The organism is Pedococcus bigeumensis (assembly GCF_039531795.1).
In the GTDB taxonomy this organism is placed as follows: Bacteria; Actinomycetota; Actinomycetes; order Actinomycetales; family Dermatophilaceae; genus Pedococcus; species Pedococcus bigeumensis.
In genome coordinates this window covers 850,616-1,048,512 of record NZ_BAAAQS010000003.1, presented here as the reverse complement: position 1 = coordinate 1,048,512, position 197,897 = coordinate 850,616, and the positions used below count along the sequence as shown (strand labels likewise).

196 protein-coding genes, 4 tRNA genes, 1 pseudogene and 2 riboswitches (1 of these 203 cut by a window edge) are annotated in these 197,897 nt (G+C 71.5%); of the genes and pseudogenes, 90 read left to right on the top strand and 111 right to left on the bottom strand.

The annotated features are described in order from the left end of the window. Positions 1 to 183 precede the first annotated feature (183 nt). On the top strand, positions 184 to 1,902 hold the full coding sequence (locus ABD262_RS15575) for a glycoside hydrolase family 13 protein (protein WP_344138152.1): 1,719 nt from the start codon (positions 184 to 186) through the stop codon (positions 1,900 to 1,902). 72 nt (positions 1,903 to 1,974) lie between these two features. Continuing rightward, positions 1,975 to 2,523, top strand: a complete 549-nt coding sequence (locus tag ABD262_RS15570) for a PLD nuclease N-terminal domain-containing protein (RefSeq protein WP_344138150.1) — start codon at positions 1,975 to 1,977, stop codon at positions 2,521 to 2,523. A 10-nt stretch (positions 2,524 to 2,533) separates the two neighbouring features. Here the strand turns inward: ABD262_RS15570 and ABD262_RS15565 are convergent, their stop codons facing one another. Then, positions 2,534 to 3,361 (bottom strand): DUF1028 domain-containing protein, encoded by an 828-nt coding sequence (locus tag ABD262_RS15565; RefSeq protein ID WP_344138146.1) that lies wholly within the window; start codon positions 3,359 to 3,361, stop codon positions 2,534 to 2,536. Positions 3,362 to 3,434: 73 nt separating this feature from the next. Here ABD262_RS15565 and ABD262_RS15560 point away from each other — a divergent pair, with 73 nt between their 5' ends. Next, positions 3,435 to 4,604: a calcium:cation antiporter gene (locus tag ABD262_RS15560; protein WP_344138143.1), complete on the top strand. Its 1,170-nt coding sequence runs from the start codon at positions 3,435 to 3,437 to the stop codon at positions 4,602 to 4,604. A 45-nt stretch (positions 4,605 to 4,649) separates the two neighbouring features. Beyond that, positions 4,650 to 5,180 (top strand): O-acetyl-ADP-ribose deacetylase, encoded by a 531-nt coding sequence (locus ABD262_RS15555; protein WP_344138140.1) that lies wholly within the window; start codon positions 4,650 to 4,652, stop codon positions 5,178 to 5,180. Between the two features lie 111 nt (positions 5,181 to 5,291). Here ABD262_RS15555 and ABD262_RS15550 read toward each other — a convergent pair whose 3' ends face one another. From ABD262_RS15550 to ABD262_RS15535, 4 genes are all read right to left on the bottom strand, one after another. Next, complete coding sequence (locus ABD262_RS15550) at positions 5,292 to 6,095, bottom strand: DsbA family oxidoreductase (protein WP_344138137.1); 804 nt, start codon at positions 6,093 to 6,095, stop codon at positions 5,292 to 5,294. A gap of 188 nt (positions 6,096 to 6,283) precedes the next feature. Beyond that, the gene (locus ABD262_RS15545; RefSeq protein WP_344138134.1) at positions 6,284 to 7,030 is read right to left on the bottom strand and encodes a C40 family peptidase; all 747 of its coding nucleotides are present in this window, start codon (positions 7,028 to 7,030) and stop codon (positions 6,284 to 6,286) included. A 2-nt stretch (positions 7,031 to 7,032) separates the two neighbouring features. Beyond that, positions 7,033 to 7,235: riboswitch (cyclic di-AMP (ydaO/yuaA leader) on the bottom strand. Between the two features lie 280 nt (positions 7,236 to 7,515). After that, entirely contained in the window at positions 7,516 to 8,214 is a 699-nt protein-coding gene (locus ABD262_RS15540; RefSeq protein WP_344138131.1) for an iron-dependent transcriptional repressor DtxR, read from the bottom strand. Between the two features lie 34 nt (positions 8,215 to 8,248). Continuing rightward, on the bottom strand, positions 8,249 to 9,517 hold the full coding sequence (locus tag ABD262_RS15535; RefSeq protein WP_344138129.1) for an MFS transporter: 1,269 nt from the start codon (positions 9,515 to 9,517) through the stop codon (positions 8,249 to 8,251). A 44-nt stretch (positions 9,518 to 9,561) separates the two neighbouring features. Here ABD262_RS15535 and ABD262_RS15530 point away from each other — a divergent pair, with 44 nt between their 5' ends. Beyond that, positions 9,562 to 10,476: a hypothetical protein gene (locus tag ABD262_RS15530; RefSeq protein ID WP_344138126.1), complete on the top strand. Its 915-nt coding sequence runs from the start codon at positions 9,562 to 9,564 to the stop codon at positions 10,474 to 10,476. Next, positions 10,473 to 11,213, top strand: a complete 741-nt coding sequence (locus ABD262_RS15525) for an SDR family NAD(P)-dependent oxidoreductase (RefSeq protein ID WP_344138123.1) — start codon at positions 10,473 to 10,475, stop codon at positions 11,211 to 11,213. Before ABD262_RS15530 ends, ABD262_RS15525 begins: the two co-directional genes overlap by 4 nt. Positions 11,214 to 11,303: 90 nt before the next feature. Here the strand turns inward: ABD262_RS15525 and ABD262_RS15520 are convergent, their stop codons facing one another. The 3 genes from ABD262_RS15520 to ABD262_RS15510 form a co-directional block, all read right to left on the bottom strand. Beyond that, positions 11,304 to 13,655 (bottom strand): beta-galactosidase, encoded by a 2,352-nt coding sequence (locus ABD262_RS15520; protein WP_344138120.1) that lies wholly within the window; start codon positions 13,653 to 13,655, stop codon positions 11,304 to 11,306. A 93-nt stretch (positions 13,656 to 13,748) separates the two neighbouring features. Beyond that, positions 13,749 to 15,917 carry a glycoside hydrolase family 3 N-terminal domain-containing protein gene (locus ABD262_RS15515; protein ID WP_344138117.1) on the bottom strand — a complete coding sequence of 723 codons (2,169 nt, stop codon included), beginning with the start codon at positions 15,915 to 15,917 and terminating at the stop codon, positions 13,749 to 13,751. A gap of 1 nt (position 15,918) precedes the next feature. Further along, a complete protein-coding gene (locus ABD262_RS15510) occupies positions 15,919 to 19,290 on the bottom strand; it encodes a GH36-type glycosyl hydrolase domain-containing protein (protein WP_344138114.1) in 3,372 nt (1,123 codons plus the stop codon). Between the two features lie 325 nt (positions 19,291 to 19,615). Here ABD262_RS15510 and ABD262_RS15505 point away from each other — a divergent pair, with 325 nt between their 5' ends. The 6 genes from ABD262_RS15505 (at position 19,616) to ABD262_RS15480 (ending at position 26,993) form a co-directional block, all read left to right on the top strand. After that, positions 19,616 to 21,187 carry an ABC transporter substrate-binding protein gene (locus ABD262_RS15505; protein WP_344138111.1) on the top strand — a complete coding sequence of 524 codons (1,572 nt, stop codon included), beginning with the start codon at positions 19,616 to 19,618 and terminating at the stop codon, positions 21,185 to 21,187. Positions 21,188 to 21,299: 112 nt separating this feature from the next. Next, positions 21,300 to 22,289, top strand: coding sequence for an ABC transporter permease (locus ABD262_RS15500; protein WP_344138108.1), 990 nt, complete (start codon positions 21,300 to 21,302; stop codon positions 22,287 to 22,289). Then, complete coding sequence (locus ABD262_RS15495; RefSeq protein WP_344138105.1) at positions 22,286 to 23,215, top strand: ABC transporter permease; 930 nt, start codon at positions 22,286 to 22,288, stop codon at positions 23,213 to 23,215. The genes ABD262_RS15500 and ABD262_RS15495 overlap by 4 nt, the downstream gene beginning before the upstream one ends. 1 nt (position 23,216) lies before the next feature. Continuing rightward, on the top strand, positions 23,217 to 25,133 hold the full coding sequence (locus ABD262_RS15490) for an ABC transporter ATP-binding protein (protein ID WP_344138102.1): 1,917 nt from the start codon (positions 23,217 to 23,219) through the stop codon (positions 25,131 to 25,133). Positions 25,134 to 25,199: 66 nt separating this feature from the next. Further along, positions 25,200 to 26,294 (top strand): LacI family DNA-binding transcriptional regulator, encoded by a 1,095-nt coding sequence (locus ABD262_RS15485; RefSeq protein WP_344138099.1) that lies wholly within the window; start codon positions 25,200 to 25,202, stop codon positions 26,292 to 26,294. Between the two features lie 54 nt (positions 26,295 to 26,348). After that, complete coding sequence (locus tag ABD262_RS15480) at positions 26,349 to 26,993, top strand: malonic semialdehyde reductase (protein WP_344138096.1); 645 nt, start codon at positions 26,349 to 26,351, stop codon at positions 26,991 to 26,993. Between the two features lie 369 nt (positions 26,994 to 27,362). Here ABD262_RS15480 and eda read toward each other — a convergent pair whose 3' ends face one another. From eda to pdxH, 3 genes are all read right to left on the bottom strand, one after another. Further along, positions 27,363 to 28,067 carry a bifunctional 4-hydroxy-2-oxoglutarate aldolase/2-dehydro-3-deoxy-phosphogluconate aldolase gene (eda, locus tag ABD262_RS15475; protein WP_344138094.1) on the bottom strand — a complete coding sequence of 235 codons (705 nt, stop codon included), beginning with the start codon at positions 28,065 to 28,067 and terminating at the stop codon, positions 27,363 to 27,365. After that, the gene (gene edd, locus ABD262_RS15470; RefSeq protein WP_344138091.1) at positions 28,064 to 29,989 is read right to left on the bottom strand and encodes a phosphogluconate dehydratase; all 1,926 of its coding nucleotides are present in this window, start codon (positions 29,987 to 29,989) and stop codon (positions 28,064 to 28,066) included. Before edd ends, eda begins: the two co-directional genes overlap by 4 nt. A gap of 241 nt (positions 29,990 to 30,230) precedes the next feature. Further along, positions 30,231 to 30,926 (bottom strand): pyridoxamine 5'-phosphate oxidase, encoded by a 696-nt coding sequence (pdxH, locus tag ABD262_RS15465; RefSeq protein ID WP_344138088.1) that lies wholly within the window; start codon positions 30,924 to 30,926, stop codon positions 30,231 to 30,233. Between the two features lie 111 nt (positions 30,927 to 31,037). On the opposite strand from pdxH, the gene ABD262_RS15460 reads away from it, so the two are divergent. After that, positions 31,038 to 31,439 carry a hypothetical protein gene (locus tag ABD262_RS15460; RefSeq protein ID WP_344138085.1) on the top strand — a complete coding sequence of 134 codons (402 nt, stop codon included), beginning with the start codon at positions 31,038 to 31,040 and terminating at the stop codon, positions 31,437 to 31,439. A gap of 14 nt (positions 31,440 to 31,453) precedes the next feature. Further along, positions 31,454 to 32,341, top strand: a complete 888-nt coding sequence (locus ABD262_RS15455; protein WP_344138248.1) for an oxygenase MpaB family protein — start codon at positions 31,454 to 31,456, stop codon at positions 32,339 to 32,341. A 33-nt stretch (positions 32,342 to 32,374) separates the two neighbouring features. Here the strand turns inward: ABD262_RS15455 and ABD262_RS15450 are convergent, their stop codons facing one another. Next, entirely contained in the window at positions 32,375 to 33,649 is a 1,275-nt protein-coding gene (locus tag ABD262_RS15450) for an MFS transporter (RefSeq protein WP_344138082.1), read from the bottom strand. A 59-nt stretch (positions 33,650 to 33,708) separates the two neighbouring features. On the opposite strand from ABD262_RS15450, the gene ABD262_RS15445 reads away from it, so the two are divergent. Then, entirely contained in the window at positions 33,709 to 34,596 is an 888-nt protein-coding gene (locus ABD262_RS15445) for an NYN domain-containing protein (protein ID WP_344138079.1), read from the top strand. Between the two features lie 13 nt (positions 34,597 to 34,609). Here the strand turns inward: ABD262_RS15445 and ABD262_RS15440 are convergent, their stop codons facing one another. Then, entirely contained in the window at positions 34,610 to 35,191 is a 582-nt protein-coding gene (locus ABD262_RS15440) for a pentapeptide repeat-containing protein (protein ID WP_344138076.1), read from the bottom strand. A 110-nt stretch (positions 35,192 to 35,301) separates the two neighbouring features. Here ABD262_RS15440 and ABD262_RS15435 point away from each other — a divergent pair, with 110 nt between their 5' ends. The 3 genes from ABD262_RS15435 (at position 35,302) to ABD262_RS15425 (ending at position 39,079) form a co-directional block, all read left to right on the top strand. After that, positions 35,302 to 36,399, top strand: a complete 1,098-nt coding sequence (locus ABD262_RS15435; RefSeq protein WP_344138073.1) for a citrate synthase 2 — start codon at positions 35,302 to 35,304, stop codon at positions 36,397 to 36,399. Between the two features lie 154 nt (positions 36,400 to 36,553). Next, positions 36,554 to 37,675 carry a phosphoserine transaminase gene (gene serC, locus ABD262_RS15430; RefSeq protein WP_344138070.1) on the top strand — a complete coding sequence of 374 codons (1,122 nt, stop codon included), beginning with the start codon at positions 36,554 to 36,556 and terminating at the stop codon, positions 37,673 to 37,675. A 135-nt stretch (positions 37,676 to 37,810) separates the two neighbouring features. Further along, positions 37,811 to 39,079, top strand: a complete 1,269-nt coding sequence (locus ABD262_RS15425) for a lytic transglycosylase domain-containing protein (RefSeq protein ID WP_344138067.1) — start codon at positions 37,811 to 37,813, stop codon at positions 39,077 to 39,079. Positions 39,080 to 39,277: 198 nt separating this feature from the next. Here ABD262_RS15425 and ABD262_RS15420 read toward each other — a convergent pair whose 3' ends face one another. From ABD262_RS15420 to ABD262_RS15410, 3 genes are all read right to left on the bottom strand, one after another. After that, the gene (locus tag ABD262_RS15420; RefSeq protein ID WP_344138064.1) at positions 39,278 to 40,576 is read right to left on the bottom strand and encodes an MFS transporter; all 1,299 of its coding nucleotides are present in this window, start codon (positions 40,574 to 40,576) and stop codon (positions 39,278 to 39,280) included. Further along, positions 40,573 to 41,040: a MarR family winged helix-turn-helix transcriptional regulator gene (locus ABD262_RS15415; protein WP_344138061.1), complete on the bottom strand. Its 468-nt coding sequence runs from the start codon at positions 41,038 to 41,040 to the stop codon at positions 40,573 to 40,575. The genes ABD262_RS15420 and ABD262_RS15415 overlap by 4 nt, the downstream gene beginning before the upstream one ends. Positions 41,041 to 41,181: 141 nt before the next feature. Then, positions 41,182 to 42,693: an NCS2 family permease gene (locus ABD262_RS15410; RefSeq protein ID WP_344138058.1), complete on the bottom strand. Its 1,512-nt coding sequence runs from the start codon at positions 42,691 to 42,693 to the stop codon at positions 41,182 to 41,184. A gap of 54 nt (positions 42,694 to 42,747) precedes the next feature. Here ABD262_RS15410 and ABD262_RS15405 point away from each other — a divergent pair, with 54 nt between their 5' ends. Further along, positions 42,748 to 43,002: a DUF2530 domain-containing protein gene (locus ABD262_RS15405; RefSeq protein ID WP_344138055.1), complete on the top strand. Its 255-nt coding sequence runs from the start codon at positions 42,748 to 42,750 to the stop codon at positions 43,000 to 43,002. A gap of 167 nt (positions 43,003 to 43,169) precedes the next feature. On the opposite strand, the gene ABD262_RS15400 is transcribed toward ABD262_RS15405, so the two are convergent. From ABD262_RS15400 to ABD262_RS15390, 3 genes are all read right to left on the bottom strand, one after another. Further along, positions 43,170 to 44,093, bottom strand: a complete 924-nt coding sequence (locus ABD262_RS15400) for a type IV toxin-antitoxin system AbiEi family antitoxin domain-containing protein (RefSeq protein WP_344138052.1) — start codon at positions 44,091 to 44,093, stop codon at positions 43,170 to 43,172. Between the two features lie 193 nt (positions 44,094 to 44,286). Continuing rightward, positions 44,287 to 45,048: a DUF3027 domain-containing protein gene (locus ABD262_RS15395; RefSeq protein ID WP_344138049.1), complete on the bottom strand. Its 762-nt coding sequence runs from the start codon at positions 45,046 to 45,048 to the stop codon at positions 44,287 to 44,289. After that, the gene (locus ABD262_RS15390) at positions 45,048 to 45,443 is read right to left on the bottom strand and encodes a cold-shock protein (protein WP_344138046.1); all 396 of its coding nucleotides are present in this window, start codon (positions 45,441 to 45,443) and stop codon (positions 45,048 to 45,050) included. The genes ABD262_RS15395 and ABD262_RS15390 overlap by 1 nt, the downstream gene beginning before the upstream one ends. A gap of 115 nt (positions 45,444 to 45,558) precedes the next feature. Here ABD262_RS15390 and ABD262_RS15385 point away from each other — a divergent pair, with 115 nt between their 5' ends. Beyond that, positions 45,559 to 46,974 carry an MFS transporter gene (locus ABD262_RS15385; RefSeq protein WP_344138043.1) on the top strand — a complete coding sequence of 472 codons (1,416 nt, stop codon included), beginning with the start codon at positions 45,559 to 45,561 and terminating at the stop codon, positions 46,972 to 46,974. Here the strand turns inward: ABD262_RS15385 and ABD262_RS15380 are convergent. Next, positions 46,967 to 47,896, bottom strand: a complete 930-nt coding sequence (locus ABD262_RS15380; protein WP_344138040.1) for an aldose 1-epimerase family protein — start codon at positions 47,894 to 47,896, stop codon at positions 46,967 to 46,969. The genes ABD262_RS15385 and ABD262_RS15380 overlap by 8 nt on opposite strands. Positions 47,897 to 47,966: 70 nt before the next feature. Next, on the bottom strand, positions 47,967 to 48,956 hold the full coding sequence (locus ABD262_RS15375) for a hypothetical protein (protein ID WP_344138037.1): 990 nt from the start codon (positions 48,954 to 48,956) through the stop codon (positions 47,967 to 47,969). Between the two features lie 102 nt (positions 48,957 to 49,058). Here ABD262_RS15375 and ABD262_RS15370 point away from each other — a divergent pair, with 102 nt between their 5' ends. Continuing rightward, positions 49,059 to 51,395 carry a helicase-associated domain-containing protein gene (locus ABD262_RS15370; protein WP_344138034.1) on the top strand — a complete coding sequence of 779 codons (2,337 nt, stop codon included), beginning with the start codon at positions 49,059 to 49,061 and terminating at the stop codon, positions 51,393 to 51,395. A gap of 24 nt (positions 51,396 to 51,419) precedes the next feature. Here the strand turns inward: ABD262_RS15370 and ABD262_RS15365 are convergent, their stop codons facing one another. After that, on the bottom strand, positions 51,420 to 52,361 hold the full coding sequence (locus tag ABD262_RS15365; protein ID WP_344138031.1) for a hydroxymethylglutaryl-CoA lyase: 942 nt from the start codon (positions 52,359 to 52,361) through the stop codon (positions 51,420 to 51,422). Positions 52,362 to 52,516: 155 nt separating this feature from the next. Here ABD262_RS15365 and ABD262_RS15360 point away from each other — a divergent pair, with 155 nt between their 5' ends. The 5 genes from ABD262_RS15360 to ABD262_RS15340 are packed head-to-tail and all read left to right on the top strand — an operon-like array spanning position 52,517 to position 58,823. After that, the gene (locus ABD262_RS15360) at positions 52,517 to 53,314 is read left to right on the top strand and encodes a CD225/dispanin family protein (RefSeq protein WP_344138029.1); all 798 of its coding nucleotides are present in this window, start codon (positions 52,517 to 52,519) and stop codon (positions 53,312 to 53,314) included. 3 nt (positions 53,315 to 53,317) lie between these two features. Continuing rightward, complete coding sequence (locus tag ABD262_RS15355) at positions 53,318 to 54,964, top strand: DNA repair helicase XPB (RefSeq protein WP_344138026.1); 1,647 nt, start codon at positions 53,318 to 53,320, stop codon at positions 54,962 to 54,964. A 58-nt stretch (positions 54,965 to 55,022) separates the two neighbouring features. Next, positions 55,023 to 55,730: a response regulator transcription factor gene (locus ABD262_RS15350; RefSeq protein WP_344138023.1), complete on the top strand. Its 708-nt coding sequence runs from the start codon at positions 55,023 to 55,025 to the stop codon at positions 55,728 to 55,730. Beyond that, entirely contained in the window at positions 55,731 to 57,275 is a 1,545-nt protein-coding gene (locus tag ABD262_RS15345; RefSeq protein WP_344138020.1) for a sensor histidine kinase, read from the top strand. It begins immediately after the preceding gene. Positions 57,276 to 57,326: 51 nt separating this feature from the next. Continuing rightward, on the top strand, positions 57,327 to 58,823 hold the full coding sequence (locus ABD262_RS15340; RefSeq protein WP_344138017.1) for a S1C family serine protease: 1,497 nt from the start codon (positions 57,327 to 57,329) through the stop codon (positions 58,821 to 58,823). Between the two features lie 190 nt (positions 58,824 to 59,013). Here ABD262_RS15340 and ABD262_RS15335 read toward each other — a convergent pair whose 3' ends face one another. The 6 genes from ABD262_RS15335 to ABD262_RS15310 all read right to left on the bottom strand — a co-directional run bounded on the left by ABD262_RS15335 (position 59,014) and on the right by ABD262_RS15310 (position 66,868). Continuing rightward, positions 59,014 to 61,275 carry a glycoside hydrolase family 31 protein gene (locus ABD262_RS15335; RefSeq protein ID WP_344138014.1) on the bottom strand — a complete coding sequence of 754 codons (2,262 nt, stop codon included), beginning with the start codon at positions 61,273 to 61,275 and terminating at the stop codon, positions 59,014 to 59,016. Next, positions 61,272 to 62,429 (bottom strand): glycoside hydrolase family 15 protein, encoded by a 1,158-nt coding sequence (locus ABD262_RS15330; RefSeq protein WP_344138011.1) that lies wholly within the window; start codon positions 62,427 to 62,429, stop codon positions 61,272 to 61,274. The genes ABD262_RS15335 and ABD262_RS15330 overlap by 4 nt, the downstream gene beginning before the upstream one ends. 129 nt (positions 62,430 to 62,558) lie before the next feature. Then, complete coding sequence (locus ABD262_RS15325) at positions 62,559 to 63,824, bottom strand: ABC transporter substrate-binding protein (RefSeq protein WP_344138008.1); 1,266 nt, start codon at positions 63,822 to 63,824, stop codon at positions 62,559 to 62,561. A 68-nt stretch (positions 63,825 to 63,892) separates the two neighbouring features. Beyond that, positions 63,893 to 64,783 carry a carbohydrate ABC transporter permease gene (locus tag ABD262_RS15320; RefSeq protein WP_344138005.1) on the bottom strand — a complete coding sequence of 297 codons (891 nt, stop codon included), beginning with the start codon at positions 64,781 to 64,783 and terminating at the stop codon, positions 63,893 to 63,895. After that, entirely contained in the window at positions 64,776 to 65,657 is an 882-nt protein-coding gene (locus ABD262_RS15315; protein ID WP_344138002.1) for a carbohydrate ABC transporter permease, read from the bottom strand. The genes ABD262_RS15320 and ABD262_RS15315 overlap by 8 nt, the downstream gene beginning before the upstream one ends. After that, entirely contained in the window at positions 65,654 to 66,868 is a 1,215-nt protein-coding gene (locus tag ABD262_RS15310) for an ROK family transcriptional regulator (RefSeq protein WP_344137999.1), read from the bottom strand. Before ABD262_RS15310 ends, ABD262_RS15315 begins: the two co-directional genes overlap by 4 nt. Positions 66,869 to 67,126: 258 nt before the next feature. On the opposite strand from ABD262_RS15310, the gene ABD262_RS15305 reads away from it, so the two are divergent. Further along, entirely contained in the window at positions 67,127 to 69,148 is a 2,022-nt protein-coding gene (locus ABD262_RS15305; RefSeq protein ID WP_344137995.1) for a HelD family protein, read from the top strand. 29 nt (positions 69,149 to 69,177) lie between these two features. Further along, on the top strand, positions 69,178 to 69,828 hold the full coding sequence (locus ABD262_RS15300) for an HD domain-containing protein (protein ID WP_344137992.1): 651 nt from the start codon (positions 69,178 to 69,180) through the stop codon (positions 69,826 to 69,828). 4 nt (positions 69,829 to 69,832) lie between these two features. Here ABD262_RS15300 and ABD262_RS15295 read toward each other — a convergent pair whose 3' ends face one another. Continuing rightward, a complete protein-coding gene (locus ABD262_RS15295) occupies positions 69,833 to 70,348 on the bottom strand; it encodes an NUDIX hydrolase (protein WP_344137989.1) in 516 nt (171 codons plus the stop codon). After that, a complete protein-coding gene (locus tag ABD262_RS15290; RefSeq protein WP_344137986.1) occupies positions 70,345 to 71,085 on the bottom strand; it encodes a DUF4031 domain-containing protein in 741 nt (246 codons plus the stop codon). Before ABD262_RS15290 ends, ABD262_RS15295 begins: the two co-directional genes overlap by 4 nt. Before the next feature lie 121 nt (positions 71,086 to 71,206). On the opposite strand from ABD262_RS15290, the gene ABD262_RS15285 reads away from it, so the two are divergent. Next, positions 71,207 to 71,497, top strand: coding sequence for a WXG100 family type VII secretion target (locus ABD262_RS15285; protein WP_344137983.1), 291 nt, complete (start codon positions 71,207 to 71,209; stop codon positions 71,495 to 71,497). 120 nt (positions 71,498 to 71,617) lie between these two features. On the opposite strand, the gene ABD262_RS15280 is transcribed toward ABD262_RS15285, so the two are convergent. From ABD262_RS15280 to ABD262_RS15215, 14 genes are all read right to left on the bottom strand, one after another. Beyond that, the gene (locus tag ABD262_RS15280; protein ID WP_344137980.1) at positions 71,618 to 74,158 is read right to left on the bottom strand and encodes an ABC transporter permease; all 2,541 of its coding nucleotides are present in this window, start codon (positions 74,156 to 74,158) and stop codon (positions 71,618 to 71,620) included. A 2-nt stretch (positions 74,159 to 74,160) separates the two neighbouring features. Further along, positions 74,161 to 74,961: an ABC transporter ATP-binding protein gene (locus ABD262_RS15275; protein WP_344137977.1), complete on the bottom strand. Its 801-nt coding sequence runs from the start codon at positions 74,959 to 74,961 to the stop codon at positions 74,161 to 74,163. Positions 74,962 to 75,191: 230 nt separating this feature from the next. Continuing rightward, entirely contained in the window at positions 75,192 to 76,889 is a 1,698-nt protein-coding gene (locus tag ABD262_RS15270; protein WP_344137974.1) for an alkaline phosphatase D family protein, read from the bottom strand. Positions 76,890 to 77,023: 134 nt separating this feature from the next. Then, positions 77,024 to 78,649: a chaperonin GroEL gene (gene groL / locus ABD262_RS15265; protein ID WP_344137971.1), complete on the bottom strand. Its 1,626-nt coding sequence runs from the start codon at positions 78,647 to 78,649 to the stop codon at positions 77,024 to 77,026. Positions 78,650 to 78,957: 308 nt separating this feature from the next. Next, the gene (locus tag ABD262_RS15260; protein WP_344137968.1) at positions 78,958 to 79,398 is read right to left on the bottom strand and encodes a hypothetical protein; all 441 of its coding nucleotides are present in this window, start codon (positions 79,396 to 79,398) and stop codon (positions 78,958 to 78,960) included. Then, the gene (locus ABD262_RS15255) at positions 79,398 to 80,444 is read right to left on the bottom strand and encodes a P1 family peptidase (RefSeq protein ID WP_344137965.1); all 1,047 of its coding nucleotides are present in this window, start codon (positions 80,442 to 80,444) and stop codon (positions 79,398 to 79,400) included. Before ABD262_RS15255 ends, ABD262_RS15260 begins: the two co-directional genes overlap by 1 nt. Then, complete coding sequence (locus ABD262_RS15250) at positions 80,444 to 80,815, bottom strand: VOC family protein (RefSeq protein WP_344137962.1); 372 nt, start codon at positions 80,813 to 80,815, stop codon at positions 80,444 to 80,446. Before ABD262_RS15250 ends, ABD262_RS15255 begins: the two co-directional genes overlap by 1 nt. After that, complete coding sequence (locus ABD262_RS15245) at positions 80,815 to 81,270, bottom strand: GNAT family N-acetyltransferase (RefSeq protein WP_344137959.1); 456 nt, start codon at positions 81,268 to 81,270, stop codon at positions 80,815 to 80,817. The genes ABD262_RS15250 and ABD262_RS15245 overlap by 1 nt, the downstream gene beginning before the upstream one ends. Positions 81,271 to 81,463: 193 nt before the next feature. Beyond that, entirely contained in the window at positions 81,464 to 81,754 is a 291-nt protein-coding gene (locus ABD262_RS15240) for a DUF3263 domain-containing protein (RefSeq protein ID WP_344137956.1), read from the bottom strand. 196 nt (positions 81,755 to 81,950) lie between these two features. Next, positions 81,951 to 83,321 (bottom strand): pyridoxal phosphate-dependent decarboxylase family protein, encoded by a 1,371-nt coding sequence (locus tag ABD262_RS15235; RefSeq protein ID WP_344137953.1) that lies wholly within the window; start codon positions 83,319 to 83,321, stop codon positions 81,951 to 81,953. A 41-nt stretch (positions 83,322 to 83,362) separates the two neighbouring features. Beyond that, positions 83,363 to 84,019: an HAD family hydrolase gene (locus ABD262_RS15230; protein ID WP_344137950.1), complete on the bottom strand. Its 657-nt coding sequence runs from the start codon at positions 84,017 to 84,019 to the stop codon at positions 83,363 to 83,365. 41 nt (positions 84,020 to 84,060) lie between these two features. Beyond that, the gene (locus ABD262_RS15225; protein ID WP_344137947.1) at positions 84,061 to 84,474 is read right to left on the bottom strand and encodes an arsenate reductase ArsC; all 414 of its coding nucleotides are present in this window, start codon (positions 84,472 to 84,474) and stop codon (positions 84,061 to 84,063) included. Then, positions 84,471 to 85,559 (bottom strand): ACR3 family arsenite efflux transporter, encoded by a 1,089-nt coding sequence (gene arsB / locus ABD262_RS15220; RefSeq protein ID WP_344137944.1) that lies wholly within the window; start codon positions 85,557 to 85,559, stop codon positions 84,471 to 84,473. Before arsB ends, ABD262_RS15225 begins: the two co-directional genes overlap by 4 nt. Next, complete coding sequence (locus ABD262_RS15215; RefSeq protein WP_344137941.1) at positions 85,556 to 86,092, bottom strand: ArsI/CadI family heavy metal resistance metalloenzyme; 537 nt, start codon at positions 86,090 to 86,092, stop codon at positions 85,556 to 85,558. Before ABD262_RS15215 ends, arsB begins: the two co-directional genes overlap by 4 nt. Before the next feature lie 139 nt (positions 86,093 to 86,231). Between ABD262_RS15215 and ABD262_RS15210 the strand changes: the two genes are divergently transcribed. The 5 genes from ABD262_RS15210 (at position 86,232) to ABD262_RS15190 (ending at position 90,193) form a co-directional block, all read left to right on the top strand. Further along, on the top strand, positions 86,232 to 86,591 hold the full coding sequence (locus ABD262_RS15210) for an ArsR/SmtB family transcription factor (protein WP_425564882.1): 360 nt from the start codon (positions 86,232 to 86,234) through the stop codon (positions 86,589 to 86,591). A gap of 68 nt (positions 86,592 to 86,659) precedes the next feature. Further along, on the top strand, positions 86,660 to 87,337 hold the full coding sequence (locus ABD262_RS15205) for a uracil-DNA glycosylase (RefSeq protein WP_344137938.1): 678 nt from the start codon (positions 86,660 to 86,662) through the stop codon (positions 87,335 to 87,337). Between the two features lie 17 nt (positions 87,338 to 87,354). Continuing rightward, on the top strand, positions 87,355 to 88,182 hold the full coding sequence (locus ABD262_RS15200) for an SGNH/GDSL hydrolase family protein (RefSeq protein WP_344138244.1): 828 nt from the start codon (positions 87,355 to 87,357) through the stop codon (positions 88,180 to 88,182). A gap of 46 nt (positions 88,183 to 88,228) precedes the next feature. After that, positions 88,229 to 89,422, top strand: a complete 1,194-nt coding sequence (locus ABD262_RS15195; protein ID WP_344137935.1) for an acyl-CoA dehydrogenase family protein — start codon at positions 88,229 to 88,231, stop codon at positions 89,420 to 89,422. A gap of 6 nt (positions 89,423 to 89,428) precedes the next feature. Continuing rightward, positions 89,429 to 90,193, top strand: a complete 765-nt coding sequence (locus ABD262_RS15190) for a 3-hydroxyacyl-CoA dehydrogenase (RefSeq protein WP_344137932.1) — start codon at positions 89,429 to 89,431, stop codon at positions 90,191 to 90,193. On the opposite strand, the gene ABD262_RS15185 is transcribed toward ABD262_RS15190, so the two are convergent. Both ABD262_RS15185 and gabT read right to left on the bottom strand, forming a co-directional pair. After that, positions 90,153 to 90,638 (bottom strand): GNAT family N-acetyltransferase, encoded by a 486-nt coding sequence (locus ABD262_RS15185; RefSeq protein WP_344137929.1) that lies wholly within the window; start codon positions 90,636 to 90,638, stop codon positions 90,153 to 90,155. The genes ABD262_RS15190 and ABD262_RS15185 overlap by 41 nt on opposite strands. Positions 90,639 to 90,980: 342 nt before the next feature. Beyond that, a complete protein-coding gene (gabT, locus tag ABD262_RS15180) occupies positions 90,981 to 92,312 on the bottom strand; it encodes a 4-aminobutyrate--2-oxoglutarate transaminase (RefSeq protein WP_344137926.1) in 1,332 nt (443 codons plus the stop codon). Between the two features lie 83 nt (positions 92,313 to 92,395). Here gabT and ligD point away from each other — a divergent pair, with 83 nt between their 5' ends. From ligD to ABD262_RS15145, 7 genes are all read left to right on the top strand, one after another. Next, positions 92,396 to 93,367 (top strand): non-homologous end-joining DNA ligase, encoded by a 972-nt coding sequence (gene ligD, locus ABD262_RS15175; protein ID WP_344137923.1) that lies wholly within the window; start codon positions 92,396 to 92,398, stop codon positions 93,365 to 93,367. A gap of 68 nt (positions 93,368 to 93,435) precedes the next feature. Continuing rightward, on the top strand, positions 93,436 to 93,840 hold the full coding sequence (locus ABD262_RS15170) for a TOBE domain-containing protein (RefSeq protein ID WP_344137920.1): 405 nt from the start codon (positions 93,436 to 93,438) through the stop codon (positions 93,838 to 93,840). Beyond that, positions 93,837 to 94,655 carry a molybdate ABC transporter substrate-binding protein gene (gene modA, locus ABD262_RS15165; RefSeq protein ID WP_344137917.1) on the top strand — a complete coding sequence of 273 codons (819 nt, stop codon included), beginning with the start codon at positions 93,837 to 93,839 and terminating at the stop codon, positions 94,653 to 94,655. Before ABD262_RS15170 ends, modA begins: the two co-directional genes overlap by 4 nt. A 19-nt stretch (positions 94,656 to 94,674) precedes the next feature. After that, a complete protein-coding gene (locus tag ABD262_RS15160; protein WP_344137914.1) occupies positions 94,675 to 95,475 on the top strand; it encodes an ABC transporter permease in 801 nt (266 codons plus the stop codon). 13 nt (positions 95,476 to 95,488) lie between these two features. Further along, entirely contained in the window at positions 95,489 to 96,541 is a 1,053-nt protein-coding gene (locus ABD262_RS15155) for a sulfate/molybdate ABC transporter ATP-binding protein (protein WP_344137911.1), read from the top strand. 173 nt (positions 96,542 to 96,714) lie between these two features. Further along, positions 96,715 to 97,455 (top strand): calcium-binding protein, encoded by a 741-nt coding sequence (locus tag ABD262_RS15150; RefSeq protein WP_344137908.1) that lies wholly within the window; start codon positions 96,715 to 96,717, stop codon positions 97,453 to 97,455. Positions 97,456 to 97,551: 96 nt separating this feature from the next. Further along, on the top strand, positions 97,552 to 98,223 hold the full coding sequence (locus ABD262_RS15145; protein WP_344137905.1) for a hypothetical protein: 672 nt from the start codon (positions 97,552 to 97,554) through the stop codon (positions 98,221 to 98,223). Here ABD262_RS15145 and ABD262_RS15140 read toward each other — a convergent pair. Together ABD262_RS15140 and ABD262_RS15135 are read right to left on the bottom strand one after the other, a co-directional pair. Continuing rightward, complete coding sequence (locus ABD262_RS15140; RefSeq protein WP_344137902.1) at positions 98,220 to 98,639, bottom strand: VOC family protein; 420 nt, start codon at positions 98,637 to 98,639, stop codon at positions 98,220 to 98,222. The genes ABD262_RS15145 and ABD262_RS15140 overlap by 4 nt on opposite strands. Positions 98,640 to 98,738: 99 nt before the next feature. Then, positions 98,739 to 98,972: a hypothetical protein gene (locus tag ABD262_RS15135; protein WP_344137899.1), complete on the bottom strand. Its 234-nt coding sequence runs from the start codon at positions 98,970 to 98,972 to the stop codon at positions 98,739 to 98,741. 266 nt (positions 98,973 to 99,238) lie between these two features. Between ABD262_RS15135 and ABD262_RS15130 the strand changes: the two genes are divergently transcribed. Then, a complete protein-coding gene (locus ABD262_RS15130; RefSeq protein WP_344137896.1) occupies positions 99,239 to 99,847 on the top strand; it encodes a PAS and ANTAR domain-containing protein in 609 nt (202 codons plus the stop codon). Between the two features lie 15 nt (positions 99,848 to 99,862). Here the strand turns inward: ABD262_RS15130 and ABD262_RS15125 are convergent, their stop codons facing one another. Next, positions 99,863 to 100,132, bottom strand: coding sequence for a DUF7218 family protein (locus tag ABD262_RS15125; RefSeq protein ID WP_344137893.1), 270 nt, complete (start codon positions 100,130 to 100,132; stop codon positions 99,863 to 99,865). 185 nt (positions 100,133 to 100,317) lie between these two features. Here ABD262_RS15125 and ABD262_RS15120 point away from each other — a divergent pair, with 185 nt between their 5' ends. Then, positions 100,318 to 101,019 carry an HAD family hydrolase gene (locus ABD262_RS15120; protein ID WP_344137890.1) on the top strand — a complete coding sequence of 234 codons (702 nt, stop codon included), beginning with the start codon at positions 100,318 to 100,320 and terminating at the stop codon, positions 101,017 to 101,019. Between the two features lie 57 nt (positions 101,020 to 101,076). Here ABD262_RS15120 and ABD262_RS15115 read toward each other — a convergent pair whose 3' ends face one another. Together ABD262_RS15115 and ABD262_RS15110 are read right to left on the bottom strand one after the other, a co-directional pair. Next, positions 101,077 to 102,030, bottom strand: a complete 954-nt coding sequence (locus tag ABD262_RS15115) for a TIGR03557 family F420-dependent LLM class oxidoreductase (protein WP_344137887.1) — start codon at positions 102,028 to 102,030, stop codon at positions 101,077 to 101,079. Continuing rightward, positions 102,027 to 102,842, bottom strand: coding sequence for a sigma-70 family RNA polymerase sigma factor (locus tag ABD262_RS15110; RefSeq protein ID WP_344137884.1), 816 nt, complete (start codon positions 102,840 to 102,842; stop codon positions 102,027 to 102,029). Before ABD262_RS15110 ends, ABD262_RS15115 begins: the two co-directional genes overlap by 4 nt. 143 nt (positions 102,843 to 102,985) lie before the next feature. Here ABD262_RS15110 and ABD262_RS15105 point away from each other — a divergent pair, with 143 nt between their 5' ends. Next, the gene (locus ABD262_RS15105) at positions 102,986 to 103,480 is read left to right on the top strand and encodes a DUF6328 family protein (RefSeq protein ID WP_344137881.1); all 495 of its coding nucleotides are present in this window, start codon (positions 102,986 to 102,988) and stop codon (positions 103,478 to 103,480) included. A gap of 42 nt (positions 103,481 to 103,522) precedes the next feature. Here ABD262_RS15105 and ABD262_RS15100 read toward each other — a convergent pair whose 3' ends face one another. From ABD262_RS15100 to ABD262_RS15090, 3 genes are all read right to left on the bottom strand, one after another. Then, complete coding sequence (locus ABD262_RS15100; protein ID WP_344137878.1) at positions 103,523 to 103,711, bottom strand: hypothetical protein; 189 nt, start codon at positions 103,709 to 103,711, stop codon at positions 103,523 to 103,525. A 103-nt stretch (positions 103,712 to 103,814) separates the two neighbouring features. Then, the gene (locus ABD262_RS15095; RefSeq protein ID WP_344137875.1) at positions 103,815 to 104,960 is read right to left on the bottom strand and encodes a glycosyltransferase family 4 protein; all 1,146 of its coding nucleotides are present in this window, start codon (positions 104,958 to 104,960) and stop codon (positions 103,815 to 103,817) included. Beyond that, positions 104,957 to 105,934 carry a lysylphosphatidylglycerol synthase transmembrane domain-containing protein gene (locus ABD262_RS15090; RefSeq protein ID WP_344137872.1) on the bottom strand — a complete coding sequence of 326 codons (978 nt, stop codon included), beginning with the start codon at positions 105,932 to 105,934 and terminating at the stop codon, positions 104,957 to 104,959. The genes ABD262_RS15095 and ABD262_RS15090 overlap by 4 nt, the downstream gene beginning before the upstream one ends. 272 nt (positions 105,935 to 106,206) lie before the next feature. Between ABD262_RS15090 and ABD262_RS15085 the strand changes: the two genes are divergently transcribed. Both ABD262_RS15085 and ABD262_RS15080 read left to right on the top strand, forming a co-directional pair. Next, positions 106,207 to 106,977 (top strand): phosphatase PAP2 family protein, encoded by a 771-nt coding sequence (locus ABD262_RS15085; protein ID WP_344137869.1) that lies wholly within the window; start codon positions 106,207 to 106,209, stop codon positions 106,975 to 106,977. A gap of 2 nt (positions 106,978 to 106,979) precedes the next feature. Beyond that, positions 106,980 to 107,684, top strand: coding sequence for a response regulator transcription factor (locus tag ABD262_RS15080; RefSeq protein ID WP_344137867.1), 705 nt, complete (start codon positions 106,980 to 106,982; stop codon positions 107,682 to 107,684). Here the strand turns inward: ABD262_RS15080 and ABD262_RS15075 are convergent. Continuing rightward, positions 107,681 to 109,072, bottom strand: coding sequence for a sensor histidine kinase (locus ABD262_RS15075; protein ID WP_344137865.1), 1,392 nt, complete (start codon positions 109,070 to 109,072; stop codon positions 107,681 to 107,683). The two genes, ABD262_RS15080 and ABD262_RS15075, sit on opposite strands and share 4 nt — an antisense overlap. 173 nt (positions 109,073 to 109,245) lie before the next feature. Here ABD262_RS15075 and ABD262_RS15070 point away from each other — a divergent pair, with 173 nt between their 5' ends. Both ABD262_RS15070 and ABD262_RS15065 read left to right on the top strand, forming a co-directional pair. After that, a complete protein-coding gene (locus ABD262_RS15070; RefSeq protein WP_344137863.1) occupies positions 109,246 to 109,905 on the top strand; it encodes an SDR family NAD(P)-dependent oxidoreductase in 660 nt (219 codons plus the stop codon). Positions 109,906 to 109,986: 81 nt separating this feature from the next. Continuing rightward, entirely contained in the window at positions 109,987 to 110,625 is a 639-nt protein-coding gene (locus ABD262_RS15065; RefSeq protein ID WP_344137859.1) for a hypothetical protein, read from the top strand. A gap of 223 nt (positions 110,626 to 110,848) precedes the next feature. Here the strand turns inward: ABD262_RS15065 and ABD262_RS15060 are convergent, their stop codons facing one another. Continuing rightward, positions 110,849 to 112,945 carry a catalase gene (locus tag ABD262_RS15060; RefSeq protein ID WP_344137856.1) on the bottom strand — a complete coding sequence of 699 codons (2,097 nt, stop codon included), beginning with the start codon at positions 112,943 to 112,945 and terminating at the stop codon, positions 110,849 to 110,851. Between the two features lie 200 nt (positions 112,946 to 113,145). Between ABD262_RS15060 and ABD262_RS15055 the strand changes: the two genes are divergently transcribed. After that, complete coding sequence (locus tag ABD262_RS15055; RefSeq protein ID WP_344137853.1) at positions 113,146 to 113,403, top strand: hypothetical protein; 258 nt, start codon at positions 113,146 to 113,148, stop codon at positions 113,401 to 113,403. A gap of 209 nt (positions 113,404 to 113,612) precedes the next feature. Here ABD262_RS15055 and ABD262_RS15050 read toward each other — a convergent pair whose 3' ends face one another. Then, positions 113,613 to 114,074: an STAS domain-containing protein gene (locus tag ABD262_RS15050; protein ID WP_344137850.1), complete on the bottom strand. Its 462-nt coding sequence runs from the start codon at positions 114,072 to 114,074 to the stop codon at positions 113,613 to 113,615. A gap of 162 nt (positions 114,075 to 114,236) precedes the next feature. Between ABD262_RS15050 and ABD262_RS15045 the strand changes: the two genes are divergently transcribed. Together ABD262_RS15045 and ABD262_RS15040 are read left to right on the top strand one after the other, a co-directional pair. Next, on the top strand, positions 114,237 to 114,977 hold the full coding sequence (locus ABD262_RS15045; RefSeq protein WP_344137847.1) for a GAF and ANTAR domain-containing protein: 741 nt from the start codon (positions 114,237 to 114,239) through the stop codon (positions 114,975 to 114,977). 49 nt (positions 114,978 to 115,026) lie between these two features. Further along, positions 115,027 to 115,758 (top strand): GAF domain-containing protein, encoded by a 732-nt coding sequence (locus ABD262_RS15040; protein WP_344137844.1) that lies wholly within the window; start codon positions 115,027 to 115,029, stop codon positions 115,756 to 115,758. A gap of 13 nt (positions 115,759 to 115,771) precedes the next feature. Here ABD262_RS15040 and ABD262_RS15035 read toward each other — a convergent pair whose 3' ends face one another. From ABD262_RS15035 to ABD262_RS15010, 6 genes are all read right to left on the bottom strand, one after another. Further along, on the bottom strand, positions 115,772 to 116,260 hold the full coding sequence (locus ABD262_RS15035; protein WP_344137841.1) for a pyridoxamine 5'-phosphate oxidase family protein: 489 nt from the start codon (positions 116,258 to 116,260) through the stop codon (positions 115,772 to 115,774). Positions 116,261 to 116,438: 178 nt separating this feature from the next. Further along, a complete protein-coding gene (locus tag ABD262_RS15030; protein ID WP_344137838.1) occupies positions 116,439 to 117,155 on the bottom strand; it encodes a glycosyltransferase family 2 protein in 717 nt (238 codons plus the stop codon). Next, on the bottom strand, positions 117,152 to 118,498 hold the full coding sequence (locus tag ABD262_RS15025) for a PIG-L family deacetylase (protein ID WP_344137835.1): 1,347 nt from the start codon (positions 118,496 to 118,498) through the stop codon (positions 117,152 to 117,154). The genes ABD262_RS15030 and ABD262_RS15025 overlap by 4 nt, the downstream gene beginning before the upstream one ends. Then, a complete protein-coding gene (locus ABD262_RS15020) occupies positions 118,495 to 119,580 on the bottom strand; it encodes an acyl-CoA dehydrogenase (protein ID WP_344137833.1) in 1,086 nt (361 codons plus the stop codon). The genes ABD262_RS15025 and ABD262_RS15020 overlap by 4 nt, the downstream gene beginning before the upstream one ends. A gap of 71 nt (positions 119,581 to 119,651) precedes the next feature. Then, positions 119,652 to 120,314 carry a DUF6766 family protein gene (locus ABD262_RS15015; RefSeq protein WP_344137830.1) on the bottom strand — a complete coding sequence of 221 codons (663 nt, stop codon included), beginning with the start codon at positions 120,312 to 120,314 and terminating at the stop codon, positions 119,652 to 119,654. Positions 120,315 to 120,407: 93 nt separating this feature from the next. Further along, complete coding sequence (locus ABD262_RS15010; RefSeq protein WP_344137827.1) at positions 120,408 to 120,830, bottom strand: hypothetical protein; 423 nt, start codon at positions 120,828 to 120,830, stop codon at positions 120,408 to 120,410. Between the two features lie 183 nt (positions 120,831 to 121,013). Here ABD262_RS15010 and ABD262_RS15005 point away from each other — a divergent pair, with 183 nt between their 5' ends. After that, positions 121,014 to 121,289, top strand: a complete 276-nt coding sequence (locus tag ABD262_RS15005; RefSeq protein WP_344137824.1) for a hypothetical protein — start codon at positions 121,014 to 121,016, stop codon at positions 121,287 to 121,289. A gap of 75 nt (positions 121,290 to 121,364) precedes the next feature. Then, the gene (locus ABD262_RS15000) at positions 121,365 to 121,802 is read left to right on the top strand and encodes an SRPBCC family protein (protein ID WP_344137821.1); all 438 of its coding nucleotides are present in this window, start codon (positions 121,365 to 121,367) and stop codon (positions 121,800 to 121,802) included. 77 nt (positions 121,803 to 121,879) lie between these two features. On the opposite strand, the gene ABD262_RS14995 is transcribed toward ABD262_RS15000, so the two are convergent. The 5 genes from ABD262_RS14995 to ABD262_RS14975 all read right to left on the bottom strand — a co-directional run bounded on the left by ABD262_RS14995 (position 121,880) and on the right by ABD262_RS14975 (position 126,702). After that, positions 121,880 to 121,952: transfer RNA gene (locus ABD262_RS14995), tRNA-Thr, on the bottom strand. Between the two features lie 51 nt (positions 121,953 to 122,003). Further along, positions 122,004 to 122,672, bottom strand: a complete 669-nt coding sequence (locus ABD262_RS14990; protein WP_344137818.1) for a transglycosylase family protein — start codon at positions 122,670 to 122,672, stop codon at positions 122,004 to 122,006. A gap of 64 nt (positions 122,673 to 122,736) precedes the next feature. Next, positions 122,737 to 122,889: riboswitch (cyclic di-AMP (ydaO/yuaA leader) on the bottom strand. Positions 122,890 to 123,051: 162 nt separating this feature from the next. After that, positions 123,052 to 124,488: a threonine/serine exporter family protein gene (locus ABD262_RS14985; protein WP_344137815.1), complete on the bottom strand. Its 1,437-nt coding sequence runs from the start codon at positions 124,486 to 124,488 to the stop codon at positions 123,052 to 123,054. A 53-nt stretch (positions 124,489 to 124,541) separates the two neighbouring features. Continuing rightward, positions 124,542 to 126,233 (bottom strand): serine/threonine-protein kinase, encoded by a 1,692-nt coding sequence (locus tag ABD262_RS14980; protein WP_344137812.1) that lies wholly within the window; start codon positions 126,231 to 126,233, stop codon positions 124,542 to 124,544. A 40-nt stretch (positions 126,234 to 126,273) separates the two neighbouring features. After that, the gene (locus ABD262_RS14975; protein ID WP_344137809.1) at positions 126,274 to 126,702 is read right to left on the bottom strand and encodes a CBS domain-containing protein; all 429 of its coding nucleotides are present in this window, start codon (positions 126,700 to 126,702) and stop codon (positions 126,274 to 126,276) included. A 155-nt stretch (positions 126,703 to 126,857) separates the two neighbouring features. Here ABD262_RS14975 and ABD262_RS14970 point away from each other — a divergent pair, with 155 nt between their 5' ends. Next, positions 126,858 to 128,390, top strand: a complete 1,533-nt coding sequence (locus tag ABD262_RS14970) for an alpha,alpha-trehalose-phosphate synthase (UDP-forming) (RefSeq protein WP_344137806.1) — start codon at positions 126,858 to 126,860, stop codon at positions 128,388 to 128,390. Then, the gene (otsB, locus tag ABD262_RS14965; protein ID WP_344137803.1) at positions 128,387 to 129,154 is read left to right on the top strand and encodes a trehalose-phosphatase; all 768 of its coding nucleotides are present in this window, start codon (positions 128,387 to 128,389) and stop codon (positions 129,152 to 129,154) included. The genes ABD262_RS14970 and otsB overlap by 4 nt, the downstream gene beginning before the upstream one ends. A 134-nt stretch (positions 129,155 to 129,288) precedes the next feature. Here otsB and ABD262_RS14960 read toward each other — a convergent pair whose 3' ends face one another. Next, entirely contained in the window at positions 129,289 to 130,302 is a 1,014-nt protein-coding gene (locus tag ABD262_RS14960; protein ID WP_344137800.1) for a LacI family DNA-binding transcriptional regulator, read from the bottom strand. Positions 130,303 to 130,572: 270 nt separating this feature from the next. Here ABD262_RS14960 and ABD262_RS14955 point away from each other — a divergent pair, with 270 nt between their 5' ends. The 4 genes from ABD262_RS14955 to ABD262_RS14940 all read left to right on the top strand — a co-directional run bounded on the left by ABD262_RS14955 (position 130,573) and on the right by ABD262_RS14940 (position 134,493). After that, positions 130,573 to 131,685 (top strand): ABC transporter ATP-binding protein, encoded by a 1,113-nt coding sequence (locus ABD262_RS14955; RefSeq protein ID WP_344137797.1) that lies wholly within the window; start codon positions 130,573 to 130,575, stop codon positions 131,683 to 131,685. Between the two features lie 202 nt (positions 131,686 to 131,887). Beyond that, positions 131,888 to 133,138, top strand: a complete 1,251-nt coding sequence (locus ABD262_RS14950) for a DUF4032 domain-containing protein (RefSeq protein ID WP_344137794.1) — start codon at positions 131,888 to 131,890, stop codon at positions 133,136 to 133,138. 117 nt (positions 133,139 to 133,255) lie between these two features. Then, positions 133,256 to 133,837: an RDD family protein gene (locus ABD262_RS14945; RefSeq protein WP_344137791.1), complete on the top strand. Its 582-nt coding sequence runs from the start codon at positions 133,256 to 133,258 to the stop codon at positions 133,835 to 133,837. Between the two features lie 44 nt (positions 133,838 to 133,881). Next, the gene (locus ABD262_RS14940) at positions 133,882 to 134,493 is read left to right on the top strand and encodes an RDD family protein (protein ID WP_344137788.1); all 612 of its coding nucleotides are present in this window, start codon (positions 133,882 to 133,884) and stop codon (positions 134,491 to 134,493) included. Here the strand turns inward: ABD262_RS14940 and ABD262_RS14935 are convergent. The 7 genes from ABD262_RS14935 to ABD262_RS14905 form a co-directional block, all read right to left on the bottom strand. After that, on the bottom strand, positions 134,487 to 134,828 hold the full coding sequence (locus tag ABD262_RS14935; RefSeq protein WP_344137785.1) for a CD225/dispanin family protein: 342 nt from the start codon (positions 134,826 to 134,828) through the stop codon (positions 134,487 to 134,489). The two genes, ABD262_RS14940 and ABD262_RS14935, sit on opposite strands and share 7 nt — an antisense overlap. A 170-nt stretch (positions 134,829 to 134,998) precedes the next feature. After that, entirely contained in the window at positions 134,999 to 135,442 is a 444-nt protein-coding gene (locus ABD262_RS14930) for a DUF2752 domain-containing protein (RefSeq protein ID WP_344137782.1), read from the bottom strand. A gap of 21 nt (positions 135,443 to 135,463) precedes the next feature. Beyond that, positions 135,464 to 135,772: a CD225/dispanin family protein gene (locus ABD262_RS14925; RefSeq protein ID WP_344137779.1), complete on the bottom strand. Its 309-nt coding sequence runs from the start codon at positions 135,770 to 135,772 to the stop codon at positions 135,464 to 135,466. 96 nt (positions 135,773 to 135,868) lie between these two features. Further along, positions 135,869 to 136,849 (bottom strand): 23S rRNA (guanosine(2251)-2'-O)-methyltransferase RlmB, encoded by a 981-nt coding sequence (gene rlmB / locus ABD262_RS14920; RefSeq protein WP_344137776.1) that lies wholly within the window; start codon positions 136,847 to 136,849, stop codon positions 135,869 to 135,871. An 11-nt stretch (positions 136,850 to 136,860) separates the two neighbouring features. Continuing rightward, on the bottom strand, positions 136,861 to 138,300 hold the full coding sequence (gene cysS, locus ABD262_RS14915) for a cysteine--tRNA ligase (RefSeq protein WP_344137773.1): 1,440 nt from the start codon (positions 138,298 to 138,300) through the stop codon (positions 136,861 to 136,863). A gap of 109 nt (positions 138,301 to 138,409) precedes the next feature. Beyond that, on the bottom strand, positions 138,410 to 139,090 hold the full coding sequence (locus ABD262_RS14910) for an MBL fold metallo-hydrolase (RefSeq protein ID WP_344137771.1): 681 nt from the start codon (positions 139,088 to 139,090) through the stop codon (positions 138,410 to 138,412). Further along, complete coding sequence (locus ABD262_RS14905; protein ID WP_344137768.1) at positions 139,090 to 140,175, bottom strand: S-(hydroxymethyl)mycothiol dehydrogenase; 1,086 nt, start codon at positions 140,173 to 140,175, stop codon at positions 139,090 to 139,092. Before ABD262_RS14905 ends, ABD262_RS14910 begins: the two co-directional genes overlap by 1 nt. A gap of 196 nt (positions 140,176 to 140,371) precedes the next feature. On the opposite strand from ABD262_RS14905, the gene ABD262_RS14900 reads away from it, so the two are divergent. Continuing rightward, on the top strand, positions 140,372 to 140,755 hold the full coding sequence (locus ABD262_RS14900; RefSeq protein WP_344137766.1) for a hypothetical protein: 384 nt from the start codon (positions 140,372 to 140,374) through the stop codon (positions 140,753 to 140,755). Between the two features lie 98 nt (positions 140,756 to 140,853). Here the strand turns inward: ABD262_RS14900 and ispF are convergent, their stop codons facing one another. Further along, positions 140,854 to 141,345 (bottom strand): 2-C-methyl-D-erythritol 2,4-cyclodiphosphate synthase, encoded by a 492-nt coding sequence (ispF, locus tag ABD262_RS14895; RefSeq protein ID WP_344138242.1) that lies wholly within the window; start codon positions 141,343 to 141,345, stop codon positions 140,854 to 140,856. A 75-nt stretch (positions 141,346 to 141,420) separates the two neighbouring features. Here ispF and ABD262_RS14890 point away from each other — a divergent pair, with 75 nt between their 5' ends. Next, entirely contained in the window at positions 141,421 to 142,014 is a 594-nt protein-coding gene (locus ABD262_RS14890) for a GNAT family N-acetyltransferase (protein WP_344137763.1), read from the top strand. Here the strand turns inward: ABD262_RS14890 and ispD are convergent. Both ispD and ABD262_RS14880 read right to left on the bottom strand, forming a co-directional pair. Further along, positions 142,011 to 142,691, bottom strand: coding sequence for a 2-C-methyl-D-erythritol 4-phosphate cytidylyltransferase (gene ispD, locus ABD262_RS14885; RefSeq protein WP_344138240.1), 681 nt, complete (start codon positions 142,689 to 142,691; stop codon positions 142,011 to 142,013). The genes ABD262_RS14890 and ispD overlap by 4 nt on opposite strands. Beyond that, a complete protein-coding gene (locus ABD262_RS14880; RefSeq protein WP_056922091.1) occupies positions 142,688 to 143,170 on the bottom strand; it encodes a CarD family transcriptional regulator in 483 nt (160 codons plus the stop codon). Before ABD262_RS14880 ends, ispD begins: the two co-directional genes overlap by 4 nt. A gap of 197 nt (positions 143,171 to 143,367) precedes the next feature. Here ABD262_RS14880 and ABD262_RS14875 point away from each other — a divergent pair, with 197 nt between their 5' ends. Beyond that, the gene (locus ABD262_RS14875) at positions 143,368 to 143,904 is read left to right on the top strand and encodes a hypothetical protein (RefSeq protein WP_344137758.1); all 537 of its coding nucleotides are present in this window, start codon (positions 143,368 to 143,370) and stop codon (positions 143,902 to 143,904) included. A 40-nt stretch (positions 143,905 to 143,944) separates the two neighbouring features. Here ABD262_RS14875 and ABD262_RS14870 read toward each other — a convergent pair whose 3' ends face one another. Together ABD262_RS14870 and ABD262_RS14865 are read right to left on the bottom strand one after the other, a co-directional pair. Next, positions 143,945 to 144,628, bottom strand: a complete 684-nt coding sequence (locus ABD262_RS14870) for a response regulator transcription factor (RefSeq protein ID WP_056922089.1) — start codon at positions 144,626 to 144,628, stop codon at positions 143,945 to 143,947. Then, positions 144,625 to 145,824: a sensor histidine kinase gene (locus ABD262_RS14865; protein WP_344137754.1), complete on the bottom strand. Its 1,200-nt coding sequence runs from the start codon at positions 145,822 to 145,824 to the stop codon at positions 144,625 to 144,627. The genes ABD262_RS14870 and ABD262_RS14865 overlap by 4 nt, the downstream gene beginning before the upstream one ends. Positions 145,825 to 145,990: 166 nt before the next feature. On the opposite strand from ABD262_RS14865, the gene phoU reads away from it, so the two are divergent. The 3 genes from phoU to ABD262_RS14850 all read left to right on the top strand — a co-directional run bounded on the left by phoU (position 145,991) and on the right by ABD262_RS14850 (position 148,711). Further along, positions 145,991 to 146,680, top strand: a complete 690-nt coding sequence (phoU, locus tag ABD262_RS14860) for a phosphate signaling complex protein PhoU (protein WP_344137751.1) — start codon at positions 145,991 to 145,993, stop codon at positions 146,678 to 146,680. A 70-nt stretch (positions 146,681 to 146,750) separates the two neighbouring features. Then, the gene (locus tag ABD262_RS14855) at positions 146,751 to 147,311 is read left to right on the top strand and encodes a SigE family RNA polymerase sigma factor (RefSeq protein WP_344137748.1); all 561 of its coding nucleotides are present in this window, start codon (positions 146,751 to 146,753) and stop codon (positions 147,309 to 147,311) included. Next, complete coding sequence (locus ABD262_RS14850; protein ID WP_344137745.1) at positions 147,308 to 148,711, top strand: hypothetical protein; 1,404 nt, start codon at positions 147,308 to 147,310, stop codon at positions 148,709 to 148,711. Before ABD262_RS14855 ends, ABD262_RS14850 begins: the two co-directional genes overlap by 4 nt. Here the strand turns inward: ABD262_RS14850 and ABD262_RS14845 are convergent. The 5 genes from ABD262_RS14845 to ABD262_RS14825 are packed head-to-tail and all read right to left on the bottom strand — an operon-like array spanning position 148,708 to position 152,877. Next, positions 148,708 to 149,442: a phosphoglyceromutase gene (locus ABD262_RS14845; RefSeq protein ID WP_344137742.1), complete on the bottom strand. Its 735-nt coding sequence runs from the start codon at positions 149,440 to 149,442 to the stop codon at positions 148,708 to 148,710. The genes ABD262_RS14850 and ABD262_RS14845 overlap by 4 nt on opposite strands. 47 nt (positions 149,443 to 149,489) lie before the next feature. Then, positions 149,490 to 150,014 (bottom strand): YbjN domain-containing protein, encoded by a 525-nt coding sequence (locus ABD262_RS14840; protein ID WP_344137739.1) that lies wholly within the window; start codon positions 150,012 to 150,014, stop codon positions 149,490 to 149,492. Then, positions 150,011 to 151,324 carry a D-inositol-3-phosphate glycosyltransferase gene (mshA, locus tag ABD262_RS14835; protein WP_344137736.1) on the bottom strand — a complete coding sequence of 438 codons (1,314 nt, stop codon included), beginning with the start codon at positions 151,322 to 151,324 and terminating at the stop codon, positions 150,011 to 150,013. Before mshA ends, ABD262_RS14840 begins: the two co-directional genes overlap by 4 nt. Before the next feature lie 30 nt (positions 151,325 to 151,354). Next, on the bottom strand, positions 151,355 to 152,200 hold the full coding sequence (locus ABD262_RS14830; protein WP_344137733.1) for a hypothetical protein: 846 nt from the start codon (positions 152,198 to 152,200) through the stop codon (positions 151,355 to 151,357). Then, positions 152,197 to 152,877 carry a TetR/AcrR family transcriptional regulator C-terminal domain-containing protein gene (locus ABD262_RS14825; RefSeq protein WP_344137730.1) on the bottom strand — a complete coding sequence of 227 codons (681 nt, stop codon included), beginning with the start codon at positions 152,875 to 152,877 and terminating at the stop codon, positions 152,197 to 152,199. The genes ABD262_RS14830 and ABD262_RS14825 overlap by 4 nt, the downstream gene beginning before the upstream one ends. A gap of 56 nt (positions 152,878 to 152,933) precedes the next feature. On the opposite strand from ABD262_RS14825, the gene ABD262_RS14820 reads away from it, so the two are divergent. Both ABD262_RS14820 and ABD262_RS14815 read left to right on the top strand, forming a co-directional pair. Then, positions 152,934 to 153,692 carry a DUF4386 family protein gene (locus ABD262_RS14820; protein WP_344137726.1) on the top strand — a complete coding sequence of 253 codons (759 nt, stop codon included), beginning with the start codon at positions 152,934 to 152,936 and terminating at the stop codon, positions 153,690 to 153,692. 18 nt (positions 153,693 to 153,710) lie between these two features. Continuing rightward, positions 153,711 to 154,529, top strand: a complete 819-nt coding sequence (locus ABD262_RS14815; protein ID WP_344137724.1) for a class I SAM-dependent methyltransferase — start codon at positions 153,711 to 153,713, stop codon at positions 154,527 to 154,529. 61 nt (positions 154,530 to 154,590) lie between these two features. Here the strand turns inward: ABD262_RS14815 and ABD262_RS14810 are convergent, their stop codons facing one another. The 9 genes from ABD262_RS14810 to ABD262_RS14770 all read right to left on the bottom strand — a co-directional run bounded on the left by ABD262_RS14810 (position 154,591) and on the right by ABD262_RS14770 (position 160,667). After that, positions 154,591 to 154,980 carry a phosphomannose isomerase type II C-terminal cupin domain gene (locus tag ABD262_RS14810; RefSeq protein WP_344137721.1) on the bottom strand — a complete coding sequence of 130 codons (390 nt, stop codon included), beginning with the start codon at positions 154,978 to 154,980 and terminating at the stop codon, positions 154,591 to 154,593. A gap of 87 nt (positions 154,981 to 155,067) precedes the next feature. Then, complete coding sequence (locus tag ABD262_RS14805) at positions 155,068 to 155,403, bottom strand: DUF2516 family protein (protein ID WP_056922081.1); 336 nt, start codon at positions 155,401 to 155,403, stop codon at positions 155,068 to 155,070. Positions 155,404 to 155,438: 35 nt separating this feature from the next. Further along, positions 155,439 to 155,864 (bottom strand): D-aminoacyl-tRNA deacylase, encoded by a 426-nt coding sequence (gene dtd, locus ABD262_RS14800; protein WP_344137716.1) that lies wholly within the window; start codon positions 155,862 to 155,864, stop codon positions 155,439 to 155,441. A gap of 6 nt (positions 155,865 to 155,870) precedes the next feature. Further along, positions 155,871 to 156,869 carry an asparaginase gene (locus ABD262_RS14795; protein WP_344137713.1) on the bottom strand — a complete coding sequence of 333 codons (999 nt, stop codon included), beginning with the start codon at positions 156,867 to 156,869 and terminating at the stop codon, positions 155,871 to 155,873. A gap of 98 nt (positions 156,870 to 156,967) precedes the next feature. Further along, entirely contained in the window at positions 156,968 to 157,654 is a 687-nt protein-coding gene (locus ABD262_RS14790) for a hypothetical protein (RefSeq protein WP_344137710.1), read from the bottom strand. A gap of 1 nt (position 157,655) precedes the next feature. Beyond that, positions 157,656 to 158,105, bottom strand: coding sequence for a helix-turn-helix domain-containing protein (locus ABD262_RS14785; RefSeq protein WP_344137707.1), 450 nt, complete (start codon positions 158,103 to 158,105; stop codon positions 157,656 to 157,658). Positions 158,106 to 158,301: 196 nt separating this feature from the next. Further along, positions 158,302 to 159,156 carry a beta-keto acid cleavage family enzyme gene (locus ABD262_RS14780; RefSeq protein WP_344137705.1) on the bottom strand — a complete coding sequence of 285 codons (855 nt, stop codon included), beginning with the start codon at positions 159,154 to 159,156 and terminating at the stop codon, positions 158,302 to 158,304. Positions 159,157 to 159,207: 51 nt separating this feature from the next. Next, positions 159,208 to 160,266, bottom strand: a complete 1,059-nt coding sequence (gene ygfZ, locus ABD262_RS14775) for a CAF17-like 4Fe-4S cluster assembly/insertion protein YgfZ (RefSeq protein WP_344137702.1) — start codon at positions 160,264 to 160,266, stop codon at positions 159,208 to 159,210. Continuing rightward, positions 160,251 to 160,667 (bottom strand): Fur family transcriptional regulator, encoded by a 417-nt coding sequence (locus ABD262_RS14770; RefSeq protein WP_344137699.1) that lies wholly within the window; start codon positions 160,665 to 160,667, stop codon positions 160,251 to 160,253. The genes ygfZ and ABD262_RS14770 overlap by 16 nt, the downstream gene beginning before the upstream one ends. 56 nt (positions 160,668 to 160,723) lie before the next feature. Here ABD262_RS14770 and ABD262_RS14765 point away from each other — a divergent pair, with 56 nt between their 5' ends. Further along, a complete protein-coding gene (locus ABD262_RS14765) occupies positions 160,724 to 161,746 on the top strand; it encodes an LCP family protein (protein ID WP_344137696.1) in 1,023 nt (340 codons plus the stop codon). A 37-nt stretch (positions 161,747 to 161,783) separates the two neighbouring features. On the opposite strand, the gene ABD262_RS14760 is transcribed toward ABD262_RS14765, so the two are convergent. Together ABD262_RS14760 and ABD262_RS14755 are read right to left on the bottom strand one after the other, a co-directional pair. Next, positions 161,784 to 162,380, bottom strand: coding sequence for an arsenate reductase/protein-tyrosine-phosphatase family protein (locus ABD262_RS14760; RefSeq protein WP_344137693.1), 597 nt, complete (start codon positions 162,378 to 162,380; stop codon positions 161,784 to 161,786). Positions 162,381 to 162,390: 10 nt separating this feature from the next. Then, positions 162,391 to 162,888 (bottom strand): heme-binding beta-barrel domain-containing protein, encoded by a 498-nt coding sequence (locus ABD262_RS14755; protein ID WP_344137690.1) that lies wholly within the window; start codon positions 162,886 to 162,888, stop codon positions 162,391 to 162,393. A gap of 122 nt (positions 162,889 to 163,010) precedes the next feature. Between ABD262_RS14755 and ABD262_RS14750 the strand changes: the two genes are divergently transcribed. Then, a complete protein-coding gene (locus ABD262_RS14750) occupies positions 163,011 to 163,379 on the top strand; it encodes a DsrE family protein (RefSeq protein ID WP_344137687.1) in 369 nt (122 codons plus the stop codon). 12 nt (positions 163,380 to 163,391) lie between these two features. Here the strand turns inward: ABD262_RS14750 and ABD262_RS14745 are convergent, their stop codons facing one another. Both ABD262_RS14745 and ABD262_RS14740 read right to left on the bottom strand, forming a co-directional pair. Next, positions 163,392 to 164,249, bottom strand: a complete 858-nt coding sequence (locus ABD262_RS14745) for a hypothetical protein (RefSeq protein WP_344137684.1) — start codon at positions 164,247 to 164,249, stop codon at positions 163,392 to 163,394. 16 nt (positions 164,250 to 164,265) lie between these two features. Further along, positions 164,266 to 164,526, bottom strand: a complete 261-nt coding sequence (locus tag ABD262_RS14740; protein WP_344137681.1) for a MoaD/ThiS family protein — start codon at positions 164,524 to 164,526, stop codon at positions 164,266 to 164,268. A gap of 117 nt (positions 164,527 to 164,643) precedes the next feature. Between ABD262_RS14740 and ABD262_RS14735 the strand changes: the two genes are divergently transcribed. After that, the gene (locus ABD262_RS14735; protein ID WP_344137678.1) at positions 164,644 to 165,348 is read left to right on the top strand and encodes a winged helix-turn-helix transcriptional regulator; all 705 of its coding nucleotides are present in this window, start codon (positions 164,644 to 164,646) and stop codon (positions 165,346 to 165,348) included. A gap of 182 nt (positions 165,349 to 165,530) precedes the next feature. Here ABD262_RS14735 and ABD262_RS14730 read toward each other — a convergent pair whose 3' ends face one another. Further along, positions 165,531 to 167,432, bottom strand: coding sequence for a bifunctional metallophosphatase/5'-nucleotidase (locus ABD262_RS14730; protein ID WP_344137675.1), 1,902 nt, complete (start codon positions 167,430 to 167,432; stop codon positions 165,531 to 165,533). A gap of 100 nt (positions 167,433 to 167,532) precedes the next feature. Between ABD262_RS14730 and mshD the strand changes: the two genes are divergently transcribed. From mshD to pstB, 7 genes are all read left to right on the top strand, one after another. Next, positions 167,533 to 168,525, top strand: a complete 993-nt coding sequence (gene mshD, locus ABD262_RS14725; protein WP_344137673.1) for a mycothiol synthase — start codon at positions 167,533 to 167,535, stop codon at positions 168,523 to 168,525. 4 nt (positions 168,526 to 168,529) lie between these two features. Further along, complete coding sequence (locus ABD262_RS14720; protein WP_344137670.1) at positions 168,530 to 170,791, top strand: RNA degradosome polyphosphate kinase; 2,262 nt, start codon at positions 168,530 to 168,532, stop codon at positions 170,789 to 170,791. After that, on the top strand, positions 170,788 to 171,744 hold the full coding sequence (locus tag ABD262_RS14715; RefSeq protein WP_344137668.1) for an NUDIX hydrolase: 957 nt from the start codon (positions 170,788 to 170,790) through the stop codon (positions 171,742 to 171,744). The genes ABD262_RS14720 and ABD262_RS14715 overlap by 4 nt, the downstream gene beginning before the upstream one ends. A 213-nt stretch (positions 171,745 to 171,957) precedes the next feature. Next, on the top strand, positions 171,958 to 173,082 hold the full coding sequence (gene pstS, locus ABD262_RS14710; RefSeq protein WP_344137665.1) for a phosphate ABC transporter substrate-binding protein PstS: 1,125 nt from the start codon (positions 171,958 to 171,960) through the stop codon (positions 173,080 to 173,082). Between the two features lie 125 nt (positions 173,083 to 173,207). After that, positions 173,208 to 174,215 carry a phosphate ABC transporter permease subunit PstC gene (pstC, locus tag ABD262_RS14705; protein ID WP_344137662.1) on the top strand — a complete coding sequence of 336 codons (1,008 nt, stop codon included), beginning with the start codon at positions 173,208 to 173,210 and terminating at the stop codon, positions 174,213 to 174,215. Next, positions 174,212 to 175,123, top strand: a complete 912-nt coding sequence (pstA, locus tag ABD262_RS14700) for a phosphate ABC transporter permease PstA (RefSeq protein ID WP_344137659.1) — start codon at positions 174,212 to 174,214, stop codon at positions 175,121 to 175,123. The genes pstC and pstA overlap by 4 nt, the downstream gene beginning before the upstream one ends. A 76-nt stretch (positions 175,124 to 175,199) precedes the next feature. Next, positions 175,200 to 175,976, top strand: coding sequence for a phosphate ABC transporter ATP-binding protein PstB (pstB, locus tag ABD262_RS14695; RefSeq protein ID WP_344137656.1), 777 nt, complete (start codon positions 175,200 to 175,202; stop codon positions 175,974 to 175,976). A 104-nt stretch (positions 175,977 to 176,080) separates the two neighbouring features. On the opposite strand, the gene ABD262_RS14690 is transcribed toward pstB, so the two are convergent. The 6 genes from ABD262_RS14690 to ABD262_RS14665 all read right to left on the bottom strand — a co-directional run bounded on the left by ABD262_RS14690 (position 176,081) and on the right by ABD262_RS14665 (position 181,060). Next, positions 176,081 to 177,181 carry a hypothetical protein gene (locus ABD262_RS14690; protein ID WP_344137653.1) on the bottom strand — a complete coding sequence of 367 codons (1,101 nt, stop codon included), beginning with the start codon at positions 177,179 to 177,181 and terminating at the stop codon, positions 176,081 to 176,083. Positions 177,182 to 177,481: 300 nt separating this feature from the next. Further along, positions 177,482 to 178,483, bottom strand: a complete 1,002-nt coding sequence (locus tag ABD262_RS14685) for an inorganic phosphate transporter (RefSeq protein ID WP_344137650.1) — start codon at positions 178,481 to 178,483, stop codon at positions 177,482 to 177,484. An 8-nt stretch (positions 178,484 to 178,491) separates the two neighbouring features. Further along, positions 178,492 to 179,118, bottom strand: a complete 627-nt coding sequence (locus ABD262_RS14680; RefSeq protein ID WP_344137647.1) for a DUF47 domain-containing protein — start codon at positions 179,116 to 179,118, stop codon at positions 178,492 to 178,494. A 108-nt stretch (positions 179,119 to 179,226) separates the two neighbouring features. Continuing rightward, the gene (locus ABD262_RS14675) at positions 179,227 to 179,451 is read right to left on the bottom strand and encodes a hypothetical protein (protein ID WP_344137644.1); all 225 of its coding nucleotides are present in this window, start codon (positions 179,449 to 179,451) and stop codon (positions 179,227 to 179,229) included. 466 nt (positions 179,452 to 179,917) lie between these two features. Beyond that, complete coding sequence (locus tag ABD262_RS14670; protein ID WP_344137641.1) at positions 179,918 to 180,565, bottom strand: hypothetical protein; 648 nt, start codon at positions 180,563 to 180,565, stop codon at positions 179,918 to 179,920. A gap of 171 nt (positions 180,566 to 180,736) precedes the next feature. After that, positions 180,737 to 181,060: a TFIIB-type zinc ribbon-containing protein gene (locus ABD262_RS14665; protein WP_344137638.1), complete on the bottom strand. Its 324-nt coding sequence runs from the start codon at positions 181,058 to 181,060 to the stop codon at positions 180,737 to 180,739. Positions 181,061 to 181,176: 116 nt separating this feature from the next. Here ABD262_RS14665 and ABD262_RS14660 point away from each other — a divergent pair. Further along, positions 181,177 to 181,252 (top strand) — tRNA-Lys (locus ABD262_RS14660). A 728-nt stretch (positions 181,253 to 181,980) separates the two neighbouring features. On the opposite strand, the gene ABD262_RS14655 is transcribed toward ABD262_RS14660, so the two are convergent. After that, positions 181,981 to 182,655, bottom strand: coding sequence for a GNAT family N-acetyltransferase (locus tag ABD262_RS14655; RefSeq protein WP_344137635.1), 675 nt, complete (start codon positions 182,653 to 182,655; stop codon positions 181,981 to 181,983). Between the two features lie 180 nt (positions 182,656 to 182,835). Here ABD262_RS14655 and ABD262_RS14650 point away from each other — a divergent pair, with 180 nt between their 5' ends. The 3 genes from ABD262_RS14650 to ABD262_RS14640 are packed head-to-tail and all read left to right on the top strand — an operon-like array spanning position 182,836 to position 186,485. Further along, entirely contained in the window at positions 182,836 to 183,867 is a 1,032-nt protein-coding gene (locus ABD262_RS14650) for an iron ABC transporter substrate-binding protein (RefSeq protein ID WP_344137632.1), read from the top strand. Beyond that, complete coding sequence (locus tag ABD262_RS14645; protein WP_344137629.1) at positions 183,868 to 185,403, top strand: ABC transporter permease; 1,536 nt, start codon at positions 183,868 to 183,870, stop codon at positions 185,401 to 185,403. After that, on the top strand, positions 185,400 to 186,485 hold the full coding sequence (locus tag ABD262_RS14640; protein WP_344137627.1) for an ABC transporter ATP-binding protein: 1,086 nt from the start codon (positions 185,400 to 185,402) through the stop codon (positions 186,483 to 186,485). The genes ABD262_RS14645 and ABD262_RS14640 overlap by 4 nt, the downstream gene beginning before the upstream one ends. A gap of 177 nt (positions 186,486 to 186,662) precedes the next feature. On the opposite strand, the pseudogene ABD262_RS14635 reads toward ABD262_RS14640, so the two are convergent. The 3 genes and pseudogenes from ABD262_RS14635 to ABD262_RS14625 form a co-directional block, all read right to left on the bottom strand. Further along, positions 186,663 to 189,170, bottom strand: a pseudogene (locus ABD262_RS14635) (AMP-binding protein); the annotation flags it as partial. A gap of 78 nt (positions 189,171 to 189,248) precedes the next feature. After that, positions 189,249 to 190,295, bottom strand: a complete 1,047-nt coding sequence (locus ABD262_RS14630) for a hypothetical protein (RefSeq protein ID WP_344137624.1) — start codon at positions 190,293 to 190,295, stop codon at positions 189,249 to 189,251. A 221-nt stretch (positions 190,296 to 190,516) separates the two neighbouring features. Continuing rightward, complete coding sequence (locus ABD262_RS14625) at positions 190,517 to 191,353, bottom strand: alpha/beta hydrolase (protein WP_344137621.1); 837 nt, start codon at positions 191,351 to 191,353, stop codon at positions 190,517 to 190,519. Positions 191,354 to 191,430: 77 nt separating this feature from the next. On the opposite strand from ABD262_RS14625, the gene ABD262_RS14620 reads away from it, so the two are divergent. From ABD262_RS14620 to ABD262_RS14580, 9 genes are all read left to right on the top strand, one after another. Continuing rightward, positions 191,431 to 192,420 carry a pirin family protein gene (locus ABD262_RS14620; RefSeq protein ID WP_344137618.1) on the top strand — a complete coding sequence of 330 codons (990 nt, stop codon included), beginning with the start codon at positions 191,431 to 191,433 and terminating at the stop codon, positions 192,418 to 192,420. Further along, positions 192,417 to 193,490: a hypothetical protein gene (locus ABD262_RS14615; RefSeq protein ID WP_344137615.1), complete on the top strand. Its 1,074-nt coding sequence runs from the start codon at positions 192,417 to 192,419 to the stop codon at positions 193,488 to 193,490. The genes ABD262_RS14620 and ABD262_RS14615 overlap by 4 nt, the downstream gene beginning before the upstream one ends. A 35-nt stretch (positions 193,491 to 193,525) precedes the next feature. Further along, on the top strand, positions 193,526 to 193,771 hold the full coding sequence (locus ABD262_RS14610; protein ID WP_344137612.1) for a hypothetical protein: 246 nt from the start codon (positions 193,526 to 193,528) through the stop codon (positions 193,769 to 193,771). Next, positions 193,768 to 194,607: an SDR family NAD(P)-dependent oxidoreductase gene (locus ABD262_RS14605; RefSeq protein WP_344137608.1), complete on the top strand. Its 840-nt coding sequence runs from the start codon at positions 193,768 to 193,770 to the stop codon at positions 194,605 to 194,607. Before ABD262_RS14610 ends, ABD262_RS14605 begins: the two co-directional genes overlap by 4 nt. 42 nt (positions 194,608 to 194,649) lie before the next feature. Continuing rightward, complete coding sequence (locus tag ABD262_RS14600) at positions 194,650 to 195,702, top strand: PHP domain-containing protein (RefSeq protein ID WP_344137605.1); 1,053 nt, start codon at positions 194,650 to 194,652, stop codon at positions 195,700 to 195,702. A gap of 70 nt (positions 195,703 to 195,772) precedes the next feature. Continuing rightward, complete coding sequence (locus ABD262_RS14595) at positions 195,773 to 196,684, top strand: hypothetical protein (RefSeq protein WP_344137602.1); 912 nt, start codon at positions 195,773 to 195,775, stop codon at positions 196,682 to 196,684. Further along, entirely contained in the window at positions 196,681 to 197,055 is a 375-nt protein-coding gene (locus ABD262_RS14590) for a GntR family transcriptional regulator (protein ID WP_344137599.1), read from the top strand. Before ABD262_RS14595 ends, ABD262_RS14590 begins: the two co-directional genes overlap by 4 nt. Before the next feature lie 189 nt (positions 197,056 to 197,244). Next, positions 197,245 to 197,317 (top strand) — tRNA-Glu (locus ABD262_RS14585). A gap of 19 nt (positions 197,318 to 197,336) precedes the next feature. After that, positions 197,337 to 197,410: transfer RNA gene (locus ABD262_RS14580), tRNA-Asp, on the top strand. A 112-nt stretch (positions 197,411 to 197,522) separates the two neighbouring features. Here the strand turns inward: ABD262_RS14580 and ABD262_RS14575 are convergent. Continuing rightward, positions 197,523 to 197,897, bottom strand: partial view of an NADP-dependent oxidoreductase gene (locus ABD262_RS14575; RefSeq protein WP_344137596.1) — the 3' portion only. 552 nt of this gene lie beyond the right edge of the window; 375 of the gene's 927 nt are visible here — the last part of the coding sequence; its start codon lies off the right edge, out of view; the stop codon is at positions 197,523 to 197,525.

Genomic DNA, 197,897 nt, shown 5'->3' with positions numbered 1-197,897 from the left:
ACCTCGACCAGGCAGTTCCGTTGTGCGGGTTCCACCACCGGCGCATCCACCACCCGGGGTTCCACCACCGGATCACCCGGGAGCCCGGCGGACGCAAACGCGTCACCATCCACCGGCGGCCCTAGCTGCTCGGGCGGGCGAGACCCGCTTGCCGACGACTCCGTGGCTCGGAAGACTCCGGGCATGAGCGATGACCAGTGGTTCCGTGAAGCCGTCGTCTACCAGATCTACCCGCGCAGCTTCCAGGACTCCGACGGTGACGGCATCGGCGACGTGCCCGGCATCATCAGCCGGCTGGACTACCTCCAGCAGCTCGGGGTCGACGTGGTCTGGCTGTCGCCGATCTACACCAGCCCGCAGGACGACAACGGCTACGACATCGCCGACTACCAGGACATCGACCCGACCTTCGGCACCCTGGCCGACGTCGACGAGCTGATCGCGAGGGCGCACGACCGCGGCATACGCATCGTCATGGACCTGGTGGTCAACCACACGTCCGACGAGCACCCGTGGTTCGTGGAGTCGCGGTCGAACCAGGACAACCCGAAGCGCGACTGGTACTGGTGGCGGACCGCCCGAGCGGGCCACACCGCCGGCGAGGTGGGCGCCGAGCCGACCAACTGGGAGTCGTTCTTCAGCGGGCCCGCGTGGGAGCTCGACGAGGCGACCGGTGAGTACTACCTCCACCTGTTCAGCCGCAAGCAGCCCGACCTCAACTGGGAGAACCCGGAGGTGCGCGAGGCCGTCTACGCGATGATGCGCTGGTGGCTGGACCGCGGGATCGACGGGTTCCGGATGGACGTCATCAACATGATCTCCAAGGTCACGTCGCTGCCCGACGGTGAGCCGCTGCCCACCACGCCCCAGCTCGGTGACGGCACGCCGCACTTCCTGAACGGGCCCCGCATCCACGAGTTCCTCCAGGAGATGCACGCGGCCGTCTTCGAGGGGCGCACCGAGAAGCTGCTGACCGTCGGCGAGATGCCGGGCGTGACCGTCGAGGACGCGATCCTCTACACCGACCCGCAGCGGCACGAGGTCGACATGGTCTTCCAGTTCGAGCACGTGGGGCTCGACATCGGGGCGCACAAGTGGGACCGGAGCCGGGTCGACCTGCGCGACCTCAAGGCGTCGCTCGGCCGCTGGCAGGACGCGCTGGCCGAGGTCGGCTGGAACTCGCTCTACTGGAACAACCACGATCAGCCGCGGGCGGTGTCGCGGTTCGGGTCCGACGCCCCCGAGCACCGGGTCGCGTCGGCGAAGCTGCTGGGCACCGTGCTCCACCTGCACCGTGGCACGCCGTACGTCTACCAGGGCGAGGAGCTCGGCATGACGAACGTGCCGTTCGCGTCGGCCGACGACTTCCTCGACATCGAGTCGGTCAACTACTACCGGCTGGCGTCCGGCGTGGGCGGTAACGTGGAGGAGATCCTCGCCAACCTCAGGCTCGGCAGCCGCGACAACGCCCGCTCCCCCATGCAGTGGGACGACAGCCCCAACGCCGGTTTCACCAGCGGGAAGCCGTGGGCCCCCGCGAACCCGAACTACCCGGAGATCAACGCGGCGGCGGCGGTGGCCGACCAGGACTCGGTGTTCCACCACTACCGGCGGGTCATCGAGCTGCGCCACACCGAGCCGGCGATCGCGCACGGCGACTTCCACCTGCTCGCGCCCGACCACGAGACGCTCTATGCGTTCACGCGGTCCTACGAGGGGGTCGAGCTGCTGGTGCTGGCGAACTTCTCCTCCGACGATCTCGACCTCTCGGGTCTGGGCCAGGACGGCACCCTCGACCTCGACGGGTGGGACTCGGCTGCGCTCCTGCTCGGCAACCTCGGCGAGCCCGGCTCGCCGACCGCCACGCTGCGCCCGTGGGAGGCCCGGATCCTGAAGCGCTGAGGGCCGGCCCCTTTCGGCTGAGATCTCCCGATTCGGCGGTCCGGACCTGCGCTGCTGTGCCACTATCGCCGCGTGATTCGAGCAGAACTCGGGTTGGGGATCCTTGGGACGGCGTTGTGGATCTACTGCCTCTTCGACGTGATCATGACCGACGAGTCGCGGATCAGGAACCTGCCCAAGGTGACCTGGATCTTCGTGGTGCTCATCACCTCGGTCGTGGGGGCTGTGGCCTGGCTCGTAGCCGGACGCCCGCAGACCCCGCAGCGGAGCCTGCCGTACAAGGGCAACACCGGCGCGGCGTTCCCGGAGTACGAGCGGCCGGGACGGTTCGTGCCGACGAACCCGGACGACGACGCGGAGTTCCTGCGGAAGGTGCGCGAGCGGGCCGAGGCGCAGACCCGGGAGGCGAAGCGCCAGCGGCTCGAGCGGGAGCGGTTGGCGGCCGAGCAGCTCGAGCGGGAGCGCGAACGCCGCCGCGGGAGCAACGCCAACCCCGGCCCGAACGCAACCGGGGCGAACGGGACCGGGGCGAGCGCAGACCCGGGACAGAGCGCAGACCCGGGAACGAACGCAGACCCGGGGAAGGGCGCAGACCCGACCTCCGAGCCGACCGCGGACTGAACGGCTTGCTCTACGCGTCCGGGGTGGCCGCGCGGAGCGTCTCGAGGACCTTGGCGTCGATGCCGTCGGGCGTCATGCGCATCTCGTAGTTCGCCTCGCCCGCCCACGACGACAGGGCGCTGGAGACCTCGCCGGAGAACCCCAGGGAGGACAGCCGCAGGGCCACCTCGTCGGCGAGCTCGCCCTCGAGCGGGCTGACGTCTTCGGGGCCGCCGAAGATCAGGTCGTTCATCCGCAGCAGCCGGGCGAGCTCCTGCGGCGCGTCCTCGTGGTCGTCGACCCGGAGGTCGGCGAGGACCCCGCAGTGGTCGTACCCCGCGCCCGGCTGCACGGCATACAGGGCGGCGCCCTGGCGACCGCGCGAGTCGCCGCCCGCCGCGTCGCCGGCGAGCAGCGCCGCGATGAGACGGTCGGTGAGGGAGCGGCCCGCGCCCGCCAGCCAGGCGGCTTCCATCTCGGAGACCACGTCGGGTCCGGTGAGGATGTTGCCCTGGATGGCGTAGCCGCCGGTCTCGTCGCGGCCGCAGACGCCGCCGGCCCAGTCCAGGCAGGACTCGCCGGTGTAGGTGGCCTGTGAGCCGACGCCGACCACCCCGAGCTGCCGGTGGGCCCGCTCAGGGTCGGGCGTGGTGCAGGCGGTGACCGCCTCGGCGGCGTCGGCGCCACTGGCGAGGGCGTCGAGGGCGACCGCGCGGTAGGCGACTCGCGCCATCGCCTGGGTCGCCACAGCGCCGACCCCGGGGCGCACCTCGGGCACCACGGCACCCACGAACGGGAACTTGCTCGCGACGGCGATGCCGAAGGCGTCACCGACCTGGCCGACGATCGAGAAGGTCATGGGTCGACCGTAGCGAGTCGGGGTGGGCCGCCAAGGATTGGAGGGGTCGGCCGTCCACCTGCGAGAATGCCCCATGGCCGCGAAAACGACCAGCACCCAGTCCAAGAGCACCACTGCGAAGAACGGCTCGACCCAGAAGGCTTCCACGAAGGGTGGCCCCACCAAGAGCCTGCTCACCTGGACCACCCTCGCGCCACTGATAGCCATCGTCGCGCTCCTGCTCACCTGGGGCCGACACCTGGGCACCGTCCCGGTGATCATCGTGGCCGTGGCGCTGGCGGCTGCGGTGCTGGCCGCCGTGCACCACGCGGAGGTCGTCGCACACCGGGTGGGTGAACCGTTCGGGTCGCTGGTGCTGGCCGTCGCGGTGACGATCATCGAGGTGGCGCTCATCGTCACGCTGATGATCAGCGGCGGCAAGGACACCGCGTCGCTGGCCCGGGACACCGTGTTCGCGGCGGTGATGATCACCTGCAACGGGATCGTGGGTCTGTCGCTGTTCGTCGGGGCGGTGAAGTACCGCCTGATCTCGTTCAACGCCGAGGGCACGGGGGCGGCGCTCGCCACGGTCACCACGCTGGCCGTGATGACGATGGTGGTGCCCACCTTCACGACCAGCGCGCCCGGTCCGGAGTTCTCCAGCTCGCAGCTGGCGTTCGCGGCCGTCATCTCGCTGGCCCTCTACGGCATGTTCGTGTCGACCCAGACGCGACGACACCGCGACTTCTTCCTGCCGGTCGCCCACGACGGGGAGCCGCTGGAGGACGAGCACGCCGAGCCCCCCACCGACCGCGAGACCTGGACCAGCCTCGGGCTCCTGCTGGTCTCGCTGGTCGCGGTGGTCGGGCTCGCGAAGGTCGAGTCGCCGGCCATCGAGTCAGGCGTCGCGGCGGCCGGGTTCCCGCAGTCGTTCGTCGGGGTCGTCATCGCGCTGCTCGTGCTGCTGCCGGAGACCCTCGCCGCGGCGCGCGCCGCCCGCGGCAACCGGATCCAGACCAGCCTCAACCTCGCGCTCGGGTCGGCGATGGCCAGCATCGGCCTGACCATCCCCGCGATCGCGATCGCCTCGATCTGGCTCGAAGGTCCGCTGTTGCTGGGGCTCGGGCCGGTGCAGATGGTGCTGCTGGCGCTCACCGTCGTGGTCAGCGTGCTGACCGTGGTGCCCGGGCGTGCGACGCGCCTGCAGGGCGGCGTGCACCTCGTGCTGCTGGCGGCCTTCGTCTTCCTGGCCGTCAACCCCTAGGTATGCCGCCGTGCCCCCGGCGGGCGCGCGGCCTACCGTGGGTGGATGGCCACGATCGAAGCCGTCCTGGGTGACATCACGACGCAAGCCGTCGACGCCATCGTCAACGCCGCGAACTCCGCGCTGCTCGGCGGCGGTGGGGTCGACGGGGCCATCCACGCCGCCGCGGGGCCGCGCCTGCTGGCCGAGTGCAGGGAGCTGCGGCGCACCAGCCTGCCGGACGGGCTGCCCGTCGGGGAGGCGGTGGCCACGGGGGCGGGCGACCTGGCGGCGCGGTGGGTGATCCATACCGTCGGCCCGAACCGGCACCGCGGTGAGACCGACCCCGACCTGCTGGCGTCCTGTTTCCGCCGGTCGCTGCAGGTCGCTCGTGCGGTCGGGGCGTCGAGCGTGGCGTTCCCGGCCGTGAGCGCGGGGATCTACGGCTGGGACCCGGCCGACGTGGCCCGGATCGCCGTCGCTGCCGTGCGGGCGGAGCTGCGCGACCAGGGCGCCGCCGGCGGGATCGAGCTGGTGCGGTTCGTGCTCTTCAGCCACCAGGCGCTGACCGACTTCGAGGCCGCCCTCGCCCCCTGAAGCAACCTTTGCTAGCAGAGGTTCCCGGTTGATGGACACGTTGCAACCTGTCCGCGAACGGGTTTCCTTTGCTAGCAAAGGTTGCGTGCGCAGCGCGGGTCAGAGGGTCAGTCAGGCGCCGGCGCTCATCGACTCGTGGTCGTCGTTGGTCGCCGACTCGATCAGCTGGCCGATCACCTCGGGGCTGTGGGCGCCGGACAGCGCCACCCGGCGGTTGGCCATGAAGAAGGGGACGCCGGTGATGCCGATGTCGGTCGCTGCGGCCTCGTCGGCGCGCACCTGGTCGGCGAACTCGTCGCTGGCCAGGATCGCGGAGACCCGGCGTCCGTCGAGGCCGGCCTCGGCCCCGAGCCGCTGGAGGGTCTCGATGTCGTCGATCGCCTTGCCCTCGGAGAAGTGCGCACTGTAGAACCGCTCGAGGACGGCGGCCTGGAGCGCGGGGCCACCCTGCGCCAGACCCAGGGCGACGAGCCGGTGGGCGTCGAACGAGTTCGCCCGCAGCTGCTTGTCAACGTCGATGTGCACGCCGTCCGGGCGACCCATCACGGCGGGGCGCTCGGCGATCTCGCGGGCGCTGTCGAGGTCGGTGCGGTAGCGCTGGGCCAGCCAGGCCAGCACCGTCTCCCCCGTGCTGTGCGCGGCCTTCGGGTCGAGCTCGTAGGCGTGGTAGGTCACGCTCACCTCGGCCGGGTGCGCACTCTCGGCGATGGCGATCTCGAGCCGTCGCTTGCCGAGGTAGCACCACGGGCAGACCACGTCGGCCCAGACGTCGATCTGCACTGCGTTGCTCGAGGCTGCCGGGTTCGTCGCTTCGTCCACGTTCATCGCCTCGTCCACGTTCATCGCTTCGTCCACGTTCATCGCTTCGTCCACGTTCGTCGCTTCGTCCACGTTCGTCTGTCCACCCAGGTCCATCGCTCCATCCTCACACGACGGCGCACCTGGGGCACGGCGCAACCTGGCGAGCCCACGGCATACCGACACGGCAGACCAACGCCACCCTCAACGCCGCCCTCGACGCCGCAGGCCCCCGGCCGCCGAAGCGGAAGGGGGCCTGCGGTGCGTGGCTCGCGGTCTGGCATCAGCCTGACCGGTCAGCTCGGTCAGGGACGACCGTAGGTGACGTTCGAGGACCAGATCGAGCGGAGGGCGACGGCCTTGCCGCTGCGCGGGGAGTCCCACATCATGCCGTTCCCGGCGTAGATGCCCACGTGGTACGCGGGGCTGCCGAAGAAGACCAGGTCTCCCGGCTGCGGGTTCGACACGCGGGTGGTGGCGTTGCGCTGCTGCTCGGCGGTGCGGGGGAGGCTGATGCCGACCCGGCCGAAGACGTACTGGGTGAAGCCGGAGCAGTCGAAGCCGGTCGACGGGCTGGTGCCGCCGTAGGAGTACATCAGGCCTTCGTACTGGGCCGCGATGGCCAGCACGCCGCCGGCGGCGGGCTTCAGGCTGGTGTAGTCCTTGCGCACGGTGGACCGGCTGGCGACCGCGGTGCTGCGGACGACCGTGTGGACGACGCGCACCACGGGCTTCGGCTTCGGCTTGGGCTTCGGCTTGGCGGTCGCCTTGAAGCCGATGACGCCGAAGGCGCTGGAGGCCGCGGGAGCCGCGGTCTCGGGGGCCCGGACGGCGACCGGCGCGGCGGTGGTGGCGGCCTGGGCGGCCGGGGCCGGAGCGGCACTGGCAGCGGAGGCGGGAAGGGCGAACGAGGCGACGAGACCACCGGAAGCGGCGATGACCGCTGAGGTCTTGACGGCCGGCTGCGCGGCGCTGGCCACGATGCCGGACAGCTCGGAGACGGGGTTGAAACGGCCCGGCGCGCGGTGGCGGCCAGAACTCTGTGAAGCCACGATGGATGAACCTCCAGCGCCTACGAGGTGAGCTGTCGGGTTCGGGTGGAGGTAGATCACCCGGCCTCCACGGTTGTCACCCGACCTTGCGGGCGCGTGCGTGGAGACTTAACCCCAAGGACCTTTTCGTGAAGAGAAGGCCCAAAATTGGGTCCCCCGCTCCTGCCAAGCGGTTTGTACTGAGTGACTCGGGCGTGGTGACAGGACTAGGCGTTTCCACATCGAGCCGATCCCCCCTAGGGGGCGAGGGAATCGGGCCCACCGTACACAAGGCCTCCGCGAAAGTCACGTTGAGGTCACGGAGCGCCCAAGAAACCCCAAGGTGACGTCAGGCACCCGCCAGCCGTCGTGCTCGAAACCGCTGGTCAACGGCTTGCGGCGAGATCCCAGCCGCGCTCAGATGAGCGCCACGTGGGCGACGCGCCGAACAGTGCGCGACACGCCGAAGACCGCCCACCAGTCAGACCGCTGGTCGGGGCGAGGCCTCAGACCAGCGCGCCGAAGACGTGCTGGGCGACCTCGTCGGGCAGGGACACCCCGGTCGACTCGGGGGCACCCTCACGCACGGCCACCACCCGGCCGTCGACCCGGTGCACCCGCACCCGCTCGCCGGGCAGCAGGCGGGCGACGGTGAGCAGGCTGAGCGCCTCGTGGTCGACCTGGACCGGCTCCCCGATCCGGCGGACCAGGACCGTCTCGGGAGACTCGCCGGCCAGCTCGGTGAGGGTCTGCAGACCGGTGCGGAAGCCCTCGGTCGGCTCCTCGTCGCCCAGCTCGTCGAGGCCGGGGATGGGGTTGCCGTAGGGCGAGTCGTGGTGGTCCTTGAGCATGGCGAGGATCTTGCGCTCGACCCGCTCGGACATCACGTGCTCCCAGCGGCAGGCCTCGTCGTGGACGTACTCCCACTCGAGCCCGATGACGTCGACCAGCAGGCGCTCGGCGAGGCGGTGCTTGCGCATGACCCGCGTCGCGAGCAGGCGGCCGTGGTCGGACAGCTCGAGGTGCCGGTCGCCGGCGAGGCTCAGCAGGCCGTCGCGCTCCATCCGGGCCACCGTCTGCGACACGGTCGGGCCGGAGTGGCCCAGCCGCTCGGCGATGCGGGCGCGCAGCGGCGGGATGCCCTCTTCCTCGAGCTCGAAGATCGTCTTGAGGTACATCTCGGTGGTGTCGATCAGGTCGGTCACAGGCCCAAGCCTCTCACCTGCGGCGGTCAGCCCGTCACTGAAGCCCTGCCGAGCTCGTGGCCGTCGCTCGCCGCACCGGGTCGAAGCGCGGCACCCAGTAGGCCAGCCACCCGGTGCCGAGCAGCGCCAGACCGCCCAGCGAGACGCAGGCGACGGCCAACCCGGCCTCGGCGGTGATCAGGCTGATCAGGGCCGGGGAGCCGCTCCCGCCGACGACCGAGACGAACCTCCAGCCGCCGAGGAACTGCGACCGCCCACGCTCCGGGGCGCTGTCGGCCCCGAGGGTCATGACGATGCCCGAGCCCAGGCCGTTGCCCACCGCGGCCACCAGGGCGGCGAACGTCACCGCGAGCGCGCTGTGGGTCAGCGGGAGCGTGAGCATGCCGACGCCGAGCAGGACGACGCAGGGCACCGCGACCCAGATCCGGCCGAACCGGTCCATCACCGAGCCGGCCGGGTAGAACAGCAGCATCTCCACCCCGCCGACGATCCCGAAGATGACCGCGGTCGTGCTCGCCGAGAGCCCGACGTGCTCGGCCCAGAGCGGCAGCAGCACCAGCCGGGCGGACCGGGCCGCGCCGATGACCATGATGCCGAGGCCGAGGGTGAGGTAGGTGCTGCGGTGGTCCCAGAGGACCTTGGCGGTGCTGACCGGCGCGCGTTCGCGCGACTCCGCCCTGGCCTGTGCCTCGTGCGCGGCGGTCAGGTCGGGCCCGAACTGCACCAGGGCGGCGGCGCCCAGCCCCGCCACCACGGCGACGGCGAACCCGGCTCGAGGGCCCCAGAAGTGGATGATGGGGGCCCCCACGAACGGCCCGATGAACATGCCGATCCGGTTGACGCCGCCGAGCGTCGACAGGGCTCTGGCGCGCATCGAGGTCGGCACGGCGTCGATGAGGTAGGCCTGCCGGGCGACGAGGAACACCGACGACGTGAACCCCATCGCGAAGACCGTCGCCATGAGGACGAGGAGCGAGGGTGCGGTCAGCGCCACGAACGCCCCGACCGCGTCGACCGCGCTCGCCCACAGGAGGGCGCGGCGCTCCCCCACCCGCTCGACCAGGGCCCCGGCGGGCACCGCGAAGAACAGCTCGGCGATGAGCCCGAGCCCGACGGTGAGGGCGGCGACCGACTGCGACGCCCCGAGGTCGAGGGCGCTGAGGGCCACGATCGGCACGATCGCCCCGCCACCGATGGCCGCGATGATCGTCGGCCCGTAGGCCGGGACGGCGATGCTGCGCAGGCTGAAGGGCTGCGCCGGGTCGTCGTGGTCCTCGCGCGTGGCTGCGTCTGGTCGTGGCATCACCGCCCATTCTGGCCTGAGCGGCGCCGAGTAGGTTCAGGGACATGGGATTCGTCGTGCCGTCGCGGTTCTGTGGTCCGCCCGAGTCGGGCAACGGAGGTTGGGTCAGCGGGCACCTGGCCGCCCTGCTCGCGCCGGGTCCCGACGAGTCCGTCACCGTGCGGCTGCGCACGCCTCCCCCGCTCGACCGGGAGCTGCAGGTGGTGCACGGCCGGTCCGACGGCCTGCGCACCCTCGAGGTCGCCGACGGCGAGCACCCCGTCGCGCAGGCGACGACCGGTGCCGCCCTGGAGCCGACCGGCATACCGGCGCCGGTGTCCTTCGCGGCAGCCGTGACAGCTGGTGCGGGTTACGAAGGCCTGGCCGACCATCCCTTCCCCACCTGCTTCTCGTGCGGCACCGACCGCGAGCCCGGCGACGGGCTGCGGCTCCGGCCGGGCCGCGTCGCCGGTGGCGCCGGGGAGTATGCCGCGGCGTGGGTCCCTGCCGCGGACGTCACCCTCGAGACGGTCTGGGCCGCCCTGGACTGTCCCGGTGGCTGGGCCTCCGGCATCGCCGGGCGGCCGATGGTGCTCGGCACCATGACGGCGCAGGTCGTGAGCCTCCCCATGGTCGGCGAGGAACACGTCGTGATGGCGTGGCCGCGGGGCGACGGGGGCCGCAAGGCGAGCACCCGGAAGTTCCTCAGTGGGACTGCGTTGTTCAGCTCCGCCGACGGCCGCCTGCTCGCGCAGGCCGAGGCGACGTGGATCGCCATCAACCTCCATGCCTTTCGAGACTCCGGTGCCTTTCGAGACCCCGGTGCAGTTCGAGACCCCGGTGCAGTTCGAGACCCCGGTGCAGTTCGAGACCCCGGTGCAGTTCGAGACCCCGGTGCAGTTCGAGACCCCGGTGCAGTTCGAGACCCCGGTGCAGTTCGAGACCCCAGTGCAGTCCGACCAGCAGGAGGAACGACATGAGCAAGCTCGCCGTGGTGACCGGGGCCAGCAGCGGGATCGGGGAGGCCACCGCGCGTCGCCTCGCCGCCGACGGCTTCGAGGTCATCTGCGCCGCGCGGCGGGCCGACCGGATCGAGGACGTGGCGGCCGAGATCGGTGGCCGGGCCGTCGTGTGCGACGTGACCTCCGCCCAGGACGTCGCGCGACTCGCAGCCGAGGTGGGTGAGCGCCTCGACGTGCTCGTCAACAACGCCGGTGGGGCGCTGGGCCAGGCGCCGGCTGCGGACACCGACGTCGCCGACTGGCGAGGGATGTTCGAGTCCAACGTGATCGGCACCCTCCAGGTGACCCAGGCCCTGCTCCCGGCCCTCGTCGCGTCGGGCGCCGGCACCATCCTCAACGTCGGGTCCATCGCGGGACGGGTCCCCTATGAAGGCGGGTCCGGCTACGTCGCCGCCAAGCACGCCGTGGCCGCGCTGACCGAGACGCTGCGGCTCGAGCTGGTCGACCAGCCGGTGCGGGTCGAGGAGATCGCGCCCGGCATGGTGCGCACCGAGGAGTTCGCGCTGACCCGGTTCGGCGGCGACCGGGAGCGCGCCGACAAGGTCTACGCCGGGGTCTCGGAGCCGTTGGTGGCGCAGGACGTGGCCGACGCGATCGGGTGGATGGTGTCCCGACCGGCGCACGTCAACATCGACCTGCTGGTCATCAAGCCACGCGTCCAGGCCGCCCCGCACAAGGTGCACCGCGACCTCTAGCTGGCGAGGCCGGGCTGCGGGTGGTGGCGCCGGGTGCCTGGGACCCCTCCGGGGAGCCGCCCCAGGCACCTGGCGCGGGTCAGGCGGGGGTCAGGCGGGGGTGACGCGCACCCGGACGCCGGCCGGCGCGGTGACCGTCTGGACGTCGCCGTCGCGGCGGACCGTGGCGCCGGCCGCCACGACGTCGCCCGCACCACGCAGGACGAGCGTCGTCTCGGGGCCCAGCGGCGGCCCGAAGGCCAGGGCGTCGTCCGCGATCGCCGTGAGCTCGGCGTTCGCCCAATCGAGGCGGCCAACCGGGGTGTCGAGCCCGAGCGCGAGGAACGCACTCGTGCGCGGGGGCACGCGCAGCTCGCCGCTGCCCAGCGGCTCGCCGTCGAGGGAGAGCCGCACGCCGTTGTGGTGGCCGGTGATGTTGGTGACGTGCAGCATGCGCTCACCGTCGGCCGTGCTCGAGGTCGTCGCGAAGAGGCCGGGCACCTCGCTCGCCAGCTCCAGGCCGGGGCCGACGCCCAGCCGTCGCAGCGCGCGACCGAACAGCGCGACGTCGGACGGGAGCTCGGCGGTGATCAGGACCGCTCGTCCCGCGCCCACCTCGACGTCGAGGCCGATCACCGCGCCGTCGACGTCGTGCAGGACCGCGTCGCCGCGCTCGTGCTCCAGCGCCTGGAACCAGCCGACCCGGGTCTCGGGCCACGGCGCGGCCCAGCCGTTCGCGACCGCCGAGGGGTAGTAGTGGTCGGTGGCCCAGCGGAGCTCGGCGCCGGACACCCCGAGGGCGTCCGCGAGCACGGTGCAGGGGCGGCCCTCGAGGTCGCGGTCGGGGACCCGCCCCAGCAGCAGCAGACCGCCGCCACGGGTCAGGTGGTCGACCAGGCCCTGCTGCACCTCGGGTGACAGGTGGCGTCCCGAGGCGAGGGCCACGACACCGCTCGGCTCGTCGCGCTGCAGGTGGACCGCTCCGAAGCGGTAGCCCCCGAGGAGCATCGACCGGACCAGGGCACGGCGCGGACCCGCGCCACGGTGCCGGGCGAGGTCCTCGACGACCTCCGTCATCACCGTGCTGTCGGGGTGGTGGTACTCGGTGGCATAGGAGTCGAGCACCAGGCCGAGCTGCACGTCGTCGTGGTCCTCCTCCATCCGCGAGAGCCAGCGCTCGTGCAGCCGCACGGCCTGCACGGTCCTGGCCGTCGCGGCATACGTCATACCCTTCTGGCCCTCGGGGCCGACGGGGGCCGCCGTGCCGTGCCGCTCACCGGTGAAGCTGATCCGGTCGTTGCCGTCGCCGACCTTCTCCTCGAGGGGCGGGTTGATGCCGCCGGCGAAGAGGTAGTAGTTGATCATCCGGTTGCCCTGCGCGAGGGAGCGACGGGTCTTGAGGTCGACCGTGGTCGGGTCGTACTGGTTGTCGACGCCGCCGCCGTAGTCGCCCGAGCCGGCCTCGAACTCCAGCGAGGTGGTGGGCTGCCCGGGGCCGTGCACCGCGGCCATGAAGGCGTTGATGACGTAGAGGTCCGTGGTCGTGTTGAGGGTCATGTCGCCCATGTAGTGGTCGGAGCCGGACAGCACCCCGGGCACTCCGGCATAGGTCTCGACCAGCTGGCTGATGCCGATCGGGAACGGCTCGCCGCTGCCGCCCTCGGTGCCGTGGATGTTGATGAGGAAGGGCACGTCGACCACGTCTTGCGCCTCGGCCATCGCCCGCAGGGCTTCGACGTAGCGACGGAACCGGTCGCGCATGAACACGACGAGGTCCTGTCGCAACGCGCCGGCCCACTGCTCCTGGGGCGAGCGGACCGCCTCTGCGGTGAGGGGGTACGGCACCTCTCCGGCGCGCGCCTCCTGCACCCACGCGCAGAAGTCGGCGACGAGGTGGTCGGTGAGGTCGGGGCTGTTGGTCACCCACGCCAGCATCCCGATCTCGTTGTCGAGCTGGACCGCGATGACGTTGCCGCCGCGCGGCTGGGTGCGTGCGGCGACGATCGGCAGGATCGCGGCGAACCACCGCTCGCACTCCGCCAGGTAGGCCGGCGCGAGGTAGTCGACCGTGCGGCTCGGGGCCGCCTTGCCGTCCCAGCCGGACGGCACGATCTCCGGGTGCTCGGTGTAGAGGCGGTAGGGCAGGCCCTCGTTCTTCAGCTCGGCCATGATGAACGGCCCGGGCCTGGCGATGAACCACAGGTCGTGCTGCGCGCAGAGGTCGATGAACGCCGCGACGTCGCGCTCGGCCCGGGTCGCGCCCGTGACGTCGATGGTGCCGTCCGGCAGCTCGTGCCACAGCCACGGGAGGTAGGAGGCCACGGCGTTGCAGCCGGCCTCCTTGAGCAGCAGGATGCGCTGCTCCCACTCGTCGCGGGCCACCCTGAAGTAGTGGACCTCGCCGGCCATCACCACCCTGGGCTGGCCGTCGATGAGGATCTGCTGGTCCTGGATCTGGATCATGACACTTTCCGTAGGGGGGACGGTCGGGAGGGGAACAGTCCGTGGGGGAACAGTCCGTGGGGACAGTCGGAGGGGTCGGCCGTGGGGGACGGGTCAGGCGTTGACGGTGATGGACAGGCGCGAACCGTGCAGGGCGTCCGGACCGGCCGTCAGGACGATCTCGCCGGGGTCGAGCCGCAGGACGTTGTCGCGCCCGTAGTAGGCGAGCTGGTCGCTGCGCACGGTGAAGGTGGCGGTGCCCTTCTCCCCCGGCTCGAGGTCGAGCGCCACCCAGTCGACCAGCTCCGTCAGCGGGCGGGTGACCTGGGCGACCGGGTCGCGGAACGACAGCTGCACGACCTCGCGGCCGGCCCGGTCACCGGTGTTGGTGACGTCGACCTCGACGACGAGCTCGCCGTCGACCGCGAGCTCGCCCGGCCCGCCCGTCCGCAGCGCGCCGTAGTCGAACGTCGTGTAGGCCAGGCCGTGCCCGAACGGCAGGCGCGGGAACACCCGGTCGTCGAGGTAGCGGCCCTGGCGGTCGTCCTGGTCGAGCGTGATGACCCGGCCGGTGGGTCGCTGGTGGGTGCTGGTCGGGATGTGGCCGGTCGTCCGGGGGAAGGTCATGGGCAGCCGGCCGTGCGGGCTGACGTCGCCGAAGACGACATCGGCCAGGGCCGGCCCGGCCTCGACGCCGGGGTGCCAGACGACGAGGACGGCGTCGGCCAGGTCCAGGACCTCGCCGAGCTCCAGGGGGCGGCCGGTGTAGACGACCACGACGAGCGGCTTGCCGATGCGCGCGAGCTGGCGCACGTAGTCGAGCTGTCCGGCGGGCAGGCCGATGTCGGTGACCGAGTTGGCCTCGCCCGAGCGCCACGGGTGCTCGCCGACCACGGCCACCGTGACGTCGGCGTTGCGGACCTGCTGCACCGCGCGGTCGCTGAACCGCCCGTCGGTGACCAGCAGCCGGTCGCCCAGGCGCTCCGCGAACGCGACGGCCGGCGACACCACGTCCTCCCCCCGCCCGTCGAGGGTCCACGTGCCGAGCAGCTCTTCGCCCGCTTCCGCGTAGGGCCCGGACAGGTGCACGGTGCCGGTCGCGGCAGCGAGCGGGAGCAGGCCGTTGTTCGACACCAGGACGTGGGCGGCGCGCGCGGCTCGGCGGGCGAGCTGCCTCGTCTGCGCGGTCGGGGCGTTGCTGCGGCCGACGTCGCCGACGTAGGGCTTCTCGAAGAGGCCGAGCCGGAACTTGAGGGTCAGCAGCCGTCGCACGGCGTCGTCGACGAGCGCGACGTCCACCTCACCGGACTCGACGAGGTCGGCGAGGTGCGCGGCATACGAGCCCGAGCACATGTCGAGGTCGACGCCGGCCTCGATGGCCTGGCGGGCGGCGTCGCGCAGGTCTGCGGCGACGCCCTGGAGCACCAGCTGGCCGATGCCGTTCCAGTCGGCCACCACCACCCCGTCGAAGCCCCACTCGCCCTTGAGCACGTCGCGCAGGAGGTGGCGATGAGCGTGCATCGGCGTGCCGTCGACGTCGTTGAAGGCCGCCATGACGGTGCCGACCCCGGCTTCCACCGCCTGGTGGAAGGGACGCAGGTGGAGGTTGCGCAGGGTGTTCTCGCCGACGGACACGCTGTCGTAGTCGCGCCCTCCGGCCGAGAGCCCGTAGCCGGCGAAGTGCTTCGCACAGGCCGCGATCCGGTCTGCATCGGAGGGGTCGGCACCTTGGAAGCCCCGCACCATCGCGGCCGCCAGCCGTCCGCTGAGCACCGGCGTCTCGCCGAGCGACTCGGCGACCCGGCCCCAGCGCGGCTCCTCGGACAGGTCGACCATCGGCGCGAAGGTCCAGGCCACGCCGTCGACGACGGCCTCCGCCGCAGCCAGGGCGGCCACCTCCTCGACGAGGGACTCGTCGAAGGATGCCGCGAGCCCCAGCGGGATCGGGCACACGGTGCGGTGGCCGTGGATGACGTCGCGTCCGAACAGCACCGGTATGCCGAGCCGGCTCTCCTCCACCGCGTGCCGCTGCACGGCGTCGATGTTGACGGCGAGGACACCCTCGTCACGCTCGTTGCCACCGGTCGCGCCACTCGCGAAGAGGCTGGAGCCGATGCTCCCCGCGGCCAGCTGCGCGGCATCGTCGTGCGGGTGGATGTTGGCGACCTGGTGGGTCTGGCCGACCTTCTCCTGCAACGTCATCCGGCCCAGCAGGTGCTCGACCCGCTCGGGCACGGGGAGTGCGGCGTCGAGCCACGGCCGATCGGAGGTGTGGTCGCCCATGTCAGGAGAGCTCCACGACCAGCTCGACCTCGTCACCCGAGGCCCGGGCCAGGAGGTCGCCGCGCGTCACGCTGACGCCCGCGGCGCGGTAGGGGTTGACCAGCGGTGCCGTCGTCAGCTCACGGCCACCCGAGGTGACCCGCACCACGCCGAAGCCGGCGCCTCCGACACGGTAGGTCACCCGGAGTCGCTTGTCCCCCAACGGGATCCGTGCAGTGAGTCCGTCGAGGCCGGGGGCGAGGACGGGGTCGAGCTCCACCCGGTCGCCCCGCGACCGGACCCCCAGCAGCGTCTCGGCCAGCAGCCGGAGGTAGAGACCCGGCCCGGAGGAGTAGACCCGCCACCCGCCTTCGAGGTCGACGTCGCCGGCCATCAGCGCGGCATACCGCTCGCTCGCGTCGAGTCGGTCGTCGAAGACCCCGTCGGACGACGAGTAGTACGTCGTGCTCTGGCGCGGCCGGGCCCGCGGCACGCGCTCGGTCACACCGATCGGGTTGGCCTGGCAGAGCGCGGCGAAGAGCCGGTCGGCGTCACCGACCCGCGCCAGGGCCTCGGCGTAGCGCAGGTGCGCGTGCATGTACATGAGCCCGATCTCCCGGCCCCAGAACGTGCTCGCCTCGGCCCGCTGGAAGACGGTCATCGGTCCACCACGGTAGGTGACGGGCCGGTCGAACAACCGCGCACCGTCGGGACCGAGCAGGTGCTCGTCGATCAGGTCGAGGTGGTGCCGCGCCTGCTCGGGGCTGAGCAGGTCGGCCGAGATCGCATGGATCCAGGGCAGCACGCCGTAGGTGAGGCCGGTGCGGGTGTCGCGCGGGTGCACCAGCGGCTCGGACGTGCCGTCGTCGTTCAGCAGGACGTAGCCGGGCAGCACCCCGTCGACGACGAGGTCGTCGGTGATCGCCGTGTGCGCCGCGTCGGCCGCGGTGCGGGCGCGCGTGACGAGGTCGGGCGCTGCACCGCACGACTCCAGCCCGTCGGCGAGCGAGCGCAGCGCGGTCACCAGCAGCACGGTCGTCCAGGTGGACACCAGACGAGCGGCGAGGTGCGGGTCGGCCGGCTGGAGCGAGTCGTTCCAGTCACCGTGGCCGTAGGCCGGCAGCGGCGACCCCGGGACGCGGACCTCCGCGACGCGGTCGAGGGCGCGGCGCAGGTGGTCCTCCACCGACGCGGGGGCAGTCAGCCCGTCGTCGCCGACGAAGGGCAGGCCCTCGCTCAGCAGCGAGGCGTCGCGGGTCGCCTGCAGGTAGTCGCCCACGGCGAGCACGGGCCAGTAGAGGACGTCACCGTGGGCGTCGTGCTGACCGCTCTCCGCGAGCGGCGGGAGGAAGTCGAAGGCCTGCGGCCAGTCGCCCCGGGCGTTCTGGGCACGGAAGATCCGCAGGAGGACGTCGCGCTGCTCGTGGTCTCGACCGAGGGCGGTGAGGAGCCCCACCGGTCCCTGGCAGACGTCGCGCGTGCCCCACGCGCCGCCGGAGAACTGCTCCAGCCCGCGCGGCGAGAGGTAGTGCACGAGGGCGTTCTGGGTGAACCACGGCAGGGCGGTGTCGATGCGCGCCACCTCGGCCGCCAGGCTCGCGTCCGCGGCGCCTGCGGTGAGCCGGAGCGCGCCGGCGACCGTGGCCGGCCACTGCGGGCCGAGGTGCTGGTCGGCGCCCGGCTGCACCTCGAGGTCAGGGGCCTCGCAGGTCACGCCGAGCGTCAGGGCGAAGCGTCCACGTGGCTGGACGTCGAGCGTCACCCACGGGGTGCCGCGGTCCGCACCGTCGGGGAAGAGCGGGCCGTCACCCGCCACGGACACGTCGCCCGCGGCCCACTGGAGGTGGAGGGCTGCGGTGCCGTCCCCCACGTCCACGCCACGCTCGTGCGTGACCACGTCGTAGGCCGCGGCGTCGAGCCCGTCGTCGCCCGACAGGGCGATGTTGAGGGCCACCAGCAGCCGCCGCGGCGCGCCGGACAACCAGCGGACCGACAGCCCGAGCTCGTGCGAGCCCGCCGTGGCGGTGGAGCTGACCTCGAGGGCCAGGTCGTCGCGGGCGTACCACCAGGTGGCGCCGTCGGTGCGCAGCGACCAGGCGCTGGGCAGCTCGAGGAGTGCCCAGCCCCGGGGCGTGGACGGGTCCTCCACGAAGATGCGCAGGCCGTGGGCACGCTGCACCCCGAGGTAGCCGCGCCTGGTCGACAGCAGGCGGCCGCGGCCGACGTGGCCGCGGGTCAGCTGCGAGTGGAACGCCCCGGTCATCCAGAGCGTGGAGGTCAGCGACCCGGTGTCGGGGACGAGGGCGTCGCCGGTGCGCAGCACGTGTCCGTGCGGTCGCAGCACCTGGCGCTCCTTGGCCGCGGTGACGACGTGCGCGCCGTCGCCGCCGAACCACGAGAGCACCGCGCCGTCGGCGTCGGTCTCGAGGTGTCGCGGGTCGGAGTGGCCGGACAGCTCGGCGAGGGTGTCGGTGTCGAGGTCGTCGGCGACCAGGGCGGGTGCCTCGCTGAAGAGGGACCGCTCAGCCGCGGCAGCCGGGTCACCGTCGGCGGACCCCGGCGACCGGGCGCCCACCTGGGCGTCGGCCTCGGGCTGGGCGAGGGCCTGCGTCGCCCACGCGGCGTCGGCATCCGACGTCGCATCCGGGTGGTCGGGGCTGTAGATCCCGTAGAAGCCGGTGTCGTGGCGGCCGCCGGCGGCCAGCTGCACGGGGGCGTCCTGGAGCACGGCGAGGGCGTGCTCGTGCTGGAGCCGGTGGGAAGGGAGGGCGGCGGCGGACAGGGCGTCGGGCACGCCCGGCCGGGTCGCGCCGCGGACGAGCTGGAGGGTGTCCGTGGCCCAGCCGCGTCCCCGGCCGAGCGATCCGAGCAGCAGCCACGGCACCGCCGGCCCAGGCATGTTCTGCCGGACGGCGAGGGCGGTGCCGTGGGCGGTCGTGACGGGCGTCAGGTCGAGGTACTGGCTGACGTAGAACTCGTTGATGCGGATCGCGTCGTACGGCGCCAGGCCCGGGTCGTGGGCGAGCACCACGTCGACCGCCACCTCCGTGTCGCGGGTGTTCTCCACGCTGACGTGCCAGAACCACGCGGGGGCACCCTCGGCGAGGAGGAACCGCGCGGCATACCGCAGACCGTCCCACTCACCGGTGACGACGGGGCCCTGCTCCGCCCACGTCACCACGCTCCGGCTGGACGGCCCGAGCAGCGGCACCCACGCCGCCGCATCACCGTCGAGCCGGCGCAGGTAGAGGTTGGCCGGACCTGCCTCGTGAGCGCTCGCCGGATACATCAGCAGTGACGTGTCAGCGACGTCGAGACGGGCCAGACAGGCGTGTGCGGTGAACACCGCCCGCAGCCCGGAGGCACTGGAGAGCTCGTGGTGGCCACGCGTCATCGCATTCGTCCTGGAAGGCACCCCTCGTGTATAGCAGTCGAGTCACCTTGAAAGACAAGGCGAAATCCCTTGTAAATAAATGAAACTCAATCGCTGAGCACGAACCTGGTCCATGAAAGTACTTTCATGGCAATAACCGTTGACATGCGACGTTCGACCATCTCAGGGTGAAAAGACATTCACCACCGGAGGTCAGTCAATGGCGACGACTATTGCTCGAAAGACTAAAACCGTTGTGGCTCTTGCAGTTTGCGGAGCCCTTGGCATGACGGCATGTGCCGGCGGAGGCGCCTCAGGCAAGAGTGGGGGCGCAGGCGGCGACGGCATGATCGCCCAGCTCACCTTCCCGAGCGACGCGCCCGCGGCCATGGGTGGTCTGGTCGACTACAACCCGTACGCCGTCAACGCGCTGACGAAGACGTGGCTCTACGAGCAGGTGATGATCCGCAACGGCATCACCTGCGAGATCACCCCGTGGCTCGCCACCGACTACAAGTGGGGCGGTGACGCGAGCGAGCTGACCTTCACCATCCGTGAGGGCGTGAAGTGGAGCGACGGCCAGCCGCTGACGGCCAAGGACGTGGCCTTCACATACAACCTGGCGAAGAAGTACCCGGCGATCGACCGGGCGGCGATCTGGAAGCCGACGTTCGGCGCCCCCGCCAAGTCCATCACCGCCGAGGGCAACAAGGTCAAGATCGTCTTCGCGGGCAACGCCGCTCCGAAGTTCGACGAGCTGATCAAGCTCCAGATCCTGCCGGAGCACGTCTACAGCAAGGTCGGCGACGTCACCAAGTACATCGACAAGTCCCCGGCCGGCTCCGGCCCGTTCAAGGTCGGCCAGTACAACGGCCGCCGCCTCGAGCTGGTCCGCCGCCCCGACTACTGGCAGGCCGACAAGGTCAAGGTCCAGAAGCTGGTCCTGGAGGGCAACTACGACGCCTCGCAGGCCGCGCTCAAGCTCCGCTCCGGGCAGCTCGACGCCTACTGGGGTGAGATCCCCAACCCGGAGCGCTCCTTCGTCGGCGCCGACCGGAAGACCAACCACTTCTGGTACGCCCCCAACGGCTCCACGGTGCTGACCCCGAACGTCGAGAAGGCTCCGTTCGACGACCCGAAGTTCCGCGAGGCGCTCGCCCCCGCGCTGAACCGCGACGAGATGTCCCAGAAGGCGACCTACGGGATCATGAAGCCGGCCAGCCAGACCGGGCTCAAGCTCCCGGCGGCGGCCAAGCTGCTGCCCGCGAAGTACGCCGCGAACGGTGGCGCCGACACGGTCATCAAGTTCGACGCCGCCAAGGCCAACCAGATGCTCGACGCCGCGGGCTACACCAAGGGCAGCGACGGCAAGCGGAGGGGCAAGGACGGCAAGCCGCTCAGCATCGCGTTCACCGTCCAGGCCGGCTACATCGACTACCAGTCGATGGCCGAGGTCGTCGTGCGCAACCTCAACTCGGTCGGCGTGACCACCAAGCTGACGGCCACGGCGCCCGAGAGCGTCGACGCCCAGAAGAAGTCCGGCGACTTCCAGCTCATGTTCGAGTACTTCAACGGTGGCTGCGACAACGCCAAGAACTTCGGCGGCAAGCTGGCGTCCGACCAGATCCCCACCAAGACCGAGATCCTGCCCAACGTCGAGCGCTGGAACGACCCCGCCACCGACGCGACGCTGAAGGAGCTCAGCGCCACGACCGACGAGGCGAAGCAGAAGGAGCTCGTCGGGACGCTCGTCGACACGATGATGACGCAGTATCCGGTGACGCCCCTGATCTACGCCCCGGCGCGCATCCTCTATCGCACCGACAAGGCCGTCGGCTGGCCCAGCGAGGCAGACCCCTACGCCCAGCCCGCCGACGACCGGCTGCTCATCCTCACCCACCTGAAGCCGGCGCGATGACCTTGCCGGCCTCCGGGTGCCTGAGCACCCTCTGGACCCGTGGGGGCGTCGACACCGACGCCCCCACGGGCCGGCAGGGGGACAGCCGGAGCGTGGGAGAGGCAGGTCCGCCGTGAGGTACTTCGCGCGCAAGATCGCGTTCTTCCTCGCGACCCTCTGGGCCGCGATCACCCTCAACTTCATCATCCCCAGGCTCCAGCCCGGTGACCCCGCCGAGGTGATGGTCCAGAAGCTGGCGGGCAAGGACGCCCAGATCAACCCGGCCGCCGTCGAGGCCATGCGGGCCATGCTGGGCGCCCCCGACGGGAGCCTGTTCGAGCAGTACCTCGCCTACCTCAAGGCGCTGGCCCACGGCGACTTCGGCATCTCGTACACCTACTACCCCTACCCGGTGACCGAGGTGATCGGCCAGGCCCTCCCCTGGACCCTGGTCCTCGTGGGGGTCACACAGATCCTGGCCTTCGTCATCGGGATCTCCCTCGGTGCGTATGCCGCGTGGCGGCGCAACACCCGCTTCGACAGCATCGTCACCCTCGGCTCCACGTTCCTCGGCACCCTGCCGTCCTTCTGGATCGCGTTGCTGCTGTTGTTCATCTTCGGCTACACGGTGGGCTGGTTCCCGACCGGAGGCGGCTACTCGGCCACGACGCCGGGGCTCAACGGCGCCTTCGTCGCCGACGCGGCATACCACTCCATCCTCCCTGCGCTGTCGCTGCTGATCACCGCCCCGATCGGGTGGATCCTCGGCATGCGCAACACCATGGTCATGAACCTCGGCGAGGACTACATCCGGCTGGCCAAGGCCAAGGGCCTGCCCGACCGCGTCGTGGCACTCCGGTATGCCGCGCGGAACGCTTTGCTGCCCAGCGTCACCGGCTTCGCCATCGCCCTCGGCGGCGTCCTCGGCGGGTCGATCCTGGTCGAGAAGATCTACGACTACCCCGGCATGGGTCGCCTCATGGGTGAGGCCATCGGCAACCGCGACTTCCCGCTGCTGCAGACCCTGCTGCTGTTCATCATCATCGGCGTCCTGCTCGCGAACCTCATCGCGGACCTGCTCTACGGCGTGCTGGACCCGCGAGCCAGGAGGTCGGAGTCATGACCGCAGGTGTGGTGCAGACCGGCGCCGACGAGCGCCCCGGCGACCGCTCGGACGAACGCAGCGCCGGCGACGCCGGCTACACGCAGCAACGCTGGTGGCAGCTCATCTGGGGCAACACCAAGGCCCGGATCGGCGTGCTCCTGCTGCTCGCGTTCATCCTCGTCGCGGCACTGGCCCCGGTCATCGCGCCCTACGACGGGACGCGGTCCGACTTCGAGGCGCTGCTGCCGCCCAGCGGTGAGCACTACCTCGGCACCACGAGCCAGGGCGCCGACATCTTCGCCCAGCTCGTCTACGGCAGCCGCATCTCGCTCGTCGTCGGGCTGTTCGGCGGCCTCGTGTCGACCTCCATCGCCCTCGTCATCGGCATGTGGTCGGGCTACAAGGAGGGCACGATCGTCGACGACGTGCTGTCCTTCATCACCAACGTCGCGATCGTCGTGCCGGTGCTGCCCCTGATGATCGTCCTCATCGCCTACAGCGAGGTGCGCGGCGTCCCGCTCATCGTGTTCGTCATCGGGATCACCTCGTGGGCCGGCCACGCCAGGGCGAAGCGGTCGCAGATCATCACCCTGCGCAACCGCGACTTCGTCACGGCGGCCAAGTTCGCCGGCGAAGGCTCCGGGCGGATCATCTTCCGGGAGATCATGCCCAGCATGACGTCCCTCGTGGCGGCCGGCTTCGTCGGTGCGTCCACCGGCGCGATCGGCGCGGAGGCGGGCCTGTCCTTCCTCGGCCTCGGCGACCCCAACACGATCTCGTGGGGGACGATGCTCTACCAGGCGGACGCCCAGGGCGCGGTCGGCCAGGGACTGTGGGCGTGGGTGCTCGCTCCCGGCCTCGTGCTGGCGCTGCTCATCACCTCGCTGACGTTCATCAACTTCGGGGTCGACCTGCTGTCCAACCCCCACCTCAGGGAGGACTGACATGACCACCACGACAGGTGCAGTGACCGACCCGGCCGCCCCGTTGCTCCGGGTCCGCGACCTCAGCGTCCGGTTCGAGCCCAAGATGTCGCCCGCCCTCACCGCCGTCGACCAGGTCAGCTTCGACCTCATGGACGGCGAGTTCGTCGGCCTGATCGGTGAGTCCGGCAGTGGCAAGTCGACGCTGGCCATGGCCCTGCTCAGTCTGCTCTCCAAGCCGGGCCGGATCAGTGGCGGCTCGATCGAGTTCGACGGGGTCGACCTCACCACCCTGTCCCAGGAGGAGCTGCGGCAGCGCCGGTGGCGTGACATCGCCACGGTGTTCCAGAGCAGCATGAACTCGCTCAACCCCGTGATGCGCGTGGCGGCCCAGTTCCGCGACGCGATCGAGGAGCACAGCGACCTGCGGGGCGACGCCGTGACGGCCCGCATCCGCGAGCTGTTCGAGATGGTCATGATCGACCCCAAGTTCATGACCGCCTACCCGCACGAGCTCTCCGGCGGCATGAAGCAGCGCGTCAACCTCGCGCTGGCCCTGTCGAACCGGCCGCGCTTCGTCCTCCTCGACGAGCCCACCACCGGCCTCGACGTCGTGGTGCAGCGCTCGATCCTCGAGGCGGTGCGCCGGCTCCAGAAGGAGCAGGGCTTCGCGGTGCTGTTCATCAGCCACGACATCGGCACCGTCATGGAGCTGTCCGACCGGATCTTCGTGATGTATGCCGGCCAGCTCGTCGAGGAGCAACCCGCCGCCTCCCTCGTGGAGGACCCGTTGCACCCCTACTCCAAGGGCCTGCTGGGGTCGTACGGCAACCCCCGCGCCGACACGGTCCGGGTCACCTACATCCCGGGCCGGCCGCCGGACCTCACCCGGCCCATCTCGGGGTGCCGCTTCGCCGACCGCTGCCCCGAGGCCATCGAGCGCTGCACGACCGACGACCCGCCGCTGCTCCCCCTGGCCGCCGGCAAGGTGGCCTGCCACGTCGCGCACCTGCAGCGCGGTCCGTCCGCGGACCGTCCGGTCGACCTCCCGGAGCCGACCCGGCGCTTCGCCGGGCCGGAGTTCGTCAAGACCGTCGAGGACAGCGCGCGGGCCCTGCGCGGCGAGGTCTTCCTCCAGGTCGACGGGGTCACCAAGGTCTTCGAGCGCCGTCGGGGCTTCACCCGCCAGCGGCTGACCGCCGTCGACGACGTGTCGTTCCAGCTGCGCAAGGGCGAGGTCACCGCGCTGGTCGGCCAGAGCGGCAGCGGCAAGACGACGCTGGCCCGGATGATCACCGGCGTCGACAAGCCGACGAGCGGCACCATCCACTTCAGCGCGTCCGACGGCGAGATCGCGGTCGAGCGGCTGCGCTCGCGGCAGCTGCGCAGCTACCGCAAGCACGTGCAGATGGTGTTCCAGGACCCCTACAGCTCGCTGAACCCGGCCCTGACGCTCCGCTACACGCTCTCGCGCCCCCTGCGCAACCACCGCGGACTCGGCGCCAAGGAGGCCGATGCGGTCGCCGGCGAGCTGCTCGAGACGGTGGCGCTGACCCCGAGCAACCGGTTCCTCGACCGCTACCCGCACGAGCTCTCGGGAGGACAGCGACAACGCGTCGTCATCGCCCGGGCGCTCGCCGCCAACCCCGAGCTGATCGTGGCCGACGAGCCGATCTCCAGCCTCGACGTGTCGATCCGCGCCGAGATCCTGGAGCTGCTCCAGGAGCTGGTGACCGGCCACGACATCGGCGTCCTCTACATCACCCACGACCTGCTCAGCGCCCGGCTGCTGGCCGACGAGGTCCTCGTGCTGTCGGAGGGCCGGGTCGTCGAGCAGGGCCACGCCCTCGACGTGATCCGCAACCCCGCGGACGCCTACACGCAGACCCTGCTCGACGCCATCCCCAACCCCTTCGACCGGGCGGCCGCCACGGGCTGAGGCGAGCCCGCGGCATACCGGCGCCTGCGCTGCTCCGGCGCGCCCCGGTGCGGCAAGATGGTCGCCATGGAGCCTGGTCCACCGGTCGCGATCGACGCCGACAGCGACCGCCCGGTGACGATCTACACCGTCGCCGAGCGGGCCGGGGTCAGCATCGCGACCGTCTCGCGGGTGCTGCAGGGCTCGGCCCGGTCGTCGCCGGTCACGCGCCAGAAGGTGCTCCGCGCCGTGGAGGAGCTCGACTACGTGCCGCTGCGGGCGGCCAGGACCATCGACGTGCAGCGGCACGAGGCGCACGGCCTGGTGCTGCCGGGGCTCACCGGCCCCTACTTCGCCGAGCTCCTGGCGGGTTACGAGTCGACGGCGGCGCAGTACGGCCAGTCGGTGGTCGTCGTGCTCACCGCGGGCATCGCCGACCTCGACACGACCTTGCGGACCCTGCTCGCGCGGGTCGACGGCCTCGTCCTCACCCACGGCACGGCCGGCGACGCGATGATCCGCACGCTGGCGCGCAACACCCCCACCGTCGTGCTCGCGCACACCCCCATCGAGGGCTGCGACACGGTCACCGTCGAGAACTGCGAGAGCGCCTCGGCCCTGACCACCCACCTCCTCGAGCACGGCCGCAGGCGGCTGGTCTTCGCGGGCGACCCGGAGACCTCCCACGACATCGCGGCCAGGTATGCCGGGTTCGCGGCTGCTCTGGGCGAGGCCGGGCTGACCGAGGCGCTCCCTCCGCTGCGGGTGTGGTTCGAGGAGTCGTCGGCGCCCGAGATCGTGGCGGCCCTGCTCGACGCCGGCGACGCGGTCGACGGCCTGGTCTGCGCGAACGACGAGCTCGCGCTGGCCACCCTGACCCTGCTGCGACGCCGCGGGGTCGCCGTCCCCGACGACGTGGCCATCGTGGGCTTCGACGACATCATGGCCTCGCGCTACGTCGACCCCGGCCTCACCACGGTGCGCCAGCCCACCCACGAGCTGGGCCGCTGGGCCGCGATCAGACTGCACGAACGCATCCAGGGCCGGACGCGCGACGTGCAGCCCCAGATCCTCCCCACCCGGGTGGTGCTGAGGGGGTCGTGCGGCTGTCCCTGGGACGGTCCGGAGCACTTCGCGGCACCCGCCCCCGCCGTCGCCGTCGGTGGGTCGGCGGGCGGCTGACCTGCTGCTCCGTGGTTGAGGAATGCAACCATGAAGTTGATTGTTCAATCACTCATGACCCAGACCCACGACTCCCTGACCGTGCTCGAGGCCCAGTTCGCCGCTGACCACCTCGAGCTCTCCCCCGAGGCCCAGGACCTGCTGTTCCGCGACGCCCGCACCGCCAACGCGTTCACCGACGAGCCGGTGTCCGAGGAGCAGGTGCGCGCCATCTACGACCTGGTCAAGTGGGCCCCGACGTCGATGAACAACCAGCCGCTGCGGATCGTGCTCGTGCGCACTCCCGAGGCCCGCGGCCGCCTCGTCGAGCAGATGGGCGGCAACAACAAGGCCAAGACCTCCACCGCCCCCCTGGTGGCCGTCCTCGCCGCCGACACCGACTTCCACGACGAGCTCGGCAAGGTCTTCCCGCACTTCGAGGGCGCCCGCGACCTCTTCGCAGGCAACGACGAGATGCGTGAGGGCTCCGCGATGCTCAACGCGACCCTCCAGGTCGCCTACTTCATCCTCGGCGTCCGTGCCGCCGGCCTCGCGGCCGGCCCGATGACCGGGTTCGACGCCGACGGCGTGGACCGCGAGTTCTTCCCCGACGGCGCGCACCGCACCATCGCCGTGGTCAACATCGGTCGTCCCGCCGAGGGCGCCTGGATGGACCGGCTGCCCCGCTTGGACTACGACGAGGTCGTCACCTCGGTCTGACCCCCGGGTCGGAGAAAAGAAAGTTGTTGCACGGGGCGACCTTCCCGAATTAGCGTCGAGCTACACGGAAGGGAGGTGGTCCAAGAAGTGATTTCAATTTGGACGCGTGAGGTGACTGCGCGCTAGCGCACCTCGACTGCTCGAGGTCCGCCATCCGGCGCAATCCCAAGCAGTTCACCGCAGCCCGTGGGCCGCGCAGGTCGTCCCCTGCGCACGCCGAGCCGCTCGAAGGCGGCCCGGCAGGGCCCACGGGCTGTTCCATGCCCGCCACCTGTTGCCGGCAGGCCCGCACCGACCCGGCGCTGGGCCGTCCGGTGCCCACCGGGTGGCAACACGTCGCCCCTCACGCGACGTGTTGCCACCCTGCTCTCAGTGGCGGAGCGCCGCCGCCTCGGCCGCCAGGGCCTCGATGCGCGCCCAGTCGCCCCGGGCCACCGCGTCCTTCGGGGTGAGCCACGAGCCCCCGACGCAGCCGACGTTGGGCAGGGCGAGCCAGGCGGCCGCCGTCTCGGGCGTGATGCCTCCGGTCGGGCAGAACCGCAGCTGCGGGCACGGACCGGAGACCGCCGACAGGTAGGGACGACCGCCGCTGGCCTCGGCCGGGAAGAACTTCATCGCCTCCAGCCCCGCCTCGGCCAGGGTCAGCATCTCGGTCAGCGTGCCGGCCCCGGCGAGCAGGGGGAGCGCGCTGGCCAGCGCCGCCTCGAGCAACCTCGGCGGCGAGCCCGGCGTGACCAGGAACTGCGCGCCGGCGTCCTCGACCTGTCGGACCTGCTCCGGCGTCACCACTGTGCCGGCGCCGACGACCATGCCCTCGACCTGCGAGGCCACCGCCTCGATCGCGCCGAGCCCCGCCGCGCTGCGCAGCGTGATCTCGATGACCGGTATGCCGCCGCGCACCAGCGCACGGGCCAGCGGCACCGCCTGCTCGACCGTGTCGACCACGACGACCGGGATGACCGGCGCCAGGGCGAGGACGTCGGCGCCGTCGCGCAGGAGCGGCCGGCTCCCCGCGGGGTCGCCGGGCGTCAGGTCCCCCGGGGACTCGGTGGTGTGAAGGCTGCTGGTCGTCATCGGGTCTCCTCGTGGCTCAGGAACGGTGCGGCGTCGGCCTTCTCCCACAGCCTTCCGAGGCTGCCGAAGACGTGGGCCCCTTCGTCGGCCCGGCCGACTGCGCCGCGCATGGCGGCGAACAGCTCACGGCCGGTGCCGATGCCTTCCTCGCTGACCCGCGGGGAGGGCACCCGGGCGGCGAACTCCTCGTCGTCCACCAGCACGTCGAGGCGCCCGGTCAACGAGTCGACCCGCACCACGTCGCCGTCCTGGAGCTTCGAGATCGGCCCGGCGTGCACCGACTCGGGGGTCACGTGGATGGCTGCCGGGATCGCGCCCGACGCCCCACTCATGCGGCCGTCGGTCACCAGCGCCACGGCATACCCCCGCTTCTGGAGCACGCCGAGCGACGGGGTGAGGGCGTGCAGCTCGGGCATGCCGTTGGCGGACGGGCCCTGCTCGCGGATGACCACGACGACGTCGCGGTCGAGCTCGCGGCGTGAGAACGCCTGGAGGAAGCCCACCTGGTCGGTGAAGACGCGGGCGGGCGCCTCGACGACCCGGTGCTCCGGCGCCACGGCCGACACCTTGATGACCGCGTGGCCCAGGGTGCCACCCAGGACCCGCAGACCACCGTCGACGCTGAACGGGTCGTCGGCCGCGCGCAACACGGCCGGGTCGCCGGACTCCGTTGCCACGTCGACGAACTCGAGCCGACCGTCGACCAGCACGGGCCGCTGGGTGTAGCGCCGCAGGCCCGGCCCTGCGAGGGTCAGGACGTCCTCGTGCAGGAGTCCGTGGTCGATCAGGGTGCGCACGAGGAAGGCCGTGCCACCGGCCGCGTCGAAGTGGTTCACGTCGGCCGGGCCGTTGGGGTAGATCCGGGCGACGGAGGGGATCGCGGTCGACAGGTCGTCGAAGTCCTCCCACGTCAGGTCGATACCTGCGGCGGCAGCCATCGAGATGAGGTGCATCGTGTGGTTGGTCGAGCCGCCGGTGGCGAGCAGCGCGACGACGCCGTTGACGACCGCCTTCTCGTCGACGACCTGGCCGATGCCGTAGGGCGTGTCGGAGGCGGCGATCTCGGCGACCCGCGCGGTGGTCGCCGCGGTCAGCGCGTCGCGCAGCGGGTCGTCGGGGTGGACGAACGCCGCGCCCGGCAGGTGCAGCCCCATGACGTCCATCAGCATCTGGTTGGAGTTGGCGGTGCCGTAGAAGGTGCACGTGCCCGGCGAGTGGTAGGACGCCACCTCGCTCTCGAGCAGCTCCTCGCGCCCGACCTCACCGGCGGCGAAGGCCTTGCGGGTCTCGGCCTTCTCGGCGTTCGAGCGACCCGACGCCATCGGCCCGGCCGGCACGAGGGCGGTCGGCAGGTGGCCGAAGGCCAGCGCCCCCGCGACCAGCCCCGGCACGATCTTGTCGCAGACGCCCAGCATCAGGACCCCGTCGAACACGTCGTGGCTGAGCGCGATCGCCGCCGACATCGCGATGACGTCGCGGCTGAACAGGCTGAGCTCCATGCCGGCGCGTCCCTGGGTGATGCCGTCGCACATCGCCGGCACCCCGCCGGCCACGCGGGCGACCGCGCCGACCTCGCGCGCGGTCTGCTTCATCGCGGCGGGGTAGTGCTCGAACGGCGCGTGCGCCGAGAGCATGTCGTTGTAGGAGGTGATGATGCCGAGGCTGACGCCGGTGTCGGCGGCCATCACCGTGCGGTCGCTGCCACCGCACGCGGCGACGGCGTGGGCGAGGTTGGAGCAGCCGAGGTCGGTCCGCGCCGGGCGCAGGCTCAGCTCGGAGGCCGCGCGCGAGATCCGCTGCAGGTATGCCGTGCGGCTGGCCCGGCTGCGGTCGGTCACCCGGGCGGTGACGTCGGCCACGACGGGGTGGAGGGCAGGGTGCTGAGGGGTCGGTGGAACGGCGGTGGGGTCGGTGGGCGCCATGAGGCTCCTCGGATTCGGCGGTCGGGACGGGGACCGCGCGAACGGCGACACTGACGCGCGCGTGTGATTCCGTTCACAAGTCTGGGGCCACGGTGGCCGCCCGCTGCCGTCCGTTCCGGGATACGGACGGGTAGGAACGGCCTGTCGGCGGCGGCCGGCTCCCGCTCACCCACTCACACCCCGTCGTTCGGAGGATCCACCCGGTGATGGCGCGGTGGATCCTCCGAACAAGTGGCTTGGGTCAGGGCTGGCGGCGGCTCAGGGCCCAAGCGTCAGCGTCGTCGAGCGAGCCCGCGGCGACCCGGCTGAACACCAGCCGGTCGTGCAACCGGTTGCGACGACCGCCCCAGAACTCGACCTCGTCGCAGACCACCCGGTAGCCGCCCCAGAAGTCGGGGACCGGCACGTCGGTGGGGTCCCCGTGGTCGGGGAACTGCGCGGCATACCTCGCGTAGGCGTCCTCGAGGCCCTGCCGTCCGTCGATGGGCTGGGACTGACGCGAGGCCCATGCGGAGATCCGCGACGCCCACGGACGCGAGCCGAAGTAGCCGGCGACCTCGTCGCGGGAGAGCTGCTCCGCCACGCCCCGGAACCGGATCGCCCGGTACATCGCCGGCCAGGTGAGCGCCGCGGCGATGCCCCCGGTGGCGGCGATCTCGACGCCCTTGGCCGACTCGGTGCCGGTGACGAAGCCCGGGCCCCGCTCGTCGAAGAACCGCATCAGCACGGTGCGCACGTTGGGCCGACCCGCGGCGTCGACGGTGGCGACCGAGAGGGCGTAGGGCTCGGGGACGTCGGCGTGCACCTGCGCGCGCGCGACGGCGTCGTCGACCCAGGCCCGCGCCTGCTGCCACGGGGTGGGCGCGAGCTCGGCCTCGGAGATGCCTTCGCCGACGTAGTCGCGGCGGAGCGGGTCGGGGAGAGACAGGTCACTCATGGTCGAAGACTAGGCGGCCACCGTTTCTGATCTCCTGCTTCGCCCGAACGTTTCCGATCTCCTGCTTCGCCCGGAAGTTAGGGTGGGAGCCGGACCAGTCAGGGAGGCAGCATGCCCAGCAAAGGCAAGGCAGTCGGCAACCTCGTGAAGTGGGGCGTCAAGTACGGCCCCCACGTCGTGGTGCTGGCACAGCAGGCCAAGGAACCGGCAATGAAGGCCGCCCAGACCGCCCTCGACCGGCAGAAGGCTCGCCGTCGGGCGATCGAGCACGCGGCGACGGTGCGCGAGGGGAGCGTGCTCAAGACGTTCGACCCGCGCGCCGACCACAGCGAGCCGGTGTGGGTGGTGTTCTCCGGCGACGACCCCATCGCCGCCCACCCCACCTCCACGACGCCGATCGCCGAGCTGATCGCCAACAGCGACCTGGCCACGCGGGTGCGACCCGCCGACGTCCCGACGCCTGCGGCCCGGCTCAAGGAGCTTCCCCGGCGCCGGGCCAGGCGCTCCCAGTGACCCTGCTCACGCCGATGGCCGACAGCGCCCGCCGCCAGCTCGCGTCGGCCCTGCGGTCCCGCGTCGCCGGCTCCGACGCCCAGGCCAAGGCCGAACGCATCTGGGGCGCCGAGGGCCCGCGCTGGTTCACCCCGGACGACCCGATCTGGCGGGTCCATGCCGACGCCGCGATGTTCCCGGGCGGCATCCGGGCGCTCCTCCTCCAGTCGCTGCACCCGCTCGCGATGGCCGGGGTCGCGGGGCACTCGGGCTACAAGGGCGACCCGTGGGGCCGGCTCCAGCGCACCAGTGAGTTCCTCGCCACCACGACCTTCGGCACGATCGACCACGCACAGGAGCAGATCGGACGCGTCCGCTCGATCCACGAGCGCGTGCGCGGCAAGGCCGCCGACGGGCGCCCTTACTCCGCGAGCGACCCCCACCTCCTGGCCTGGGTGCACGCGACCGAGGCCGACAGCTTCCTGACGGCCTACCAGCGCTACGCGGTGGCACCGCTGAGCGACGCCGAGGCCGACCGCTACGTCGAGCAGGGCGGCATCGTCGCGAGCGCCCTCGGGGTGGTCGACCCGCCCACCACCGTCGCCGCGCTGCGCGCCACGATCGAGGGCTACCGCCCCGAGCTCGAGTCGACCGCCGCGGCGCGCGACGCCGCGCGGTTCCTGCTCGTCCACCCACCGCTGCCGCTGGCGGCCAAGCCGGGGTATGCCGCGCTGGCAGCGGGTGCCGTGGCGATGCTCCCGCGCTGGGCCCGTCAGCCGCTGCGGCTGCCCTGGCTTCCGCTCACGGAGCGGCTCGTCGGTCGTCCGCTCGGCGCCGTGGCCACCTCGATGGTCCGGTGGGCGATGGCCGACGCGACCGACGAGCGGCGCCGGGCTGCCGAGCGTCGCGGCAGCTCCGTCTGACCACAGCAGCGCAGCACCCGTCGTGCTGCGCCGCTAGGGCGTGGGGTGGCGGGAGTCGTAGCGCAGGAACCCCGGTTGCAGCCGGGCCAGGACGAGGATTGCGAGGACGCAGGCGAACCCACCCACGACGGCCGTGCGCGCTTCGCCGATGCCGTTGGACAGGAAGCCGCCGGTCATCTCCCCGAGCCGGGGCCCGCCCGCCACGACGACGATGAACACGCCCTGCAGCCGGCCGCGGAGGTGGTCGGGGGTGGCCGACTGGAGGATGGTGGTGCGGAAGACCGCGCTGACCGAGTCGGACGCACCGGCGACCGCCATGGCGACGAGCCCGAGCCACAGGGCGGCTCCACGTGACATGACGCCACCGGCGGCGAGCATCGCTCCCCCGAAACCCGCGATCGCGAACCCCCAGCCCACGATGGACACCAGGATCGCCAACCCCTGCCGTCGCACGTGGCCGAGCTGGCCGGAGAAGAACATCGCGACGATCCCGCCGACAGCAGCCGCGGCCGACAGTGCGCCGACCGTCTTGGCCCCTCCCCCGAAGATCACCGCGCCGGCAGCGGGGAAGAGCACCCGCGGCTGGGCCAGCAACATGGCGCAGATGTCGGCCACGAAGGTCATCCGCACGTTGGGCCGCGTCGTGAGGAACGCGAACCCGTCGAGCACCGACCGCAGCCCGGGACGCGTGGGGGCGGCACCCTCCTCGGGCTCGGGCGGCAGCGACGGCAGCGTGGCCAGCCCCCACAGCGCGGCGGTCGTGATGAGCGCGTCGGCGGTGTAGGCGGCCTTGAACCCGCCCCAGTCGACGAGCACCCCCGCCAGTAGTGGGCCGACGGTCATCGAGGCATTCATCGCGAAGACCGACAAGGCGTTCGCCGCGGGCAGCAGCTCGCGCTCGAGGATCCGCGGGTAGATCGAGGACCGCGCCGGCGACGACACCGCGAAGGCGCCGTTCCACAACGCCACCAACGTGTAGAGCACCCAGACGTGCGTGTTGCCGACCCAGGCCTGCAGGGCGCACAGGATGCTCGACACGAACGCGACGGCCTGCGCGATGAGCCCGACCTTGCGCCGGTCGAAGTGGTCCACCAGCGTGCCGCCGTAGAGACCCATGAACACCAGCGGCACGAGCGCGCACATCCCCACGATGCCGACCGCCGCCGTCGAGCGCGTGATCTCGTAGACCTGCAACCCGATGGCGACCACCGCCATCTGCGAGCCGACGTTCGAGAGGGTGAACCCCACGTACAGCCGCCGGTACGGTGCGTTGTCCCGCAACGGGGTCAGGTCGAGGAGCAACGGCACGAAGCGACTGTATGCCGCGGCGCGCAGGCCGCGCCGCCGGGTGCCGTAGCGTCGGGGTCATGGACCCCCGCGCCCGGATCGCCCTGCTCATCGACGCCGACAACTCCTCCGCCTCGAAGATCGACCTGATCCTCAACGAGCTCAGCGCCTACGGCGAGACCAGCATCCGCCGGGCCTACGGCAACTGGACCAAGGCCGGGCTGCGGCCGTGGGCCGAGGTCCTGCACCCGCGGGCGATCCGGCCGGTGCAGCAGTTCGACTACAGCCGCGGCAAGAACGCCAGCGACATGGCGATGGTCGTCGACGCGATGGCGCTGCTCTACAACGACCACCCCGACGCGTTCGGGATCGTCTCCTCGGACGCCGACTTCACCCCGCTGGTCATGCACCTGCGCGAGCGGGGCGCCGCGGTCTACGGGTTCGGCGAGCGCAAGACGCCCGAGCCGTTCCGGTCGGCCTGCACGAAGTTCCTCTTCCTGGACCAGCTCGCTGACCCCGACGAGGTGCGGCTGGACGAGGCCGGCCCGCAGGCCGAGGCCGTGTCCGCCATGGCCGAGTCCGGCGAGGCCCCGTCGGGCAGCCCAGCCGCGCGGGGCAAGGCCACCAAGACCGCGAAGAAGGCCGCGACCAAGGCCGCCGCCAAGGCTGCACCCAGGGCGGAGCCGAAGTCGGAGCCCAGCCCGGCCCGCCGGACCACGGCCGAGCTGCGACAGGACAACGGCCTCGTGCGGCTGCTGCGCAACGCCGTCTCCCGCGCAGCGGACGACGACGGCTGGGCCAGCGTCGGCGCGGTCGGCAACAGCATCTCGAACCAGTCCTCGTTCGACTCGCGCAACCACGGCTACGCGTCGCTGAGCAAGCTGCTCAAGGCGACCGAGCTGTTCGAGGTGCGCACGGTCGGCAACACCATGTCGGTGCGCGACAAGCGCCAGGCCCGCAAGGCCTAGTCAGGCACTCAGCTCAGTCGGCGACCTTGAGCCCGAGCTCGGCGGCCAGCGCGGGGCCGAGGTCGATGAGCTGCAGCGCCGACACCGTCGCCCCGCGCAGCCCCGCGACACCGCGCGGGCCGGCGAGGTCGGCACCGGTCAGGTCGACGTCCTTGAAGGTGCCCTTGGTGAAGTCGGGCGACACCAGGCGGCACCCCTCGAACGACACCCTGGTGAGCCTGGCCTCGCCGAAGTCGGCCTCGACGAGCTGGCAGTCGACGAACTCGACGTCGAGCAGGGTTGCGCCACGGAGGTTGAGGAACTCGACCTTGCAGCCCTCGAAGCTCACCCGGGCCAGCTCCGACCCGTAGAGCGCCACCGCGCCCATCCGCGCACCCTGGACGAGGCAGTCGGCCCACGACGACTCGGCGAGGTCGAGGCCTGCCCCGTGCACGGCATACAGGCTGGTCTCGGAGAACCTCGCGCGAGGGGCCCGCAGCTCGCTCAGGTCGCACCGCTGGAAGGTGCACTCGAGGAACCGCGCCCCGCCCGCCGAGGCGCCACTGAGGTCGGCGGTGAAGACCTCTCCGTCGTAGTCCGTCTCGGCCGTGAGCATCGGCCCATAGTGACCCATCGGGCGGACAGTGCAGAATGAACCCGCCAGTAGGTATGCGGGCGCCCCACCGGGCGACCCGCACCAACACCCCCCATGCCGAGAGGACACCGATGTCCGACAGCGACTTCAAGCCGGGCCTCGAGGGCGTCATCGCCTTCGAGTCAGAGATCGCCGAACCCGACAAGGAAGGCGGTGCGCTGCGCTACCGCGGCGTCGACCTCAAGGACCTCGTCGGCAAGGTCAGCTTCGGGCAGGTCTGGGGGCTCCTGGTCGACAACGGGTTCGACCCCGGCCTCCCGCCGGCCGAGCCGTTCCCACTGCCCGTGCACACCGGCGACATCCGCGTCGACGCCCAGTCCGCGATCGCCCAGCTCGCGCCGCTGTGGGGCTTCAAGCCGCTGCTCGACATCTCCCCCGAGCAGGCCCGTGACGACCTCGCCCGCGCGTCGGTGATGATCCTGTCGTTCATCGCCCAGTCCGCGCACGGCCAGCACACCCCGATGGTGCCGCAGTCCCGTGTCGACGAGGGCCGCACGATCGTCGAGCGCTTCATGATCCGCTGGCGTGGCGAGCCCGACCCCAAGCACGTCGAGGCGATCGACTCCTACTTCACCTCGGCTGCCGAGCACGGCATGAACGCCTCGACCTTCACCGCGCGGGTGATCGCCTCGACCGGCGCCGACGTGGCGGCCTGCCTGTCGGGCGCGATCGGCGCCCTGTCCGGCCCGCTGCACGGCGGGGCTCCCTCCCGCGCGCAGCACATGATCGAGGGGGTCGAGCGCAGCGGCGACGCCCGCGCCTACGTCAAGGACGTCCTCGACCGGGGCGAGCGCCTGATGGGGTTCGGGCACCGCGTCTACCGCGCCTACGACCCGCGGGCGGCGGTCCTGCGTGACACCTGCAAGCGGCTCGGCGCCCCGCGCTACGACGTGGCCCTCGAGCTCGAGCAGGCCGCGCTCACCGAGCTGCGCGAACGCCAGCCCGACCGCGTGCTGGAGACGAACGTCGACTACTGGGCGGCCGTGCTGCTCGACTTCGCCGACGTGCCCGGCGACATGATGACGCCACTGTTCGTGTCGGCGCGCACCGCCGGCTGGTCGGCGCACATCCTCGAGCAGAAGAAGACCGGTCGCCTCATCCGCCCGTCGGCGCGCTACATCGGCGAGGGCCCGCGCGGGCTCGACGCGGTGAAGGGCTACAAGGGCTGAGCCCGAGCTCGGTATGCCGCGTGGTCGCGACGGCCACGCGGCATACCCCTCGCGCCTCGTCCAGGCGCCTCGTCCGACCGTCCTCGTTCGCCCCTTCGTTCCGGGTGGTGGACCTCACGTCCCACGCCTCGGGACGGGGTGAGAGACTGACCGCGTGACCGAGACTGCGACGCCCACGATCCCCGCCGACCTGCTGCCCAAGGACGGCCGGTTCGGCTCCGGGCCCTCCAAGGTGCGACCCGAACAGGTCGCCTACCTCGCCAGCCTGGGCACCACCCTGCTCGGCACCTCGCACCGCCAGGCGCCGGTGAAGAACCTCGTCGGCGCGGTCCGCGAGGGCCTGTCCGACCTGTTCAGCCTGCCCGAGGGTTACGAGATCATCCTCGGCAACGGCGGCTCGACGGCCTTCTGGGACATCGCCGCGTTCGGGCTGGTGCGCGAGCGCGCCCAGCACCTGGCCTTCGGCGAGTTCTCCTCGAAGTTCGCCTCGGTGACGCAGAACGCGCCGTTCCTCGGCGACTCCACGGTCATCAAGGCCGACCCGGGCACGCTCGCCGCACCGCGCGCCGAGGCCGGGGTCGACGTCTACGCGTGGCCGCACAACGAGACCTCGACGGGCGTGATGGCTCCGGTCAAGCGCGTCGAGGGGGCCGATGACGGAGCCCTCGTGCTGGTCGACGCCACCTCCGGCGCCGGCGGGCTCCCGGTCGACGTCGCCGAGTCGGACGTCTACTACTTCGGCCCCCAGAAGTGCTTCGCGGCCGACGGTGGCCTGTGGCTGGCCGCCTTCTCCCCTGCCGCGCTGGCCCGGGTCGACGAGATCGCCGCGTCGGGTCGCTGGGTGCCCGACTTCTTCAGCCTGCCGACGGCCGTCACCAACAGCCGCCTCAACCAGACCTACAACACGCCCGCCCTCGGCACGCTCGCGCTGCTGCGCAGCCAGGTGGACTGGATCAACGAGCAGGGTGGGCTCGACTGGGCCGTGAAGCGCACGGCCGACTCCAGCGGACGCCTGTACGACTGGGCCGAGCGCACCGCCTACACGACGCCGTACGTCGCCGACCCGGCCGCACGCTCGCAGGTGGTGGCCACGATCGACTTCGACGACGACGTGGACGCGAGCGCCATCGCCAAGACGCTGCGGGCCAACGGCGTGGTGGACGTCGAGCCCTACCGCAAGCTGGGGCGCAACCAGCTCCGCGTGGCCACCTTCCCCGCCGTGGACCCCGAGGACGTGTCGGCCCTGATTGCGTGCATTGAGCACGTTGTGGGCTGATTTGCGGTCCGTTTTCCGGTCAGCAGACCCGCTCGACGCGTAACCTCGGGCCGAACCACTCGTTGAGCCTCGTGTAACCCGGGGTGGACACCGTGGAAGCCCCGCGGTGAGACAACGACGTCGAGGAGCCGGACGATGACACGCACGATGCGACTGCCGTGGCGGACTGCCGCCGGAGCCGTGCCGGCCATCGTGCTGGTCGCGAGCGGGATCGCCCTCGCCGCGACCGGGGGCAACCCCGCGACCGACATCGTCGCCGACTCCGCGCCCTTGGTGACCGTGCCCGACACCGCTCTCGACCGGCTCGACGCGCCCGTGCTGCCGTCGCTGCCCGAGCTCCCGGCGCCCTCCGAGGCGCAGCCCACCCCGCTCTCCGAGTCGGCCGGGCTGCCCTCGTCGATGAGCGCCAACGGCATCCCTGCCGCTGCCCTCGAGGCCTACCGCCGGGCCGCCACGATCGTCGACGCCGCCGACGCGCAGTGCCGGATCGACTGGGCCCTGATCGCCGCCATCGGCAAGGTCGAGTCGAACCACGGCCGCTACGGCGGCAACGGCATCGACCGCGACGGCACGGTCCGTCCCGGCATCTACGGCATACCGCTGAACGGCAGCAACGACACCGCCACGATCCGCGACACCGACGGCGGCGCATACGACCGCGACCTCACCTGGGACCGCGCGGTCGGGCCGATGCAGTTCATCCCCGGCACCTGGCGCGTGGTGGGCGTGGACGCCAACGGCGACGGTCGCAAGGACCCGCAGAACATGGCCGACGCCGCGACGGCCACCGCCGTCTACCTCTGCTCGGGCCCCGGCGACCTCAGCACCGAGCCCGGCGCGCGCTCCGCCGTGCTGCGCTACAACCACAGCGATGCCTACGCCGACCAGGTGCTGGCGATTGCCGCCGGCTACCGCGGCGGCTACACCGTCGTGCCCGGGTCGGACCTCAGCGAGGCGCAGCGCAACGGCTCCCCCTTCCTCCCCGCGGGTGAGCCGCGGCCGATGGCGAGCTACGACCCCGTGAGGGCCTCCCAGCCCGCGGCCGGGCCCGGGGTCACGCCCGGCGCCACGCCCGGCAAGGGTGGCTCGACGGGCAAGCCGGGCAGTGATGGCACCAGCGCTGGGACCGGCTCGACCAGTCCGACGCCCAGTCCTTCGTCCACCAGCGGCGGCACCGTGACCGACGTCGTCGGCGGCGTCGTGGGTGGCGTCGTCGGCGGCATCACGGGGAGCACCACCACCCCGACCCCGACGCCCACCCCCACGCCCAGCAGCTCGACCGCCACCCCGACCACGGCGCCGCTCCCGCTCACGGTGTTCCCGGTCGGTGGCAAGTGCCCGGCCGGCTACGATCCGGGCCTCAACGCCCTGGGCATCGTCATCATCTGCAACCTGCACCAGTAACCAGCGCGCGAGCCAGCGCCCGCGAAATAGCGCCCGAACCGGCGCCCGCAAACCGTCGCCCGCGAACCGGCGTGCTCGGACCAGCGCGCGCTCGCGGCGCCCGCGCGAGACCGGGTCAGCGCAGGAAGCTGGCGACCACCGCGGCGGCGACCACGATGACGAGCACCGCGATCGTCACGCGGCGCCGGAAGACCGGCGTCACCGCGCCGCCTCGGGCACCGGCTCGGAGACCTGGGGTTGCGGGAGGGTGCGGATCCGGATGCGGGGCCGCCGCTGGGACTCGTAGGTCACCTGGACATTCTCGTGCCTGGCCATCCAGACCGACACCACCACGAGGGTGATAGCGATCGCGATCGTGCCGATGCCGATCGTCCAGCGTGGACCCCAGACGTCACCGATCCAGCCGATCAAGGGCGCGCCGAGCGGGGTGCCACCCATGAAGATCGCCATGTAGAGGGCCATCACGCGACCGCGCATCGCCGGGTCGACGCTGATCTGGACCATCGCGTTCGCGGTGGTCAGCGCGGTGAGCGCGGTGAGGCCCACCGGCACCAGGGCCAGGGCGAAGAGCAGGTAGCTGGGCGCCATCGCGGCCAGCCCGCTCGCGATGGTGAAGCCGACCAGGGCGAGGAGCAGGATCCGCAGTCGCGGTCTGGCTCGACGAGCCGACAGGAGGGCGGCGGTGAGCGACCCGATGGCCATGATCGAGCCGAGCAGGCCGTACTCCTGGGGCCCCTTGCCGAACTCCTTGGTGGCCATCAGGGCGGTGGTGATCTGGAAGTTCATGCCGAACGTGCCCAGCACGAAGACCAGCACCATGACCAGCTGGATGTCAGGGCGGCTGCGCACGTAGGCGACCCCCTCGCGGATGGCGCCCCTGCCGCGGGCCAGCGCCGGGGCCGGCCGCAGCTCGCTGGGCCGCATCGACGCGAGCGCCAGCAGCACCGCCACGAAGGTCAGCGTGTTGAGCATCAGGGTCCAGCCGGTGCCGAACGCCGCGATCGTCAGCCCCGCGACACCGGGGCCGACGAGGCGGCCGGCGTTGAACGACGCGCTGTTGAGCGACACGGCGTTGGCGAGGCGGTCGCGCGGCACCATCTCGGAGACGAAGGTCTGGCGGGCCGGGTTGTCCACGGCGGTGGCGACACCGGTGAACAACGCGATGCCGTAGACCATCCACAGCTCAGCGGCGCCGCTGACCACCAGCACGCCGAGGGCGAGGGACGACAGTGCGAGCGAGGTCTGGGTGATGGCCAGGATCCGCCGCTTGGGGTAGCGGTCGGCGATCATCCCGGCCCACGGGGCGAGCAGCAGGAACGGGAGGAACTGCAGACCCGTGACGATGCCGAGGGCCGAGGACGAGTGGTTGGTCAGCTCGGTGAGCACCAGCCAGTCCTGGGCGACCCGGCCCATCCACGTGCCGATGTTCGAGATGAACGCACCAGCGGCGTAGATGCGGTAGTTGCGGATGTCGAGCGAGGAGAAGGTCGGGCTCACTCGTTGGCCACCCGGGTCAGGATGGCCGAGGCCTGGCGCAGGACCTCCTGCTCCTCGGCGGTGAGGTGACCGACGCGGACGGACATCCAGGCGTCGCGCTTGCGGCGGATGTCGCGCAGCAGGGTCGTCGCGTCCTGGCTCAGCGACAGGATGACCTGGCGGCGGTCAGCGGGGTCGGCGGTGCGCTCGACGAGCCCGCGCTCGACCAGGGCGGCGACGGTGCGGGTCATGCTGGGCGCGCTCACCTTCTCGATCTCCGCGAGCTCGCTCGGGGTGCGCGGCGCTTCCTCGAGGCGGCAGAGCACCGAGAACTGGTGCGGCGCAACGACATGCGTGCTTTCGAACCGCACCCGGCGGCTGATGCGCATGCAGGCGAGTCGGAGCTCACCGGCGAGGGCGGAGACGGCAGAGGGCGAGAGACCAGCGTCGGCAGCACGGCGCGTGCGTGCGGGGGGTGGTGTCATGGCTTCTCTCCTTGTCGGTACTTAGCATAACTCATTACCTGTGCTAAGTATTTCTGGGAAGCCGGCCCCGAGACGGGTATGCCGCGTGGCCCCCTCACTGGGCCACGCGGCATACCTGCCTCTTCTGGTCTGGGGCGGCGGTCAGCCGACGCCCAGGACCTCCTTGATCGGGGTGATCGCGAAGTAGATGACGAACAACGCCGACACGGCCCACAGCAGCGGGTGGATGACCGAGGCCTTGCCGCGCACCACCTTGATCAGGGTGTACACCACGAAGCCGGCGCCGATGCCCACGGTGATGGAGTAGGTGAACGGCATCAGGACGATCGTCAGGAAGGCGGGGATCGCGATGTCGAGGTCGTCCCAGTCGATGCCCCGGACCTGCTGCATCATCAGGAAGCCGACCACGACCAGCGCCGGGGTGGCCGCCTCGTAGGGCACCACCTTGACCAGCGGGGCGAGGAACGTGGCGAGCAGGAACATCACGCCGGTCACGACCGAGGCCAGCCCGGTGCGGGCGCCCTCGCCGACTCCGGCGGCCGACTCGATGTAGGACGTGTTCGACGAGACCGAGCCGGCACCACCGGCGATCGCGGCGACCGAGTCGACGAGCAGGATCTTGTCGGAGTTCGGAGGGTTGCCGTGCTCGTCGAGAAGGCCCCCCTCGGCGCCGACCGCGACCATCGTGCCCATCGTGTCGAAGAAGTCGGCGAGCAGGAGGGTGAAGACCAGCAGCAGGGCCGCGACGAAACCGAGCTTGTCGAACGACCCGAGCAGGTTGAAGTTGCCGATCAGCGAGAAGTCGGGGACGTCGAGGACCTTGTCGGGGAGCGCCGGGACGTTGAGGCCCCAGCCGGCCGGGTTGACGAACTTGCCGGTGGCGTCGAACTGGCCGCCGATGTTGCCGATCGCCTCGACGATGACCGCGAGCACCGTGCCGCCGAGGATGCCGTAGAGGATGGCGGCCTTCACCTTGCGGACCATCATGATCACGATCGCCAGGAACCCGAGGACGAAGATGAGCAGCGGCCAGCCGTTGAGGGTGCCGCCGATGCCGAGCTCCACCGGGACCGGCCCGGTGCCCGTGCGGCGCACGAAGCCGGCGTCGACCAGGCCGATGATCGTGATGAACAGGCCGATGCCCACCGAGATGGCGGTCTTGAGCTGTCCGGGGATCGCCTTGAACACCGCCTGCCGGAAGCCGGTCAGCACGAGCACGAGGATGATCACGCCCTCGATGACGATCAGGCCCATGGCGTCGGCCCAGGTCATCTCGGGCAGCTTGGCGATGCCGAACGTGACGAAGGCGTTGAGGCCAAGGCCGGTGGCGAGCGCGAGCGGGTAGTTCGCGACGACGCCCATCAGCAGCGTCATCACGCCGGCGACGAGCGCCGTGCCGGCCGCGACGAGGGTCTGGGCCTTGACGATGTCGCCCCCGCCGAGGAACTGACCGACGCCGTCCTGCTGCGTGCCGATGATCAGCGGGTTGAGCACCACGATGTAGGCCATCGTGAAGAACGTGACCAACCCACCGCGGACCTCGCGGCTGAGGGTCGAGCCACGCTCGGTGATCCGGAAGAAGCCGTCGAGTCCGCCGGACCTGGCCGGGGAGGGACGGTGCGCCGCCGTGGGCGGGGATGAGGGCTTGGCCATGGGCAGCAGGGTAGGGCCTGCGTGATTGCGAATCGTGAAGGCTACGCTGCCCGCATGAGCGAGTCGCGGGGTCGGGCCCGACCGGACACGGACGAGGAGCTGCAACCCCTCGCCGTCAGCACCGCCCGCGTCGTGCTCTGGGGCGAGCTCGCCTGGGTCGTGGCGCTGGTAGTCATCCTCGCCGTGCCGGCACTGCACGAGGGCGAGCGCGACTGGTGGCCGTGGGTCCCGGTGGCCGGGATCGTGCTGGGCCTGATCGGGTTCTCCTACGTGCGCCGCGGTCGCGGCAACGCCGCCGGCGCCCAGTAAGGCCTTCCCCGGACCCTGACTCGCGCCCGCCCCCCGACCTTCCCCCCGACCTTCCCGCCGACCTTCTCCCGCAAAACGGTGGTTGCTCGATGAAACGGGCTCCACAGATGACGTTTTGTCGAGCAACCACCGTTTTGCGGGGCTTGAAACGAGGACCCGGCGACCGGTCACGCTGCCCTGGTGCGACCGAGCGCCGCCCGGATCCGGGCCAGGATCCGCTCCGGATGGGCGAGCTCGTCCCAGGTGAGCCGGACCACCTCGTATCCCAGCTCCCTGAGGCGGTCCTCACGCAGCTTCTCGGCCAGGACGACTGCCGGGCCGTCGTCGCCGCGGTACTTCAGGGCGCCGTCGAACTCCACGACCACGCGGCCCGCGACCAGGAAGTCGACTCGACCCACCAGCTCGCCGCGCTCGTCGCGCACGGAGGCTTGGGACTGGAGGGGCAGGCCCAGGGCTTGGAGCACCAGCCGGGTCCTGCTCTCGCCGGGTGACTCCGCAGCCGGGTCGAGGCTCGCCAGGGCCCGGCGGAGGCGGGCAGTCCCGCGCAGGCCCCGACGGAGTCGCCGGGCCGCGGCCTGCAGGTCGCCCAGGCTGCATCGGCCGTCGTGCAGGGCCGCGTCACCGGCGACGACGCCTGCCTCGACACTGACCGAGGAGCTCGTGACGATGGCATCGGCGACCGCGAGCGTGTTCAGCCCGTCGAGCTCCACGCGAGCCACGAGCGCACGCAACGGCATGACCCGCAGCCCCGATGTCGTGGTGGTCTCCTGCACATCGGCCATCAGCACGACGAGGCCGCGGTCGACGTGCCACAGGGGCAGACCGTGCAGGGCGAGCGCCGAGTGGTGGGTGGCCACCTCCGACCTGCTCCTCGAGCGCATCGTCGCCGCGACGCTGAGCCGGTAGCGCTCGTCGCGGCCGGCTACGGTCCAGACGGACGCGTCGGCATACGCCCCTCGCCTCACCCGCACCAGCTCGCCGCGGTCGACCCAACGCCCCACCTCGTCGGCCGAGATCCCGAGCGCGGTCAGCTGCACCGCACCGATGACGCCCTGCTGTGCGGTCAGCAGTGCCTGCGACTGGGAGTCCATGTCGCGAGGGTCGCGCTCACCAGCTCGGTGCGGCCGCTGCCACCGACGGCCCTGTGGAAGGACGTGTCCGGAGGCGGCGGCCTGTGGAGAGCCTCAGCGCAAAACCGGTGGTTGCTCGACGAAACGGCCTCCATGGGGCCCGTTTCGTCGAGCAACCGCCGTTTTGCGGGCGACCGGGGGCGGGAAGAGCGGGTCAGACGAGGTCGTAGGCGATCTCGTCGACGATGGGCTGACCGACCGGCATCGGCTCGGCGGGCTCGGCGTCGACCTCGGAGTGGGCGCCGCAGCCGTGGTCAAGACTCACGACGCGACCGTCGGAAGGTGACCAGGCGTTGGCGCACACGCCGAAAAAAGAGCGAAGTGCACCTGCCATCGGGAGGAAGTACCCGCACGACGAGCAGGGAGCCGGGGCCTTCTCGGCGACCTCGGCGTGCGGACCGTTCTCGCCCTCGTACCACCGTTGCGCCGCAGCCTCACGGCCCTCGGCCGACAGCACGCGCTTGCGGCCCAGACCCAGCTCGTAGGCGGCCAGCTCGTCGACCTCCTCGTCGCCGGTGGCCTCGAAGCCGGGCTCGAGCAGCGGGTCGTCCTCCTTGTAGGGGAGCACGTCGCCGGCGCCGAGGTCGCCGGGAGCCAGCCGCTCGGCATACGGGAGCCACTCGGGCGACAGCAACGCGCCGTCACCGGGGACGAGGTTGGTCTCGCAGACGGTCGCGGTCTTGCCCCGCGGCACGCGGGCGATGGTGATCGCCCACCGCCAACCCGGGTAGGAGCTCGCGGTGCACGCGAAGTAGTGCGTGCCCAGCCGCTCGTCGTCCATCTCCATGCCGAGGTGGTCGCCGACCGTGCCGCGCTCCGCGATCGACTCGGCCGCCTCACGGGCCAGGTCGACGGCGGCGGCGAGGACGGCATCCGGCTTCGCCGAAGCCGAACCGGGACGCTGCTGGGCGGCCATCACGGGTCGATCTGGTCGGCGAGGAAGCGCAGGACGGCGGCGAGCTTGGTGGCGTGGTCCTTCTCGGGACGGCGGCCACGCCGCAGCGCGTTGGACGCGTTGTCGAGCAGCTTGATGGCGTCCTCGACGAGGGGGGCGAGGTCCTCAGGGGACTTGCGTGACGCCTCGCGCTTGCCCGCCGTGACGGTCGGGGCCGCCTCCAGCAGGGTCACCTGCAACGCCTGCGTGCCGCGACGGCCCTCCGCCACGCTGAACTCCACGCGGGTGCCGCCCTTGAGCGTCGCGACGCCCTCGGGGAGAGCGTTCGCGTGCAGGAACACGTCGCTTCCGTCGTCGTCGGAGATGAAGCCGAAGCCCTTCTCCGCGTCGTACCACTTGACCTTGCCAGTAGGCACTTGACTTCCTCTTGCCTCGAAAAAAGTGTGTGGCGCGCCGATGCGCACTCGCAAGGTTATCGGGTGGGTCCAAATCCTTTTGAGGGTTGTCGGCGCCGTGCGGGAGGATTCCCCGGTGAGCGAGCAGTCGACGTCAGGCCACAGCATCCGCGAGTTCTGGGGAGAGCTCCCTCCGGCGGGGCGCTGGCTGCTGTCCACCGTGGCCGTGCAGACCCTGGGTCGGGGCCTCACGCTGCCCTTCACGGTGATCTACCTCCACGAGGTGCGCGGCATCTCACTCGACCTCGCGGGGCTCCTGATGGCCTTCATCGCCGTCGTCGCGCTCGCGGTCACCGGCCCGGCCGGAGCCCTGACCGACCGGCTCGGGGCCCGCACCATGCTGCTCTGGGCCACCTCCGCGCAGCTGGTGGGGTGTGTCGTGCTCGCGTTCGCCACCACGCCGCTGGTCTTCGCGGTCGGCTTCCTGTTCCTCGGCTTCAACTTCGGGGTCTCGTGGCCGGCCTTCAACGCCCTCGTCGCGGCGGTGGTCACCGGGCCGGCGCGGCAGCAGTACTTCGGCATCAACTTCGCGCTGGTCAACCTCGGCATCGGTCTGGGCGGGGTGATCGGCGGCCTCTACGCCGACGTCGACAACCCCACTTCCTTCACCGTGATCTTCCTCGCCGATGCCGCGAGCATGCTGGTGCCGATCGGGCTCCTGCTCGGCCCGTTGCGGCACGTGCACGGCCGGGCCGAGAAGCCGGCGGACGCCGAGGTGGGCGAGGGCTCCTACCTCACGATCCTGCGCAAGCCGGCCGTCGTGTGGCTGACCCTGATGACGTTCCTCGGCGTGTTCGTCGGCTACGGCCAGATGGAGGCCGGCTTTCCGGCCTTCGCGCGCCAGGTCAGCGGGGTCTCGACGGGGGTCATCGGGTTCGCGTTCGCGGTCAACACCGCGGTGATCGTCGGCCTGCAGTTCTTCGTGCTCCGACGGATCAGCGGCAAGCGGCGCACCAGGGTGCTGATCGTCATGGTCGCGCTCTGGTCGGTGGCCTGGGTCGTGCTCGGCCTGACCGGGCTGGTGAGCGGCACGGTGGCGGCATCCGCCGGGGTGCTGCTGTTCCACGCGTTGTTCGCCCTCGGCGAGACGCTGCTCCAACCGACCATCCCGGCGATCACCAACGACATGGCTCCCGACCACCTCCGGGGCCGCTACAACGCGGTCAACGCCGGGGCGTTCCAAGCCGGGACGATCCTGGGCCCGGTCGTGGCCGGGTTCATGCTCAACCACCAGTGGTCGACCGGGTTCGTGGCGATGATCGTGGTCGGGTGCGGCGTGATGGCGGTGCTGTCCCTGAGCCTGGAGCGTCGCATCACCCCGTTCGTCAACGGTCTCCAGGGCGAGGTGACCCGTTCGCCGGGCACCGACGCGCCCGTGCTCGACCCCGGCGTCGACTCCACGGCGCACGACGCCACCGGGCTCGACTCCACCGGGCTCGACTCCACCAGGCTCGAGCCCACCGGGCTCGAGGCGCGCCCGCGCGTCAGCTGAGCGCCGCCGGCTCGATCCCCCACCGGGCCGACCACGAGTCGCCGGGTGCCAGCACGACAAGGCCTTCGCCGGTGTTGAAGGCGTTGGCGGGGCACGACATCGGCTCGACCGCGATGCCGCGGACTCCGTCGACCCCGGTGTCCTTGCCCTTCGCAGTGAAGACCTGCGCCCAGTCGAGCGACCCGTCGCCCCACACGCTGACATCACCGGTCCCGAGGCCGCCCACGACCACCTCCCACCCGCCATCAGCTCGAGTGCGGGTGAGGCCTGTGTATGCCGTGTCGAGCGCCGTGGAGCCGAGCCGTCGCCGGGTGCGGAAGTCGACCTCGGGTCGCACGGCTGCGGTCCCGGTCGGGACCAGCTGCTCGTCCACGATCACCTCGAGCCAAGCCGGGATGGAGAGCTCGACCTCCGCCAGCGGAGTGTCCCCGAGGGCGACGTAGGGGTGCGCTCCGAAGCCGAACGGCGCCGCGGTGTCGCCGACATTCGAGGCGTGCACGCTGACGACCAGCCCGTGCGGCTCGAGGACGTAGTTGACGCTGAGGTCGAGGGTCGCGGTCCAGCCGGGCTGGGGGTGCAGCCGGGTGCGCACGGTCAGCGCCGACCAGTCGTCGGCGTGCCAGTGCAACAGCCAGGTCGCCCACCGCACCAGGCCGTGGCTGGCGTTGTGCAGGGCCGGCTCGCTGAGGCCGAGCTGATGCTCCGCCCCCTCGAAGGTGTACTTCCCGTCCCGGATCCGGTTGGGCCAGGGCATCAGCACCTGTCCGCGACCTGCGCGGCACATCTCGTCGACGGCGTAGCCGGCCACCACGTCGGTGCCGTCGACCCGGTAGGTGCGCAGGCCGCCGCCCACCTCGACGACGGTGGCCTCCTGGCGTCCGTCCCGAAGGGTCCACTGCTCGCCGCTGGGAGAGGTCGTCACGCCGCTCACGCTAGTGCGGCCGTCAACGAGCCGCCCGAGGTCGGAGTGCGGCCGTCAACCATAGGCAAGGTCAGCCGGTGCGGGTCGCCGTGATGAGGACCGCCTTCGCACCGGACTTCTCCGCGACCACGAGCACCGAGTCACCGACGGCCGGGGCACCGGCCCGGGTGCGGGTGTCGCTGCCGATGACGTAGGTCGCGGTGAAGCCGTCGTCGCTCTTGACCGAGACGGAGGTGCTGCTGGCCTTGGTGACCGTCCCGCGCTGGAGGGTCATCACGACCGACTTGCCGTTCTGCTGCACGGTGAACTCGCCGTGCTGGACGTTGCCGAGCCCCATGGCTCCCCGCATGAGCCCACCCATGCCGCGCCCCATGCCGCCCATGCCATCGCCGTCGAGGCCGTTGCCGTCCTCGTCACCGAGCCCGCCGCCCTGGCGACCGGGCGCCCCAGGCGCTTCTGGCCCCTGCGGCATCCGGTCCAGCTTGCGCTGCTGTCCTGGCGGGAGTCCCTGTCGGCCGTCCTCGCGGACGCGTTCGATCCGGTCGGCGCCATCGCGGTGCGCCGCCCGCACGGCCACGAGGCCGACCGTCGCGACGACACCGAGCACGAGCAGGGCCGCGAGCGCGCCGGCGACGACCACGGCGATCAGGCCGCCCGTCGTCGAGGTCGCCTGGCGCCAGAGGCCCGGACGCTTGGGCGATGGCCCACCCGGACCACCGGTGGCGGGCCCGAACGGTCCACCGGGAGGGCCGACCGGCGGCGGACCGCTGGGCGGGCCGACCCGAGCAGGGCCGGCGGGGGCTGCCTCCGAGGAGGCGGGCACCGAGCCTGCCGCTGCGGGCATGGGCTGCGTGGCGGACGGTATGGCGCCGGTGGCGGCCTCCGGCGCACCTGACCCCTGCGCGGGGTCGGCAGCGGCGGGCTGGGCGGGTGGCGCAGTGGAGGGCGGCGCGGTCGACTGCGGGTCGGCGGCCTGGGGATCCCCGGCCGGCACGTCCTGGTTCGCCTTCGCCGACCCCTTGCTGCTGCGGGGCGTGGCGGGTCCGGTGGGCTCCGACATGGCGCCTCCTCTCGTTGCCACCAGTGTGGGTGACGAGGCTGTGCGTGGCATGGGAAACGGCTGAGAGTCTGACCGCCCGGCTGAGGCGACTACCGTGGTGCAGTGGCCGCCATCTCCTCCCCCCGTCGCACGACCGGTTCCGTGACGGGCTCGGGGGCCTCCGCCTCGCGGTCCGCCCGGCCCGAGGTGACGACCTCGACAGCCCGTTCCATGGCCGACGACGTGCGGGAGCGCAGCGACGAGCAGCTCGCCGACCTGCTGCGCCGACGCCAGGACCTGGCCCGACCAGCGCCCGCCGACCTGTCGTCGCTCGCGGCGAGGGCGGGCACCCGGGCCAGCGTCCAGCGAGCCGTCGACTCACTCGACCTGGCTCACCTGCAGGTCCTCGAGGCAGCGCTGGCCACCCCTTCGCCGGTCGAGACCGCGGCGGTCGGTGCCCTGCTGGGGGTCGACGCGACCGAGGTCGGACCGCTGCTCGACGACCTGTGGACCCTGGCCCTCCTGTGGCGCAGCCCCGAGGGCCTGCGGGTCGCCCGCACCGTCTCCGAGGTCCTTCCCCACCCCGCCGGCCTCGGTCCCCGCGCGGCCGACACCTTCGTCGAGGTGCCGCCGACGGAGTCGGTGGCAGACCTGCTCGGCGAGGCGCCGCCGGCGGCGCGCGCCATCCTGGACCGCCTGACCTGGGGTCCGCCGCTGGCCGTCCTGCCGCCCGGCACCCCCGACCGCGTCGCCGCCGGGGCGCGCTGGTTGCTCGAACAGCACCTTGTCTTCGCCCCGGCGGCCGACCAGCTCGTGCTCCCCCGCGAGGTGGCCCTCGCGCTGCGGCACGGCCGCAGCCACGCCTCGCCGGCCCTGCAACCGCCAGCCCTGGAGGGCACACCGCGTCAGGACGCCGAGGTCGACGCGGCGGCCGGACAGCAGGTCACCGACCTGCTCGCGCTGGTCGACGAGCTCGCCGCCGAGTGGGGCCTGCGCCCTCCGCGCGTGCTGCGCTCCGGGGGACTCGCCGTCCGCGACCTCAAGCGGCTCGCCTCGGTGCTCGACGTCGACGAGGCCCGCGCGGCCTTCGTCGCCGAGCTCACGTATGCCGCGGGCCTCCTGGCCGACGACGGCTCGCTCGACCCGTCGTGGGCGCCGACACCGGCCTACGACGAGTGGCAGCAGCAGCCCGGCCACCAGCGCTGGGCCGTGCTCGCCCGGGCCTGGCTGCTCACCACCCGCGCCCCGCACCTCGTCGGCACCACGCCGGCGGGCGCGTCCGGCACGGTCAACGCCCTCGGCCCCGACGCGCACTGGCCGCCCGCGCGCGGCTTGCGCAAGGACGTCATCGACCAGCTGGCTGCGGCTGCACCGGGCCTGTCCCCCGACCGCGAGAGCGTCGTGACGGCCGTCGGCTGGCGCCGGCCGCGGCGCGTGCCCGCCGGCCTCGAGGTCGTCGTGGCCGCCGTGCTCGGCGAGGCGGAGTGGCTGGGGGTCACGGGTCGGGGCGCGATCTCGAGTGCCGGCCGGGCCCTGCTCGACGGCCGGTCCGACACCGACCTCGCCGCGGCCATGCAGCCGCACCTCCCCGAGCCCGTGGAGCACGTGCTGCTCCAGGCCGACCTGACCGCCATCGCCCCCGGCCCGCTGGCCGGCGGCCTGGCCACCTTCATGCGCCTGGTGGCCGACGTGGAGTCGCGGGGCGGGGCCACCGTCTACCGGTTCAACCAGGACTCCGTCCGTCGGGGCCTGGACGCCGGGTGGTCGGTCGACCAGGTCCTTGGCGCGCTGGGCGACGCCAGCCACACCCCCATCCCCCAGCCCCTCGACTACCTGATCCGCGATGTCGCGCGTCGACACGGCCAGGCTCGGGTCGGGGCGATGCGGGCCTACATCCGGTGCGACGACGAGGCCACCTTGGGCGCGATGGTCGCTGACCGCGAGCTGTCGCCGCTCCAGCTGCGCAGCATCGCCCCGACGATCCTGGTCTCACCCGTCGCGGCCGAGACCGTGCTGGAGTTCTTGCGCGAGAACGGTTTCGCGCCGGCCGCCGAGACCCCGGACGGCGGCATCATCGTGCCGACCACCGGCGCCCACCGCACCCCCCTCCAGCGCCGACCCACCCCCGTGACGGCGCAGAAGGTCGACGACGAGCTCGTGACGACGATGGTCGGTGCGCTGCGCGCCGGCGAGGAGGCCGCGGCATACCAGCGGGAGCAGGTGGCGAGCCGACCCGGGCCCACGCTCCCGAGCACCGACCCGACCACGACCCTCGCGGTGCTGCGGGACGCGGCGGCGGACCGGCAGGCAGTCTGGATCGGCTACTCCGACGCCGACGGTCGCACCCAGCGGATCCTCTTCTACCCCGACCGGGTGGTGGGTGGCCGGGTGCACGGCACGGCCGACGGAGCCGCGCGGACGCTGTCGATCCACCGCGTGACCGGCGCAGTCCAGGGCTGAGCCGACCGACGGACGGGCAACGGGTCAGCCGCCGCCGGCGAGGGCACGCACGACGCCCGAGGGCGAGGGGCGGCCCAGGTGGCCGGCCATCCACACGCTGGTCTGCACGAGCTGGGCCAGGTCGACGCCGGTCTCCACGCCCGCGCCGTCGAGCGCCCAGACGAGGTCTTCCGTGGCCAGGTTGCCGGTGGCGCTCTTCGCATAGGGGCACCCGCCCAGCCCGCCGGTGGACGCGTCGACCACCGTGACGCCATGCCGCAGCGCGGTCATGGTGTTGGCGAGTGCCTGGCCGTAGGTGTCGTGGAAGTGCACGCCGATGCGGTCGACGCCGATGCCGCCCGCGTCGAGGGCGTCCAGCAGCCGCCGCACGTGACCGGTGGTGCCCGTGCCGATGGTGTCGCCGAGCGAGAGCTGGTCGGCGCCGAGGTCCATCAGCCGCTGCGACACCGAGACGACCTGGTCGACCGGCACCGGACCCTCCCACGGGTCGCCGAAGCACATCGAGACGTAAGCCCGCACCCACAGGCCGGCCTCCTTCGCGCGCGCCACGACGGGGGCGAACATCTGGACCGACTCGTCGACCGTGCGGTTGAGGTTCTTCCGGGCGAAGGTCTCGGTCGCGCTGCCGAAGATGGCGATCGCGCCCACGCCGGCCGCGAGCGCGTCGTCGAGGCCGCGCTCGTTGGGCACGAGCACCGGTCGCTGCGGTCCGCGGCCGAGCTCGCCGAGGTCGTCGAGCACCGCACGGGCGTCGGCCAGCTGAGGCACCCAGGTCGGCGGGACGAAGGAGGTGGTCTCGATCGTCTCCAGCCCCGCAGCCGCCAGCCGGCGGATGAACTCCGCCTTCACGGCGGCCGGGACGACGGACTTCTCGTTCTGGAGGCCGTCGCGCGGACCCACCTCGTAGATGGTCACCCGGTCCGGCAGCTCCGGGTCGGGCTCGCGCTGGGGCAGTCCGATGCTCATCTGGGCCCCCGCAAAGTATCGGAGCGACGAAGGAGCGCAGAACTTTGTGGGGTGAGGTTCACCCCCCGATCCTGCCATTCCCGGGCTGCGGTCTTCACCCGTGCTCCGGGGGGTTAGATTTGCAGCGGACCGCACGACGCCCGAAGGGACGAACGATGAGCGACACACCTCGCAACGACGACAACCCGGAGTTCCGCGACCCCACGGCGCCCAGCGACCCGACGGCGCCGAGCGACGAGGGGTCCTCGGACTACGGCGCCTCCTTCGACCAGACCGCCGCCATCGACACCGACAAGACGCAGGCCGTCCCGCCGGTGCCGCCGGGCCAGACCGGACCTCCTCCGGCGGCGGAGAACGACCCCGGCGCTGAGTCCGGCCAGCCGTCCTACGGCCCGCCGTCCTACGGCCCGCCGGCCGGTGGCGTCCCGCAGAACCCGTACGGCGCGCCCACCGGGGCCGGCGCACCCCCGCCGCCCCCGCCGCAGAACCCCTACGGCAGCGCCCCCGGCGCGGCCCCCCAGAACCCGTATGGCGCGCAGCCGGCGTACCCCACCCAGAGCCAGGTCCAGCAGGGCTACGGCGCGCCGGGTCAGGGTGCTCCCGCCCAGGGCGCGCCGGGCTACGGCGCTGCGCCGGGCTACGGCGGCCCCGTCTACGGCGCTCCCGGATACGGGCAGCCGGGCTACGCGCCCCAGTCGATCAGCGGCAACACGATCGCGCTGCTGGTCGTCTCCGGCCTGACCACCCTCGGCTGCGGCTTCGGCATCGTCGCCCTGGTCTTCGCGATCATGGCGGCCACCAAGAAGGACCAGCCGGCCGAGTCGGCGAAGTTCACCCGCTGGGGCTGGATCGCGCTCGTGGCCGGCCTGGTGCTCGTCATCATCGTGGTCGTGGCGATCATCGCGATCGCCGCGACGAGCAGCACCTCGACGTCGTTCGACTCCGGGTACTAGCCGGTGCCAGACGGCCCGCTGATCGTCCAGAGCGACAAGACGCTGCTGCTGGAGGTCGACCACCCGAACGCCGAGGAGGCGCGCAGGGCGATCGCACCGTTCGCCGAGCTCGAGCGTGCCCCCGAGCACATCCACACCTACCGGGTGACGCCGCTGGGCCTGTGGAACGCACGAGCTGCGGGCCACGACGCGGAGCAGGTGGTCAACGCGCTCATCACCTACAGCCGGTATGCCGTCCCGCACGCCCTGCTCGTCGACGTCGCCGACACCATGGACCGCTACGGTCGGCTGACCCTGGAGAAGGACCCCGAGCGCGGCCTGGTCCTGCGCACCACCGATCGTCCGGTGCTCGAGGAAGTGTTGCGGCACAAGAAGATCAAGCCGCTCATCGGCGAGCGGATCGACGACGACCGCGTGGCGGTGCACCCGTCCGAGCGAGGCCACCTCAAGCAGGAGCTGCTCAAGGTCGGCTGGCCCGCCGAGGACGAGGCGGGCTACGTCGACGGAGAGGCCCACCCCATCGGCCTCGACAACGCCGACTGGTCGCTGCGCCCCTACCAGCAGCAGGCCGTCGACGGGTTCTGGCACGGCGGTTCCGGGGTGGTCGTGCTGCCCTGCGGCGCCGGCAAGACCCTGGTCGGCGCAGGGGCCATGGCGGTGGCCAAGGCGACGACGCTGATCCTCGTCACCAACACCGTGTCGGCCCGGCAGTGGCGCGACGAGCTGCTCAAGCGCACCAGCCTCACCGACGACGAGATCGGCGAGTACTCCGGTGCCCGCAAGGAGATCCGGCCGGTCACCATCGCGACCTACCAGGTGCTGACGACCCGCCGGAAGGGCGTCTACACCCACCTCGACCTGCTCGACGCCCGCGACTGGGGACTCATCATCTACGACGAGGTGCACCTGCTCCCCGCCCCGATCTTCCGGATGACCGCCGACCTGCAGGCCCGGCGACGGCTCGGCCTCACCGCGACCCTGGTGCGCGAGGACGGCCGCGAGGCCGACGTGTTCTCGCTGATCGGCCCGAAGCGCTACGACGCGCCGTGGAAGGACATCGAGGCGCAGGGCTACATCGCCCCCGCCGACTGCGTCGAGGTGCGGGTCACGCTCCCCGACAGCGAGCGCCTCGCGTATGCCGTGGCCGAGCCGGAGGACCGCTACCGGCTGTCGTCCTGCAGCCCGGTCAAGAACCCCGTCGTGGAACGGATCGTGGCCCAGCACCGGGGCGAGCCCACGCTCGTCATCGGCCAGTACCTCGACCAGCTCGCCGAGCTGTCCGAGCGGCTGGGCGCCGACGTCATCACCGGCGAGACGCCGGTCTCCCAGCGGCAGAAGCTGTTCCAGGCGTTCCGGGTCGGCGAGATCAACCTGCTCGTCGTGTCGAAGGTCGCCAACTTCTCGATCGACCTGCCGGAGGCGAGCGTCGCGATCCAGGTCTCGGGCACCTTCGGCTCGAGGCAGGAGGAGGCGCAGCGGCTCGGCCGGGTGCTACGACCCAAGGGCGACGGCCGCACCGCGCACTTCTACACGGTCGTGTCCCGCGACACCGTCGACGCCGAGTTCGCCGCGCACCGACAGCGGTTCCTCGCCGAGCAGGGCTACTCCTACCGCATCGTCGACGCCGACGACGTGGACGCCACCGCCTGAGGTCCGCACACAGGCGGCATACAGACAACTCCCAGACTCAGGCCCGAGACTGGGTGCCGTGACCACTGCGCAGCCCGAGGCCCGCCTCCTCGTCGTCGAGGACGAGCCGAACATCCGTGAGCTCCTCGCCACCTCCCTGCGGTTCGCCGGCTTCGAGGTGCACGTCGCCGCCGACGGCGCCACCGCCCTCCACCTGGCCACCACGCACGAGCCCGACCTCGTCGTCCTCGACGTGATGCTCCCCGACATGGACGGCTTCACCGTGACGCGCAAGCTGCGCGACACCGGGCGCCAGCTGCCCATCGTGTTCGTGACTGCGCGCGACTCGGTCGACGACAAGATCAAGGGGCTGACCGTGGGTGGTGACGACTACGTCACCAAGCCGTTCAGTCTCGAAGAGGTCGTGGCGCGCATCCGCGCGGTCCTGCGCCGCACCAGGGGCGAGCTCGACGACGCGAGCTCGCTGCGGTTCGAGGACCTCGAGCTCGACGAGGACTCGCACGAGGTGAGTCGCGGCGGACGCTCGATCGACGTGTCCCCCACTGAGTTCAAGCTGCTGCGCTACCTCATGCTCAACCCCAACCGCGTGCTCTCGAAGGCACAGATCCTCGACCACGTGTGGGATTACGACTTCCGCGGCGAGAGCGGCATCGTGGAGTCCTACATCTCCTACCTGCGGCGCAAGATCGACGTCGACGGGGTGCCGCCACTCATCCACACCAAGCGCGGCGTCGGCTACGTGCTGCGCAAGCCACCGGAGGCGTAGATGTCGGCTCCGACGAGCCCGGCGCCGATCGGCACTCCGACACCTCCCCCGCCGGCTCCGGCCGGGTCGGGCCGGCCGGGTCGGTCGGTCGGCACCGAGGTCAAGCGACACCTCGAGGCGCTGCCCCTGCGGGTGCGCCTGGTCGCCGTCATGCTGGCCCTGCTGCTCCTCGCGCTCACGCTCACTGCCGCTGCCACGGCGGCCCTGATGCGCCGAGACCTGATGGGTCGCGTGGACGACGACCTGCAGCGCGCCTACCCGACCGTGGCGCAGCAGGCCCTCGACTCGTTGCGCGCGCCGACCCGCAACCGCCTGCCCAGCGGCTATGCCGTCGTCTTCTACCCGACGGACGGCACTCCCGCCGTCGAGATCGACCCGACCGGCGCGAGCGCGCGCCCCGGCGTCCCCGACTCCCTGTCGATCAGCGACCCGCGGGTCAGCTCCCCCGACGCCTTCACCATCGGCACCAAGGACGGCTCCGGGCAGTGGCGGGCCGTCGCGGGCAGGCTGCGCGACAACTCCGCCACCTTCATCGTCGCCGTCCCCCTGTCCAGCGTCAGCCACACCGTGCGTCGGCTCGTCCTCGTCGAGTTGCTCATCGGCCTGGCCGTCCTCCTCGCCTGCGGCATCGGCGGTTGGTATGCCGTGCAGCGCGCCTTCCGTCCGCTGCGCCAGATCGAGGACACCGCGGCCGCCATCGCCGACGGTGACCTCGGACGACGCATCCCGACCCGCACCGCCAAGGACGAGGTCACCTCGCTGTCGCGGTCGCTCAACGTGATGCTCGCCCAGATCGAGCAGTCGTTCGCCGCCCGGGAGGCCTCGGAGGAGCGGATGCGCCAGTTCGTAGCCGACGCGTCCCACGAGCTGCGTACCCCGCTGGCCGCGGTGCGGGGCTACGCGGAGCTCTACCGCCAGGGAGCGGTCCGGGAGCCGGCCGACGTCGCGAGCGCCATGACCCGCATCGAGGGCGAGGCGACCCGGATGGGCGGCCTGGTCGAGGACCTCCTCATGCTGGCGCGGCTCGACGACCAGCGACCGATGCGCATCGCCCCCGTCGACCTGACCGTGCTGGCTGCCGACGCGGCGCAGGACGCCCGAGCCATCGACCCGGACCGGCAGATCACCGTCTCCGGCTTGACCGGTCCACTCGGACCCACCGTGGTCCCCGGCGATGACGCCAAGCTGCGACAGCTGCTGGCCAACCTGGTGTCCAACGCCCTGAACCACACGCCGATGGGGTCACCTCTCGAAATCGCCGTCGGCACAAGGGAGTCCGACCACCACGTGGTGCTCGAAGTGCGCGACCACGGCCCTGGCGTCGACCCGGACAAGGCCCGCAAGGTGTTCGAGCGCTTCTACCGCGCCGACCCGTCGCGGGTCCGCGGTGCCGGTGGTGGGAACGGGCTGGGCCTGGCCATCGCGGCCGCCATCGTCAACGCCCACCGGGGCCGGATCGGGGTCTCGCAGACCGTCGGCGGTGGCGCGACCTTCATCGTCGAGCTGCCCACAGACAACTCTCAGGCAGCGCCCAGCACCCCTTGACGTTGGAGCGGTTGACTGACGTCACCAAGCCACACCAAGGAGCGCACCACCATGACCCAGATCCACCCGGACACCCGACCGGACAGCACCGGTGACAGTGGTCAGCCGCAGCCCCAGCAGCAGCCCTCGGTGGCCCCGGCTCCCACGAACGCCTCCCCGGACCCGTGGTCGCAGCAGGGCGAGCCGACGACCCCGGTCTGGTTCGGCCAGACCTCCGAGATCCCGCGTGACCACGCAGCCTTCGGACTCCCCGCGGCAGGTGCCTCCACGGCATACCCGCCGCTCACCACTCCTCCGGCTGGGCCGCCCCCTTCCTTTCCCACTCGGGACGGGGCAGAGCCTGCCCAGCCGGGCAAGCGGCGCCGACTGACGGAACTCACCGCCGTCGCGGCGCTCGCCGCCCTCCTCGCGAGCGGCGGCACCTACGCCGCGACCCAGCTCGATGACGGCCCGCAGGCCTCCTCCCCTGCCAGCTCGTCGTCGCTGGGTCGCGGCGCGGACACCGGGCCCGTGGTCCAGGCCGACGCCACCAACCCGAACTGGACTGCCACCGCTGCGGCCGTGGCGCCGAGCGTCGTGTCGATCACGGTGAAGTCCGGCCAGAGCGAGGCGCAGGGCTCCGGCGTCATCATCGACGCCAAGGGCCACGTCCTCACCAACAACCACGTCGTGGGCGGCGCCAGCGCCGGCGCCGCGATCACCGTGACGCTCAACGACGGACGCACCTACAAGGCCACCGTGGCCGGCACCGACCCGAGCACCGACCTCGCTGTGATCACCCTGTCGAACGCCCCGAACGACCTCAAGGCGATCGCGATCGGCAACTCCGACGACCTGAAGGTGGGCGACCCGGTCATGGCGATCGGCAACCCCCTCGGGCTCGCGGGCACCGTCACGACCGGCATCGTCAGCGCCCTGAACCGCCCGGTGACGACCGCTGCCGAGGACAACAGCCAGCCGCAGGACCAGAACCCGTTCGGCCAGGGCCTGCCGGGGCTGGGCCAGCCCTCGACCGGCAGTAGCGGTGAGGACGTCGTGACCAATGCCATCCAGACCTCAGCCGCGATCAACCCCGGCAACTCCGGCGGCGCGCTCGTCAACGCCTCCGGTCAGCTGGTCGGCATCAACTCCTCGATCGCCAGCCTGGGCTCGTCGAGCGGCGGGCAGAGTGGCAGCATCGGCATCGGCTTCGCGATCCCGGCCAACGAGGCCAAGAGCATCGCCTCGCAGCTGATCTCGTCGGGCCAGGCCGAGCACGCCTTCCTCGGCGTCAGCCTCGGCGACGGCACGGCGTCCGACGGCACCAGCCAGCGGGCCGGCGCGCAGATCACCCAGATCTCGGCCAACACCCCGGCCGCCAACGCGGGCCTGCAGAAGGGTGACGTGGTGATCGCGGTCGACGGCGAGCGCGTCGACTCGGCCCTGTCACTGGTCGCGAACATCCGCGAACGCGGCGTCGGCGACAAGGTCACCCTGAGCGTGCTGCGCGACGGCAAGAAGATCGACCTGACCGCCACCTTGGTCGCCAAGGCAGCCGCGACCAACTGATCCACCACCGAGCCGGTCGGCGCCTCCGGGCGCCGACCACCAGCCACCGGTCGGGCCGAACTCGCGTCGACCGGTGACCCGGTCCGCTGATCGTGCGGACAGCGGACCAGCAAGTCCGGGCCGGGCCCTCGCGATCGAGACCGCGAGTGGACCCGGCCCGGCCACGTGCCGCCCGGCTAGAGGCGTCCCCTCATGGGCGGAACACGTGGTCCAGTCGATCCCAGCCCGCACGGGTGCAGTAGACCGGGACCTCGTCGATGGGCATCTCACGGTGGACGACCTGGACGCCCTGGTGGCTCTCGCCGGTCCACACGTCGACCCACTCGCCCGCCGGCAGGTAGGTGGACCACGTCTGGGCACCCTCCTCGGTGACCGGGTTGACCAGGAGGTCGACGCCGAGCATCCACTGCCGAGGGTGCTGCCAGACCGCAGCGTCGCCGGGGTGGTCGAAGAAGAGCGCGCGCATCAGCGGCCGGTCCGTGCGCACCGTCTCGGCCGCCTCCTCGGCCAGGTAGCCCACGAGTCGCTCGCGCAGCTGCGCGAAGCGGCGGAACACCGGGACAACCCGCTCGTCACCGGTCACCTCCTCGACGTACCACGGGGTCCGATCCCGCAGCGGGAGCTGGTGGTGGTTGAACTCGGAGTGGTACTGCATGACCGGCATGAACGTCGACGCCCCCGCGGCGCGCAGGTAGAGCTCGGCGTCCGGGACCGGCCCGGAGAAGCCGGCCAGGTCCCAGCCCCAATAGACGATGCCGCACGCCGACGCGGTCAGGCCCGCGGTGACGCTGTTGCGGAACGCCTCCCAAGTGGAGTCCTCGTCGCCGGCCCAGAAGACGCCGTGCGCCTGCGACCCGGTGAAACCGCTGCGGGAGAACGTGATCGGCGCCTTGCCGTGCTTGCGCAGGAGGTCGCCGAATGCCTTGGCGTAGTGCACCGGGTAGAGGTTGTTGCCCTCGTCGCCGCGCCGGCCGTCGGCATACTGCAGGTCGTGCCCCCAGGCGTGCTCGCCGCCGTCGGTCTTGAAGCCGTCGACGCCCAGGTCGCGCACCAGGTAGTCCCGCTTGGCCGTCCACCAGTCGCGGGTCCGTTGCGAGGAGAGGTCGGGCATGAGGGACTTCGGGAACCACCACCCACGGTTGAGGTATGCCGTGCCGTCCGCCTCGCGGACCGCGTGGCCTTCGTGGACCATCGCCTCCCCCTCGGCCAGCACCTGCTCGTGCAGCCCGTCCTCGGACTGCGCGGTCTTGAGCAGTGGGATCTGCCAGAGGATGACCTTGATCCCCCGGGAGTGCAGGTCGTCGACCATCGCCTTGGGGTCCGGCCATGCGCCATCGGCAGGGAACTCGAAATCCGCTGCGGAGAAGGGCGATCCGTCGGGTCGGGGCGCGTAGGAGGCGTCCCGGAAGAGCATGATCCCCTCCTCGTCGCTCCAGGCCTCGATCACGACGACACCCACGGGGATGTCCAGCTCCCGATGGCTGTCCATGCGTTCGGTCACCAGTGCCTGGGTGTTCCACTCGTTGCCGGACGCCCACAACCGGAAGACCCAGGACGGGAGCTCCTCCGCGCGACCGACCTCGTCGAGGAAGGAGTGCAGCACCGCGGTCGGGTCACCGTCGTACAGACGCACGTCGAGCGACTCGTGCGCAGTGCCGCCGAGGGCGACCTCCACCGTGAGACGGTCGGTTTCCGAAGCGCCGACGTCGTACCAGGACCGGCGGGACGTGCGGACGTGGAATCCCCAGGCGCTGCCATCCGCGCCGACCACGTGCGCAAAAGGCATCGGCAGGTAGGTGCGGCCGTGCGCCCCCTGTGACTTGTACTGCTCGAAGACCACGGCGTCGAGGCGACGCCCGCCCTGGTCGAGGTGGTCGAACCGCTCGCCGAAACCGACCACGTGGTCGCCTTCAGCGATGCCGAGGGCGAACCTCACCCGGTGCACTGCGTCGTCCGTGACCAGCCACTCGAGGGACCCGGCAACCAGTCGCTCGTCCGCCCCGGTGAGCTGGGCGGCGAGTCCGCTGGGGAGGTCGGCGACCCACCGGGCCGGCGCCACGGAATACCAGTCCGTCGTCTGGGTCGCGCCGTCGCTGGCGGTCGCATGGAACCGGTAGCGGTAGCCCGTGGAGTCGGCGACCGGCGGGGTCTGCACGGCCCAGCCGCCTTCTCCACCGAGGGAAGCCGCCTGGGCCGCGGCGAGGTGGCCCTCGCCACCGGCGAGCGCCGCGGCGTCCGCCGCGTCCGCCACCCGAGGCGCCATCGCCAGCACGGTCGGGTCACCTGAGACCGGCGCCCACTCACAGGTCACCGACTCCAGGTCGGCGAGCGCCTGCACGCCGAGGAGCACCGGCTCACCGGTCAGCGGGAGCACGGGGATGCGCTGGTCGAGCGACGTCGCGTAGGGGTGCTCGATGCCGTGCGGCCGGTGCACGAGCAGGCCGGTGCTCATGCGCCCGGCCCGTCGAGCAGGCCCAGCTCGTCGGCCAGGATCAGGTACATGCCGTGTGACCAGAGCAGCGGCGTGGCCACCTCGCCCCATCGTTCGACCCACTCAGCCCGGGCGTCCGGATGGAGGAGGTGGTCGGGGACCTGCTCGGGCAGCTCACCCGTCGAGGTCGCGTGGTCGGCGACCCACTGCAGGTGGCGCATCGCGCCGTCCCGGTCACCGGCCGCCACGAGGTTCCACCCCAACAGGGCTGACAGGAGGAGCCACTGGCCACCTCCGTAGAACACGTCTGCTCGGAAGCGGTGCACCCCACCGTCGACATCGAGGTCGGCTGCGACCTTCGCCAGCGTGGCCGTCGCGAGAGGGCTTCCGGGCTCGGCGAGCCGGAAGGGCACGACACAGGACGGGAGCGAGCCGTCGACCGCGTCGCTGCCGAGCCACTTCACCAGGTGCCCGTCCGTCACGCCGTCGCGAAGAGCGAGCGCGGCTGCGCCCGTCGACGCGGCGCGAGCCCGCGTGGCCCGCTCCTCGTCGAGCAGCCCCGACGCCGCGATCTCACGCAGCCCCCCGGCCACGGCTCCGAGGGTCGAGACGTGCCGGTGCTCGACGTGCTCCTCCCACCAGTCGTAGCAGGGGAGGTCCCAGAAGGCGCTGATGAAGTCGACGGCCACCTCGATGCCCGGAAGCCACCGGGGGAGGTCACGCTCGTGGCGCTTCGCGTGGGCGACCAGGGACCAGAGCCAGGTGCCGTAGCCGTCGGTCTGGAAGTCCCACCACGGGTCCGAGCCATCGAGGCCATCGAAGGTGAACCGCGTCGGCAGCATGCGGTCCAGGGGCACCTCGACCCCGCGGGCAACGTCCGCCAGCAAGGCATCGACCTGGGCACGCCTGGCGCCCAGTACCCGGCTCACCCAGTCGTGGTAGCGGTCGGCCGACTCCACGTCGCCGTACCTGGAGATGCCCTCGGCCGTGAAGGAGCCGTCCCGCAACCACGCATAGCCCCGGTAGGCGGAGAACGTGGGCGAAGCCGGGTAGGCGCCGTCCACGTGCTGGTGCTCGGTGATCACGGCGTGGCTGCGGTGCGCGAGCTCGACCAGCTGCTGAGGAGTCAGGTCACGGCCGGCCGAGCTCGACTCGGTGAGGCGGAGGGAAGTCATGGCGTCCAATGCATCGGGTTGAGGGCGGTTGCCGGGCCGACCAGGGGTCACGGCCCGGCAACCGCGATGAGGGAAGGTGGTCCGGTCGGCGGCTGCTGCCGGCCGGACCACCCTCGGTCCAGCTGGGTACTACTTGAGGAGCGCGTTGACCGCATTCTCGGCGTCGGTCAATGCAGCGGCGACGGACTTGCGGCCCGCAGCAGCGGACGTGAGCTCCTTGCTGACCGCGTCCTGCATCTCCTGCTGCCGGGCGATGACCGGGGGCAGCACCGTGGCGTCGAGCGACGCGAACACGGCCTTGCGGTTCGCCGGCTTGCCTGCGTCGAGGTACGACGACAGCTTCGCTTCGTCGGCGACGGGCGGCAGCTCCCAGCTGGTCTCGAGCCGCTTCTGCACCATCTCGTCCGAGGACGTCAGGAAGGTGACCCACTTCTGGGCGGCGGCCTGGTTCTTGCTCTGCGCGGAGACGACGGCGCCATTGGTGAACATCGCCGAGGCCTTCGTCGTGTTACCCGGCTCGACCGCGATGTCCCAGGCGAACTTGGCGTCAGCCATGCCCGAGAACATCCAGATCCCCGTGTGCCACATGGCCAGCTTGCCGTCCTTGAAGAGCTTCGAGTCGAAGTCGGGAGTGCCCGCACCCTGCGCCTCGGTCGGCATCGTCTTGCCGGACTTGGAGACGAGGAACTCGGCCGCGGCCCGGCCGGCGTCGGAGTTGAACGTCGCGCTCTTCTTGTCCGGGCTCAGGAACTGCCCACCGGACTGGCCGAGCGCCTTGTAGAACTCGAAGAACGAGATCGGCTGGTAGTCGCCCCAGACCTTCTTCGACTTGTCGGTCAGCTTCGCCGCCGCAGCCTGCTCGTCCTTCCACGTCCAGTCGGCGGTGGGCTCGGCGACCCCGGCCGCCTTGAAGAGGTCCTTGTTGTAGAAGAGGACGACGTTGGAGAAGGACTCGGGCAGGCCGTACTGCTTGCCGTCCGCCCCGAAGGCCTGGAGCAGGGATGGCTTGTACTTGGACCCGTCGACGTTCTTGAGCTCGGCGAGGGACCCGTTGGACGCGTAGGTCACGAAGTTCTCGTAGTTGAGCTCGAAGGCGTCGCCAGCAGTGCCACCGGCCACCGCAGTCTGGAGCTTGGTGAAGTAGGAGTCGTAGGGGGTGGTCTCGATCTGGACCGTGATGGTGGGGTTGGCCTTCTCGAAGGCAGCCTTGATCGTGTCGAGGTCCTTCTCGTGCCCGCCGTTGGCGGAGAAGTTCATGTAGCGGATCGTGGTCTTGCCCCCCGACGACGCGGCGTCGGAGGACTTGGTAGCAGACCCCTGGGCGCAGGCGCCGAGCGCCAGTGCCAGACCGGCGGCGATGACAGGCGCGACGCTGCGCCTGGCGATGTTGATCATTGATGTTCCTTTCGGGGCCTGCCGCGTTCCGGGTGGCGCGCGGTCGGGACTGGTGCGGGTGAAACCTGTTACTTGATGCCGGTGTGTGCGACGCCGGCGATGATGTGGCGCTGGGCAAGGAGGTAGACGACGGCGATGGGCAGGATCGAGAAGACCGACCCGGCCATCACGACGTCCCACTCGGTGGTGAACTGGCCCTGGAGGGTGGCGAGCCCCAGGGGAAGGGTCATGAACTCGGGTGAGCGGATGACGACCAGCGGCCACAGGAAGCTGTTCCAGCTGCCCATGAACGCGAAGACGGCGACCGTCGCGAGGGCCGGTCGGATGAGGGGCACGATGATCGTGACGAAGATCCGCAGGTGGCCGGCGCCGTCGATGGTCGCGGCCTCGTCGAGCTCCTTCGGCACGGACTCGACCGCTTGGCGAAGCAGGAAGACGCCGAACGCCGAGGCGATCGAGGGGGCCAGGAGCGCCATGTAGGTGTCCTGCAGGTTGAGCGACTTCATCTCGATGAAGAGCGGGACGACCAGCACCTGCATCGGCACCATGAGGGTGGCGAGGTAGAGCGCGAAGACGACGTTCTTGCCCTTGAACGGTAGACGCGCGAAGCCGTAGGCGGCCATCGATCCCGTGAGCAGCTGCAGCAGGGTGGCCGCCACCGCGACCCACAGGGAGTTCAGGACGATGCGCCACATCGGGAGCGTGTCGAGCAGCGTCCGGTAGGCCGCGAGCGTCGGGTCCTTGACGATCAGCGTGGGACCGCCCGCGAGGCTGCCGCCGGGAGTGATCGAGGTGATGACCGTCCACAGGAACGGGAAGAGCATCACGGCCGCGCCGGCCAGCACCGCGGCATACCGCAGGATGTTGAGCGGCCGGAACGGGCGACGGTTGGCGCGCTCGCCCGAGGCCCGACCGGGGACCGCGGCGGGAGGTGCGACGGGCACGAGCGTGTCAGGCATAGTGCACCCACCGACGCTGGCCGCGGATCTGCACCGCAGTGATGACGAGGATGACCGCGAAGAGGATCCACGACAGCGCACTGGCTTCCCCGGCCCGGCCGTAGCGGAAGGTGAGGTCGTAGATCTGGCCGACCACGACCTGGCTCGAACCCGACGGTCCGCCACCGGTCATGACGTAGACCTGGTCGAAGACCTGGAATCCGTTGATGAGGGAGATGATGACCACGAAGAAGGTCGACGGCGAGAGGAGCGGGAGGGTGATCCGCCAGAACCGCTGCCAGCCGTTCGCCCCGTCAGCCCAGGCCGCCTCGAGGACGTCCTGCGGGATCGCCTGGAGACCGGCCAGCATGATGACCATGACGAAGCCGAGGTCCTTCCAGGCCGACGACAGGATCACCGCGGGCAGAGCCCAGTTCGGGTCGGTCCACCATCCCGGCTGCGGGGCTCCGACCGCCCCCAGGAGCGTGTTGACGAGGCCGTTGGTGGGGTTGAGGAGCCACTTCCACACCAAGGCGACGACGACCCAGCTGGTGACCACGGGCAGGAAGTAGGCCGCCCGGAAGAACGACCGACCGGCGAGCTTCTGGTTGAGGGCCAGGGCCAGGCCCAGGCCGCCCGCGAAGACCAGGGGGAGGTACCCGGCGCAGTAGATGAGGGTGTGCAGAAAGACGGTGCGCGTGCCGGGGTCGCCCAGGAGGCTGCGGTAGTTATCGAGCCCCACCCATTTCATCGGCGAGATGAGGTTCCACTCATGCAGGCTCACCCATACCGAGCTGACCATCGGCGCCACGGTGAACAGCAGGAGCGGAACGGCGCTCGGCGCCAGGAAGAACAGCACCCAGCCGAGCTTGCGCCAGCGCGCGCCGGTCGTCATCGGGAGCCCGCGGCGGTGACGTCCTGCAACCGAGCCCGCACCAGCTCACCCTGGGCGCCAGCGGTGTCCGCGTCGAACGGCGACGCGAGGACGAGGCAGGCAGCGCCGACGGCCCACTGGCTCTCGGTCCAGGACTCGGTGACGTAGGGGATGTTGCGGCGGGCCGGCATCAGGTGACGGCGGAAGGACTCCTCGAAGCCGGCCTGCCAGAAGGCCCACTCGGTCATGCCCTCACCCATGAGCACGATCAGCTCCGGGTCGACCATGTGGACGACGCCGGAGAGGCCACGGCCGAGCATGTGACCCGCCTCGGCATACACGGCGCGGGCCCGCTCGTCCCCGGCATGCGCGGCAGCGGCCAGGTCGGCCACCGTGCCCTTCTCGTCAAGCACTCGAGCGGCAATCGCCGACGCGAGGAGGCCGCTCTCGCCGATGTGCGCTTCCAGGCAACCGGTGTTGCCGCAGCCACAGGGCGGGCCGTCGATCGACACCGGGATGTGCCCGATCTCGCCGGCGCCGCCGTGGGCGCCGCGACTCACCGAGCCGTTCTGGACGATGCCACAGCCGATGCCCAGTCCGATCGTCACGACGAGGTAGGACGAGTGCTGACGGCCGATGCCGTAGACGCTCTCGGCGGCGGCGAGGGTGTTGACGTCGTTGTCGACCAGCACCGGCACTCCGAGTGCGGCCCGCAGGGTGGGCCCGACCGGGGCACGGTCCCAGCCGAGGGTGGGCGCATCGACGATCCCGGACGCCTGCGAGTCCACGGCACCCGGAAGGCCCACCCCGACCCCGAGCAGGTGGCCCTCGTGGTCGGCCACGGCGGAGCGCAGGATGTCGCTGAGGGTGTCCAGGGCCGAGGGATGGCCAGCGTCGAACGGCACGGCACGGGAGGAGCGGACCGTCCCGTCGAGGTCGACCGAGACGAGCGCGACGTGGTTGGGAGTGACCTTGGCGCCGATGGCTCCCCCTGCCGTGCGCACCAAGCCGAGCAGTCGAGCGGGACGGCCTCCCTGGCTCGGCACCGATTCGAGCTCGATGACGAGCTCCCGGGCCAGCAGCTCCTTGGTGGTCTGCGTGACGGTCGCCGGGCTGACTCCGAGGGAGCGGGCGATGTCGGCGCGCGAGCTCGGGCCACGGGTGCCCAACAGCCCCAACACCGCGGCGCGCACGAGGTCACCCCGCGTGGTCACCGGTCCGTTCAGAGACATCCTCGGCTCGTCCTTTGTTCGGTCCTAAATTTAGTAGGAACATAAGCCTCTGGGGCGGCGGCGTCAAGGACTTCCCCGGATGTGGTTCCCGAGCGAGTCCGGACCGTTACTGGGTCGAGGCGGTGCCTCCCGGGGACCGTCAGGTGGCGCGAATCGGTTTAAGACAGGATGACTTTCGATCAGATCACGTCACGCTCCGCCGCCCGCCGGACGAAAACCGTTCGACGCGGTGCTGACGCGGTGGCAAGGTAGACCCTTGTGTCTGCTACCGCCCCCACTCCGGAACTGAAGCGAGAGCAGGACTACCTCGGCGCCGCCCGTGAGGCGCTCGCCGCGATGCGGGAGCAGACCCTCTCGCTCAAGGTCCAAGCCCACGACCCGATCTCGGCCGAGCACCTCGCCCGCACCCTCCACCTGCGGGCCGCCTCCCTGCAGGACGACCCCTCGACCACCCTCTTCTTCGGTCGGATCGACACCGACACGGACGAGCGCTGGTACATCGGCCGACGCCACGTCGCCGACACCGCCGGCGACCCGCTCGTCATCGACTGGCGGGCGGGCATGTCGACCGCGTTCTACCGGGCGTCCCGCACCGAGCCGATGGGTGTGGTCCTACGTCGACGGTTCGGGCTCGACCGCGGGGCGATCACGGCCTACGAGGACGAGCACCTCCAGGACCGCGCCGAGCACGACGTCCGCAGCCAGATCCTCGCCGAGGAGATCGAGCGACCGCGCGTGGGGCCGATGCGCGACATCGTGGCCACCATCCAGCCCGAGCAGGACGAGATCGTCCGGGCCGGCGCCGAGCAGACCATCTGCGTCCAGGGCGCCCCCGGCACGGGCAAGACCGCTGTCGGCCTCCACCGTGCAGCCTGGCTGCTCTATGCGTTCCGCGACCGCCTGGCCCGCTCCGGCGTCCTCGTCATCGGCCCCAACCGGGCCTTTCTCGAGCACATCGGGGCGGTCCTCCCCGCCCTCGGCGAGGTCGCCGTCGGCCACACCACCATCGAGGAGCTGGTCGCCTCCGTGCCGGTCCGCGGCACCGACCCCACCGAGACCGCGGTCCTCAAGGGCGACGCGCGCCTCGCCGAGGTGCTCCGGTATGCCGTGTGGTCGGCCGTGCAGCCTGCGACCGAGCCGCTCGTGGTGCCGCGTGGGGTGCGCAAGTGGCGCGTGCCGGCATACGAGGTCAACGAGATCCTCGACGAGCTGCGCTCCCGCGGCGTGCGCTACGACGCGGCGCGGCAGATGCTCCCGCAGCGCCTCGCCCACGCGGTCCTCCTGAAGATGGAGGGGTCCGGCGACTCTCCCGACGACCGCGTCCAGGACCAGGTCGCCCGCTCCGCGGTGGTGAAGAAGTACGTCACGGCACTCTGGCCGGCGCTCGACGCCAAGGCGGTGCTGTTCTCCCTCCTGTCCGATCCCGACGAGCTGGCGCGTCACTCCCACGACCTGCTCAGCGACGAGGAGCGGCGGATCCTGTTGTGGGACAGCCCGCCTCGCTCCAAGGGCACCGCCAAGTGGTCGCGCGCCGACACCGTGCTGCTCGACGAGCTGGGCGACCACATCGCCCGCACTCCTTCGCTCGGCCACGTCGTGCTGGACGAGGCACAGGACCTCTCCCCGATGCAGCTGCGGGCCGTCGGCCGGCGGTGTTCCACCGGCGCCGCCACGGTGCTGGGTGACATCGCGCAGGGCACCACGCCGTGGGCGACCGACTCGTGGGAGTCCTCACTGCACCACCTGGGCAAGCCGGGCAGCCACGTCGAGGTCCTCGACCGGGGTTTCCGCGTGCCCGCGAGTGTCATCGAGTACGCGGCCCAGCTGCTCCCGCACATGGCACCCGGGCTCGGCTCCCCCGTCTCGGTGCGAGACAACCCCGGCCGTCTCGACCTCGTGCCGACCGACGCCGCCAGCCTCCACGAACAGGTGGGTGTCGTGGTCGCGACCGAGCTCGAGGAGCCCGGCTCCATCGGGGTCATCGCTCCCGACGCAATGGTCGAGGAGCTGTCAGCGTCGTTGCAGCGCAACGGGATCGACCACGGCGTGCTGGGCCAGGACCATGGCGACATCGACCACCAGGTCGACGTGGTCCCCGCCACCGTGGCCAAGGGGCTGGAGTTCGACCGGGTCATCGTGGTCGAGCCCGCCGCCATCGCTGCGGCGGAGCCTGACGAGCGCACCGGGCTGCGTCGGCTCTACGTCGTGCTGACCCGTGCGGTCTCGGCGCTGACCGTCGTGCACGCCGAACCGCTGCCGACCCAGCTGGGTCCCGCCTGACCGCGTCGATCTCTGCCAGAATCCCCCTCGTGCCGGCACTGATCACGTGGTGGACGCTCGACGTCGCCGACCTCGCTCCCGGAGCACACTCCGATGCCGTCCGGGCCGTCGGGGAGGACCTCCTGCGCCGGCTCGGCGAGGAACACCGCAGGTACCACACGGCCCGCCACGTCGTGGAGATGTTCTGGGCGCTGGAGGACCTCGAGCACGCCGGCGTGCTGACCGCGCGCGAGAGCGCGCTGGCCCGCGTCGCCGCGTGGTTCCACGACGCCGTCTACGACACCACGACCTCCGGCGCCGAGAACGAGGTCGACAGCGCCACCCTCGCGGTGCGCGACCTGACGGCGCTGGGCTTCGCGACGGAGGACGTCGAGACCGTGCGCGACCTCGTGCTCTCCACCCACGACCACGACCTCACCGGCACGCCCCTGGCGGGGGCCTTCCACGACGCCGACCTGTGGATCCTCAGCTCGCCGCCCGGTCGCTACGACGAGTACACCCTCCAGGTGCGCGCCGAGTACGCCGCCGTGCCCGACGACGTGTTCCGCGCCGCCAGGGCGTCGATCCTGCGACCGTTCCTCGACCGCGAGACCATCTACGCCACCGGCTTCGCCCGCGAGTCGTGGGAGGACGCGGCGCGCGCGAACCTCGCCGTCGAGCTGGGGCTCCTGAGCGGCTGACTCCCTAGCGCTCCGGGGTCATCGCCGCTGCCACCAGCGGCCACCAGAACTGCCCACCCGACAGGGTCTCGAACTCCTGGGCGGTGACCCACCTGGGGTCGACGGCGTCCGGCTCGGCGGCGACGAGCTCGCCCCCTGCGACGTGCACCCTGCACCGGAACAGCTGCATCGACCCACCGCGCTCGGGCCACCGACCGTGCGCCGACACGGGGGCGAAGCTCTCGTGGCCGAAGACGCGCAGGCCCTCGGGGTCGAGCCGCAGCCCGGTCTCCTCCCAGACCTCGCGGACCGCGCACTCGACGGCCGACTCCCCGGGCTCGCGCCAGCCACCGGGGATGCCCCACTCGCGTCGACGGGGACTGTAGACGGCGGCATACCGTCCGGTCGCGTCGGTCACCACCACCATGGCGGCGAAGACGGCATCGTCGGCCACCGGCTCGGACGACGCCCACAGCTCGACGTCGGCCACCGAGCCGTCGGCGAACGTCGCGCCCGGGACCGAGGCGATCAGGTGGCTCACCGATCCACCCGCTCGACGTGTTCCAGGAGCGGCCACCAGTGCCGCTCGGTCAGGGCGTCCGTCGCCTCCGCGAGAGGCCGCCACGTCCCCGGGCGGGCGTCGTCTCGCCCACCCAGGCGATGGGCGAACACGGCGAAGCAGGCCTTGGGCGCCGGCCAGGGATAGTCGCCGGTCGGCGCTGGCACCGTGTTGCGGACGTAGCCGAGGAGGGTGGGGGCGATCCAGCCCGACCCTCCCAGCAGGTCACGGGCCAGCTCGCCCACCGCCCCTGCGGGGGTGTCCGCACCCACGTGCCGGGATGGCAGGTCCCACCCTCCGTCAGGTCGCACCACGAGGAGCAGGTCGGCCCTGGACAGCACGGCCAGCCGCACCACCACGGTGTTGGCCGGGGCCTCGTCCTGGCGCGAGGCGATCACGTCGGCCCGGGACCCCGGTGGCAGCCACGGCGCACCCGGGACGGCATGGACGACCCGCTCATGGCGACGCTTCTGGATCCGCAGACCGCTGCGCTGGAGGATCCGCACGACCTCTCGACCGTCGACCGGCGTGGCCCCCGCGGCGACCAGCGCGACATACCGCTCCTCGGGCACGTCGTAGTGGTCACCCTCGAAGCCGCGGCGCGGAATCCCTTGTGCTGCAGCGAAGACGTGCAGCTCCTCGTAGGACGTGTCGCTCACGAGATGTGACCACAACCGCCCGTGGGCCGGCCAGGCCGGCGGGTCGATCCAGATGGTCACCCGGCTGACGCTACCCGCCCCGGGCAGCCCTGTGGACAACCGGGCGGGCCGGCTGGTCGCGGCCCCTAGCCTCGCTCCAGGCGGAAGCCACGGGGGCGCCGCACTCGTCAGGAGGACAACCATGTCGGCACAGTTCACGGTGGACACCGAGCGCATCCAGGCCGCGTCGGGCGACATCGCCCGCATCTCGACCGAGATCGACAGCCAGGTCACGGCCATGATGGCCCGCCTGACCGGGCTCCAGGGCGCGTGGACCGGATCGGCCTCCGCCCGGTTCCAGTCGTTGGTGGGCGAGTGGCAGGGCACCCAGAAGCAGGTGCGCGCCTCGCTCGACTCGATCGGCGGGGTCCTCGCCGCGGCGGGCACGCACTACGCGGAGACCGAGGCCCAGACGCTGCGCATGTTCAGCTGAGCCGACCCGACGCTGCCCCGACCGTGGTGGTCGGGGCAGCGTCCTCGGTATGCGGTGGCGTGCCTTCCAGCGCCTTCCAGCGCCTCCCGGCACTTCCGAGCGCCGCCCAGCGCGTCGCCCCTACTCGGTCGTGATGGCCTTGAGGACGTCGAGCCGGGCGGCCCGTCGCCCGGGCCACAGCGCCGCGAGCACGCCCACGATCCCTGCCAGCACCACGAAGACCGCCAGCTGGCCACCCGGGATCGACAGCACGTCGATCCCGTCGTCGGCGAGGCTGCGCTGCAGCGCCCAGCCGGAGGCCAGGCCGAGCGCGACCCCGAGCACCGCACCGAGCAGCGCGATCGCCACGGACTCCAGCCGCAGCATCGTGCGCAGCTGTCGCCGGCTCAGCCCCACCGCCCTGAGCAGCCCGATCTCCCGGGTCCGCTCGATCACCGACAGCGCGAGGGTGTTGATGATGCCGAGGACGGCGATCACCACGGCCAGCCCGAGGAGCGCGTAGATGATGTAGAGCAGCTGGTCGATCGGAGCCCGCTGCTCGGCGGCGAACTCGTCCTGGTTCTTGAGCGTGACCGAGGGCAGGTCGGCGATGACCTTCTCGATGCCCGCCTCGACCGCCTTGGGGTCGGCCCCCGGGGCGCGGACGACGAACGTGGCGCTGTCCTGCTTCGGCACGCCTGCAGCATCGGCGTCGGCCAGCGTGATGATGATCGAGTTGGGCAGGGCCGCCGTGCTCTTGAAGATCCCCACCACCGTGGCGCTCCCCTTGGTGCCCGAGATGTCGGTGGCGACCTTGCTGCCGACCGACACACCCTCCTTGGTGGCCCGGTCCTCGGAGAGCAGCAGCGTGCCCGGCTTGAGTGCGGCCAGGGAGCCGCTGGTGAAGTCGACCGGGACAGCCTTGCCGAGGGCGACGGGGTCGACGGCGGCCGCGAAGCCCCTGTCGTCGTTGACCGAGACGCCGAGGTAGCGCATCGGGCTGACCACCGCGACGCCGGGGACTGCCGCCACGTCACGGGTGACGGTCGTCGAGAACGGCTGGCCGATCGCGTTGGAGACCACGTAGTCGGCGGCGAAGTTCTCGTTGATCGACTTGTCGACGCTGGCCTTCGCCGAGGCGCCGAACACCGACATCATCGCCACGAGGGTGAGCCCGATCATCAGGGCGGAAGCCGTGGCCGCGGTGCGACGCGGGTTGCGGGTGGCGTTCTGCTCCGCCATCAGCCCCACCGCCCCGAACATCCGGCGGTAGACCAGGCCGAGCAGGTGGATGACCGGCCGGCCCACGACGGGGCTGGTGAGGATCGCGGCCATGACCAGGGCGAAGACGCCCGTGCCCACCCAGTAGGAGGAGTGGTCGATCGGCGTGAACGCCCCGAGGAAGGTGTTCCAGAGCCCGATGACGAACAGGACCGAGCCGATCCAGATGCGCCGGTGCAGGGTCGCCTCCGGGAGGGCGATGTCGTCGCGCATGGCCGCCACCGGGGGCATCTTGCCTGCGCGCCGAGCGGGCAGGTAGGCCGCGAGCATCGTCACGACCATGCCCACGGCATACGCGATGAGGGCGGTGCTCGGCTGGAAGACGAGCGGCGAACCGCTGAGGTCGAGGCCGAAGCGCGCGAAGAGCGCCTGGATGCCGAGGGCGAGCAGGAACCCCGCGCCCAGGCCGATGGTCGACCCGACCAGCCCGACGACGAAGGCCTCGAACAGCACCGACCGGGTCACCTGGCGCCGCCCCGCGCCGAGGGCACGCAGCATCGCGAGCTCACGGCTGCGCTGCGCCACGAGGATCGAGAAGGTGTTGATGATGAGGAAGGACCCCACGAACAGGGCGATCCCGGCGAAGATCAACAGGAAGATGTTGATGAAGGAGAGCGCCTTGTTGATGCCGGTCGCCTGCTCCTTGGCCACGGACGCGCCCGTCACGGCCTCGAAACCCTTCGGCAGCGAGGACTGGATGGACGCGGCGAGGTCCTCGGGACTGGTGCCGTCCTTGGCCGTCACCCACACGTCCGAGAACTCGTCCTTGCCGCCGTAGTAGAGGTCCTGGGCGGTCCTGGTGTCGAAGAAGGCCAGCGTCGCACCGACCGTGCCGCCCTTGAACTCGGCGAGTCCGACGAGGGTGGCGGTGACCTTCGGCTTGGCGCCGCTGGTCACCAGCGTGACGGTGTCGCCCACGGAGTAGTCGGCCCGGCGAGCAGTGCCGGAGTCGAGCACGACCTCACCCGACCTGGTCGGCCAGCGCCCTGTGGAGATCGTGGCCGGCGGCTCGCCGCCGGTGGTGGGTGCGTCGTTCCACGAGAGTCCGAGGCCGGGCGGGCCGCCGCCCCCGATCAGCTTGCCCTTCTTGGACACGACGAAGGTGGTGGGGTCGGTGACGTTGCCGTCGGCACGGGCCACGTCGGGCAGCCCGGCGAGGGTCTGCACGAGGCTGCCGGGCACGGTCTTGGACGTCGGACCGGAGTCGAAGTCACTGCTCGCGGAGTCGGGCCGGACGACGACCTCGCCCACGGTGTTGACGATGCCGTCGAACGCGCGGCTCAGGGTGTCGGTGAAGATGAACGACCCCGACACGAACGAGACGCCGAGGATGATGGCGAAAGCGCTCATGAACAGCCGCAGCTTGCGGCCGAGCAGGCTCTTCCAGCTGGCGCGCAACATGGTCAGGCACCTGCCGGGTCCGGGTGCAGGCGCACGTCGAGGCGCTTCATCCGCTCGAGGATCTTGTCGGCGGTGGGCTCGCGCATCTCGTCGACGACGTGACCATCGGCCAGGAAGACCACGCGGTCGGTGTGCGCCGCGGCGACGGGGTCGTGCGTGACCATGACGATGGTCTGCCCGAACTCGTCGACGCTGCGCCGAAGGAAGCCGAGGACCTCCGCCCCCGACGTGGAGTCGAGGTTGCCCGTGGGCTCGTCGGCGAAGACGATCTCGGGCTTGCTGACGAGGGCGCGCGCGCAGGCGACGCGCTGCTGCTGACCGCCCGAGAGCTCGCTCGGGCGGTGGCTGAGCCGGTCGCGCAGGCCGACGGTGTCGATGACGGTGTCGAACCACGCCGCGTCGGCCTTCCGCCCGGCGATCGCCAGGGGCAGGAGGATGTTCTCCTCCGCGTTGAGCGTCGGGATGAGGTTGAACGACTGGAAGACGAACCCGATCCGGTCGCGGCGCAGGGTGGTCAGGGCCTTGTCCTTGAGACGGGTGATGTCGACGTCGCCGATGTAGACCTCACCGCTGGTCACGGCATCGAGGCCGGCGGCGCAGTGCATCATCGTCGACTTGCCGGAGCCTGACGGACCCATGATCGCGGTGAACTCACTGCGCGCCAGGTCCACGCTGACCCCGTCGAGGGCACGGACCTCGGCCTCACCCTTGCCGTAGACCTTGTGCAGGTTGACGACACGCGCGGCGGCCGCGCGGGTGGTGGACGCCGTGGGGGCGTCGGTGGTCAGGGGTGTCGCAGTCATCTCAGGCTCCCGGCTCATGGTGGATTCCGTTCTCCTCAAAAGTAGGGACGCTGCACCTGCGACGCATTCAGGTTCGACCCTGAGCCCACCCTGAGTGAACCCCCAGTCCACCTACCGACTGTCCACCAAACGGTGGACGACTCGTGAACGTGCCCCGACGCACGAGCGGTGGTTCGGAAGATCCGCGGCGTCAGGGCCCGGCGGATCCTCCGAACGACGGGGCGGTGCGCTCAGCTGATCGCGACGCGTGCCACCTGCCGCAGCTCGGGGTCGTCGTAGCGGTCTCCCCGCACCTCGCCGGCCTCCCAGCGCATCACCAGCCCACGCCCGCGGACCTCGAGGGTGGCGAGGTTGTTGTCGAACCACGGGCCGTGCGTCACGACCCACCGGTATGGCGCGCTGGGCACCTTCTCGGTGCGGCTCACGAGGAACTCCAGGGGCCGGGCCAGCCCCTTGCCGAGGAAGGCCTGCGCGATGCGGACCTGGCGCGGCAGGGGGTTGCGGATGGGCGAGCAGACCGCCTGGAGGATCGTGCTGCTGCCGCCGCCGAGCTGGTCGGGGCCGATCTCGGTGATGTAGGAGTTGTGCACGTCGCCCGACAGGAAGGTGATCGTCCCGGGTGCCTTCCCGCGCTCGCCGTGGGCGACCTGCACCACCATGTCGAGCACCGCGGCGAAGCCCTCCTGGAAGGCGGCCCAGTGCTCGAGGTCGAGGGCGCGCCGCATCTTCTCGCCCCACTTCGCCACCCGCGGGCCCCAGGCCCCGGTGGCCATCGCCTCGTTGATGGCCTCGAGGTCGTGGATGCCCTGCGCGATGAAGAACGGCAGGGAGGTGCCGATGAACAGGTGGTCGACGTCGCCGCGCAGCTGGCCGTCGAGCCAGGCGAGCTCGTCGTCGTCGAGGATCGAGCGCCGCTCCGGCTCCAGGACCCGCGCGGCGCGTGAGTCCACCACGACGAGCCTGGACTCCCCCAGGTCGCGGGCATAGCTCCACCGGTAGGTCTCCGGCTTGGCGTCCACCCGCTCGGCGAGCTCGTCGAGCACCTGCGTCAGGTCGAGCTCACCGCTGGCCCCGGACTCGGCGTGGGCCGCGATCCGCTGCCACACCTCGTCGTCGGCCAGCTCCTCGGGCGAGAGGTTGCCGACGTGCTGGTAGACCCAGTAGGAGGCCAGGCCGCCCACGATCCGCTCGTGCCACCAAGACGTCTGGTTGATCTCACGGTGCCAGCTCTGCGAGGTGTTCCAGTCGTCACGGATGTCGTGGTCGTCGAAGATCATCGCGCTCGGCAGCGTCGACAGCAGCCACCGGTTGAGCGGGTCGGTCCACGCGAGCCAGTAGAGGTGGGAGTACTCCGCGAAGTCCTTGAGCTCCTCGCCCGGCGGCTCGTCGAGGCTGCGACGGGACGCGATGTAGTCACGCATCTGCTCGCTGGTCTCGTCGGCGTAGACCTGGTCCCCGAGGAAGCACAGCAGGTGTGGCCAGTCGCCCTCCTGGCGCTCGGGCCGGCTCAGGTGGTGGGCGTACGCGCGCAGGGCGTCCACGCCGTTGCTCGCGTTGCCCTCGGCGTCGTGCGGCACGCTCGTGCGGCACGAGCCGAAGGCCAGCCGGGTGGGCTCGCTGTGCAGCAGGGTCCTGATCCGGCTGGGCGGCAGGTCGGTGCGCTCGGGCACCGGCTCGGGCCAGACCCGCTCGTCGTCGATGTCCACCTGGTAGGCACTGGCCGACCCCGGCTCGAGGCCGTCGAGCACCACCAGTGCGTAGTGCCGGTCGTGGGCCGCGAAGGTCGGCGCCGACCACTCGCGGTCGAACGCCCGGACCCGGACCACGGCGGCGTCGCGGGTCTGGACCCAGATCGTGGCCGACCGCTCGCCGATGTAGCGGAGCAGCGGCCCCAGGACGAGGGGACCGGGGGGCGGGGAAGTCGGCACGAGGAAGTTCTACACGGCCCACCCCCTGCTTGGGTAACGCCGCTGGGCAGCCGATCCGTTCGGGGGATGGCCGAAGGGCGGCCCACCTCTCGGTGGACCGCCCTTCGGCGTGTGGCGTATGCCGTGCGGCTGGGCTAGAAGCCCATGCCGCCCATCTCGTCGCCACCGGGGGCCATCGGCGCAGCCTTCTCGGGCTTGTCGGCGATGACGGCCTCGGTGGTGAGGAACAGCGCGGCGATCGACGCGGCGTTCTGGAGCGCGGAACGCGTCACCTTGGCCGGGTCGATGATGCCCGCGGCGATGAGGTCGACGTACTCGCCGGTGGCGGCGTTGAGGCCCCACCCGGCATCGAGCGTGCTGACCTTCTCCGTCACGACGCCACCCTCGAGACCGGCGTTGATCGCGATCTGCTTGAGCGGAGCGGAGGCTGCGACGCGAACGATGTTCGCACCGGTGGCCTCGTCACCCTCGAGCTCGAGCTTCTCGAACGCGGCCTTGGTCGCCTGGAGCAGGGCCACGCCACCACCGGCGACGATTCCCTCCTCGACGGCTGCCTTGGCGTTGCGCACGGCGTCCTCGATGCGGTGCTTGCGCTCCTTGAGCTCGACCTCGGTCGCGGCACCGGCCTTGATGACCGCAACGCCGCCGGCCAGCTTGGCCAGGCGCTCCTGCAGCTTCTCGCGGTCGTAGTCGCTGTCCGACTTGTCGATCTCGGCGCGGATCTGGTTGACGCGACCCTGGATCTGGTCGGCGTCGCCAGCACCCTCGACGATGGTCGTCTCGTCCTTGGTGACGACGACCTTGCGGGCCCGGCCGAGCAGGTCGAGCTCAGCCGTGTCGAGCTTCAGGCCGACCTCCTCGGAGATGACCTGGCCACCGGTGAGGATGGCGATGTCGGCCAGCATGGCCTTGCGACGGTCACCGAAGCCGGGGGCCTTGACGGCGACCGACTTGAAGGTGCCGCGGATCTTGTTGACCACGAGCGTCGACAGGGCCTCGCCGTCCACGTCCTCCGAGATGATCAGCAGCGGCTTGCCGGACTGCATGACCTTCTCGAGGAGGGGCAGCAGGTCCTTGATGCCGGAGATCTTGGAGTTGACCACGAGGACGTAGGGGTCCTCGAGGACGGCTTCCATGCGCTCGGTGTCCGTGACGAAGTAGTGACTGATGTAGCCCTTGTCGAAGCGCATGCCCTCGGTGAGCTCGAGCTCGAGGCCGAAGGTGTTGGACTCCTCGACGGTGATGACGCCTTCCTTGCCGACCTTGTCCATGGCCTCGGCGATCATCTCGCCGATCTGGGGGTCAGCAGCGGAGATCGAGGCCGTCGAAGCAATCTGCTCCTTGGTCTCGACGTCCTTGGCCATCTCGAGCAGCTGGGCGGAGACGGCCTCGACGGCCTTCTCGATGCCACGCTTGAGGGCCATCGGGTTGGCGCCTGCGGCGACGTTGCGCAGGCCCTCCTTGACGAGGGCCTGGGCCAGGACGGTGGCGGTGGTCGTGCCGTCGCCGGCGACGTCATCCGTCTTCTTGGCAACTTCCTTGACCAGCTCTGCGCCGATCTTCTCGTACGGGTCGTCGAGCTCGATCTCCTTGGCGATGGACACACCATCGTTGGTGATCGTGGGGGCTCCCCACTTCTTCTCGAGGACGACGTTGCGGCCCTTCGGACCGAGGGTGACGCGCACGGCGTCGGCGAGGATGTTCATTCCCCGCTCGAGACCGCGGCGAGCCTCTTCATCGAAAGCGATGATCTTGGCCATTCGGGTGGTTCCTCCCACGCGAAACGTAAGCGGTGGCCAGCGGGTGCCCGCGACGGACGGCCCGGCTCGCGCGGCTCACGTCGCCGCGTTCCCCGGACCTCACCCAGACTGGCCTGGATTGTCACTCTCAGGGTGAGAGTGCTAACGCCATTATTGGCACTCTCCCCGGGAGAGTGCAAACGTGTCCGCGCCAGGCGAACGGCGATGATCTCCGCGCCGGGGCTCACCGTGACCTCGTCATCGAGCCGGTCGGGCTCGCCTTCGACTCGATGGACCTCGAGGTCCAGCCACCCTGATGCAGCCGCCCGTCACAGGAGCGTGCGCAGCGTGGCGTCGGCCTCCGACTCCACCGGGTCGTCCAGGTCGGCGACGAAGACGGCGTACGCCGTGCGGGCCGGGTTGGCGTCGAGCCCGGCGAGGACCGTGCGCCAGGCCGCGAGGTTGGGGTGGTCGAGGGTGGTGCAGGCCTCGGCGGGGCGCAACGTCTCCACGGCGGCCTCGAGCTGCTGGCGGGACAGGTCGTAGGTCTGCGACCCGTTCGCGTGACCGAGCAGCTTGGCCAGCACCACCGCGGGCAGGGCGTGCCGCCCTCCCGGGGCGTTGACGTGGGGGAACTCCAGCTCAGGTGACGACGACGCCGAGCTGATCCCCACGGCATACGCGACCGGTGGCTCCCACCCGTCGATGGTGGACGCCAGCGCGTCCTTGATCGCAGCGAGTCCTTCGGGCGTGCTCCAGTCGGGCTCCATCACCCCATCCTGACAGCCGACGGGAACGCGTCGCGGTACGACCGCAGGTCGACGGTGCCGTTGGCGACCGACTCGGCAGCCAGCGCCGCGTGGCCCACGGCCCTGGTCACGCAGTCGCCCGCGGCCACCATCAGGGCGTGCAGGGCAGGCAGCTCGGGCGCCGGCCGCTCGCCGGTCGCGAGGGTGAACAGCGTGTCGCCGTCGAGCAGCGTGTGCACCGGGTGGATCGCCCGCGCCAGCCCGTCGTGGCCCAGGCCGCTTACCTTCTGGCACTGCGCCTTGCTGAGGGTGGCGTCCGTGGCGATGACACCGATCACCGTCGCCATCCCCGGGCGCACCGGCTGCCCCTCGTATGCCGCGTCGGCCCGGGCGCGCGCCGCGTCCAGCTCGTCGGCGCTCGGCAGCCCGACGTGGGCGAACTCGTCGCCGAGGCCGTACCGGGCGGCCAGCAGCTCGCCGGTGCGCTCGTCGTGCGGTGCCCCGAACGAGTTGAGGGCCACCAGTGCCGCGACGGTCGTGCCGTCGTCGAGCACCGCACTGGCCGACCCGATCGCCCCCTTGAGCCCGCCGGCCCGTGCGCCCGTGCCGGCGCCCACGCACCCCTGGAGCACGGCGTCGGCGGAGGCCACGGCGAAGGCGTCCACACCGTCTGCGCCGGTCGGGGCGTGCGCGAACTCGCCGCCTCGTCCGAGGTCGAAGAGCACCGCCGCCGGCACGATCGGGACCACCTGCCCGGGCTCCCCCATCGGCCAACCCAGCCCCGCGGCATACAGCTGCTGGACCACGCCGTCGGCGACGGCGAGCCCGAACGCGCTCCCGCCGGTCAGCACCACGGCGTTGACCCGGTCGACGAGGTTGCGGGGGTCGAGCAGGTCGGTCTCGCGCGTGCCGGGTGCGCCGCCCCTGACGTCCACCCCGGCCACGGCGCCTGCGTCGGGAGCCACCACCACGGTGCACCCGGTCAGCCAGCCCTCCTCGCGACGGGTGGCGTGGCCGACCCGCAACCCGTGGACATCGGTCAGGGAGTTCGTCGAGCCGGGACGCATCACTCTGGACGGGCGTCGATGACGCAGAACCGGTTGCCCTCTGGGTCCTCGAGCACCTCGAAGTCGCGCTCACCCTCGGGGTACTGCCAGTCCTGGACACGCTGGGCACCCAACCCCACGAGCCGTTCGATCTCGGCCTCCTGGTCGTGGGCGTAGAGGTCGAGGTGGATGTGGGGGTGCAGCAGCGGTCGGGTGTCGCCCAGGTTGAGGGAGAGGTTGGGCCCGACGCCGTCGCGGGGGCTCAGGATCACCCAGTCGGGCTCGGGCTCGTAGCGCGGCTGGTAGTCGAGGGCGGCCGCCCAGAAGGCCATCGCGCGGGGGACGTCGCGGACGTTGACGACGATCGACCCGATCTTGAACCCGGCTCCCATCACAGCTCCATCCGGTAGGCGCGGGCGTCGGCGACGAAACCGACCCGCTCGACCATCGCCGTCGTGTGGGTGCCCGCCGAGATCGTGACCGCCCGCAGCCCGGAGTCGCGGGCCCAGCCGACGGCTGCGGCGAGCAGCACCTCCCCGGCACCGATGCCACGGTGCTCCGGGCGGACGAAGAAGGTGTCGACCACCAGCTCGGCGCCGGCTCCGGGGACCCGGCCCGGCCAGGGCAACGGCTCGACCACCAGGCCCTGGAGGTAGCCGGCGTGGTCGTCGCCGGCCTCGGCGATCCAGACCGGGCGGACCTTCTGGCTCGCCGACCACGCACGGGCGAACCGGTCGAGGAAGCCGACCTCGCCCTGGCCCCCGCGGTGACGGGCGCACTGCAGCGTCAGGGCCGCCACGACGAGCGCGTCATCGGGACCAGCCAACCGGGTTCGCACTCCGCCCACGCCAGAAGTGAACCACGCGGGAGCAGGGCAGGACACCGGATCGGAGCCGTGGGCCCCCGGGTGGGGCTCCGCGGGCGCCCGGGTGGACACCGCGGGTCCCGGACCCCGTGGGCTCCTTGAGTGGGCCGCGCCCGGACGCAACAACGCCCGTACAGTCGCTTCTGCACGGGCGTTGGTGAACCAGGGGGCTCGGTCAGAGCTGGATGCCCAACCGGCGGGCACTGCGGGCGCGCTGGCGCGAGGCGCGCAGCCGGCGGAGGCGCTTGATGAGCATCGGGTCGGCCTCGAGGGCGGCCTGCGAGTCGATGAGCGCGTTGAGCACCTGGTAGTAGCGGGTGGCGCTCATGTCGAACAGCTCGCGGATCGCCTGCTCCTTGGCACCGGCGTACTTCCACCACTGGCGCTCGAAGGCGATGATCTCGCGGTCACGATCGCTCAGCTCCGTGGTGACGCTGACCTGACCCTGCTCGTGTGCGAAGTTCAACTCTCGACCATTCCTTGGATGAGACACAGGCGTGCCTGCTGTGCAGACGTGACGAGCGGACGTGTCGTCCGTGCGTGCAAGGGCAACTATACGGAGCGAATCACACGCTTGTCATTCCACTCGCGAACTCTGCGGCGACGGGTCTCGACGGGTTTGGTCACACCCGTCCCACTCGCCCCACCAGGCGATTCGCGCCTCAGGCCATGGTGTCGAGGATGGCCGTGATGTCGTCCTCGGAGGTCCGCGGGTTGACGATCGCGAACCGCGTCAGGGTCTCGCCGAGGTGGGAGGTGGGGACGACGAACGCGAACTGGTCGGCGAGCATCCGGTCGGACCACTCCTGGTACTCGGCGGCGGTCCAGCCGACCCGGCGGAAGACCACCACCGACAGGTCGGGCTCGCGGACCACCTCGAGGTAGTCGCGGCGGGCGATCTCCTCGGCGGCGAACCGGGTGACCTCGAGCGTCCGCTCGACGGCGTCGCGGTAGGCGCCCGTGCCGTGGGTGGCCAGCGAGAACCAGAACGGCAGGCCACGGGCTCGGCGGGTCAGCCCCACCGAGTAGTCAGTGGGGTTCCAGTCGGGCTTGTCGGTCAGCACGTCGAGGTAGGAGGCGTGCTGGGTGTGCGCGGCACGGGCCAGCGCCGGCTCACGGTAGATCAGCGCGCAGCAGTCGAACGGCGCGAACAGCCACTTGTGCGGGTCGACGATGAACGAGTCGCAGTGCTCGATGCCGGCGTAGAGGTGCCGCACCGACGGAGCCGCCAGACCAGCGCCGCCGTAGGCACCGTCGACGTGGAACCAGATCCCGAACTCACGGCAGACCTCGGCCACCGAGGCGAGGTCGTCGACGATCCCGAAGTTGGTGGTGCCGCTGGTCGCCGCCACGGCGAAGAACGTCTCGGGGCCGTGCGCCAGCAGGACCTCGCGCAGGGCCGCACCGCTGAGCCGGCCGCGGTCGTCGACCTCGACACCGACCAGCTCGGCGTCCATGACGTCACAGGCCGACTGGATCGAGGAGTGTGCGCCGTGCGTGGCGGCGACCCGCCAGGGCCGCGCACCGGTCCCGGTGCGCGACTCGTGCGCGGCCTTCATGCGGGCCGTGTGGCGGGCCGCGACGAGGGCGGAGAGGTTGCCGATCGTGCCGCCGGGCACGAAGACGCCGCCGGCCTCGGGGGGCAGGCCGACCAGGTCGGCGATCCAGCGCAGGGCCTGGTTCTCGGCGAACACCGCGCCGGCACCCTCGAGCCACGAGCCGCCGTAGATCGACGACGCCCCGACCACGAGGTCGAACATCGCCGCGGCCTCGGTCGGGGCGCACGGGATGAAGGAGAGGTAACGCGGGTGGTCGGTGGAGATGCAGGCCTGGGCGAGGTGCTCCTCGAAGAGCTTGAGCGCCTCGAGGCCGCCGATGCCGTCGACCGTGATGGTCTGGCCGGCCTTCGCGTCGAGCTCGGCGAGCGTCTGCGGCCCGTCGAGCGGGACCGGGTCGAGCTTCAGGCGGTCGGCGGAGTAGGCGAGGATCGCGTCGCCGAGGGCCTCGAGGTTTGCGTCGCTGTAGCCGTGCACGCGGCGAGTCTAGGGGCGCAACCTGCTGCCGGGTGCAAGCCTCAGCCGGCCGCCGGCCCGAACAGTGCCGTGCGCAACGCGTCGACGTCTGCGACGAGGGCATCCGGACCCGTCGCGGCCAGGGCGGGCTGGAGACCGGCACCCCAGGTGACGGCCACCGCGCTCATGCCCGCCGCGCGGGCGGCTTCGACGTCGACGGTCGCGTCACCGACGTAGACGCAGTGGTGCGGCGGGGCACCGAGCTGCTCCGCGGCATACAGGAGCGGCGCGGGGTGCGGCTTGTGGAGGGTGGTCTCCTCCTGCCCGGCCAGGACGTCGATGCGGGCCTCGAGCCCGACGGCGCGCAACCCGAGGCGCACGGTCTCGCCCTTCTTGCTCGAGACCACACCGGTGCGCGCGCCCGCGGCGTGCAGGTCGTCGAGCAGCTGGGGCACCCCGTCGACGGTGCGGATCAGCTCGTCGTGGTTGGCGAGGTTCCACGTGCGGTAGACGTGGGTGAGCTCCGCGCCGCGACCGGGGTAGCGCTCCTCGAGCACGGGCTGCAGGGGGCGGCCGATCCACGAGCGGACCTCGTCCTCGGGCGCCACCTCACCCAGGACCGAGCCGAGCGCGTGGTGGTACGACGCGACGATGAGGGGGATGGTGTCGGCGAGGGTGCCGTCGAAGTCGAACAGGACGACGGGCCAGCGTGGAGTCACCACTCGAGGCTAACGACTGCTCCCGCCGTGGACGGCGGCGGTCAGGCCCGCGGTGTCACGCCCAGCTCGCGGAGCAGGACCTCGACGCGCGCGCGGATCTCGTCCCTGATCGGGCGGACCGCCTCGACACCCTGACCGGCCGGGTCGTCGAGCACCCAGTCCTCGTAGCGCTTGCCGGGGAAGTAGGGACAGGTGTCGCCACACCCCATCGTGACGACCACGTCGGAGGACTCGACCGCTTCGGTGGTGAGCACCTTCGGGGTCTCGGCGGCGATGTCGATGCCCTCCTCGGCCATCGCGGCGACGGCTGCCGGGTTGACCTCGTCGGCCGGCTGGCTCCCGGCGGACCGCACCTCCACGGCGCCCCCGCCGAGGTGTGCGAGGTATGCCGCGGCCATCTGCGAGCGCCCGGCGTTGTGGACACAGACGAACAGGACGGAAGGCTTGTCGCTCATGGGTTCTCGCTTTCGAGGGTGGGGAAGTGGGAACGCAGCGCGAGGCTGACGTAGACCAGCGCGACCAGGACCGGGACCTCGATCAGCGGGCCGACGACCCCCGCGAGGGCCTGCCCCGAGGTGGCACCGAAGGTGGCGATGGCGACCGCGATGGCCAGCTCGAAGTTGTTGCCGGCCGCTGTGAAGGCGAGGGTCGTGGTGCGCGCGTAGGACATGCCCAGGACGCGACCGAGGACGAAGCCGGCGCCCCACATCAGCGCGAAGTACGCGAGCAGGGGAAGGGCGATCCTGGCCACGTCGAGGGGTCGGCTGGTGATCTGCCTCCCCTGCAGCGCGAACAGGATGACGATCGTGAAGAGCAGGCCGTAGAGCGCCCAGGGGCCCACTCGTGGCAGGAAGCGCTGCTCATACCAGTCCCGCCCGCGCCGGGACTCACCGACACGTCGCGACAGGTAGCCGAGCAGCAGGGGGACGCCGAGGAACACCACGACCGAGGTGGCGATCTGCCACGGCGAGACGTCGAGCCCGGACTGCTGGAGGCCGAGCCACCCCGGCAGGACGGACAGGTAGAACCAGCCGAGGCCGGCGAAGGCGACGACCTGGAAGGCCGAGTTGAGCGCAACGAGCACTGCGGCCGCCTCGCGGTCACCGCAGGCGAGGTCGTTCCAGATGATCACCATGGCGATGCAGCGGGCCAGCCCCACGATGATCAGGCCGGTCCGGTAGGCGGGGAGGTCGGGCAGCAGGAGCCAGGCCAGGGTGAACATCAGGGCCGGGCCGACGAGCCAGTTGAGGACCAGGCTCGAGACGAGCATCCGCCGGTCTCCGGTCACCGTGTCGAGGCGGTCGTAACGGACCTTGGCCAGGACCGGGTACATCATCACGAGCAGCCCGACGGCGATGGGCAGGGAGACTCCGTCGACCTCGACGGAGGACAGCACCTCGCCCAGTCCGGGCACTAGCCGCCCCAGCAGCAGGCCGGCCACCATGGCCAGACCGATCCAGGCCGGGAGGAACCGGTCGAGGGTCGACAGCTTCGCGACGACGTGCGGCGGTGCCGTGGTCGGGTGGCTGGGGAGCGTCACGCGCAGCAGGGCTCCTGCTGGGCGGGCGCGGCCGCAGGCTCGTCGGCGCGATCGGCCGACGACGCGCCGGCGGGGGCAGTCGTGCAGCAGCCGCCGTCGTTCGTGCCTGCCACGAGCGGGAGGCTGGCGGTGGCCGGCCGTCCGTCGGCGGGGTCGTCGTCCTTGACGGTGTAGACCTCCCAGGGCGCACCAGCCGGGTCGTGCACCCAGACCTTGTCCTGCAGGGCGTAGCAGCAGGTCGTGTCCCGCTCGTCGAACGCGGCCAGCCCGGCCTCGCGGAGCCGGGCTGCCCCGGCGTCCACGTCGGCGCTGCTGTCCACCTCGATGCCGAGGTGGTTGAGCGCCTGGGCCGTGCCCTCGCCGCGCTGGTCGGCTGGGACCTCGATGAGCACCAGCTTCAGCGGCGGCTCCGCGATGGCGAAGTTGGCGTAGCCGGGCCGGCGCTTGTGCGGCGGAGTGCCGAACAGGGTCGAGTAGAACTCGACCGAGCGCTCGAGGTCGGCGACGTTGAGTGCGAGCTGGACACGCGACATGGTGCTCTCCCTGGGTTGCCTCTGACCGGTTCCTCGTCGACGAGTGCATCGACTATGGTCTATGCAGGAAGTGAACCGGCTGCATCGACGTTTGTCAATATTGAGTAGCCCTCTGTCCATGCGCACCCCAGGAGGACCCGTGCCCCAGCTGATCGCCACCCTGCGCGACACCCCCGCGGCCGACGGCGGGGTCTGCTGCGGCACGCTGACGACCGACGAGGCGATGGGTCGCGAGCAGGCCGAGGCGACCGCCCAGCTGCTCAAGGCGGTCGCCGACCCCGTGCGGCTCCAGCTGTTGTCGCTGATCCGGTCGTCGAAGGGCCACGAGGCCTGCGTCTGCGACCTCACCCCGGCAGTCGGGCTCAGCCAGCCGACCGTGAGCCACCACCTCAAGGTGCTGACCGAGGCGGGACTGCTGACCCGGGAGCGACGCGGCACCTGGGCGTGGTTCCAGCTGGTGCCCGCCCGGCTCGACGACCTGGCCGCGATCTTCCGCTGAGCCGTGGCGCGGACGTCGCCCGCGGGGCCCGCTGAGCCCGGGCGCCTGCGCCGGGCTAGTTTCTGGGTATGCCGCCCACTGCCCTGACCGAGCTCGTCCACCCCTCGTGGGCGGCCGCCTTGGCACCGGTGGCCGACACCGTCGCGCAGCTCGGCGAGTTCCTGCGCGGGGAGGTCGCCGCCGGACGTGGCTACCTGCCCGCAGGCAGGCACGTGCTGCGGGCGTTCGAGCGCCCGCTCGACGACGTGCGGGTGCTGATCGTCGGACAGGACCCCTACCCCACCCCCGGCCACGCCGTCGGGTTGTCCTTCTCCGTGGCACCCGACGTGCGGCCCGTCCCCCGGTCGCTGGTCAACATCTACACCGAGCTCGAGAGCGACCTCGGGCTTCCCCGCCCCGCCTCGGGCGACCTGTCCCCCTGGGCCGACCAGGGCGTGCTGTTGCTCAACCGGGTGCTCACCGTCGCCCCCGGCAAGCCCGCCAGCCATCGCGGCAAGGGGTGGGAGTCCGTCACGGCGGCCGCCATCACGGCCCTGGTCGAGCGCGGCGGGCCGCTCGTGGCGATCCTGTGGGGCAGGGACGCGAGGAACCTCGTGCCCCACCTGCCCGGCATACCGGCCGTCGAGAGCGCACACCCCTCCCCCCTGTCGGCGCACTCGGGCTTCTTCGGGAGCAAGCCGTTCAGCCGCGCCAACGACCTCCTCGCCCAGCAGGGCGCCGCACCGATCGACTGGAGCCTGCCGTGACCGACACCCCCGAAGCCGTGCCCGCGGACGACAACCAGACCCACCTACCCGAGCGCGGGAAGGTCTGGCACCGCTACGTCGCGATCGGCGACTCGTTCACGGAGGGGATGTCCGACCCCGACCCGACCCGCGCCAACTCCTACGTCGGCTGGGCCGACCGGCTCGCCTCCCACCTCGCGACGATCGCCCACCGTGAGGGCGGCGACTTCGCCTACGCCAACCTCGCCGTGCGTGGCCGCCTGCTCGCCGACGTGATCGGCCCCCAGCTCGACGCCGCGATCGAGCTCGGCCCCGACCTCGTCTCAATGGTCGGCGGCGGCAACGACATCCTGCGACCGAAGGCGGACCTCGACGCCATCGCCGCCCGGCTCGAGGCGGCCGTCGCGCGGCTGCGCGAGTCGGGGGCGGATGTACTCCTCGCGACACCGACCGACCCCGTCGGGGCGCCCCTGCTCAAGCACCTGCGGGGCCGGCACGCGATCCACTCGGCCAACATCTTCAGCATCGCCCAGCAGCACGGCGCCTACGTCATCAACCAGTGGGGCATGAAGGCCCTGCAGGACTTCCGCCTGTGGGCCGACGACCGGATCCACATGACCACCGAGGGTCACCGCCGGGTCGCCCTCAACGCGTTGTCGGCGCTGGGCCACGACACCGACCGGGCGGACTGGTCGACCCCCCTCCCGCCGCAGCCTCCCCAGGCGCGGCGCGAGTCGGCCGCCGCGAACGCCGAGTGGGCCAGGACCCACCTGGCCCCGTGGGTGCAGCGGCGGCTCCGAGGCGAGTCGTCCGGCGACACCGTGCAGGCCAAGCGCCCCGAGCTCACCCCCGTCGACCCCGCCTGACCTGCGGGATTCAAGTACTAGGACGTCCTACTACTACCATCGGGGCATGCCTGTGACCCGTCTGATGCCCACCGAGGAGGGCCAGGACCTCATCGACCTCACGCGCGAGATCTGCCAGAAGGAGCTGCTCCCGCAGGTCTCCGACGCGGAGCGTCGGGCGGCCACGACCCCCGAGCTCCCGAGGGACGCGTTCCGGGTGCTGGGGCGGGCCGGGCTGCTCTCGCTCCCCTACCCCGAGGAGTTCGGCGGCGGCGGCCAGCCGTACGAGGTCTACCTGCAGGTCGTCGAGGAGATCGCCTCGGTGTGGATGTCGGTCGCCGTCGGCGTCTCGGTCCACTCCCTCACCTGCTACCCCGTCGCCACGTTCGGCTCGAGGGCCCAGCAGGAGGCGCTGCTCCCCGGCATGCTCTCCGGCGACCAGCTCGGCGCCTACTGCCTGTCCGAGCGCGGCTCTGGATCCGACGTCGCCTCGATGAGCACCAGGGCGACCGCCGACGACGAGGCCGACCCCACGGCATACACGCTCAAGGGCACCAAGGCCTGGATCAGCCACGCCGGCCACGCGGACTTCTACACCTCCTTCGTCCGCACGTCCGACGACGGCGGCCGCGGGCTGTCGTGCATCGTCGTGCCCGGTGACGCCGAGGGTCTCGCGTTCGGCTCCCCGGAGAAGAAGATGGGGCTGCACTGCGACACCGTGAGCGAGGTGCACTTCGAGGGCGTCCAGGTCCCTGCCGACCGGCTGGTCGGCGCGCCCGGCCAGGGCATGGCCATCGCGCTGTCAGCCCTCGACTCCGGACGTCTCGGGATCGCTGCTGCGGCAACGGGATTGGCGCAGGCCGCCCTCGACCACGCGGTCGCGTACGCCAAGGAGCGCGAGCAGTTCGGTCGCCCCATCGGCGACAACCAGGGGCTCGCGTTCCTGCTCGCCGACATGGAGGCAGCCGTCACGAGCGCCCGGGCGTCCTACCTGCACGCCGCGCGACTGCACGACGCCGGTCGCCCGTTCACCAAGGAGGCCGCCGTCGCCAAGCTCGTGTGCACCGACAACGCGATGCGTGTCACCACCGACGCGGTCCAGGTGCTCGGAGGCGCCGGCTACACCCAGGACTTCCCCCTGGAGCGCTTCATGCGCGAGGCCAAGGTGACCCAGATCTTCGAGGGCACCAACCAGATCCAGCGGCTCGTCATCAGCCGTCAGCTCCTGAAGCACTCGACCAGCTCGTCCAAGAGAGGCTGAGAAACCTTGCAGATCAACGAATCCACCGTCGCCCTCGTCACCGGCGGCGCCAGCGGCCTCGGCGGTGCCACCGTCCGTCGCCTGCATGCCGACGGTGCAGCTGTCGTGATCCTCGACCTCCCCTCGTCGCCCGGCGAGGCCCTGGCCGCCGAGCTCGGCGAGCGCGCGCGGTTCGTGGCGACGGACGTGCGCGACGAGGCCCAGGTGCAGGCGGCCATCGAGGTGGCCCGCGAGCTCGGCACGCTGCGGATCGTGGTCAACTGCGCGGGAGTCGGCACCCCCGGTCGGGTCGTCGGCAAGCGCGGGCCCCTGCCGCTCGAGGACTTCACCAACGTCGTCACGATCAACCTGATCGGCACGTTCAACGTCCTGCGCCTCACCGCTGCCGCGATGCTCGACAACGAGCCCCTCGACGGCGACCGTGGCGTCGTCGTCATGACCGCGTCCATCGCCGCCTACGACGGCCAGGTCGGACAAGCCGCGTATGCCGCGAGCAAGGGTGGCGTCGTCGGCCTCACCCTCAGCGCAGCGCGAGACCTGGCGGACAAGGGAATTCGCGTCATGACGATCGCTCCGGGGACGTTCGAGACGCCCATGCTCAGTGGGCTCCCCGGCGACGTCAAGGCCGTCCTCGAGGCTCAGGTGCCGCACCCGTCGCGGCTCGGCCACCCCGACGAGTACGCCAACCTGGTGCGCCACGTCGTCGACAACGCCATGCTCAACGGCGAGGTCATCCGGCTCGACGGCGCGCTCCGGATGCCCCCTCGCTGACGCGCTGGCCCGAGACCCGTTCGTACTCCAACAGCACGGGGTGCGGGACGAACGTCTCGAGCTTCTCGCGACCTGTGGGGCGCCACCCCAGTCGTTCGTAGAACCGCCGCGCGCGGTGGTTCTCGGCCAGGCACCAGAGGCGTCGGCTGGGGACGGCATCCACCAGCAGCACGGCCAGACCCGAGCCCCAGTGGTCGGGCCGGACCGCGAGGTGGAGCAGGGTGGTCGCGTCGAAGGCGGCGAAGGCCGTCAGCCCCTGGTCGTCCTCGCCCACCAGGGTCGTGGTCGCCGGGTCGGCGAGCACCTCGCGCCACCGGTCGAGCACGACCTGGTCCGGGTACGGATGGGTCTCGGGCGGGAAGACGTGCGCGAGCGCGACGAGGTTGGCGGCCCTCTCGAGGTCGCGCAGCGCCACCGCGTCGCGGCCGGTCGCATGCCTGAACATGCCCGCCATGCTGCCACGCGGCATACCCCGGGTCGTGCAGCGCGGAAAGTGGTCGCTGTCACCCTCTTGCGCGAGGCGGCCGGGATGAGCCACGATCAGCGGACCTCCTTCGGGAGGCCAGTCTCCTTCGGGAGACACGAGACCCGGCCAACTCATACTTGGCCGGGTCTCACCTTTTCTAACAGGGGAACCAGACCCGGCCGGTGACCGACACGCAACGGCCAGGTAAACAGTGGCCGGCCGCACGGTCGTGGCTGGGTGCTCACGACTGCGGTCGAGAGTGGACGACACGCTGGCGGCAATGGCCTCAGCCCAGCGTGTCGCGCACTCCCGACGACGGTGTCAGACGGACTCGGCGAACGCTTCCTCGAGGATGTCGAGCCCCTCCGAGAGCAGGTCGTCGCCGGCCGACAGCGGCGGCAGGAACCGGAAGACGTTGCCGAAGGTGCCGCAGGTGAGCGTGACCAGGCCGCGCGCGTGGCAGGCCTTGTTGACCCGTCCGGTGAGGTCGGCGTCGGGGGTCTTGTGCTCGAGGTCGCTGACCAGCTCGACCGCGAGCATCGCCCCGCGACCGCGGATGTCGCCGATGACGCCGTACTTGTCGGCGAGGGCCTCGAGCCGCGGGCGGAACAGCGCCTCGACCGCGCGAGCGCGTCCGGCCAGGTCGTCGACCTTCATCGTCTCGATCGCGGCCAGGGCGCTGGCGCACGCGACCGGGTTGCCGCCGTAGGTGCCCCCGAGGCCGCCGACGTGGATCTCGTCCATCACGTCGGCGCGACCCGTGAGCGCGGCCAGCGGCATGCCACCGGCGATGCCCTTGGCCGTGGTGATCAGGTCGGGCACGACGTCCTCGTGCTCGGAGGCGAACCAGTCGCCGGTGCGGCAGAACCCGGTCTGGACCTCGTCGGCGATGAACAGGATCCCCTGCTCGGTGCACCAGTCCGCGACCTTCTTCATGAACCCCGGGGCCGGCACGATGAACCCGCCCTCGCCCTGGATCGGCTCGAGGATGACGGCCGCCGTGTTGTCCTCCCCCACCTGCGCGTGCACGAGGTCGACGAACTCGGCGAAAGCCTCGTCGGCACACGCCTCCGGGCCGGTCGGCCAGCGGTAGGGGTAGGCCATCGGCACGCGGTAGATCTCGCTCGCGAACGGGCCGAAGCGGTGCTTGTAGGGCATGTTCTTCGCAGTCAGGCCCATGGTCAGGTTGGTGCGGCCGTGGTACGCGTGGTCGAACGCGACGATGCCCTGCCGCCCGGTGAAGTGACGCGCCACCTTGACGGCGTTCTCGACGGCCTCGGAGCCGGAGTTGAAGAGCGCGGAACGCTTCTCGTGGGTCCCGGGCGTGACCTCGGCCAGCACCTCGGCCACCTCGAGGTACTCCTCGTAGGGAGTGACCATGAAGCAGGTGTGGGTGAAGTCGTTGATCTGCGCGGTGACGGCGTCGATGACCCGCTGGTTGCCGTTGCCCACGGTCGTCACGGCGATCCCCGAACCGAAGTCGATCAGCTGGTTGCCGTCGACGTCGCGCAGGATGCCACCGGCCGCCTTCTCGATGTAGACGGGGAGACCGGTGCCCACGCCGGCGGACACGGCGGCGAGCTTGCGCTGCTGGAGGGCCTGGCTCTTGGGGCCGGGGATGCTGGTCGCGAGGATGCGCTTCTGTTCGAGCATGCGCCGAGCATACGACCGCCTCACCTCACCTGAGGTATGCCGCGGGAGTGCGCAGGCGGCATACCGACCCCTAGCGTGGGGGCATGGCAGCCAAGGCGAGCTCACCCGCGGTCGAGGTGGAGGTCGGCGAGCGCGAGGTGCGCATCACCAACCCCGACCGCGTCTACTTCCCGGCCCGCGGTGAGACCAAGCTCGACCTGGTCAGGTACTACCTCGCGGTCGGGGACGGGATCGTCAACTCCCTGCGGGAGCGGCCGTGCATGCTGCACCGGTTCCCCGAGGGCGTCTCCGGCGAGAAGGTGCACCAGAAGCGGGTCCCCCACGGAGCCCCGCCGTGGCTCGAGACGGTGCGAGTGACCTTCCCCCGCTGGAACCGCACGGCCGACGAGCTGTGCGTCACCGAGCTCGCGCACGTCATCTGGGCGGTGCAGATGTCGACGGTCGAGTTCCACCCCTGGAACAGCCGCCGGGCCGATGTCGAGAAGCCCGACGAGTGGCGGATCGACCTCGACCCCGGGCCCGACTGCCCCTGGGACCGCGTGCAGCGGGTGGCCCACGTGGCCCACGAGGTGCTCGACGAGCTGGGTGCCGTCGGGTGGCCGAAGACCAGCGGCGGGTCGGGCATGCACATCTACGTGCGGATCAAGCCCGAGTGGGGCTTCAAGGACGTGCGGCGTGGCGCGTTGGCGTTCGCCCGCGAGGTGGAGCGGCGGATGCCCGACGACGTCACCACGACCTGGTGGCGCAAGGACCGCGACCCCGCCGACCTCTTCGTCGACTACAACCAGAACGCGCGCGACCACACCATCGCCGCGGCCTACTCGGTGCGCGGCAACCCGATCGGCACGGTGTCGGCCCCGATCCGCTGGGACGAGGTGGACGACGTGGTCCCTGACGACTTCACCATCGCGACCATGCCGGCCCGCTACGCCGAGCTGGGCGACCTGCACGCCGGGATCGACGACGCGGTCTTCGAGATCGACCAGCTCATCGAGTGGGCGGACCGCGACGAGCGCGATGGCGCTGCCGAGCCGCCGGAGCCCGACACCGGCTGATCCGAGCAGCCGTTGCTGCGGTCCAAACTCGGCTCCACATCCGCAGGTGCGGAGGTAGAGTGCGGAACATGCCGCTGATGAGGATCAAGGATGCCGCGTCGTTCCTCGGCGTGAGCGACGACACCGTGCGTCGGTGGGTCGACAGCGGCGCCCTCGAAGCCGGCTCCGACGAAGCGGGGCGGATGGTCGTGGACGGTTACCGAGTGGCCCTGCTCGCCCGCGACCAGGCCCATGCGGTCGCCGACCCGAGCGGGGTCGGGCGCTCGGCCCGCAACCGGTTCGTGGGACTGGTCACCGACATCAAGCGCGACACCGTCATGGCCCAGGTCGAGATGCAGTGCGGTCCGTTCCGCGTCGTCTCGCTGATGAGCTCCGAGGCGGTCGACGACCTCGCGCTCGAGCTCGGGTCGGTCGCCATCGCCGTCGTGAAGTCCACCACCGTGATCGTCGAGACTCCCCAGGGAGCGTCATGACCACCCTGCGTCGCCGCCCCCTGCTCGCGCTGGCCACCGCCGGACTCCTGGCGACCGCCGCCTGCGCGTCGGGCTCCGCGACGGACGACGCGCGGCAGGGGGGCGGCTCCTCGTCGACCGCATCCGGCTCGGGCAGGCTGACGGGCACCGTCACGGTCTTCGCCGCCGCCTCGTTGACGAAGACGTTCACCGAGATCGGGGCCGAGTTCGAGAAGGCACACCCCGGCGTGCAGGTGAGGTTCAACTTCGCTGGCTCCTCCGACCTCGTCGCCCAGCTCCAGCAGGGCGCGCCGGCCGACGTCTTCGCCTCGGCCGACACCACGAACATGGCCAAGGCGACCGGCGACTCGCTGACGGCCGCGGCGCCGGTCGACTTCGCCTCCAACACCCTGGAGATCGCGGTGCCGCCCGGCAACCCGGCCGGGATCGCGAGCCTCGCCGACCTGGCCGCGCCCGGGGTGAAGGTGGTGCTCTGCGCGCCGGCGGTGCCGTGCGGGGCAGCCGCGGCCAAGGTCGAGGCGGCCGGGAAGGTCGACCTCAAGCCGGTCAGTGAGGAGCAGTCGGTCACCGACGTCCTCGGCAAGGTCACGTCCCAGGAGGCCGACGCGGGTCTGGTCTACGTCACCGACGTCAAGGCTGCGGGCGACGCCGTCGAGGGCGTCGAGCTCGCCGAGTCGGCAGCGGCCGTGAACACCTACCCGATCGCGACCCTCCGGGCCAGCAAGAACCCCGCGGCAGCCCAGGCCTTCCTCGAGGCCGTCACCGGCGAGCCCGGACGGCGCATCCTCGCAGCCGCCGGCTTCGCCCGGCCGTAGCGTGCGCGTCGCGCCCCAGGTGCCAGCCACGCCGCGAGGTCGACCGCGGCTGGGACTGCCCGGCTGGGTCTTCCTCCCCGCCGCGGTCGGCGGGGCGTTCGTCGTCCTGCCGCTGGTGGCGATGCTCACCCGGGTCGAGTGGGGCAGCTTCGGGTCGCTGGTCACCTCCGAGTCCTCGCGGGCCGCCCTGGCACTGAGCCTGCGCACCTCGCTGGCGAGCACCGTGCTGTGCATCCTGTTCGGCGTGCCGATGGCGTTGGTCCTCGCGCGTACCGAGTTCAGCGGACAGTCGATCGCCCGCTCGCTCGTGCTGCTGCCGCTCGTGCTTCCCCCTGTCGTCGGGGGCATAGCCCTGCTCTACACGTTCGGTCGCCGGGGTCTGCTCGGGCACACCATGGAGGTGCTGGGTCTGCAGATCGCGTTCTCCACCACCGCGGTCGTGATGGCCCAGACGTTCGTGGCGCTGCCCTTCCTCGTCGTCAGCCTCGAAGGTGCCCTGCGCACCGGCGGCCAGCGGTACGAGGAGGTGGCCGCGACGCTCGGCGCCCGACCCACCACGGTGTTCCTGCGCGTCACCCTCCCGCTCGTCCTGCCGGGACTCGCTTCCGGTGCGGTGCTGGCGTTCGCCCGGGCCCTCGGCGAGTTCGGCGCCACGATCACCTTCGCCGGCAGCCTGCAGGGAGTCACCCGCACGCTGCCGCTCGAGATCTACCTCCAGCGCGAGACCGATCCCCAGGCGGCCGTCGCCCTGTCACTGGTGCTCGTCGTCGTCGCCACGGTCGTGATCGCCCTCACCCGACGGTCGAGGACCGCGCTGTGACCTGGACGGCATCGTGAAGCTGGCGGCCCGCCTGGGCTTTCCCGAGCGCGACATCGACCTCGCGATCGACGTCGGGGCCGGGCGCACCCTTGCGCTGCTCGGTCCCAACGGCGCAGGCAAGTCCACGGCACTCGCCTCGATCGCGGGCCTCCTGCGTCCCGGGTCGGGGCACATCACCCTCGATGACCGGATCCTGTTCTCCCACAATGGCGATGGCGACCCCACGTGGGTCCCACCACACGCACGTGGAGTGGCGCTGCTCGCGCAGGAAGCCCGCCTGTTCCCTCACCTGTCGGTGCTCGACAACGTGGCCTTCGGCCCACGCAGCTCCGGTATGCCGCGTGGCCGGGCTCGCGAGCTGGCTCGCCACTGGCTGGCGCAGGTGGACGCGGAGGCGTTCGCCGACCGCCGGCCCGCGGCGCTCTCGGGCGGACAGGCCCAGCGGGTGGCCATCGCCCGTGCGCTGGCCACCGAGCCCCACCTGCTGCTGCTCGACGAGCCCCTGTCGGCGCTCGACGTCGACTCGGCCCCGGCCATCCGCCAGCTGCTGCGCCGGGTGCTCGAAGGTCGCACGACCATCGTGGTCACGCACGACATCCTCGACGCCGTGCTGCTGGCGGACGACGTCGCCGTGCTCGAGGGCGGACGGGTCGTCGAGGAGGGCCCGACCTCCCGGGTGCTGACCCGGCCCACCAGCCGGTTCGCAGCGCGCATCGCCGGCCTCAACCTCGTGCGCGGCACGGCCCACGGCACGACGGTCACCACGCCGGAGGGGCTGCACGTCGAGGGGCTGTCGGACGACGACCTGGCCGAGGGCTCGGCAGCCGTGGCGGTGTTCAGCCCGAGCGCGGTGGGCGTCTACCGGGTGGCACCATCGGGCAGCCCACGCAACGTCGTGCACGCGACCGTCACCGAGCTGGAGCCGCACGGACACCAGGTGCGCGTCCACACGGCACACCTCTCGGCAGACATCACCCCCGCGGCGCTGGCCGACCTCGCCCTGGCACCCGGCGCGGAGGTCGTGCTGACCGTCAAGGCGAGCGAAGTGGCCGTCTACCCGGCGTGAAGCTCGGCGGTCGTCCGGCCGGTGGGCAACGGCCCCCAGACCCGCAGACCCGCAGACCGCAGACCGCGTGACGGTCCCCGTCGTACTAGAACTTCTGCGCCATGACCGGCCGGATCGAGCGCGGGACGGTGGTCGATGGGCACACCGCGCCCGCTGACCAGGGAGGAAGCGTCATGCGAAGACTGCCGTTCATCACCACCGGGGCTCTGATCCTGAGCCTCGGACTCGCCTCGACCGCCTCGGCACAGGAGCCGGACCCGTGCCTGCTCGTCTTCGGTGTCGATGCCGCGACGATCGTCGGGACGGCTGGCCCCGACCGCATCCTCGGCACTCCTGGCCCGGACGTGATCCTCGCGGGAGCGGGTGACGACGTCGTCAACGGCGGCGGGGGTGACGACCTGATCTGCGGCGGCCCCGGCAATGACCGCCTCGACGGTGGCGACGGGAGCGACTTCATCCTCGGCGACACCGGGGAGACCTTCCTGCTGGGCAACCCGGCAGGGATGAACGTCCCCGGGGGTGACGACCAGCTGGTCGGAGGCGCCGGCGACGACCAGCTCGCCGGGGAGGGCGGGGCCGACCTGCTCCGAGCCGGTGACGGCAACGACTTCGCCACCGGGCAGATGGGTCCTGACGTCGTCATGGGTGACACGGGCGACGACGAGCTCTTCGGCGGCCCGGCCGACGACGTCGTCAACGGTGGCGCAGGCAATGACATCGTGGTCGGCAACTACGGGAGCGACACGCTGCTCGGCGGCACCGGGGACGACCTGATGACCGGCGACAACCCGGCACCCGTCCCGCCGGGCCCCAACTTCGACGTGTGCAACGGCCAACAGGGCAACGACTTCGCCGTCGAGGGGTCGTGCGAGCAGCTGAACCAGGTGGAGGCGACGGGTCCGCTTCCGGAGTGACCGCGGGCCACGCCGCAGGCGCAGCGTCGCCGGCGGCGTGGCTGCGCCTGACTCGCCGTCCCCCCACCCCGGGGGCTCGTCCACCATGATCTGCACATGGGGCACGGCGGAGACGGGGCAGACGGCGGAACCGGGGCAGACGGCGGAACCGGGGCAGACGGCGGAGACGGTGCAGAGGCGCGGAGCCGCGCCGGCTGGTGGGCGCCGGCGGCCGTCCTGGCGCTGACCGTCGCGCAGCTCGGCGTGGGCACGTTCGCGAGCAGCCTCCAGCAGTTCGAGGGCAAGGCCTTCGGGGCCCGGTTGGTCGCGTACCCCGTGATGATGCTGGTGGTGCCGGCGGCCTGGTGGCTGGTCCACCGCGGGCGCCGCGTCAGGGTGCCGTGGGCTGCCTTCGCCCTCGTCATGGCGCCGTTCCTGATCGACGTCACCGGCAACACCCTCGACCTCTACGACTCCGTGGCCTGGTGGGACGACGCCAACCACTTCGTCAACTGGGTCCTGCTCTGCGCTGGTCTCGGCGTGCTACTGCTGCATGGGATCCGGACACCGTGGACCCGGGTCCTGCTGGTCACCGGACTCGGTGCGGTGCTGGCCATCGGGTGGGAGCTCGGCGAGTGGTACACCTTCATCCGCCACGGCACCGAGCTCGACACGGCATACCAGGACACCTTGGGTGACGAGGCGCTCGGCACCCTCGGCGCGCTGGTGGCCGGGCTGGTCCTGCGCCGGCCAATGGCGCCGAGGGCGACGGAGCGCTCCGCCACCTAGGTGGCGGAGCCGGACGCTGCCGCCTCGCGCGCCGCGAGCCCGGCCGCGTAGTCGGGCAGCTCCTGGAGGGCGAAGTGGTTGCTGTCGGGGTCCTCGAAGTGGGTGAACCGACCCCACGGCAGGTCCTCCACCTCGGACACCTCGACGCCACGACCCTTGAGCTCCGCGTGAGCAGCGTCGGCGTCGGCGACCACGACCTGGATGTACTGCTTCATGCCCTCGCCCAGCATCGTCATCCCCGTGACGAAGCAGAAGGAGCAGGCCGAGCCGGGTGGCGTGATCTGGACGAAGCGCAGGCCCGCCTCCTCCACCACCTGGTCCTGGTCCGCCGGCCACCCCACGACGTCCTCGTAGAACGCCTTCGTGCGGTCGATGTCCGTGACGGAGATGGGGATGAGCTCGATCTTGTAGTCCATGGCCGGTCCTCTCGTCGCAACCTCTCCCTCGGAGGTTCTACCACCAGCCTAGGAAGACTTCCGGTCACTTCCTGACCGCAGGCGGATCGGCTCTTCCGGTCAGCTCGGTGACGTCGACTCGGGGCAGCGCCGGTGGAGCTCGTCGATGATCTCCTGCTCGCGGGCCAGGGCCGCCAGCCGCTCGCGACGCTTCGCACTCGGCTCCCGGGTGGCGTCCTCGAGGGCCGCGAGCTCGGTAAGCAGCTCGCGCACCGACGCAGCGGACCCGCCCTCGAGTGCCGTGCCGACCGGTGCGGCGTCGCTGTCTGCGACGGGCTTCATCAACTCGGTCATCAGGGCCTCCGGGGACGTCGTAGGAGATGCCCCGGCTGCTTGAAGCCCTGTGATCATCTTCCGAAATATCCCGTTCTGTCAACGCTTGACGCCATTCCGGAGGCGCTCCTGACGTGCCCAGACCGCTCCCGCCGACCGGGTCGGGGCACCCGGACGGACGATTTGCCGGGCCGCGCGCGCTCGGTGTCCTATGATGACGCCGGGTTAAAGAGCAGCCCTCTCGTTTCACTTCCGCTTTGTGAGCGGACACCTGTCACGGAGGACCCATGTCGGCGCCCGAGCCGAGCCCTGCCACCGATGGCTGCACGCAGGACCACCAGGTCGGTGGTGCGCCGCAGCCGACGCCATCGTCCACCCTCGGACGCTTCCGCTACGACACCCTCACCGACACCTGGTGGTGGTCCGCGGAGATGTTCGCCATCCACGGCCTGCGCGAGAGCGAGGCGCAGCCGACCACCGAGCTGATCCTCTCCTTCAAGCATCCCGACGACCACGCCGAGACCTCCGCGACGCTGCACCGCGCGCTGGCGACCGGGAAGCCCTTCACCCAGCCGCACCGGGTGGTGACCGCCGACGGCGCGGTGCGCCAGGTCATCTCGGTGGGCGAGGGGATCGTCCTGGGCGGACGCGTCGTCGCCCTGCACGGCTACCTGGTGGATGTCACCCAGGCCCTCGAACGCCAGGTGAAGCTCGACGTCTGGCAGGAGGCCTCCCAGGTGATCGAGCACCGCGCCGTGATCGAGCGCGCCAAGGGTGCCCTGATGGTGCGCTACGGCATCGACGCCGACGCCGCGTTCGAGCTGCTCAAGAGCTGGTCCAGCACCCGCAACGAGAAGCTCCGGGACGTGGCGCGTCAGGTGGTCGACAGCCTCTGAGCCCGCGCGGCCGGCTCAGTGGTTCCGCAGGGCCGTGATCAGCTCGGCCTTCGACATCGAGGACCGGCCCTCGATCCCGATCTCGCGGGCCCGCTTCATGAGGTCCTGCTTGGTCCAGTCGTCGTAGTCACCGCTGCGACCGCCCTTGGCCCCCACCGAACGCCGCGAGGTGTTCGCTGCGGCGTTGGAGATGCGGGCCGCCTTCTCCTTGCTGGCGCCGTCGTCGCGCAGCGCCTCGTACATCTCGGGGTCCTTCACGGACGGGCCGGGTTTGCGTGCAGGCATGGTGACCTCCTGTGCACTCGCTGCGGAGCGGTATGCCGGTGACGTGAGCGAGCGGGGCGCGCCACCACTGCTGGACCTACCCGACTCCACGGACGCCAAACGCGGGGGTTTGGGCCGCTGCAATCGGGGGCACGATGGAGGGAGCAAGTTCGACGGCCCGGTGGCACGGGCGCTGGGGAGGCACCATGTCAGACAGCCTGACGCGAGCGAGCGGGATCGTCTTCGACCTGGACGGCACCTTGGTCGACTCGACCTACGTGCACACGCTCTGCTGGTGGGAGGCCCTGCAGCAGTTCGGTCACGCCCGACCCATGGCCGCCGTGCACCACACCGTCGGGATGGGGGCCGACCACCTCCTCCACCACCTGCTGGGCGACGGGCGGGACCGGAGCCAGGACGGCGCGATCACGTCGGCCCACGACACCCTCTTCGGCACGTGGCACGAGCGGCTCCATCCCCTCCCCGCGGCCAGGGCGCTGTTGAACTGGTGCCGCGACGCCGGGCTGACCGTGGGCCTGGCCTCGTCCGGAGGCGGGCGTGACCTGTGGGCGATGCTGGAGGTGCTCGACCACCCCGACTTCGATGTCGTCGTCACCGCCGACGACGTGGACCCCGCCCGGCCCGACCCGGACGTGCTCGGCACCGTCCTGCTCCGCGCGGGGCTGGACGCCGAGGACGTGATGGTCGTGGGCGACTCGGTCTGGGACATGGTGGCCGCCACCAGGGTCGGCGCGGTGGCGATCGGCGTCGCGACCGGTGGGACGAGTGCGCCCGAGCTCGAGCACGCCGGCGCCGAGCTGACCTTCCAGGACCTCGCGGCCCTGCTCGACGCGCTCCAGGACGCCAGGCCGGCGCCGGTGCCGGGCATCTGGGAGCCCCACCCCTGAAAGCGGCCCCGACCTGGCCAGAGAGCGAGGTCGACGCCGGCTCCCCAGCTCGACAGCTCAGCGCACCTGGGGCAGGACGTGCTCCCCGTAGAACTCGATCATCTCGCGCCAGTGGGGTCCCATGTTGGCGACGAAGACCTCGTCGAACCCCGCCTCCGCATACGGCGCGAAGGCGTCCCGATGCTCCTGCGCGTCATTGCCGCAGACGACGGACTCGCCGGTGGCCTCCTTCGTGACCAGCGTCGAGGCCTGCTCGAAGTGCTTCGGGGACGGGAGCACCTGCGCGAGCTCGCCGGGCAGCCCGGAGTTCGCCCACAGGCGGTGGGCATGGTCGCGTCCCTCCTCGGCACTGTCGGCGAAGGCCACCTTGAGGCCGGCCATCGCCGGCGCCCGGTCGTCTCCCTTCAGCCGCCGGAACTCCGCGACCGACTCGCCGTCAGGCTGGGTGGTGATGAAGCCGTCCCCGATGCGGGCTGCGACCTCGAGGGCCTTCGGCCCGAACGCCGACACGTAGACCGGGGGCGGTTGGTCCGGGAGCGTGTAGATCCGGGCCGTGTCCACCGTGTAGTGCTCACCGGAGTGCGAGACCACCTTGCCGGTCCAGAGCTCACGCATCAGCCCCACGGCCTCCTCCAGCATCTCGAGGCGGCGTTCGGCGTGCGGCCACGGACCGCCGAGGATGTGCTCGTTGAGGGCCTCGCCGCTGCCGACGCCCAGGACGAACTTGCCGCCGAGCAGCGTCGCCGAGGTCGCGGCGGCCTGCGCCACGACGGCTGGGTGCAGGCGCACGGTCGGGCAGGTCACAGCCGTGGTCACGGGCAACGAGCACACCTGCGAGACTGCGCCGATCACCGACCACACGAACGGGCTCTGGCCCTGCTCGTCGTTCCACGGGTGGTAGTGGTCGCTGATCCACAGCCCGGAGAAGCCGGCCCGCTCGGCAAGGACCGCCTGCTCGACGAGGTCGTCGGGGCCGTACTCCTCGCAGGACAGGAAGTACCCGAGCTTCATGCCTGCACTCCTTCGACCTCGAGGCCCATGGCCGCGCGCAACCGTCGCACGATCGAGGCCAGCAGCCGTGACACCTGCATCTGGCTGACGCCGAGCACCTCGGCGATCTCCGACTGGGTCTGCTCCTCGACGAACCGGAGCCGGACGATCAGCAGGTCACGTTCTCCCAAGCCCACCAACGCATCCCGGAGCGCGTCACGGGCCACCACCACGTCGTCGAACCATCGCTCGTCGTCGGACGGCCGCGGGGCGTCGAGGGCGTCCAAGGGCATGGCGTGGTAGGCCATCGAGCACGAGCGCACCTCGCGGATCTCCTCGGTGGCCACGTCCAGCGCCCGGGCCAGCTCGAAGTCGGTGGGCTCCCGGAGCAGCACCTGGCGGAGCCTTTCCTGCTCCCCGGCCACCTCGGCGCGAAGCTCCTGCAGGCGTCGCGGTGGCCGCACCAGCCAGCCCTGGTCGCGGAAGTGCCGCTTGATCTCGCCGGAGATGGTCGGCACCGCGTATGCCGCGAAGCTCCTGCCCCGTCCGCAACGGTAGCCGTTCGCCGCCTTCACGAGGGCCATCCGGCCCACCTGGACGAGGTCGTCGGGCTCCATGCCGCGCCCCTGGTATCGCCGTGCCACTCCGTCGGCGAGGTCGAGGGTGAGGACGACCGCCTCACGGACCAGCTCACCCCGGCGCCATCGGTCGTGGCACGTCTCCACCTCGGCGAGGAGCTCCTCGGCCCGGGCGTGGTCCGGTGAGTCCGGTCCGGCGTGGTCGTGGCGCGCCGCAGGGAGTGCGGTGGTCGGGAGCGGTGTCGCGAGGGCCATGGCGGGCATCCCTTCGAGTGATGGGACACGGCACCGCTTTTGGACCGATGTGTCTGCCTTCACACAACCACCAGGTCCGCACCGGCGCAAGGGCAGACAGCGCTGGTCTGGTTGCCGGGAGCGAATCGGGGTAGACGTGGGCCATGGACCACGACGCCGACACGGCCAGCGCCCACGACGGCCGCGACGAGACCCCGCTCGAGCGGCTCGACCGCAACTGGGACGAGCTGCTCCAGGAGCTGCGCGTCGTGCAGACGGGTGTGCAGATCCTCGCCGGCTTCCTGCTCACCCTGCCGTTCCAGCAGCGGTTCACCCAGATCGAGGACCTCAACCGGGTGGTCTTCCTCGGCGCCTTCGCCCTCGCCGTGGTCGCGACCGCCTTCCTGGTCGCTCCCGTGAGCGCTCACCGACTGCTGTTCCGCAAGGGCGAGAAGGCAGCGCTCGTGGACCTTGCCAACCGGTGCGCCCGGGTCGGTCTGGTGGCCCTGGCGCTGGCCGTCTCGGCCGTCGCCTTCGTCATCTTCGACGTCGTGACCGACACCCCAGTGGCCCTCGCTGCCGCGGGCGCCGCCCTGGTGCTCTTCACCATCAACTGGCTGGTGCTGCCGCTGGGAATCCTGCGCCGGGACAAGGGCTGACCCGCGCGAGTGCGGTCCGCGCGGGTCAGTCCCTGTGGTCGGTCAGTCGTCCTGGTCCGCCTTCTCGGGGACCCCGCCGCTGGCGGCGTCGTCCTCCGCGCCGCCGGTGCCGGCCTCGGTGTGCGAACCGGGGCCGCCGTCCTGCTGCTCCTCGTCCTGGCCGATGGCGGGTGCTCCAGTGTCCTGCCTCGACGTGTTCGGGTCGTCGTTGGGCGTCGCGTTCTCGGTCATGGGTCTGGCTCCTCGCTCGTTGCCGGCTGTTGCCTTGGTGTCCTACCCGCCCCACCGGCCGGCAAACGGCTGCTGACGCCGGTCCAGGCTGGTGGGAGTCGCCTCAGTGGACGCTGATCGTCTCGTCCCCCGTCGCGCCGTCACTAAGCGCCGGTCGGCGGGGCGACACCCGAGCAGGCCCGCTCACGGCCTGGCCGTGGGCGAGCTCGGCGGCCAGCTCGTAGCCATACGCGTTGCGCCACAACACATCTGACCAGTCGAAGGCCGGCGGGTGCCTCGCGCTGTGCGTGCGCAGGTCAGCGAGCAGGCCAGGGTCGGTGCAGAGCCGCACGAGGGCGGATGCCAGCTCGGCGCTCGTCCCGGCGACCAGGCCGTCCTGCTCGTGGGTCACGAAGTCGCTGACCCCGGTGCCGGCGCGGGTGACGACAGCAAGACCCGCCGCCCGCGCTTCCAGGGCAGCGATCCCGAACGACTCCAAGGTGGCCGGGGCCACGAACACGTCGGCGCTGCGGTACACGTCCCTGATCGCCTCGTGGTCCATGGAGCCCGGCACGGACACCCAGCCGTCCATCCCGTGACGCGCCACGGCGTTCAGGACCGAAGGACGCTGCGGGCCGTCCCCCACCAGGACCGCCCGGATGCGCACGTCAGGGGGAAGCTGGTGTCGGAGGCGGCGAAGCGTCTCGACCAGGGCAAGGGGGCGTTTGCGCCGCACCATGCGCATGACCGAGACGATGGTGAGGACGTGAGGGCCTGCCGGCCGGGCGTCCGTCGCCCAGGCGGCGACGTCGACGGCGTTCGGGAGGATGATGACCCGGCGGCCGGGCAGTGCTCGTCGCACCGGACCGGCGGCCGCCTCGCTGACGGCTGCCCACTGGATGGGACTGCCCAACCAGCCGCGGGCCCCGGCGACCGCACGAACCAGCGGCCACCCGCTGCCCCACATCGAGTGGACCGCTGCGACCGCCGGCACGCCCGCTGCGGCCGCCGTCTCCGCGGCGCGCAGCGCCAGCGGGGAGTAGGCGGACACGTGCGCGTGCACGACGTCGCTCCTTCGCACCAGGTCAGCCAGCAGGCTGGGGTCCCGGCTCACCGTCACCGTCACGTCGGACGAGGCCGGCCCGGGGGTCCGCGTGAGGACGGTGACCTCGTGGCCCTCGGCGGCCTGCCGCGCTGCCAGGTCTCGCACCATCACCTCGATCCCCCCGAGCGTCGGGCCGAAGGTGTCGGTGGCGTGCAGGATCCTCATGCTGCCTGCCGCCCGGCTCGCGCTCGGGCGACCACCCAACCACCGAGCCACACGGCCCCGACGGGGATCTCGAGGAGGAACGTGAAGCCCCGGTAGAGCAGGATTCCCGCGGCCGCCAGGAGCGGGTCGACCCCGAACGCCACCAACACCCCGGCCGTCCCTGTCTCCACCAGGCCCGCGCCGCCGGGCGTGATCACCGCCAGCGTGAGGAGCCGCTCGACGGCGAACCCGGCGACCACGACGCTCAGCGGGGGCGTCGCGCCGACGGCACGCAGGCAGGCCCACAGGAGGGCGCCCTGGAGCGTCAGGTAGGCCAAGGTCCCGAGGGTCAGCTGGGGCCAGGTCCGCGCCATCACCCCAGCCACTCGGGCCCGGGTGTCCAGCAACGCCGCCTCGAAGCCCTCCGCCCGAGCGGCGAGCCCGCGGGGGCCGACCCGTCCGAGGAGTGCGGCACCGCCCCGGCCGACGCCTCGGGCGACGCGGTCGCTGCGAAGCACGAGCACGACCGTCGACAGCAGCGCCCCCAGCACCACACCCGTCGTGAGCGCCGCTGCCTCGAGGGTGCCGGTGGGCAGGTCGCGGCCGCCGAGGACGGCGACGAGGGCCACCAGGGGCAGGACCAGCTTGCCCATGACGTCCCAGATGTTCGTCACGACCGTGAATGCCGCGAAGGCGGCGGGGCGGAACTGCCACGCTCGCACCATCATCAGGTTGGTGCCCACCCCCAGCGCCCCGCCCATCGGGGTCACGTTGGAGACGGCGCTCCCGGTGAGGTTGAGGGTGAGCGCCCGGCGACGACTCAGCCCCGGCAGGGCGCCGGTCAGGACGTACGAGTAGGCCAGGAGCCCCGCCGCCCAGACCACCGTGAGCAGGACCAGCTCGAGAGGTCGGACGCCCGCCAGGACTGGCGCGATACCCGACCACGAGGCGCCGGTGGCCCGGGGCAGGACCCACCCGAGCACGGCGACCGCCACGACGGCGGCGCCTGCCGCCCGGAGATGCGCCCACCCCCGCGCGCGGGGTGCTGGCGCCTCCGGCCACGGCTCAGCGGTCGGTGCATGGACTGGCAAGGGCATGACCTGCTCCTGGTGGGCGGTGCCCTCGTGGGCTGGCCCCACCATCGCGTCCGGCGCCTGAACCGTTCCTGAGTGCGCGCGCAGGAACCAGTGGCGACCCGACCCGCGTCTCAGGAAGCCTTCAGCGAGGAGCACGCACAGTGGGCGGACCACACTGCAGGAGGACCCACGTGTCTCACCCGACGGCGCAGCCCGCGCCGCCCCGACCGCACGCGAGCCGGCTCGACCGGCTGCGCGGCCTACCCGGCGTCGCCCTGGTCTTGGTCGTCGCCCTCAGCATCACGATCACCGTCCTGCTCGCCGACGGAGCGGCCGAACGCGGCGACCTCGCTGCCGACGACCCCGCCGTCACCACGTGGCTGGTGCACTCCCGGACTCCGCTGCTGAGCGGGGCGGCCCAGCTCGTCACGACGATCGGCAGCGAGCCCGCCATGGCCATCCTGACCGTGCTGGTCCTGGCCTGGCTGGTGATCGCCAAGCGGGCCCGGGCGAGTGCCGTGCTCTTCGCCGCCAGCATGGGCACCGCCGGCGCCCTGAGCATCGGCCTCAAGCACCTGATGGCGAGGCAGCGGCCGCCCGCCGCCGACGTCCTCGGCCCGCTCGACAGCAGCTTCTCCTTCCCGTCCGGGCACACGCTCTTCTCCACGGTGTTCTTCGGACTCGTCGCGGGACTCCTCCTCACCCGGACCACGGGCCGCACGAGTCGGGTCCTCGTGGTGTCGGGGTGGGTGGTCGCGAGCGCGCTCGTCGGCGTCACCCGCCTCTACCTGGGCTACCACTGGCTCACCGACGTGGTGGCGTCGTGGGCCCTCGCGGTCGCCGTGCTCGCCTGCGCCGCGGCCGCGTGGGCGGTGTTCCGCCAGCACCCGGTGCAGGTGGCGACAGCGCCTCGGCACAGGGGAGGACTGGACGACCGGCCGGTCGCGCGGGCAGGGTCCTGACCATGCGGGTGCTGCTGGTGGAGGACGAGAAGGCGTTGGCGGAGACGATCCGTCGCGGGCTCGTCAACGAGGGCTTCGTGGTGGACGTCGCCCACGACGGCGTCACGGGGCAGTGGCTCGCGACCGAGAGCCCCTACGACGTGATCGTCCTCGACATCATGCTCCCGGGCCGCAACGGCTACGACGTGCTGCGCAACATCAGGGGCCTGGAGATCTGGGCACCCACCCTGATGCTCACGGCCAAGGACGGCGAGTACGACCAGACCGACGCCTTCGAGCTCGGCGCGGACGACTACCTCACCAAGCCGTTCAGCTTCATCGTGCTGGTCGCCCGCCTCCGGGCACTGGTGCGTCGCGGCGCCCCCGCACGGCCCGTCAGCCTGACCGTCGGCAGCCTCCACCTCGACCCGAACAAGCGCGTCGTCACCCGCCAGGGTCACCGGATCTCCTTGACTGCCAAGGAGTTCGCCGTCCTCCAGTTCATGATGCGACACCCCGAGGTGGTCCTGTCCAAGGCCGAGATCCTGGACAACGTCTGGGACCCGAACTTCGACGGGAGCGACAACATCGTCGAGGTCTACATCGGGTACCTGCGGCGCAAGATCGACGCAGCGTTCGGCGTCACCTCCCTCGAGACGGTCCGCGGCATGGGCTACCGGCTCATGCCCGTGTCCGGTGGCACACCGCAGGGTGACGTCGCGGGCTAGCCAGCCGCACTACCTCGGCCAGCCGGGAGCCTGACCTCGAAACGGCAGCTGCCCCCCGGCGTCTGCGTCGCGACCGCGGTGCCACCGTGCGCGACGGCCACGGTCCGCACGATGGCCAGGCCCAGCCCGCTTCTCCCGGTGTCACGCTGCCGCGACTCCTGGAGCCGGGCAAAGCGTTCGAAGACGGAGTCCCGGTCGGCCACCGGGATCGGTGGTCCGTCGTTGTCGACCCGCACCACCACCTCGGCGCCCTCGGTGCCCACCGACAGGGCCACCGCCCCGGAGGTGTGGCGGACCGCGTTGTCCACCAGGTTGCGCACCATCTGCTCGAGCCGGACCGGGTCACCGAGCACCCGGGCCGCCGCGATGTGCGCCTCCACGTCCACCCCCGTGGCGCGCACGCGACGCGCTTCACCGTCCACGATGTCGTCGAGGTCGACGTCCTCCTTCAGCATGGGCGCGCCGTCGTCGGCCTTGGCCAGCGTCAACAGGTCGTCCACGAGCCCCTGCATGCGCAGCGCCTCCGCGTGGATGACGGCGTCCCGCTCGTCGGGGGCCGCGCCGGCCGCCCCCGAGACCTCGACCGCGGCCCGGATGGTCGCGAGCGGGCTCCGCAGCTCGTGCGACGCGTCCGAGACGAACCGCCGGGTCGAGGCGTCGGCCCGTTCCAGCCGGGTCAGCATGTCGTTCATGGTCTCGGCCAGCCGGGCGATCTCGTCACCCGTCGGCGGCACGTCGATGGTGCCCCGCCCGCGCACCTGGCTGATCTGTGACACCTGGCTGCGAATGCGCTCCACCGGGGCCAGCGCCTGCTGCAGCACCCGTCGGATGAGGAAGAGCAGCAGGACCAGCAGGGTCGCGGCTCCCACCGCGAGCAGGAGGGTGGCCGTCTGCACGGTGTCGGTCTCGATGTTCAGGGGTGACCCCACCACGACGATGTATGCCGTGCCGCTGGGGTCGGCGACGCCCTGCGCCACGATCGCGTAGGGCTCACCGAGCTCACCCGGGATCGAGGTGACCTGGGCGACGTCCACCTGGTCCACCACCGGCCGCAGGCTGCTGATCGACCTTGCCTCCAGCCTGCGCTCGGACGCCGCCACGACCCGCCCGTCACGGTCGAGCACCTGGAGCAGCGCACCCCGGACCCGCACCTGGGTCAGCGCCTCTTCGGCCGGGGCCCGGCCGCTGCTCACGAGCTGTGCCACCTGGGTGGCCTGCGTCCGCGCCGAGTCGAGCGAGGCGCTGTAGAGGATCCGGTCGAGGGTGACCGCGAAGGCAGCCACGCCGATGACGATCATCACCGTCACCACGACACCGGACGTCACGAGCACGCGTCGCTGAAGGGACCACGAGTACCAGCGCTGCATCGACCTCGTCCGCTCCCTCATCGGTGACGTCGAGCAGGCTAGCAACGCCGTCCCTGAAGCCTCCCTGAGCGCCCGGGCACGTCCGGCGTCCCTACTCAGGAGAGGCTCAGCGCCGGCTGCGTAGGTTTCCGGCCATGGACGGAACTGCGTCTCCGGCCACTGCCACAGGTCAGGCGGCAGTATCGCCGGGGAGGATGGCGCACGCGCACCGCGTGCTGCTCGTCGGCGGGCCGTCGGAGATCGGCCTGGTGGTCGTCGGTCGGCTGGCGGGCGCCGACGACACGGTGATCACCCTGGCCGCCCGCACCAGTGCGGAGCTGCGCGCCGCGGAGGCGGCGCTCTGCGAGGACGGCTTCGGAACACACGTGCTGGCCTACGAGGCCGCCTGGGGCACCGCTGCGATCAGCATGCTCCTGGCCGAGGCGCGGCGGCGCATGGGCGGCCTCGACCTCGTGGTCGTGGGTGTCAGCTCACCGGCAGAGTCGTCGCAGGCTCCTGACGCCGGCGCTGACCACCCGGGTGAGCCGGGCCTCCAGGCGGTGTTGCTGACCAACCTCACGGGGCCGGCCCTGGTGGCCAACGTCGCGGTCGATGTCCTTGCGGCGCAAGGCCACGGCACGGTCGTGGTCGCCTTGCCCGGGGCGTCGGCGCCCGGCGGGTCGCCCACCCTCGGTCGTCGCGTCGCCGAGAGCGGGCTCGACGAGCTGGTCCGCGGTCTGGCAGTGCGGGCCCGCCACTTCGGGGTGGAGTGCCTCGTGGTCCGTCCGGGGCAGGCTGTCGCCCGCGCGTCCGCGTCCGGGAACGCCGCCCGCCTCCCGGAAGGAACTGCCAGCCCGAGCCCAGCGCATCGATAGGTTGCTGACAGCCGCGCTCCCCAGAGTCGGGACATCGCCTGGCCTCCGTCCGGCGTCCTGGGAGCAAAGGACCTACTCGTCATGATCAACACCCGCATCGTCACCGCCGCGTCCGGCCTGGTGGCCGCCACGGGCATCGTCATCGGTGCCGCGGCATTCTCCGGTGCCGCCAGCCCGGCAGCCAGCACCACCGCCTACTCGACCCCCGGAGGTGAGTCCCCCGCCGGCCAGCGGGGTTCGAACGACACCCCGGTCACGGGCACGGCCCTCGCCACGGTGACCGCCGCGGTCAAGGCCAAGGACTCCGCCGTGACCGTCAGCTCCGTCCGCATGGACCCCGACGGCTCCTACGACGTCTTCGGCACCAAGGCCGGCGCCAACGTCATGCTCGAGGTCAGCAAGGACCTCAAGACCATCACCACCCACACCGGTGGCGGCCCGGGCGGTCCTGGGGGTCACGGGGGTGCCGGCGGTGGCAGCAACGACACCCCCGTCACGGGCGCCGCCCTCGCCACGGTGACCGCCGCCGTCAAGGCCAAGGACTCCGCCGTGACCGTCGGCTCCGTCCGCATGGACCCCGACGGCTCCTACGACGTCTTCGGCACCAAGGCCGGCGCCAACGTCATGCTCGAGGTCAGCAAGGATCTCAAGACCATCACCACCCACACCGGTGGCGGCCCCGGCCCCGGCAGCGCCGGCGGCCCGGGCCGACCTGCCTGACCCGACCCGAGCCCCCGGCACGGAGCACGACAACGGCTGTCTCAGGATCCACTCAGGAAGGGCCGGAGACACTGGCACCCGGCGCGCCCGCGGCCGGCCGGTCCTTCCCCTGGCGACCGGGGCCCGGCCCGCCCGTCCAGCCCGGTCGCCCTGCCCCCTCACGGCGATCGGGCTGGATCCCCGTTGCGCCCCTGGGGACGACAAACGGGGGTCAGCCGACGGCTCAGGGCTGAACGTCGCGGTCCCAGTGGCGCAGCGACGAGCACCGCCGGACGAACTTGGCCGCCCCCGACCTGGTCAGCTTGAGGCAGCCGTCGTCGAGGAGGGCGGCGACCCCCGCCGCCTCGAGCAGCGGGGTCGAGGCGACGTTGTAGCCGATGAACTTGTGGTGGGCGAAGGCATCGGAGACGAAGTCCTTCGCCGTGCTGCGGGCTGCCAGCGCGCCCACCGCCTTGGCCCCCGGAAGGAGGACCACTGCGTCGTAGAGCACCGACGGTCCGCCGTCGACCATCTGGTCGGCCGCGAGCACCGAGCCGTCACTCAGGGTGACCCCGCCGACGACCGGTGCGATGGTCTCGAGCACCGCACCCACGTCGGCGACCGCGGTCCGGAGGGCCGCCAGCACCGCGGCGTCCGTGCCGTCGGTGACCAGCACCCCGAGCTTGCGGCCGGCGAAGCTGGCCGGTCCGTTCTTCAGGATGCTCAGGGCATCCGAGGGCGGCAGGTCGGTGCGCGGTTCCACCGCCGGTGTCGCCGCCTCGGGCAGCGACATGCCGAGCCCCTCGGCGACAGCGGTCGCGAGGTCGGCGTGCACGTTGCGCAGGTGCGCGAGCATCCGCGTGCGCACCTCCGGGGTCTCGCACTTGCTCAGCTCGAAGGTGTAGGCCTTCACGATGTGGTCCTGCTCGACCGGGGTCTGGCTGATGAAGAACTGGCGGGCCTGGCTGTAGTGGTCGGCGAACGTCTCCGACCGCACTCGCGCCTTCGCGCCCTCCAACGGCGCGGCATACGAGGCGAACCCGCCGTCCACGTCAGCGCGCGGGCCGCGGTCGGCACCCTGGAAACCGTTGGGCTCGTAGTTGACCGGGCCCGTCGGCACCGCCGTCTGCATGTGGCCGTCACGCTGGAAGTGGGCCACCGGGCAGCGGGGAGCGTTGACCGGCAGCTGGGTGAAGTTGGTGCTGCCGAGCCGAGACAGCTGGGTGTCGAGGTAGGAGAAGTTCCGTCCCTGGAGCAGCGGGTCCTCGGAGAAGTCGATGCCCGGCGGCACGTTCATGGTGCCGAACGCGACCTGCTCGGTCTCGGCGAAGTCGTTGTCCACGACCCGGTCGAGGGTGAGGCGGCCGACGACCTGAAGCGGCACCAGCTCCTCGGGGATGAGCTTGGTGGCGTCGAGCACGTCGAAGTCGAACGCGTCGGCGAACTCGTCGTCGAACACCTGCACCGCGAGGTCCCACTGCGGGAGGTCGCCGGTGGTGATCGCGTCCCAGAGGTCGCGACGGTGGAAGTCGGGGTCGGCGCCGTTGATCTTGACGGCCTCGTTCCACAGCACCGACTGCAGGCCCTGCAACGGCCGCCAGTGGAACTTCACGAACCGTGCCTCACCGGCCTCGTTGACGAATCGGAAGGTGTGGACCCCGAAGCCCTCCATGAACCGGAACGACCGGGGGATCGCCCGGTCTGACATCTGCCACAGCGTCATGTGGATCGCCTCGGGGGTGAAGGAGACGAAGTCCCAGAAGCTGTCGTGGGCCGACTGCGCCTGGGGGAACGCGCGGTCGGGCGACTCCTTGACGGCATGCACGAGGTCGGGGAACTTGATGGCGTCCTGGATGAAGAACACCGGGATGTTGTTGCCCACGATGTCCCAGTTGCCCTCGGTCGTGTAGAGCTTCACCGCGAAGCCACGCACGTCGCGCGCGAGGTCGAACGATCCCTTGGCACCCGCGACGGTGGAGAAGCGCACGAAGGCCTCGGTCCTGGTCCCCGGCTTCGCGAAGATCGCGGCCCGGGTGATGGCGGACAGGTCGGCGGTCGTCTCGAAGGTGCCATGCGCGCCGTAGCCGCGGGCATGGACCACGCGCTCCGGGATCCGCTCGTGGTCGAAGTGGAAGATCTTCTCGCGCATGGCGAAGTCCTCCAGCAGGGTCGGGCCGCGCTGCCCGGCCCGAAGGCTGTTCTGGTCGTCCGACAGCGGCGCTCCCATCGCCGTGGTCAGGACGGCGCCGCCCGCGACGCCCTGGTGCACCTCGCCGCCCGCGCCGACCACGTCCACGGCAGGCTTCGACGAACGCTTGCTGTTGCTGGCCTTCTTCGGCATGACACCCTCTCGTCAGCGGGACCCACGATCTCGGGTATGCCGTGCCCAGCCCGGCGTGCTTCAAACCCACCCGAGCGGCCCGCGAGCCGAGCGAAGGCCACCACCAGGGTGGTTCGGGTGTCCGGCAGGCGGTTTGGCCCAGCGGCGAACGGGTAGACCGTGCGCATACTGGACGCACGCATCGTCCTGGAGGAGGTCGCATGTCGAACCACGAGTGCCCACGCTGCGGGTCCCCGAAGGCCACGAGCATCATGCTGCCGCCGGCCAGGGGCTCCCAGGACGCGCGCCCCCACCCGGCGTTCCGGTGCATGGCCTGCGACACGCAGTGGTCCGACGAGGAGGAGTGGGCGCGCATCCACGCCGACCAGGGGGCCGCTCAGGGCGCCGACCAGGGCGCCGACCAGGGCGCCGACCAGGGTGCCGGACCGGCTGCGGGACGAGTCCCGGAGACCGACTGACCGCGCACCTTCCACTCCGGCAGATCGGGGCGTAGGGTGGTCTTGCTGCCCCAGACCTCGGTCGCAACCCGGTGAACCGTCTGGGGTTTTGCGTACCCCCAGATCTCAGGTTCTGCGTCCGTGGGCAGGTCATGCGCGCCCCTCCCTTCCAGTCCCCCCAGGTCGAGGGGCGCGCTCCTTGCCCGACGTGCCTGCCTGGCGCCGGCGGACTAGTCGTGACGGGCCAGCGTCTCCTCCGGGTCGAGGAGGTCGAAGACGCGACTGACCACGCCGTGGCCGCCCACGAGCACCATCGTGCTGCTGCACGGGTTGCTGTTGGCCTCGAGCACCGCGTCCACCGACCACGAGTCGCAGAACTCGAGCCCCGAGACGTCGACGGCCACCACACCCCGGTTCATCGCCAGCGCACTGGCCAACCCGCGGACCAGGACGTCGCGGGTGCTGAGGTCGGCCTCCCCGGCCAGCGCCAGGACCCAGAGTGCGCCTTGGTCGTCATGGGTCACGATCAGGGAGTCGGACGGCTCGGGTGCCGCGAACAACGCGGCGCGAGCAGCTCGGGCTCCCGACGCGGCGCGGGGCCGCGACCTCCGCTCGTCCGCTGCGCCGGTCGCGGGGACCGGCGGCGGGACCAGGTGCAGAGCCGGCCTGTCGTCGGAAGTCTGTGTCTTCATGGTGGGCTCCGCCGATAGCAGTCTCGCCACCGGGGTCCGGGGTAGCCTCGGCCAACACGCTACGCCTGGGCGCGCCCGGGCGAAACCACCAGCGCGGGGTCTAGTCTGGTTTCGTGGCACACCTGAGGCGGTCGCCCGCCGGCGAACGTCCGGCTCGCTGAGATGCCGCCGGAGACCGACGCACGGGTAGCACGCGCGAACCAGCTGATCGACGACGAGCCGACAGCAGCGCACCCCCGCGGCCCGTTCGGCCGCATGGAGCAGCTCTGCTCGGCCCTGTCGCGCCACCTCCCGGCCCGAGGAGTGGGCGTCAGCGTGCTGACCGAGGACACCTACAGTGGCGGCACCGTCGCGGCCTCCGACGCCGTGAGCCGGCGGCTCGACGAGCTGCAGTTCACGCTGGGCGAGGGTCCGTGCATCGACGCCTACGCGACCCGTCGCCCCGTCTTCGAGCCGGACCTGTTCGGTCACGGCAGCAGCCGCTGGCCGGGGTATGCCGCGGCGGCGCAGGACGAGGGGGTCCGTGCAGTCTTCGCCTTCCCCCTGACGATCGGCACGGCGCGGGCCGGCGCCCTGGATGTCTACCGCACCCAGCCCGGCCCGCTCACCAAGGGCGCGGTGTCCCAGGCCATGACGTTCGCAGAGATCGCCATGGGGTTGCTGCTCGACACCCAGGCCGAGAGCACGACGGGCTCCGAGAGGAGTGCCGACCTCGACGACGCGCTCGCCTACCGGCTGGAGGTCTACCAGGCCCAGGGCATGGTCATGGTCGACCTGGGGGTGAGCCTCGACGAGGCGATGGTCCGGCTGCGAGCGCACGCCTACGCGAACGACCGCAGTCTCGCCGATGTGGCTCGGGACGTCGTGCAAGGTAGCCTGAGGATGAGCCAGGACAATCCGTGAACCTGTTTGAACGGACCGGCCTTGTCCGGGCGGGAAGGGCTGGAGAGGCATGATCTCCACTGAACGGCTGGCCGAGATCTTCGTCGACGCCGCTGACACCCTCGTCGACGACTTCGACGTCATCGAGTTCCTCGAGACGCTCACCAACAACACCGCGAAGGTCAGCAGCGCCAACTCGGCCGGGCTGCTCCTCACCAACCCCCAGGGCCAGCTCCAGTACGTGGCCTCGTCGTCCGAGTCGATCAAGCTCCTGGAGCTCTTCCAGCTGCAGTACCGCGAGGGCCCGTGCCTCGACTGCTTCCACAGTGGCGAGGCCGTCGTCAACGCCGACCTCGGCGATGCAGAAGACCGCTGGCCCAACTTCGCTCCCCGAGCCGTTGCAGCGGGCTTCCGGTCGGTGCACGCCTTCCCCCTGCGCCACCAGCGCAAGGTGATCGGTGCGATGAACCTCTTCAGCACCGACACCGGCGGCCTCGAGGCGCAGGACGCCCGGGTCGTGCAGTCGCTGGCCGACATCGCGACGATCGCGCTGCTGCAGGAACGCACCATCCGCAGCGGCGAGATCCTCGCCGAACAGCTACAGAAAGCGCTGAACAGCCGGATCATGATCGAGCAGGCCAAGGGCGCCCTCGCCCGGATCCACGGCGTCGACGTGAACCTCGCGTTCGAGCTGATGCGTCGCTATGCCCGCACCAACCACCTGCGGCTGGTCGAGGTCGCCCAAGGCGTGCTCGACGACCCGGACAAGCACCCCGAGCTCACCAGGCCGTCGAAGGGCTAGCCGGCTCGACGGGTCACGCGTGCTGACCCGACAGGTCGACCTCCTCGTTGTCACCGTCGTACCGCTGACCGGTGACCTTGGCCTTCACGAGGTTCATCACCTGGATGACCTTGCTACCCGGGCCGTCCCAGTACTCGGCACTCTTCCCGTCGACCTCGATGAGGACGTTGTTGGGGTTGTCGGGGCCACCCTCGAGCCACGCGTCGGTGAAGGTGTCCCAGTACTTCTCGAGCTCGGCCGGGTCGGACACGACGCGGGCGGTGCCGCTGAGCGACACCCAGCTGCCCGAACCGGAGAAGGCGACGTTCACCTGGGGGTTCGCCTCGAGGTTCGACACCTTCTGCGACGCTCGCTCGGCGATGAAGCGGACGGTGCCGTCGAACTCGGTGTCCTGGGTGGCCATCGGGTGGCTCATCAGGCGGCCGTCCGGAGCGACGGTGGTCAGCATGGCGATCCTGATGTCACTGATGAGCTCGGCGACCTTGGCCTGGGCATCGGACACGAGATGTCTCCTTCGTCGTGGGTTGACTGCTCCTGGTGCTTCTCCCGAGCCTCTACCCACTCCCGCCCGGTTCACTCGGCCCCCTGACGCCGACTGTCATCGGGTGGGTGCCATCAGGTGGGTGCCATCAGGTGGGTGCCATCAGGTGGGCGGAAGCGGATGGGGCAGGCGGAGGTCGTCAGGTGGCTCGGGCCAGGTCCACGGCCAAGGCGGTCAGGTAGTCCGCGAAGCCACCGCGCACTCGGCTCGACCGGCGCGCCGACGTCCGCACGGGGTCGTCACCGGTCGACACCACCGCGAGGCCGGCCGCGCGAATCCGCTGCACGAGGTCGACGTCCTCACCGCAGGCGAGCGGAGCGAAGCCTCCGACGTGCTCGTAGGCCGCCAGGCTGAAGCCGAGGTTGGCGCCGTAGACGTGAGGATGGCCCTCGGCGTGCGAGTGCCGGGCGAGCCAGCCGAGGTGGAGCAGGCGCTCGGCCGGTCCGAGCTCGGGGTGCACGGCACCGACCCGGCACACCGCGCCCTGCTCGGCAGCCAGCACCTGACCGACCAGCCACTCGGCCGGCACCACGCTGTCGGCGTCGGTGCACGCCACCCACGTGCGTCCCCGGTCGAGGTCGGGCTCGAGGTCACGGGCCCTGGCCACCCCGGCAGCGCGGGCGCCACCGGCGGAGAGCTCGGTGACGTGCACGGCGTCCACACCCGGCGCCCGACGCACGACGGCGGCGGTGCCGTCGACGCACCCGTCGAGGACGACCGTGACCCGCACCGCGAGGGTCGGCCGCTCGGCCAGGAGCAGCGCCCTGGAGGTCGCCAGCGCGTCGAGACAGCGACCGATGAGCCGCTCCTCGTTGCGCGCGGGCACGACCACGTGGACCGTGGCGAGCGCGCTCACTGGAGCGGGTCCGGCCACTGGTCGGGTGACGCGTGGATGACGATCTCGACGTCGCGGTCACGGTAGGTCGCAGACCGCGCAGGGACTCCCGAAGCCTCCACGGCCCGCTCGAAGGCTCGGTGGACGTCTGCTCCGTCGAGCGGCCATCCCCGCACGGGATGCCGCCAGTGGCACAGGACCAGCACGCCACCGGCGGCGAGCGAGCCGGCTACCTGACGCACCAGTCCGTCGAGTGCGGCCGGGCTCAGGAAGTAGCCGACCTCGGACAGCACCACGAGGTCGAACGACCCCTCGGGCCACTCGTGGGGCGCGGTCATGAGCCGCAGGTCGGCCCGACCGCGGAGGCGGTCGCGCGCGAGGTCGAGCGCCGTCGGCGAGCTGTCCGTGGCGACGACGGCGGCAGCCCGGTCCAGGAGCGACTCGGTGAGCACGCCTGTCGAGCAGCCCACCTCGAGCGCCCGGTCGAAGCGGGGCCGCGGGAGGGTCGCGAGGAGCAGCGATCGCTTGCGCTGCTCGTACCACCTCGACTCGGCGCCCCAGGGGTCCTCGTCGCCGGCGTGGAGCCGGTCGAGGCGGTCGTCCGGCACTGCCTCGGGAGACGTGAGGACGAACAGCTCCTCGTCACCGGCGAAGTGCTCGAGCAGGCTCGCCGAGAGCAGCACCTCGTCACCCGGCTGGTCCGAGAGCGCGCGAACTTGACTGCGGTGACTGGCAATTGCCGCCTGTTTCGCTGCGCGGGCTTGCTGAGTCAAGGGGAACCGCACCATCGACCCCAGCGGGAGATCGGCTCGCTCCCCCGCGTGCCAGAGCCAGATCGGGTACTCGGCCAGCGTGGCACCCGTGCGGTGGGCCGCGGCCGCCGCGCACCGGCCCATCGCCTCGTGGTCCGGGTGGCCGTCCGCCCGGTATGGCGCGACGACCAGGCAGCCTCGACCGTCACCCACCAGGTCGACGATGGCTGCGATGACGTCGTCCACGTGGTCGCCGACCCGCCCGTCGGGCAGCGCCAACGACGTCACCGTCGACTCGTCGAGGCCGAGCGCCTCCGCGGCCCGGGCCAGCTCCCCACGCCGGATTCGCGCCAGGGCCTCGGGGCTGTGGGTGGGCGAGGCCGGGTGCGACGCCTCCCCGTCGGTGGCGACGAGCAGCGCGGTCGGCAGTCGATCGGCTCGCGCCGCGGCGACGAGTCCTCCGGCGCCCAGGCTCTCGTCGTCAGGATGAGCAGCCACCACCACGAGCCGGTGCAGGCCGGAGAGGTCCAGTCGCGGCAGGTTGGCGGCACCGACCAGGTCGACCCACTCCTCGCGACGGGATCCGCGGTCGTCGTGGGCGAAGATCCTCACCAGGGTGATCCCGGCCCCGCGGCCAGGAGCTGTCGTCCGAGGCTCGCCACGTCCCGCTCGGCGTGGTGCTGCCGCACGTAGAGCCGCAGGTCGCTGACCCGCTGCACGTGCTCGGGATCGGTCGCCAGCGGCCCGGGGCCCATGGCGTGGTCGGCGACGGTGAGCACCTTCTCGACCGACTCGGCCACCACGCTGCGGGTGCGTGCCGCCACCAGCCCGGGTGGCTCCTGGGTCGCCGCATCCGCTGCGTCGTCCGCGTCCCTGGCGGCGACCGCGAGCGCTTCGCGGGCCACCGACACGGCGAGGTCAAGCTGTCCGATGTGCAGCTGCGCGACCTGGTCGGCGGGACGTAGCTCCACGTGCTGTCCGACCCGCCTGGCCAGCGCCACCGCCGCGCCGAACCACACAGCCGCGACGCCGACCCCGCCCCACGCGAAACCGGGCCGCTCGAGGTACCACCCCGCGGCCCCGACCGCTCGCGCGGGGACCCGCGCCACGTCCATACCGCAGCTGGTGACCTCGGGCAGGCCGTGACTGACCCATTCCCCCTCCGGCGCCACCGGCTGCACCCCGCTCTGGCGCAGGTCGAGGGCGAAGAGGCCGCGCGTGGTGTCGTCGACCCAGGCCGTGACCAGCGCGTGGCTCACGCGGTCGGCCAGCGAGCACCAGGGCTTGTGCCCGTCGATGACCCACCGCGAGCCCATCTGCGCGGCGGTCAGGCGCACGCCCGGGCCCTCGGCGGCATACACGCCCCACGTCGCCGCGCGCGGGAAGGCGGCGTCACCCAGGCCGGCCTCGTCGAGGATGGCCAACGCGTCGAGGTGCGGCTCCATGACCCGCGCGACCGTCAGGTCGACGGAGCCGAGGGTGGCCAGCACCGACCAGAGGTCAGCCGTCCGACCCCCACCGGGCCGGGGGAGCTTCGGACCCCAGGCCGCGGCGAGCCGCAAGGCCTCCCCCACGGTGTCGGGCGACGAGGCTGCCCGGCCGGCCTCGTAGCCCGTGCAGGCGATGGTCCTGGCCACCTCCGGGTCGACGTTCCGGTCGACCAGCACGAGTGGCCCCTTGGCTGGTTGGCTCACGGTCGACCCCCTACCCGCAGGGATCGACCCCAAACACCAGGCCCGCGACGCCCGCCCGGTGACCGGGCGAGCTACCCCTCGATGCCGGTGGCGGTGTGCGGGGTGCCGACGGGCTTGGACTCGGGCGAACCGCGCTCGCGCAGGTAGATGCTGAACACCACCATGCTCCCCACGGCGAGGAACTCGGACTGCCAGTTCTGGAACGTGCGGTTCCAGAAGTCGGTCGCCTGGAGGTACTGCGCCCACCCCAGCGGGTCCTGCAGGTCCTGCAGCTGGTCGGCGTTGTACGCGCTGCGGCCGGCGACGAACTGGGCGCTCCACGACCCCAGGAAGACCAGGCCCATGGTGAGGCCGAGGGAGCGCGAGTACAGCGGCGTCCGCCAGCCGCCGACCTTCGCCCAGGTGGGCGAGCCTGCCTCGGCGTGGGGCCCGATCTTCTGCTCCTGGTCCGACTCGCGGCCGGCCTGGTCGAGCGGCTTGGACTCCGGCGACCCCTTCTGGAGCAGCCAGACGGTGAACAGGATGTAGAGCAGGAACTGCAGGTACTCCGACTGCCAGTTCTCCGCGACGTCCACGGCGAACTGCGAGGACGTGACGTACTCGGCCAGGCTCAGCAGCGGCAGCCCGGCGTCCAGTGCCGACTCGTTGTACGAGGCGCGTCCGGTGACGGCCTGGCCCGCGAGCGCAGCCAGCAGCAGCACCGTGAAGGCCAGCGTCAGGCTGTTCTCCTTCACCCAGCGCTTCACCGGTGCGTCACCGCCATCGCGAAGCAGAAGACGAGGCCTAGCCCGATGAACAGCAGGTAGCCGATGAAGAGGGCGCGCACGTCAGTCTCCCTTGACCTTGCAGTCGTACGGGCGGCCGATCTCCGGGCGCGAGCACCCGGCTGCCGTCACCCGCCAACCATCGCGGAACCGAGCCAGGAAGACCGTGTCCGACGACAGGTGCACGATGGCGTCCTTCCCGTAGACCTGCGTCGACTCCACCGGTCCGGGTGCTGACCCCAGCTCGTCCGGGAGCGCGCGGGCGCAGGGGCCGTCGCGGTCCTCGAGCTCCTTGAGCGTCTGGGGTGCGAGCAGGCCGCAGGACCGGTCGGTCGCACCGGCGACGCCCTGGCTGAACGACAGCGCCGCCGCCCGCGCGTTGCCGGCCTCCGCGTTCCCCTGGCCCGCACACCCGCTCAGCACCAGGGTGACGAGGGCGCCAGCCACGAGCGCGCCGAGGGCGCGAGGCACGGGGTGCAGGGTCACGAGGGGGAATGTAACCCCGCCGCGTCCGAAGACGCCCGCAGACTCACCGGAGCCGGCCACCCGCCCATCACCACCCGCCCATCACCACCGACCCTTGACCGCCCGCCCCTTCAACACCGACCCTTCACCTGGGTTTCCGGGACCGCAGAGGCGACCGCCGCTGCCATGGAGGAGGATGACGCCGTGGCGAGACCGACGTTGCAGTTCCTCAAGCGCAAAGGTCACAACCTCACGCTCACCGACGAGGCCGGCCAGAAGCACCGCGCCACCATCACGCAGGTGGAGGCTGAGTCCGTCGCGGTCCGCGAAGAGGGTTCCTTCACCTTCGGGTACTGCAAGAGCTGCAACTGGGTCGGTGCAGCCCGCCGAGCCCGAGGGAAGGCGCGGCGCGACGCCGAGGAGCACCTGCCCGACTGCAGCGGGAACGGCAAGGTGCGGATCGGCACCACCAACGAGTGAAGCCGGGCCCCGCACGAGCCACGAGCCCGGCAGCCGGCCCACTGAGCCCGACCCACCACCACGGAAGAGGACCGCATGGCGACCACGCACTTCACTGTCCACACGAGCCTGTCGCCGACTGAGGTGATGGCCGTCGTCACGGACTTCGGACCCGACCGCGCGCGCTGGTGGCCCAACGTCGATGACGCCCACTTCACCGTCCACGACCAGGGCCGCGAATGGGCCGAGGTGACCGAGGGCACGGGCATGGGCTGGGAGCGCGAGCGGTACTCGTGGGATGCTGCCGCCGGCACCGTCACCATCGACACCCTCGAGTCGAACCTGTGGGCACCGGGCAGCGGCTGGCGCTACGAGCTCCTCCCGGCCGCCGACGGCACCGACCTGCGCGTGACCCTGACCCGGAAGCCGAGCTCGTTCAAGGGCCGGCTCGTCGCCGGGTTGATCCCCCTCGTGGGTGCCCGCACCTTGGCCAGGCAGTTCGAGACGGTCCTGCGCCGCGCCGAGCACCGCTGAGGCCCGCAGCGCGAGCGAGCCCGGCCCGCTCAGCCGCCGAACCTCAGCCGCCGAACCACAGCCGCCGAACCACAGAGAGCCGACGAGGGGACTTGAACCCCTAACCCCTTGTTTACAAGACAAGTGCGCTGCCAATTGCGCCACGCCGGCCTGCCNGGCCCGGCACCGTGAGGTGTCGGCCCACCGTCGGTGCGGAGCGGGTCAGCGGGCGTTCAGGTAGGTCTGCAGGGTGCGCACGGTGGCGCGGTCCAGGTAGCGGGCGCCGTTCTTGCGGGCGCCGATCTTGGTCTGCAGGGCGCGCACGGTCTTCGGGCCGATGACACCGTCGGGGGCCGAGCCGACCTTGCGCTGCAGGGCCTTCACGTCGGTGCGGGACAGCGTGCCGTCGACCGACCCGCCGACCCAGCGCTCGATGGCGGCGTTGGTCCTGGGGCCGCGGATCCCGTCGACGACGAGCTTGCCGGTCCGGGTCGGGTGGGCGACGGGCGCCTTGCGGGTGGTGGAGCGTGAGGCCCGGCTGGTCGTCGAGCCGGCGTCCGCACCACCGTTGGAGCGGGTGAGCCCGGCGCGGGCACCGCAGGTCGGCCAGGCGCCGGGGCCCTGGGCGGAGAGCACCTTCTGGGCGATGGTGATCTGCTGGGCCTTGCTGGCGCGGTTCGCGGTGGCGGCGTAGCGCTCCCCGCCGAAGGCGTCCCAGGTGCGGTCGGAGAACTGCAGGCCGCCGTAGTAGCCGTTGCCCGTGTTGATCGACCAGTTGCCACCGCTCTCACAGGAGGCGACGCGGTCCCAGACCGTCGAGGCCTGTGCGCTGGTGGCCGTGGCCATCCCGCCGGCGACCGTGGCGACACCGGCCACGGCAACACCGGTCATGCGACGTCGAACGGGGTTGGCCTTCCGAGCAGAGTGCTTCGGGGCATAGAACATGGGGTGGGGGTCCTCTCCTGACCTGCGCCTTCGGGGTTAGCTGTCGGGTTCGGGCTGTCAGGTGCCCGGCCGGCGCGAGCCGGCTTCACCCCGAGGCCACCGTGGTGGCCGAAGTGGGTCCCCCGTCCTCGTCTGCCCGGAGATCTTCCGGTGAAACCCCCACCTGACGAGGCTCGGCGCGGTGGGGGTGCATGGCTGATTGGGTATGCCGTGTGCAGTTGTGACCGCGCGTTGGCGCAGGTGAGACACGGTAGGGGGCATTCGTCAGGGCGACAACCGCTTGGCGACTATTCGCCACATTTCGTTCCGCGACAGCCCCCTGCCATCAGCGCCGGCGAGCGCGGCGCTTCTGCACCATCCGGTGGTCGAACGGCGCGGCCAGGAACTCCCCGAGCACGCTGCCCGCGGCGATCGCCAGGAGCACGGCCATCGCCCCCAGCAGCGTCGTCAGCCCGCCCTGCAGCGACAGCGTCCCGGAGTCGGCCGACGACCCGTTCACCATCTCGTAGAGGCCCCGGAAGATCGCCAGACCCGGGAGCAGGCCGTAGGAGGCGGGCACGACCAGCACCATCGCCGGCGCGCCCATCCGCAGGGCCAGCAGGCGTCCGGCACACCCCAGCACGATCGCGGCCAAGCCGGCGGCCGACAGCTGGCCCAGCCCCTCGACCCTCGAGACGGCCAGCGAGACCCCCACGCCCACGGCGCACAGCACCCCCGTGGGCAGCACCAGCAACCGCCGGCTGCGCAGCGACACGGCACCGGCCAGCCCGACCACGAAGGCGCCCACCACGGCCAGCAGCACCGGGGCGTTGAGCGCCTGGGTCGAGACGATCGAGGGCGAGGCGAGGCTCAGGTCGAAGGCACTGGTGAGGGCGAGGGTCAGCTGCAGCCCGGTCGCCACCCCGAGGATGATCCCGGCCGTCGTGAGGAACACCGCGAACATCCGGCCGGCTCCGGTCACGGAGTAGCCGGAGATGGCGTCCTCGAAGGCCGAGGCGACCGTGCGACCGGGCAGGAGCACGGTGATCCCGCCCGCGACGATGAACGCGAACTCCGACGACGAGACCGGCAGCCACCCAGCCGCTCCGAGACTGAAGGCTCCCCAGGCGATCACGGTCGCGAGGAACCCGCCGATGGCGCACTGGTAGAAGTCCGGGAGGCCGCCCTTCCCGAGGGCCCGCGCGGCATACCCGACCAGGAGCGCCGACACCCCGGCGACGAGAGCCGCCACCGGACCGGCACCGAGCATGACCGCGATGGCGGCAGCCAGCAGGCCGAGCGCACCGCGCACGGTCCACTTCGGCCAGAACCGCGGGGCGCGGCGGATCTCGCGGAGCTGGGCGGCCGCGGCCTCGCGGTCGTAGGACCCGGCCACGAGGTTCTCGACGAACTCGTGCACCGCCGTCAGTCGGGCGAAGTCACGCGTCGACGAGCGCACCACACGCAGCATCGTGATGGGCGTCCCGGAGCCGGTCGTGCACTGGATCAGCAACGACTGCAACGTGATGTCGACCTCGAGGTTGTCGAGACCGGCCGCCGCGGCGACGGCGACGACCGACGACTCGACCTGGGGTGCGCCGGCACCGCAGCGCAGCATCAGCTCGCCGACCCGCAGCGCGAGGTCGAGCGAGGCCCGTGCCTCGCGCTCCTCGGCCGCCGCCTGTCGCACCCGGGGGTTGCGGTAGGGCGTGTGCCGCAGCGACTCGACCATCGGCAGGGTCTCGGTCAGCTCCTCGCCGCGCCAGATCCGGCTGTGCCGCAAGACGGGTCGACGTCTCGCGGGCGGTCGGACGGGTCGGTCCGGGGCGCCTTCGCTCATCCCGTCAGGCCCACGCCCGGCAGCACGGCCGAGGGCGGGTCGTTGGGCCACCACTGCGGGACCCAGCCGTTCTGCGCGAGCACCACGACCGCCCCGGCCGCCACGAGCAGGGCGAGCGCCACGACGATCCGCGTGCCCCGCGGACCCGGGCTGACGCCGCGGACGATGCTCCTGGTGCCCCGGCGCAGGCCCGAGCCGCCCGGCCCCCACCACGCCATGAGGGCCGCGACTGCTGCGCCCACCGCGAGCGGGCCGGGCGAGTTGGGGTGTGGCTGGCCGCCGTAGACCGCGACCGCGCCCAGGGCCGTGCTGAAGACGGCGCAGACGCCCACGACCAGCGGGAGGATCGCGCTCACGACGGTGGCGAGCGCGCCCACGACCAGGTGCCAGGGACTCGCGACGACCGCCACCGGCACGTCCGAGCGCCGCGGTCCGCGGGTGTGGCGGCGCAGGACCAGGGAGGTGACCGAACGGTCGGCGGTGCGGGCCGCCCACGACCACAGCAGGGCGAAGGCCGCAGCCACCACCGGGAAGCCGGCGACGCCCGCCACGACGGCGACGAGCAGTGCCAGCAGGGTGCCGGTGCGGGCCGGCCGGCCGATGCGCGGGTCGGGCTGGCCCGCGCCGCCCTCCCAGGCCGCCTGCCACTCCGACACCTCGCCCTCCGGCTCGTCCCAGGGGACCAGCGCGTCCTCGGGTTCGGGAGACCAGACGGGTTCGGCGACCTGCGGCGGCTCCACCCGTGGGGCGACCGGGGCCGGCGCGACCGCGGGCCGGTCCCAGCGGGCGGTGGGCCGGTGCCCGAGGGCCTGGGTATGCCGCGAAGGCGCCGTGAGCGCCTCGGTCACCGGCTGGCCGGTGGCGTAGCGCTCCAGCGCGTCGACGACCTCGTCGGCGTCGGGGCGCTCGCGCGGCACGGGCGACAGCGCGGCATACAGCAGCGGCGCCAAGCGCGGGTCGACGCCGGTGAGGTCGGCCTCGCCCCGGCTGACCCGCGACAGGACGACGTCCATCGGGCCACGGCCGAACGGCGGGGCGCCGCTGGCGGCGAAGGCGAGCGTCGCCGCCCAGCCCCACCAGTCGGTGGCCTCGGTGACCGGCGCACCCTCGACCACCTCGGGCGAGAGGTAACCGGGGGTGCCCATCACCAGCCCGGTCATGGTGATCCGCACGTCGTCGGCCACGTGGGCGATGCCGAAGTCGATGAGCACCGGGTCGCCGTCGAGCAGGAGGACGTTGCCGGGCTTGAGGTCGCGGTGGATCACCTCGGCCGCGTGGATGACGTCGAGCGCCTCGGCCAGCCCGCGGCCCAGCCGCAGCAGCTCCTCGCCCCGGACGGGGCCCGACTCCTTGACGACGTCGTCGAGCGCCGGACCGGGGACGTAGCGCGTCACGAGGTAGGGACGGTCGCCGTCGAGGTCGGCGTCGATGACCGCCGCCACCCGGTCGTCGCGGATCCGGCTCAGCACCTGTACCTCGCGGGCCAGGCGGGTGCGGGCGTCGCGGTCGTGCGCGACGTGGGGGCGCAGCAGCTTCAGGGCCACCGCCCGACCGCTCGGGTCGAGGGCCAGGTGCACGACCCCCATGCCGCCCTCACCGAGCTGCTGGATGAGCCGGTAGGGCCCGATCCGGGGGCTCTCGGGCACGGCCGAGCGCCCGTCGCTCCCCTCGATCGCCTCCGTGGTCACGCCTCTACGGTACGTGGGGGCCCGGGTGAAACGGGTGAGGCTACTGCTGGATGTAGCCCACGAGTTGGTCACGCTCGGACTGGAGCTCGTCGATCCGGTGCTTGACGATGTCGCCGATGCTGACGATCGCGTGCAGCTTGCCGTCGACCACCACGGGCACGTGACGGATCCGCATCTCCGTCATCGTGCGAGCCAGCTCCTCGATCGGCACGTCGAGCCCGGACGTCTCCACGTCGGCCGTCATGATCGTGCCCACGGGCGCCAGCAGGACGGCCGCCCCGTCCTTCTGGAGGTGGCGCACGACGTCGCGCTCGCTGACGATCCCCGTCACCGACTCGCCGTCGTCGCTGACCACGAGGGCACCGATGCGGTGCTCCGCGAGCAGGTCGAGCAGCCGTTCCACGGTCTCCTCGGAGCGGATCGTGACCACTTGGCCACCCTTGCGTCGCACGACATCCGAGATCCTCATGTTCAGACGGTAGACCGCGCGGAGGGCCACCGCTAGGGGAGCAGCGTCCGGTGGACACCGCCCAGCGGGGTTCGCGACGAGACCTGCGGGTATGCCGACGGGTGGGCCGCCGACATAGGGTTGCCTTCGCAACGAAACCGTGGAGTTGATTACCTGTGCCTCGCAGCCAGCAGCAGTTCGACCTCGTCATCGCCGCCAACCGACTGCCTGTCGACCGGGTCGTGGGCCCCGACGGTGAGGAGTCGTGGCGGACCAGCCCGGGTGGCCTGGTCACGGCGATGGAGTCGGTCATGCGGGGGCGCGAGGGCGCGTGGGTGGGCTGGGCCGGGGAGGCCGGAGAGGCGCCGGCCCCGTTCGTCGAGGACGACATGTACCTGCGCCCGGTGCCGCTCTCGGAGGACGAGGTCGCGCACTACTACGAGGGCTTCAGCAACGACACCCTGTGGCCGATCTACCACGACGTCATCGTCCCGGCGACCTTCCACCGGTTCTGGTTCACCGCCTACGAGGCGGTGAACCGCCGGTTCGCGGAGGCGGTCTGCGAGGTCGCGGCCGAAGGAGCCACCGTCTGGGTGCACGACTACCAGCTCCAGCTCGTGCCGGCGATGGTGCGCGAGCTGCGCCCCGACGTGCGGATCGGCTGGTTCGACCACATCCCCTTCCCGCCGGTGGAGCTCTTCGCCCAGCTGCCGTGGCGCCGTGCCGTGCTCGAGGGACTGCTGGGCGCCGACTACCTCGGCTTCCAGCGGGTCGCGGACGCGCAGAACTTCGTGCGCGCCTGCCGCCAGCTGCTGGGTCTGCCCACCAAGGGCGACACCGTCTCGGTGTCCCGCGCCGAGGACAGCCGGCGGGTGCGGGCCAGCGCCATCCCGATCTCGATCGACTATGCCGGGCTCGAGGCGGTCGCCAAGCTGCCCGAGACGATGCAGCGCGCCCAGGAGATCCGCGAGTCGCTCGGCAACCCGCGCACCCTCCTGCTGGGCGTCGACCGGCTCGACTACACGAAGGGGATCGGCCACCGCATCAAGGCCTACGGCGAGCTGCTCGCCGAGGACCGGGTCTCGCCGCCGAACGAGGTGTTCGTCCAGGTCGCCACGCCGAGCCGCGAGCGGGTCGCCGCCTACCGCGAGCTCCGGCAGGACATCGAGGGGGAGGTGGGCCGGCTCAACGGCGAGCACGGCCACATCGGGTCGCCCGCCGTGCACTACCTGCACCACTCCTACCCGCGCCACGAGATGGCCGCGCTCTTCCTCGCCGCCGACGTCGTGCTGGTGACCCCGCTGCGCGACGGCATGAACTTGGTCGCCAAGGAGTACGTCACCTGTCGGCACGACGAGGGCGGTGCGCTGGTCCTGTCGGAGTTCACCGGCGCGTTCCACGAGCTGCACCAGGCCTTCGTCTGCAACCCCCACGACATCGAGGGCCTGAAGCAGACGATCATGCGCGCCATCGAGACCCCGCCCAAGGAGAAGCAGCGCCTCATGCGGGCGATGCGGCGGCGGGTCGCCGACCACGACGTGCAGCGCTGGGCCTCGCGGTTCCTCGAGGCCCTGGAGGTCGCCCCCGAGCGTCCCGAGCGATCGACCCGCGAGCAGAAGGCCGACGACGAGCACGCGCAGGCCGACCGCAGGGCCCGCGAGCTCCACCACGCCGCCGCAGCCAAGGCGGCCAAGGCGAACCCCCGATGACCCTGCCCCCCGACCTGGTGGCAGCCCTCGACCGGCTGGCCGCTGCGCCGCGGGTGCTGGTGGCGTCCGACTTCGACGGCGTGCTCGCCCCGCTCGTCCCCGACCCCTCGCAGTCCCGGGCCCTCCCCGGCACGATCGAGGCCCTCGAGGGCCTCGCCGCCCTGCCCGACACCCATGCCGCGGTCGTGTCCGGCCGCGACCTGGACACCCTCACCTCGCTCACCGGGCTCGCCGGCAGCGCCGTGACCCGGATCGGCACCCACGGAGCCGAGACCAGCCGCGCCACCGCGGCCGACCTCACCCCCGAGCAGCAGCAGACCCTCGACGAGGTGACGCGCGACCTGGAGGCGGTCTGCGAAGGTCGGCCTGAGGGCGTCCACCTGGAGTCCAAGCCCAGCGCGGTCGTCCTGCACACCCGCCGGATGACCGACCGCGCGACCGCCGACGCCGTGGAGGCCGCCGCGCTCGAGGTGACCTCGCGGCATACCGGCTTGCACGTCCTGCACGGCAAGCAGGTGGTGGAGGTCGGCGTGGTCCGCGCCGACAAGGGCACCGCCCTGGTCGCCCTGCGCGACGAGGTGGGTGCCGACCAGGTCGCCTACTTCGGCGACGACGTCACCGACGAGGACGCCTTCCGGGCGCTCGGCGCCGACGACGTGACGGTCAAGGTCGGCGACGGCGAGACGGCGGCGAGGTTCCGGGTCGAGCACCCCGAGGACGCCGCCGAGGCCCTGATCCGCCTCTTCCGCTCCCGCTCCCGCTAGCGGGTCGGGGCAGCTCCGGTCGAGGCCCGCACGAAGTCCCGCCGCGCTCCGACTTGGTGCCCACAGATCCCCACCGACACCGAGATCCCAGGCCCCGGTGAAGACCAGATCGCACCAAGTGGGGGATGACGCCCTCAGCGGGTCGGGGCAGCTCCGGTCGAGGCCCGCACCACGAGCTCGGGACGGAAGACGTACTCGGCGCGTGGCGAGGGTTCTCCGGCGATCTCGTCGAGCAGCGCACGCACGGCCGCCTCGGCCATCGCCTGGACGCTCTGTCGCACGGTGGTCAGGGGCGGGTCGGTGAAGGCGATCAGCGGTGAGTCGTCGTAGCCGACCACCGAGAAGTCGGCCGGCACCTGCTTGCCGGCTCGGCGGGCCGCCCGGATCGCCCCGAGGGCCATCAGGTCGGAGCCGCAGACCACGGCCGTGCACCCCTTCTCGATGAGTCGCGCGGCCGCCGTGTCGCCCCCCTCGACCGAGAACATCGTCCGCTCGATCAGCTCCTCGACGTCGTCGCGGCCGAGCAGGGCGCGCATCGAGGCACGGAAGCCGTCGATCTTGCGGATCACCGGCACGAACCGCTCCGGGCCGACCGCCAGCCCGATCTGGGTGTGGCCGAGCTGCACCAGGTGGGTCAGCGCGAGCTCCATGGACGCGACGTCGTCGTTGGAGATGAAGGGCGCGTCGATGCCCTCCTGGTAGCCGTTGACGAGCACGATCGGCAGCTCTCGCTCGCGCAGGCTGGTGTAGCGCTCGGGGTCGGTCGTGACGTCGGCGTGCTGGCCGGAGACGTAGATGATCCCTGCTACGCCGCGGTCGAGCAGCATCTGGACGTACTCGTCCTCGTGCACTCCCCCGGGGGTCTGGGTGCACAGCACCGGCGTGAACTGGTGCCGTGCCAGCGCCGTCTCGATGATCTGCGCGAAGGCCGGGAAGATCGGGTTGGTCAGCTCCGGCACGATCAGCCCGACGAGGTCGGCGGTCTTGCGCCGCAGCCGCGACGGCCGGTCGTAGCCGAGGATGTCCAGCGACGTCAGCACGGCCTCGCGGGTCGCCTCCGCCACCCCGGGCTTGCCGTTGAGCACCCTGCTGACGGTGGCCTCGCTGACGTCGGCGTGCGCGGCGATGTCAGCCAGTCTCGCCTTCATGGCGGTGACGGTAGCAAGAACTTGCAGGCCCAACCGACCACACGCTGCAAGATATTTCAGGTATGCCGCGGCTCACCTCGTGCGCAAACGTTTTCATCCTGGCCTCCGAACACCCATGCCCGCAGTCCCACCAGCACGGCCCAGCACTGGCGCAACGACCCGCGCTGGGCCAGACTGAGCCCACCGCGGACACCGATGTCGGCGGGAGCAGCACCCTTTACAACGGATCGTCCGGCACGTTCCTGCCGGTGAAGGAAAGGCAACGAAGCCATGGCAACTGTGAAGTTCGACGAGGCCACCCGCCTCTACCCGGGCAACGACAAGCCCTCTGTCGACCGGCTCAACATCGACATCGAGGACGGCGAGTTCCTCGTCCTGGTCGGCCCCTCCGGATGTGGCAAGTCCACCTCCCTGCGCATGCTGGCGGGCCTCGAAGAGGTCAACGCGGGCAAGATCTGGATCGGTGACCGCGACGTCACCAACCTGTCCCCCAAGGACCGCGACGTCGCGATGGTCTTCCAGAACTACGCGCTCTACCCCCACATGACGGTGGCCGACAACATGGGCTTCGCGCTCAAGATCGCCGGCGTCGACAAGGGCGAGATCCGCAAGCGCGTCGAGGAGGCTGCCAAGATCCTCGACCTCGAGGCCTATCTCGAGCGCAAGCCGAAGGCCCTCTCCGGTGGCCAGCGCCAGCGCGTCGCCATGGGTCGCGCGATCGTGCGCTCCCCCCAGGTGTTCCTCATGGACGAGCCGCTGTCGAACCTCGACGCCAAGCTCCGCGTCCAGACCCGCACGCAGATCGCCTCGCTGCAGCGTCGCCTCGGCGTCACCACCGTCTACGTCACCCACGACCAGGTCGAGGCCATGACGATGGGTGACCGCGTCGCGGTCCTCAAGGACGGCATCCTCATGCAGTGCGACAGCCCGCGCCGCATGTACGACCACCCGAACAACGTCTTCGTCGCCGGCTTCATCGGCTCCCCCGCCATGAACCTGCTCGACGTCGACGTGGCCGACGGCGGCGTGAAGGTGGGCGGCTCGACGGTGCCCGTGGAGCGGGCCATCCTCGACGCCTCCTCCGGCAAGAACATCACGCTGGGTGTCCGCCCCGAGGACCTCGAGCTCACCACCGAGGGCCAAGGCATCCCGGTCACCGTGGACGTCGTCGAGGAGCTCGGCGCCGACGCCTACATCTACGGCTCGACCAAGGCCCACCAGCACGTCGAAGCCGACGAGGACAGCGACGCGCCGGAGCGCCCGTTCATCGCGCGCGTCGACGGCCGCACGCCCCCGAAGAAGGGCGAGACCGTCTACCTCGCCCCGAAGTCCGGGCACGTGCACGCCTTCGACGCCACCTCGGGCCAGCGCCTCGGCGACTGACCGACAGCACCGTATGCCGTGTGGCCGGCTTCCCGTCGTGGGAGCCGGCCACACCGGCTTTCCGTTGAAGTCGTGGACATCGAGGTCGTGGACGTCGTGGACGTCGTGGACGTCGTGGACATCGAGGTCCTGGACGTCGAGGTCGTGGACGCCCGACCCGGACCGGGCGACACCGGTCGAGGCGTCGCTGGGAGGATGAAGCGTGGCACTCGAGATCACTGCGGCACGACCCGACCCGGCGATGCTCGACCTGCCGTGGGAGCTACCGCTGGAGACCTGGCCGGAGGAACACCTGGCCGCCCTGCCGCGCGGCATCTCGCGCCACGTCGTGCGGTTCGTCAAGCTCTCCGGGCGGGTGCTCGCGGTCAAGGAGATCAAGGCCGACATCGCGACCCGCGAGTTCCAGCTCCTGCGGATGCTCAACCGGCTCGACCTGCCGTGCGTCGAGCCGTTCGGGGTGGTCAGCGGTCGCACCTCAGCCGACGGGACCCCCCTCGACGCCTGCCTGATCACCCGGCACCTGCAGTTCTCGCTGCCGTACCGCGCGCTGTTCAGCCAGTCACTGCGACCGGACACCACCGCCCGGCTGATCGACGCCCTCGCCGTCCTCCTGGTGCGCGTCCACCTGGTCGGCTTCTGGTGGGGGGACGTGTCGCTGTCGAACACCCTGTTCCGGCGCGACGCCGGCGCGTTCGCGGCATACCTCGTGGACGCGGAGACCGGTGAGCTGCACCAGACCCTGACCGCCGGCCAGCGCGAGCACGACCTCGACATCGCCCGCGTCAACATCGCCGGTGAGCTGATGGACCTGGAAGCCGGCGGCTTCCTCGAGGCGGGCGTCGACGCCGTCGACACGTCGAACCGGATCGTCGAGCGCTACACCGAGCTGTGGGAGGAGCTGACCGGCCTCGAGCGGTTCGAGCGCGGCGACCGCTGGCGCGTCGACGAGCGGATCCGGCGGCTCAACGAGCTCGGCTTCGACGTCGACGAGCTGGCCATCTCCACCGACATCGGCGGCACCACCATCCAGATCCAGCCCAAGGTCGTCGACGCCGGGCACCACTCGCGGCGACTCCTGCGCCTCACCGGGCTCGACGTGGAGGAGAACCAGGCGCGCCGGCTGCTCAACGACCTCGACTCCTACCGGGCCGGCACCGACCGCCAGAACGACGACGAGGAGATCGTCGCCCACGACTGGCTCCAGCGGATCTACGAACCCATCACCCGCACGGTCCCGCGCGAGCTGGCCGGCAAGCTCGAACCGGCCGAGCTCTTCCACGAGGTGCTCGAGCACCGCTGGTACCTCTCCGAGCGGGCTGGCCACGACATGCCGATCGAGGACGCCATCGCCGACTACGTGAAGACGGTGCTGCCGAGCAAGCCCGACGAGGCCACCGTGGTCGGCGTCGACACGGTGGAGATGCCGGTCGTCGCGCTGTTCGACGACGACTGAGCCGGACCGGCGGCATCAGCCACTCGGACGATATCGGCCCCAAACGGCACCTATGCGACGCCAGCCGCCCACTACGGTGGCGACGACAACCGCAGCACCGCCTCCAGGGGAAACTTCATGAGTCAGGCTCAGGCCACCGCCACCGCCCACCACCAGGACTTCGGGCGGGGGACGTGGACCCCGCCCGCCGGCTGGTCGACCCGGGTCGCGGCGCGGCTCATCGACGAGCTGGTCCAGCTGGTCGGCAGCCTCCCCTACGTCACGGGCCTGGTCATGCTGCTCGGCCTGCAGAGCTCCGGCGCGACGATCTACCAGTCCGTCGACCCGGCCCGGCAGACCGACCACGTCACCGTCATCGCAGGCCTCGGGCTGATGAGCCTGGGCGGCATCCTCAGCCTGGTCATCTGGATCTGGAACCGCGTGGTCCACCAGGGCCGCACCGGTCAGACGATCGGCAAGGCGGCCATGAAGATCGTCCTGGTCTCGGCCACCACCGGGAAGCCGATCGGCTCGGCCTCCGCGCTCGCCCGCGAGATCGCGCACCTGGTGGACGGCATCTTCTTCATCGGTTACCTACGCCCGCTGTGGGACGCCCGCAGGCAGACGCTGGCCGACAAGGTCGTCGGGACCGTCGTCGCCCAGGGCGTCCTGCGGGCCCAGAGCGACGAGCCGACCTGGACCCAGCGCGCCCTGGGCTGACGACCGCCCACCCCTGCTAGTTTGCGGGCGACGCAAGGGGACCCATGACACAGCAGCCACCGCTCCACCCGTTCACCCAACCGACCGCGCCCGGCACCGGCGCGCCCGGAGCGTATGCCGGCCCGCCGGCCCGCGGGGTCGGCGGACCCTGGGGGCCGTTGGCCGACTGGGTCACCCGGGTGGCCGCCATGCTGATCGACAGCCTGGTGCAGCTCGTCGGCATGGTGCCCTACGTCATCGGGATCGTGCTCTTCGTCGTCGGCGCCCCCGACTCCGGTTCGGACGTCGCCCTCTCGGACTCCGAGTACCTGCCGCCCGACACCGGGAACGCCGGGCTGATGATCCTCGGCGGCGTCCTCGTCGGCCTCGGCCTCCTGCTGATGCTCGCCATCCAGGTCTGGAACCGCGCGTTCAGGCAGGGCCGGACCGGTCAGAGCATCGGCAAGAAGGTGATGGGGATCCGCCTCGTCGACGAGCACACCGGCCAGCCGATCGGGGCCGGGATGGCCTTCGTCCGCGACCTCGCCCACGTCCTCGACGGCTTCGCCTACATCGGCTACCTCTGGCCGCTGTGGGACGACAAGCGCCAGACCTTCGCCGACAAGGTCCTCAACACGGTCGTGGTCGAGCTGCCGAAGTCCCCGGCGGGTCAGTAGCCGTTGCTCATCGAGCTCTGGCCGAACGAGCCGAGCGCGACCACGAAGATCAGCCAGAGGAGTGCGCCGGCCACCCCGGCGATGGCCGACCACATGGCGAAGTTCTTCGCCTTGTTGGAGGCGTCGCGCGCGCCGGCGATGTCGCCCGCATACCACTTGCTGTTGACCTGGGCCGCGAAGACGATCGACACGACCCCGAGCGGCAGGCAGCACAGGACGGTCGACAGGATCGCCCAGACCAGGTAGTTCTGCGGCGGGGCGCCACCCGCGCCCGACGCGTAGTAGCCGGACGAGTACGGCGGAGGCGGCGGCGGCGGGGTGCCGTAGTCAGACATGCGGGGTCCCTTCGGAAGTCGCGCGCCGCTCCCCCCGTGGGCGCGGCAGGGCGAAACGCTAGCGGACGCAACCCCTCTCGCGCCGGGACTCACGCAGGGTGCGGCCGAACGGACGGGTCGGCGGCAGACCACCGGTGGGCCCAGCCAGGACGCCGGGCTCCAGTCGGAGGTCAGGCCGGTGACAGCCAGGTCCAGCCGGGCACGTTGCGCAGCACCCAGAAGGCCAGCACCAGGGTGAGCAACCCGTACAGCAGCGCAGGAGGAGCCGCCCAGGTGCGGGGCAGGCCCCTCCAGAGGCGCCGCGTCCAGAGCACGAAGGCGACGAGGAGACCGCCGGCGGCAAGCACCATCAGCGGGTTGCGGGCCACCGCGCCGGCCAGGTCGCCGTGGGCGAGGTCGTGCAGGGCGCGCAACGAACCGCACCCCGGGCAGTAGTAGCCGGTCACCGCGAGGAACGGGCAGGTCGGGTAGTGACCCGGCTCGTTGGGGTCGACCGCGGCAACCACGGTCGTGACGGCCACCGTCGCGGCCAGGACGAGCCCGGGCACGCGCAACGCCCCGTACCCCCGTGCGGCGACGGGTGGTGCGGGGCGCTGCGGTGCCACTGCGGTCATGGCGGGCTCGGAGTCCGAGACCTACTTGTTGAGGTTCGGCAGGACGAACGCGAAGTAGATGCCGTTGACGACGACGCCGACGATGGCGGCGATGATCGCGAAACGCTTCGCCTTCTCCGACGAGGCCTGCGCCCCCGCGACGTCACCCGAGGCGTACTTGCCGTTGACCTGGGCCGCGAACACGATCGACGCGATGCCGAACGGGAGGCAGCAGAAGATCGTCGACAGGATCGCCCACACGAGGTAGTTCGGCGGCGGGGTGCCACCGGCCGTCGGCTGGTTGTAGCCGGGAGCCGGGGGCGGAGGCGGCGGGGTGCCGTAGTCAGACATGCGGGAAATCCCTTCGAGGTTGCGGGGCCGCTCCCCCTTGGGGCGGCTCCGCGAAACGGTATCGGATCAGCGCAGGTGAGGGGGGCAAAACGGACGTCACATCGCGCGTCGCCTGGCCACCTCGTAGAGGGCCACCCCGGTGGCGATGCCGGCGTTGAGGGACTCGACCGCCGACGACATCGGGATCGACACGATCTGGTCGCAGGTCTCCCGCACCAGCCGCGAGAGCCCCTTCCCCTCGGAGCCCGTGACGATGACGATCGGTTCGGTGGCCAGGGCCAGGTCGGGCAGCTGGACGTCGCCGTCCATGTCGAGGCCGAGGACGAAGAACCCCGCCTTGCGGTACTCCTCCAGGGCGCGCGTCAGGTTCGCGGCCAAGGCGACCGGCACCCGGGCCGCGGCACCCGCCGACGTCTTCCAGGCGCTGGCGGTCATCCCGACCGACCGGCGCTCGGGGACGACCACACCGTGCCCGCCGAACGCGGCGACGGAACGGATGATGGCACCGAGGTTGCGCGGGTCGGTGATCCCGTCGAGCGCGACCACCAGCGGTATGCCAGGTGCCTGCGGGTCGATGAAGTCGCTGGGGTGGGCGTACTCGTAGGGCGGCACCTGCAGGGCCAGGCCCTGGTGGACCGCCCCGTCGGTGAGCCGGTCGAGCTCGCCCCTCGGGGTCTCGAGGATCGCGATGCCCTTGGCGGTCGCGGTCTTGAGCGCCTCGCGGACCCGGTCGTCGGAGTCGATCCGGCCGGCGACGTACATCGTCGTGACCGGCACGTCGGCGCGCAGCGCCTCGACGACGGAGTTGCGCCCTGCGACGATCTCGCTCGACTGCTTGCCGCGACGGGAACCACCACGGCTCGCACTGGGTCGGGCGCCGGGCTTGGACCCGCCCGCCGCGCGCTTCTCCGCGGCACCGGCCATCCGGTTGGCCTTGTGCTTCGGGCGGTCCTCGGCCTTCGGGGTCGGACCCCTGCCCTCGAGACCGCGACGGCGCTGCCCGCCGGACCCGACGGTGGCGCCCTTCTTCGACGCGCCCTTGCGGATGGCGCCACGTCGCTGGGAGTTGCCAGCCATGGGTGTTCCTCTCAGCTCTCGCGGCGAGCGAGCGACCAGTTCGCTCCCGACGCCGTGTCTTCGATGACGATGCCGGCCGCGCCCAGCTGGTCGCGGATGGCATCGGCCGTCGCGAAGTCTCGGGCGGCGCGGGCGGCTGCCCGGGCCTCCAGCTGCACCTGGACGAGGGCGTCGAGCGCGGCCTGGGCGTCGCCCGAACCGTTGTCGCTGCCGTCGCCCCAGTGCGGGTCGAGCGGGTTCACTCCGAGCAGGTCGGTCATCGCCACGACCGCGGCGAACGCCGTGGCCAGACCCTCGTCGTCGCCGTCGTCGAGCGCCGTGTTGCCCGCCCGGACCGTGTCGTGGAGGACCGCGAGCGCTCCCGACACGTTGAGGTCGTCGTCCATCGCCGCGGCATACGCCTCCGGCAGGGCGGTGTGGTCCGGGGAGGTGGACGTGCCCTCGGGCAGGGCGCGCAGCGCACGCGTGAGGAAGCCCTCGATCCGCTCCACGGTCGCCTCGGCCTCGCGCAGCGAGCCCTCGTGGTACTCGATCGTCGAGCGGTAGTGCGCCGCCGTCAGGTAGTAGCGGACGGCGAGCGGGCGAGCCACCTTGGTGACCTCGGAGACGACCAGGCTGTTACCGAGCGACTTGCTCATCTTCTCGCCACCCACGGTCACCCAGGCGTTGTGCAGCCAGTAGGTCGCGAAGCCGAGCCCGGCCGCGTGCGACTGCGCCTGCTCGTTCTCGTGGTGGGGGAAGCGCAGGTCGACGCCGCCGCCGTGGATGTCGAAGGCGTCGCCGAGGTACTTACGCGCCATGGCCGAGCACTCCAGGTGCCAGCCGGGACGGCCGACCCCGAACGGCGTGGCCCACGACGCGGTGGCCGGCTCCGACTCCTTGCGCCCCTTCCAGAGCGCGAAGTCACGAGGGTCGCGCTTGCCGCGCGGGTCGGCGTCCTGCGCCGCCTCCATGTCCTCGATCTTCTGGTGGGTGAGCGAGCCGTACTCGGGGAAGCTCTTCACGTCGAAGTACACGTCACCGCTGCCGTCGGTGGCAGCGTAGGCGTGGCCCTTGTCGACGAGGGTCTCCATCAGCGCGACCATCTCGGGGATGTGCCCGGTGGCGCGGGGCTCGTAGGTGGGGGGCAGCACCGCCAGGGAGTCCAGGGCCGCGGCCGTGGCGACCTCGTTGCGGTAGGACAGCGCGAACCACTCCTCGCCGGCGTCGGCCGACTTCGCGAGGATCTTGTCGTCGATGTCGGTGACGTTGCGCACCAGCGTCACGTCGTAGCCGTGGCGGCCCTCGAGCCACCGGCGCAGGACGTCGAATGCCACCGCGAAGCGGACGTGCCCGATGTGGGGCGCGCCCTGGGTCGTGAGCCCACAGATGTAGATGCCCACCCGCCCGGGAACCAGGGGGGTGAAGTCGCGCAGCTCACGCGCGGCGGTGTCGTACAGGCGAAGACTCACGGCGCAAGGCTACCGGCGCGGGGCGGCCAGCCCNGGTTGCTCGACGATACGGGCCCCATGGAGGCCGTTTCGTCGAGCAACCACCGTTTTGCGGGGGTGGGGGGAGGGGTCAGTGGCCGCGGTCGAGCCACTCCTGGAGGTGCGGCGCCTCGGCCCCGATGACCGTCGGGTCGCCGTGGCCGGTCAGCACGACGGTCTCGTCGGGCAGCGTGAGCAGCCGGTCGCGGATCGACGCCACGATGGTCGGGAAGTCGCTGTACGACCGCCCGGTCGCACCCGGGCCGCCCTTGAACAGGGTGTCGCCCGTGAAGACGGCGTCGAGCGCCGGCGCGTAGAGGCTGCACGAGCCCGGGGTGTGGCCGGGCGTGTGGATGACGTGCAGGTCCACGTCACCGACGGTGATGACCTGGCCGTCGGCCAGCTCGCGGTCCGGGGTCACGGGGTACAGCTCGTCCCAGAGCATCCGGTCCGCGGGGTGCAGGTATGCCGGGGCGCGCGTGCCGTCGCAGACCTCACCGACCGCGTTGATGTGGTCGTTGTGGGCGTGGGTCGAGATGACCGCGACCACCCGCCGCTCGAGGTCGATCGACTTCACGATCTTCCTGCCGTCGTGGGCGGCGTCGATGATGACGCACTCCTTGTCGTCACCCACGACCCAGACGTTGTTGTCGACCTCCCAGCTGCCGCCGTCGAGCTCGAACGTCCCCGACGTGACCACGCGGTCGACCCGCACGCCACCCGCGGACGGTGCGACGACCGGCACCGCGCCGTTGTCCTCTGCTTCGCCCATCAGAGCACCACGACCGATCGCAGGACCTCGCCGCGCTCCATCTTCTCGAACGCGGCTTCGATGTCACCCAGACCGATCCGCTCGGAGACGAACGCGTCGAGGTCGAACCGTCCCTGGCGGTAGAGGTCGACCAGCATCGGGAAGTCGCGGCTGGGCAGGCAGTCGCCGTACCAGCTCGACTTCAGGGCGCCGCCACGACCGAAGATCTCGATCAGCGGCAGCGTGACCTGCTGGTCGGGGGTCGGGACCCCGACCAGGACGACCGTCCCGGCGAGGTCACGCGCGTAGAACGCCTGCTCGTAGGTCTCGGGCCGGCCGACCGCCTCGACCACGACGTCGGCACCGAAGCCGCCGGTGAGCTCGCGGATCCGCTCCACGACGTCCTCGTCCCTGCCGTTGACGGTGTGGGTGGCGCCGAAGGACCTGGCCGTCTCGAGCTTCCGGTCGTCGACGTCGACGGCGATGATCGTCGTCGCGCCGGCCACGGTGGCCCCGGCGATGGCGGCGTTGCCGACCCCTCCGCACCCGATGACGGCGATCGAGTCGCCCCGGCCCACACCCCCGGTGTTGACGGCGGCGCCGAAGCCGGCCATCACCCCGCAGCCGAGCAGGCCCACGGCGGCGGCGTCGGCATCGGCGTCGACCTTGGTGCACTGGCCGGCCGCGACGAGGGTCTTCTCGACGAACGCCCCGATGCCCAGCGCCGGGCTCAGCTCCGTGCCGTCGGTGAGGGTCATCTTCTGCTTGGCGTTGTGGGTGTTGAAGCAGTACCAGGGCTTGCCCTTGGCACAGGCACGGCACTGGCCGCAGACCGCCCGCCAGTTGAGGATGACGAAGTCACCCGGTGCCACGTCCGTCACGCCCTCACCGACTGCCTCGACGACGCCGGCGGCCTCGTGCCCGAGCAGGAACGGGAACTCGTCGTTGATGCCACCATCGCGGTAGTGCAGGTCGGTGTGGCAGACGCCGCACGACTGGACCTGCACCACGGCCTCACCCGGTCCGGGGTCGGGCACGACGACGTCGACCAGCTCGACGTCGGCTCCCTTGGTGCGGGCGATGACTCCCTTGACGGTCTGGGGCATGAGTCCTCCTGAGGGCTTCCCGCTGAACGGATGCCGTCACCCTACGGGGCCGCCCCCCGCGTCGACCGTCGTGGTCCGGGTGTGGGCTGGCCGTGGTCCGGGTGTGGTCCGAGGGTGGCCCACCGCAGGAGGAGGACCTTCGACTCTCCCATCAGGGCCGCGAGCGGGCGAGGCTGGTGGTGTGGAAGGAGGTGGAATGATGAGACTGACCATTCGAGATGCCATCGCCACTGTCCTGGTCCTGGCCATCGGTGTGCCCTACGTCGGCTACCTGGTGAACGGCGAGATGCCCTTCGTCAAGGATCCTCGCGGCATGTCCGCAGTGGGCCTGGTCCTCGGCGCGGTTGCCTGGCTGGTCCTGCGGACCGGCAACGCGAGGGATCGCGTCGGGCGGGGCGAAGCGGTGGGGGCGACCGTGTCCATGGTCCTCGGTCTGAGCGCACTGGTGTTCGCCGAGGCAGCGGCAGCCGACGTGCTGCTCGCCGTGTTCATGGCCTCGATCCTGCTCGTGTTCGCGTTCGAGGTCGCTGACCACGCTGGTCTGGTGCGTGCGCACGCGGGTCCCGGGGTGCACGGCTGATCCCGACCGAGAGGGTCGCACCCGTGGGTGCGGCCCTCTTCCGCGTGCGCCGTGCGCCGGACCGGCGGCTCCCTCGGGGGCCGACGGCGCCCGCATCGTCAGGTCGTGGTGAGGACCAGCGCGGTCGCGATGGCCGCGATGCCCTCGCCGCGTCCGGTCAGGCCCAGTCCGTCGGTGGTGGTCCCGCTCAGTGAGACGGGGGCGTCGACGGCGGCGGACATGACCTGCTCGGCCAGGTGGCGCTGTGGGCCGATCTTGGGTCGGTTGCCGATCACCTGGACGGCGACGTTGCCGATCTCGAACCCGGCCTCGCGCACGAGGCGAGCCGCCTCGGCGAGCAGGGCGCGGCCGGAAGCGCCGGCGAGTTCGGGCCGGTCCGTCCCGAAGTGCAGGCCCAGGTCGCCGAGTCCCGCCGCCGAGAACAGCGCGTCGCAGGCGGCGTGGCAGGCGACGTCGGCGTCGGAGTGTCCCTCGAGTCCGACCTCCCCCGGCCACAGCAGCCCGGCCAGCCACAGCTCGCGGTGGTCGTCGGCGGCGAAGGCGTGGACGTCGACGCCGACTCCCGTGCGCGGCATACCGGCAAGGTCCATGGGCCCCATCCAACCATCCGCGCCGCGGGTAAACGGGGTGAGCCGGGCGCCCCCGAGCCGTTAGCGTTGCCGCACATGAGCGAAACGACACAGGCACTGGCCATCCCCGTCCTGGTGGGTGACCTGGTGACCCTCCGTCCGCACACCCTCGCCGACGCCGACGCCGTCCACGAGCGGGCCGTGGACCCGCTCGCCCGGCGCTTCACCACGGTCCCGCTGGAGTACACCCGCGAGATGGCGGTCGAGTACGTCACCGAGTTCACCGCACCCTCGGCCGCCCAGGTCTCGTGGGCGATCGAGCTCGAGGGTCGGTATGCCGGGACGATCGACCTGCGTGCGCTGCCCGTCGACGCCGGGGCCGGGTCCCTGGGGTTCGCGACCCACCAGGACTTCCGGGGCCGCGGCGTCATGTCCGAGGCGGTGCGGCTCGTGGTCGCCCATGCCTTCGACACGCTGGGGTGGCGGACCGTCCGCTGGGAGGCGCATGCCGGCAACTGGGGCAGCGCGAAGGCGGTCTGGCGGGCGGGGTTCCCGGTGCCGGTCTTCGTGCCCGACCTGCTGGTCGAGCGCGGGCGGCTCGTCGACGGGTGGATCAGCACCCTGCACGCGGACGCCGACCGGCAGCCGGTCGCCCCCTGGGACGACGTCGTCGCGGCCCTGACCCGCTAGACGTCGCGGTCTGACAGGTGCCGCTCGGCGGTGGCCAGGTCGTCCGGTGTCGTGATCTTGAAGGCCATCCGGTCACCGTCGACCACCCGCACGTGGCCGCCGATCCGCTCGACCAGCGCCGCGTCGTCGGTGGCCCGCTCACCCGAGGAGTGGGCGTGCTGGAGCACCTCGCGCAGGAAAGCCTGCGGGGTCTGGATCGCCCGCAGCGTCGAGCGGTCGGGGGTGCCGGTCACGCGCCCGCGCGCGTCGACCACCTTGACCGTGTCGGTGACCGGTAGGCCGGGCACGACGGCCGGGTGGCCCGACCGCACCTCGCGCACCAGGCGCGAGAACAGGCTGGCCGGGGCGAGCGCCCTGGCCGCGTCGTGCACCAGCACGATGCCGTCGTCGGGGCGCAGGGCCGCGAGGCCGGCTGCGACGGAGTCGGTGCGCTCGGCGCCACCGGCGACCACGTCCACGTCGTCGGGCCGACTGCTCCGGGACGCGATCGCGCCCGCCTCCCTCAGGTGGGAGGCGGGCGCGACCACGATGACGTGCGAGACCTCGGGTGCCGCCAAAGCGTGCCGGACGGCGTGCTCGAGCAACGGCGCACCCGCCAGGACCACGAAGGCCTTGGGCTGGGCGGCGCCGAGCCGAGCGCCTTGTCCTCCAGCAACGAGGACGACGGCAACGCTCAGGAGGCGAGCACCTCGTCGAGGATGGCCTCGGCCTTGTCCTCGTTCGTCTTCTCGGCGAGCGCGAGCTCGGAGACGAGGATCTGGCGAGCCTTGGCGAGCATGCGCTTCTCGCCGGCCGACAGGCCACGGTCCTTGTCACGACGCCACAGGTCGCGGACGACCTCGGCCACCTTGATGACATCGCCGGAGGCGAGCTTCTCGAGGTTGGCCTTGTAGCGGCGCGACCAGTTGGTCGGCTCCTCGGTGTGGGGGGCGCGAAGGACTGCGAAGACCTTGTCGAGGCCCTCCTGTCCGACGACGTCCCGGACACCGATGTCCTCGCAGTTGTCTGCAGGAACCTCGATCGTCAGGTCGCCTTGGGCCACCTTGAGCTTGAGGTAGATCTTCTCCTCGCCCTTGATCGTGCGGGTATTGATTTCTTCGATCAGTGCAGCCCCGTGGTGGGGGTACACGACCGTCTCGCCGACCTTGAAAACCATGTGCTGTTTTCCCCTTTCGCGACCCTCAGAATATCACGACACGCCGACGTCGGGAAAGCCGAGCCGATTGCGTTTGCGCAGGTCAGCGGCCCGGAAACGCATTGTGGGGCAACGAATTCGGTCTTGACAGAATGGCCATTTCCGTGCAACGCGTGCGGGTGCGCGCTCCGACCGAGGTGGCCGGTAGTCTGTCCCCCGTGACCCGCCGAACCCCGCTGGCCCCGCGCTCCGGAGGCCGATCCACCAGCCCGCGAGCGTCCCTGCGACGTCTCCTCCCCCTGGCCGTGGCCGGCGCAGCGCTGGCGCTGTCCGCCTGCCAGACGCAGTCACCCATCCAGACCGACGTGGCCTACGTCGCGGCCGACGGCGTGCCGGTCGACCTGGGGTCGGTCCAGCTGCGTGACCTGGTGGTCATCAGCGGCGGCAAGGACAAGCCCGGCGTGCTCTCCGCAGCGGTCAGCAACACCAGTGGTGACGCACAGCGCATCTCCTTCTCGCTGCCCCAGGGGCAGCCGGTGTATGCCGAGGCGCCGGCCTACTCCGAGCGGCGCCTCTCCGACGCGAGCCAGGTCCAGCTGCCCGGGGTGCCGGTCAGCGCGGGCGACGTGGTGACGCTCAGCATCCAGTCGCCCAGTGCCCCCGCCGTCGTGGTCGTCGTCCCCGTGCTCAAGGCCTCCGGCTACTACGCGTCGCTGGCCCCGACCAACGCCCCGACGGGCACCGCCACCCCCTGACGACGGCGGCGCAGGACGGCTCCGGCCGGGTGGTCCCGGCTCAGTCGGACTCGAACTTGTAGCCCAGGCCCCGCACGGTCACGATGTGGCGCGGGTCGGCCGGGTCGGGTTCGATCTTGGCCCGCAGCCGCTTGACGTGGACGTCGAGCGTCTTGGTGTCGCCGACGTAGTCGCTGCCCCAGACCCGGTCGATGAGCTGCATGCGCGTCAGCACCCGGCCGGTGTTGCGCAGCAGCATCTCGAGCAGCTCGAACTCCTTGAGCGGCAGGGCGGTGGGCTGACCCGACACGGTGACGATGTGGCGCTCGACGTCCATCCGCACCGGCCCGGCCTCGATGGTCGCGGGCAGGAGGTCCTCGGGCTCGGCCAGCCGGCGCAGCACGGCCTTGATCCGGGCCAGCAGCTCACGCGAGGAGTAGGGCTTGGTGACGTAGTCGTCGGCGCCGATCTCCAACCCGACGACCTTGTCGATCTCGCTGTCCTTGGCGGTCAGCATGATGACCGGCACGTTGGACCGCGCGCGGATCGCCCGGCACACCTCGGTGCCGGACAGGCCGGGGAGCATGAGGTCGAGCAGCACGAGGTCGGCGCCGGAGCGGTCGAAGTCCTCCAGCGCCTCGGGGCCGGTCTCGGCCACGGCTACCTCGTAGCCCTCCTTGCGCAACAGGTAGGACAGCGGGTCCGAGAACGAGATCTCGTCCTCGACGACGAGGATGCGGGTCATGCGCTGGGTTCTCTCTTCCGGGAGGGCACGGCGTGCGCGGGCGGTGTCTCGGAGGCACGCTGCGGCGTGCGGTCGGAGGCGGCCGGCAGGCGGATGGTGAACGTCGACCCGCGCCCCTCCTCGCTCCACACGTCGACGTCGCCGCCGTGGTTGGCACAGATGTGCTTGACGATGGCGAGCCCGAGCCCGGTGCCACCGGTGGCGCGCGACCGCGCGTCGTCGACCCGGTAGAACCGCTCGAAGATCCGCCCTTGCTCGGCCGCGGGGATGCCCTGGCCCTGGTCGGCGACGGTGATCTCCACCATCTCGTCGGCGAGCCGTCCGCCGACCGCCACGCGCGTGCCGGGGTCGGAGTAGGCGACGGCGTTGCCGATCAGGTTGCGCACGGCGGTCACGAGCAGGTCCTCGTCACCGAAGACCTTGAGGTCGGGGGCGCAGGCCTCGGCGATCTCGATCTGCTTGGCGTCGGCGCCCACCCGCGAGTAGTCGATCGCCTCGCGGACGGCCGCGGTCACGTCCACCAGCCGGGGCTCGTGGAGGGTGTCGGCCACCTGCAGCCTCGACAGGTCGACGATCTCCTTGACCAGCTGGGCGAGGCGGTGGCTCTCGACCTGCATGCGCGAGGCGAAGCGCTCGACGGCCTCGGGGTCGTCCTTGGCGTCCTGGATGGCCTCGGCGAGCAGGCCGAGACCTCCCACCGGGGTCTTCAGCTCGTGGCTGACGTTGGCCACGAAGTCGCGCCGGACCTCTTCGACCCGCCGGGCCTGGGTGTGGTCCTCGACGAGCAGCAGGACGTGGCTGCTCCCGAGCGGGGCGACCCGCGCCTGCATGATCGAGCGGCCCTGGCCGAGCGGGCCGCGGGCCAGCTCGAGCTGGGACTCGCGGATCACGCCGTCGCGACGCACCTGCCGGGCGAGGTGACGCAGCTCGCCGTGCACCAGCTCCCGGCCCTTGACCAGCCCGTACGCCGTCGCCGACGGTGAGTTGTTGATGACCTCGTCGGCCGAGTCGACGACGATCGCGCTCGAGCGGAGCACGGCGAGGACGTCGGCCACCCCGGACGGGAGGGGCGTGACCGGCGTGGTCGGGGGCATCCGCGTCTGCTGGCGCTCGGAGTAGCGCACGGCAACCACCGCCAAGGCGCCGGTCAGCAGCCCGGCGAACCCGGCCAGGAGTGCCGCACTGGTCGCATCCACACCATCAATGTACGGTGCGCGGAGGACCGGTCAGCGCACGGAAGTGGTGCTTCGAGCACGGTGTCTCCAGATGTTCACCTGAGGTCACCCGACCGTTCACTGCCTCGTGGGAGCCTCGGCTCGCACGCACCACCGCACCCACCCGTGCCATACCCATAGGGAAGCAATGCGCGACGCCTTTCACGAGGACCTGGACACCATCTCCGACCAGCTGGTCGAGATGACCCGGCTGGCCGGGTCCGCCATGTCCCGGGCCACCACGGCCCTGCTCGACGCCGACATCAAGCTCGCCGAGTCGGTGATCGAGGCCGACAAGGAGCTCGACCGCCTCCGCGAGGACCTCGACGCGCTGTCGATCGACCTGCTGGCCCGCCAGCAGCCGGTCGCCACCGACCTGCGCATGGTCGTCACCGGCATGCGGATGAGCGCCGACCTCGAGCGGATGGGCGACCTCGCGCGCCACGTCGCCAAGGTGGCCCGGCTCCGTTACCCCGACTCGGCCGTGCCGGCCGACGTCCGCGCGACGATCCTGCAGATGGGCCAGGTCGCCGAGCGGATCGTCGCCAAGTGCGGCCAGGTCATCGCCGCCAAGGACGTCGAGGCCGCCAAGACCCTCGAGCGTGACGACGACGCGATGGACGAGCTGCACCGCGAGCTCTTCGCCCACCTCATCGACGGCTCGTGGCAGCACGGCACCGAGGCGGCGGTCGACATGACCCTCGTCGGCCGCTACTACGAGCGGTTCGCCGACCACGCCGTGTCGGTCGCCCACCGGGTCGTCTACCTGGTCACGGGCGAGTGGGACGTCGCCGAGGACCACGAGGAGCAGGAGGACCGCGCCACCGAGCGGCGGTGACCTCTGCTCCCCGGCGCGAAAGGCCACGAAACCTCTCAACCTCGGGCACACTGACGCGCGTCTAGGGGGCATGAGCGTCATCAGCCTGGAGGGGAGGGTCGCCGTGGAGGCCACGGAGGAGGAGTTCGCGCGCTTCGTGCAGGCCCGGTGGGGCCAGCTGGTCCGCACGGCATACCTGTTGACCGGCGACCGGGGTCGCGCCGAGGACCTCGTGCAGACCACCCTGGTCAAGGTGCACCGTCGCTGGGGCCACATCGCCTCGGTCGAGTCGCCCTACGCCTACACCCGTGCGGCGCTGGCCAACGAGTCCGCCTCGTGGTGGCGCCGGCGGCGCGTGGCCGAGACGCTCGGCGACGTCCCGGTGCACGCGGACCGCGCCCCCGGAGACGCGTATGCCGCGTACGACACCCGCGACGAGCTGGCCCGGGCGGTGCTCGGGCTGCCGCCACGGATGCGGGCGGTCGTGGTGCTCAGGTACTTCGACGACCTGTCCGAGGCCGACACCGCCGCGGCGCTCGGGATGTCGGTCGGCTCGGTGAAGAGCCAGGCCTCCCGGGGGCTCGAGCGGCTGCGTTCGGTCCTGCAGCCCACCCCACAGACCAACGGCACCGGCGAGAGGAGCCTGGCATGACCATCGAGTCCCAGCTGCGCGAGGCACTCTCCGCCCGCGCCGACGAAATGGGCGGGTCGGTCGCCGACCCGTACGCACGAGTGTCCGGCGCCATCGCCACGGACCGCCGGCGCCGCCGTACCGCGGCCCTGGCCGGCGTCGCCGCAGTGGCCGCCCTCGCCGTCGCGATCCCCAGCCTGTCCAGCGGCCTCGGCGCCGACCGCACCTCGCCGGCCAAGCGGACCGGGGTTATCGTCCCCGGACCGCAGGACCCGCGCTGGGCCTCGGTCTACACCTGGCCGACCCGCGGCTCGCTGGCGGACGACGCCGACTTCCTGAGGTCCTTCCGTGAGGTCATGGGCAACGGCGCCGTGGTCTTCGCCGGCGACATCGAGGGCGACCGGGTCGTGGTCGCGTGGAGCCGCGCGGAGGACGGCACCGAGACGGCGAAGGTCTGGGCAGGCGACCGCGGCGCCGCCGCGACCACGCTGCAGAGCGTCAGCTCGGCCTCGCAGAGCGACTCGTCGGCCATCATCGTGCGCCGTGACCCGACGCCCAGCGCGTGGATGCTGGTCCTCGCCAGGGCCGGCGTCAGGACTGCGGAGGTGTCCCCCTCTGCGGTCCTCGCCCTTGACGGGACGGTGTCCCGGACCTGGCAGACCGTCAAGCTCGAGGACGGTGCGGCGGTGGTCGACCTGCACGACGCCCCGATCTCGCTCACCCGCGTCCGGGTCGGCCGGTTCGACGGTGGGATGTACCTGCCGGCCCGGCTGGGACCCGTCCAGACCACCACGCCGGACGGCTTCTGCGGCAACTGCACCGGGCAGGACTTCCTCGACCACGCCCAGGCAGGGACGAGCGACGGGGTGGCCAACATCTTCGGGGTGGACCCCGGCACGGTCACGACCACGACGCTGGTCAACAGTGCGGTCGATTCCTCGGTCCTCGCCGTCACGGGGCTCGGCGACGAGAAGAGGTCGGGCACCACGGGACGGATCTACGTCGGGCTGACCCGGCTGCCTGGCGGTCAGGTGGTCCGCACCGTCAACCTCGGTGTCGAGCAGAAGGAGGGCGGCGGCGCTTCGACCGGACTCGAGGAGGGTGTGCCGCTCGACGCTGCGACCGCCGAGCAACGACCGGTGGTCCTGCACGGCTCGAAGCCCGGTTCGGGGGTCACCCGCTACCAGGTGTTCGCGCCGGGGGCTGCCCGGGTCCAGCTCGTCTCCGACGTCCCGAGCCTCTACCCGACCTCGGGGAAGGTGGCGGTCGTCGATGGCAGCGCGGTGCTCAGCACGCCTTCCTGGGCCGACGGGACCGCCACGCCCTACCGCGTGGCCACCTTCGACGCGGCCGGCAACCAGCTCGACACCTGGCCGCTCGACCTGCCCGGCCTCGATGACCCCTACGACCTGCGGCCCTAGCGGCCCTGGGTGGCCACCGCGGCCGCAGCCTCGGCAGCGGCCTCCGGGTCGAGGTACTGCGCCGGCTGGGTGGGCATGAAGTCGTCACCCAGCGTGTAGACCAGGGGCTGGCCGGTGGGGATGTTGAGCGCGGCGATGTCCTCGTCGCTGATGCCGTCGAGGTGCTTGACCAGGGCGCGCAGGCTGTTGCCGTGGGCCGTGACCAGCACCGTCTCACCGGCCACGAGGTCATCCTGGATGGCGCCCTCCCAGTAGGGCATCATGCGGGCGATGACGTCCTTGAGGCACTCGGTGCGCGGGACCTCGATCCCCGCGTAGCGCGGGTCGCCGCTCTGGTCGTACTCCGACCCCAGCTCGATGGGCGGGGGCGGGGTGTCGAAGGAGCGGCGCCACAGCATGAACTGCTCGTCGCCGTACTTCTCCCGCGTCGCGGCCTTGTCCAGCCCCTGCAGCGCTCCGTAGTGGCGCTCGTTGAGCCGCCAGTCGCGACGCACCGGGATCCAGTGCCGGTCGGCGGCGTCGAGCGCCAGGTTGGCGGTCGTGATCGCGCGGCGGAGGACCGAGGTGTGCACGACCGTCGGCAGGAGTCCCTTGTCCCGCAACAGCTTCCCGCCGCTGACGGCTTCCTCCCGCCCTTGGTCGTTGAGGTCGACGTCGACCCAGCCGGTGAAGAGGTTCCTGGCGTTCCATTCGGAGTGCCCGTGACGGAGCAGGATCAGCGTGTAGGCCATGCCGCCAGCCTAGCGAGGGGGCGGAGCCGTTTCCGCAAACGGTTCGGTCAGGAGGTCTGGCCGGGCGCGGGGTCGCCGTCGCGCTGGAGGATCGGGCGGAACGCCTCCAGGTTGCGCAGTGACTCCCCGCGCGACACCCGCCACTCCCACTCCTTCTTCATGCTCGCCAGGAACCCGATCGCCAGCAGCTCGTTGAAGTGCGAGTCCGCGGCCTCCAGGACCACTCCCAGCACCTGGTCGAGGTAGGCCGCGTCGACCGCGGCCGCGGGCACCCGTCCGGTCACGTAGACGTCGCCGGCCCGGTCGACCGAGTAGGCCAGGCCGGGTAGGCGCAGGTTCTTGCGCAGCAGGTAGCGGTAGAAGGTCTCGTGGTTCTCGTCGGGGTTGCGCATGACGAACGCCGACACCGACAGCGCGTCGGCCCCGGCGACGAGCGACACGACCGTCTTGAGCTTCTTCTCCCCGGGGAGGGTCACCACGAACTCGCCCTCACGGGCTCCGGCCTCCCACTCGATCCCCGCCTCGGTGAGGAACTCCTCGATGACCTCGGCCAGCCCGTTCCGCGCGCTCACGGGACCACCGCGGCGGGGATGCCGGCCAACGAGCCGTTGGGCGACGGGGCGTCCCTGGTGAGGACCCGGGAGCGGCAGGCCTCGACGTAGACCTCGTAGAGGCGCTCGGTCGTGCGGTCCCACCCGAAGAGGGCAGCATGCTCGATCGCCTTGCGGCTCAAGGCTTCTCGCCGTTGCGGGTCGACCAGCAGCGCCTCGAGGGCCAGGGACCAGACGTGGGGGTCGTGGCCGTCGACGAGCACGCCGGCCTCACCGACCGCGGTGGGCAGTCCACCCACGTCGGCGGCGACCACCGGGGTGCCACAGGCCTGCGCCTCGACGGCGACCAGCCCGAACGACTCGGAGTGCGAGGGCACGGCGACGACATCGGCCGCGCGGTACCAGTCGGCGAGCTCGGCCCGCGGGACCGGCGGCACGAACCTGACCTGCGCGCTGATGCCGAGGGCCTCCGCGAGCTCCTCGACCCCCCGCGGGTGGGCCAGGCCCGACCCCGACGGGCCACCGATCACCGCGACGACGAGCTCGCCGGCCCAGTGCGGGTGCCGGCCGAGCAGCTCCGCGGCCGCCTTGACCAGCACCTCGGGCGCCTTGAGCGGCTGGATCCGTCCGACGAAGAGCAGGACCTTGGCGTCCTGGGGCAGCCCGACCGCCGCGCGGGCGGCGCGCCGGTCCCCGGGGGAGAACAGCGACAGGTCCACACCGGGAGGCACCACGACCACCTTCTCGGGCTCCGCGGCATACAGGTCGATCAGCTCGTTGCGCTCACCCAGGGTGTTCGCGATGAGGCGGTCGGCCGCCTCCACCACCTGCACCTCACCGATCTCGCGGCCGGGGGGCTCAGGGGTGTCGCCCTCGGCGAGGTGCTGGTTCTTCACCCGCGCCATCGTGTGCATCGTGTGCACGAGGGGCACCTGCCAGCGGTCGGCAGCGAGCCAGCCCACCTGGCCGGACAGCCAGTAGTGCGAGTGGACGAGGCTGTAGTGACCCTCGGGCTCGTGCGCCCCGGTGCGCATCACCCCCGCGGCGAACGCGCAGAGCTGGCCGGGCAGGTCGTCCTTGCCGAGGCCTTCGTACGGCCCCGCGGTCACGTGGCGCACCGTGACCCCGGGCTCCATCTCGACCGTCGGCGGGAGGTCGGCGGTCGTGGTGCGGGTGAAGATCTCGACCTCGACCCCGCGCTTGGCCAGCTGGTGGGCGACCTCGACGACGTAGACGTTCATGCCGCCCGCGTCACCGGTGCCCGGCTGCTCCAGGGGGGAGGTGTGGACACTGAGCATCGCGACGCGGTCGATGCGTTCGCAGCAGCCCATGTCGCGAGTCTGCCACGCGCCCCCGCGGCGCTACGACGTGGAGGTCGGTGCGGGGCGTGCCTGCGAGGAGACGGTGAGGAAGCACGCGCCGGTCCAGACGTGGATGTCGGTGCGCCCCTCCTGGCGGATGTCGACACCACGCGGGACCTTCTGCGGGCCGACGCCCACATCGGTGCCGAGCACGGTGGAGAAGACCGCGCGACCCTCGACGGTGCCGGGGTCCACCCAGTTGGCGGTCTTGCGCAGGTTCACGCCCGGCAGGCCCGGGCGGATGCCGACCGTCAGCGGCTCACGGTTGAGGTGCCAGACGACGCCGTCGGCCCCGACGACGGACGCACCGATCCGGATGACGCCACCCCCGGCCTCGATGCGCAGGGTCAGCGGCAGGGTGCGCGACCCGTCGCCGACGGTGCCGAAGTAGGTGGCGCGACCGGGCAGGAAGACGAGCTCGGTGATGGTCACGTTGTCGAACCGGTGGGTCACGCGTTCCTGGGTGTGGCCGTCCGCGCCGGTCGTGGCACTCCCCTTGACAGCCGAGAGCATGGAGCCCCCGATGACCGTCTGCAGCAGGATCGAGCTGTCGCGCCCGACCCGCATGCCGTCGGAGTAGAGCGACACGGTGACCCCACCGCCCAGCGTCGCGACCCCCTTGGCGTCGTCCTCGACCTTGAGCAGGCCGGGGGGCACGTCGACGAAGCCCTCCCCTCGGCCGATCCACCCGGGGAGGCTCGTGGCGAGGCCCAGCAGGGCGAGGGCGGTCAGCGAGGCCACCAGCGCGACCATGCTGCGGCTGATGTCGCGCTCGCGCATCCGCAGCACCGACCGACCCAGCTCCGACCCGCTCGGCTTCGACCCGCTCGCTTCCGACCGCGTCACGGCGCGTCCACCTGCGCGGCGAAGCCCTCGAGGAGCCGGTCCACCGACCAGCGCAGCTGCGTCTCCCCCACCCAGGCCGCCGCGGTGTCGCGGGTGGCAGCGGTCAGCGGGTGCGTGTCGGCCGGCACGTGCTCCAGGGCCGCGCGCCGAGCGGCGACCCGCTCGGCCTCCGGCGTCAGTGGCACGGTCCCGTCGGTCTCGGCCATGGCCAGGGCCGAGAAGCCGATCACCTGGACGATCAGGGTGTATGCCGCGCGGCTGGCCTGCGTCGGCGACAGGCCGGCCCTCGTCAGCTCGCGCAGCAGCCCTTCGCCCAGCCCCATCGCCTGCGGCCCGTCCATCGGGGCGTTCATGAACAGCTGGGCGGCACCCGGGTGCCGCACCAGGGCTGCGTGCACGTCGAGGCACAGGCCCCGGATCCGCGACTGCCAGGTGCCGCGGTTGGACCGGGGCGGGACCTCGGCCAGGACTGACTCGACGACCAGGCGCTCGAGGTCCTCGCGGCTGCGCACGTACGTGTACAGCGCATTGGGGTTGATGCCCAGCTCGGTGGCGACGGCACGGACGGACAGGCCGGCCGCGCCGCGCTCGTCGAGCACCCTCAGCGCCGTCTCGGCCACCTGCTCGGTGCTGAAGCCGCGACGCGTCGAAGGCTTCTTCGGCGCAGGGGGTGACATGCGGCCACTGTACACCGTACAGTTCGCTGTACGCCGTACAGAGAAAGGTGGATGCCATGTCCCACCCGTCAGCCCCCTCCATCCCCTCCGTCCCGGGCTCCCTTCCGCCCGTCCCCGCCGGGTCGCAGGCGGCCTCCGCTGCCGCCGTCGCCGGGTCGCCGGCCGCGCCGCGTCGTCGTACCGCGGTCCTCGTCGTGGCCGCGACCGTCACGCTCAACGCCGCCTTCACCGCCCTGGCCAGCGTCCCGGGTTACCCCGACGTGCTGGCCGAGCCGGCCGCCGACGTGCTGACGCTGGTCGACGCGCACCGTGCCCAGGTGGTCACGTGGTTCGCGCTGCTGACCGCGGGCGCGCTCCTCATCGCCCCGATCGCCGTCGGACTCGCGCCGGCAGTCGACCACCGCTGGCGACGCGTCAGCGCGGCCCTGGGTGTCGCGGCGGCCATCGCACAGGCGATCGGCCTGAGCCGGTGGGTGTGGCTGGTGCCGTTCCTGGCCGACCACCCGACGGCCGGCGACGAGCAGACCTACCGGCTCGCGGCGACCGTGCTCGGCACCGGGCTGGGCGAGACCACCGGCTACCTCCTCACGGCGGCCTGGACCGTCACGCTCTGCCTCGGCGCCCGTCGGCTGCTGCCGGCCGCCCTGCGCTGGGCCGGGCTGGCGTGCGCCGCCGCCATCGCCACGGGCGCCCTCGTCCCGCTCGACGTGCCGGGTGCCGACACCGTCAACTTCCTGGGCTACGTCGCCTGGTCGGTCTGGCTGCTCGTCCTCGCCGCCCGGATCCTGTGGCTGCGGCGCGGCCACGGCGCCTGACGGGCCTAGGCTTCGGCCGTGGCTCGGCAGCGCCCGGTGGGCACCATCACCCGCGGCACCACCAACCCCAACCGCCTGCGTCGGGTCGACCGCTGGCTCGCCGGCCCGCAGGCGTGGCGCCTCCGGAGGCCGGGCGCGGCGCCGGTCGTGGTCGACCTCGGGTACGGCGCGTCGCCCGTGACGGCGGTCGAGCTGCACGACCGGCTCAGGCGGGTCCGCCGCGACGTCGAGGTGGTGGGCATCGAGATCGAGCCCGACCGGGTCGCGCTCGGGCGGGCACTCGAACGGCCCGGCCTGTCCTTCCGGCTCGGCGGCTTCGAGGTGCCGCTGGACGGGCGACAGGCCACCGTGGTGCGGGCCTTCAACGTGCTGAGGCAGTACGACGAGTCGCAGGTGGCTGCGGCCTGGGCCGCCGTGCAGGAGCGGTTGACCCCTGACGGCCTCCTCGTCGACGGCACCTGCGACGAGCTCGGTCGGCGCAGCGCCTGGATCGCGGTGGAGCGCTCCGGCCCGGTCTCGCTCAGCCTGTCCTGGCGGCTGCGCGGGCTGGACCGACCGTCCGACATCGCCGAGCGCCTGCCCAAGTCGCTGATCCACCGCAACGTCGAGGGCGAGGCGGTCCACGACTGGCTGGGCGCGCTCGACGAGGCGTGGCTCCGGGCCGCGCACCAGGCCAGCTTCGGCGTGCGCCAGCGCTTCCTGGCCGCCGTCGAGACCGTGTGCGCCGAGGGCTGGCCGGTCGTCGACGGGCCGGCCCGGTGGCGGCTGGGTGAGGTCACCGTCGACTGGACGGCCGTCGCCCCGGCCTCGGCCCGGCCCACCTCCACCGCGCCCTGACCCCCCGCGTCATGGGACGTCGCGGGGGCCGCGAGGTGTAGTTCAGACGGCGAGGTGCGGGTCAGGCGTCGCGGGCGTAGTCGTCCTCGAGGCGCACGATGTCGGCCTCGTCGAAGTCGCCGTAGGCGATCTCCAGGAGCCGACCGGCCTGGTCGCCCTGGTTGGCCATCCGGTGCACCGCGTGGCAGGGCACCCAGACGGCCTCTCCGGGCTGCGCGGTCCAGGTGCGGTCCCCCACCGTCACCACGATCGGCCCGTCGAGCACCTGCCAGAACTCGCCCCGGTGGTCGTGGGTCTGCAGCGACAGGCGGTGCCCCGGCTCGACGGTGATGATCTTGACGGTCACCCGCTCGTTGGAGACGAACTGCTGGAACTGCCCCCAGGGCCGCTGCTGGGTGAAGATCCCGTCGCGCGGGTCGTCCATCTCGGACACGTGCGTCCCCTCCGTCATGCTTCCCCCTCGGTCATGCCTTGCCCTCCGCCTTGCATCCCACGCTGTCCTGACCGTCCGCTGTCCGGTCGGCGTCGCGACCCCCGGTCACCACGGCCCGTACGGTCCCATGTGCTGGCCCCCACCGCGGCCACCGCTGACCTGCCGGAGAGCCGGCCGCACGTCGGCGAGGTAGATGCCGGCGGCGACGACCGCGATCAGGCCGATGGAGAAGGTCAGCTGGCTCCCGACGGACACGAAGCCGAGCAGGACGGCGATCCCGAGCACGATCGACCAGAACTGCTTGGTGCGCTTGCCTGCTGCGACGAACGCGTCCGGACGGTGCCGCACGCAGTCGACGAGCGCGAACACCTCGGCTGCGAAGGCGGCGAGCCCCAGCAGCAGGGTGACGATGCCCTGGGCGGTGAACAGTCCGTTGAACATGGGAACAGCCTAAGGGTCAGGCGACCCCGAGGAGGTCAGACCTCGACGACCAGCGTGACCGGACCGTCGTTGACGAGCGTGACCTCCATCATGGCCCCGAACCGACCCGTCGCCACCTCGATCCCGCGAGCACGCAGGGCGGCCACGACCGCGTCGACCAGCGGCTCGGCGACCGGGCCGGGTGCCGCCGCGCCCCACGACGGCCGCCTGCCCTTGCGGGTGTCCGCGTACAGCGTGAACTGGCTGACCACCAGCACGGGAGCACCCTCGTCGACCACGGAGCGCTCGTCACGCAGGATCCGCAGGTCGCCGATCTTGCGAGCCAGCGCCTCGACCTGGACGGGCCCGTCGTCGTGGGTCACCCCGACGAGGACCAGCAGCCCGGGGCGGTCGATCGACCCGACCACCGCACCGTCGACGGTGACCGCGGCACTGGTCACGCGTTGCAGGACCGCACGCACGACGGGTCAGAGGTTGACGGCGACGATGGCACCGACGGGTTCGCCGTGGCCCAGCACCGGGGAGTGCTCGAGCTGCTCCAGCGCGGACGACTCGACCCCGAGGCGCCGCAGCGCGGCCGCGAGGATGACCGGCTTGGCGCGCGGGTAGCCGTCCGCGACCTTGAGGGCGACGCCGCGCCCATCGGCCAGCCCCACGGCATACACCGACTCGGCGCCGTCCTTGGCGATCAGCCCGGGCGTCGCCTCGACGAGCGCCGTGACGTCGCGGCCGGTGCCGCCGAGGTATGCCGGGTTGCCGCGGATGGCGTCGGCGACCTCCGCCTCGTGCGTGCCCGGCTCCGCAGACGCCAGCCGGCCGAAGGCGCGGGCGAGGCCGGCCAGGGTGACCGCCATGACGGGCGCGCCACAGCCGTCGACCGCGACCGCAGTGATCTCGTCGCCGGTCAGCTCGGCCAGGGTCTCGGAGATGGCCTGCTGGAGCGGGTGGGCCGGGTCTCGGTAGGTCTCGGTGTCCCAGCCGTTCACGACGCAGGTCGCCAGCATGGCCGCGTGCTTGCCGGAGCAGTTCTGGGTGATCGGGAGCTTGCTGCCGCCGGCGCGCAGCACGGCCTCGCGGGCCTCCTCGTTCACGGGGTAGTCGGGGGTGTTCTGGAGCGCAGCCTCGGTGAGGCCGACGGAGGCGAGCATCTCGCGCACCGCGGCCAGGTGGAAGTCCTCACCCGAGTGGCTGGCCGACGCGATCGCGAGGTGGGCGGGCGGCATCCGCAGTCCTGCGCGCACCATCGCCAGGGTCTGGACCGGCTTGTTGGACGACCTCGGGAAGATCGGGTCGTCGACGGCACCCAGCGCGAGCAGGTGGCTCCCGTCGGGCGCGGTGGCGACCACGGAGGCGCGGTGGGCCGACTCCACGAAGCCACCACGCACGTAGTGCGCGAGGACCGGGGCCCGGTCGAGGGCGGGCGGGGTCGGGGTCTGCGGCGTGGTGTGGGTATGCGGCGTGCTCACCGTCCGAGCCTAGCCACCCCTGCACTGGAGGCCGCGGGGGGACGCAAACGACCCCCTCCCGGTGCACGGGAGAGGGCCGCGTGGCTGGGGGCGAAGGCTCAGGCGCCGACCTTCTTGGCAGCAGCGGTGCTGGCCTTCTTGGTGGCGGACGCGGTCTTCTTCGCGCTGGTCGTCGCGCCCTTGGTGGCGGACTTGGTCGCGGCGGCCGACTTCTTGGTGGTCGTCGCGGTGCGCTTGGCGGCCGTGCGAGTCGCGGTGGCGGCCTGGGTGACGGCGGTCGTGGCCTCGGTGGCCTCCACGGCGACGGAGTCGACGATCGCGTCGGCAGCGACGGCGGCCTGCTTGCGACCGGTGGTCAGCGTGGCCTTGGCGGAGCGCTGGATCTCGTTGGCGGACTTGCGCACCGTGGTGACGGCACCCTTGCCCAGGGCGAAGGTGGCCTCGGCCTGCGCAAGCAGGTCCTTGGTCGACTTCTGGGTGCGGACCCGCTTCACGAGCTTCTCGCCACGGGCGGCGACGGACTCGTAGGTCTCCTGCGCCTTGCCGGCGATCTCGAGGCCGCGGTTGAGGGCGAGGGCCGGGAGCTCCTGGGCCTGCTCGGCAGCCTCGGTCACGCGCGCCTGGGCCTTGGCCTGGAGCTTGGTGGCGTCGAGGTCGATGCGGACCGCGGTGGCCTTGACGCGGGCGTCGCGGACCTTCTCCACGGCGAGGTCGGTCAGGCCGACGGCGGCGAAGACGGGGGTGGTGTCGATGACGTTCTTGCGGATGTCGGCAACGATGGCCATGTCATGCTCCTTGTTTGCGAGGGGTCTGCTTGGTTCGTGACGGTGCGGTGGTCGAGCGCTTGCGGGTCGGCGGCTTCTCGGCGCCCACGAACGAGTCGTAGATGTCGAGGAGCGCCGCCTTCTGGCGGTCGGTGAGCTGCGGGTCGGCGCCGATGACGGCCCTGGTGTCGGACGCTGCACCGGGCGACGCAGGTGCGTCGGAGTGGCGCTCGTCGAGGATCCCGGCCCGGACGTAGAGCGACTCGGCCGATACCTCGAGGCCCTTGGCGAGCTGCTGGAGGATCTCGGCGCTGGGCTTCTTCAGGCCCCGCTCGATCTGGGACAGGTAGGGGTTGGACACACCGGCGAGCTCGGAGAGCTGGCGCAGCGAGAGCCGGGCGGACTGACGCTGCTCGCGCAGGTAGTCACCCAGGTGGTTGCCGCCAAGCGGCCCCAGCGGAATTCGGCTCATGCCCCCAGTGTGCTTGCTCTAGTTAGCAGAATGCAAACTGGAGGCAGCGTGAGGGTGGTCACACGGCATACAGCAGCCGCATGGTCTCCCACCCGGAACGGCCCCGCGCCTCACCTTTCTGCCTCACCTTCATGCCGCACCTTTCTGCCTCACCTTTATCCGGTGACCCGATAGAGGTGGGGCGGGTGGGGAAGGGTCAGCCGCGGTCCTTGACGCCGAGCAGGACGCGCGCGTCGGCAGTCGACATCGCCGGGCGCTGCATCACCTCGGCCAGGTGGGCGGCGCGCTCGACGAGCTGGGAGTTGTGCTCGACCGGCACACCCCGGGCGTAGACGACGTTGTCCTCCATGCCGACCCGCAGGTGTCCGCCCGCAGCGAGCGCGGCGGCGGCCACGGGGAGGTGGCTGCGGCCGATGCCAGTCGCCGACCACGAGGTGACCTCTGCCGGCAGCATCGCGACGCCGGCCAGCAGCGCGGCGGGCGTCCCCGGCATACCTCCGGGCACGCCGGTCACGAAGTCGACGTGCACCTTGCCCCCGAACGGCAGGCCGTGGGTGTCGATGAGGCGGGCCAGCGAGGCCGCGTGCCCGAGGTCGAAGAGCTCGAACTCCGGCACCACCTCACGCTCCTGGGCCTGCACGTAGAGGTCGGACATGAACCCGTAGGGGTTGAGGAAGACGTCGTCCCCGAAGTTGGTCGTGCCGCACGTGAGGCTGCACGAGTCGGGCTCGGCATCCAGCACGGTCAGCCGCTGGTCGAGCGGGTCGTGCACGCTGCCGCCGGTGGAGAGCTGGATGACGAGCGAGGTCTGCTCGCGCAACGCGTCGACAGCGGCCTTGAGGTGGCCGTGGTCGAGCGTCGGACGGTGCTCACCGTCACGGATGTGCAGGTGGATCATCGCGGCGCCTGCGGCCTCACAGGCGACGGCGGTCTCGACCAGCTCCTCGAGGGTGGTCGGCAGCTGCGGGAAGTCCGCCTTGGCCAGCTCGGCACCCGTGGGCGCGACGGTGATGAGGGTGGCGGTGGGGGCAGAGCCTTGCGTAGGAGCCATGGCCGACATCATGGCAGCCGCGCGCGGGCGGCCGGAGCGGGACCTGACCGGCTAGGGAGCGACGACCACGACCTGGCTCGCACTCACGCCGGCGACGACGAGGACCTCGTCGACGGGGGTGTTGCGCTTGACCAGTGCCAGGCCGATCGGGCCGTCCTCGAAGTGCCGGGCCACGGAGGTCAGGTGGCCCACCTGGCGTTCGCCGGCCAGCACGGCCGACCCGCGATCGGGGAGCGTGTGCCCCGATCCGTCGAGGTGCAGGAACACGAGCCGCCGCGGTGGACGGCCGAGGTTGTGCACCCGTGCCACGGTCTCCTGACCGCGGTAGCAGCCCTTGTGCAGGTGCACGGCGGTGCGGAGCCAGTCGACCTCGTGGGCGATGGTGCGGTGGTCGGTCTCGAACCCGAGCCGTGGACGCCAGGCCTCGACGCGCAACGCCTCGCTCGCCCACGTGCCGGCCAGGTCGCGGTCACCGACTGCCTCGGCGAGGCCGGGGCGCGGGACGAGCACCTCACGCCAGGCCCGCCCGAGCGCCGGGTGCCCTTCGACCGGTCCGTATGCCGCGGTGTCACCGACCAGGTCGGGCCACGGGTCGCGCCACGCGAGCGGCTCCCCCGGCTGGGACTCGGCTGAGGAGGGCTCACCGAGGACGGCCCAGTCGGCCGTCACGTCGCGGACCTCGACCCGGAGCATGAACCGCATCGAGTCGAGCCAGGCCGTGAGCGCGCCGGACCGGCCGGGCTCGGTGGTGATCCAGGTCGTCTCGCCGTCGTCGACGAGGTGCAGGTCGTGCTCGACGTGGCCCTTGGGCGTGAGCACGAGGGCCTCGCGAGACTCTCGCGGGGGAAGTCCGGTCAGCTGCTGGCTGGTGATCGAGTGCAACCACGAGAGCCGGTCGGGTCCGGTGACCGTGACGACTCCCCGGTGGGAGAGGTCGACGACCGCGAGGCCCTCGGTGATGAGGCGCTGCTCCCGCAGCGGGTCGCCGTAGTGTGCGGCGACGCCGGCGTCCGGGCCGTCGCCCTCGACGGCGCCCGACCGGTCGAGCAGCACGGACCGGACGACCTCTGGCGCGCCCGGGTCGGTGGTCGTGCTCAGCGCGTCGCGCATGTGCTGCACTCTCCGTGGATCGCCATGTGTGTCACGTCAGCAACAAAGCCCGAGCCAGCCAGAACATTCCCCGCGAAGCCCTCGGCGTATTCCTTCGGGCACTCCTGGACCCTGCCGCAGGTCCGGCACACGAGGTGGATGTGGTTGGCGTGGTCGGCGAGGTGGTAGCTCGGCGCGCGGTGGTCGAGATGGGTGTGACCGACGATGCCGAGCGACTCGAGCGCCTCGAGCGCGCGGTAGACCGTCGAGGGGGCCAGCGCCTGTCCGCCGTCGTCGGCGACCCCCTCCACGACGTCCTCAGGGGTCGCGTGGCCCAGCCGCGCCACGGTGTCGAGGACACGCTGGCGCTGGGGCGTCATCCGCCGCCCCTCTGCCCGCAACCGCTCGCCGACGTCCTGCACCACACCAGAGTACGGTCCTGCGCCGAACGCACATCGGCCTTACCTACACTGTCCGCGTGCCAGACCAACTCCCAGTGACCGACCACGTCGCCCACGACCAGCCGAAGAAGCGGTCCCGGCTGCGCCGCGCCCTGGCGGTCACCGTGGCGCTGGTGCTGCTGCTCGTGGTCGGGGGCGCTGCGGCCTACGTGCTCTTCCTGAACCACACGGTCACCAAGAACGTGAAGCACGACGCCCTGCTCCCCACGCCCGGCGTGGACGGGGCGGCGAGTGCGCCGACCAGGAAGCCGGCGGCCAAGGACGCCCAGAACATCCTGGTCATCGGCTCCGACGCACGCTCGGGGCTGGCCGGGGCCCGGTCCGACGTCATCGTCCTCATGCACGTCGCCGACGACCGCAAGACCGTGACGCTGGTGCACTTCCCTCGTGACCTCTGGGTCTCGGTGCCCGGGCACGGCAAGGACAAGATCAACGCGGCGTTCGCCTACGGCGGCTCGCCGCTGCTGGTCCGGACCCTGCAGGACCTCGTCGGGGTGCCGATCGACCACGTCGCGCTGGTCGACTTCGAGGGCTTCAAGAACATGACCGACGCGGTCGGCGGCGTGAACGTGTATGCCGAGGAGCCCAGCACCAGCCGGGGCTACACCTTCCACAAGGGCTTCAACCAGATGGATGGCGCGGCGGCCCTGGCGTTCGTCCGCGAGCGCAAGCAGCTGAGCGAGGGTGACATCTCGCGCGGTCGCCGCCAGCAGGCCTTCATCAAGGCGCTGATGCTCAAGTCGCTGAGCAAGGACGTGCTGACCAACCCGGTGAAGCTGGCGCAGTTCGTCGACGCCGGCACCGCGAACCTCACCGTCGACAACGGGTTCAGTGTGGCCGACATGCGCAGCGAGGCCTTCTCCATGCGCAGCCTGCGCGGCAAGGACATCGCCTTCGTCACGGCCCCTTTCACCGGGTTCGGCACGTCGCCCGGCGGAGCGTCCATCGACATCGTCGACGAGGCGGGGATGAAGACGCTGGGCGAGGCCCTGCAGACGGACGCCATGGACACCTACAAGGACAAGACGAACACGCCGTAGCCGTCGGGCCGTGGGCCCGGGCCCTCGGCGTCGGGCCTCAGGGCCTGGCGAGTGCGCGCACCACGGCCGGCAGCGAGCCCATGATCTGACCGGTCATCTCCTGGAAGACCTCGACGGGTCGGCGGTAGGGATCCACCACGTCGGCCTCGGTGTCGACCAGCGGCGCACGCACGCCCCGTTGCCCGGCGGCCAGGGACACCACCCTGGCCACGTGCTCCCGGGGCTGGTCGGCCTCGCCGGGTGCGCCCCTCAGCTCCTCGTCCGTCAGCCCGGACGCGAGGTGGGCGAATTCCCGGAAGGTGAACGTGTAGCGGACCGCCTTGGGGTGCAACGTCATCACCTTGCCGCGGTGCGCACGGGTGGCGGTGAGCACCAGGTCGGCGTCGGCGACCATCGCGGTGGTGAGGTCGCGCGCCACGAAGCCGTCGGCGGCATACCCCTGCGCCTCCAGGAGGGCTCGGGCCTGACCCTCCATGGGATGGCCCGCCAGGGCCCCGGTGCCGCCGCTGGAGACCTCGATCCCGCCGCGGCCCCACGAGCGGTCGAGCTCGGCCTGCAGCGCGCGCTCGAGGAACGGCGAGCGGCAGATGTTGCCGGTGCACACCGTCAGGACCCGCCCCGGGGTCGGCGCCATGGGACCGGCCCTAGCCGACGCGCTTGAGCTCGGCCGAGAGGTGGCTCTGCAGGGGCTGACCGACGGCGGCCATGTCCATGGCCCACATCAGGTTGGAGTTGACCAGGCCGTAGAGGCGGCTCGCGGCGTTGTACTCCTTGGCGTGCGGGCTGCGCAGGACGCCGTCGGTGCGCAGCTCGATCTTGGCCGGCTCCGCCTTGCCGTAGTAGAGCTCCACGATCCCGGTCGGGTGGGTGAGCAGCAGCTCGACCTCGCCGTCCTCGAACGGCCGCCAGAAGCCGAGCTCGGTCGCCAGGGGCCGCACCTTCTCGCCGGCGTCGTCGAGCAGCCAGGTGCGGCTGTGCCACTCCAGGAACGGACGCCCGTCGTGGGACACCACGAGCTCCTGACCGAAGTTGGCCGACTCGATGGTGGGGTAGCCGACCACGCCGGCGCCCTCCCAGCGGCCGATCAGCCAGGCCAGGGGGGCGAGCGCGCGGGGGAGGTCGGGGTCGAGGGTGAACTGCATCAGCGGGGCGTCTTGACCAGGCGGTAGACGACGAATCCCGCGAACCAGGTGATCACCACGGCTGTCAGGGCGAGCAGGGCGATGTAGAACGTGTGCACCCGCCAGATCGTAGCCTGTGCGACATGACTGCCTCCCGCGCGCTCGTCGTCAAGGTCACCTGCGGCACCGAGTCGCTCGAACGACTCAACCAGGCCTTCACCGTCGCAGCGACCGCCGTGGCGAGCGGCGTGCCGGTCAGCCTGTGGCTCACCGGCGACGCATCGTGGATGGCAGTGCCGGGTCGGGCCGAGGAGGTCGAGCTCGCGCACGCCGCCGACCTGGCCGACCTGCGCGACGCGGTCCTCGCCGGGGGCACGGTGACGGTGTGCGGGCAGTGCGCGGCCCGCCGGGACCTCATCGGAGCCGACCTCGTGGACGGGGTGGTCATCCGCGGCGCGGCGGCCTTCGTCGAGGAGGTCACCGCCGCGGGCGCCCAGGCCCTCGTCTACTGAGCCGAGCAGCGGTCAGGGGGTGAACCACGGGGAGGTCACCACGGCATAGGCCACCACGCCGATCAGCAGTGACGAGGTGGCGGCGGCCGCCAGCTGCGCTCGCGGCATCGCGGTCGCGGGCAGGGGGGCCAGCACCCTTCGAGCCGCGTGCGAGATCGCGGCCGCGAGCAGGCCGAGCAGGGCGGCCGGGCCGGCCAAGAGGTCACCGGCCACCAGCGCGACGACGACGGCGGCCCCTCCGCCGAGGAGCATCGCGATGAACAGTGCCCACTGCCGCAGGCGGGGGATCGAGACGCAGGGGTCGGCCAGGGCGCCCACGCCCAGCCCGGCCATCGTGGCAGCCAGGGCGTGCTCACCGTGCAGGGCGTGGGGGATCGGGGCGAGCGCCGTGCCGGCCGAGATGATCGCCAGGGCCGACGTCACCGCGGCGACCGACTCGGTCAGGCGCGGCCGGCCGTCACGACGCATCAGCTGGTGCAGGAAGCCCACGATCACGCTCACCGCGAGCGCAGCGGGCATCCACTCGAGGTAGGGGTCGTCGCGGGTCAGCAGGGCGGTGCCGGTCATCAGCACGGTGCCGATCGCGAGGACCGCGGTGGTCCCGCGCGGGCTGGGCAGGCTCAGCAGGAGCGGCCATCCCCACGCCAGCACGAACCCGGCCAGCGCGACGGCCAGCGCGACGAACTGCGGGCTGGCGTAACCGGTCAGCGCCACCAGTGCCGCGAACGCGACGGTCGCCGCGATCGAGAGCGGGCGCGCCACCAAGGCGCGGCGCGGGAGGGCCGGCCGAGCCTTCTGCGCATGGGCTCGGCGCTCGCGCCGGGTCAGCGGGACGGCAGGGTTGGGAGCCTGCTCGGGGACGTCGGACACAAGGGGCATCCTCGCATCACCCCCCGGCGAAGGGAGGCAGGACCTCCAGCACCGACCCGTCGGGGAGGTCGTGGTCGCGGTGCGTCGCGCGCCCGTCGAGGAGCAGGGTGCTGACCGCAGTGACCGCGGCCAGGCCGGGGTGCAGGGTGGCGACGCTGGCCACGGCATCCGCCACGGTCCGGCACCCGGTGACCACGTCGGAGTCCACACCGGCGGCGGCCCGGGCACCCGCCCAGTAGCGGACGGTGACCGAGGCGGCCTCGTGCTCACGCGGCATACCCAAGGCTCCTGTCGTGCGGCGGCTCTCTGCTGGTGGGGCCCCACCTTTGAGACAAGGGTCTCACCATGTGTTCGCCCGGACCGAAGGGGCCCGGCACCCGTATCCTTTCAAGGCATGGCCCGTCTGCTGCTGCTGACCAACGCCTTGGCGCCCAGCGCCGAGGTGCTGCCGGCACTGGGCCTCCTGACCCACCACGTGCGGATCATCCCCGCAGAGCCGACCGCGCTGGTCGACGCGCCCCCGTGTGACGCGGTCCTGCTGGACGCCCGTCGCGACCTCGCCGTGGCGCGTTCGCTGTGTCGGGTGCTCCGGGCGACGGGCATGTCGGTGCCCCTCATCGCGATCCTCACCGAGGGCGGCCTGGCCGGCATCACGGCCGAGTGGGGCGTCGACGAGGTGCTGCTCGAGTCCGCGGGCCCTGCGGAGGTCGAGGCCCGGTTGCGGCTCGCGGCCGGCCGGCTCCAGGACAACCAGGAGCCCGAGGACGTCCAGATCACCTCGGGTGAGGTCACGATCGACGAGGCGACCTACTCCGCCCGCGTCCGTGGCCGGCTGCTCGACCTGACCTACAAGGAGTTCGAGCTCCTCAAGTACCTCGCCCAGCACCCGGGCCGCGTGTTCAGCCGCGCCCAGCTCCTCCAGGAGGTCTGGGGCTACGACTACTACGGCGGCACCCGCACCGTCGACGTCCACGTGCGGCGGCTGCGGGCCAAGCTGGGCTCCGAGCACGAGGTGCTGATCGGCACCGTGCGCAACGTCGGCTACCGCTTCGTCCCCGCCGAGGACGTCCGCACCGACGAGCTGGGCGCCAACGCCTGAAGGTCGCTGCGCGCCAGGGCCCGTGCGCGTCAGGATCCTGCACTCCCTCGCGTGCTGGCACATCCGCCACACCAAGAGCCGCCCCTCCCGTCTCCGGGAGGGGCGGCTCTGAGTGTGCTTGCGATGTGCCGGGTGGCTCGGCCAGGACGACCGAGCCACCCTGCGCGACCGGACGCGGTGGGTCAGTTCTTGGTGATCCGCGTCTCGGCCACCGGGCTGTACGGCGAGTTCGCCTGCAGGTAGTTGGCGAAGGCGTCGATGTCGAGCCCACCGAAGAACCGGCCGGTGCCGTCCCGGAAGCCGGGGAGGCCGTCGCCACCGTCCGCGACGAAGTTGTTCGTCACGATCCGGTAGCTCGCCGTGTCACTGATCGGGTTGCCGTTCAGCGTGACCGGGCCGAGGACCCGGCTGCCGGTGGCGTCGCTGTAGCTGTAGGCGAAGCCCTTGGACACCTGGAGGATGACCGGCCGAGCGGTCGAGTTGGGCGACGACTTGACGCCACCGTTCCACTGCTCCTTCAGGATCTCCTTGATCTGGGCCCCGGTCAGCGTCATCGAGACGAGGTAGTTGTTGAACGGCTGAACCGTGAACGCCTCCTCGTAGGTCACCGCACCGGGCGCCTCACCCCACGGGGAGTTGGCGTAGGTCAGGTTGGTGCGGATGCCGCCCGGGTTCATGAAGGCGATCGTCGGGACGTCACCGTTGGTCACCACCGACGGGTCGGCGAGCTGAGCGTCGGCGATGAGGTCGCCGAGCTTGGACTCGCCACCGGCGTTGGACGACGTGGTGATGTCGCCGGTGATGGTGCCGAGGATCCGGCTCGCGACCGGGGCGATGAGCTGCTTGTAGTCCGTGATGATCTTGGTCTGGGCCGCGTCCTTGAACTGCGGCTCACGGGTCACGACGACGTTGCTGCCCGCGACCGAGCTGCGCACGATGTCCTGCGTGCGACGGTCGAAGGTCAGGTTGGTCTCGGTGACGAGGCGCCCGAACGACGAGGCCGAGGTGACCAGGCGCGGCTGGCCGGCCGGGTCGGGGATGCTGCACACGTAGGGGGTGTGCGTGTGCCCGCTGACGATCACGTCGATCTGCGGCGAGAGCCGCTCCGCGATCGGGATGATCGGGCTGGCCGCCGCGTTCAGGCCGTTGCTGGTGCCGGCGGGGCACGCGGAGTCGTACTTGTTCTCCAAGCCGGTTGCCGGCTTGGTGTTGGGGCCGCCCGGGTAGGTGGCGGTGCGCGCGGGCACGCCACCCTGGTGGATCAGGACGACGATGGCCTTCACGCCCTGTGCCTCGAGCCCCGGCACGAGGGCGTTCGCGGTCTCGACCTCGTCGGTGAACTCCAGGCCCTCGATGCCGGACGCGGTGACGATGTTCGGGGTGTCCTTGAGCGTCATGCCGATGAAGCCGACCTTGGCGCCCTTGAAGTTCTTGACCCAGGTGGCCGGGAGGATGGTCTGGCCGGTCGCCTTGTACTTCACGTTGGCGGCCAGGATCGGGAAGTTCGCGCCCGTGAAGGTCTTGCCACCGGGGCAGGAGTCCTGGTTGGCCGCGCCGTTGCCGTCGGGCAGGCAGCCGCCGTCGGCCAGCCGCTGGAGCTCCTTGTAGCCCTCGTCGAACTCGTGGTTGCCCACGGCCGTGACGTCGAGGCCGAGGCTGTTCATCGCCTCGATGCTGGGCTCGTCGTGGAACGCGGCCGACAGCAGCGGGGACGCACCCACGATGTCGCCGGCGGCGACGGTCGCGGTGTAGGGGTGACCGGCGCGCAGCGCCTTGAGGTGCCCGGCGAGGTACTCCACGCCACCGGCGTTGACCGTCTGCGGCGTCGCCGCGTACGTGGTCACTCCCGTGTTCGGGTTGGTCGTCCCGACCTCGGTGTAGGTGTCCGAGGTGATGATCCGACCGCTCGATCCGGCCGGCGGCTCGAGGTTGCCGTGGAAGTCGTTGAACGACAGGAGCTGGATGTCGATCGTGGGTCCGTTGGGGGCGGCCGATGAGGTACCACCGGTGAACGCTGCGCCGGTGGCTGCCAGAGCGGCCACCGCCACGACGCTGGAGATGCGTCGAGTGCGGGAAGAGGTCATGGATGCGTCCTTGTGCGGGAGGAAAAACCGGCGGTAGCCGGATCCGTGCACGCTAACCGCGGATCGGCCGCGAGGGAAGATGCATGGTCCAATGCTTTTCGTGCCGTTATCTGCCGTCCGTCTCTCCGACACCCTGACGTCGACCGAGGCCGCCCGCGTCCGCGGGATCCAGGCCGCGGCGACCGCCGCCGACGGGGTCAGCCCGCTGTCCGAGCAGCCCCTCCTCTCGCTGAGCGCACCGAGCGGTCGGGTCCGCCACCTGCTCGGGTATGCCGCGGAGCGGCTCACGGGCTACGCGCAGCTCGACGGCGCAACCGACGCCGACGCCTCGGTCGAGCTCGTCGTCGACCCAGCCGACCGCCGGCAGGGCACCGGGCGGGCCCTGCTCGACGCCGTGCTCGAGGCCGCGCCGGGAGCGCGGGTCTGGGCGCACGGCCGCCTGCCGGCGGCTCAGGCCCTCGCGGCGAGCGCCGGGCTGGAGGCGGTGCGCGAGCTGCACAAGATGGCCCGCCCGCTCGGCGCGGCCGACCTCGACCCGGGGGCCTCCGCGCTGCCCCCGGGCTTCACCGCCCGCGCCTTCGAGCCCGGCCGCGACGAGGAGGCCTGGCTCGCGACCAATGCGGCCGCCTTCGCCCACCACCCGGAGCAGGGCCGGATGACGCTGGCCGACCTCGAGGAGCGGATGACCCAGCCGTGGTTCGACCCGGCCGGCTTCATCCTCGTGGAGGCGGACGGCGCTCCCGGTGAGGTCGCGGCCTTCCACTGGACCAAGGTCGACCCCGAGCAGCGCTCATCCCTCGACCCCGGGGAGCCAGCCGGACGGGGGCACGGCGGGGCGGGTCGCGAAGCAGGCCTGCCTGCCGGGGAGGTGTACGTGGTCGGCGTGCACCCGGCATACCAGGGGCGCGGTCTGGGGCGACCGGTGACGGGGCTCGGGCTGGCGCACCTGGCCGGGCTCGGGCTGCCCGAGGTCGTCCTCTACGTCGACGGCGACAACCAGGCAGCGATACGCACCTACACGGGACTCGGTTTCCACAGCATCATGGTGGATGTGATGTATTCGCGCGCTGTTCACCGAGCACTGTCAGGATGACGCCATGAGCGTGACGACCCGTCCCACGGACGACAGCGAGATCTTCGACGGCGACGACGCCGGCCACGAGATCTCGATCGCGAGCGCCCAGCCGCGAGCCTCCAACGGGCGCTTCATGCGCATCGTCCACGCCGCCGGCGGTCAGGACGACAGCGGTCTCCCGGCAGACCGGTTCCTCGACCGCGAGATCTCGTGGTTGCAGTTCAACGAACGCGTGCTGCAGCTGGCTGCCGACGAGGCCGTGCCGCTGCTGGAGCGGGCGCGCTTCCTGGCGATCTTCACGTCCAACCTCGACGAGTTCTTCATGGTCCGGGTCGCGGGGCTCAAGCGCCGCATCGCCACGGGTCTCGCGGTCCGCTCGGCCTCCGGTCTGGAGCCGAGGGAGGTGCTCGAGCAGATCTCGCTGGTCGCCCACGAGCTGCAGGCGATGCAGACCGCCGTCTACAAGGACCGGGTGCAGCCCGCGCTGGAGGACGAGGGCATCTCCATCGTCCGCTGGGACGAGCTGAGCGACGCCGAACGCGCCCTGCAGTCCGAGCTCTTCGCCGACCGCGTGTTTCCGGTGCTCACCCCGCTGGCCGTCGACCCGGCGCACCCCTTTCCCTACATCTCCGGCCTGTCGCTCAACCTCGCCGTGGTCCTGGTCAACCCGAAGACCGGCAAGGAGCACTTCGCCCGCGTCAAGGTGCCGCCGCTGCTGCCGCGCCTGCTCCACATCGAGCCCGAGAACGGCGAGCCGTCGACCGCCGACCTGTTCAACACCCGGTTCGTCCCGCTCGAGGACGTCATCGCGTCCCACCTCGACATGCTCTTCCCCGGCATGGAGGTGCAGGAGCACTTCACCTTCCGGGTCACCCGCAACGAGGACCTGGAGGTCGAGGAGGACGACGCCGAGAACCTCCTCACCGCCCTGGAGAAGGAGCTGACCCGACGCAGGTTCGGCCCGCCCGTGCGCCTCGAGGTGGACGAGACGATCGACGACCACGTGCTCGACATGCTGGTGCGCGAGCTCGGCGTCAACGACAGCGAGGTCTACCGGCTGCCCGCCCCGCTCGACCTGCGCGGCCTCAACCTCGTCGCCGACCTCGAGCGCTCCGACCTGAGGTACCCGCCGTTCCGCGGCCAGATGCACCCCGACCTCGCGCCGGCGGAGAGCTCCAAGCCCTCGGAGATCCTGCCGATCGTCCGCGACAAGGACGTGCTGCTCCAGCACCCCTACGACTCGTTCTCGACGTCGGTCCAGGCGTTCATCGAGCAGGCGGCGGCCGACCCCAACGTGCTCGCCATCAAGCAGACCCTCTACCGCACCAGCGGCGACTCCCCCATCATCGACGCCCTCATCGACGCCGCCGAGTCGGGGAAGCAGGTGCTGGCGATCGTCGAGATCAAGGCGCGGTTCGACGAGAAGAACAACATCTCGTGGGCCCGCAAGCTGGAGCATGCGGGAGTGCACGTCGTCTACGGCATCGTCGGGCTGAAGACCCACGCCAAGCTCTGCATGGTGGTCCGCGAGGAGCAGGACGGCACCCTGCGCCGCTACTGCCACATCGGCACCGGCAACTACAACGGCAAGACCGCCCGCCTCTACGAGGACTTCGGCCTGCTGACCTCAGACCCCCAGGTCGGCGACGACCTCGCGCGTCTGTTCAACCAGCTCTCCGGGTTCGCACCCCGCCAGAAGTACAAGCGCCTGCTCGTCGCCCCCCGCACGGTCCGCTCCGGGCTCCTCGAGCGGATCGCGTTGGAGATCGACCACGCCGAGGCGGGTCGCGGCGGGCTCGTCCAGCTCAAGCTCAACTCGATCGTCGACGAGCAGCTCATCGACGCCCTCTACCGCGCCTCGCAGGCCGGGGTGCACGTGGACATCTGGGTCCGCGGCATCTGCGCCCTGCGCCCGGGCGTGGAGGGGCTGTCCGACAACATCGAGGTCCACTCGGTGCTGGGCCGGTTCCTCGAGCACTCGCGCGTGTTCCTGTTCGGCGGCGGTGGCGAGCCCGAGGTGTTCATCGGGAGCGCCGACATGATGCACCGAAACCTCGACCGTCGTGTCGAGGCCCTGGTGCGGCTCGCCGACCCGAAGCACATCGCCGACCTCCGGGCCGTGCTGGCCCGCGGGATGAGCGACGAGTACGCGCACTGGCGGCTGACCGGCGACGGCCGCTGGACCCGCGTGCACCTCGACGACGCAGGCGAGCCGCTCACCGACCTCCAGAGCGCCATGATCGACATGCACGCAAGGCGCCGGCGGAAGGCCCGCCGCCGTTGACGGCCCCGATCCCCGCCGCGGGCACAATCCCGTGGCGCCGGCGGCGCGGCCAGCTCGAGGTCGCGCTGGTGCACCGGCCCAAGTACGACGACTGGTCGTGGGCGAAGGGGAAGCTCGACCCGGGTGAGGACTGGCCGGTGGCCGCCGTGCGCGAGACGCTCGAGGAGACCTCCCTCGCCGTCGGCCTGGGTCGCCCGCTCCCCGGGGCGGAGTACACCGTGCTCGACGCCACCGGCCAGCCGGCCACCAAGGAGGTCCGCTACTGGGCCGCCGAGGCCACCAGCCCGGCCGGGCCGCTCCAGAACGAGATCGACGAGGTCCGCTGGCTCGACGTGGTCGCCGCGTCCGACCGCCTCGACTACGCGCGCGACCGCGACCAGCTCCGCGCGCTCGTGCGGGCCGACAAGGCCGGCACCCTCACCACCTGGCCACTCGCCCTCGTGCGGCACGCCCGCGCAGTGGGGCGGGGGGCGTGGGAGGCCGACGACCGGGACCGTCCCCTCGACGACGTCGGCCGCGACCGGGCCACCGCCATCGCCGCCCTGCTCGCGGCCTACGGCGTCCGGCGGCTGGTGACCTCACCGTCGCTGCGCTGCGCCGACACCCTGCGGCCCTACGCGGCGCAGCTCGGCGCTCCGCTGCGGACCAAGGAGGGCCTGAGCGAGGAGGGGTATGCCGCGGAGCCGGCTCGGGCCGGACGCCACCTCGCCCGCCTGGTCGAGCGGGGCACCCCGGCGGCGCTGTGCAGCCACGGTCCGGTCGTGCCCGAGCTGCTCATGACCCTGCTCGCCCTCGTCGACCCGGACGAGCCCGAGGCCGACCTCGCGGGGGCCGCGCTGCGGGCCGCCGCGGGCGACAAGATGGGCAAGGGCGAGGTGCTCGTGGCCCACCTCGCCGGCAGCGGCGCGCAGGCCAAGGTGGTCGCCGTCGAGCGCCACCTACCGCCCTCCTGACCCGCGCCTGACCAGTCGTTCACCCACTGCATCCCGGGGGGTCGGTGCGGCGACGTCGAATGTCTGACTGGTGTTCACCGCCCGTTCACCCTCCACGGGCCGCTGCGTCACTCTCCCTGCCTACCTTCGGTGACGTCGGGTACTGACGCCCGCCCCAGATTTCACCCTGATCCCCTGTTTCACCCCCTGATTCCCTGTGGAGAGGTTCACACCGTGAAGATCCAGCGCATCGGCCTCCTGGCCAGCGTGGCCCTGGTCGGCTCCCTCGCACTCACCGCGTGCGGCTCCGACAACAACAGCGGCTCCGGCGACTCGGCCAGCTCGAGCTCCTCGAGCGGCTCCACCGCCTGCCCCGAGGGTGGTGGCACCCTGAACGCCGAGGGCTCCTCCGCCCAGAAGAACGCCATCGAAGAGGCCATCGCGTCGTTCCAGGACGCCTGTGAGGGCACCACCGTCAACTACAACCCGACTGGTTCGGGCGCCGGTATCAAGCAGTTCATCGCCGGCCAGGTCGACTTCGCCGGGTCCGACTCGGCGCTCAAGACCACCGAGAAGGACGGCAAGGTCGAGGTCGACGAGGCCGCCGCGTACTGCGGCTCCCCGGCGTGGAACCTGCCGATGGTCACCGGCCCGATCGCCGTCGCCTACAACGTCAAGGGCGTCGACAAGCTCGTCCTGACCCCCGAGGTCGCCGCCAACATCTTCAACGGCAAGGTGACCACCTGGAACGACAAGTCGATCGCTGCGCTGAACGCCGGCGTGACCCTCCCGTCCGAGCCGATCAAGGTCTTCTTCCGCTCCGACGAGTCCGGCACCACCGAGAACTTCACCAAGTACCTCAAGGCTGCCGCCCCGGCCGCCTGGACCGCCGAGCCGGGCAAGGCCTGGACCGGCAAGGGGGAGGGCAAGCAGAAGACCGATGGTGTCGCCGGTGCCGTGAAGTCCACCGAGGGTGGCATCACCTACGCCGAGTGGTCCTACGCCAAGGACAACAAGCTGGGGATCGCCCAGATCGACAACGGCTCCGGCCCGGTCGAGCTCACCGCCGAGTCGGTCGGCAAGGCCGTGACGGCCGCCAAGTCCGACGGCCAGGGCAACGACCTGCGCCTCAAGCTCGACTACGCCACCAAGGAGGCCGGCGCCTACCCGATCCTCCTGGTCACCTACGAGATCGTCTGCTCCAAGGCCAAGGACGCCAAGAAGGCAGCCCTGACCAAGGCGTTCCTCACGCACTTCGCCTCCGCCGAGACCCAGAAGAGCCTCGAGGACATCGGCTACGCGCCGCTGCCGACCGAGGTCCAGACCAAGGTCGAAGCCGCCATCGCGGCCCTGTCCTAGGCCTGATCCGACCCTGACCTGAAAGGTTTGCCGCGGGGCTGGCTCCCAGCCCCGCGGCATACTTGCTCCCTCCCTCCCTGCATCCCCGTCCACTCCCCTGAACCCACGATCGTGAGGCACACCCAGTGGCAACAGTGACCGGAGTCTCCGTCGCCGACGAGTCGCCCGGCCCGGACGGACGAGGCCCCCTCACCGGTGACCGCGCCGGCACCGGTCGCCTGGGCGACCGGGCCTTCGCGGCTGCTGCGAAGGGGTCCGGCGCGCTGGTCATCGGCCTCGTCACGCTGGTCGGCGTCTTCCTGCTCTGGAAGGCGATCCCGGCGATCGCCGCCGACAAGGTCAACTTCCTGACCTCACGCCAGTGGGCGGTGGGCGACAGCGACAACCTCCGGTTCGGCATCGTCGAGCTGCTGTGGACGACCGTGGCCGCCTCCACCATCGCGATGGTCATCGCGGTGCCGGTAGGGGTGTGCGTCGCGCTGTTCATCACGCAGTACTCGCCGCGGTGGCTCGCGCGCCCCGCGGCCAACGTCATCGACCTGCTGGCGGCGGTGCCGTCGATCGTCTACGGCCTGTGGGGCCTGAAGGTCCTCACGCCGTGGTTCGACCCGTTCCAGGTCTGGCTGTCCGACCACCTCGGGTGGATCCCGCTCTTCACCCGCACCGGCACCAGCGGCACGATCCTGCTCATCGGGCTGGTGCTGGCGATCATGATCCTGCCCATCGTCACCGCGCTGTCGCGCGAGGTGTTCGCGCAGACCCCGGTGACCCACAAGGAGGGCGCGCTCGCCCTGGGCGCCACCAAGTGGGAGATGATCCGCGTCTCGGTGCTGCCCTTCGGACGACCCGGCGTCATCTCCGCGGCGATGCTGGCCCTGGGCCGAGCGCTCGGGGAGACCATCGCCGTCACCATCATCGTGTCGTCGCTGCCGCAGGGCTCGAAGTGGACCTGGTCACTGCTCAACGGTGGCGAGACGTTCGCCTCGCGGATCGCCAACAACGCCGGTGAGTTCGACTCCCCCGCCAAGACCGGGGCCTTCATCGCCGCCGGCCTGGTGCTGTTCGTCCTCACGTTCGTCGTCAACGCGATCGCCCGCATCGTCATCGAGCGCAGGAAGGCCTTCACCGAATGAGCACCGACACCGTGGCCAAGGCGGCCGACCGCTCGGCGCCGCCCGCCCTGGGGCACCCCGCCCGTGGTCGTGAGCTCCGCGACCAGCTGGCTCGCGTGGTCATGTGGTTGGCCTTCCTCATCGCGCTGATCCCACTCGTGTGGATCCTCTGGACGGTGCTCTCCAAGGGAGTCGGGCTGCTCCTCGACTCGCAGTGGTGGACCAACTCGCAGAAGGGCATCACCTCCCGGCGTGAGGGGGGCGGCGCCGTCCACGCCATCCAGGGCACCCTGATCCAGGGGGTCACCACCTCGCTGATCTCCGTGCCGATCGGGGTGATGACCGCGATCTACCTCGTCGAGTACGGGCGTGGGAGGTTCGCCAAGGCGGTCTCCTTCATGGTCGACATCCTCACGGGGGTGCCGTCGATCGTGGCCGGCCTGTTCGTCTACGCCGTCTGGGTCACGACCTTCGGGTTCCAGCGGGTCGGCTTCGCCGTCTGCCTCGCGCTGGTGCTGTTGATGATCCCGGTGATCGTGCGGTCCACCGAGGAGATGCTCAAGCTCGTCCCGAACGAGCTGCGCGAGGCGTCGTACGCGCTCGGCGTCCCGAAGTGGAAGACCATCGCGCGGGTGGTCCTGCCGACCGCCTTCTCCGGCATCATCACCGGCGTGCTGCTCGGCCTGGCCCGGGTGATGGGCGAGACCGCACCGCTGCTGATCCTCGGGCCGTACACCAAGTCCATCGCCACCGACCTGTTCGGCGGCTACATGGCCACGCTGCCCACGATGATCAACCAGGACCGCACCGAGAGCCTCCAGCCGGCCGTCGACCGGGTCTGGGCCGCGGCGTTGACGCTCATCCTGCTGGTCCTGCTCCTCAACCTGGCCGGCCGGGTCATCGCCCGGTTCGGCTCCATCAAGAGGTAGCCGACTCCCCGCTCGCTCCGCTCCACCCCGATGCCGGCCCGCACGGCATACCCACCCCGAAGGACGAAAGCACACCATGGCCAAGCGAATCGACGTCAGTGACCTGAACGTCTACTACGGTGCGTTCAAGGCCGTCGAAGGCGTGACGATGACGGTGGAACCGCGGTCCGTGACCGCCTTCATCGGCCCGTCCGGCTGCGGCAAGTCGACGTTCCTGCGCACCCTCAACCGGATGCACGAGGTGATCCCCGGCGGTCGCGTCGAGGGCAAGGTCATGCTCGACGACCAGGACCTGTACGCCTCGAACGTCGACCCGGTGGCCGTCCGCCGGACCGTCGGCATGGTCTTCCAGCGGCCCAACCCGTTCCCCACCATGTCGATCTACGACAACGTGGCGGCGGGCCTTCGGCTGAACGGGGTCAAGGGCAAGAGCCGGCTCGACGAGGTGGTGGAGAAGTCGCTGAACAGCGCCAACCTCTGGAACGAGGTCAAGGATCGGCTGAACAAGCCCGGTGCCGGCCTCTCCGGTGGGCAGCAGCAGCGACTCTGCATCGCGCGGGCGATCGCCGTCGAGCCGCAGGTGCTGCTGATGGACGAGCCCTGCTCGGCACTCGACCCGATCTCGACCCTCGCCATCGAGGACCTGATCTCCGACCTCAAGAGCAAGTACACGATCGTGATCGTCACGCACAACATGCAGCAGGCCGCGCGCGTGTCCGACCAGACGGCCTTCTTCAACCTCGCAGCGACCGGCAAGCCCGGCAAGCTGGTCGAGGTCGACCACACCCAGAAGATCTTCAACAACCCCGGCATGAAGGCCACCGAGGACTACATCAGCGGCCGCTTCGGCTGATCCACCCTCCGCGACCCCGGGCCCCGGCACTTGTTGCCACCTGATCGTCACCGACCGGCCGAAACCCGGACTCGTGACGGCCAGGGAGCAACAAGTCGTACCCCTCAGGCCGCCCAGGGGCCGTCTCCTCCGTCCATCGGTGTGACTGCCAAGCGCCACGGTCGCAGATCGTCGTGCGGGTCCTGCCGCCAGAGGCACCTGATCCGACGGGGGTCAGCTCGCCGCCTTGCTTCCTTCAGCACCCGCGCCAGGCCGGCGCCACGATCCAACAGATCCGACGTGCCCCACCTGGCCACCGCGAAGCCGACTGCCTCCAGCTCGCGCTCGCGATCCCGCTCGGCCACCATGTGGACCGCCGCCTCCTCGGGATCCCAGTCCTTCTTGCTGTAGCTGCCGAAGTACTTCCCACGACCGTCGGCCTCTCCGATGACGCCCGCCGCCGACCAGAGGAAGTCCACGCGGCCGATGGGTCTGCCGTCGAGGTCGTGGATCCACACCTGGCTCATGGGCACCGAGAACCCCAGTTGGTGGGCCGTCGCCACCGACGCCGACTCCAGCCAGCTCTCCCGGCGGAAGTCGACCATCGCGAGCCCGACGTCAGCCTTGCGCACCCCGGGCCACCTCGTCTGGAAGGCGCGCATGGCCTGAAGTTCCTCAGGACAGGTCAGGCGTGCACGCAGGGCACCGTCCGCGATGGCGAGGGCATCGCGCGGCCGAAGCTGTCGGAATGAGTCGATGACGGTGCGATCGACCGTCGTCACCGGAACATCGTCGACGTGAGTGACGTGCACATCCGGAAGCTCCCCGTCGAGCAGACGGCGCCAGTCGTCGCGAGCAGCGGTCTGGGACGAGTCCCGGAGGGTGAGACTCACTGATCCCAGGGGCCCCAACGGGTGGGGCAGTCCGTGGATCAGTGCCGCGCTCTGATGGCTCACGACTGCGCCCTCGACGGAGGCGGCAGCCGCCCGAGACATCCGTCCATGGAGCTCAGACGGGGTCAGCTCGACCCAGCCCTCACGGACTGCATACACGCTCGGTGCGACTGGGATGATCTGCTTGCGTCTCATCGCACCGGCGATGCTGGTGCTGGAAAGCCCGGCGGCATGGGCCTCGCGCGCCAGGAAGGGTTGGGGAAGAGCCTGCCACGCTGTCTCCGATGTCGTTTGCATGCGCCGACGGTGAATCAGCCACGGCGCCTCGACCACGGCTCGACCCGACGACTGTGGAGCAGCCTCGCGTATGGACTCGCCTGTGGACGCATCGAAGCGGTCACCGGGGGTCTGACGACGGCCCGCGCCCCTCCCCGCCCCACAGACTTGTTGCCGACAGATCGTCTCGAGGCGCCGGATCAGCCTCCCCTGTGACGACCAGGACGCAACAAGTGCGGAGCCCCACAGACTTGTTGCCGACAGATCGTCTCGAGGCGCCGGATCACCCTCCCCGGTGACAACCAGGACGCAACAAGTGCGAGAAGAGGCAGAAGGTGAGGCTGGGAGTGGTTTCGGTCAGACGAAGAGGTTGATGATGTAGCAGGCGGCGGCCGCGACCAGGCCGGCGCCGGGGAAGGTCAGCACCCAGGCCCCGACGATGTTGCCGGCGACGCCCCACCGCACGGCGGACAGGCGCTTGGTCGCGCCGACGCCCATGATCGCCGAGGTGATCGTGTGGGTGGTCGAGATCGGGGCGCCGAACGCCATGCCCGCGACGTAGAGGATCGAGGCAGCCGTCGTCTCCGCCGCGAAACCCTGCGGCGGGTCGAGGTGGATGATGCGGCGGCCGAGGGTGCGCATGATCCGCCACCCACCGGCATACGTGCCGAGCGAGATGACGATGGCGCTCATCAGGAGGACCCACAGCGGCACCTGGTCACCGCTGTAGTGGCCACCCACGGTCAGCGCGAGGACCACGACACCAGCCGTCTTGGCCGCGTCCTGGAACCCGTGGCCGAAGGCCATCGCCGCCGCGGACGCGGTCTGCGCATAGCGGAAGCCGCGCGAGACCTTGCCGGGCTGCGCGCGCCGGAACAGCCAGAGGATCAGGGCCATCACGAGGAAGCCGAGGATGAGCCCGACGATGGGCGACAGGATCATCGGGATGATGACCTTCTCGAAGATGCCCGCCCACTTCACGTGCGCCCCGGCAGCCAGCGCCGCGCCGCCGAGTCCGCCGATGAGGGCGTGCGAGGACGACGAAGGGAGGCCGAACCACCAGGTCAGCAGGTTCCAGCCAGTCGCACCGATCAGGGCGGCCCCGCAGATGACCAGTCCCTCGGTGCCCTGCGGCGCCTCGATGATGCCCTTGCCGACGGTCGCGGCGACCTTGCCGAACTTGTAGACGATGAGCCCACCGACGAGGTTCGCGATCGCAGCCATCACCAGCGCCACGCGGGGCGTCAGTGCACGGGTCGACACCGAGGTGGCGATCGCGTTGGCGGCGTCGTGAAAACCGTTGGTGTAGTTGAAGCCCATCGCCAGGGCGATGACGATTCCTACCGGAAGCCAGTCCATGGGGTGGCTCAGGACTCCTTGACCGCGATGCTCTCGACCTTGTGGGCCACCTTCTCGAACGCGTCAGCGGCGGCCTCGAGCTCCTCGACGACCTCCTTGAGCTTCATGATCGTGAGGGTGTCTGCACCGAAGTCGCCGTTGAACAGCCCAGCGAGCAGGCGACGGTAGATCTGGTCGGCCTGGTTCTCGAGACGGTTGATCTCGATCCAGTAGCCGGACAGGTCCTTCATCGACCGCAGCCGCGGCATCGCGTCGGCGGTGAGCTCGGACATCCGCGCGAGGACCTCGACCTGGTCGGACACGCCGGCCGGGAGGTCGCCGATGCGGTAGAGCACGATCAGGTCGACCGCCGCGTCCATCATGTCCATGCAGTCGTCGAGCGTCGACGCCAGACCGTGGATGTCCTCGCGGTCGAACGGCGTGATGAACGAGCTGTTCACCTTGCGGATGATCTCGTGCGTCGCCTCGTCGGCGTCGTGCTCGATCTCGCGCATCCGCGTGGCGACGGCTTCACGCTCCGACGGGTCGACTCCGAGCAGCGTGGTCAGCTCACGGGAACCGAGCACGAGGTAGGAAGCGGACTTGGCGAACAGATCGTAAAAACTGTTCTCCTGGGGGGTGAGGCGAAAGCCCACGGTTCTCTCCGGTCACGCAAAGGGGGGATGGCCGTGGACGATGCTACGGGCAAGTACGCGTCAAAGCGCAACTCGGCTGCCCCACCGCTCCATCGGGAGAGAGCGGGCTCAGGCGTTGAGCCGCTTCCCGGCCCGGTGCGGGTGCACGACGCCCTGCGGGTCCTCAGCGGGCTTCTGGTGCCCACGCTCGATCCCGAGGGCCTCGTCGATCTCGTCCTCGGTCAGCGGTCGCTCGCTGGCGGACGCGGCCACGACGAGATCACCGACAAGCTCGATCTCGTTCTGCAGAGCATCATCGGTGAGGTCTGCACCGGCGCGCGGGTCGGTGGTCATGGGATCAACGCTAATGGAGCGCTGCCGAATCGTGGCATCCAGTTTGCTATCTCTTGACCCACCATGCCCCGGAACCACCCACTTGGGTCATGTGACCACCCATCATGACTAGTCCTAACCGGCTATGCCGCGGGCCCGGCTGCGGCCGAGGGCGCCCCTAGCCTGGTTGCGACGGAGTCGAGAGCCTGGTTGCGGACCACGCCAGGAGCCTGGCTGCGCACCCGCCAGGGCCTGGCTGGGGACGACCGAGCGACGCGAGCAGGCGGCATACCGAAGCGACCGACCGAGGTGACGCGGAGATGAACAGTGTGCGCGTCGGGCCGGGAGCGCCTCACGGCGCGTGGCCGCTCGTAGCGGCTTCAGTTGGGACCCGGGGCTACCGCGGCCCGACGCACGTCCGACTGTAACCCGGGTGGCCGCGATGTTGTTCCCCGTGAGCCACGTTTGCCTGTCGGCAAGGGCCCGTTCAGATGAGTTCGCCGATGTGCCAGAGGCGGGCGCCGACCTCGAGGTCCTCGGCCGTCGACAGCATGGAAGCGGCCCGGCGGGTCTGGGCGCTGGCCGCCTCAGGGTCCTGAACCTCGGTGGTGTGCGCCCGGTCGGCGCGACCGGCGGCGACGACGCGGCAGAACGCGGCGGCGCGTTGGAGCGCCACCGCGAAGTCGCCCGAGAACACCCCGCGCAGGATCGAGTCGGTCAGCTCGCGCAGCTCGGCCGGACCGGGCGGCTCAGCGACCCCGGCCACGGCGTGGTTGACGTCGGTGAAGCGGATGCCCGCCGCGTAGTCGGCGCTCGCCTCCTCGGGGCTGCGCTGCACCCACTCCCGCAACGCGTAAAGGCGCCAGAGCGCGCCGGGCAGGCTGCGTGGCGGGCGGTCGGCCCACAGCTCCGCGACCGTCGACAGACCGAGCTCGTCGACCAGCGCGACCAGCCGGGCGGTCAGCGCGGGGTCGTCGGTGGCGCGGCCGGTGCCGACGAGGACCGCTGCCGTCTCGTGGGCGATCTCGGTCACCTGCGCAGGGTCGGGGACCGTGCCGCCTTGCGCCTCCATCGCCGTGGGGCTGAAGAACGCGGGACGGCGCGGACCGGGACGACCACTGGGCTCGTTTTTCATCGGGACCAGTCTCTCAGGCGGCACCGACGACAGCCCGGACGACCCGGCTGACTCACATCGCCCGATTCCAATCGGTCGAGTCGCATCGCGGGGGTCGCCATCGCCCAGGACGACTCGCCGTAGTCGATTCGCCGTAGTCGATTCGCCGAGTCGGGCCCGACTCGGACCGGCTCAGTCGAACAGCTCGCTGAGGAACGACTTCTTCCGACGCTGACCGTAGCCGTGCTGGCCGCCGTACTGACCCTGGGACGGGGCGCGGTAAGGCGCTTCGTAGCCCTGCGCCGGCTGCTGCTGCCAGGCACCCTGCTGCTGTTGTGGCGGGGCGGCTGCGGCGGTGGGCGGCTGGTGCCAGGCGTTCTCGGCGGCGACGAGTGCCTCGAGCTCCCCGCGGTCGAGGAACAGGCCGCCGCAACCCGTGCACTGGTCGACGTGGACCTGGTTGCGCTCGTAGTTGCGCATGTCGGATCCGCACTTGGGACAGGTGAGGGTGCTCATGTCGGGCCAACGGCCCGGGTTCCGAGCGGGTTCCGATCGCCGTGGGTCGCGGTGCCGGCCAGCCGTTAGTCTGTGGCCGGTTCGGCACAGCGGTGGGTATGCCGCGTGGCCGGCCGGGGCCTCTAGCTCAATGGTTAGAGCTGCGGACTTTTAATCCGTAGGTTGTGGGTTCGAGTCCCACGGGGCCCACCACCCACCCACTTCGCGCGCAGGCTGAGCACCGCCGATCACCCTGCGCTCGCGCCGCGGATCCGCGGCGGGGCGAACGTGAGGTACGACAGCAGGCCGAGCAGGACTCTGCGCCGGTGATCCCTGCCGCCCAGAGCTCCATGTGAAGTTCCTTCAAGGCGTCGTAGTCGAAGACGCCCTGACCGGGTCCGAAGGCACCAGCCCCGAACATCACGAACAGGACGATGACCGTGAGCTGCACGGCGACACCCACGACCCACACCAGCCACCGGTCAACCGCGATCAGGAGTCCGGCGCCGAGCAGGTACGTCAGCCCCAGGTACAGGTACGCCCCGTAGGTGTTCCCGGCCGTGGTCTCGGCCGCGCCGGACTCCGCGTCCTGCACCAGGAACAACAGGACCAGGTAGAGCCCTCCGACCGTGCAGGACACCGCGGCTGCCAGGTAGCGAATCGTCGTGCGGCGACGCTCCGGTGCGGGTGCGGGTGTGGTTCGCCGGGTCGCGGCGGGAGGCCTCATCTCGTCGATCTCCTCGTCTCCCTACCGAGCCTTGCTGCGACCTCCAGATGCGGCTAGGGGACAAGGTCACCGACGCCACCCGACGGCCTGTGCGATCTGGGCCGCATCGTCAGACGTCCACCGGCGGCCGCCTGGGCGGGAGCTCAGCCGGCAGCTCAGGCGAGAGGTCAGGCGAGAGGTCAGGCGAGACTTCAGCCGGGGGGCAGGGGGGAGCTCAGCTGGTCCAGGGCCGGCCATCGGGTTCTCCGATGAACATCGGCACTGCCTGCTCCACCCCGGAGACCCGCACCTCGCCCTTCCGGGTGTTCGCGTTCCACCCCTCCGCGGTCAGGCGCAGGCGATCGGAGACGAGGACCTCCTCACCGCGCCGATCGCGGGAGATGCCGTCGGGCTGGTAGCCGAGCTTGCGGGACACACCCTGCGACCTGTGGTTGTCCTGGAACACCTCGCTCGTGGCGTCCGTGGCGCCCAGGTGGTCGAAGGCCAGCGTCAGCAGGGCGGTCCGCGCCTCGGTGCCGTAGCCCTGGCCCTGCCAGGCGACCCCGAGCCAGCTCGACGTCGTCACCTCCCGGTTCACCCGGAAGTCAGCGGCCCGGAGGCTGGCGACGCCGAGCGCTTCCCCGGTGCGGAGGAAGACCCCCAGTCCGAGTCGCCACGAGTCGGACGACCACGAGGCCAGGGCGTCCCAGTACGAGCCCAGCACCGAGCGGGCCCGCTCCTGCGGGGTGCCTTCCGTCCACGGGGTCAGGAACGGGCGCTCCCCTTCGCCGTGCACACCGTCGGCGGCCACCCGGGCCAGGGCCGGCAGCTCGGCCTCGGTGGGGAGCCTGAGGACGAGCCGTGCGGTGGACAGGGTCAGGCCGAAGGTGGGCCAGAGGTCGGAGAGCATGACCGCCATCCTGCCGAGTCCGCGACCCCGATCGCCTCCCGATTTCGAAGGCGAGGGCGAGCCCGGCGGGGTCCCGCGGAGGCGGTCGTGGCGCCCGCTCGCGAGGCTGTAACCTTTAGTTAGGTAAGGCTTCCCTTGTCGACGCAGGACGCGTCGCCGGACGAACCCAGGAGAACTGACGTGGCCCTTCGACGTTCCATCCTCGCTGCACTCGGCGTGGTGAGCATGGTGGCCCTCACGGCGTGCGCCGACGGCACCCTCGAAGCAGGCAAGAACCTCGACCCCGACAAGCTGACCATCTACAGCGCGCAGCACGAGAACCTCACCCAGGCCTGGGCGGAGAAGTTCAAGAAGGACACCGGGATCGACGTCCAGATCCGCTACGGCAACGACTCCTCGATGGGCAACCAGATCGTCCAGGAGGGCGCCAAGTCGCCCGCCGACGTCTTCCTCACCGAGAACTCCCCGGCGATGACCACGGTGCAGGACGCGGGGCTCCTCGCCACGATCGACCCCACCACCCTGGCCCAGGTCGGTCCGGACTACGCCCCGAGCAGCAAGCAGTGGGTCGGCATCGCGGCTCGCTCCACGGTGCTGGTCTACAACCCAGGCAAGATCACCGAGGCCGAGCTGCCGAAGTCGATCATGGACCTGCAGGACCCGAAGTGGAGTGGCAAGTGGGGCGCCGCTGCCGGTGGCGCCGACTTCCAGGCCATCGTCTCCGCGATCGTCGCGACCGAGGGCGAGGCCAGGGCGGCGGCCTGGCTCAAGGGTCTCAAGGACGGCGGCAAGATCTACCAGAACAACATCGCCGTGATGAAGGCCGTGAACGCCGGACAGGTCCCCGTCGGGATCATGTACCACTACTACTGGTATCGCGACCAGGCGCTCACCAAGGCCGGCAGCAAGAACACCAAGCTGCTCTACTTCCGCAACCAGGACCCCGGCGCGTTCGTCAGCCTGTCCGGCGGCGCCGTCCTCAAGGCAAGCAAGCACGCTGCCAACGCCCAGAAGTTCCTGGCGTTCGTCACCGGCCCCGAGGGCCAGAAGCTGCTCGCCACGAGTGACGCCAAGGAGTACGCCGTCGGCAACGGCGTCGCGTCCGACCCGGCCCTGGAGCCGCTCGAGTCCCTCCAGGCTCCCGACCTCGACCCGTCCAAGCTCAACGGACCCAAGGTCATCGAGCTCATGACGAAGGCGGGCATCCTCTAGGTGGCCCGCTCCGTCAGGGGGACGACCTCCCCCGTCCCGGTCGTGGTCACGAGCCTCGCGGTCGCGGCCCTGTGCCTGCTGCCGCTCGGGGTGGTCGTGGCCGCGAGCATCGACGTCGGGTGGGACGCGGCGCGCGCCCTGCTCTGGCGTCCGCGGGTGGCCGAGCTCCTGGGCAACACCACGGCCCTGGTGGTCCTGACGGTGACGGCCACGACCCTGCTGGGAATCACCACCGCATGGCTGGTCGAGCGGACCGCCCTGCCGGGAGCCCGGGTCTGGCGGGTCCTCATGGTCTGCCCACTCGCCGTCCCGGCCTTCGTGAACAGCTACGCGTGGATCACCGTCCGGCCCGACCTCGAGGGCCTGCGCGGCGCGGTCCTGGTGACCACGCTGTCCTACTTCCCGTTCGTCTTCCTCCCGGTGTCGGCCGCCCTGCGCAGCCTCGACCCGACGGTGGAGGAGACTGCTCGGTCGCTCGGGCTGGGGCCGTGGCGCGCCTTCACCCGGGCCGTGCTGCCCCAGCTGCGCCACGCCACGCTCGGCGGGATGCTCCTGGTCTCACTGCACCTGCTGGCCGAGTTCGGGGTCCTGGCGATGCTGCGCTTCCCGACGTTCACGACCGCGATCCTCGAGCAGTTCCAGGTCGCCTTCAGTGACAGCGCCGGGAGCCTGCTCGCACTGGTCCTGATGGCGCTGTGCCTCGGGCTGCTCACGGCCGACCAGCTCCTGCGCGGCACGAGCCGGCAGGCGCGAGTGGGTCGTGGCGCTGCTCGGCGTCCCGTGCGCGCGACGCTGGGCCGTTGGCAGGGCCCCTCGCTCGTCCTCATGGCCGGCCTGACGACGGCGGCGCTGGGAGTCCCGATCGCGAGCCTGGCCCGGTGGCTCGCCGCCGGAGACCCCACTTTCGACGGCCGCACCTGGCTGGTGACCGTCGGCAACACGGTCGGCCTGGCGCTCGTGGCCGGCCTGCTCACCGTCGTCGCGGCCTTCCCCGTCGCCTGGCTCATCAGCCGGCGCAGGTCGTGGCTGAGCATCCTCACCGAGCGAGCCACTTACGTCGCCTCGTCACTCCCCGGGGTCGTGGTCGCCCTCGCGCTGGTCACCCTGACGATCCGCTACGCCCGACCGGTGTACCAGACCAGCATCGTGCTCGTCGCGGCATACGCGATCCTCTTCATCCCGCGCGCGATGGTGAGCATCCGCGCCTCGATGGCGCACGCTCCGGAGGAGCTCACCCAGGCGGCCCGCGCCCTCGGCGCCGGCCCTGTCCGCACCTTCACGCGAGTGCTGCTCCCCCTCACCCTCCCCGGTGCGCTGGCGGGCTTCGCGATGGTGTTCATCGCGGTCTCCACCGAGCTGACCGCGACGCTGATCCTCGCCCCGACCGGCGTGCGCACCCTCGCGACGGCGTTCTGGAGCGCCAGTGAGAGCATCGACTACGCAGGCGCCGCGCCGTATGCCGCCGCACTCATCCTCGTGTCGACCCCCGTGACCTACCTGCTGCTGCACCGTTCCGATGAGGAGCCCGACCTGTGACCACGCTTCTCGTCCGCGGCGTGCGCGCCTCCTACGGGCGCAACGAGGTGTTGCACGGCATCGACCTGGTCGTCCCCACGGGCTCGACCACCGCGATCCTCGGTCCGTCCGGCTGTGGCAAGACGACCCTGCTGCGGGTGGTCACCGGGTTCCAGCCGCCCACTGCCGGGACGGTCCTCCTCGACGACGAGACGGTGGCCGGCGACGGGGCGTGGACGCCCCCGGAGCGCAGGCGGATCGGCTACGTGGCGCAGGAGGGCAACCTCTTCCCGCACCTGACGATCGCCGACAACGTGGCCTTCGGCCTCCCCCGGTCCGAACGCAAGGACACCGAGCGGGTCGCCGAGCTCCTGCGCCTCCTCGGGCTCGACACCGGGCTGATGGGCCGGCGCCCCGACCAGCTGTCGGGCGGGCAGCAGCAGCGCGTCGCCATCGCCCGCGCCCTCGCCCCCCGACCGCGTCTCGTCGTCCTCGACGAACCCTTCTCCTCCCTCGACACCGGCCTGCGCGCCGCCACGCGGGAGGCGGTGGCGCAGGCGCTCCACCACGAGCGGGTCACGGTCGTCCTCGTCACGCACGACCAGGCGGAGGCGCTGTCCTTCGCCGACCAGGTGGCGATCATGCACGACGGTCGGCTCTCCCAGGTCGGGACTCCCGTGCAGGTGTATGCCGCGCCCGCGGACCGCCGTTCGGCGGAGTTCCTCGGCGAGGCGCAGTTCGTGAGTGGAGTCGTGCGCGGCGACCGGGTGGACTGCGCACTCGGGGCCCTCGCGCTCGACGGCCGGGCCCCGGAAGGGTCGGTCGACGTCCTCGTCCGCCCGGAGCAGCTGCGACTGGCCGAGGCGCCGGAAGGCCGGTCAGGCGGTCGGCGGGCCGAGGTCGTCTCCACGACCTACTTCGGCCACGACGCCCTCGTCACCCTCGACCTGGTCGACGGGGACGGCCGGCACGGCCTGCGCGTCACGGCCCGCGTCAACGGGTCGGAGGCCTGGGCTGCCGGGACTCCCGTGTCGGTGGACGTGGTCGGGCCCGTGCGCGCCTTCGTCGGCGGTCAGGCCGGCACGCCACCGGCCCCGGACTGAGGCTCGACGCGCGCAGGTCGCCCCGATCGGGCGCCTTGGCGCCCCGACCGGGTGCCCTTCGCGCCCGCGTGCCCCGACCGCGCGGACCAGCCGGCTCGTCACGCCGCAGACCCAGCCCCAGGCCCTCCAGTAGGCGAGCCCGACCGCGAGCGAGGCCAGGACTGCGAGGCCCGAGCTGACGGGCATCACGTGCGGGTAGACGACGAAGTGCGTCACGTAGACGAACAGCGACGCGGACGCGACGGCCGACAGCGCGCCGACGGCCCGGGCCGGCACGGGGAGGGTCGGGACCCAGACCAGCACGAGCACGCCCGCGATGATCGTGGCCTCGCGACCCGGCATGGTCGGCCAGAACCCGGGCAGGGTGAGCACGGGGACCGCCGACACGAGGAGGCGTTGCCAGGTCGTCGTGGCCCGGCTGACCGCCCAACCGGTGGCGAACAACCAGAGGAGCACCAGCGCGTTGGCCCCGCGGTAGGGGCCCGCATCGGGGAACACCACGGCATACCTGGTCAGCAGGCCGAGCCCCACCAAGACCATCGGCACGGCGAAGGGGTGGCGGCGCTCCAGCCGGTCGAAGCCCGGCACGAGGCAGAGCAGGGCAGACCCGAGGAGCAGCGCCAGGAGGGCCTCCACGAACCAGAAGTGCCAGTGCGGACCCCAGCGGGCCCAGTCGCCAAGGACCTGGTTGAGCATGAGGACGTTGCGCCAGTCGTAGGTGCCGACGACGAGGGCGACGAGCCCGATCCACAGCGCGCTCGGGGCCCAGATGCGCAACGCTCCGAGCACGATCCTGGTCGCCCGCTCCCGCCGTGGTCGCCCGGTGAGCTGGAAGCGGGCGAGGTTGTAGCCGGCGATGACGAGCAGGGTGTGGGCCCCTCCGGGCAGCTCGGCGAGCTTCGTGTGGTTGGCGAGGATGAGGACCACCGCGAGCGCCCGGATGACGACGTTGGTCTCCACCCGACGCCAGCGAGGTCGGCGGCCGGGTGCCGGCCGCGTCGAGCCCGCGTCCGCCAGCTCGTCGGGGCTGAGCCGCTGCCAGTCGACAGGCAGCGTCCCGAGGACCTCCTCCAGTCGGACGGACACCTCGACGTAGGAGAGTGAGTCGCCGCCGAGGTCGACGAAGCTGGTCCGGGCGCTCGCGTCGGGGCGCCCCAGGAGCTCGCGGAAGAGGCCGACGACGAGGGTGCAGCGGTCGGCTCCCCTGGTGTCGGCCCGATCGGTGTCCACGTCGTTGACGGCCTCGAGCTGGCTGCGCATCGCGACGTAGTCGGGCTTGCCCGTGGACAGGATGGGGATCTCGCACCCGTCGAGGACCACGACCGCGGTGCGCGGGAGGCCGTGTCGCCCGGACACGACGGCGAGCAGCGCCTCGGCGTGGTCGGGGCGCGGGGTCACCACGCCGAGCCGACCGTCGAGGTCGACGCACCGCACCGGGCTGCCGTCGTCACCGACGTCGCGCTCGAGGTGGTCGAGGTCCAGCCGCAGGCCGAGCACCTTGGCGAACCGGCTGCGGCGACCGACCACCCGCACCACGCCTTCACTGTCGACCGTCCCCAGGTCGCCGGTACGCAGCTCGTGCACCGTCCGTCCGAGCGCCAGGTCGGCCGGCGAGCTCGCGTAGCCGAGCATCACGTTGGGGCCGGTGTAGACCAGCTCGCCGACCCCATCGAGGCCGGGGGTGCCGGCTCCCTGGTCGTCGAGGGGCTCGACGCGAAAGGCCCCGCCGGGCACCGCGACCCCGACCGCGTCGGGGTGCGTGGTCGCGAGCGCCGGGGGCAGCACCGCCATCCGCGCGGTGGCCTCGGTCTGCCCGTACATCGTGGAGAACCGCCACCCGCGCTCCGCGGCGAGCGCCCGGAACCGGGCTGCGGTCGCGGGCGGGAGCGCGCCACCGGCCTGCGTCAGGGTGCGCAGCCCGGGCAGGTCGAGCTCGCCGACGCCGACTCTCTCCAGGAGCTCGTAGGTGTGCGGCACCCCCGACAGGCCGGTGGCTCCCGACTGCCGGACGAGCTCCCAGTAGCAGGGGTCGACCACGGAGTAGTCGCTCAGGACGAGGCTGCCCCCGCACGCCAGGTGGCTGTGGACCACGGACAGCCCGTAGCTGTAGTGGACCGGGAGCGTGGCCATCGCGCGGTCGCGGTCACTGAGCGAGAGCGCCTCGACGATGGCGCTCGCGTTGCTGTCGAGGTTGTCGTGCGACAGCCGCACCAGCTTGGGGGAGCCCGTCGAGCCCGAGGTCGGGAGCAGCAGGGCGAGGTCGGGGTGCAGGTCGTGCTCCGGCGGGTCGTCCTGGGCCCGCATGGTCCAGCCGGAGTCGCGCCGCTGGACGACCGTCCCCGGACGGTAGAGCCGGGCCAGCCCTTCGACGTGCTCAGGGCGGTCGCCGGGTGCGAGCAGCACGACGTGCCCGCGGCTCAGGGCGGCCAGGTAGGTGACCAGCCAGTCGACCGTGTTCTCGGCGGCGATGAGGACCAGCTGGCGAGTGCCCGAGAGCCGCTCCGCCTCCGCCCGCACGGCAGCAGCCAGGTCGACGTAGGTGAGGCCAGCCCCCGGGTCGACGACGCACGGCCGGTCGCCCCACTCCTCGAGCCGCTGCAGGAAGCGGACCCGAGGTCGAGCAGTGGGGGGTCGACCCGGGTCGACCCCCCACCTGGCGCTGTCCGTGGCGTACGCGAGAGACACGCGACAACTATATTAGGGTTGGCTTACCTAACCAAGTCGTCATCCCCACCGCCCGCCAGGACGGTGTCGCTGCGATCCTCACCCTCCGGCTCGGGTGGGGATCCACAGGACAGGCTGGCCGTCGAGCCCCAGGACCCAGGACAGGTTGTTGATGGTCAGGGCCGTGGAGTAGGTCGAGTACGGCTCGGCCGCCTGGAGGGGAAGCGCGACAGGGCTGCGACGGACCGGGCTCCAGACGAACGGGGTCGCTCGCCCCAGCTGGTCGTCCCAGTAGCCGACGACCTGGCCGAGCTCGTTGATGCCGGTCGCGTGGCTGTAGACGTCCGGCACCCCGGGAAGGCTGGACATCCGCGCGGTCCTCGGGTCCCACCGGAAGGTGCGGTCGGTGAAGTCCCCCACGTTGTTGGTGTAGCCGACGACCTCACCCCGGTTGTTGATGCCCGTCGCGAAGGAGACCACGCTGTTCGGCAGGACGCCCAGGTCGTGCATGCGCCTGGACCACGGGTCCCAGCGGAACGCGTGGCCGAGGAACTGGCTCGTGCGGGCCCAACCGACGATCTGGCCGAGGTCGTTGATGGCACTTGCCGACGAAAAGTCCCCACCGAGGGTGCCCAGGTCGGACATCCGGCGGCTGCGGGGGTCCCACCGGAAGGCATGGCTGATTCCGTCGGCGGTGTCGGAGTCACCGACGACGACCCCGAAGTTGTTGATCGCCCAGGCTGTCGAGTAGTTCCCACCCAGCGTGCCCAGGTCGATCGGCTGCTGGCTACCGCGGTTCCAGAGCGCGGCGTGCGAGACGAGTCCGAAGCCCGAGGAGCCGACGATCTGGCCGAGGTCGTTCACCCCGTTTGCGACCGAGCGCGCACCGCCCAGATCGGTCATCAGCTTGGTGCGGGCGCTCCAGCTGAACGCGTGGCCGTCCCTCTCCCCGACGACGAGCCCGAGGTCACTGAGGTCGGTGACGTGCGCGTCGAACCCCAACGGGTGCTCCACGTAGCGGACGGAGGTGAGGCCGGCCTGGACGGTGTTGTCTGCGGTTGCTGCCCCTGCTGCGTGGGGGATCATCGCCAGGGCGAGGGCGGCCGTCGCGCCGACGGCGGCCTTCAGTGCGGTTGGTCGGGTCATGTGCGGTCCTCTCCAGGTCCGGCGCCTCCGGTAAGGCACCGGTGAACGGCGAGCTGCCGAACCCCTCCACCAGAGCACCCGGTCAGCGATCCCCCACAGGGACCTAAGGCCTGCGACAGGCGGCTGCACCCGGGGCGAGGACCCGTCCCACCCGGCCGAAGCAGGTCAACCCATTCGAAGTCGGTCAGGCCAGTCGGAGTCGCTCATGCAGTCGGAGGCCCTCACGCCAGTCGGAGTCGCTCCAGCGCCTCGAGCACCAGGGCGCCGAACTCCTCGGGGTGCGCGAAGGGGTTGTTGTGCGACCCCGGCAACACCACCGCACGGCTGGCGTCGCCGGCCCGGCGCGCGAGCAGGTCCAGCCAGTCGCGCGGGGCGAAGGAGTCCGCCTCGCCGGCCGTGACGGTGAGGGGCACGGTCAGCAGCCCCACCCTCTTGTCGGTCGGGTGCCGCCTGCCGGACTGCACGATGCGCGCGAGGTCGGTGCGCACCCGGGCGACGTCCTTGAGCACCACGAGCTCCCTCGGAGGGTCCTTCAGGTAGGCCGTGAGCGCAGCGGGAACCAGACCGCGCAGCCGGCGCTGCTCCGGGGTGAAGGTCGGCCCGCCCATCACCAGCTCCAGGGCGAGCCGGGTCCGCTGGACCCTCAGGACCGCTTCGAGGGCGACCTGCGAGCCGGTCGAGTGGCCGACCACGATGACCGGGCCCTCCTCCTGGCGGCGCAGCCACGCAGCGGCGAGCTCCGACAGTCCCGCGATCGTGGGGACCGCCCGCTGGCCGCGCCCGGCGCCTGAACCGCCACGACCGCGCCAGGCCAGGGCGTCGAGCAGCACGGTCTCGAGCCCTTGGGCGGCCAGGTGGCGAGCCAGCGGGATCAGGTAGCGGGGCAGGCCGAGACCAGGCACCAGCACCGCCATCCCCGGTCGGGTCGGGTCGCCCGCGCTCCGGGACACGCGCTCGACGGGCTGGGGCGTGAACCGGTGGATCCGCAGCCAGGTGCCCCCCACTCGCTCCCACTGGGTCGACTCGGCGACGTCGGACACCGCGTGGGCACTGCTCATGGGTTGGGCTCCGCGGGTCGTGGGGGACTGCTCGATGCTCCCCCAGACAACCACACCGGCGGTGCGACACTGGCTTCGTGAGCAACGTCGAGACGCAACCGCAGGAGACCGTCTGCCCCACGACGCCACCCACCGACGGCGTGGAGGTCCTCGAGCCGCGTGAAGTGCCCCTCGGCGGCCCCCGCGCGATGACCGTGCGGCGCACCCTCCCCCAGCGGCAGCGCTCCCTCATCGGCGCCTGGTGCTTCGCCGACCACTACGGCCCGGACGACGTGGGGGCGACCGGTGGCATGGACGTCCCGCCCCACCCGCACTGCGGGCTCCAGACGGTGAGCTGGCTCTTCACCGGCGAGATCGAGCACCGCGACAGCCTGGGCTCGCACGCCCTGGTGCGTCCCGGCGCGGTGAACCTCATGACCGGCGGTCTCGGCATCGCCCACTCCGAGGTGTCCACGCCCGGCACCACCGTCCTGCACGGGGCCCAGCTCTGGGTCGCACTGCCGGAGGCGCATCGCAACGCCCCCAAGGACTTCCAGCACCACGAGCCCCGGCCGATCCGGCTGGACGGCGCCACCCTCAGCGTCTTCCTCGGCAGCCTGGCCGGCCAGACCTCCCCGGTCGAGACGTTCACGCCCCTGCTCGGCGCGGAGGTGACCGTCGACGCCGGTGCAAGCGTCGAGCTCGCTCTCGACCCGGCATACGAGCACGGGGTGCTGGCCGACAGCGAGGGGCTCACCGTGAACGGCACGGCCACTGCTCGCAGCGCGATGGCCTACCTCCCCACCCACACCCACACCCTCGTGCTCGCCAACACGTCCGACGAACCGGCGCGGGCGCTGCTCCTCGGCGGCCCGCCGTTCGACGAGGAGATCGTCATGTGGTGGAACTTCGTGGGGCGCAGCCACGAGGACATCGTCGCCGCGCGCGACGAGTGGATGGCCCACTCCGCGCGCTTCGGCGAGGTAGAGGGGTATGCCGGTGACGTCCAGCACCTGCCGGCGCCCCCGATCCCGGCCGTGCGGATCCGCCCGCGTGGCAACGCTGCTCGTCACACCCGGGACTCGTGAAGCAGCTGCTGCGCGAGCGGTGGTGGCGTCTCGCCGTGGCCGCCGCGCTCTGCCTCCTCGTCGCGCTCGGGGTGACGTCCTTCCTCCTCTCGCCGAGGACCACCGGGGTCGAGGGCGACTGGTCGACTCGGGCCGTCGACGGTCGGGTGGTCGCCGGACGGGCCGTGCTGAGCGGCGACCACAGGGCGCTCGACCTGCACACCGGCAAGACGGTCACGCTCGGCTCGGTCCGTGGAGGGGTGCCCTACGTGGCCGATGACCGGCTCGTCATCGCGAGCCCCGGACGGGTCGACTCGGCGAGGCTCGATGCCACCGCCCGCTGGACCTGGCGGGCCGCGGCCGGCGATACGGTCGCGCCCGTGGCGGCCAGCGGTGGCAGCACGATCGTCCTCGCCTGTCCCGCGACGGGCCGCTGCCGACTCGTCGGTCTCGACGCCCAGGGCAGGGAGAGCTGGGTGTCCACCGGCGTCGACCGGCGTGAGCCGCTGCCCTCCGGACCGCTGCCGCGGGTTGACGCGACCAGTGCGGGCGGAGGCGTCCTGGTGACCGACCCGGCGAGCGGGCGGGCAGCCCTGCAGCCCGGACGGTCGTTCGTCGCGCTCCCCGACGGGCCGGTCGTCACCGAGGTGGTGCAGGACGGCAGGTGCGTGATCGCCGCCTACGTCAGTGCGGACGCGGCCTGGACCCGGGTGCTGCCGAGCTGCCCCACGTCCGAGCCACCACGGCTCTCCACGGACCCCCGCGACCCGACTGTCGCGACCGTCACCTGGCCGTCCACGACCGCCCGTCTCGACCTCGCGACCGGGAAGCCCGTCGCCTCGGCTCCAGACCGGAGCAACGGCCAGGTCGTGGCGCGAGGAGGCGGGCTGACTGCCACTGCGTCACGGAAGTCGTTGCCCACCAACCCGTTTCGCTGGGGCAGGACGGTCACGGTGTTGCAGCTGCTCGACGACCGGTCGGGCGACGTCCGGGGCCAGGTGGCGTCCGACCACACCCTCACCCTGCTCCACCTCGACCGGTCCTCGGTCGTCGTGCGCGACGGTGACGAGGTCGTCCGCTACACGTTCTGACCTTCAACGGTCGGCTCGTGGGGCAGACTGGCCGCATGAGCCCGACCTCTGGCGGCAGCCCCGGCAACCGCCCCACCGGCATCGCCGCGTTCGCCCCGATCATCGTCGCCGTCTGCACGATCGTCATCGTGCGCGAGGTAATGGCGGCGGTGCTGCCCGACCTCAGCTCGTGGTTCGCGTTCATCATCGCGCTGGCCGTCGGCTGGCTCGCCTATGCCGGGGTCGAGCGGCTGTACGACCGACGCAACGACCGGTCCAACGGACCGCGCGGCCAGTCGTGAGCCCGGCCCCCACCGGCCCCGTCCTCGTCACCGGCTGCTCGTCGGGGATCGGCCTCGCCACGGCGCAGGCGCTGCTCGACGCCGGACACATCGTCTACGCCACCGCCCGCCGCCCCGAGACCCTGACCGGGCTGGCGTCCAGCGGTGCCCGGACCCTTGCCCTCGACGTCACCTCCGAGGAGTCGATGTCGGTGGCGGTGAAGTCGATCGAGGCGGAGCACGGCCGGGTGGGCGCACTCGTCAACAACGCCGGCTACGGCGAGTACGGCACCATCGAGGAGACCGACCTCGAGAAGGTCCGGACGATGTTCGAGACCAACGTGTTCGGCCTCGCCCGGCTGACCCAGCTCGTCCTGCCCGCCATGCGCGACGCGGGCGAGGGGCGCATCGTCAACATCGGCTCGATGGGTGGCCGCTTCACCTTCCCCGTCGGCGGCTACTACCACTCGACCAAGTACGCCGTGGAGGCGCTGAGCGACGCGCTGCGCAACGAGGTCCGCAGGTTCGGCATCGGCGTCAGCCTCATCGAGCCGGGGCTCATCCGCACGGGCTTCGAGGGCACCGCCCTGAGCTCCGGCGCCGCTGCGGCACAAGGCAGCTCGCCGTATGCCGCGCTGCTGGCTTCCAGCGCCAGCAACACCCGGGGCGGCTACGGCAACCGGATGATCTCCGCCGGGCCGGAGTCAGTCGCCAAGGTCGTCCGGCGGGCGATCGAGTCCGGCCACCCGAAGCCGCGCTACGTCGTGACCCCCGCGGCGCGAGCCCTGATCGCCACCCGGACCCTCGGCGGCGCGCGTCTGTGGGACCTCATGATGCGGGCGCAGTTCAACGGCTGACGGCTCACGGCGGCCCTCGGCGCCCGCCCTAGACTCGACCGCGTGGTCGCCGCCGTCGAACCCCTCACCGCCCCCGTCGAGCCCGACGAGGCCCTGCGGCGCATCGCCTTCCTCCTGGAGCGTGAACGGGCCGGCACCTACCGCGTCGAGGCCTTCCGCAAGGCCGTCGTCACGGTCCGTGAGACGGCCGAGGAGGAGCTCCGGAGCCGTCATGAGGCCGGGACGCTGCAGGACCTCCCCGGCATCGGCAAGTCCACCGCAGCGGTGGTGAGCGAGGCCCTCGACGGTGAGCTCCCGGCATACCTGGCGTCGTTGCAGGGCAAGGCGAAGCCCCTCGCCCAGGGCGGCGGGGAGCTGCTCGCGCAGATCAAGGGCGACTGCCACTCGCACTCGAACTGGTCGGACGGCGGGAGTCCCATCGAGGAGATGGTGCTGACCGCGGTCGAGCTCGGCCACGAGTGGCTGGTGCTCACCGACCACTCCCCCCAGCTGCGCGTCGCCAACGGCCTCACCGCCGAGCGGCTCACCAAGCAGCTCGCCATCGTCGAGGCGGTCAACGCCTCGCTCGACGGCCAGTTCCGGCTGCTGAAGGGGATCGAGGTGGACATCCTCGACGACGGCGCCCTCGACCAGACCGACACCATGCTGGGCCGTCTCGACCTGGTCACCGCGAGCGTCCACTCCAAGCTCAGGATGAACCGGGCGCCGATGACCAAGCGGATGGTGACGGCCGTGTCGAACCCGCGCGTCAACGTCCTCGGTCACTGCACCGGTCGGCTCGTCGAGGGGTCCCGCGGCAAGCGACCCCAGTCGGACTTCGACGCCCAGGCGGTCTTCGAGGCCTGCGCGGAACACGGCACGGCAGTCGAGATCAACAGCCGTCCGGAGCGCCGGGACCCCCCGGACGAGCTGATCCGGCTGGCGATGGACCTCGGCTGCCTCTTCGCCATCGACTCCGACGCCCACGCGCCCGGTCAGCTGGAGATGAAGGCCTACGGCTGCGAACGCGCCGAGGCCCTCGGGATCGACCCCGACCGGATCGTCACCACCTGGGACGTCGAGCGGCTGCTGGAGTGGGTGGCTGCCGCGACATGACCGAAAGGGCTTGACGACTCCCCGACATCAATGTCTTAATGAGTTAAGTCATTGATACAAAGGAGTCGTGATGGTCGTCGGTGTTGCCGGACTGCTGTTCATGCCCGTCGTCCTGGGGATCCTCGTCGCCGGGGCGATCCGGCTGGTCGACACCCTGCAGTCGCAGGGGGCGGCGCGCGCCGCACAGGCGCGCTCGCTGGCCGCCTCGGCGGCCACCGGGGTCGCGGGGCTCGCCGCCACCCTGGCCTGGCTGGGACTGGCGAGCAGCCTCACCCTCGACCTCCGCCTCGCCACGCTGCCCGCGCTCGGCTGCAGCGTCGCCGTCCTCACCGCTGCCGTCGCGGAGCTCACCTGGCCACGCCCCACCGGTGTCGTGCGCACGGCGAGCCTCGGGGGTCGGCGCGCCACCTCCCCGGCGTGGCTGCCCCGTCTGGTCGGGGTCGGACTGGTCGCCACCGTCGCGGCCCTCGTCATCGGCAGCCTGACGGCCGCACCCGACGGACGCTCCTTCGCACGCAGGACCACCGAGGTCACCGCCGCGGGGAGCCCCTACCCCGGCTCGTCCTACGCCGTGGCCGTCGGGATCGCGGTCGCGGTGCTGGCCCTGGCCACCTGGTTGGCCTGGGCCCGGGTCGACGCGCGGCCAGCCCTCGGCCCGGGCCACGAGGCCCTCGACGAAGCCGTCCGCGGCGCCTCCATGGTGCGGGTGCTCCGACCGGCCGCCGTCGGCTCCCTCAGCACGGCGGCGGGCCTCTGGCTCACCATGGGGGCGACGGTCAACAGCGTGACCCAGAACCTCCGCATGAACGACGCAGGCAGCCCCCAGCCGCCCTTCGACTGGGTGCAGGACCTCGGCTTCGCGGCGACGGCGATCGGCCTGGCGCTGCTCCTGCTGACCCTCGGCGCGCTCGGGGTGGGAAGCCCGCGCCTCCCCCGCCAGGAGGCCGCGCCCGCCCCCGACGCCGTCAAGGCCGACGCGTGAGCGAGCTGCTCGTCACCATCGACCTGGGGGCGGCCGAGCCGCCGTACGAACAGGTGCGCGCCCAGCTGGCGGGTCTCATCGCCCGGGGCAGCCTCGCCGAGGGCGACCGGCTGCCGACCGTGCGCGCACTGGCCGCCGACCTGGGGCTGGCGGTCAACACCGTCGCCCGCGCCTACAAGGAGCTGGAGGCCGAGGGGTTGGTGACCACCCGACGCCGGGCCGGGACGGTCGTGGCGGCCGGCTCGCAGCCGCTGGATGTCGCCCTCAACCGCAGCGCCGCGGAGTACGCCATCCGGGCCGCACGGGCCGGGCTGAGCGAGTCGGCGGCCGTCGACCTGGTGCGGGCCGCGCTGCGCGAGGCGCGAGCCTGACCGGTCCCCGGCCCACGGCGCGACCGACCCGCACGACCGACCCGCACGGCCGGGCTGGATCGGGCTCGGGGAGCTGGCCGGATCGGGCGCCCGGGGCCGTTTTGGTTATCCGGGCAGTCTGCCCGTATGCTTTCGCGAGTCCTCGACGGATCCGCGCCTGGCGCTAAACGGCGGGGGGCCGTTGAACTGGTCCCCATCGTCTAGCGGCCTAGGACCCCGCCCTTTCACGGCGGTAGCACGGGTTCGAATCCCGTTGGGGATACGCAACACAGCACCACCAAGGCCCCGTAGCGCAGTTGGTTAGCGCGCCGCCCTGTCACGGCGGAGGTCGCCGGTTCGAGCCCGGTCGGGGTCGCCCCACACGAAGGGCCCGCACGAGAGTGCGGGCCCTTCGGCATGTTCCGGTACCACGACCGGAGGTCGGGTGCCTGGGACGGGCCAGCAGCGCCGCCTCAGGCACCCGAACCTCAGTCGGTGCTGACCTCGATGGCGATCTTGCCGCGCACGTGGCCGGTCTGGCTCAGCTCGAACGCCTTCGGCACGTCGGCGAGCTGGAACACCTCGGCGACCGGCACGGTCAGCTTGCCGTCGTCGGCGAGGTCGCCCAGGGCGGTCAGGTCGTCCGCGTTGGGACGCACCCACGCCGAGATGCCACCGGCCTCGGCCACGGTCCCGTCAGCGATCGACCCGTGGCGCCCACCGTCCTTGAGGACCGCCAGGGTGGTCTCCAGGACACCACCGACGAAGTCGGCCACGACGTCCACGCCGTCGGGGGCGAGCTCACGCACGCGCTCGGCCAGCCCGTCGGCATACGACACCGGCTCGGCGCCCAGCCCGCGCAG

Excerpts from the sequence above, each read along its gene's own strand:
- ABD262_RS15575 (WP_344138152.1), top strand. The coding sequence starts at position 184 with ATGAGCGATGACCAGTGGTTCCGTGAAGCCGTCGTCTACCAGATCTAC.
- ABD262_RS15565 (WP_344138146.1), bottom strand. The coding sequence starts at position 3,361 with ATGACCTTCTCGATCGTCGGCCAGGTCGGTGACGCCTTCGGCATCGCC.
- ABD262_RS15560 (WP_344138143.1), top strand. The coding sequence starts at position 3,435 with ATGGCCGCGAAAACGACCAGCACCCAGTCCAAGAGCACCACTGCGAAG.
- ABD262_RS15555 (WP_344138140.1), top strand. The coding sequence starts at position 4,650 with ATGGCCACGATCGAAGCCGTCCTGGGTGACATCACGACGCAAGCCGTC.
- ABD262_RS15550 (WP_344138137.1), bottom strand. The coding sequence starts at position 6,095 with ATGGACCTGGGTGGACAGACGAACGTGGACGAAGCGACGAACGTGGAC.
- ABD262_RS15535 (WP_344138129.1), bottom strand. The coding sequence starts at position 9,517 with ATGCCACGACCAGACGCAGCCACGCGCGAGGACCACGACGACCCGGCG.
- ABD262_RS15530 (WP_344138126.1), top strand. The coding sequence starts at position 9,562 with ATGGGATTCGTCGTGCCGTCGCGGTTCTGTGGTCCGCCCGAGTCGGGC.
- ABD262_RS15525 (WP_344138123.1), top strand. The coding sequence starts at position 10,473 with ATGAGCAAGCTCGCCGTGGTGACCGGGGCCAGCAGCGGGATCGGGGAG.
- ABD262_RS15520 (WP_344138120.1), bottom strand. The coding sequence starts at position 13,655 with ATGATCCAGATCCAGGACCAGCAGATCCTCATCGACGGCCAGCCCAGG.
- ABD262_RS15515 (WP_344138117.1), bottom strand. The coding sequence starts at position 15,917 with ATGGGCGACCACACCTCCGATCGGCCGTGGCTCGACGCCGCACTCCCC.
- ABD262_RS15510 (WP_344138114.1), bottom strand. The coding sequence starts at position 19,290 with ATGACGCGTGGCCACCACGAGCTCTCCAGTGCCTCCGGGCTGCGGGCG.
- ABD262_RS15505 (WP_344138111.1), top strand. The coding sequence starts at position 19,616 with ATGATCGCCCAGCTCACCTTCCCGAGCGACGCGCCCGCGGCCATGGGT.
- ABD262_RS15495 (WP_344138105.1), top strand. The coding sequence starts at position 22,286 with ATGACCGCAGGTGTGGTGCAGACCGGCGCCGACGAGCGCCCCGGCGAC.
- ABD262_RS15490 (WP_344138102.1), top strand. The coding sequence starts at position 23,217 with ATGACCACCACGACAGGTGCAGTGACCGACCCGGCCGCCCCGTTGCTC.
- ABD262_RS15485 (WP_344138099.1), top strand. The coding sequence starts at position 25,200 with ATGGAGCCTGGTCCACCGGTCGCGATCGACGCCGACAGCGACCGCCCG.
- ABD262_RS15480 (WP_344138096.1), top strand. The coding sequence starts at position 26,349 with ATGACCCAGACCCACGACTCCCTGACCGTGCTCGAGGCCCAGTTCGCC.
- eda (WP_344138094.1), bottom strand. The coding sequence starts at position 28,067 with ATGACGACCAGCAGCCTTCACACCACCGAGTCCCCGGGGGACCTGACG.
- edd (WP_344138091.1), bottom strand. The coding sequence starts at position 29,989 with ATGGCGCCCACCGACCCCACCGCCGTTCCACCGACCCCTCAGCACCCT.
- pdxH (WP_344138088.1), bottom strand. The coding sequence starts at position 30,926 with ATGAGTGACCTGTCTCTCCCCGACCCGCTCCGCCGCGACTACGTCGGC.
- ABD262_RS15460 (WP_344138085.1), top strand. The coding sequence starts at position 31,038 with ATGCCCAGCAAAGGCAAGGCAGTCGGCAACCTCGTGAAGTGGGGCGTC.
- ABD262_RS15455 (WP_344138248.1), top strand. The coding sequence starts at position 31,454 with ATGGCCGACAGCGCCCGCCGCCAGCTCGCGTCGGCCCTGCGGTCCCGC.
- ABD262_RS15445 (WP_344138079.1), top strand. The coding sequence starts at position 33,709 with ATGGACCCCCGCGCCCGGATCGCCCTGCTCATCGACGCCGACAACTCC.
- ABD262_RS15440 (WP_344138076.1), bottom strand. The coding sequence starts at position 35,191 with ATGCTCACGGCCGAGACGGACTACGACGGAGAGGTCTTCACCGCCGAC.
- ABD262_RS15435 (WP_344138073.1), top strand. The coding sequence starts at position 35,302 with ATGTCCGACAGCGACTTCAAGCCGGGCCTCGAGGGCGTCATCGCCTTC.
- ABD262_RS15425 (WP_344138067.1), top strand. The coding sequence starts at position 37,811 with ATGACACGCACGATGCGACTGCCGTGGCGGACTGCCGCCGGAGCCGTG.
- ABD262_RS15415 (WP_344138061.1), bottom strand. The coding sequence starts at position 41,040 with ATGACACCACCCCCCGCACGCACGCGCCGTGCTGCCGACGCTGGTCTC.
- ABD262_RS15410 (WP_344138058.1), bottom strand. The coding sequence starts at position 42,693 with ATGGCCAAGCCCTCATCCCCGCCCACGGCGGCGCACCGTCCCTCCCCG.
- ABD262_RS15405 (WP_344138055.1), top strand. The coding sequence starts at position 42,748 with ATGAGCGAGTCGCGGGGTCGGGCCCGACCGGACACGGACGAGGAGCTG.
- ABD262_RS15400 (WP_344138052.1), bottom strand. The coding sequence starts at position 44,093 with ATGGACTCCCAGTCGCAGGCACTGCTGACCGCACAGCAGGGCGTCATC.
- ABD262_RS15395 (WP_344138049.1), bottom strand. The coding sequence starts at position 45,048 with ATGGCCGCCCAGCAGCGTCCCGGTTCGGCTTCGGCGAAGCCGGATGCC.
- ABD262_RS15375 (WP_344138037.1), bottom strand. The coding sequence starts at position 48,956 with ATGTCGGAGCCCACCGGACCCGCCACGCCCCGCAGCAGCAAGGGGTCG.
- ABD262_RS15365 (WP_344138031.1), bottom strand. The coding sequence starts at position 52,361 with ATGAGCATCGGACTGCCCCAGCGCGAGCCCGACCCGGAGCTGCCGGAC.
- ABD262_RS15360 (WP_344138029.1), top strand. The coding sequence starts at position 52,517 with ATGAGCGACACACCTCGCAACGACGACAACCCGGAGTTCCGCGACCCC.
- ABD262_RS15345 (WP_344138020.1), top strand. The coding sequence starts at position 55,731 with ATGTCGGCTCCGACGAGCCCGGCGCCGATCGGCACTCCGACACCTCCC.
- ABD262_RS15340 (WP_344138017.1), top strand. The coding sequence starts at position 57,327 with ATGACCCAGATCCACCCGGACACCCGACCGGACAGCACCGGTGACAGT.
- ABD262_RS15335 (WP_344138014.1), bottom strand. The coding sequence starts at position 61,275 with ATGAGCACCGGCCTGCTCGTGCACCGGCCGCACGGCATCGAGCACCCC.
- ABD262_RS15330 (WP_344138011.1), bottom strand. The coding sequence starts at position 62,429 with ATGACTTCCCTCCGCCTCACCGAGTCGAGCTCGGCCGGCCGTGACCTG.
- ABD262_RS15325 (WP_344138008.1), bottom strand. The coding sequence starts at position 63,824 with ATGATCAACATCGCCAGGCGCAGCGTCGCGCCTGTCATCGCCGCCGGT.
- ABD262_RS15320 (WP_344138005.1), bottom strand. The coding sequence starts at position 64,783 with ATGCCTGACACGCTCGTGCCCGTCGCACCTCCCGCCGCGGTCCCCGGT.
- ABD262_RS15315 (WP_344138002.1), bottom strand. The coding sequence starts at position 65,657 with ATGACGACCGGCGCGCGCTGGCGCAAGCTCGGCTGGGTGCTGTTCTTC.
- ABD262_RS15310 (WP_344137999.1), bottom strand. The coding sequence starts at position 66,868 with ATGTCTCTGAACGGACCGGTGACCACGCGGGGTGACCTCGTGCGCGCC.
- ABD262_RS15285 (WP_344137983.1), top strand. The coding sequence starts at position 71,207 with ATGTCGGCACAGTTCACGGTGGACACCGAGCGCATCCAGGCCGCGTCG.
- ABD262_RS15280 (WP_344137980.1), bottom strand. The coding sequence starts at position 74,158 with ATGTTGCGCGCCAGCTGGAAGAGCCTGCTCGGCCGCAAGCTGCGGCTG.
- ABD262_RS15275 (WP_344137977.1), bottom strand. The coding sequence starts at position 74,961 with ATGACTGCGACACCCCTGACCACCGACGCCCCCACGGCGTCCACCACC.
- groL (WP_344137971.1), bottom strand. The coding sequence starts at position 78,649 with ATGGCCAAGATCATCGCTTTCGATGAAGAGGCTCGCCGCGGTCTCGAG.
- ABD262_RS15260 (WP_344137968.1), bottom strand. The coding sequence starts at position 79,398 with ATGGAGCCCGACTGGAGCACGCCCGAAGGACTCGCTGCGATCAAGGAC.
- ABD262_RS15255 (WP_344137965.1), bottom strand. The coding sequence starts at position 80,444 with ATGCGTCCCGGCTCGACGAACTCCCTGACCGATGTCCACGGGTTGCGG.
- ABD262_RS15250 (WP_344137962.1), bottom strand. The coding sequence starts at position 80,815 with ATGGGAGCCGGGTTCAAGATCGGGTCGATCGTCGTCAACGTCCGCGAC.
- ABD262_RS15225 (WP_344137947.1), bottom strand. The coding sequence starts at position 84,474 with ATGAGCGACAAGCCTTCCGTCCTGTTCGTCTGTGTCCACAACGCCGGG.
- ABD262_RS15215 (WP_344137941.1), bottom strand. The coding sequence starts at position 86,092 with ATGTCGCGTGTCCAGCTCGCACTCAACGTCGCCGACCTCGAGCGCTCG.
- ABD262_RS15205 (WP_344137938.1), top strand. The coding sequence starts at position 86,660 with ATGCCGCCCACTGCCCTGACCGAGCTCGTCCACCCCTCGTGGGCGGCC.
- ABD262_RS15195 (WP_344137935.1), top strand. The coding sequence starts at position 88,229 with ATGCCTGTGACCCGTCTGATGCCCACCGAGGAGGGCCAGGACCTCATC.
- ABD262_RS15185 (WP_344137929.1), bottom strand. The coding sequence starts at position 90,638 with ATGTTCAGGCATGCGACCGGCCGCGACGCGGTGGCGCTGCGCGACCTC.
- gabT (WP_344137926.1), bottom strand. The coding sequence starts at position 92,312 with ATGCTCGAACAGAAGCGCATCCTCGCGACCAGCATCCCCGGCCCCAAG.
- ligD (WP_344137923.1), top strand. The coding sequence starts at position 92,396 with ATGGCAGCCAAGGCGAGCTCACCCGCGGTCGAGGTGGAGGTCGGCGAG.
- ABD262_RS15170 (WP_344137920.1), top strand. The coding sequence starts at position 93,436 with ATGCCGCTGATGAGGATCAAGGATGCCGCGTCGTTCCTCGGCGTGAGC.
- modA (WP_344137917.1), top strand. The coding sequence starts at position 93,837 with ATGACCACCCTGCGTCGCCGCCCCCTGCTCGCGCTGGCCACCGCCGGA.
- ABD262_RS15150 (WP_344137908.1), top strand. The coding sequence starts at position 96,715 with ATGCGAAGACTGCCGTTCATCACCACCGGGGCTCTGATCCTGAGCCTC.
- ABD262_RS15145 (WP_344137905.1), top strand. The coding sequence starts at position 97,552 with ATGGGGCACGGCGGAGACGGGGCAGACGGCGGAACCGGGGCAGACGGC.
- ABD262_RS15140 (WP_344137902.1), bottom strand. The coding sequence starts at position 98,639 with ATGGACTACAAGATCGAGCTCATCCCCATCTCCGTCACGGACATCGAC.
- ABD262_RS15135 (WP_344137899.1), bottom strand. The coding sequence starts at position 98,972 with ATGACCGAGTTGATGAAGCCCGTCGCAGACAGCGACGCCGCACCGGTC.
- ABD262_RS15130 (WP_344137896.1), top strand. The coding sequence starts at position 99,239 with ATGTCGGCGCCCGAGCCGAGCCCTGCCACCGATGGCTGCACGCAGGAC.
- ABD262_RS15125 (WP_344137893.1), bottom strand. The coding sequence starts at position 100,132 with ATGCCTGCACGCAAACCCGGCCCGTCCGTGAAGGACCCCGAGATGTAC.
- ABD262_RS15120 (WP_344137890.1), top strand. The coding sequence starts at position 100,318 with ATGTCAGACAGCCTGACGCGAGCGAGCGGGATCGTCTTCGACCTGGAC.
- ABD262_RS15115 (WP_344137887.1), bottom strand. The coding sequence starts at position 102,030 with ATGAAGCTCGGGTACTTCCTGTCCTGCGAGGAGTACGGCCCCGACGAC.
- ABD262_RS15110 (WP_344137884.1), bottom strand. The coding sequence starts at position 102,842 with ATGGCCCTCGCGACACCGCTCCCGACCACCGCACTCCCTGCGGCGCGC.
- ABD262_RS15105 (WP_344137881.1), top strand. The coding sequence starts at position 102,986 with ATGGACCACGACGCCGACACGGCCAGCGCCCACGACGGCCGCGACGAG.
- ABD262_RS15100 (WP_344137878.1), bottom strand. The coding sequence starts at position 103,711 with ATGACCGAGAACGCGACGCCCAACGACGACCCGAACACGTCGAGGCAG.
- ABD262_RS15095 (WP_344137875.1), bottom strand. The coding sequence starts at position 104,960 with ATGAGGATCCTGCACGCCACCGACACCTTCGGCCCGACGCTCGGGGGG.
- ABD262_RS15080 (WP_344137867.1), top strand. The coding sequence starts at position 106,980 with ATGCGGGTGCTGCTGGTGGAGGACGAGAAGGCGTTGGCGGAGACGATC.
- ABD262_RS15075 (WP_344137865.1), bottom strand. The coding sequence starts at position 109,072 with ATGAGGGAGCGGACGAGGTCGATGCAGCGCTGGTACTCGTGGTCCCTT.
- ABD262_RS15070 (WP_344137863.1), top strand. The coding sequence starts at position 109,246 with ATGGCGCACGCGCACCGCGTGCTGCTCGTCGGCGGGCCGTCGGAGATC.
- ABD262_RS15065 (WP_344137859.1), top strand. The coding sequence starts at position 109,987 with ATGATCAACACCCGCATCGTCACCGCCGCGTCCGGCCTGGTGGCCGCC.
- ABD262_RS15060 (WP_344137856.1), bottom strand. The coding sequence starts at position 112,945 with ATGCCGAAGAAGGCCAGCAACAGCAAGCGTTCGTCGAAGCCTGCCGTG.
- ABD262_RS15055 (WP_344137853.1), top strand. The coding sequence starts at position 113,146 with ATGTCGAACCACGAGTGCCCACGCTGCGGGTCCCCGAAGGCCACGAGC.
- ABD262_RS15050 (WP_344137850.1), bottom strand. The coding sequence starts at position 114,074 with ATGAAGACACAGACTTCCGACGACAGGCCGGCTCTGCACCTGGTCCCG.
- ABD262_RS15045 (WP_344137847.1), top strand. The coding sequence starts at position 114,237 with ATGCCGCCGGAGACCGACGCACGGGTAGCACGCGCGAACCAGCTGATC.
- ABD262_RS15040 (WP_344137844.1), top strand. The coding sequence starts at position 115,027 with ATGATCTCCACTGAACGGCTGGCCGAGATCTTCGTCGACGCCGCTGAC.
- ABD262_RS15000 (WP_344137821.1), top strand. The coding sequence starts at position 121,365 with ATGGCGACCACGCACTTCACTGTCCACACGAGCCTGTCGCCGACTGAG.
- ABD262_RS14990 (WP_344137818.1), bottom strand. The coding sequence starts at position 122,672 with ATGACCGGTGTTGCCGTGGCCGGTGTCGCCACGGTCGCCGGCGGGATG.
- ABD262_RS14975 (WP_344137809.1), bottom strand. The coding sequence starts at position 126,702 with ATGAGGATCTCGGATGTCGTGCGACGCAAGGGTGGCCAAGTGGTCACG.
- otsB (WP_344137803.1), top strand. The coding sequence starts at position 128,387 with ATGACCCTGCCCCCCGACCTGGTGGCAGCCCTCGACCGGCTGGCCGCT.
- ABD262_RS14960 (WP_344137800.1), bottom strand. The coding sequence starts at position 130,302 with ATGAAGGCGAGACTGGCTGACATCGCCGCGCACGCCGACGTCAGCGAG.
- ABD262_RS14955 (WP_344137797.1), top strand. The coding sequence starts at position 130,573 with ATGGCAACTGTGAAGTTCGACGAGGCCACCCGCCTCTACCCGGGCAAC.
- ABD262_RS14945 (WP_344137791.1), top strand. The coding sequence starts at position 133,256 with ATGAGTCAGGCTCAGGCCACCGCCACCGCCCACCACCAGGACTTCGGG.
- ABD262_RS14940 (WP_344137788.1), top strand. The coding sequence starts at position 133,882 with ATGACACAGCAGCCACCGCTCCACCCGTTCACCCAACCGACCGCGCCC.
- ABD262_RS14935 (WP_344137785.1), bottom strand. The coding sequence starts at position 134,828 with ATGTCTGACTACGGCACCCCGCCGCCGCCGCCTCCGCCGTACTCGTCC.
- ABD262_RS14930 (WP_344137782.1), bottom strand. The coding sequence starts at position 135,442 with ATGACCGCAGTGGCACCGCAGCGCCCCGCACCACCCGTCGCCGCACGG.
- ABD262_RS14925 (WP_344137779.1), bottom strand. The coding sequence starts at position 135,772 with ATGTCTGACTACGGCACCCCGCCGCCTCCGCCCCCGGCTCCCGGCTAC.
- rlmB (WP_344137776.1), bottom strand. The coding sequence starts at position 136,849 with ATGGCTGGCAACTCCCAGCGACGTGGCGCCATCCGCAAGGGCGCGTCG.
- ABD262_RS14910 (WP_344137771.1), bottom strand. The coding sequence starts at position 139,090 with ATGGGCGAAGCAGAGGACAACGGCGCGGTGCCGGTCGTCGCACCGTCC.
- ABD262_RS14905 (WP_344137768.1), bottom strand. The coding sequence starts at position 140,175 with ATGCCCCAGACCGTCAAGGGAGTCATCGCCCGCACCAAGGGAGCCGAC.
- ABD262_RS14900 (WP_344137766.1), top strand. The coding sequence starts at position 140,372 with ATGATGAGACTGACCATTCGAGATGCCATCGCCACTGTCCTGGTCCTG.
- ispF (WP_344138242.1), bottom strand. The coding sequence starts at position 141,345 with ATGGACCTTGCCGGTATGCCGCGCACGGGAGTCGGCGTCGACGTCCAC.
- ABD262_RS14890 (WP_344137763.1), top strand. The coding sequence starts at position 141,421 with ATGAGCGAAACGACACAGGCACTGGCCATCCCCGTCCTGGTGGGTGAC.
- ABD262_RS14880 (WP_056922091.1), bottom strand. The coding sequence starts at position 143,170 with ATGGTTTTCAAGGTCGGCGAGACGGTCGTGTACCCCCACCACGGGGCT.
- ABD262_RS14870 (WP_056922089.1), bottom strand. The coding sequence starts at position 144,628 with ATGACCCGCATCCTCGTCGTCGAGGACGAGATCTCGTTCTCGGACCCG.
- phoU (WP_344137751.1), top strand. The coding sequence starts at position 145,991 with ATGCGCGACGCCTTTCACGAGGACCTGGACACCATCTCCGACCAGCTG.
- ABD262_RS14855 (WP_344137748.1), top strand. The coding sequence starts at position 146,751 with ATGAGCGTCATCAGCCTGGAGGGGAGGGTCGCCGTGGAGGCCACGGAG.
- ABD262_RS14850 (WP_344137745.1), top strand. The coding sequence starts at position 147,308 with ATGACCATCGAGTCCCAGCTGCGCGAGGCACTCTCCGCCCGCGCCGAC.
- ABD262_RS14845 (WP_344137742.1), bottom strand. The coding sequence starts at position 149,442 with ATGGCCTACACGCTGATCCTGCTCCGTCACGGGCACTCCGAATGGAAC.
- mshA (WP_344137736.1), bottom strand. The coding sequence starts at position 151,324 with ATGGGCTGCTGCGAACGCATCGACCGCGTCGCGATGCTCAGTGTCCAC.
- ABD262_RS14825 (WP_344137730.1), bottom strand. The coding sequence starts at position 152,877 with ATGTCACCCCCTGCGCCGAAGAAGCCTTCGACGCGTCGCGGCTTCAGC.
- ABD262_RS14820 (WP_344137726.1), top strand. The coding sequence starts at position 152,934 with ATGTCCCACCCGTCAGCCCCCTCCATCCCCTCCGTCCCGGGCTCCCTT.
- ABD262_RS14810 (WP_344137721.1), bottom strand. The coding sequence starts at position 154,980 with ATGACGGAGGGGACGCACGTGTCCGAGATGGACGACCCGCGCGACGGG.
- ABD262_RS14805 (WP_056922081.1), bottom strand. The coding sequence starts at position 155,403 with ATGTTCAACGGACTGTTCACCGCCCAGGGCATCGTCACCCTGCTGCTG.
- ABD262_RS14790 (WP_344137710.1), bottom strand. The coding sequence starts at position 157,654 with ATGGCCATCGTTGCCGACATCCGCAAGAACGTCATCGACACCACCCCC.
- ABD262_RS14785 (WP_344137707.1), bottom strand. The coding sequence starts at position 158,105 with ATGAGCCGAATTCCGCTGGGGCCGCTTGGCGGCAACCACCTGGGTGAC.
- ABD262_RS14780 (WP_344137705.1), bottom strand. The coding sequence starts at position 159,156 with ATGGCTCCTACGCAAGGCTCTGCCCCCACCGCCACCCTCATCACCGTC.
- ygfZ (WP_344137702.1), bottom strand. The coding sequence starts at position 160,266 with ATGCGCGACGCGCTGAGCACGACCACCGACCCGGGCGCGCCAGAGGTC.
- ABD262_RS14760 (WP_344137693.1), bottom strand. The coding sequence starts at position 162,380 with ATGGCGCCGACCCCGGGGCGGGTCCTGACGGTGTGCACCGGCAACATC.
- ABD262_RS14755 (WP_344137690.1), bottom strand. The coding sequence starts at position 162,888 with ATGCAGTTCACCCTCGACCCCGACCTCCCCCGCGCGCTCGCCCCCCTG.
- ABD262_RS14750 (WP_344137687.1), top strand. The coding sequence starts at position 163,011 with ATGACTGCCTCCCGCGCGCTCGTCGTCAAGGTCACCTGCGGCACCGAG.
- ABD262_RS14740 (WP_344137681.1), bottom strand. The coding sequence starts at position 164,526 with ATGCCGCGTGAGCACGAGGCCGCCTCGGTCACCGTCCGCTACTGGGCG.
- ABD262_RS14735 (WP_344137678.1), top strand. The coding sequence starts at position 164,644 with ATGGCCCGTCTGCTGCTGCTGACCAACGCCTTGGCGCCCAGCGCCGAG.
- ABD262_RS14730 (WP_344137675.1), bottom strand. The coding sequence starts at position 167,432 with ATGACCTCTTCCCGCACTCGACGCATCTCCAGCGTCGTGGCGGTGGCC.
- ABD262_RS14720 (WP_344137670.1), top strand. The coding sequence starts at position 168,530 with ATGAGCGTGACGACCCGTCCCACGGACGACAGCGAGATCTTCGACGGC.
- pstA (WP_344137659.1), top strand. The coding sequence starts at position 174,212 with ATGAGCACCGACACCGTGGCCAAGGCGGCCGACCGCTCGGCGCCGCCC.
- pstB (WP_344137656.1), top strand. The coding sequence starts at position 175,200 with ATGGCCAAGCGAATCGACGTCAGTGACCTGAACGTCTACTACGGTGCG.
- ABD262_RS14685 (WP_344137650.1), bottom strand. The coding sequence starts at position 178,483 with ATGGACTGGCTTCCGGTAGGAATCGTCATCGCCCTGGCGATGGGCTTC.
- ABD262_RS14675 (WP_344137644.1), bottom strand. The coding sequence starts at position 179,451 with ATGACCACCGACCCGCGCGCCGGTGCAGACCTCACCGATGATGCTCTG.
- ABD262_RS14670 (WP_344137641.1), bottom strand. The coding sequence starts at position 180,565 with ATGAAAAACGAGCCCAGTGGTCGTCCCGGTCCGCGCCGTCCCGCGTTC.
- ABD262_RS14665 (WP_344137638.1), bottom strand. The coding sequence starts at position 181,060 with ATGAGCACCCTCACCTGTCCCAAGTGCGGATCCGACATGCGCAACTAC.
- ABD262_RS14655 (WP_344137635.1), bottom strand. The coding sequence starts at position 182,655 with ATGCTCTCCGACCTCTGGCCCACCTTCGGCCTGACCCTGTCCACCGCA.
- ABD262_RS14630 (WP_344137624.1), bottom strand. The coding sequence starts at position 190,295 with ATGACCCGACCAACCGCACTGAAGGCCGCCGTCGGCGCGACGGCCGCC.
- ABD262_RS14625 (WP_344137621.1), bottom strand. The coding sequence starts at position 191,353 with ATGAGCAGTGCCCACGCGGTGTCCGACGTCGCCGAGTCGACCCAGTGG.
- ABD262_RS14610 (WP_344137612.1), top strand. The coding sequence starts at position 193,526 with ATGAGCCCGACCTCTGGCGGCAGCCCCGGCAACCGCCCCACCGGCATC.
- ABD262_RS14595 (WP_344137602.1), top strand. The coding sequence starts at position 195,773 with ATGGTCGTCGGTGTTGCCGGACTGCTGTTCATGCCCGTCGTCCTGGGG.